This is a genomic window from Methylotenera sp. (genome assembly GCF_029946165.1).
In the GTDB taxonomy this organism is placed as follows: domain Bacteria; phylum Pseudomonadota; class Gammaproteobacteria; order Burkholderiales; family Methylophilaceae; genus Methylotenera.
Window position 1 is genome coordinate 1 of sequence record NZ_JAQSDZ010000011.1, and the last position, 192,076, is coordinate 192,076.

The window sequence follows — 192,076 nt, forward strand, 5'->3', positions numbered from 1 at the left end:
ACCCTTGAATTAATGCACTCAAACTGCATTTACACAGAATTATTTACAGGCTCAATTTAAAATTAGTCGCCTATTCTTTTTTACTTCCAGTGCTTGCTTTAGAATTAAGAATCGTAACTAAAAGTTTTCTATGGACGCTATTCAGTTGTCTTTCTAGTATTGCTAACTTTCCATTAGAGAAGTCCGTGGAACTAAATTAAGGTTAATTATTCACAAAAACTTGTATATTAGTCTAATTGCATTTATGTTGTAAGAACTCTTGTCTCTATCTTTATTTTGTTAGACGTTCGTTCGTTAAAGTCTCGCTCTTAATATGTCCGGATGTTTTATTCATACGTGGTGTAACTACCAGTTTTTTTCGAGTATTCATTAGCTGCTTCTCCACTTCTACCAATTTACCTTTAGTAAGACCATTTGTTTCACGCAAATCATTGATGGTGTTTTGAATTTTAGCTAACTCCTTTTTGTGAGCATGCTCTAAACTAAAATTGGATTTACGTGAATTCTGAAGTTCCTTTTCTAACTTTTTAATTAACTGTCTTGTCTGATCTATTTCTATTAATGATCTGCGTTCCAGGGATTCGTACCTGAATTCAGTTTTTTGTAGAGATGCGTTAATTACAGCTAAATCTTTACTAAAAGAAGATTTCAAGACTTCAATTTGCTTACGATAATCATTTTTCTCATTTTTAAGCGATTTAAGCGCTTTTTCTTTACTGGCTAAGGTATCAGTATTAGACCGTAATAAATAATCGGTCTCAGAGAGACGATTTAGGGCAATTTCTAAGCTAACTTTCGTTTCACTTAATTGATACTTTATATTTTCTAAGTTTTTTCTAGATATTTCAGCTTCTAACTTAAATTTCAATATCTCAGCTGTGGCGTTATTAATTAACTCTGAAAATCCATCCTGGGCAGCTTTTTGGGCATCAACCCATAACCTAGCTACAAACTCACCAGCCGCTAATCCTATATTTTCAGGTATGTCTGTACGATCGATTCGTACTCGGCTTTTATCTCGTAATTCCCTCCAGAATTTATTGAGTGCCTCTGCTGGAGCTGACATGCTCCCTTTGCGTACATACTGATATAACTTGTTTGCCGTTGGCGTTACACCATACCTGAAGAACAACAATACGCATGCTTCTCTGTAAATATCTTGAGTATCAGAAAACTGGGCTTTCAGTTCATTTATTTGCGCTTGCAACTGTTGCTCATTGATAAATTCGTTACTCATGATGAAGTCTCAATAATTTATTAACTAATACTACAACGTATTATGTTGTAAATACAATTATTTATGATTAACTTTTGACATTATTACTCTAATGTCAAATAATATCCGAATATTCATTTTTAAAAGTATTGAGACCTTAAAATTGCAAAACTACAGCAAATTAAGTGTGTTGCCCACGATTGCCACCATTGAAAATGTGCAACTTTCACCTGCATTGGATGGTAGCAACGGAATCAACCGTTCGATCGGTAATCGCCCTCAAATAACCGCTAATACAGACATTGATGCTATCCGGGTTTGGCTAGCTAGATATAGTGATACCAAAACTACCTTCGATAGCTACCGCAAAGAGGCAGAACGGCTACTGCTGTGGTCAGTGGCTGAATTAGGCAAGCCATTATCCTCATTAACGCATGAAGACTTTTTAGTCTATCAACGCTTTCTGGTAGATCCCCAGCCTGCAGAAAGATGGATCATGACACAACGTAAGGTATCACGTGATAACCCTATATGGCGCCCATTTGCAGGCCCCCTCTTCCCTACCAGCCAACGCCAGGCCATCGTGATACTCAATGGTATGTTTTCTTGGCTTGTGAATGCAGGATACTTAGCTGGGAACCCACTTTCCCTATCAAGAAACCGGCAAAGAAAAGCCAAGCCTCGTATTACACGTTTTCTAGATGAAGATCTGTGGAATGAAGTAAAACTTACCATTGAAAGTATGCCTAGAGAAACGAATCGTGAGCGTGAACATTACTACCGCATACGCTGGCTATTTTCTTTGCTATACATTTCAGGCATTCGTGCTTCAGAAGTGACTCAAAACACTATGGGCGGTTTTTTTTGTAGAAAAGACAAAAGCAGTGAATCTAGATGGTGGTTAGAAATTACTGGTAAGGGTGATAAAACAAGAATCATCCCAGCCACTAATGAACTCATGCTTGAGCTTGGGCGTTATCGTAGAGAAATGGGATTAAGTTTGACTCCAATTGAAGGAGAACCAACGCCACTGTTATTACCTATAGGAGGTAAGCTACGTGGAATGACCAGAAGTGCAATCCATTTGATATTAAAGCAAGTGTTTAAAAATACAGCTAAACGTTTAATTGATCGTGGAGATGAATCGACAGCTCAAGTAGCAAGGCTTGAGGCTGCTTCAGCTCACTGGATGAGACATACTGCCGGTTCTAATATGACCTCGTCAAATATGGACATTAGACATGTGCGGGATAATTTAGGGCATGAGTCACTTACCACCACAAATAACTATTTGCACTCAGAGGATGATAAGAGGCACCAAGATACTGAAGAAAACCATCGATTGAAGTGGTAATCAGTAAAACGCTCTTAAAATTCATAATAAAGAAAAATAATACAACATTTAGTGATGCTACATCAGTATACTTACTATATATTGATTGACATCTCGTTGCAACACTAGGTTTTAGTTCGTTAGAAGATGGTGATTCAACGCATTATTCCTATGCAAGGCTTTACGCTTCAACAAAAAGCGTAAGCAACTCTGAAAGGTAAAGTTAAAATGCTTAATTTAAGCCAGCTATTTTATACAAGTACGGACGAGTGCTTGCTATCGAACTTGGAATTTCTCCCCAATCAAAAAACTACGATGAATGATGCAAAGTTGCTTATCAGACAAATTTTAAGAGAGGAGCTTCCTAGAATTTTAGCCGCGATTGCAGGCGAAAGCGCAGTAACAGTACCTCGCTTCTTTACTCAAGGTTCATGGGTTAGCTACAAATACCCACCTTGTACATTATTTTAGTACTTAGTCATTTCTCTTAACTGGTCGCTTACTTTTTTTGCAAGCATTGCTCCACTATGTGCTGTTGTATTTTTCTCTGTCCAAGAGCCTTCTAATTGAACATAAGTCGTAAACGCCTTCTGTTTCGTCTTAATATCAACCAATAAAAGTCTTGGATAAACGAATAAGTAGGTCGGCTTCATAGCCACACCAATAATAATATAATCTGCACCACTATCCTTTGCCATCTCTACTGCAACATCGGTATGGTCGAATAGGTAGGTAGCTGAATTTTTTGAAATCTCATCTTTAATCTTGTCATTTACGGGCACAATCTCCACACCATTATCGGAAAGCTTTTGTTTAAATATTGTTGATAGGTAGGCAACTCTAGCTATTTCTTCTGGGGCATTTGGTAAATCAGTAAGGTCTTGAAGTTGAAAATCCAAAACCATAATTTTGGCAGTTGGCTCAGCAACAGCCGAGGTGTTGACTAATAAAATCAACCCAATACTAAAAAACACTTTCAAAATTAAACTTTTCATAGAGATATCCCCTTAAATTTTTAATCACTATCGATTACTGTATACCGAACTGTATATGAGTAGCAATAGCAATTTTAAATTTCCGCCCATTAATCAATAAAAAAGCACACTATTCTAAGTCATGTAGCTTGATTACTCCTGATGCTATAGGGCTCCTATCGCATGGAGTTAACTTTCAGATTTATGCGCAGAGAACCACTGATGATACGGTCAAGAATGGTATCCGCTACAGTGGTGGTGTTATTACTTAAATAGTTACACTGGTCATAGTTATGAACAACAGCGTTACCGTACCAGCGGGTTAGCGCTTGTAATGGCAGCTATTATTTTATGGAATACAGTTTATTTAGAGAGAGCCACCTAAGCTTTGGAGAAGGGCAACGTGAATTCAGATGAAGATTGGCATCAATATCTTTCACCACTAGGCTGGTGGCATATAAATCTAACAGGAGATTACATTTTGGAACAAAGAAAAATCATACAACAGGGTAAATTCAGGCCGTTGAGAACACTTCAAAATCCTTAACATGGTTTATATTCCGATTCGTGCGTCGACCCCAGATAACAAAATTCCTTCTGGTTATAATAATTTTTTGCGCCGAAACGCTCCAGGGCTTAATCCGGATGATTTTTTAAAAGCTTTGCTAAAGGCCGCTTCTGATTTATAACCCGTTAACTCTGCGATTACTGTCATATTTGTGGCATATGAACAAAGCATCTCTTTTGCTTTACTCATACGCCAAGAGGTTAGATACTGAATAGGCGTTCGCCCAGCCAGTTCATGAAATCGCACTGCAAAAGCAGAACGTGACATACCTGCAACTTTTGCCAGTTTGTCTACAGTCCAACTCTGCTCAGGGTGTTGATGCATTGCATTTATAGCTAAACCGATTTTGGAATCGGCAATAGCTCCTAGTATGCCCGTTTGAGTTGCTGATTGTGTTGTGTAAGCGCGCATAATCTGAATAAACAGCACTTCGACCAGTCGATTAACGACAGCCTCATTACCAGGACGCTCGCTTCTGGTTTCGTAACCAATGAAGTTAATGGTGGATTGCAGCCATGAAAATTCCGTGACATCCGTACCATGGATATGAATATATGCTGGCAGCGCATCCAACAGCGGATGTTGGGTATGTTCATCAAACTGAAAGTAACCACAGAGAATTGTCGCTGGCATACCGCCTTTACCAAAAGTAACAGGTCCATAGTGTTCTATTTTTTTGCTACCAACAATCTCTTGTGCAGTCGATGGAATGGTACCAGGTGAATCTAAAAGTTCGTGTGCATGCCCATGTGGAAAAACCAGCAAATCTCCACCTTGCAGATGAATAGGTTCTGCTTCTCCAGCCATTTTAAGCCAGCAATTACCTCGAACAATCACATGAAACTCGGCAACAGGCGTCTGGCCAATATCCATTCCCCAAGGGGCGGAAAACTCACAGCGAAAAAATACACCGCCACGCATTCTCATAGAGTTCAATATGTCAGTTAGTGCATCCATAATTTTAAATTAAAAACGATTAAACATAAATATTGCACTATTTATCATTTTATATCCATATATATCTCTATATCATTCAACTTACACCTAACTGCTGCACTTATAATTTTTAGCAATGGTCAGATGAACTACCAAAACCACATAAGGAGTAAATAAATGCCACTAGTACAAATAAAAGGGGTTTCTGGATTTCTGAATATCGAACAGAAGCAGGAACTCATCCGCCGCGTCACCGATGCGGTCGTCTCGGTGGAAGGCGAAGGCCTGCGACCCGTAACATGGGTCATCATTGAAGATATACCATCTGGCGCCTGGGGTGTGGCTGGACAACCAGTCACCACCGAAGCTTTGCAGAAAATGGCAACTGCTTAATCCTGAGACGCTGCACAACCAGATTACGTCAAAACCAGCTAAATTTATAAAGGAAAAATCATGTCATCCAATTACAAACTCACACTTACATCACGTAGCATCAATGATGCAGAGCCTCGCGCCAAAACGGGTCTGGAAGGCGCACAAAAGTCCTTGGGCTTCATCCCGAACATGTACGCATACATGGCCAATTCTCCAATCCTGCTGGACAGCTACCTCTACACCTATGCGTTGTTTCGTCAGGAATCCAGCTTTTCACCAGTAGAACAAGAAGTGGTATTTCTAACCATCAGTCGCGAGAATGGTTGCCATTACTGCGTTGCAGCGCACAGCTTTGTTGGCGATGCGATGACCAAGGTGCCAGCTGAAGTAACCAATGCCATCCGTGATGGAAGCACGATACCTGATACCAAATTGCAAGCTCTGAGCGAATTTACCAAAACACTGCTCAACTCGCGCGGCCACCCTTGCCAAGGCTCAGTCGCCGCATTCTTAAGCGCGGGCTACAGCGAAGTACACATTCTGAATATTGTACAGGCCATCAGCGTGAAGGTTCTAAGCAACTATGCAAACCACCTGTTTGACACACCTTTGGATGAAATTTTCAAGGGGCGCGCATGGCAACCAGCCTGCGAAAAATCTGCCTGCGCAACCAAAGAGTGCACTGCGTAGCTTAAACGACTAAGCACGCCACTTTCCATTTCATCAACGGAAAGTGGCGTTTTATAACAACATTTTCTAGGGAGTATTTTATGACTGATTCGACAGAATTCAGCATCACAAAATATACGCAGTCACCGTTACGCCTGGAATTAAAGAAACATTTCAGCGTGACACCGCAAGTGCTATTCGACACGATCTCTGACCATCACGCAGTAGCCAACTAGGTGCCGCTCATGAAGGCTGTGTCCATGGAACACCACAATAATAGCGGCGGGGAATGCGGGGTCGGTTCTGTTCGGCATTGCGCTTTGCACGGGATGGGTGGTTTGGACGAAACCATTGTTTGGTGGAACCCGCCCCATGGCTATGCCTTCAAAGTAGATGTCAAATCGAAAATAATGATGCCCACTAAAGATCACTTTTCCGTAATGCTGATTGAACCACATGTAAACGGCGGAAGCACATTGACATGGCGGCATTACTTCAACTGGCGCAGCTTTTTCATGCGTCATGTCACAGCAGTTATGCTCCCTATGATGATGAGAAAAGCCATCGACAACATCCGCAAGGAACTGGGCGAAAAGTATATGAATAAATGTCATACTGGTGCTGGCTGCAACGCAATGACTCATCAAAATACCTGCTGTAAGTAATTCGTCCTTCAAACGACTAATTCCTATATATGATGACGATGCACAATTTACGAATCGGTCTGTTCACTTCACTTGCCATGATGGCTTTTGCAGGCAACTCCCTGCTTTGCCGATGGGCACTAAAAGAAACAGGGATAAATGCTGCCAGTTTTACTTTAATTCGTATTATTTCTGGTGCACTTATGCTATTGATAATACTCAGGCTACGTAAAGACAATCATTTGGCGAGCCGTGCAGCTGCTGGCAGTTGGCCTTCTGCATTAGCTTTGTTTACTTATATGGCAGCATTTTCCTACGCTTATGTGAGTCTGCCAACTGGTACTGGCGCGCTGTTGCTTTTTGGATCCGTACAACTCACCATGGTTCTTTCTGGTTTGTGGCAAGGCGAGCGTTTACACATGCGACAAAATATAGGACTAATCATTGCAACAGTTGGCTTGGTCTGGCTACTGTTTCCTAGCATTGCAGCACCGCACCTTGTTGAATCATTGCTCATGCTGACCGCTGGTGTAGCTTGGGCCATTTACTCACTGCGCGGCAAGGGGGCATCAGATCCTGTCAGCATTACTGCGGGTAATTTCATGCTTGCTACTATGTTTTCAGTAGTGCTTAGCTTTATCTTTACTTCAAACGCAAAAGTAGATACAACAGGGTTCGCGCTCGCAGTGCTATCTGGGGCAGTCACTTCTGGAGTAGGCTATGCAATATGGTATTCAGCCTTGCAAGGCTTAAAAACCACAACTGCGGCAATTGTTCAGCTAAGCGTTCCAGTCATTGCCGCTATTGGTGGCGTGATGCTTTTGAACGAGATAGTCACGCCAAGGCTGGTGATAGCTTCAGTTGCCACGCTAGGCGGCATTGCGCTGGTGCTTATTGAACGACGTAAGACAATCTGAAAACCTGGAAGGCGTTCAATTGCTCTGCAACGCATTGATTAATGGACACGCAACCTTGCCATTGGTTGCGTGGCAGGCGCACACAAGCTCAGCCAGCGCGGTCTCCATGCGCATCAAATCGGCCAGCTTCTCACGCACATCCTTAAGCTTATGCTCAGCCAAATGGCTGGCTTCTTCGCAGTGCGTGCCGTCCTCCAGCCGCAGTAAATCGGCGATCTCATCCAGACTAAAACCTAGGCGTTGCGCTGACTTCACAAACAGCACTCTTGCCACGTCTGACCCGTCATAACGGCGAATACCACCGTAAGGCTTTTCTGGCTCCAGCAACAAGCCCTTGCCCTGATAAAAACGGATGGTTTCCACGTTGACTCCAGCCGCCTTGGCAAAGGTGCCAATGGTCAGATTTTCCAGATTGCTTTTCAAATTATTTTCCATATGGCTTGACTCCGTATATAACTACGGAGATAAGCTTACGCTATTGATTATGGATTTGAAAGGAGAAACACATGTCAGAATCACAAAATGGGCGCGGCGCCCTCTTCACTGGCGGGCTGGCCGCCATCCTAGCTTCCACCTGCTGCCTGGGTCCGTTAATACTGGTGGCTCTTGGATTCAGCGGAGCCTGGATTGGCAATCTGACGGTGCTGGAACCATATCGGCCGATCTTTATCGGCGTGGCGCTGGTGGCGATGTTTCTCGCTTGGCGCCGCATCTTCCGGCCAGTGCAAGCTTGCAAGCCGGGTGAAGTTTGCGCTATTCCACAGGTACGCACCACTTACAAATTCATCTTCTGGGTGGTGGCTACACTGGTGCTGGTCGCGCTCGGATTTCCCTATGTTCTTCCCTTGTTTTACTAATCAGGAGTTCACTATGAATACACTAGTTTCGGCGCAAGCCAAAAAACTATTTGCCGCACTCGCACTTGCCGCCGTCATCACGCCAGCGTGGGCCGCAATGCAAACCGTCACGTTATCCGTGCCGGGCATGACTTGTGCCGCCTGCCCAATCACCGTCAAGAAAGCACTCTCCAAGGTTGGTGGCGTGAGCAAGACTGGAGTGAGTTTCGAAAAACGCCAAGCCACCATCACCTTCGATGACGCCAAGACCAGCGTCCAGAGTCTGATAAAGGCGACTGAGGATGCAGGCTATCTATCAACTGCCAAGGAGTAAACAATGGTTAGATTTTACCATCCTAGAGACACAGAATCTCCATTGAGTGAAGCACATATAGGAGAGTTGCTGCATATCGCCATCATCGGCAGTGGTGGTGCAGCGATGGCGGCGGCGCTGAAAAGCGTGGAGTTGGGTGCTAAAGTCACTCTGATTGAGTGCGGCACCATCGGCGGCACCTGCGTCAATATCGGCTGCGTGCCATCCAAGATCATGATCCGCGCCGCCCATATCACCCATCTGCGTCGGGAGAGCCCGTTCGATGCTGGCATCAGCGCCAGTGCGCCGAGGGTTGACAGGCATGCCCTCCTAGCCCAGCAGCAGGCCCGTGTTGACGAACTGCGACACGCCAAGTATGAAGGTATTCTGGATGGCAATCCGGCCATTACCGTGCTACACGGCGCGGCACGGTTCAAGGACGACCAGCGCCTTGTTGTGCAACTAAACGAAGGTGGTGAACGCGAAGTGGCTTTTGACCGCTGTCTGATTGCCACTGGCGCCAGTCCGGCCGTGCCGCCAATTCCATGCCTCAAAGAGACACCGTACTGGACTTCGACCGACGCGCTGGTGAGTGAAACGATTCCGCCTCGGCTCGCAGTCATAGGTTCATCGGTGGTGGCGCTGGAGCTGGCACAAGCCTTCGCCCGACTGGGCAGCAAGGTGACGATTCTGGCGCGCAGCACCTTGTTTTTTCGCGAAGACCCAGCGATTGGTGAGGTCGTCACGGTCGCGTTCCGCGCCGAGGGCATCGAGGTGCTGGAACATACCCAGGCCATCAACATCGCTTATACGAACGATGAATTCGTGCTCACCACGGGGCATGGAGAGGTGCGCGCCGACAAACTGCTGGTGGCCACCGGCCGTGCGCCCAATACGCGCAGCCTGGCACTGGAAACGGCGGGCGTTGCGGTCAATGCGCAGAGCGCCATTGTCCTCGACAAGGCCATGCGCACGAGCAGCCCGCATATCTACGCCGCTGGCGACTGTACCGATCAGCCACAGTTTGTCTATGTAGCGGCCGCTGCTGGCACGCGTGCTGCCATCAACATGACCGGCGGCGATGCAGCGCTTGATCTGACTGCCATGCCAGCGGTAGTATTTACCGACCCACAAGTGGCTACCGTCGGTCTATCCGAAGCCGAAGCACGCCTGCAAGGGTTGGAAACCGACAGCCGCACGCTCACGCTAGACAACGTGCCGCGCGCACTCGCCAATTTCGATACACGTGGCTTCATCAAGATTGTGGCAGAAGCTGGTAGCGGGCGGCTACTGGGTGTGCAAGCGGTGGCGCCCGAGGCGGGAGAGTTGATTCAAACAGCGGCTATCGCCATCCGCGCCAGCATGACAGTACACGACCTCGCCGACCAACTGTTCCCCTACCTGACCATGGTTGAGGGGTTAAAGCTCTGCGCGCAGACTTTTACCAAGGATGTGGGGCAATTGTCCTGTTGTGCGGGTTAAGCCTATACGAAACACTCCCGCCAGGCGAACTGCAAATCAATTTCAATGCAAGTTTAACTCTTGGACTTTTTCGGATAATACTGATCAGCTAATTGCTGTGGAGATGTGCCAAAAAAATAAGCCAACCGTAACTGCCACATCAATAAAATGGTGCGGATGATGCCGTTTTGTTCCCAACGGCGGCTAGACGTGATTACTGGTAACACAATACACAGCGGTCTGCCGAAGGTGTTTTTCAAGGCGCGGCTTAGTGCAATATCTTCCATCAAGGGAATGTCGGCGAATCCCTCAACAGAAAAAAATGCCTCCCGGCGAACAAATATAGCCTGATCGCCAGTAGCAATGCCTGTAAGACGTGAACGCAGATTCATCATTATTTCAACTACGCGTAACAATGCCTGGCGACCAGATAATCGCACATTGAAACGCCCCCATGATTTTTTGCTGCGTGCCAAGCCACCACTGATAAGATACGTCGCCACATCGGGTAATTGCGTGTCAGCGTGCAGAAACAATAGAACATCTCCACTTGCCAACCGTGCGCCGGCATTCATCTGCCGGCTACGGCCACGTTCAGAGAGAATAATATGATCTGCCAGCGGTTTGGCTAATACAGCAGTATCATCATCGCTTCCCCCATCTACCACTATAATCTCATGCCCCGCAGCGCGTAGTGGCTGAAGCATGGCCAGACTGGCCTCAATATGCCCTGCTTCGTTTAAAGTTGGAATAATAATAGACAAACGTGTGGCGGAAGTCTCTGCCATGATTTCTGGAGACGCTAATAGCGCGGCGCCATGACGGCTGCGCACAATCCATTTAACCAACAAGAACAGCAGCAGCAAGCTACCTGCAACATAAAGTAAAACGACTTTGGAGTTTTCCAGCACACCAATAATAGACATGACCTTTTGTGCGAACATGGTACCAATACCAACACCCAAAGCAGCCCAGAGCAAAGCACCAATGCCATCATAAAGCACAAACTGACGGTAGGTTACGCCCGACATGCCCGCCATAGGTGCGGCAAAAGTTCTGTATCCCGGGATAAACCTTGCATAGATGAGTGATTTTGGGCCAAAGCGTGTCAGATGATGCTCGGTTTTTGCCAGACACGCAGCAGAGCCAAAACTCATTTTGCAATAAAACTGGATGATGTTTCTGGAACCTTTACGCCCGGCAAAATACCAGGCGCTATCACTGATGAGAGCACCAACTGCAGCAACCATAGCTGCTGGTACAAACGCAAATTGATCATTAGCCACCAAGCTGCCCGTTAACAGGAGTATCAATTCGCCAGGTACAGGAAAACCTGCATTATCCAGCATGACCCCAACAAAAATAGCAAGATAGCCATACTGTATGAATAGATTAAAAATCTGGTTTGCAATCGACTCCAAGGTTTATCCCCTACTAGTGTCGGCATTATTTGCCGTCATTGTTATTTTGACCGATAAATGGCGGTATCGGGGTGAAAACCAAACCAGGCAAACCAGAAAACCGTAGTTGATGATAGTGGCTTACCTGATGTGTCAAATACAGTGCCGGTTCGATGCTCAGCGTTATAACGGATTACAATGGATTTTCCTGCAACACTATCTCTTATCTCGTTATCTTTATTAGTCACTTGCTTGGCAAGTTCCGCAAAAGGATATGCCTTGAATTTTCCGTCAATTTGCAATCCAATCACTAACTCTTTAGGATGAAAACCCTGCGAACGAAACTTTACCGGGAACATGATATGTTCACTGGTTAAATAGTCATCGTAAGGGTTGGTTTTATAATCACGCCGGAAGCCAGTATCTTGCGATAACACCAATGTATTAGGATAGCGCTGCTTCCAGTCTGCCCACGTCGTATAATCTAGCGGCACTTGCGTTAGACGCTGTCCTTTCAATTTGCCACTGATTGCAGTCCGCATGAGTTGCGACCAGAGTGAATTGGTCTGACGATCATAAAGCAGAACGTCACTGTTATAGAGTAGCCCAGAAACGCCAAAAAGCAGATTCATATTGTTCTTATCAGTCAAAAACGCCATGCCGCTGCCGCACAACGGGCAAAAAGTCACTACCAAAGGCTCGTCACCAAAACGATCATTCACAATTTCATGAAAATTAAGAATGGCTATCGGATAAGCTTTGACAACGCCATTGCGGGATATACCTAACACGCGATCAGTCGGTTTAATATAATCAGCTTTTGATACAGATAGAAACTTTGGGCGATCTATGGACGGAATGCCATCGCGCGGCGGACCGCCTGAAAGTATTTCATCTTCAGGCACCAGACTGCCAGCCAAATCAAAATCATTTTTTATCGGTGCGGCACTTGCAAGTCCGATGAGTATGACTAAAAGTATTCCTATACGGAGTAAGCTATTGATTACTTCACGCAAGTAATGCTGCGCTCTCCACAACCAATTTCTAGTGGCGGCAGTATCTGCTTTAGATGTAAGTTTAGCCTTCATTTTTGTTAGTCGATTATTTAGCTAATTTATTACATGTCAAAAAAACACTCTGTAATAAAAATAACGTTTGCTCGACTAATTCAATATCACGTATAAAAAATACGTGGGGAGCCACTCAAAGTGAATGAATATATGCTTGCCGGTGACGTTGGTGGCACCAAAACCAATATCGCATTTTATACAGTGACAGGTGATTTTTCACCCATTGCAGAACACACCTATTTAAATAAGGAATTCTCAAGCTTGGAGCAAATCATCCGCCAGTTTTATGAAGATACAGGATTCACGGCAAACACGGCATGCTTTGGCATAGCAGGTGCGATACACGATGGACGCTGCGACATGCCTAATTTAGGTTGGCATATTGATAGCAATGCGCTGGCCACATCTCTTGGTTTTAGTGAAGTGCATCTGCTCAATGACCTGGAGGCTACGGCCTACGGCATTGCCACACTTGCACCTAATCAGTTGGCAACCATCAATGAGGGAACGCCAGTCAGAAATGGGAACATGGCTTTAATCGCGGCAGGTACTGGCTTGGGTGAAGCAATATTGCTCCACACCAATAACGATTATCATGTTTCGGCCTCAGAAGGCGGCCATGCTGATTTTGCGCCGCACAATGAAGAGGAAATTACCTTGCTGCGCCACCTTACCGCACGTTACGGCCATGTAAGCTGGGAGCGTGTTGTATCTGGTCCCGGGCTAAAAAATATTTATGATTTTCTTAAAACAAGCCAACGCGCGGCAGAGCCTGCGTGGCTTGCTGAGTTGTTGGCGCAGGAAGGTGATGCAAGCGCGATCATCGCTCATAGCGCGCTTGAAAATGAAGCCGAAATCAGCACACGAGCACTTGATATTTTCATGTCAGCGTATGGCGCTGAAGCTGGTAATCTTGCATTAAAATCTTTATCTACTGGAGGCTTATACATTGGTGGAGGTATCGCACCAAAAATTTTGCATAAATTTTATGAAGAAGCCTTTGTTACTTCTTTTTTAAACAAAGGCCGTTTTTCCACACTACTAGCTGAAATGCCACTTAAGGTTATACTAGAACCCAAAACTGCCTTGCGTGGCGCAGTGGCGTTTTTGAGAAAATAAATTGACTTAATTACTCAAGAAAGAAAGTCATGAACCACGTTGAACATTTATTGAAAAGCCTTTATATCATGGCCTCCATGGTCGAAGCACGCGACCCTTATACTGGCGGCCACCTCTGGCGAGTATCACAATTTAGCCGTGTGCTTGCTGAAAACGGCGGGCTGCCAACATCAGAGATTGCACGCATTGCCCTAGGCGGTTTTCTACACGACTTAGGAAAAATCAGTGTACCCGACGCCATTCTGAATAAACCAGACAAACTTACCGATGAAGAATACAACATCATTAAAACACATCCCGATGTAGGTAGCCGCTTGCTGTCAGATCACCCATTGGCTGACCTCGCGCGCCCTGCTGTTCTCTCCCACCATGAAATGCCTAATGGGCGAGGTTATCCTCATGGATTATCCGGGGAACAAATCAGTCTGGACGCAAGCATCGTCGGTGTATGCGATGCTTTTGACGCAATGACGAGTACACGTCCTTATCGTAAGGGGATGCCTACTGATGTGGCGCTGGGTATCATCCAAACCAACTTGGGCAGTCAGTTCCACACTGAATGGGGCTCTAGCCTCGTCAGCCTAGGCGAATCAGGTCGCCTCGACCATATTATTGGGCATAGCGAATTTGGCATTCCGCTCCAGCAATGCCCGATGTGCGGCCCGACACTTGTCATCAATCGTCACCACCAGCACGGCGACCACATTTACTGCCGCTCATGTGGCGGCGAGGCTGAAGTTAAACGTGAAGGCGCTCGCGTCTACAGCACACCTACTGCGCGTAAAGGTGTTTTCAAAAATCTAGAACCCGAAATAGATAATAGCCTGCTAGATGAGTTAGTGAAGACAAGTAGCGGCCACCTAGGCATCACTGCTTAAATCGCCATTAAAGGATAAGCCATGAACATCTTAAACAAAGATTCAACGCGTATTGCGCTTGCATTGCTATTACTTCGCCTTGGCGTATTTGTTGTAATGGTGATGTGGACGTTAGATAAATTCATACGGCCCGAGCATGCTGCAGCTGTTTTTGAACATTTCTATGGATTGGCAGGTTTTGGCATCACGGTAGTCTATGCACTGGCTATCGCTGAATCCATACTGCTGATTGGGTTTCTATTGGGTGTCGCGCCACGGCTAACCTATGGTGCCGTACTGGTGTTGCACGGAATTTCAACCTTATCTGCCTACCAGCAATATCTGCACCCGTTCAACAGCAATAACCTGTTGTTTTTTGCCGCTTGGCCCATGCTGGCGGCATGTTTTACCTTATACACACTACGCGACCTGGATATTTGGCGATTTTATTTATATAGCAAACTTGCTAAACCTACTGTGTAAATCACGCAAATAGAAACTGTACAACATGCCTATTACCCACGAAGTTGCTATTCGCTTGATTTCATTCTTTGGTATTTTTGCGCTCATGGCGCTGTGGGAAGTACTTGCGCCTAAACGTGTGCTTTCAGTATCAAAAACCCTGCGCTGGAGCAGCAACATCGCGCTCACCATACTCAACAGCGTCATTTTACGGCTGATGTTCCCTGCTGCCGCTACTGGCATGGCAATATACGCAACAGCACATGGCTGGGGACTGTTCAATTGGCTGCAAACACCTGCATGGCTGGCTATTACAGTTAGCGTCATTTTGCTAGATATGATCATTTACTGGCAACATGTGATGATGCACCACGTGCCATTGTTTTGGCGTTTGCACCGCGTGCATCATGTTGATCTCGATATTGACGTCACTACTGGCGCGCGTTTTCATCCCATCGAAATCCTAATTTCCATGGTCATAAAATTTGCTGCTATTGCGCTACTAGGTGCACCTGTACTGGCCGTGCTAATTTTCGAAGTGGTACTCAACGCCATGGCCATGTTCAACCATAGCAATGTTGCACTACCCTCTTTAATTGACCGGTTTTTACGAAAAATAGTCGTAACGCCAGACGTACACCGCGTGCATCACTCTGTAGAAGTGATTGAAACCAATAGCAATTACGGCTTCAATCTGGTTTGCTGGGATAAGCTATTTGGCACTTACCGCGAACAGCCCATGGCAGGTCATACAGGCATGACAATTGGCTTGCTAGAGTGGCGCAACCCAAGTATTTGCTGCCATTTAAAGGGGATGTTGAGCATCCCTTTCTTTAGAAAATGAAGCGTCCAATACAGACAGTTATTTCGTCAGAACGGTAATCAAATCAGTTAATGATCGCACCGTAATTGTTGGCTCTATTCCCCAAGCATCATAGATATTCTTATCAGACCGTCTAACCCAAGCCGCTTCTAGACCCGCATTACGTGCGCCTATAATATCCCATGCATTACCCGACACCAGCCAGAGAGGGGATGACTCAGCCCCCGTGGCATGCCTCGCATAAGCATATACGGCGGGATCAGGCTTAAAGCTCCGTACTTCATCAACACTCACGATGCCCTCAAAATAATCACGCAGCCCAGCGTTAGTGAGCACTGCATCAACTTGAGCTGCCGTTCCGTTGGAAAAGGCAAAGAGTCGAAATGTGTTGCGCAGTGTTTCCAGTGCTAGCAATGCATCATCAAATGGCGGCAGATGCTGATAAAGGCGCATCAGCTCCATTTGACGCTCCGCACTAATGTCAGCCAGGAAATGTAGACAGGTAACTTTGAGTGCGTCAGCTGTGCAAACAGAAAAGTCTGCATAACGTTGCATCAAACCACGACGAAAGCAATATTCAAGCTGCTTTTGGCGCCACATTTCTGAAAATTCCACAGCATCATTACCAACATCATGCAAGAGATGACTAGCCATATTTGATGGGTCAACAAGCGTGCCATATATATCAAAAGCTAAAGTAGTCTTCATGCTCGATCCTATAAAAAAGCTTAACTAAATAAACCTTATTAACCAGTTTTAACTAACCATCAATTTATAATCTGGTGTCGGATTAAGCGGGCATGAGTAAACGTACTCGCCTGCTTTCAAATATATTGCATAATCCTGTACTTTACCTTGTAGCAGACCACCGCCCGACACGCTAGGCAATAAAGCACGTTGCGCAAGCGTTGCACCGCGCAGCCAAAAGCCGAGTTCATAGGGCACGTTCTTGTTGGCAACACGGAATACGTATTTACCAGGCTTAAGCTTAAGCACTTTTGCCTCAGCCAGCCGGCCCTTACCTGTCTTTGCATTAATGGCGTTACAGTCTTCAGCCTTTATGGTGTGAAAACCGCGGTCAACACCGTTCTCGCTTTCCAGGAACTGGCAGCCAGTCTGCGTTAATGTAATAACGGTTGGCTCTGCGGCAAAGACAGGCTGTAAAACTGACATAAGCCCAACAAACATGATGTAATGAATGTGTTTTATAGAAAGCTGCATGGTGTTCTCCAAAATAAAACTTACAAAATTAAAAACAGTAGTGCCTAATTGCCACCCCAAACGTCATGCACACGTGCATCCCTGCCACAACCTTTGCGATAGTAGGCATAGCGAATCGGATTTTTTTTGTAGTAATCCTGATGATATTCCTCGGCGGGGTAAAATTCGGTAGCCGCAATAATTTCAGTATAGATTTTTGACAACTTGCCACTTTTTAATAATGCATCACGGCTGGATTCTGACACTTGATGTTCACCCTCGCTCTGCCAATAAATACCCGTGCGATACTGTGTGCCAACATCACAAAATTGCCGATCTTTCACTGTCGGGTCAATGTGGTGCCAAAAATAATCAACTAATTGCGCATAACTTACTTTGGCTGGATCGTAAGTCACGCGCACTGCCTCGGCGTGCCCAGTCCAACCAGCGCTTACTTGCTCGTAGGTGGGATTAACGACCTTGCCGGCAGTGAAGCCGGACTCGGCGCCAATCACACCTGGCAGTTTTTCAAAATCCGCCTCTACGCACCAGTAACACCCTCCAGCAAAAATTGCTGTGGCAGTGTGGCTAGATGCCGATGCCGACAATGGGGCTTGCTCTGCCGCGAGCGCTGTCATGCTTAACGCTACCGTCAAGTATGTGAAAATGGTTAGGGCTAATTTGATTAATATGGGCTTCGTTTTCATGTCCGTAACTCCGGTAATTTTTCGGTGCTGGGCACAAATTGAAGCGCTAGACCATTATTGCAATAACGCAGCCCAGTCGGTTTGGGCCCATCATTAAACACATGGTCTTGATGGCCGCCACAGCGGGCGCAATGATATTCAGTACGCAGCCAAACCAGCTTCAAATCCGTTTTTGTTAACAATGCATTCGGGAGGTGATCGAAAAAGCTTGGCCAGCCTGTGCCGCTGTCAAATTTCTTCGCGCTATCAAACAATGGCAGGTGGCATGCGGCGCAAATAAATGTGCCAACGCGCTTTTCATGGTTAAGCGGGCTGGAGCCTGAACGCTCGGTATCTTCCTCAAACAGCACGCCATAACGGTCAGCAGGCAACAAGGTTTTCCACTCTAATTTGGATTTTAATAATAGCTTCACGATATTGGCTGCATTAGCAAAAACAGTTAAAAGATTGCTAACCAGCAATCCTGTTGTACCAAATAAAAATGTACGACGAAGAAATTGACGGCGGTCCATAATATGCTCCCCACAGTTTCTGTGACATCGCAACCATCGTTATAGTTTCGCAAGAATCACTTGCGTTTATTAAACTCACAATGATGCGCTATGCAGCCAATAAAAATTGGCCTCATAAATGTTATAATGAACGCATTACTTAAATCAATTCAGCCTTATACCAATGTAATTTCTCTGCCTCACTTCATTCAATCTGCTCTGCAAATTTAGTCAAGCAGGTACATATTCATCTTAAAAAAGTCGTTATTGCGTCTCATAGCCAGCATAGGCAGGCAGCGATTTTATCGTATTGGGGAAACACGTTTGTCTACAATCAATCTTAAAGCAGTCAATCTGCAAGAAATAAAAACAAATTTATTAAGTGGCTTAACTGTTGCATTAGCGATGGTGCCAGAAGCGATTGCCTTCGCACTGATTGCTCACGTTTCACCGCTCACTGGTTTATATGCAGCAGTTATTGTTGCATTTATTACATCAACCTTTGGTGGTCGTCCAGGCATGATTTCTGGCGCCACTGGGGCACTCGCTGTAGTGATGGTGGCTTTAGTGGTTCAGCATGGCGTTGAGTACCTTTTCGCTACCGTCGTGCTGATGGGCATGCTGCAAATGCTGTTTGCCGTAGCAAAATTGGGCAAGTTTATTCGGATGGTGCCTCATCCCGTCATGTTGGGTTTTGTGAATGGTCTGGCTATTGTTATCTTCTTGGCGCAGTTCGGTCATTTTAAAACAGTCGCAGCAGATGGCACGACAGCATGGATGAGCGGTGAACCCCTTTTTATTATGGCGGCATTGATTGCACTCACCGTCGCTATCATCTATCTATTACCTAGAATCACAAAGGCTATTCCTTCAACACTTGCGGCTATCATGGTGGTGTCATTCGGTGTTCCATTTTTAGGCATTGACACCAAAACAGTGGGAGATTTAGGCTCTATTGCTGGTGGTCTGCCAAGTTTCCATTTACCCGCTGTACCGTTCAATGTTGAAACATTCAGGATTATCTTTCCTTACGCATTAATTTTAGCAGCCATCGGTTTGATTGAAACCTTGCTTACGCTTAATCTGATTGATGATATGACCGATACTAGAGGCAAACCTAATCGTGAATCACTGGCACAAGGTGTTGCTAACGTTGTCACTGGCTTCTTTGGCGGCATGGGTGGTTGCGCCATGATTGGTCAAAGCATGATTAACGTAAATAACGGCGCACTTAAAAGACTATCAGGCATTGCAACTGCTATATTCCTACTTTCATTTATTCTGTTTGCATCCCATTGGATTGAAATGATTCCATTGGCGGCGCTGATTGGTGTGATGTTTGTGGTGGCAGAAAAAACCTTTGAATGGGGTAGTTTTAGATTGTTTGGCAAAGTGCCGAAATCAGATCTTTTTGTGGCTCTATTAGTAACCGTTACAACAGTCATTACAGATTTAGCCGTCGCCGTGATTGTAGGTGTCATTGTTGCCGCACTGGTATTTGCTTGGGAACATGCCAAACAAATCAGCGTAAATACCTTTGTAGATGAAAAAGGCTGGAAAGTATATGAGTTGCAGGGCAGCTTGTTTTTCGCATCTATTTCAGCATTTCAGAATCTGTTTTCACCGATCAACGACCCAGACGAAGTAGTGATTGACTTTAGAAATGCTCGCGTGGCGGATCACTCAGCACTAGTTGCCATAGATACGCTGGCTGTTAGGTATCACTCTCTAGGTAAAAAGCTACATTTGAAACACCTGAGCCAAGATTGCTTAGAGTTGCTAGAGAATGCTAAAGGTATGATTGAGGTAAACGTTATGGAAGACCCAAAATATCATATTGCCGATAATAAATTGGGGTAGTGAAGCTATTATTTGGCAGACTGATTAAGGAGTTATGAGCTTTAGTCAGCAATGCCATGTGTGCACCTATATGGATACTGTTAATCTTGGCAATTAGTTTTAGTAGCTCAGAGATTAATGATGCATTCAATACTGTGACTAAGATTCGAAGAGCAAGTGTCTCGCATTAACTTTGCAACACCCGAATATGAGCGTGACCTAGAGTCTAATAAACACGAATTTTTCGGACGAGCGGCCACCAGTCATAAAGAAATATTTGCAACGGTCGCTACATAGCAACCCATCCGACAATTGTCAGACTTTCTCGCGCTGTATTGAGGAAGGTGCTACTGTTGAGCTGTCCAATGGAATCTGTTGTTAACGGCAGATTTCAATATCTCTAATTTAGTGATGAAGAAGTTGTTACTCAATCAAAATTACAGCTTTTTAATATAAAAATTAAACAGGTCGTCAGATTTTGACTCTTTTAGCAACTCATAAGCGTTGTTTTTTACTAAAGTGCGCAAATTGTTAATAGTACCTTCTTTGTTAGTGACAACCTTCAATGTATACCCAGAAGTAAGAGTGTCTAGCACCTCTTTAGTTTTAATTGTTGGCACTGGGCAGTCATCTTGAGTTACGTCCAAGATCAAATCATAAGTAATGTTCATGAATACTCCTCCCTTAATATTAAGAAATCTATGAAACGAATCATGGTTAAATTAACCATGAAAATAATTATTAAAACGAAAGAGTTTTTCGTTAGTGCATCGAGCTATATGCTAAATATATTTGCATAAATACAATTTGTACAATTATAATTGTGTTTTAATTTTAATTAAAGGATGTATTACAATGAAATACAGATTGATTTTTGCATTAATCCCAGCGTTATTATCAGCTTGTGCAGGCACTAAGCTTCAACCGGACTCAGCACCAAAAGTTGCGGCACCAGTTCAGGCGCAGACTCAGCAGCCTGTTGCTGAATCACCATCGGTTAATGCTTCAACAGCGCCAATTGAGAATAAAAAAATTGCCGAAAATCCATTAAATGACCCAAGCAACATCTTATACAAACGCAGCGTATATTTTGCTTTTGATAAATTTGACATTAATCCAGAATTTAGATCGTTGATTGAGGCGCATGCGAAATATTTATCGGAGCATCCTAATGCTAGTGTTCGGTTAGAGGGTAATGCCGATGACCGAGGAAGCCGAGAGTACAATCTTTCATTAGGTCAGAAACGTGCAGTTGCAGTTAAAAATGCAATGAATATTTATGGTGTATCTGACAAACAGATCGAAACTGTGAGCTTTGGAGAAGAAAAACCCAAAGCATTGGGGGATGACGAAACTTCATGGGCAGAAAATCGTCGTGCTGATATCACTTATTCTGTGGAGTAATCTTTGTCCCTATTCGTTAGAATATGCTTCTAAGCAAAGTAAGAAATCATGCCAACTCTCAGTGATATTCTAGCTACATTTCAAACTTTTAAACTAACAAATCTTGATGCTTGGCGTGGTCGACTGATTGTCTGGACTGCAGCTGCAACAGCTGGATTAATCGTAGTGCTTTTTGCCAAAGCATCTGAGCACGCCATTGCCATGTTCTTTTTAATACAAAAATCATATTGGTGGGCTCCTATAGTATTAACACCACTTGCAGGCATGCTGATTGTTTGGATCACAAATCGTTGGTTTACGGGTGCAGGAGGGAGCGGTATTCCGCAAACCATAGCTGCACTGCATGTAGAAAACCAAAACACCCCACTTTCATCTTTTGTGTCCCTTAAGTTAGCCTTTGGCAAAGTTGTACTTGGCGTTGGTGCATTAGCTGCTGGGTTTTCTGCTGGAAGAGAAGGACCATCGGTTCAAGTAGGCGCAAGCATCATGCATGCCTTTCGTCGATTTTTACCTGTCGGATTTTCTGTACACCCTAAACATCTCATTTTAGCTGGCGGTGCAGCAGGCATCTCGGCTGCATTTAATACCCCGTTAGCGGGTGTGGTGTTTGCCATTGAAGAGTTGGGGCGACGCTTTGAGCAAAAGACAAATGGGGTTGTGATCACTGCAATTGTATTGGCCGGACTTGTATCAATCTCTATACAAGGTAACTATACCTATTTTGGGAATCTAGCTGTAGGGGTCGTTGATCGAGCTATTATCCTACCAGTCATTGTATGCGGAGTTGTTTGCGGACTATTTGGTGGTGTTTTTAGTAGAACATTGATTGAGTCATCAACTCGGCTAAAGGGACGCCTAGGAACATTTCGCCTACTGCATCCGCTATGGTGGGCTGGGTTTTGTGGCTTATTGGTTGCTATGCTAGGCGTAATCAGCGCTGGTGCTGCACACGGTTCTGGATATGCATACACTCAGGAGTTATTGAAAGGTGGTAGTGTCGATAGCTGGCAATATGCTCCTGTTAAATACCTAGCGACTATTTTTACCTACCTAAGCGGTATTCCTGGTGGGATATTTGCACCCTCATTGTCCATTGGTGCGGGTATAGGACATGACCTGCTACCTTTGTTTGGGCACAATCATTTACCAACTGCAATTATCGCGTTATGCATGGCAGGGTTTTTATCTGCGGCAACGCAAGCACCTCTAACATCATTCATTATCGTAATGGAAATGATTGATGGGCATGAGATGGTGATTAGTTTAATGGCAGTGACCATGATTGCTTCATTAACAGCGAGAATATTTAGCCCCCCGCTTTATGCAACGCTTGCTGATATTCAATTAACGCGAGTTACAAACTAAAGACAAAGTAATATTTTGCTAGTTAAGCAAATATTGACAGAAAAATACATTTGTACAATAATTACTACCCAGTGAGTCGTGTCACTAGAATCTAAAGGTTTAAATTAGTATCGCGTGTATAAAGCCCTTCCATGGGGCTTTATACACGCTTTCTTTTTGCTGGCAGTCACTTTTATCTTTGTCACTTGTCAGGTTAGCAGAATCAAGCAATAATCTTGCTATGATTACTTTAAACAATTCAAAATCAGCACTAGATACCTTGGCACTTTTTCGTATTGTATTTAAGTCCGCCAATCGGCATTTCCATGAAATCGAGAAGAAAGCCGGAGTAGGAGGCGCATCTCTGTGGGCGCTTGCGGAAATTGCCGAGTCTGAAAAATTAACAGTATCTGGTTTGGCTAAAGCAATGGCAGTGCATCAGTCTACAGCAAGCAATTTGATGGAAAAGCTCGAATCCAGTGGTTACGTTTTGAGAACAAGAAGCACAGAAGATCGGCGCGTTGTATATCTTGAAATAACACCAAAAGGACAAGCCGCTTTAGAAAAATCCCCACCCCCATACCGTGGAATATTGCCAGATGCACTCATGAGGCTCGATCCAATTACTCTTGAAGAGCTCAATCAAAATCTCACTAAGCTAGTTACATCTCTAGAACATAAACAAGTTAATGCGGGGTATGAGCCATTAGGTGGAGAATAGTAATATAGATTCAGCATAGGCTACATACTACATTTCCATTAATACAATCTCACTTAAAATATCTTTAGAATTAAGTTTTAAGGAAGAGGTTGTAAACAGTTTCTTTTCATACTTTCGCCATGATGAAATAACATATTCATTTACGTCTTCAAGTAAAAAGTATGTCGAAGTTTTTTCTGAGCAATTTTCCTACGTCAGCAGATGAGGCCCTTGAGACGGTCGCTAATCTCAATATGACGAATTCTGAATGGCTACTAAGTGTAATTATAGGTGGCCTTTTTGAAGGATTATGAGTGGCTTTTTTAGGAGATAATACACAACCCTTACAATTTCTTGCAACCATATTGCCAAGTGTAATCGTGCTGCCTATCAATATCGCTTAATCGCCCTTTTGTTGTCTCATTAGAAGTAAATTTGCAACTAGCCCTGTCCAGCCAGTTTGGTGAGAGGCACCCAGTCCCTGTCCCGTTTCACCATGGTAATACTCATTAAACTGCAATAAATTTTGCCAGTGCGGGTCTGATTGAAATGGACTATCAGTGGTGAAAGCCGCAATATTGCCACCTGTGTCACGCTGAAAGACGCCAGCGATACGGTCGGCCAGCAAACAGGAAACTTCGTGCAGCGTCATCTCACGATTATCCAGGTACGGCACTTCAACTTTGAAATTTTCGCCCATGTAATGGTGGAACTTCATCATGGTTTCAATCAAAAGATAATTGACAGGCATCCATACTGGCCCGCGCCAGTTAGAGTTGCCGCCAAATAACCCTGTGTTGGATTCGCCTGGCAGGTATTCAATCAGCGCGCGACCGATGGCTGGAAGCCAGCCTAAATCATGATGCATAGTATGGATGCGACTCACGCTGCGGATGCCGTGTGGTGAGAGAAACTCATTTTCATTCATTAAGTGCTTGAGCACTGGCGGCAGCATGAGGTGGTTTGCCAGCGATAACAGATGCTCGCCGCGCTCGTTGGTGTGGGCAGGGCAGGCGCAAATGGTGTGTCCGTCGAACATGCCGCCCATGTGCGCCATTAGCATTTTTTCAAATCTGGGTGAGGTTTTTAGTAAACGTGGTTCAACCACTTCGCAAGCGAACAGTGGAATAATTCCCACCATGGAAAACACATCAATGCGATGACGACTACCATCTGGCGTAATCAGAATATCCTTAAAGAAACCGTCATCGCTATCCCATAGTGAAGGGCTGCCATCTACATTGCCTGCCATGACATTGGCCATACTCAAAAACTGGCTGTAGCACTGCAGGGCAATATCTTCATAATCTGGCTCTTCAGTCGCTAACTCCAGCGCAATCATAGTCATGTTAAGGGCAAACATCGCCACCCAGCCAGTAGCATCAGCCTGTTTCAATCGGTAGCCTTCTGGTAGGGGCTGCGAGCGGTCATATACCGAGATGTTATCCAGACCCAGAAAACCACCTTCAAACACGCCATTGCCATCGGCATCCTTAGCATTGAGCCACCAGGTGTAGTTAAGCAAAAGCTTATGCATGGCGCGACGTAAAAATCCCAGGTCGCCATGGCCACGCTGCTCACGTTCCATGCGAAACACTTTGAGTACAGCCATGGCATGCACCGGTGGATTAACATCACCAAAGGCCCATTCATAGGCTGGTATCTGGCCATTGGGGTGCAGGGTGTCTTCACGTAACAGAATTTCGAGCTGCTGCTTGGCGAAGTCAATATCTACCAAAGCCAAAGGTATGGTATGAAATGCCAAGTCCCAAGCGGCAAACCAAGGAAACTCCCAACTATCGGGGACAGACATCACGTCTGCGGCATGAAAATGTCGCCACTGACGGTTGCGACCAGTTTTGCGAGATTCAGGTGGTTGGACAATATCGCCGTCCAGCCAGCGTGCCACATCAAAATGATAGAACTGTTTATTCCAAATCATGCCAGCCAGAGCTTGGCGCAAAATATTACGCGCCTCATCGCTTGCAGTCTCTGCTGGCAGCAGGCTACGGTAAAACGCATTCGCTTCGACCTCACGTTGATTAAACACTTCAGCCGTCACGGAGAACGGCCCATTGAGGGCCTTGTCTGACAACACCAATTCCAACGTAACCGACTGATGAGCTTCTACCATATGTGTATGCCAAGCGGCGAACTTGGTGCCAGTGTGTGCTGGATTGACTGCTTGCTCATCACCATGCACCACGCGGTGATGAAAGGCGTTTTTTACATATGGCGCACGATTGGGCTGCCCCCAAAGCGCCTGTGTGTTGCTATCGTTCTCGGTAAACAAAGGTTGTGCGACTTCACGTCCGTAGCAATAGTATTCTCCTAATCCATCAACCACTGCGCGCACTGCCCATGCTGCGCCCAAAGGGGTTTTACCAAGCATCAACTCAGGCTTGCCTTCTGCGCCCTCACCCCAGCCCCAAGTATTTCTACACCACAAGGTGGGCAACAGATGCAGCACAGCGGCTTCCGCCCCACGATTGCTTGCTGTGATGCGGACATGTATTTGACCAACATCTGCTTTAGCGTAAGCCACTTCAATATCCCAATAGTGATTATCTGCAAAAGCGCCCGTGTCTATTAAATTATAAGGAGGATCATCACGTGTGCGACGTGCGTTCTCTTCTACCAGCTGGCTGTAGGGAAAAGCACGCTGCGGATATTTGTAGTGGTAGCGCAAGAAGCTGTGGCTAGGCGTAGCGTCAAGGTAAAAATAGGCTTCTTTTACATCTTCACCATGGTTGCCCTGATTACCGGTGAGACCAAACGCACGCTCTTTCAAAATAGGGTCAACGCCGTTCCACAAGGTAAGCGCAAAGCATAACCGTTGCTGCTCGTCACAAATGCCGCCCAAGCCATCTTCACTCCAGCGATAAGCGCGAGCACGTGATTGGTCATGGCTAAAATGCTCCCACGCCGTGCCGTCAGCACTATAATCTTCACGCACCGTACCCCACGCACGTTCGGCCAGATATGGCCCCCACAAGCGCCAGTTTTCCTGGCCTTGGCGTTGCGCTTCCAGGCGCTGCCGTTCGGTAGCCGCAAGGTCACCGTGAAATAGATGTTGAGCAAACATACCTACCTTTCCGAGCAAGCTTGTATCAGGCTTATTTTTAGCAGCATCCATTTATTTTCCCCCTTGATGATTGACGCGTAAGGCATGTTGCAATTTCCACCAGGCCTCCAGTGTGCAAGCCACCGACCAAGCCTGTGCAGGACAGCCACGTGGTGTGTGCGGCGCATCCCCATCAAAAATCTCGCTAACTGTGCCCAGCCCTGCATCATTAAGATGTTCCTGCATAGGTTCTAAGCGTAAAAGGGCTTGATTTGCATCGCCACTCACGCGATATTCGGCAAGTGCGTAATGGCCAAGCAACCAAGCCCACACGGTGCCTTGATGATAGGCGCTATCGCGCGCCCAAACATCGCCTTCATAATAAGGGCGATATTCCGGATGGTTAGGATCTAGCGTGCGTAAACCAAAAGACGTTAATAGATGACTGGCGCATATTTCTACTATGTGGCATTGAGCACTTGCATCTAAAGGACTGAAATGCAAACTTACGGCAAAAATCTGGTTTGGTCGAATCCGACCATCATTGCCTTCCGGGCCATCTAAAACATCATGAAGACATTCATGCTCTACGTTGATGAAGCGCTGAAAACCTTTTTTGGTATGCGCTGCCATCGCAGCATAGGTGGCAGATTCTTCTTGATGCCCTAGGCATTGTGCAAACTGCGCCATGGTCATCAGTGCGTTATACCAAAGCGCATTCACTTCCACAGGCTTGCCAATGCGTGGCGTGATAACGGTATCACCTACTTTGGCATCCATCCAGGTGAGTTGCACACCCGCTTCGCCTGCGTAAATCAGGCCATCTGTCTCATCCATCTTGATGTTGTAACGTGTACCATCGCGATAGTACTGGATAATCTCCTGCAATTTAGGCCAGGCATCCATGAGCAACTGACGTTCATTGTGAATTTCCACATAAGCGCGCCAGGCTTCGATGTACCATAGCGCAGCGTCCACGGTGTTGTATTGTGGGGTATCATTATCCCTAGGAAAATAATTGGGCAGCATGCCGCAATTCACCAAGGGCAGATAACTGCTCAAAAGACGGCGTGCCTGAGCATAGCGCCCAGTTGCCAATAGCAAACCTGGCAGGGAAATCATCGTGTCGCGACCCCATTCCCCAAACCATGGGTAACCCGCAATGATGGCAGTGCGCTCCTGTGTATTGTTAATGGCAATATTCACAACAAAGCTATCAGCCGCCATGACCAGTTGATTAATCCAGCGTGGCACATCGGCAAGTTCAGGTACAATATACTTTGGCTGTGTGAGCAACATTTTTTCATGCGCAACAAAGCGATCCATGGCCTCCATCACATAAGGCGATGCATCTTCTACCAGTGAAGCCACCATACCCATCCAATTGCCTGCATGCAATGGAAACGTAATGTGCCCAACACACAACTGACTATCACGGTCTGCTAAGCCGCGTTCACGCTCTCTGGGCAAATCAAAATCCAGCACCCAATAGTTTGCTGCTTCAACTTGCCCACAACGGGAGTTAAAATGTAGCGTATATAAATCATCTTGTTTTACGTCCAGCTCATTTTCATAAACAGTTATTTCAGGTGTGCATTGATCGGTCTGCGTGTTGCCGTGATGGTCACGCACATTGACCAACAGGCGCGTCCTTAAATACACTTCACGATCTTCAGGATTATCCAGTAAACGCCAAGCCATATAGGAACTTGGTTTTCCAGGCTCCATCCAGATACGCGCCTCAATCAAAAGCCCTTCAAAAGAGTAGCGCCATACGGGCATGCGACCATCCATATGAAATGACTCAATATTTAAATGGCCACGCGGTTCAATCGCACCACTCCCCCAACGATTCGTATTGAGGGGAATAACGCGATCACCATCAAGCAATTCTGCATCAACTTTTGCAAACAGCAAATGCCGCTGAAGCACACCATGATGAGGGCCGGTGAGCGGGGTTATTAACATGCCATGGTAACGTCTAGTCAGTGTGCCGGCCACGGTACCGCCAGCATAGCCGCCCAAACCATTGGCCAACCACCATTCTCGTCGCTCTGCTTGCTCCAGATTGTTGCAAACATCACGCCCCAAATGCACTAACTGTGGAAGTACGCAAGTCATGTTAATCTCCTATTTTGCATTAGTATTGAGATACAAGGAAAAACTGGTGGCTTTAAATAAAACCACCATGCGTCACATTTAAAGTGGTGACTGTGCCAAGACTAATGACTCTGCTTCAAGCCAGTCCTGCAACTCATAATCAGGTGAAAAACCACGTTTTTCTGCTAAATAGTAAGCTTCTTTGGCAATCAAATCCTGAATTGAAGCAGCCAAATCTTGAGCCTTGTTTTCATCAGATACATTTTCATCTTGTGTGTTTATTTGCGCTGCTTTGTCGTCCATTTTCATTCTCCTGAAATTGTGTGATTTCTAAATTTTAACTAGGAAATACAGTTTAACCATTGCTCTGCATCACCTTAATGGGTAGTCGTAGCATCACTGGTTTTATTACGGAAATTTACAAAATATATTTCATGCCATCAGCGTAATCATTTTGAGTTGAAATCGACTATTCATTACGGGGAGCAACAATGCAACACCCCAAGAATCCCGAAAGGGTAATTTTACAAACGATAGGAGAATATCATGTTAAGGTTACAGAAAAATTTAAGTACATCAGCTGGATTACTATGCTTAGCTCTGGCTTTCACAAATACTACAATGGCAGCAGATTTAGGTTCTGGTGGCTATAACCGCAAAGTAGAAACGATTACTTTCGAGCAAAGCGCACCAGTATTAGTGACGCTACCAATTGCTCAGGGAGATTTTAACCGATGGTTAAATAAACAATCTGGTCAATAAGTATGCAGCACCTCAACTCTGCATGCTTCATCAAAATCAGGGCTGGTATTTCTAGCCCTGATTTACTTAAGTTATTCCATTAAAATTTAAGGCTGGTGATAACAGATAAGTTTCGCCACTTCATTTTTTAAATCCAACATCACGGAAATTCGAACATTTTGAATCTTCATAATATCTGGAAATGGTTGTAATAAAGTCGTTGAATTGACGACTAATCCTTTTAACTATTAAAAGGACCTCATGATGAAATCATTCTTGCGTTTTATATCCTTACTGTCCATATTGTTTGCCACAAGCGCGTTGGCAGAACCACAGACCTACTCTCAGTCCACATTTAACAAGTTGAACGCAACGGGAAAACCTATACTTGTAGAAGTGCATGCCGATTGGTGCTCAACCTGCCGGGCACAGGCATATGTTACTGATGCGCTGCTCAATGAAGCGCCTTATCGGAACATCACCGCACTACGTGTTGATTTCGATAACCAGAAAGACATTGTGAGAGCGTTGCACGTCTCCATACAAAGCACACTAATCATTTTTAAAAATGGTAAGGAAATTGCGCGCAGTCTTGGCGATACGACACATGATGGTGTCGAAAATCTGTTAAAAAAAGCGATCTAGGAGAGCACCATGATTGCTGAATTAGGGATTGCTGAATTAGGCACTTACGGACTTAGTGCCGCTGCAGGTACACTTTCTACGCTGTCGCCCTGTGTACTACCATTAATTCCCATCTTAATTGGCTCGTCACTGATGACGCACCGCTTTGGCCCTTACGCGCTGGCTACCGGATTGGCATTATCGTTTACTGTAGTTGGCGTATTGGTTATCAGCCTAGGATCCGCTATCGGGTTAGATCAAGACGTGATTCGCAACATGGGCGCAGCACTACTGATTCTTTTCGGCACATTGCTCCTTATGCCCGTACTTCAGGAACGCTTTGCATTAGCGGCTTCCAGACTCAGCGGCCCTGGGCAATCCCTGATGAGTCATGTTTCTGGAGACGGGCTATCAGGTCAGTTTGCACTTGGCATGCTGCTAGGGGTGGTATGGAGTCCATGCGTTGGGCCAACATTGGGAGCCACGATTACACTGGCAAGTCAAGGGCAAGACCTCGTACATGCCAGTTTGATGATGGCGCTGTTCGGGGTGGGCGCTGGAATACCGCTAATTCTGCTGGGCATGCTTTCACGTCAAGCAATGATGAAATTCAGGGATCGTATGTTGATCGCAGGCAAAGCCGGTAAAAAAGTTCTGGGCGGTCTATTGTTGGCGATGGGAGTGCTGATCATCACAGGAGCAGATAAAAATATTGAAACCTTAATTCTGCGAATTTTACCTGACTGGTTAACTCAACTTACCACCTCTATTTAATCACAAAGAGCAATCTACCAAAACAAAATTTGCTTTACATCAAGTCAGGGAAGTCAAATGAATAATCAATTACAAGAGTGGCTGGAACAGAAAAAATATGCCGCTCTAACCTTTATAAATCCGAAGCTGGAAACCTGCTCACAGATTGCGGGTAACAACGCCTTTGTCATAGATGGCTTTACAACACCAGGCCTAGGATGTCACATCCTATCTATACCACACCATGGGGCACTATCCGGGGGTGATATTCACTATGTGACCGTTTGCGGACATCAGATGAAAAGTAAATTTGTCCTGATTGATGCCAGAGGCCATGGCGAAGCGGCATCAAGGCTCTCGGCTCGACTGCTTGGGTCTATGGGTCGACTCGCGAGCCAACCTGACAACCAATCATTATTGGCTGAAATCAATGCATTAATCTACAATACTGATGACATTCCTGCACTGGCAACCGCAGCGGCTGGCACCTTCAACGATTTAGACGGCACCTGGACATATGCTTATGCAGGTCTACCCAACATGCTAATTCGACATAACGGCCTTTGGTCAGAACTACAGCCTGACGGTGATAAATCACTACCTTGCGGAATGATGAACGATAGCGGCTATTACCAAACGACCACGACATTACACCCAGGAGACTGGATCATGATGTATTCGGACGGAATACTAAGTACAGTCGAACGACACAAAGCCAAACATGATACTGCCAATTTGATAGAACTTGCCTCCTCAGTAGATGCCGAAACTACCGAACAGTTTTTTCCTGCCTTTGTCGAACGACTGGTGGAGGCCAATCAACGGGCTGATTTCGAGGATGACCTGACATTGATTTTAATTGAGCGAAAATAACGATGGTCGCACTATTTAACCGCACGCCAATGCTTAATGGCAAGGATATTGAGCATAAACGGCAAGAAATCCGTGACTATTTCCACGCCACCTGTGACCGTTACGAGCTGTTATTCAAAACACTCGTCAATGATGACGCTTTTTACCGCAAGCCCATCCCATTGCGTCACCCACTGATTTTTTACTACGGTCACACCGCAACTTTTTTCATTAACAAACTGGTGCTGGCAGGGTTACTTGATGCGCGCCTGAATCCCACATTTGAATCCATGTTTGCCATTGGCGTGGATGAAATGAGCTGGGACGACCTCAGCGATGCCAGCTACGACTGGCCCACCGTACAAGCGGTGCGCGACTATCGGGTTGAAGTGCAACGCGTGGTGGATGAACTGATCGGCAAGTTGCCACTTTCGTTACCCATCGACTGGGAAAGCTCATGGTGGCCCATCCTGATGGGCATCGAGCACGAGCGCATTCATCTTGAAACCTCTTCTGTGCTAATTCGGCAACATGCGTTGCAATACGTACGCACGCACCCAGCATGGCAGCCTTGTCGCAACAGCGGTACTGCGCCAGATAACGTATTAGTTTCCATTCCGGCGGTCACGGTGCAACTGGGAAAACAGAATGACCCAACTTACGGCTGGGATAACGAATATGGCCGACATGAAGCCGACATCCCCGCCTTCCAGGCTGCTCGCTACCTCACCAGCAACCGCGAATTCCTAACCTTTGTCGTGGTAGGCGGCTACGCCGAAGATAGCTTGTGGGAAGAGGAAGGCCGCGCCTGGAAAAACTACGCGCAAGCCAGTCACCCGACCTTCTGGCTGCGCGACAACAACGTCTGGAAACTGCGCCTGATGACAGAAGAAGTCGCCATGCCATGGGATTGGCCAGTAGAGGTGAACTACCACGAAGCTAAAGCGTTCTGCAACTGGATGCAACGACTAACTGGCCGTACTACGCGCCTGCCCACCGAAGATGAATGGGTTCGTCTGTACGATGTTTCTGGGTTGCAAGAGGTGCCCAACGACCAGTCAGCCAATGCTAATCTGCATCTCGACCGTTACGCATCACCCTGCCCTGTCACCGAGTTCCGCCACGGTGAGTTGTATGACGTGGCGGGCAACGTCTGGCAGTGGACAGAAACGCCCATTTACCCGTTCGATGGATACAAAGTGCATCCGCTGTACGACGATTTCACCACACCCACCTTCGACGACCGTCACAACCTGTTCAAGGGCGGCTCCTGGATTTCCTGTGGCAATGAAGCCTTGCGTAGTGCACGCTACGCCTTTCGCCGCCACTTCTTCCAGCATGCGGGATTCCGCTACGTGGTATCCGACACCCCCGTCACCACGCAAGCGTCCCATTATGAAACCGACAAGCTGCTATCGGAATATGCGGAATTCCATTACGGCGATACCTATTTCGATGCTCCTAACTTCCCGCACGCCTTGAGCGATATTGTAATCAACATCATGCAAAACAAGCCCGCTACAAGAGCACTCGATCTGGGCTGCGCTGCTGGGCGTGCCACCTTTGAACTGGCGCGGCACTTCGCACATGTTACTGGTATCGACTTCTCCGCCCGTTTCATTGGACTGGGCGTACAACTCGCCGAGCAAGGCGTGCTGCGCTACACTCTGGCCGACGAAGGCGAACTGGTAACCTATCACGAGCGTACGTTAGTCGAACTGGGGCTGGATAGCGTCCGCCACAAGGTTGAGTTCTGGCAGGGCGACGCCTGCAACCTCAAACCGCACTTTACTGGTTACGATCTTATTCTGGCAGCCAATCTGATCGACCGCCTGTACAGCCCGAAGAAATTTCTTGCTACGGTGCATGAGCGGCTCAATCCGGGTGGCTTGCTCATGATCACTTCGCCCTATACCTGGCTGAAAGAGCATACTCCACGTGAGGAATGGATCGGCGGCTTCAAACAGGCGGGAGAGAACTTTACCACGCTAGATGGGCTGAAGGCGATATTAGGTGCGCACTTCCGCTTGGTGAACGGCCCGTTGGAAGTACCTTTTGTCATCCGCGAAACTCGACACAAGTTCCAACACTCGCTGTCAGAAGTCACCATCTGGGAGAAAATTTCTTGAGGTTCAACTTCGACGATGACATTTCCCGTACCGGGACTGCCTCGCTGAAATACGATGGCAGTGCTGGTGTTTTCGGCACTGTCGATGTACTGCCTATGTGGGTCGCCGATATGGATTTCGCCACGCCAGAAGCCATTACACAGGCGCTGACCGCGCGTGCCGCTCACCCGATTTACGGCTACTGTGCCGCCAGATAGCCTGTATGACGCGCTCATCGGCTGGATGAAACAACGCCATCACTGGCAAATCGAGCGCGAGTGGATTATGCTCACGCCGGGCGTGGTACCGTCATTGCACGCCGCAGTAATGGCACTTACCCGTCCAGATGAAGGTGTAATCGCGCAGCCGCCAGTGTATTCCCCGTTTTTCTCCGCCGCCACCAAGACCAGCCGGCGCCTGATTGAGAACCCATTACGCATTGTAAACGACAGCTATGGTATTGACTTTGAGCATCTGGAGCAGTGTGCAAGTCATGCCCGCCTGCTACTACTCTGCTCACCGCACAACCCAGTTGGTCGAGTCTGGCAGAAAGGCGAACTGGTGCAGGTACTGGACATTGCCCGCCGCCACAATCTCGCCATTGTTTCCGATGAAGTCCACGCAGACCTGATCTATCCCGAATACCGGCACCACGCACTGGCGACATTGACCGATGACCCTACCAACATCATCACTGCGATCGCACCGAGCAAGACCTTCAATATTCCAGGGCTTGGGCTTTCCGCGCTGATTGTTCCCGACCCAACGCGACGCGCGGCTATACAAAAAATACTGGACATGATCCACATGAGCGCCGCCAATCCGTTTAGCCTCGTGGCGTTCGAGGCCGCCTATCGCGGCGAAGGTGCCTGGCTGGAAAGCCTGCTTGCCTATCTGCAAAATACCCGTGATGCGGCAGCTGTTTATATCAAACGCGAACTGCCAGAGATTCGTATCATCCAGCCCGAAGGCACATATCTGCTTTGGCTAGATTGCCGCGGACTGGGCATGAACGATAAACGACTGCAGCAGTTTCTGGTCAACGAGGCCAAGGTCGGCCTGTCGACTGGCATCTCTTTTGGCACCGGTGGCGAAGGCTTCATGCGCATGAACATCGGTACACCGCGTAAAAATGTGATGACAGCGCTAAAGCGCATCCGAGATGCACTTGATTCACGGTAAAAGACAATTGCGAGTGGCAAAGCCAGGTGCGATTGATTAATAATACTAAATAAAAGGAATTTTCATGCACCGTAGGACTGTAATTGCCAACCATAAAATACAGGGCAGCATTTCTGAAAACAAGGATTTTCTATACGGCTTACTGGCCAGCACCGACGTAACCACAACGGCCTAACAATTGACTACTCAAAAAATGAACCGTTACCTGGCAAGCATCAAATCAACAACACTAATCACTTTCCTGTCACTGATAGCCATCACAGCTACGCTACAAGGCTTTCGGCTTCCAAGCTTATTTGCGATTGGTCTATTATTAGGAATGGTGTTATTCCTTTCTCAATTTGGTTTTGCCTCCACTTATCGCAAGCTAATTTTGCATGGTGAAACAAATGGAATAAAAGCACAAATCATCATGCTGATTGTAGCCACTTGCCTATTTGCACCCATACTCAGCGCAGGCAGTATTTTCGGTATGGGCGTCACTGGCGCAATAGCCCCACTTAGCCTGTCGGTAGTGATAGGTGCGTTCATGTTTGGCATTGGCATGCAACTGGGGGGAGGATGCGGCTCTGGCACTCTATACAGCTTTGGCGGTGGCAGCATGCGCATGGGCATTACTTTATTGGCATTTATTGCGGGTTCGTTTTGGGCCAGCCTGCATATGACTTGGTGGCAAGCACTGCCATCTGCAGGCGTATGGGTGTTAGGGAACAGTTTAGGCTGGACATTTGCCGTATTATTGCAAGTATGGGTATTGATTGGTCTTTATATATGGACACCTCGCGCAACTGCTACAACATTACCGACACCGAAAAACTGGCGGCAAACTTTCAGCAAACCATTTTTCTTTAGGCCATGGAGCTTGCTGGAAGGTGCACTCGCACTGGCAATCCTGAATTTTGCCACGCTCATTATTTCAGGTCATCCATGGTCAATCACTTGGGCGTTTACATTATGGGGGGCCGAGACCGCTACTTATGTCGGCTGGAATCCAGCCTCCTCGACTTTCTGGCAAGGTGATTTCCAACAAGCTGCGCTGGCAAATGGAATTTTTCGGGATGAAACCTCGTTGATGGATATTGGCCTCATACTAGGCGCATTGTTGGCAGCCATATTGTCCAACCGCTTAACTTTTACATTACAAGCCCCTCCACGCGCTATTGCAGCTTCGCTTATCGGTGGCTTGGCAATGGGTTATGGAGCTCGCATTGCTTACGGATGCAACATTGGCGCGTTCTTTTCAGGTGTAGCTTCAACAAGTCTGCACGGTTGGCTATGGATTATATCCGCCATCGCAGGCACATGGATAGGTGTGCATCTACGACCGAAATTTGGGCTGGCGAATTGAATATCCTTACTATTCCTAGTCGTGTAAGCACTCCTCTAGCAAAAAAATATTTCTCTGAAGCTTGTTTGAACGTTTTATGACTGATATAGTCTGCAGACATATGAAATTACTTCGTTTGATTTCAGTTTTTTTGATATTAGTGCTGGCTTCTAGCCCAGTGCTTGCTTCTGCTTGCGCTATTTCATGTGCACTTGGTTCTATGAATGGCTCTCAACAAATAATGAGCATGGATATGTCTTCAATGGATGCCAATCATTGTAAGCTCATGCAAAAATCATCTGACCACCATGGTAAACAAACCCAACACAACAATTGCACGATGGCTGGCTGCCATTTTTCAGTGGCTACTACGCTAGATTTAGATCATCAAGATTTCTCTTTCAACGACACTAGTAAGCAACCGATACACTTCAATTCTTTCGGATTATCTGCCGATCCATACCCACCTATAAAACCTCCTGCCTGATTTAACGCATAGGGACAATTGCGTCCTTTTTCGTTACTTTTAGTGCTTAGGAGCGTTTTTATGAATACCTTTATTGGTAATTTTCTGCTTTTCTGCGCATTATCATTGGCTGCATTCTCTGTGCATGCTGATCATAATGCGCAACATCAAACTACTGGTTCAAACCAAGAGTCGTCATCAAGATTGTCATTAGATGATGCGATTCAACTGGCAATCCAGAACCAACCATTAATCCAGTCACTGGATGATGCGTCTGCCGCTTCTCGCGAAGCTGCTATCGCCGAAGGCCAACTACCAGACCCCAAGCTAAAGTTTGGGGTGATTAACTTGCCAATCAACCATGGTGATGCACTACGCTTTGATCGGGATGATGTGACCATGTCCAATATTGGGTTTTCTCAAGACGTCGTTCCGAGATTAAAGCGAGATGCTGCTTCCCGTAAAATGGAAGCTGAAGCGGATCAGTATCATTCAGAACAGCTCGTGACAATTCGATCAATTCAACGCGATGTGGCTCTAGCTTGGTTAGATGTTTTCGAGGCACAGAAAAAATCCGGGCTATACGCAAAAATTGCAGACGAAATAGCTGCCGAACGTAAAGTGACGCTTGCTCGTATCAGTTCAGGTGGTGCTTCACCCAGTGATGCACTCCAACTTGATAAAGAACGTGCGCTGACTCATGATCAATATTACGTTGCTAAGCGTGATGAGCAGAAAGCCCGTGCGATACTGGCACGCTGGATAGGGAGTGCTGCAAATAATTCTATTTCAGATGATTTGCCGACTATTACTGCCAAACTTCTGGATACAGTTGCAGCGACGAATGCTGAAATTGACAGCCATCCTGCGTTACAAAATGCGCGGCAGGCAGAGCTAGTCGCTCAGTCAGATGTAGATATAGCAAAAGCAGAACGCCTTAAAAATTGGAACTGGGAAGTTATATATGGCAAACGACGCTCAGATTTAAGCGATATGGTCAGTGTTCAAGTCTCAATTGACCTGCCTTGGGACAGAGCTAATCGTCAAGATAAACGTACCAGTGAAAAATTACTTATGATAGAACGAGCACAAAAACTAACCGCTGACCGTCGCCTTGAACTGTCAGCAGAATTAGCTTCTGCACGTGCTGAATGGGATGCCGCAGAAGCGCGTGAAGCTGAGCATCAGGCAAGCTTAATTCCTGTCACCAATGCACGTTTGAATTTGATGCAAGCGAGTTATGCGGCAGGAAAAGCCTCTTTAGCAGATGTCTGGGAAGCGCGTCGCGGTGTGCTTGAAGTAGAAATGGATCACTGGGGAATATTGACTGACAGACAGCGAGCAGCTGTAAAGATTGGTTACCTAGTCAACGATAATCGCATATTCAAAGGTAATTAATCATGAAACGACTCCATTTATTATCAGCAATAATTTTTACCGTTCTAATCGGCATTATTATCTGGCTGGGCTGGGATAAATTTCATTCCACAGCATCTACTGAATCTATGGTGAAAGAATCTATGCCCTCAACTTCTATGGTCACAAAACCTGCTGCACCAGCTGGAGTTGTTCAAGACAATAGTGGCAAAGTAGTCAAGTACTGGTATGACCCGATGGTGCCGGCACAGAAGTTCGACAAGCCTGGCAAATCACCATTCATGGATATGCAGCTAGAGCCTAAGTATGCAGAAGCAGATGGGGAAGACGCTGGCGTGTCTATTTCATCACAAACACAACATAATCTTGGTATTCGCTTAGCCAAAGTTGAAAAACATGATTTTGGCAATAAGCTTTCTGCTGTTGGACGTATTCAACCTGATGAACGGAAATTATATGTAGTTCAGACCCGCATTCCTGGCTTTGTTGAGCGGCTATTAGTGCGTGCTATAGGTGATCAGGTCGCTAAAGGACAAAAGGTGGCTGAGATGTACGCACCTGAGCTATTAGCAGCGCAACAAGAGTATCTGGCGCTGAGTGTTTATGAAACTGATTCTGCTACTAAAGGAGTTGCTTCCAGCGGTCTGGCACAAGCTGCCCGTAGCCGCCTGAAATTACTGGGAATGTCTGAGGGCGAGATTGCTGCCATTACGCAATCTGGTAAATCTAGCCCGCGTTTTGGCATTTATGCGCCTGCATCTGGCGTATTGACTGAACTCAATGTGCGTGAAGGCGGGCAATTAATGCCAGGCACGAGTTTGATGCAAATCACGGATTTATCCAACGTCTGGTTAATTGCTGATGTGCCTGAACGTGATGCGTCAAAACTAAAACTTGGTAACCTCGCTGTAGTGCGATTGCAGGGAGTCGCTGATGAAATTAAAGGTAAGGTAAGTTATATTTATCCGTCTTTAGATGCGACTACACGCTCACTGCAAGTACGTGTTGAACTGACTAATAAGGGTGGTCGATTACGTCCAAGTATGTATGCCAATGTTGAATTCACTGGAGAGTCACACGGAGCCTTGTCAGTGCCAAGTGAGGCTGTGATTGCTACTGGTACCAGAAAAGTGGTGATTGTGAAACTCAAAAATGGCTTCCATCCCGTAGACGTTAGCACGGGGCAAGAAAGTGAAAGTTCTACCGAAATTCTTCAAGGTTTATCAGAAGGCGATGAGGTAGTTGCATCGGGCCAATTCTTAATTGATTCAGAAGCTTCTTTATCGGGTGTTTTAAGTAAGCTTTCGCAACAAACTGAAAAAGATGGGGCGATGTCAGATATGGGCATGAAAGAGCCTGCCAAGGATGAGTTGAGTAATATGAAGATGCCAGAAAAAACATCTGAAAAGATGCCTGTTGGCCGTGGCAAAGTGATGGAGATCGACGCTAAATCTGGGAAAGTCACGCTTGCACATGAACCAATAGCTGAGTTAGGCTGGCCTGCAATGACCATGGGCTTCATTGTTAAAGACGCTCAGTCACTCACAAAACTTAAGGTGGGTGATACGGTGCAGTTTGAACTCAAATCTAACCCTAACACTGAGCAATACGATATTGAACATATCGACAAGCAAATACCAATCTCTTCCAGAAAAATGGGAGCGAAGCCATGATTGCCCAATTGATACGCTGGTCAGCAGTAAATCGCCTCATGGTCATGCTGGTGACTTTAATGGTGGCCGCCTGGGGTGTTTTTGCCATGCTCAAAACGCCATTAGATGCTATTCCAGACCTGTCTGATACACAAGTCATCATCCGCACGCAATGGTCGGGACAGGCACCACAAATTGTAGAGAATCAAGTAACGTATCCGCTTACTACTACGATGCTTTCTGTACCAGGCGTTAAAACTGTACGCGGCTATTCATTTTTTGGTGATTCTTTTGTTTATATATTATTCAACGATGGTACTGACCAATACTGGGCGCGTTCACGCGTACTAGAGTATTTAAGTCAGCTCTCTTCACGTTTACCCAAAGGCGCTTCACCCAGTCTTGGGCCAGATGCCACAGGTGTGGGCTGGGTATATGAATACGCACTAGTTGATAAATCAGGAAAACACGATTTAGGTGAACTACGTGCCTTACAAGACTGGTTTCTAAAGTTTGAGTTGAAGACCATCCCGGGCATTGCTGAAGTGGCGACTATCGGTGGCATGGTAAAACAATACCAAGTGCAGATAGATCCGAATAAGTTACGTGACTACAAGCTACCTCTGAGCAAAGTGATTTCAGCTATTCAAATGGCTAATCAGGAAACTGGAGGTGCGGTCGTCGAGTTGGCTGAAGCGGAATATATGGTGCGGGCACATGGCTATCTTGAGTCACTGAATGATTTCCGCAATATTCCTATCAGTGTTTCTGATAAAGGCACTCCCATACTGCTTTCCGATGTGGCGCATATTCAGATTGGTCCGGAATTGCGACGAGGCGTTGCAGAGCTAAATGGCGAAGGCGAAGTCGCTGGGGGGGTAATTGTGGTGCGCTCAGGGCAAAATGCTTTAGAAGTCATTGATGCAGTTAAAACCAAACTAGAAACTTTAAAGAAAAGCCTGCCACAAGGCGTGGAAATTGTGACTACTTATGACCGTTCTCAACTCATTAAACGAGCTATTGATAATCTAAGCCATAAGCTTATTGAAGAGTTTATTGTCGTTGCGCTGATTTGCATTATTTTCTTGTGGCATTTCAGGTCTGCTCTGGTCGCCATTGTGGCCTTACCTTTAGGCGTGCTGATTAGTTTTATCGTGATGTATTACCAAGGCATCAATGCCAATATTATGTCGTTGGGTGGTATCGCGATTGCGATTGGCGCTATGGTAGATGCAGCCATTGTGATGATTGAAAATGCACATCGAAAACTGGAAGACTTTCGTCATGCGCATGGCGAGCTTAGTAACAAGCGGCGCATATACGTCATCATTGAAGCAGCCAGTGAAGTTGGGCCAGCGCTATTCTTTTCCTTACTGATTATTACCCTGTCATTCATCCCTGTCTTTACGCTGGAGGCGCAAGAAGGCAAGTTATTTGCGCCACTGGCTTTTACCAAAACCTATGCCATGGCAGCGGCAGCAGGGTTGTCGGTGACATTGGTACCCGTGTTGATGACATTTTTTATTCGGGGCAAGATTCGTTCAGAAACTGAGAATCCGCTTAATCGTTGGTTAATTGCGATTTATAAACCCATGCTAGGTAGTGTGTTGCGCCATCCTAAACTAACGATAGGCGCTGCGGTAATTGTGGTGTTAATTACCTTATGGCCATTAGGCAAACTTGGCAGTGAATTTATGCCACCTTTAGATGAAGGTGATCTGCTGTATATGCCGACTGCCTTACCCGGATTGTCAGTTTCAAAAGCCTCAGAAATTTTGCAATTGAGTGATCGATTGATTAAAACGGTGCCAGAGGTTAAGTCCGTGTTTGGTAAAACAGGTCGCGCTGAAACGGCTACTGATCCAGCTCCATTAGAAATGCTAGAAACAACTATTCAGTTTAAGCCACGCTCTGAGTGGCGTGATGGGATGACCACTGATAAGCTGATTAAAGAACTCGATAGCCGACTTAAAATACCAGGCATGGCTAATGTCTGGGTACAACCCATTCGCAATCGAATTGATATGCTTTCTACTGGGATTAAGAGCCCGGTTGGTATCAAGATTGGCGGGCCAGATCTAGCTACTCTAGAAAAGCTCGGTGAAGAAGTAGAACGCATCATGAAGAAGGTGCCAGGTGCAAGCTCTGTCATTGCAGAACGTGTCACTGGTGGGCGTTATATCGACATTCGTATTGACCGTCTTAAAGCCGCTCGCTATGGACTCAATATTGCTGAAGTGCAAACACTGATATCTATGGCGATTGGTGGCGATAATGTCGCTGAGAAAGTGGATGGCCTAGCGCGATTCCCAATTAATGTGCGCTTCCCGCGTGAGCTACGGGACTCTGTGGAGAAACTCAAAACATTGCCCATCGTTACCGAAGCAGGTGCGACCGTGCCATTAGGTAGTGTTGCTGATATTGCCATCACCGATGGTCCGCCCATGATCAAAAGCGAAAATGCACGCCCCAATGTCTGGGTCTATGTGGATATCCAAGATCGTGATTTAGGTGGTTTTGTGAATGAGGCGAAAGCAACTTTAGACAAAGAGTTGCAGTTGCCTGCAGGTTATTCACTGAACTGGTCTGGACAGTTTGAATACTTTGAACGTGCCTCTAAGCGTTTGAGCTATGTAGTACCCATGACGCTGGGTATTATTTTTATCATGCTGTTTATGACATTTAAGCGCATTGGACCAGCTGTGCTGATTTTATCCAGCTTACCGTTTGCATTAGTAGGCGCAATATGGTTTCTATACCTTCTTAAATTTCATTTCTCTATTGCCAGTGGCGTCGGCATGATTGCGTTAGCGGGTTTGGCTACTGAATTTGGCATCATCATGTTGGTGTATCTGGATGACGCACTCGATCGTTATAGAAAGGCCGGCAAATTGAATACTTTAGATGACTGGCATGCCGCACTGATTGAAGGCGCAGCGCTTAGAGTCAGACCTAAAGCCATGACAGTTGCAGTGATACTAGCTGGTTTAATTCCAATTTTGATTGGTACAGGAACTGGATCTGAAGCGATGAGTCGTATTGCAGCGCCGATGGTGGGCGGAATGCTGACTGCGCCGTTACTCTCGCTTTTTGTATTACCTGCTGCCTATATGTTGCTCAGGCGTAAAGATTAATGATATGCAAGTCGGATTGATTTTCAGGTACTTATGTTAAGTGGGTTAAGCGCCGCCGCTACCGCCTTAATCTGCTCCTCAACGTTAATGGCCATATACCCCGTAAGATCAAGCTTTCGATCCTCAAACACATCTATATCAGGATGCGCTGCTACCCACTGAGCAACCACCTGATCGCGCTCATGTAATAACACTTCTATTTGCGGACGAAACAGCACCAACATAGATGAAATCCATAGATTGACTGGCCATGATGGAAACGCATGGTCAATCTTGAAATGATCAAGCATGGCAATGACATCCTCAGCTTTATACCAGGCCTCTGCCGTCACCCACCGATTGGTAGCAAATAACCCAAGAGGATAGCCATAAGCATCCATGGAAATCGCAATTAAATGTGATAACGCATCTTTACCAGTGGGCCATGGCTCATCACCATCATAAGGCACGGGTAATGTTCCGTCAGGCATTCCTGGTTGACGTAAAAAAGTATGAAAATGTCCATGCTCGCCAGCATCGGCACGGTGGGCATGATAATAATACTGGCTATGCGTATCGCTATCAAACACATCGTCATTGGGATAATGGTCGAGCTCATAAAATTCGCCCTGCCCTTTGAGCAACTCACCTACGATATTGATGCTGCCTTTTTTCATGACGCGATAACATTCAATAATTTGCAATCCCGCCTCAGCCATGCGTTCCAACTGTTCGCGTGGCAGGCTTGAGAGATTGAGTTGCAACAAGTCTTTAGATTTCATTTTCACCTACAATACACGAAAAAAATGCGATGGAGCCTGTCTATGACTTCATCGCATCTAGTTTACCTGCAACAAACTACCTATTGCTATTTAGCTGCGCAAGGATTCTTGGCCGCACATGGATTTTTTGCAGCGCATGGGTTCTTAGCTGCACATGGATTTTTCACGGCACAAGGATTCTTTGCTGCGCATGGATTGGCTGCGCATGGGTTTTTGGCGGCGCACGGATTATTGCCTGCAGCTGTTGGCTTATAAGCCTTATGTAATTTAGCGGTATAAGTCGTTAAAGCTGCTAGTTCACGCGAGTTCCATGGCAATGGCTGGGCTTGCATAGGTTTAACCATACAAAACTGCACCATTTCTTCTAAGGTAATGGATTGCAAACCAGCATTATCTACCGCCATTTGAACGCGATGCGGATAAGGCTTAGTAAAGCTTGGTAAGAACAAATTTGTACCATTTGTACCATGACAAGTAGCACATGAAATATTGCCGCTACTACTTAACTTGGGGTTATTCCACAACTTTTCGCCTTCTTTCAGCAAGGCTTGTTTATTTCCTTTGTACGGTGTTGTGCCCTTAGGACGAGTGACCAATTTAGCATCAATATGAGATCCAGCAGCACAAGGGTTAGCGGCACATGGATTCTTGGCTGCACATGGGTTCTTTGCAGCACAGGGATTTTTCGCAGCACATGGGCTGCAAGGGTTACGTTTAGATGCTCGCGGCGCACATGGTGCGCAAGGTGATGCAGCCATAGCCACTGGCATGCCTATCACTGCGCCAAAAATTGCTGAAAGTATTGCTGCTTTAATCGGCTTTATTTGTGTGTTCATGATATTTCTCTCCATGAATAAAAGTGCTTATTTAGCTGCACAGGGATTTTTAGCCGCACAAGGGTTCTTGGCAGCGCAAGGATTTTTAGCAGCGCAAGGATTAGCTGCACATGGTTTCGCACTACATGGATTTTTAGCAGCGCAAGGATTTTTAGCTGCACATGGGTTTTTCATATCATGCTTATGCGTTGTTTTAGCCTTTGGTGAACAAGGGCTACATGGGTTGGCATTGGCAATAGAGCTTCCCATTCCAAGTGTTATAGCGCCTGCTAAAAGCGTCGTTGCTAAAAGTTTGTGTTGTGTTTTCATCTTTAATTCTCCAAATAATTTGAGTGATAAATCAAAATGCTAATAATCTAAAAACTTCAAGTCCTCAAAATTAATATTTTGATTACAACGAATAGTCGTAGGCGCTTTCAATTTATTACAGCAAATAAAATATATTTTTAATATTTTCTAAAGTTTGGCACCATTCAATAAAATTATTACAAACCGCATGGGTAATAACTACAAACCACGCCTACACTACTGTGCTCAATTTGTCTGGCAACGGACAATTCAATGAGTAGCGGCTTATTCAACCTTTCTCAACGATTGACTTCATTGCTTCAGCTATCCTAGTCTTGGCATCATCTGGGAGTAAGGCTAAAGAAGCATCCTGTTTTTGAATAAAAAATGGCGCAATTTTATGAATAATTGATAGCTGCCTAGAAAATATTGCACAACCCGGGCAAGTAATGATATGTACCTTTAGCATCATACGTTTAAACAAAGGTAGCTCTTCATCTAACGCCTGAGATATCAACTCGCTCGATTGTTTGCAATTTAACATTTGGCCACTCCTGAAGCTCATATTGCGCAAAAATTTGGCAACTTATATAAAGTTTTAGTCGGGAATAAGGCAAATTTATTACATATCAATCAAAATCATTCTCCAGCATAGCTACCTTAAAAAATTGTAAGAAAACCTATAGCATTGCCGACAAAGGTATTATCTAAAGGTATTTATGGAATTTAATTTCAATTATTTTTAGTTTTAAACTTACAGCTAAGGAACATAGAAATGACCAATATCACAATATACAGCACCAGCACTTGCCCATACTGCGTGGCTGCAGAAAACTTTTTGGCCAACAAGGGATTTTCACAAATTAATAAAATTTTAGTTGACCGACTTTCAAATGAAAGAGATGCAATGATTCAACGCACGGGACGACGCACTGTACCTCAAATTTTTATTAACGACATACATGTCAGTGGATATGATGATCTGGTTGACCTTGACCGCAAGGGTGGATTGGATGCTATATTAAATGCTTAAATAGCACAACATGTTAGCGAAAAGCTAACATGTTGTGCTGTCCGTTTTAATTTTGAGTGATATAGTTAAACAACTATAACGGAGGTGGGGGTAACTCATCTTCACACTTAATCAACTCATCTGCCAAGCCGTTTACATACTGCTTAGCAACTCCCCTTAGAGAAAACATTTGTTTTTCAAAGCTATGACAACCATCGCACATGGCAAGATGAATTTTCAATGCCATTCTTTCTCGGAGTTTCAATGGGTGTTCCAACGACTCCGAAAGTAATAATGTTACTTCACGACAACTCAGCATGATTCTGACTCCTTTGATACCAATTCATGTCCATACATTCCCTTAGCCGCATGCGTGCGCGATATAAGGTGACGAAAAGCAAATTAATTGTGATGTCAGCTGCTTCACATATCTCATCTGTTTCCAGCTCTATAAATTCACGCATCATAAAAATTCGCGCCTGCTTTGGAGGTAGATGATCCAAGCATGCTTCAAACACAATCCAAAAGTCTTTCTGACTTAGTGATGCTTCTGGATCACACCATTGTGAGGGTCTGTCATCATGATTCCATCCCCCTTTTTGATCAAACAATGACATAAAATCTTCATTCTCATCCTCCTCACCAGCCCCTTGCAAGCTACTCACATTAACCGTTTTTTGCTTACTTCTAAGCACATCAGCAATCTTGTTTTTAAGAATTGCAAACACCCAGGTTTTAAGCGCTGCTCGCCCGCCAAATGAAGTTACGTTTTTTAATGCTCCTATTAGCGCATCCTGTACGGCATCTTCGGCAAGGTGGAAATCACCTAATTGTTGAGTGGCAAATTTAAGCATCTGTCGCCTCAAGTCTTCGACCACTTCACCATCATGCAAGAACTCTGAAGTGGTTTTGGTTGATTTCTCCAAATTAATCTTCATTTCGTTTTCCAGTTGAAATTTCATTAATGGAAGCACTGTAAGTTGACACTAAATAAGGTACCAAGTAATTCATTATCAAATGGGCATAAGAAATACTTCCGTCACTCAAAAAGTGCTCCCCTTGGTTAATAAGATTTAATATCGTACCTACAATTAAAGAAACCTTGATTGAGTTTTTCAATATATGCGGTTTCAATGCTGTTTTAAATAAAAGCGTCATTTCTTTCTCAATAAATTATGTTTACTTAATCTCAAGCTTTGCTCAGACAAACATCTTTTTTTCCAACAGAATTAGTTGCGGTTTATCTTTATTTACCCTCGCGCGCCACTCACATAAGCTGCGGTTAATTGATGCGCAGGCGCTTCAAATATCTGCTGACAACGACCAAATTCAATTAATGTGCCGGTGCGTTCCTGCATCCAAAAGAAACCAGCATAATTGGCAATACGTCGTGCCTGAGCAAGATTATGGGTAACGATAACCACAGTATAGCGACCACGCAAGCTTTTAATCAAATCTTCAACCACAGCAGAAGATAGTGGATCAAGTGCACTACAAGGCTCATCCATCAGTAGGATTTCTGGCTCCAGCACCAGTGCGCGGGCAATACACAAACGTTGTTGCTGCCCGCCTGAAAGCGCCAATGCTGGACTATCCAGACGATCTTTCACTTCATCCCACAAGCCAACATCGGTCAGTGCTTTTTCAACGCGATGGCTCAACACGTAACGATCTCTAATGCCATGTTCTTTCAAGGGCATTTCGAGATTACGGCGGATAGAAAGTGGAAATGGATTGGGCTTCTGGAAAATCATGCCTATTCTGCGCCGCAATGCCTGCACATCGGTATTGGCAGCGTGTACATTCACACTATCAACCAGAATTTCACCTTTAATTTTGCAGCCGGCAATCATATCGGTCAGCCGATTAAGGCTTGAAAGAAAACTGGTTTTTCCGCAGCCAGAAGGGCCAATTAGCGCAGTGATGCATCCACGGTAAATATCCAGACTAACACCTGACAACGCGGTTTTATCGGCATAACTTAAAGACAGATTTTTAATCTGAATGTGTGGTTCAGGGTCGCAGCATGGCGGGCCCAATTGCAAAGGTCCGAGTGTAAAAGCCTCGGAAGACATTTCAGATGGGGTGCAGCAAACATTTTTTTCAATGACCGTCATGCTGTAATTATCCTTCGTTGTAACAGTTTTTCTGACAAACTCTGCGCAATGCCATTAATAATCATCAGCAGTACAATCAATATGAGTGCTGAGGCATAGGCATTGGCATCGCCACCAGCGACATTCATAGATAAGTCATAAATATGTACTGATAATGCACGACCAGAGTCCATTAGTGAGGATGGCATACGATCTACATAACCACTGGTAAAAATCAGTGCTGCAGTTTCAGCCATGGCGCGGCCGACACCTAATAACAGCGCTGCAGTTAGCGCTGGTGCAGCAGCAGGAATCAATATATGCAACAGTGCCGCACCCCGCGACAAGCCCAGCGCGGCAGCGCCAGCACGCCATTCATCTGGCACTGCGCGCAAGCCAGCTTCTGCGGTGTTGATGAAAATTGGCAATGCCATGCAAGCCAGCGTTAACCCGCCAGAAAGAATTGAGAAACCTAGACCTAAATACACACTAAAAAAAACATTGCCAAATAGACCAAACACGATAGAAGGCACACCTGCGAGCACATCGAGACTCATGCCAATCAAACGGCCAAAGCGACTGGTGGCTGAGATAAATTCGGTCAACAATACCGCTGTTGCCAGCCCCAGCGGTACGGCCGCGAGCATGGCTACTGTCAAAATCAGCAGTGTAGAAACTATAATCGAACCAATGCCGCCAGCACGTCCTGCATTTTCTGGGGCATCAACAAGGAATGACCAGGAAAGATGCGTTGCGCCATGCACCAACAGATCACCCAACAGCCATAAAAATGCCCCTGCCACCATTAGTGCTGCAAGCCAGATAAACAGCGTCATCAAATGATCGCGTTTCCACGCCATTAACTGGCCATAAGCTTGATGCGAATTATCCATGCAAGCGCCCTCCGCCCAAACGGCTTGCAGACATGGCTAAAACCAGCACCAAGCCCATTAACATTAGCCCTGAAACAAATAAGGATGCGCGATGATCGCCAGTGGCATACGCCATTTCCAAGGCAATATTGGCTGTGAGCGTGCGTATCGGGTCAAATAGACTTGTTGGGGTTTGTACCACATTGCCAGCTACCATCAGTACCGCCATGGTCTCACCCAGCGCACGTGCTGCCGCCAATAGAATGCCGCCAGTAATACCTGCCTTTGCCGCAGGCAATAGTACGCCGAGTATGGTGGTGGCGCGCGAAAAACCCAATGCTGCCGAACCGCGCAGATAATGCTCGGGCACGGCGGCCAAAGCTGCATCGGCAGTCAGTGCAATAGTGGGCAAAATCATGATTGTGAGTATTAAAATACCAGCCAAAAGACTCGCGCCTGGTGGCTCGAATGCAGCAATGAATGGCACCAGCACAGTTAATCCCCAGAGGCCAAATACCACCGAGGGAATGCCTGCCAACAAAGCCACCATGCGCTGAAACGGCAAAGCCAACCATCGTGGCGCATAAAACCGTGTAAATAATGTAGCAGCCAAGCCCAATGGCGTCGCCACCAACACAGCACCGATGCCAACAGCCAGCGTTGCCCATAGCATAGGTGCCAGCCCAAAGCGTGCTTCTAGCGGATACCAGCCATCATCGGTAAAAAATCTTAAAATGCCAACTTTATTTAACACTGGCCACGATTCCCGTAGCAGAAACAATAAAATCAATAGCAAAATCGCAGCTGCAATAACCGCTGAGATTGCCAATACACTTATCAGTGGCTGATCAGTGCGGGAGCGGGACAAAATACTGCGCCTCAACTAAATCGGCCACCTCTTTCGAACGTGTAAAATCAATGAACTGTTTCACGAGTCCCATAGGTACATATTTGGTTACTAGATTAAGTGGGCGCGACAATGGGAAACTGCCATTACGCACATTTTCGACTGAAGCCGCTACGCCCTCCATAGGCAACAATTTAATCGGCGTGCCATTGCCAGACTCAAATTCAGCAGTGCCGATTGAAACATAGCCGATTGCACCTGGATTACCGGCCACGGTTTTAATACCTTGCTGGTTATCGCCAATCACTACTTGCGCCTTGATGTCACTATTTTTTAATTTGTAATAATGCGTAAAAAGCTCAAGCGTAGAACGCCCTTCGGCTTTATTTACTACGGTAATGCGACCATCCTTGCCGCCCACATCACGCCAGTTGGTGATCTTGCCGGTATAAATATCAATCACCTGCTGATCGGTAAGTGTTTTCACCGGGTTATCCTTGTGCAGGATAACGCCAATGCCATCCAAGGCAATGGTAAAACTTTTTAGGTCCTTTTCTTCATCCTTGAGCGCGCGCGAAGCCATGCCGATGTCGGCCAGCCCACTACGGGCGTCGCTCACCCCGCGCGAAGAACCGCCAGACTGCACATCCACGCGTACACCAGGGTTGAGTTTTTCAAAGCGCTTGCCTAGTTCGACAGCTAATGGTGCAATGGTGCTGGAGCCAGTCAGCACCAGTTTCTGATCGGCGGCGTATGTGAGTGAAGTTATTGCCAACATTAAAACTGAGGCAATCAATTGATTGATTTTGAACATGAAGAATCTCTTTATAATTAACCTGATTCAGCAGCAAGAACCTTTACTGCCATCCACAGTGGTACTGCTATCAAATGGAATAGCCGTACCGCAACCTTCAAAAATACCGAAGTGCTGACTAAAATCACCAATGAAATCGAAGTGATTTTTAAAGCGTGTTTCATGCAGCATTTTCCAGGTGTTGCCGCAAACAGGGAATACACGGCCTTTTTCAATGTGATGATGTTTATCCAGCACGAATAAATGCGGCTGTTCAGGCGCGGTGCCACGATAAACCACGGCTTGACCATAATCCTCACAGGCAGGTTCTAAACCATCCACCTTGAACAGGCGATATGTCGCGGAGTAAAAACGCAAATTGCCAGCATGCGCGGCAATTTCAGGGTCAGTAATTTCCAGTGGACGATCTTCCACCAGCCGCGGATCGGCAAAACCACTGTGTTTGGCAAGATTCAAAAAATCATTCCAGTACAGCGCACCGCCTAGGCATTCGCCGTAAAAAACCGGGTCATGACTCACCGCACCAGGTACGCGAGCATTAACGTAAACATCGGAAAAATAAAATTCACCTCCCGGTTTGAGCAAGCGATGCACCTCGCGCAGCACCGCATCCTTATCTGGCGACAAGTTAATGACACAATTGGAAACAATCACATCAAAGCTATTACTTTCTAGATCAAGCTCATCAAGATGCTCGATATAACCCTTCTTGAAAGTGACATTGCTAAACCCAAAGGCTTCGGCATGGTAGTCAAGATATTTGTTGGCGACATCTAGTTGCTCGTCAGTCATATCCACGCCGATAACCTCACCCGTTACCCCCACAAGTTGTGCCAGCGCATAAACATCACGACCCGAGCCGCTACCTAGATCCAGCACGCGGCACCCTTCCAGTAGCGGCGGGCACACTAGGCCGCAACCGTAATAGCGCGAAGTAACTTCAGGATGAATGCGCGCCAGTAGGGGTTTCAACCAATTGGGTACTTGGCTGATGTCACAACAAGCGGTCGTTTTTAGATCGTCAGAACTTTGCAACTGACGGCCATAGTAGTCTTTAACAGAATCAAGCATAGTTTATTTCACCTTATATTTTAAATAACTTTTATATTTAGTCGGCATTGGATAGTAAATTATTACAAACATAGTTAATTTTTATAACCACAAGTACATTACGAAAATTTACACTCCTGATCTTTCGTAACAAGATGTATATCAGCAAAACCGGCATGCGCCTTCTCACCAGTATTGTCAGTATCTGAAGCCACCGCGACGAGTGCGATTTGAACATTGCCAAAACTTGCATAGTTAGCGCCGAAGGTGGCTTTAAAGTCTGCCATTAAGTCTCTGCGTTCACTCACCCACGTGTTGGCTTTACTTGATCCAGTTTGCTGCACAATCATCTGCGTACGGTTGGTATAGGCATTGGGGCGTTGCGTGCCAATTTCATAGCGGTTATCCCACACATAGTTAATGGCGGCATCGGGTACAACATCACCATATATTTTTCGAGCGATGGCTAGTTTAGTACGGATTGTAAAACTCAGCATTTCAGGCGGCAGCTTAAATGCCACATACACACGGGCGGTGTAATCGTCGCCTTTTTTAGTTGCCATATCCGCCTGAACCAATGGCGAGTCTACGCGCCAACGCCAGCAAAGTATCGGCGCCTTAGCGAGATTAATCTCTACCGGCCTTGCAAGTAAGGTCATGCTTTTGTCGGCGATTGCCTCAATGGCAGGCACGCCATCCCATAATCGCATTTGATAGTGTGTAGCAGGCACGCGCTTATCAAGCTGCATTAACTGCCATGGGATAGAGATTTCTGCGTCGTGCGTATTTTTGGTAGTAGGCGCATTGAACTTCCCGAGCCAGAGAATCTTATTTTCGACACTGTTTTCTACAGCGCCCCCTGCTTCGGTTTGAGTGGTGACCGATATTAACCCTGATAAAACTACAACAAATGAGGTTTTAATGCTCTGCATACAACCACTCTAAAGGTACATGATCTAAATCATCTGGCGTATCTACATCATGTAGCAAGTTTCCAATATGAATAGACCAGTCCAGCTGTTTTATTTTCAAAATGGTCTGGTAAGCAACGTCGCTAGTGCTCCAGGCAATATTATTAAAAACACTCAAATCAAATTGTCGCAACCCCAGCAAAGCATAACCGCCATCCGCTGTTGGATAGATAACGGTATCGTTTGAATCCAGATTTTGAATAGCCTCGATTAATAACATCGCACTCATTTCAATGCAATCTGTGCCTATCAATAAAACCGCATCTCCTTGTGCCAATGCTCGTGCGGTTGCGCGCGCCATTCTTTCACCCAAATCACCTTCACCTTGATGGCTGACTTCAACTACATCTGGAATTTCTACGCCCTGCCATGCGACAGAGGTCAAATCAGGCGTCACACATAATTCAACCTTTGCCACACCAGCCCCGATAGCACTGCTCAATGTATTCTTAAGCATTAAATGGGCAATATTGGCGGCACCTTCAGCGCCCAAGGCAGGAATAAGCCGCGTCTTGGCAAAGTTGGCCTGAGGGGCTTTGGCAAAAATGATAATTCTTATGTTCTTTTTATCTGTCATTGAATTTATTGTTTGCGGTTAAGCTGCCAGTTGTAATCCAGAAAGTCTATGTCAATTTCTCCTGCCTGCAAACGTCGAACATCATTTTCATTGAGCCCCAGGGCTTGGCTATAGTTACCCAAAAACTGTGGCAATGACTTAAATCCAGCCCATCCACGCTCAAAATCTTTTTTGTACCATTTGAAAATACTGGATAGCTTTAACTTGCCATCTTCAAATCTATTGCGCGTTCTATCTTTAAGAAACATTTGTGCTGCATCGTCCAATTGTTTGGTCAGGTTTTCAGCAGTATAGGCTTCTGCTCGCAGTGCAGGGCAACCGATACTCGCGCAGTTCACGGCAAAATGAATACGTGGCTCCTGGTAACGGTTAGAGCGAATCAAACCTTGCTCAATATCATCCAAAGACCTTGTTTCGCCTAACAATGGGATAAATGACTTCTTCCATGGCGACTTTAACAGTGAGCCTAAATCCTTGATGGATTTAACAGGGTATCCTGACAACACCAGTTCAACAGTCCATGCGTTATAAGCATTAATTAAAAAAGCCAACTGTTCATTTTTATTCCAGCTGTCAAAAGTGCTTTGTTTAACTGCGGATGTAGCTTCCAGAAATGCTTTTAACTGGGCATGGTCAGCAAGCAAACCTTCGTAATCCACTTGCGTAGTTTGCCCTTGGTTCACTTGTATGACATGTTTTTTTAAGCAGACTGTCCCATTGGCCATAAGCAAAGCTCGCAGCCTGAACATTTAGACTTAACATCATTAATCCAACTATAATAAAAAAACGCTTCATTGCTAACCTCATTTTTATGTACCTCGTTTCCAAGTGTGATATTTCTCAACAAATTCCAGTAATTTTTTGGGAGAATGCGCGCGCTTCCACTCACCGGCCACGTATTTATTGGCTTCGGCCAAAGTGGGATAGGTGTGGATAGTGCCTAGTATCTTGTTCAAGCCTAAACCATGCTTCATGGCCAATACATATTCAGCCAATAAATCCCCAGCGTGCTCGCCAACAATAGTGACCCCGAGGATTTTATCTTTGCCAGGCACAGTTAACACTTTAATAAAGCCATGTGCCACACTGTCGGTAATGGCGCGATCAAGTTCTTCAAGGTCAAAACGCGTCACTTCATAGGCAATGCCCTTTTGTTTGGCATCCTGCTCGTTTAAGCCAACACGCGCCACTTCCGGGTCAATAAATGTTGCCCATGGAATCACTGAATAATCCGCTTTAAAGCGTTTAAGGCCACCAAACAGTGCATTAACTGCGGCATACCAAGCCTGATGTGCGGCAAAGTGAGTAAACTGATAAGGCCCTGCCACGTCGCCAGCGGCGTAGATATTGGGATACAAAGTTTCGAGGTACTCATTGATGGTGACGGTGCGATTAGTATCGACGCCTAATTCTTCCAGACCATAACCACTGAGCCTAGCCTCGCGCCCGGTGGCACATAAAAACTGGTCAAATTCAATGCGTTGTTCTATACCAGATTTTTCTACAACCACAAATTTGCTGTTACCGACCTTTTCGCAACGCACGGTATTATGCTCAGTCAGCACGTTGATGCCATCCGCTTGTAGTGCCTGCAACGCAAACGCGGAAACTTCTTCATCCTCGCCAGACATAATGCGCTTGCCGCGTACAATCAATGTCACTTTTGACCCTAATCGCGCAAAACTTTGTGCTAATTCGCAACCAATCGGGCCGCCGCCTAGTACAATTAAGCGTGCTGGCGCTTCGTCCAATTGCGCAAACTTGTCCCACAACGTATCACTGGTGACATAACCCACTTCTTCCAGGCCTGTCAATTTTGGCACTTGCGGTTTACCGCCCGCTGCAATCACGATGCTGCGCGTGGTAATGCGGCGTGTGCCGCCAGTATTCAGCACAACTTCCACTGTCCATGGGTCAATAATCTTGGCGTAGCCCTGCACAACTTCCACACCCAGCTTGGTATAACGCTCTACGCTGTCATGTGGCTCAACCGTAGCGATTAATGCATGTACTCTAGCCATCACTTTTTTGAAACTGAATTTTGCTGGCGCCGCTTCCAAACCGTAATGATCAGCATTGGCCATTTGATGCGCAATCTTGGCACTTTTGATAATCGCCTTACTCGGCACACAGCCATAATTCAGGCAATCGCCCCCCATCTTATGCGCCTCAACCAATACCACTTTGGCCTTCACTGCTGCGGCAATATAAGACGTGACCAAGCCAGCAGCGCCAGCGCCGATAACCACCAAATTCTGCTCAAACGACTTTGGTTTAGTCCAACGTGCGTAGACGCGACGTTTATGCAGGATGCCAATGACTTTTTTAGCGATTAAAGGAAAAACGCCGAGCAAGGCAAAGGAAAGTAAAACCGTTGGCGAGGCGATTCCAGATAAGCTAGTAATTTGCGCCAACTGCGTACCAGCGTTTACAAACACCAATGTGCCTGCCAACATGCCAAGCTGGCTTACCCAATAATAGGTAGCAGTTCGGATTGTTGTGAGCCCCATTAGCAAGTTGATTAGAAAAAACGGAAACACGGGGACTAACCGTAACGTGAATAAATACAAAGCACCATCTTTAGCAACACCATCGTTAATGGATTTGAGTTTATCGCCGAAACGCTGTTGCACACTATCGCGAAGTAAATAACGCGAAGTCAAAAAAGCCAGGGTCGCTCCTATGCTTGAAGCAAAAGAAACAATCAACGTTCCTTGCCACAAACCAAATAACGCACCTGCCAGTAACGTGAGCAGCACAGCCCCTGGCAGCGAGAGTGCGGTAGCAATAATGTATATCACAAAAAAACTGATGATTACCAGCCACGGCGACTGTCCTTGCAAGCTTGCTAATTGATTGCGATTTTCTTTAATGGAGTCTAGCGTTAAATAGTGATTTAGATCTAAGCCAAAGAAAAGTGAGATAGCAACTAAAATAACACCAACGATAATAAGTTTTTTCATAGTATTTTTTTCGATATGAGATGGATTTTTAAGCTGAAATTACTCAACCAATGCGCCGCCACAGCTACTACCCTGCCCCGCAGTACATCCGTAACAGTGGTCTGCAATACGTATAAGCTTGCCTTGGCTGACGTATTGCTCAAAATCTTTTAAATGCGGGCGTGAGTTTTTAAGTGTGCCAGTTGTAGGTATGCTAATACCAAGCTGCTGGTTGAAATCGCAGTCATAAAGGTAACCTTGCCAGTCAACGCTTAACAGCGTGCGGCACATCACACTATCCAGATTGCCAGCCGCATAGTTCGTCTTTAAGAGGTGCATATAATCTTTAAACTGCCCCCTGGAAACCAAAGTGCTGCCAAAGCGCTGAATCGGCATATTGGTGACGGTAAATAGCTGGTTAAACACAATACCAAAGTGTTCAAATAACTCCTCTTTATACTTGGCTTGCAGTGGCGCTTGTGCTGGCGGCAAGCTGGGGCCAAGCGGGTTGTAAACCAAATTTAATACGAGTCCGCTGCCTTCATGTCCATAGCCAAGACTATTCAACAACTGCAACCCAGCAATGCTTTTTTCAAACACGCCATCACCACGCTGTTCGTCCACATTTTTAGCAGAGTAACAAGGTAATGACGCCACCACCTCCACCTTATGCTGAGCTAAAAACTCGGCAAGACCTTCCTGACCAGGCTCAAATAAAATGGTAAGGTTACAGCGGTCAATCACTTTCACACCCAGCGCAGTAGCATTGATCACTATATCGCGGAACATCGAATGCAACTCTGGCGCCCCACCCGTTAAATCAAGTGTACTGATATTATTATCGGCAAGAATTTGGAGAACTAATGAAATAGTCCCTTCATCCATCATTTCCTTGCGAGTTGGCCCCGCGTTCACGTGACAATGCAAGCATGTCTGATTACAGCGATAGCCTAGATTAACTTGTAACGTCTCTAGCCTGCTTCTATGCAATGCTGGAAAATCTGTTTTTTGAATCAACGGTAAAATGGCGTGCATTAAAATTCCTAAAAATACATCAATCTAATGATCTTGGTGTCATGGTTTAGTTAACATTTGATTGTTAGTCGATATACTTGCCAAATTATTACAATATTTTATATAAAAACTCCTCGCATATTTTCAACAACATTGTTCACCGGAACTTAATAACTTATCTAACCAAAGTTTTAGGTGGGGGTTATATGAAAAACAGCTGACTCAACCATAAATGGCGTTGCTTTGTGAATAATTGCTTAACTAAAGATGGCACAATTGCGGTAAGTAGAATATGTGCTCCTAACACCACCCGTTTACATAATGCCAATTTGTTGTCGATAGCCTGAGATATCAATTCAATTGTTTATAATTTGACATTACAGCTGTCCTTGAATTTATATCGCACTAGAGTTTGTGCGTCATATAAATTCATAGTCTAGAATAAGTCTAACTTTTTGCCACTTATCAATAAACAGTAACTATCTCTCAAAATACTCTGTAATAAATATCCTAGTCACGACGACTATAACTAATATTTAATAATCCAAAGGAAAGAGATTCAATATGCAACAAGCACTAATAGGAGTCATTGGCGGTAGTGGTCTTTACCAAATGGATGCATTAGAAAATACTAATGAAATCCAAATTGAAACCCCTTTTGGCAAACCTTCTGATGTGATTGTCACGGGTCAAGTTGCGGGAATAGATGTAGCATTTCTAGCTAGACACGGAAGAGGTCATCGACTAATTCCTTCAGAAGTGCCTTATAGAGCTAACATCTACGCAATGAAAAAAATGGGGATTAGATATTTGATTTCAATATCGGCGGTTGGCTCTTTAAGAGAAGAAATGAAACCACTTGACATCGTGCTACCCGATCAATTTATCGATTTAACAAAGCGGCGTGACAGCAGTTTTTTTGGTAATGGTGCAGTAGCCCACGTATCAATGGCGCATCCTATATGTGATCGCGTAGCGAATGCGCTGCTTCGGGCAACAGATAAACTCAACCTGAGTGAGCCCATCCAGCTACATCAAGGTGGAACTTATGTATGTATTGAAGGGCCGCAATTTTCAACATTAGCCGAATCACAGTGGTATCGCAGCATGGGGGCAAGTGTAATTGGCATGACTAATATGCCAGAAGCAAAACTGGCTAGGGAAGCGGAAATTGCATATGCCACTCTAGCAATGGTAACTGACTATGATTGCTGGCATCCACAAGAGGCAAACGTAACGGCAAATATGGCAATAGCCAATTTGATGAAAAATGCACATCACGCACAAGAAATTATCGCAACTGCAATTAAGATTTTAGGTACAGAACGTCCTCTATCTATAGCACACGGCGCCCTATCTGATGCACTTGTGACGCGGCCAGATGGCATGTCAGATGTTACTCGCGATAGATTATCGGCAATTCTTGAAGCATACACCTAAACTGAATTGCTCCCTATTTACTGTGAGGTTTGAGTGATGATTCTCAGACAGAATACTCAACGTAAGCAATCAATGCCTAGAATCAAGAAGAGTAGAAACTCAAAAAAAGGAAGTTTGCCGATAGTTTTGGCTTCTTCATGGGCTTAAATGAGCAACTCTTGGGTGACTAAATATAGTAAAGCTGATATGGCAAACGACAGTGCTATTTCTAAAGTATTGTTGTGTGGCCTACTTTTGAGCACAATCAATGGCAGGTTTCATCGCTGAATGAGTGGCGCTTTTGAGCACATATTCTGTTGAGTAAATAATGAGTAATAAAAACCCTTTATTGCAAATTACTTGGGAATGAGTTTCAGCCTGATCAACTCATACTTACCCGCTTCTGCCCTCCTTGCCCTATCATAATCTTCAAGACTTTTTGCTAGAGCGAAGTCATAAATTTTTGTTAACTTTTTTGCTTTATTAAGCACTTCTATATTGTGATTTTTACTTTCAATTCCAAGTGTAAAATTCGGTAGACAACTTTCTACTTTTGTTCCTATAAGGATTTGAATTCCAGTTGGTATAGTGCTTATCAAAAACGATGGACTTAATTTGATTACTTTAGATTTAAACTCTTGCTCAATATCAACTTGATAATAGTTGATTTTATCTGCATGAATTTCAAGCTCATACAAAGCCCAAGCCCAAGAATAAACAAACATTAGCAAAAGCTCATCAATGATGGGAATCAAACTTCCCATTGGTACAAAAATTCTTACTTGTTTAATCCCATAAGGTATTTCATCGCCAAGAATATGTCCAGGCTCATAACTCTTCAGAAATTCATGCTGATTTCTAACAAATTTTCCACACCACTTAGAAATAAGCTGGTGCTGATTACATTTCTCAACGAAATTATTATCGCGACCAAAATCATTTAAATTTGAATCTAAAGTTTCAACTAAACACTCACCCAATAGATTTTTTGATTCAAATTCAAAAAGTAACTGGGAAAGTTTTAAAGTTCCAATTCTTTTACATGGAACCATGTCAAATCTATCCATGTTGTAAGGTGGTCGAACTAGAGGATTGTGCTTAACCCTCAAAGTCTCTAATGCAATAAATGATTTTTTATAAACGGCAAGGCATTCAAAATGGTTTTGGAGGAGATTACTTTTTAGCTCTTCTAATATAAGCTTCCATTGTGGGTATACTTCCTCTGCTTCACAGTATATTTGTCTTGCTTGTATTAATGAAACAATTCTATCTGCACCAAATTTCGAAATTAACTCTGTTTCTTCTTTATTACTTTTAAAATAATACGGTTTAATTGAGCCAAAGTGACCAGGTGAGTAAAGACATTCCAACGAGCTATCTTTCATGGGTAAGCTGTGGAAATTTAGATTCAGATTTGAAAAACGATTTGCACCCACAACAGTGAATGGCTCTAAAATTTCAAACCGATTTTCAATTTTTTTTAATTCTGATAATAAACTATATGATTTTGTAGAAACATTTTTACAATCTAATAATTTCCACTGCTTATTCTTAGAAGTTTTCCAAAAATCTTGATTTTCAAACCATAACTCATACAAATCCGTTAATAGAACAGAGTCATCATTTAAATTTCTCACATACTTGCTTCTCGTTGTTTTTATTTGTAACGCAGAATTATGAATAAAACACTTTGTAAGCCAATTTAATTGGTGAAGAGGCGAGTGATAACCATGATTTAAACATTCTGGACAGAATCTAAGATTTTTTTCAAACTGATTAAATAAATCGCATTTATTTAAATTTCGCAGATCAAGGAATTTCAATAACGATAATTGTTTTGCTATACCCAATGGCTCACCAAAAATTTTTGATATTTTTTCAGGTTTCAATTTTGGATTATCGAAGGTGAAATTAAAGTCTGATGAAAAATCACCGTCGACTAAGTCTTCGATTAATTTACCAAATTCTATTGGCTTAACTTTATTGAGATAGCAATATTTAGCACCTACTGATCCAGCGGATTCAAAAGGTCGCAAAGAACCAGACTTCCAATTAACCTCACCAATGGAATGCAACCTGCTCATTTTATTGTCTCGATCTAGATTCAGCTTTTAATATTCTAAGAGATTCTTTAAAACCTGAAGCCGAGACCGCATTGACAAGCACATCGTGAGAAATGCTTAAGTTACATTTATCTTTAGATACCATTATATTTAGTGTAGAGATAAGTGCACTTGTAAAATAATGCATGGGAATGTTTATTTGCCCAAACAACCCTTGCTCCAACCATAGCTTTTCGAATGTTTGCCACATTCCTGGGCCTAAAGATGCAAGTTTGAATCCACTATGAATTCCTAATGGTATAAAACTTTCTGCAAAGAGCTTATCACTTCCACTAGGATAAATTGTATGATCAAACTCATTTAAAATTGAGATGATATCTTTTTCTGAAACTAAGCCAACGAACTCATGCTCTCTAACCATGAATCGTCCAACAATTTGCTCCCTTCCCTCATTTATTAATTCGTTCTTTTTTTCAATTAACTCTGTTTGACCAACTAATAAACAAAATAATCGACATCCATTTTTGTCTAACTCATTTGATATATTAACTAACCAGTCATAATGTTGATTTTGTAATAACTGAGCTTCGTCTAAAAACAAAACCGCTCCATTAATTGGTGAACGAATAGCTCTATTAATCAACCATTGACTAAAACGATCGCGTTTGTCCCCAGCAGTACCAATCATAGCGTGTCGGTGCTTGATGCAAGTTAATAAATGCTGGAAAAAGGCTTTCTCTGATGCTACGAACTGACCTCTCACTGGAATTTCAACCACTGGAAACCTGCCAATTATTTCGGGTAACATATGTAATGTCCAACGAGTTGCAGAAGTTTTGCCTAAACGAGGCCTTCCGTAAATAATTGCACCTTGTGAACCAGTTGTTAACCATGAACTCATTAGTTTTAAATATAAAGCAGCTTGAGGCGTTTTAATCAAAAATGCACGACCTGCTAGTAAGCGAGTAGATAAATTAGTGCGTTCTTTATATATTATATCTATCAACTAATACTCCTACCTATATGTAGTCCCAAGCCCTTTGATAAGCTTGTCTAACTCATCTTCTTCTAATTCATCTTCTTTTGAATCAATATTATTTGTATTTTTATTAATTTCATTTTCGGATTCTTCGACGGGGGGAATTTCATAAGTCATCACACTCGTCGTGAATATATCTTTATCACCTACAATTAAAGGTGCGTTAGCTTCCTGATCTTTAAATAACCTAGCAAGGATTCTTTGGTTTGTCGCGTTATTCGCAGCTTCTGCTTTCACATGATTAATGAAGGCTAATGGTATATCTGCGGCATGTTTAAGAAAACTATTATTGGTCATGAATTTTCTAACAGTTGATCTAGCAAATAAGGAATGTGGTGTACTAAGCCAGCGCTTCTCTACATACAGAATTCCTAATGTGCCTCCATCACTTAACAACACAACCTCAATTTGACGAACATCTTTATTTGCTAATACAAGTACCTTTTGACCAATTAGATTCCCATGTAATGATAAGCCAGCACCAAAGTATCTTGCATTCTTCCACCTTACGACTGGTTTCCCCCTATCTTGACCAATTACAGCCTCATCAAAAATAGAGTATTGAATACACTTATCCCTATTTTTAATAGGGATCCTCCGATAAATATCAGTTTCTCGCATCACTGCACGCCTCAAAACTTCATTTCTGCTAATCGTAGTACCTGGAGCTATGCTGGTGTTATATCGCACAATAAGTAGATCTATCAAATCAAGTAATGTTTCTAACTTTAGCGCATACTTTGCATCCTTTGCTCTTCGAAGGTCTTTTGAATTTGAGCCTGTAGTACCATCTAAACAATGAATTCCTGCTTCTTCTAACAAATCAAATAGAAGTTCAATTTTTGGCCTAACATTTGGCGATGCTTTTGGACCAAAAACTGGTACGGCATTTACTGTTCTTTCAAGCATCGTCATGAATAAGGCGCTTAAGTGACTTTTTGCATTATCAATCCATAATTCTTCGTAACACATGTACGCTAGCTCTGGAATTAATGCATTTGGTAAGCACTCATCCGGCTTATAGGAAATGGTTGTAATTGATAGGTTTCTAGGTTCCCAAGGGACAAGACTACTTCTAACAGCTTCTGCTAAATCTGACGCGTTGTAATTCTTACCTAAGGAAATACTGTAACCCAACACAGCACCACTTTTATCCTCAAGTAATGCAAGCAGCCATAATCTCGAAACTTTGCAATAAATAGACCCCTCTCCATTTAAACCAGGTACCTCTAATGTCCAATTCACGTCTAGAAAGTGACCATCGGCTTCAACTCTTTGATAGCATTTGGAAGGAGCCCTTGTTAGGTTGAAATCAACATTGGCACTATATCTATTCGCACTGTCTGCCTCTTTTCGCTCCAGTAGACGCTTACCCCATGTTACGAGCGAAGATTTTCCTTTAGATTCACTGCAAAATGGATAGGATGGTGATCTAATATTTTGAGTTTCACATTCATCAAGAAAAATCCTGTGAATGTGATCCCAAGTAAGTCGTGAATTTTTATTTTTAGATTGCGGCAAAACCCCTTCAATAATTAACTTTTTCATTGTTATCTTAAGATCAGGGTATTTTAAGAATAAAGCTTGAAGTGAACCTGCGGTGGGTTTTCCTGAATTTAAATTGAAAGTTGATACCACTCTTGAACCGACTTGCTTACCTTTAATTAATCCGAAATAGCCTACTATTTCACCCTTTTCATCCATCTGAGTACATCTTTTTAAAAGATACGAGATTAATTGACGGTTAATTCCTGTGTTTTTGAGTATTTCAGAATTTTTAACACCATTCATGTATTGGTCAATGGCACTTTTTCTAGTCTCAAAATTTGCCCGTTTTTGAGCATCTAGGGCATAGATATTTGGAAATGGCCAAGAGTCATAATTTTCAAAGCCTGGTTGAATACGACGATTATTTTTTAGAGAATTCATGATAAACCGAAACCTCAGTTAACATGCTTAAAGGCGACAAACTAATGTCTGAAAAAATTTTGCGATTAATGATTAGTCTTGATAAAGCAACTTTTATTAGTTCAGGATCGCTTTGTGGAAAGTACTCAATTACTTTTAAGTAAATAGTTTTTTTAACATTTCTTAGCTCATCAAGAATTGAATTTTCAATGTCGTTATTGACTTCCAATCCAGCAAAACTAGTGAATCTTAACAATCTCTTTAAATTAGCTAATTCAATAGCATTGGCATTGATTTTTTTTGAATTCCATAACTGATGTTTAAAATTATTATTAGAACAATACTTTCCCCATGCTTCTATTTTTAGATTTGTTCCAGTCTCAGATTCCGACTCATCAGTATTTATAATATTATGAATAACAACTGATTTATCAAAACCTAATGTAACAAAGCTTGGAGTTGCATTGAATGCTTGGCCATTAACAGACGCAATTGGGACTTTAGCAACTCTTTCGTTAAATTTGGAAACTTCAGTATCTGTTTCCAAAAGTACCCACAAATCATATCGATGATGACTAAATAGGTTTACTTGACGATGAAGTTTAATTGAATAAGGTCTATATAGATGGGCAGTATAATCTTCCCGCTTAAATGGAAGTGGAGTAAGTAAATCATTGACAGACATAGCTATATCAATAGTATCCATAATTACATACTGAACCTAAATTGAATTCAGTGCAATATGTCAGGACTTATCTTATTGAATTTACATAGATGTCAGGACTTACCCTGTTAAAAAGCTATAGATAAGTCCTGACGGATTATTTAATAATTTAAAAAATTCAAATACTTATAAATTTAAATTGTAATAAGGTTATCTTACCCACGCGGCGGTTCTTTTATTAATCACCAGTCCACACATGCTTAGACATGGTTTCCTCATCTGCGACCTTTTCACGCTTAGTTTTCTTTATTAAATATATATTCCAATCAGCTCGGTCCTTTAAAATATTTCGAGCTAGTTTGACGAAAATGTAAGAAAGTAAAAGCATTGCCGTTAGGAAACAAATACCCCAAAATCTAGCACAACCTATAGTTTGCAATGGCTTGGCGTAACAAAATGCAGATGTTACAAAAAGACTATTTAAGTATTCAAGAAATTCCGTAAAAGTCTTTAACATGAATCCCCCATTATTTTAAATATTAATCAGATTTATAGAACATTTAAAAGCTTTAGTGACATCTAATATTACAATCATAAGTTGTCTTATATCGATGTTCAAGGTCAGATTTTTAATATTTCTAAAGCATGCAAACAAAATCAAAATCCTTATTTGTATTTTAATTTCCTTAGGGAAAAAGTGTTTGATTTGATAATGGTTTAAATTGCATCAATTTACTTTTCTGTAGCAGCTGCCATGGTACTGCTAAGCATTGCCATAGCAGCAATACTGATATCAGCAACAAGGATTGATTCTAACCCTCCCATCTGGTTGAGAATAGGCAACGATACCGTCAAACAAAAGTCTTCAGTCGCTGTCGAGAGGTAAATATTTGATATATATGGCTTAAGCGTTTCATACGCGGCATAGTAATAAGCTTGTGGACTGCGATCAACGCCCCCTCCTCCTGCTTTAATTTTGCCGTACATGTTTGGATTAATCCAGTTAGGATATCGTTGTATACCGTTGGCATTAAGTTCAAATATCACCTCAAAGAATGGATAGTCATTGAAGCAGCTATCCATGCAATGTGAGCCTTCGGAGCGACGATATTTAAGTAGGGATTGCAACGCCTCTAGTGCGCGCGCTTGCCAATCGGAATGAACTTCATGTACCGGTAGTACAAGTCTAGGAGTAGTATCTTCCACCACAATGATGCTGCCAATATTGGATTTACCTATCTTTTTCAGGTAAGCCGCACGTTCAGCTGCGGCCACACTATTGGATAATACGCCTTGGCTGCCATTGACGATTGCGATTGAAATACTGGCAACGGGATGTTCGCCGCCATCTTCTGTGGTAAAGAACCCTCGTTCTAGGTCTGATGCGTCATATAAGTGGCTGGCGAGGTCTTGAAAACGATAAATCACATCCAGCAACTTGTCTTCAAGATAGGTATTGATATGATCTAGTATCAATACAAAATCATCACCTCCAATGTGGCCAACCAATATCCCTGCGGCGCCAAGAAATTCCTGCCTAACAATTTCTGATAACAGGCGAATCATGGCATCGCCACGTATGAATCCGTACCGGTCGTTATAGGCTTTAAAGTGGTCAAGGTCGATATAGACCAATATCGTGTTGGGGTTATTGCGCAAGCTGACATCCAAGGATTGCCGTAATGTTGGCCCAGTGGTCAACTGACTCAGAGGGTGAAGACTGCCAGTACTCATCTTGCGGCTGATTAACTGTGCCATAATTTCAACCGGCTGTAAAATTCCTATATAGATACCATCATCGCCCACCATGACCCAGGGCTCAGCATCGCCACGCTCTAGGTAGAGACCACGTGCCAATAATGATGATGGAGTACGACTGGTAATCATCTTTGGCAATGCATCGCAATAAGCGCCAAGGGAGTTACTACGTTGGGTAAATACCTTGCCGCGCTTGAGCAAACCGATAGGTCGCAAATTATCCAATACCACTGCAACTTCTGTATCAAGGTTCTTCTTAAAAATCGCTCGTGCCTCTTCAATAGAAGTATTCACCTCAATCGTAACCCCGCGCATCACAAATTCTCCAATTCGGAACTCATCAGGAACATGTGAGCGATGCGCCTCATCCTGCTTAGGCAATTCTGTCACCGAACGTGTCGGCTTTCTTTCAGGTTTTGCAAAATAGTAGCCCTGTGCATATGCAAGCCCCATATCTAAGCAGAAATTGATGTCTTCTACACGTTCCAAGCCCTCTGCCACAACCGTGCAGCCAAGTCTTTGCGCCATTGAAATAATCGCTTCCAGCAATACGGTGCGTACACGGCTACCTTGTGCTTCGTGGACAATCGCACGATCTATTTTGATATAGTCTGCACGAACAGCAGCCAAGGTACGCAAACCATTAAATCCTGAGCCCATGTCATCAAGTGCTATACGCAGGCCCTGAGCACGAATTTGATCACAGCATTCAGCTAAAAGCTCGGGTGATACTTTTTCACTCTCAATAATTTCAATGACGACTTCACGTGGCTCAATACCATATTTGCCGATAGTATCCAGCATAAAATTAAGCCAGCGTTTTTTCATGATGGTTTGAGGCAGTACATTAATGAAAATGGGCGTTCCTGGTGCAATCGAATTCGCTTTCCCAACCAACGCGCTTTGCTGACAGGCGATATCCAATTCTTCGCTACATTTAAGCTGACTAGCCAGCTTAAATGACTCCTCGCCATCCAATAATCTTCCAGATGGATTCTCTATTCGGCACAAGGCCTCATACCCAAAAATTTTGCCGTTTTGTGTGAAATCGACAATAGGCTGGAAATATATCTGCACGTGGGAACTAATATCTTTTAACAACCATGAATGCAGACGTCTGGCATAAAAAGTGTTGAATGGCATAGTGCCCGCAATCGTCTCTGCAGGATCCATTGCGTTAGTATCTTTTGTGACCGTCACATAAGACTCATCAAGAAGCTGTTCTGGCAATAGCTCCGCGAGTCGGTTGAGTATATGAGTCAACGATTTTTCATCATCAAAGTCGAAAATAAAAACAGATTTTTCGGGGTTATGCACATGCTTCAGATCAATACTGGAAAACGCAAATGTCTGATCTAATGTATTTAAATATAATTTCATATGCTGGTTTTTCTTCTCTATTGAAATATAGTCTAAGCAGAACCAAGCAAGACCTATGCCAATATTGATAGAGAGCATATAAAATTTAAGCCAGTGAATCTAGTGTAAGCACTTTCCCTTAAGTACTTTCCCTTAATAAGTTTAGTAACACCAATCATTCAAGAGTGTTTAGCTTATATGTTTCTGGGTTGTGTGCTTTTAAAAATTTTGCAAAGTCATGGGGCGATAATGATTGGGAAAACAGAAAGCCTTGCAACATATCAGCACCATACTCTTGACACAATCTAGCCTGTTCAGCAGTTTCCACACCTTCGACAATTACCTCGAGACCAAGGCTTTTCGCCATAATAATGATTGCCTTTAATACGCGACAATCTGCTTGGCTTTCTGGCACATTTTGCACAAAAGAGCGGTCAACTTTTAATATAGTCGCTGGTAGCCATTTCAAATAGGCCATTGATGAGTATCCTGTACCAAAATCATCAATCGCGACTTTCACTCCAAATGCTTTTATACGATTCAAGAATGCGGATGTTTTCTCGAAATCTGAAACTAGTACACTTTCAGTCACCTCTATTGATAGACATTCGCCAGGAAGGCCTGCAGCAGCCATATCCTTCTGAATCTCATTAGGCACATTTTCTTGCCGCAATAACGATTCACTTACATTGACTCCTAATACGAACTGATCATCTACAAGGCCTATGCTGCGCCAAAGTGCTAGCTGATTACATGCTAGTTGCCTATTTTTTGTATCAATGGCATCTAAAAACCCAAGCTCCTCTACAACCCCAATAAATTCACCTGGGAGTAGTAGCCCTCTTGTTGGATGATCCCAGCGCATGAGCATTTCGGCCCCGCAAACCTGAAGATTTTTTGCGTTAATGATAGGTTGATAATGTTGCACTATCTGACTTTGCAAGCGCTGTGAGCGCAGCTCATCCTCAAGCATAATCCTATGTAGAACCTGCTCCTTTAGTGCTCCAGTAAAGAAATGAAACCCATCTCGCCCTTCACGTTTTACTTGATACATGGCGAGATCTGCATTTTTAAGCATATCCTCCGCCGTCATAGCGCATCTAGGGTAAGTGGCAATTCCTATACTGCAAGTCACAAAATGCTCTGTATTATTGATAGTGATGGGCAAGCGCAGGTTTTCGATAATTCGCTGCGCCAAAATTCCAGATGAAGTCTCAGCATCTAAACCGTGAACAATGATTGCAAATTCATCGCCCCCAAGGCGACAAACAACATCACCCTCTCTAACCACCTCCAACAATCGTTGTGCGATCTTTTGCAGCAATTGATCACCTGAATCGTGGCCTTTACTGTCATTAACTAACTTAAAGTTGTCTATATCCAGATAAATTAAGCCAAGTTGAATATTGAAACGTTGAGCGCGCTGAATGGACCCATGCAAATGCTCTTCAAAATAGTAACGATTTGATAACCCTGTCATGGGGTCATTTTCAGCCAGATATTTTAAACGCTTATGTGTTTCAAGAAGCTGGTTATTAAGCTCATGTCGAGCTTGCGCATGTACCAAAGCCTTAGTCAAGTGTCGTTCTGAAAGCTCTTTCTTAAGTAAAAAGTCCTGCGCCCCTGCGACTATGCAGGTTCTTTCTATGACCGCATTATCTTCCATGCCAGTTAAGATCACTACGGCTGCATGTTTCTCTGTATGTTGTGTTAATTGGCTTAATACATCGAGACATTCCATATCAGGTAAAAGATAATCAAGAAGCACAATATCAAATGTACTTTCATCATAAAGTTTTAGGGCACTGACAGCGGTACTTGCATGCACAATGTCTTTGACCAGATTGGGATTATGCAAGACGCGAACCACGGCCATTCGATCTAGTTCATCATCATCAACAAGTAGCAGTCGCATATTTACTCCTTTGTTACTGGCAGCTCAACCAGTCTCCAATAATGTTCAACCAAACCAATAACTTCTAGGAAGTCCCTATCCATATGTTGCTTAAATACATACCCGGCGACATGCTTGCGATATGCCGCAACCAAATCTTCATCAGATTTTGAGGTAGTCAGAACAAATACAACAGCATGTGTCAGCATAGGGTCAATACGTAGTGCTTCTAAAAACTCCAATCCATTCATGCGTGGCATATTAAGATCTAGCAAGATGATGAAAGGGGCTGGAATCTCACCTGCGCGCAACAAGTCCAATGCCTCCTGCCCATCACGAGCGCGACGCACAGTATTAAGCAGTCGAAGTTTCCGTAGCGCTCGTTCCAAAGCGATGGCGTCAATATCATCATCATCGACTATAAACAAAGTCACTTCTTTATAGCTTTGCTTATCAGGTGTTTGCAATTTGAACCCTTCCCTCCATTCTTATAGGCCAAGTAAAGCTAATACTTGAGCCACGCGAGCCATCGGACACTATATTGACGCTACCTCCATAGGTTTCAACGATCTTTTTAACCAACGCCAATCCCATGCCACTACCCTCTACCTCATCACGCGGCCTCAGTGTTTGAAACATAATAAAAACGCGATCGTGGTACTTTTGAGGAATGCCTGGGCCATCATCGGTAACGCTAAATTCGTAATAATCTTTATTGGTGGTAGACCAATTCAGTTTTATGCAACCTGTATCACGGTCGTGGTGTTTAATTGCATTGCTAAATAAGTTTCTGAGTACTTGTTCCAAAGGTGTAGCGAGCGTTGTAAAAGTCGGTAAGTCGTCAGCTACTTCAAGGGTAAAGCCATCGGGAGGGGCTTGCATCTCAAATATATTTTTGGCAAGCGTCCCAAGCTCTATCTGACTGATACTGCCCTCGTGCCGCCCAGCACGCGAATAAGCCAGCAAATCATCGAGCAGATGCTCCATGCGGCGAAGGCGCCCACGCAATAGCTCCATGTGCTTTGGAATGGATAAAGTATCGCCGCTCTGTAGATCTTCTTCAATCCATTGTGATATCTGGAAAATACCACGTAATGGCGATTTCAGGTCATGCGACGCCACATAAGCAAATGTTGCTAATTCTTTATTACTACGCTCTAATTCATTACGGTGTTCAGCCAGCCTTTCGCTAGCTTTTACTCGCGCTGAAATATCAGTAATTGCCGACAAGACCTTAACGCCCTCCTCGGTTTCGATTGGGTTAAGCCCCACCTCAACTGGAAACTCGCTACCATCTTTGCGGCGACCATACAAATCACGGCCAGCGCCCATAGCACGTGGGTGAAGATCAGAAAAAAATGAGTCCCTATGTTGTGGATGCTGATGATGAAATCGCGTCGGCAACAACATATCTACCGTGTTTCCTAGCAATTCAGCTCTGGAATAACCAAAAATATTCTCAGCCTGAGTATTAACCATTTCAATAATGCCGGCTTTATCTACCATCACCATTGCGTTGGGGGCGGCTTCTACAACTTGGCGAAAGCGCTCTTCCATTCGTTTACGCGCTGAAATATCAGTAATTGCCGACAAGACCTTGATGCCATCCTCGGTTTCGATTGGATTAAGCCCCACCTCAACTGGAAATTCGCTACCGTCTTTACGACGACCAAACAAGTCACGGCCTGTTCCCATAGCGCGCGGATGTAAATCAGAGAAAAATGAGGCTCGATGATGTGGATGTTGGTGACGGAATCGCTCAGGTAAGAGTATATCGATGGACTGACCTAAGAGTTCGGTGCGACTATAGCCGAAAATTTTCTCTGCCTGAGTATTCACCATTTCAATGGTGCCAGTTTTATTGACCATTACCATTGCGTTTGGAGCAGCCTCTACTACTTGGCGGAAGCGTTGATTCGCTCGATCAATGTCTCCAGTATAGTCACCCATTGAAGCATCCTTTTTGACCAGACAGAACTTGTCGGGTAATAAATATTCAAAAAAATTATAACCTTTTTTATACTTTTTAATTAGTAATTACTTAATCTAATACTCTTTTAAATAGTCACAAAAGTTATTGAACTTTTACATAAAAATCTTAGGTTGCCACTCTTTAGGAAACGGAAATAATCAATTGGTGAGAAGTTTGCAGAAATATTTAAGCTGCATAAGCTCGCATCTTGATGCGATAATATTCCATGGTTTCTATAAACAACTCAGCTTCTGCTTTACTCGCCTCAAGTGAGAGTGACGTTTCTTCATGGATTGAATCTTTAGGGAAGCATTTCTCGCCCACTGATGTGGAGTTAGTCCGTCAAGCCTGCGATTTAGCTGCCCCACTGTATGCTGGTCACACTCAACTGGCGAGCACACCATTGTTGCAGCATGCGTTAGGTGCGGCGACAATCTTAATCGATATGAACATGGATGTAGACACGATTGCAGCTACAATATTGCATGCAGTGCCAGAGCACCTTGTTGATTGGCGTACAACGCTAGAAACTCATTTCGGTACCAATATTGTTGGTTTAGTCGAAGGTATTTCACGTATGGAGCAAATCCAAGCATTCAGTGAAATTGAAGGCATGCACGACCCCGACCTGAAAAATACCGACCATACACAGCAGGTAGAGAGTTTGCGCAAAATGCTCTTGGCTATGGTGCAAGACATCCGCGTGGTGTTAATCAAGCTTGCCGAGCGTACGCAAACCTTACGTTGCTTGTCTGGCGCTAGTCTTAGTCAGCAAAAACGAATTGCACAGGAAAGTAAGGGAATCTTTGCGCCGCTGGCTAACCGTCTTGGCGTATGGCAGATTAAATGGGAGTTGGAAGACCTCTCGCTGCGTTATCTAGAGCCGCAACTCTACAAAGATGTTGCAAAAATGTTGGACGAGCGCCGTGTCGATCGTGAGCAATACATCATTGATGTGGTTAACCAACTTAAATATGAGTTAACCCAAGCTGAAATCAAGGGGGACGTCACTGGACGCCCTAAACACATTTATAGCATCATCAAGAAGATGAAGAGTAAACACCTTGATTTTAATGAACTTTATGACGTGCGTGCGGTGCGAATTTTGGTTGATGACATTAAGGACTGTTACACCGCGCTTGGTCTGATTCATAATCTATGGCAACCAATCCCTGGTGAATTTGATGATTATATCGCCCGACCTAAGAGCAATAATTACCGTTCGTTGCATACTGCCGTTATTGGACCACGTGGTTTAGCGTTAGAGGTTCAGATTCGTACTGTTGAAATGCATCAACACTCTGAACTAGGCGTAGCAGCACATTGGCGCTATAAAGAAGGTGGTAAATCTGATGCGAAATTCGATGAAAAAGTCGCGTGGCTGCGTCAGATATTGGCATGGAAGGACGAAGTTGCAGACAGCGGCGATCTTCTCGAGCAATTTAAAAGTGAACTGTTTCAAGATAAAGTTTACGTACTCACGCCGCAGGGAAAAGTGATTGACTTACCTACAGGCGCCACCCCTATTGATTTTGCTTATACATTGCATACTGATTTGGGGCATCGCACACGCGGAGCAAAGGTGGATGGAAGCATAGTGCCTCTCAATACCAAATTGCAAAATGGTCAGCGTGTGGAAATTCTAACGTCGAAAATTGGCTCGCCTAGTCGCGACTGGCTCAACGCCACGCTTGGTTACTTGCAAAGCCCAGGCGCTCGTGCCAAAGTTAGGCATTGGTTCAAATATCAACATTTCGAGGAAAACGTAGCTCAAGGTCGTGCAAAGCTGGATCGCGAGCTACATCGTGCCGGCGTTGGTGCAATCAATCAGGAAAAAATTGCGCATAAGCTTCAATTTCAGAAACTTGAGGATTTTCTAGCAGCTATTGGGCGCGGAGATATTAGTGAGCATCAAATTGCTCTGACTATTCAAGATGAAGTGGCCCCAAAACAAGAGCAAGCTGCCAAACCAGTCACCACAAAACGCGCCACCACTCTAAAATCTCAGACTGAGGTGGTAATTGAAGGCATAGGCAACCTGCAAACCAGCACAGCCAAATGCTGCAAACCGATGCCGCAAGATACAATTGTTGGCTACCTCACGCGTGATCATGGGGTGACGATTCACCGCAAAACCTGCACTTTCATCGCTCGTTTGCCTGATGAACGGCGGGATCGCGTTCTTAACGCTCAGTGGGGTGAATATCAAAGCGTCCGTGCTGAAGTAGATATCGAAATAGAAGCGCACGACCGCCAAGGTCTGTTACGAGATATTAGCGACTTATTTGTACGCGAAAAGGTGAATGCTACTAAAGCCAATACCATGAGTAGGAGTAACTTAGCGTTAATGCAATTTTCGATTGAGTTATCAGACTTAGAACAACTCGGCCGACTCTTGGCATTGATACAGAAAGTGCCAAATGTGATTGAAGCACGTCGTCGATAATCAATATTGAGTTTATATTTTCAACATTATTAGCTCAATATTGATTACTTTATAGTACGAATCTTACTAGAAGCTAAAGCCGCAGCGGCCGTTCTTGTTTCTACGCCCAATTTAACAAACACATGCTCTAAGTGTTTATTTACGGTGCGGGGACTTGAACCAAGTATGTCACCAATATCGCGACTGGTTTTACCCTTGGTGGCCCAGTACAACACTTCTGATTCGCGTATGGTTAATTTAAATATGGTCATCAATGCTTCTATCTGAGCGGCATCAGACTCTTCCCGGAGTAATATTACCCACTGCTCACTGTCATTAAGTTCTGCGGGAATAAAGTTTAAACGCCCTCTTCCTGAAACAATCATCAAAGTGGATATGTCAGATTGTACTTCGTGAGCAAGTTTAACTTTTTCAATCCAAGATAATACTTGTGGCGGCGTTTTTGATTGAATTTGTGCGTAATGTTCAGGGAAGTAGCGCTGCATCCATTCCCTTGCAAGAGGTGTTTGCCAAACAATTTTTCCATTATGCGGTGTTATGGCAATTGCCGCTTGGCCAAAGGCATCTAAGGCACCACGCGCCTGATGCATTAAGCGCGAAGTTTGCATGTGTGCATCTATTCTCGCCAGCACTTCTATAGCTCGTATGGGCTTAGTAACATAATCGGTTCCACCCGCCTGAAACGCTGCTACCACATGCTCTGACTCAGTCAAACCCGTCATAAAAATAATTGGAATATGACGCGTATTAATATCTGCTTTTAGCTTTCTACATACTTCAAAACCATCCATGCCAGGCATGATGGCATCGAGTAAAATAATCCCAGGCTGCGCTTCTAATGCGGCCACTAAGGCAGCTTCACCATTATTAGCGACTAACACAGTAAAACCTGATTCATCCAATGCGTCATGTAGTACCGCCAAATTATCGGGCACATCATCGACAATCAGGACAATAGAAGCATCCTCTCGGCTTGGTTTTAAATTACTCATCAGTATTAATCTCTTCCACAAACTTCTTCATGGCAGCTAGCTGAAATTGCTGTGCGAACTTTCTCATAGCGATAGCAAATACTTTATATTCAACATCTAAGCTTTCTATTTCATCTATTTTTTTAGAAATACCACGTACATATCCAATTTTCATTAGCGCTAACAACTCATCCAAATAAACTTTGGGTGGCGCAACTAAAATGGGTAAGAGGCTGGACTCTTCGGTTGGCAACGGCAGATTTTCTGACCCGGTAATCCATTCTAGATTAAGCTGTTTACCCAGCCAATCCAGCAATTCAGACAGCTCTACAGGTTTTAATATAAAGTCCGCCGCACCTATGCCTGCTGTATTTTCTAAGCCTTTATCGAAAGCATTTGCCGATACAATACCAATCGGCACATCAGATTGCCGCACCTTACGTATGACATAACTAGCCTCCCAGCCATCCATCATAGGCATCGCAAGATCCATTAAAATTAGATCAGGATTGAATAATGTATGTTGTTCAAGACACTCTAGACCATTGGCGGCTTCAGCCATTTCAAACCCAAGCGGCTGAAGAAGGGTAACTAACATTTCCCTATCAATATATTCATTATCTACCACTAGTATTTTTTTTCTTGCGCCAATATAGCCAATACGCTGGGCAGCTAACACGGCTTCTATTTCTTGAGTTTTATGAATTTGTGGTAAAAATAATTTAATTTTGAATAGGGTTCCCTTCCCTACTACGCTGCTTACACTAATCTCGCCACCCATTAATTGCGTTAACAATTTACTAATGGTGAGGCCTAACCCCGTGCCGCCTATTCTATCGTTAGCTGCTGCGCTTCCTCTTGCAAATGGCTCAAATACCGTATCAATTTCACTGGCTTGTATCCCAGGGCCCGTATCTTCAATCTCAATTTGCACAAGCTCACGTGCATATTGCACCCGAAAAACCACGCCTCCATGCTGGGTAAACTTGACGGCGTTACCCAATATATTAATGAGTATTTGGCTTAAGCGCTTTTGGTCAGCGCGCACCATTTTTGGTAATTCACTCGTCACTTCATAGGCAAAATTAATTCCTTTATTGCGCGCCTGCAACTCAAACATACTCACAATTTGCTTAATAAATTCTGGAAATCTTAACGGTTTGATATCAAAAGTGAGTTTGCCGCCTTCAATACGTGCAATATCGAGTGTGCCCTCAATGAGTGAGAGCAGGTGTTCCCCGCTACGCCGTATTACACGAATCGCTTGTAAACGACTATCTGGAATAGACGTATCGTTATCTAATAATTGTGCATAACCTAAAATGCTATTTAATGGTGTACGCAGTTCGTGACTAATGCCAGTAATATAGCGGCTTTTGGCTTGGTTAGCTTGCTCTGCAATTTTACGTGCAAGCTGGAGCTCTGCATCGGTTTTCTGATGAAGCTCGATTTCACGTTGTAATAAACCTGTCTGACGATTAGATTCCTCTTGCGCTACTCGCCTGCTTTGCCCCGTTAATACCAACCACCAAGCAATAATAGCGCTTGCAAATACAAGTGCAGAAAATATCTTCAGATAGCCAGAACGTAATTGTGGCAATAAGCTGGCGGCGGTTTGCGCCAGCACTTGACTTTCATGGTAGTAAATTAACCATAGTAATGTACCTAAAAAAGTTAAGGTGACACTCATCAGCAGTAAATAGGCACTTAAGCCCGAGTTTAAATACACCCATAAAGTTTTAGGCAATAGCTTTTTTAACGTAGTTTCCCATTGAACGGAAAACTTAGCGTCTGGTTTACAGGCATCGTTACAACGAGCGTCCAAACAACAACACAGCGAACAAATAAAGCCTTGATAAGCTGGGCAATGCGCCATATCTGGCGTTTCGTACTCACGCTCACAAACTGTGCATTTAGCGACTCGAGTTGTTGGACTGAATTTAATTGCCTGGCGGGCAATATAATATTTACCTTTAGTGAGCCAAGCAATAATAGGCGAAGCGATCAATGCAGTAAATAATGCGATAAAAGCCGAAAACGCCTGTGGAACAGCGCCTAAAACGCCAGAAAATGCTGTGATAGAAAGCATAGAAGCCAATAACATGGCACCCACGCCAACGGGGTTGATGTCATATAAATATGCGCGTCTAAACTCAATGCCTTTAGGGCTTAAACCAAGAGGCTTATTGATGACTAAATCGGCCACAACGGCAGCAATCCATGCAATAGCTATATTTGAATATAAAGCCAATACCTGCTCTAAGGCTTTAAATACATCTAGCTCCATTAAAATCATTGCGATGCTGGCATTGAATACCACCCAAACCACGCGTCCAGGGTGGCTATGTGTTAACCGAGCAAAAAAGTTAGACCATGCCAATGAACCTGCATAAGCATTTGTCATATTGATTTTAACTTGCGAGATGACAACAAATAACGCTGTCATGCCCAAGGCTAATTCTTTTGAGCTAAATAAATATTGATAGCCCACTAAATACATTTGCGTGGGGTTGGTCGCCTGCAAAAATGACATATCACTTTGAATCACCAGATACGCCAATAAAACGCCTGCTGACATTTTTATCATGCCTAAAAATACCCAACCAGGGCCTGCAGTTAGTACGCCTAAGTTCCATCGCCAACGATTTTCAGGTGTCTTTTCTGGCATAAAGCGAAGAAAGTCGACTTGTTCACCAATTTGGGGAATTAAGGCCACACCAACCGCAGTTGCAGCACCAAAAAGAAGCAGGTTGAACTCACCCCGCTCGCCAGATGCACCTGCAAACAGCATCATGCGTGAGATTATTTCTGGGTCTTGATGCAAGATAGCAAGAAAAGGCATGCACATGAGGATCAACCAAACAGGTTGTGTATACATCTGAATTCGATTAATTAATGTAACGCCATGAATTACAAAAGGAATGACGATCAGAGCACTTACTAAGTAACCAATGTAAAGAGGTAGGTGAAAATACAGCTCTAACGCATACGCCATAATGGCGGCTTCTAAGGCAAATAAAATAAATGTGAAAGAGGCGTAAATAAAAGATGAAATAGTAGAGCCTATATAGCCAAAGCTTGCGCCACGAGTGAGCAAATCCATGTCTAAGCCATACTTAGCCGCATAAAAGCTAATGGGCAGTGCGGTCAGAAAAATAATAACGCCCACAGCCAAAATTGCCCATAGCGCATTAATTGCCCCGTAATTCACCGCGATTGTGCCACCGATAGCTTCTAAAACTAGGAAAGAGATGGCACTTAAAGCGGTATTTGAAACACGGAAAATTGACCACTTACGAAATGATCTGGGGGTGAAGCGTAGCGCGAAATCCTCAATAGATTCATTCGCCACCCACGTGTTGTAGTCACGGCGTATTTTAATGATACTCTGAGTTGGCTTGGCGTTTTCCAATAGCGCCAATGACAAATGATTAGGGTTCAATTCAACATCCGATTGCATCAATATTTATCAAGTATATTGTTGTAAGCAACAAACGTACCTTGAGCCAATGAAACTTAAGAATTTTAAATTCTATAAATTTATTTCCGATAAATATCCGACTAACTCAATAATAAGTAGCTACCCGCAAGCACCAGTAGCCAAGCAAAAGAGTTGTTAATCCAGCAACCAATTTTAATGCGTTGACTAGCCATCATAAAACCTACGCCATGCAGCATAGTCGTTGCGAAAAGCATCCCTCCAAGGATAGCGAAGTTGGATTGTGACTGAAGTTCTACACCATGCGCCAACCCGTGAAATAAAGCGAATACTGCGGTAAGGCTCAACTGCATAACCTTATTTATAGGTAAACTAATCATCAATAGGACACCCATCGCCATTACGCTGGCAGTAACAGCCATTTCTACACTTGGTAAATTTAAGCCTAAGAAACCTAACGCAGCGCCTATCGTCATGATGACAATAAAAGTTGCAGGTAACTGCCAACGCGCTTTGCCACCTAGCTTAGCGGCCCAAAAGCCAATTGCCAGCATCACCATTAAATGATCCCAACCTGTGAGAGGGTGCATAAAACCTGCATATGCATTACCTAAACCATGCCCAGGATGAGCAATAGCCATACTGGAAAACAGTGAAAATAAAGTTGCTAATGTGATTTGTTTTTTCATATCTTTGCTCCTAAAGCATCAAGCCTTGTTTTTCAATAAATTTAACAATTTCTTCTAAGCCTTGCCCAATTTTTAGGTTTGTAAAAATAAATGGGCGTTCGCCACGCATACGTTTGGCATCTCTATCCATTACTTCCAAGGATGCACCTACCATTGGCGCTAAATCTATTTTATTGATTATAAGTAAGTCAGATTTAGTAATGCCTGGTCCGCCCTTGCGAGGAATCTTTTCACCTGCAGCAACATCAATCACATAGATAGTTAAGTCTGAAAGTTCTGGGCTAAAAGTTGCGGCAAGATTATCGCCACCGCTTTCAATAAAGACAATATCTAAGGCCTCAAAACGGGCGCATAGCTGCGAAACGGCCTCGAGGTTCATCGATGCATCTTCTCTAATTGCCGTATGCGGGCATCCACCAGTTTCCACCCCAATAATACGGTCTGGTGTCAGTGCTTCATTACGTGTTAAAAACTCGGCATCCTCTTTGGTATAAATATCATTGGTCACTACCGCAATGTTATAGACCTCGCGCAAACGCAGACAAAGCGCCAAGGTTAAGGCTGTTTTACCCGAGCCGACCGGCCCGCCGATGCCGACACGTAAGGGTTCTGTTTGAGTATTAGGCTTTAGCTTTGTAGAATTCATGATCTAAATAATCGACTATATTGGGTTTCATGGCGACACCCAGCAACGCTGAGGCCAGGGACAAAATTACTAATGGCAACATTTTCTATACGCATTGCCTGTGCTACACAACTTGGCAAACTTTCACCTATTTCCAATAAGATTTTTTGACCTGCAACTTGACCAAGTGGAACAGCTTTCATAGCTGCGCTGACTTGGTTTTCTACCCAAGACCAAGCATAGGCATGCAACATATCTTGAACAGGAATTTCCCACTCATGGGCGATACCTGCGTAAACCGTAGGAAAAGCAGGCGCTTCAAGCGCATTCATTTTAGCCATAAACTCTGCTGGCAACGTACCAACGTCATTGAGTAAACGTCGGAGTGAATAGCCCATCTGACGGCTTTCTGCTAAAGACTCCGCAGTATCACGCCCTGCTTGAAACTTTACATCCCAATCAATGATCGTGTCCATGTCTCCGACTTGCCAGGCTTGAAACATGCGATAAAGTATCGGCAGCTCGTAACGTCCTTGATAAAGGTCTAGCACGTCAATTATCCAATTTTTAGCGCTCGCTTGATGATGCACATCGCCGCATTCAATAGCCCATTCTAAACCTTGAGAATAACTATATGCACCGACAGGCAACATCGGGCTAGCAAGTTGCAATAATCGACTGAGCGCGATGTTAGATTGCTTGAGCATGCGGCATTAACCTTTTAGATGGCAGTTTATGATAATTGTCGTCATCGCCACCATGTCGATGACCACCGCCATAGGCACCGGCTTCTGGCTCGAAAGGTGCACTTTGGTTAATGGTAGTCATGCCTAGACCAATTAGCATTTCATTTAATACGTGATCTTGCTCTAATCGCAACCAGCCATCGCCGACTTGCAAAGGTACATGACGATTACCTAGGTGATAAGCGGCACACATGAGCGCCTGCGATGTTTTTGCGGTCACGTCAGTGACAGCTTGTGGCGCAGCAATAATCTCAACAATTCGACCATCATCAGCTTCAAGTAGGTCACCACCGCGTAATATTGTGCCACGTTCAAGCATTAAGGCCGCTTCCAGCCCAGATTCCAGAGTCACACGCAGGCGACTTTTTTGCCGTAAATCAAAGGGTAGTACCAATTGGTCACTTACTTTAATTTGAGAAGATGGGTCAAGACGCTTGTTAATATTAATCATATAAGTTCATGCCTAAAACAAGAAGTAACGTTGTGCCATTGGCAATACACTCGCTGGCTCACAGGCTAATAAAATTCCGTCTGCACGCACAATATAAGTTTCAGGGTCTACATCAATTTTAGGCATATATCCGTTATGAATCATGTCTGCTTTTCTGACGATGCGAGTGCCACGAACAGGCACTAGGGTTTTATTTAAATTAAGCGCCGCCACAGCAGGATTATGCAAAGCTGCTTGTGAAACAAACGTGACTGAAGTTTTAAGTCCGCCCCCATAAGCGCCAAACATATGGCGATAATGCACTGGTTGCGGTGTTGGAATAGAGGCGTTTGGGTCGCCCATTGCGGCTGCGGCAATCATGCCGCCTTTTAGAATAGTCGATGGTTTCACGCCAAAGAATGCTGGTCGCCATATCACTAAGTCAGCTAATTTTCCTACCTCAATTGAACCTACTGTATCAGCAATGCCATGTGTTAGCGCAGGGTTAATTGTATATTTGGAAATATACCGTTTCACGCGAAAGTTATCATTGTTAGCAGAATCTTCAGCTAAAGCGCCACGTTGCACTTTCATTTTATGCGCGGTTTGCCATGTGCGGATAATTACTTCACCTACGCGCCCCATCGCTTGCGAGTCAGATGACATCATAGAAAATGCGCCTAAATCATGCAAAATATCTTCTGCGGCAATGGTTTCGCGACGAATGCGGCTTTCAGCAAAAGCAATGTCTTCCGCAATTGCAGGGTCTAGGTGATGGCAAACCATGAGCATATCCAAATGCTCATCGATAGTATTGACGGTAAATGGACGTGTAGGATTTGTCGATGATGGCAATACATTGGCGTAACCTGCCGCTTTAATAATGTCTGGCGCGTGCCCGCCGCCCGCACCTTCGGTATGAAAGGTATGAATAGTACGGTCTTTGAATGCTGCAATCGTTGTTTCTACAAAGCCAGATTCATTCAAAGTGTCAGAGTGAATCGCCACTTGAATGTCCATTTCCTCGGCTACATTCAAACAATTATCAATGGCGGCAGGCGTTGTACCCCAGTCTTCGTGTAGCTTTAATCCAATCGCGCCCGCTTCAACTTGCTCACGCAAAGGCTCAGGTAGACTCACATTACCTTTACCTAGAAAACCTAAGTTCATTGGGAATGCATCAGCCGATTGCAACATACGATGAATATGCCAAGGACCTGGCGTGCAAGTGGTCGCAAATGTGCCCGTGGCTGGCCCAGTGCCGCCGCCTAGCATAGTTGTCACGCCAGACATCAGTGCTTCTTCTATCTGTTGCGGGCAAATAAAATGGATATGCGTATCAACCCCCCCAGCGGTCACTATCATGCCTTCACCTGCAATAATCTCGGTACCTGCACCAATCGCAATGGTTATCGCAGGTTGAATATCAGGGTTGCCTGCTTTACCAATGGCAGAAATACGTCCGTTTTTAATCCCAATATCCGCTTTAACAATTCCCCAGTGGTCAATAATTAGGGTATTCGTAATCACCGTATCAGCGACATCTTTAGCACATAACTGGCCTTGACCCATGCCATCACGAATCACTTTGCCGCCGCCGAATTTAACTTCCTCACCATATAGCGTGTAGTCTTTTTCTACTTCAATCCAAAGCTCGGTATCGGCTAAACGCACTTTGTCGCCAACGGTTGGGCCAAACATCTCTGCGTAGGCTTGCTTGTCTATTTTCACGCTCATTTGAGTGCTCCCATGACCTTGCCCGCAAAGCCATATACTTTCCTATCGCCAGCCAGCGCTACCAACTCTACGGTACGTGTTTGACCGGGCTCAAAACGCACAGCAGTGCCTGATGCAATATTTAACCTAAATCCATAAGCCGCTTGCCTATCAAAACTTAAAGCTTCATTAGTTTCAAAAAAGTGATAATGCGAACCTATTTGTATTGGGCGGTCACCTTTGTTTGATACATCTATAGTCACTGTGGCTCTTCCGACGTTAAGGCTAATATCACCCTTTGCTATTTTCATTTCACCTGGAATCATAACTACCTTTCTGAGCAAAAATGGTCAGCATTAAGCCAGACAAGGCGCGCGTAAAAAAAGTACATCGCGGCGTATAACAAATATGTAAGGAGTGTTTTTTTATAAGCAACGCAGTATGGCAACATGGCGATCATTTTTTATGGAATTGGGTGGTGAACAGTGACAAGCTTTGTCCCATCGGGAAAGGTTGCCTCAATCTGAATATCAGGGATCATTTCTGCAATGCCTTCCATGACATCATCACGCGTCAGCAAAGTTGTACCGTAGCTCATAAGTTCAGCCACTGTTCTACCGTCACGCGCACCTTCCATAATGGCGGCTGAAATAAGCGCGATAGATTCTGGATAATTAAGCTTTAAACCACGCGCCTTGCGACGTTCTGCAAGTAAGCCAGCAGTAAAAATAAGTAGCTTATCTTTCTCTCTAGGGGTTAATTCCATACAGTTAATTCCATTCAAACACTTTCTTTTAAATTTTAACTATTTACGTGTTCCAGATTCTAGGTCTTGTGACTTCTAGCCCTGCATACCAAGGGCGCAAAATTTGCCATAACAACTCAAAATATTGTCGTGCACATTGCGCAGATTGACCAATATATCTTGCAGAAAATATCTCTGGCATCGCAGTCACACCATATTTAGCCTGCATATCCAAGGCTAATTTTGGCTGTATTTCTCTACATGCCGCTAATACTTCATCTGGCACTTTACCAGCAGCAATTACAAAACTTGCTGAGACTGCATTGCCATGTAAACCCACTATCGACTGCATCACTTTATGATCTGGCTCCAAAAATCCCAGCTCATTCCATATCAGCTTATTATTTCGCCGAATACTCAAACCTTGATGCAAGCTACCTGTTTGCCAAAGCTCTTTTTGCGCTTGGCGACCAAAACAAAGCACTTCCCATCCCGCATATTTGGCCTCTGCTTCCAAATTTACTTCTGAGCTAAACTTAACTTGGGCACCATCAAACAAAATATTTTCTTGTGGCAACCACTCAAAACAAGTATTTTTCCCCAAATTAAATTTCAAGTACTGGCAGGCTTGCTGACCATTAGCTTTATACCATTTACCTGCACCTGGCGTAGTGAGCAAGGCATATGCGTTCTGATTAAGACTCACATTAAGTGTGAGTGAATCTCCACCCGCTACGCCACCAGGTGGATGCACCACAACCCCATGACAAACCGCATCACCTTCTGGGTGAAGTGATTTCTGCAACACCAAAGGACCTATATGCACATTTTTCGCTAAATAACTCCGCTGAAGTCGTTTTGAAAAATTCAAATTTAAGCATGCTTCCCAGCGCTTAAGTGCAGGTGTGTCCTGAGCTACAGGGCTGTTGCTTGGTCGTGTGCTTGAATCATCCATCACTCCATGATTCCATAAATCTTTTGCATACTAAATTTCAAACTGATAAATAACCTTTAATTTTCGCAGCGTCTACATTTTCTCGTGTATCTTCATGAATGAACTTGCCTTTATCAATGACAATAATCCGATCTGCAATTTCCATGGTAAAACTCAACACTTGCTCTGAAACAATAATGGTAATTTCTCGCATTTTGCGAATCTCATTTAATACTTTAGCAATATCTTTGATGATAGATGGCTGAATACCTTCTGTTGGTTCATCTAGTAACAAGACCTTAGGGTTAGTCACTAACGCACGAGCAATGGCGAGTTGCTGCTGTTGACCGCCAGATAAGTTACCACCCTTGCGTTTACGCATGTCGTACAACACAGGAAAAAGTGCATAAATATCTTCTGGGATTTCACGTGTTTTAGATTTTTCCAAGCCTGTTTCTATGTTTTCCTGTACGGTCATATTTGGAAAAATCATACGACCTTGCGGCACATAGGCTAAACCTTTTGCTACACGTTGATAGCTATCATCACCTTCTAAACTAACGCCATCAACAACGGCTTTTGTCGTTTTGCTGGGCAAAATACCCATGAGTGATTTAAATAGCGTGGTTTTACCCATGCCGTTACGACCCATGATTGCAAGCGTCTCATTTTTATTAGCTGTAAAGTTAAGCCCTTGTATCACTTGGCTTTGACCATAACTTACTTGCAGATTTTCAATTTCAAACATATCAAGTCTCCTAATGGGCGGGTTATTGGTTGAACTTAATGTCCAAGATAAACCTCAATTACTTTTTCATCTTCTTGCACTTGGTCCATAGGCCCTTCAGCTAAGATTTTTCCTTGGTGCAATACGGTAACTTTGTGAGCAATTTTCTTTACAAATTCCATATCATGCTCAATCACCAGTACTGAACGATTATTACTTATTTTGTTGAGCAACTCAGCTGTTTGATCGCGCTCTTTTGCACTCATCCCAGCCACAGGCTCATCAAGCATTAATAGCTGAGGGTCTTGCATCAGTAGCATACCAATCTCTAACCATTGCTTTTGACCATGGCTCAATAAGGCAGCTTCCATGTCTAAGAAATTAGTTAACATGATTTCTTCGGCGATTTTTAACACTTGCTCTTTCACTTCTGCCGTACGCTTAAAGAATAAGCTCCCCCAAACACTGCGACCTTTAGGGTAAGAGACTTCTAAATTTTGATACACCGAAAGGTTTTCATAAATTGACGGTGTTTGAAATTTACGCCCCACGCCTTCGCGCACAATTTCATGTTCTGAAAGTTTAGTGAGTTCATGGTTCATAAACTTAATCGAGCCGTTTGTCGATTTAGTTTTGCCACAGATTAAATCTAATACGGTGGTTTTGCCTGCGCCATTTGGGCCAATGACAACCCTCAACTCATTTTTATCGATATACATTGTCAGGTTATCTACGGCCTTAAATCCATCAAACGAAACCGTTAAATCTTCAATGGCTAGCACAAAGTCTGTATTACTCATGCTTTCGCTCCTTCAATGTTAGTCACACCAATATCATTTGCCATTTTTTTATCAGCGTCTTTCTTAGTAATATCACTTGGCATTTCAGCTACTATCACACTAGACTTTTTTTTAAAGAAGTTAAGTTTATGGCTGTATTTAGCCCAAATGCCAGCTAGTCCGTCAGGAAAGAACATCACAACAGCAATAAACAACCCACCCATAATGAAAAGCCAGAGCTCTGGGTAACTTTCTGAAAAAAATGTTTTACCGAAATTAACAAATAGGGTACCGTACACCGCACCAATTAAGGAAGCGCGACCACCCACTGCACAGAAAATGACCATTTCAATGGATGGCACAATACCTACAAAAGATGGCGACATGAAACCAACTTGTAGTGTAAACATGGCACCACCAACTGCTGAAATCATGGCTGCTAGACAGAAAATGAAAATCTTGAAATTTGATACGTCATAGCCAGAAAAACGCACGCGTTCTTCTTTATCACGCATCGCTAGTAACAACATACCGAACTTACTATTCAACACATATTTAGAAAGTAAGATTGCACCAAACAATAGAAAGCCATTGAGATAGTACAAAATGTATTTCGCGCTGTCGTTACGTGTATCCCATCCCCACACTGTTTTAAGGTCGGTAATTCCGTTAACACCACCTGTAAAACCTTGTTGACCCACAATCAAAATACTTAATATCAGTGCAATGGCTTGCGTGATAATTGCGAAGTAAACACCGCCTACACGACGTTTAAACATGGCAAAGCCAATTAAGTAAGCAAATAAAGCGGGGATTGTTAATATGATTAATATTGTTAAAGGCAAACTCTTGAACGGCTCCCAGAACCAAGGTAATGAGGTGATTTGGTTCCAGTCCATAAAGTCTGGAATGCCAGGCGTGGTTTGTATTTTGGTGGTTATAGGATCTGAGGCTTCAAGCTTCATAAACATTGCCATGCCATAACCGCCTAAACCAAAGAATATACCCTGCCCTAAGCTTAAAATACCGCCATTACCCCATAACAATACCAAGCTCACGGCTACAAATGCGTAAGTGAGGTATTTTCCAACCAAATTTAATCTAAAAATATCAACACCTAGCGGCAACACTACAAAGATAATCGCGGCAAGTACAGCTAAGCCAACCAACCCCTCTTTGCCACCAACCAATTTACTTAAGGATGTGTTCATGCGTATTCTCCTGTCTGTTTACTTAAACTATCTATATGCCAAATCATTTACTTACGAAGTTTTGAAGCAAACAAGCCTTCTGGTTTCATCATTAAGATGCCAACAATGACCAACAACGTAGAGACCTTACCCATAGAGCTAGTCATAAAGAACTGCAAGATAGATTGAGCTTGTGCGATACCAAAAGCCGAGGCAATCGTACCCATCAAACTAGCAGCACCACCAAACACCACCACCATAAAGCTATCTACAATATAAAGCGTACCTGTGGTTGGCCCAGTAGAGGCAATCGTGGTAAATGCAGCTCCTGCAATCCCAGCAATTCCACAACCTAAGGCAAACGTTACACGGTCCACTTTTTGCGTATTGATACCAACAGCGCCAGCCATCACACGATTTTGTACCGTTGCGCGTACTCTTAAGCCCCAGCGTGAGCGGTACATAAACATGTAAACACCAGCAGTCACTAACAAGGCAAGTATCATCACAAATACACCGTTAATCGGTATGTCGATATCGGGTGTTGGTTTGAATGAACCCAACATCCATTCAGGTAATTCAGCACTAACTTCTTTTGCGCCAAAAGTCGAACGAAATGATTGCTGCATCACTAAACTCAACCCCCATGTCGCTAATAGCGTGTCTAAGGGGCGTTTATAGAGATGCCGAATCATAATAAATTCAATAAAATATCCCAACGCGAACGCTAGAATAAAGGCCAAAATAATGGCAAAAACAAAGTAATAATTAACAAAACCATAAGTCGTTGCAACTTTAGAAAGCATCACTGTGGTGTAAGCACCGATGGTCATAAACTCACCGTGCGCCATATTGATTACGCCCATTTGCCCAAAAATAATGGCTAGGCCAAGTGCCATTAGCAACAATACGGTAAACATACTCAGGCCTGAAAAGCCTTGCATTACCATGATATTGCCTATATCTGCCATCGAATATCCAAACATACGGCCTCCTACATAATCGCTACTAAAAATAAAAACTTATTTATGCTTAGATTGCAGCAACTTATTGCTAAGTTGCTGCATCTTCAAACTAAGCTAATACTATTGATAACCTTTTGGGAATGGATCTGGTTTGATGTAGCCAGAGGTGTATACCACTTTTGCTTGACCATCTTTGCCCCATTGACCAATACGTAACTTGGTTGTTAAGTGATGGTTTTTCTCAACAGTCACAGAACCTTCTGGTGCGTCTTTGAACACATAACCTGGTAATGCTGCTTGTACTTTATCTACATCAAAGCTACCAGCACGTTCAACTGCTGCTTTATATAACCATGGGCCTAAATACGCGGCTTGTGTTACATCGCCAATCACGGATTTTTCGCCGTATTTTGCTTTGAATGCAGTTACAAATTTCTTGTTTTCTGGATTATCCTGAGATTGAAAGTACTTCATGGCTGAGTAGAAACCAGCTAAGTTTTCACCACCAATACCTAATACCTCGTCCTCTGTGACAGAAATCGTTAACATTGTTTGTTTCGTTGAATTTAAGCCTGCTGCATTCAACTGTTTAAACCATGCAACGTTACTACCACCCACCACAGCCGCGTAAATGACGTCTGGTTTTTTAAGTTTGATTTTGTTAATCACAGAACCAAATTGTGTATCCCCCAAAGCAATGTACTCTTCACCAACTACTGAGCCATGCAAATGCTGCTCAATATGTTTACGTGCGATTTTCATTGAAGTACGTGGCCAAATATAGTCAGAACCAATGAGGTAGAAAGTTTTAGCTTTTTTCTCTTTAGCAATCCAGTCCAAACCAGCTAGAATTTGCTGTGTTGCTTCTTGGCCTGTGTAGAACACGTTTTTAGATTGCTCTAAACCTTCATAGAACGTTGGGTAAAAAAGCAAACCATTTTCTTTTTCAAATACTGGAAGTGCCGCTTTACGTGATGCTGATGTCCAGCAACCCATCACCGCTGCCACTTTATCTGAGGCAAGTAATTTTTTTGCTTTTTCAGCAAAAGTTGGCCAGTCTGACGCGCCATCTTCTTGAATCACTTCAATCTTACGACCCAAAATACCACCCATGGCGTTAATTTGCTCAATCGCTAATTTCTCAGCCTGAATAGAGCCAGTTTCACTGATTGCCATCGTGCCTGTAGCTGAATGTAAGATACCAACTTTAACAGTTGTGTCTGTTACAGCTAGACCTGTAGTCATTACCTTAGCTGTTGAGGTGTCAGCAGCAAAAGCAGTATTAGTTAAAATACCGGCCGAAAGAAGTGCAGCAGCTAAAGCGCCACCAACTCTCATAAAGTTACGCCTATTTAAATTACTCATCACTCTGTCTCCTAAATTTAAAAAATAAAAAAACCACAACTAAACTCATTTACTTCTTCTAACATTTACATCATTTTTTAGTGCTTTAATGCGATAACATCCAAGGTCTTGCTGTCTTTTTGGTTTGCATTTGCAACGCCGCTTTGCCTGTTTCTGGGTTTACCTTTGTGCTTGTTTTGCACGTGTGTGAACCAGCACAGCCACAGCTTGAACGTTTTGCTACTTTCGGATCATGCGCAGATTTTTCATTCCGTTCATGTGCTACACGCTGCGTTCTATCCATGACGGATAAGCGAGGTGCTGAAAGAATGCGCGGACTTTCGCAACCGCATTCATCACATAACGCAGGCTCACTAGATTCGCTCATTTTTCTAAGTGCAGTAAAAACGCCGCAGGTATCACATTCATATTCATAAACTGGCATGCAAATACTCCTTATTCGGTCTTTGGCTTAGCTGGTTTTAGCAGTATCAATGCCTTGTTTCACCATCACTTTTGGCCCATCCGCATTTGGCTTCATATCGAAATCAAAAATCTCAGTTGGTAACCATAAAGTAGCGCAGGCATTAGGAATATCTACAATGCCGCTGATATGACCTTCGATAGGTGCTGTGCCTAAAATAGAGAGCGCTTGCGCACCGGTGTAACCAAATTTCTTCATATACTCAATGGCATTCAAACAAGCTTGGCGATAAGCTTCATTCACATCTAAGTAGAGCTGCTTGCCTTGCTCATTGACCGAAATACCTTCAAAAATGATGTAGTCTTTATAAGTTGGCGTGAGCACACTTGGTTCAAAAATAGGGTTTTTAATGCCGTATTTCTTCACGCCGTCTTTGATTAAGCTGACTTTGATGTCTAAATAACCAGCCATTTCAATAGCACCACAGAAAGTGATTTCGCCATCGCCTTGTGAGAAGTGAAGGTCACCCATAGAGAGACCGCCATCTTTCACATACACAGGGAAATAAACCTTTGAACCTTTGGTTAGATTTTTAATATCGCAGTTGCCACCATGTTCACGTGGCGGCACTGTACGTGCGCCTTCCATAGAAGCTTTTTTCGCAGCCTCACCAGTTAATTTACCCATGACTGCAGAAGATGGGTTAGGTGGCAATGCCAGCGCAGGAACACGGTCAGGTTCTGTAGCAATCAAATCACCTTCACGTTGATTCCATTTCTCCAATAACTCTTTTGAAGGTAAGCAGCCGATTAAACCTGGGTGCATAATGCCGGCGAATCTAACGTTTGGCACGTGGCGTGATGTGGTATAAATGCCATGAAAATCCCAAATAGATTTACGTGCTTCAGGATATTGATCAACTAAAAATCCGCCGCCATTTTCCTTAGCGAAAATGCCGTTGAAACCCCACTGACTATCTTCAAAAGTGCCTACATCTAAAATTTCAACCACCATTAAATCGCCAGGTTCAGCACCTTCTACGCCAATTGGGCCACTTAAGTAATGTACTTGTGTTAAATCTACATCGCGTACGTCATTGGCGCTGTCATTGTTGCCAATTTGGCCGCCTGTCCAGTCCATGCACTCAACACGAAACTCATCGCCAGGTTTAACCATGGCAATCATAGGTAAATCAGGATGCCAACGATTATGAATTTGGCCTTCCTGCTCCCAAGGTTTTTTGTCTAAATCTAATTTAACTAACGTTTTCATTGGCATCCTCCAGCTTATATTTCAGATAAACTCACAAGTAAAAATCAACAAAATATGCATGTTTGCATGCATCAATCAATACCAACTTGCAGAGATATAGCGTTTTGCAATGGTGTTAGATTAAGGGCTTGGATGATGGAATGAAATACGTCAAATTGCGTAGGTGATAAACACTTTTAAAAGAGATTTTTGTGCTAATTTAATACCAATACTTTAGTGCGGAATGATTCAACTCTATGATTAAAAAACAACTTCTAATGGGTGCTGTTTTACTCACAATATCCATCAATGTAATGGCAGTGGAATGGGATTCCATTATTAAGAAAGCCGATTATGAAATTTTTGTCGACATTGATTCTTACAATGTTGCAAATGGCTTTCCCTATTTTTTAACTAAAACTATATTTAAGAAAAGTCAGTCATTGACTAACAAGAAAAAATTAATGACTTATCAATATGTAGTAAAAAATACGCAGTTCAATTGCAATCAACCTCTGTATAAAGTCACGTCATTGGATTTTTATAGCACGACAAATAAATTATTGATGTCGGAAAAATTAATGAATGATTTCACAGCTTTAAAATCAGGCACAGATGAATACTCAATCGCCCAACTTGCTTGCCAAGTTCATAAAATGTTAGGTGGTAAATAAATCGAATTTTTTAAGATTCATTAACATTAACTTGACAAAAAAAGGCGCAGCAACATTTAAATGTTACTGCGCCAAAGTGTTATCTTAGGAGATAAATACTGGTTTAGAACTGGAATTGCATTGAAACATTAATGGCATTGTTACTGTCTGAGCCAGACACTTTAGTATCTGAATAAGCCGCTGTCAGTAACGCATTGTAAGGAGCAATCACGTAGTTAGTACCAATTTCCCATTTTTTGGTTGTATCAGCAGTTGTTGCATCAGACTCAAACTTTTGATAGCGTGCAAATGGCATAAACTTGCCCCAACCGACAGCTTGGTTAAATAAATAAGCCGCACCTGCTGAATATGCTTTACCTTGCTCGCTTAAAAAGACATCATCGGTATCATAATCATAGTAAGCAGCCTCTGCGGAAACCGTACCTAGCCCAACGTCTTTTTTCTCCATTAAGAAATCTACGCTGTATGAGCTGTAGTCACCTGCTTTAGTTAAGCTAATAGCACCATCAGACTTTTGTCTGCCCGCAATACCAATAGCTAAAATATCTGCTGCTCCAAAGTAATTGCCCGTACCATAGTAGCCTGGCTCTGCGTCCCAAAAGTCAACTTGAAGTCTGCCTGCGTACATTAATTTATCATCTGCATTCGTGGCTTTTGCAGCAGTGCTAGATTGTGATTGTGCATTTACACCACTAAATCTGAAAATGTTTTGGCCTTCAAATGCACCAAATGAATAACCAATTTTGTTATCCATTGCGCTACCAACAATTGCTACACCTTCATCGCGACCAATAATACCGCCATTCCAGCCGTAACGTGATGCGATATTAGACCAATACCCACCACCCATTGAGTAGTATGGGCCAGCCATGTTTGCGCGATCACTTGGAGATAAGAATCTACCTGCCCAAATAGCGATTTCTGGTGTCATTTGCAATTGCACGTTAGCATCAATAATTTCCCAGCTTTCGCCATTACTTTTTTCTGTATTCAACATACCCTTGATGTATTTATTAAATGAACCTGATAGATACAGCCGCGCACTTTCCAAAGCAAAGTCGTTTGATCTACTTCCATCAGCAGCAGCATCTTCAACTGAGCTATAACCCCCACGCATGCCAAAACCAACACTCACTGACTTATCATCTCCAAATGAAATTGTTCCGCCTGCCTGTGCACTCATTGCCGGTAACAACAGCATAGAACTTACAGCAGTTGCTAATAGGCTTTTCTTAAGTTTAAATGTCATTACAACTCTCCATTAATAAAAATATTGTCAGTCATACAAAAAAATCATTTGTTTTTATTTGTAGTTTTGGTGGAATAATTCAACATCACCTTTAAAAACATGTTGCTAGATTAACGAGACTCTAGTGACTGTGAAATACGCAATATTGCGTAGGCATAAACTAAGTGTTTCTTGGAAAAATGTGCTAACTTTGCAAACAATTAAAGTTGTTCAAATTGTTTATCAGTGAGGGTTTAGCAGAGATGAAACATAATGAGGCAAGCAGATGGATTCAGACGAGTGTTCTACTGACCGCGTTACTACTGAGTGCTTGTAGCGAGATTGCCTATAAAAGAGGCGCTACAGCCAGTGATTTAGCCGCCATGAAAAAAAATTGTACAGCGAAAGACTCTACAAAAGAGGCTATTGCAAAATGTATGGCTGATAACGGGTGGACTATTCAAAACTTAGACGGCGAAGAAACTATAGCTTCAATGCAAAATGAGCCTGACCCTGTAATAGAAGCAACTGAAAATGCTGATAATCGGCAAATAGGAAAACCTGTGGTTGCAACTAAAACGACCTCTACAGAGAAATCCTTTTCACAAAAGAAACTCACTGACCCTATGGACATGTTCCAAATAAGTTCGTGGTGGAAGTTAGGCGGTAGCCCTGATAATCTAAAGAGCTCAATCCAAGAATGCGTCAACTCACTAGGGGAGGCTCATGAGCCCGGTATACAAAGCAAAAAGGTGACTAGAGGCTTATTGCTATGTATGCAAAAAAAAGACTGGCACGGCTTACGCGAAAAACCATAATTAAAAACGAATAAAGCCGAGAATTATCTCGGCTTTATTTAAAAATAACCCTAGGCAATAATTTATATATTTACTTGCTGTTATCTATTATTAAAAAAAGCAATATTCATGACCTTGTCATTTACGAAAGTAATTTCTGTTTCTTTGTAAGTATGTTTTGGATCATATTTTACTATGTTTTTGTAGTACCACATCTCTACGTTAACACGTTTTGACCCTTTGTCATCAGCACCTACTTTGCCTAGAAAACCTGAAGCCCCAGCTGGTTTAACTGATAGTTCTTTTTTAAACGGCGCACCTAACTTTTCAGAAATCACCTTTTTTGTTTTACCGCTGAATGAATTAAGAAATTGATCTTCGGTATATGTTTTGCCAGCAGATGCTGCATTAACTTGACTGAAACTTACTGCAACTAACATTGCAGCAGATAGTAATACTTTTACAGTTTTATTGATGGTGAATTGCATTGATTAAATCTCCTAAACGACTTTTAATTATCTCACTTATAGCATTTTTACGCACTAATTGAACATTAATGTTTAACGTGCGATAAAGACTTTCGCTGACTCAAGCAGCAAATACTTTTAATCCATCGTAACCAACAAACACATTTTTTGGCAATTGCTCGCTTAAAGCACTGTATTCAAGCTCATGCGTCATATGAATTAAATAGGTAGATTCAGCTTGAATCAGACTGGCGTAGTGCAAACTTTGTTCCAGATTAATGTGTGTATAGTGCGTTGTATATCTTAGACAATCTAATAAAAGAACTTTTAAACCTTGTAATAACGTCAGCGAAGTTTCAGGAATACTCGAAACGTCCGTCAGATAGGCAATGTCACCAATTCTATAGCCATAAATATCACTGTTTCCGTGCTTGAGTGGAATTGGTGTAACGGTCTGCTCGAAAAGCTGAAATGGTGCGTTGATTACATGCGTTTTTAATACGGGTAAATCCCAAAAATTACTGGGTTCACGCAAGGTATAGCCGAATTTATCGGCGATATGTTGCATAGCCTCTTGGCTACCATACAGAGGGATTTGCTTACGCTGAATTTGACAAAACGCGCGCAAATCATCAATACCATGCAGGTGGTCAGCATGGGTATGCGTATATAGTACGGCATCAATGCTCGTTAACCCTTCTCTAAGTGCTTGCTGACGTAAATCAGGCCCTGTATCGATTATCACGGATTTACCGTTATTCAAATGAATAATGCTGGAGCAGCGTGTGCGATTGTTGCGCAGGTCGGTTGAGGCGCATGCAGCACATTTGCAACCTATCATAGGCGTTCCAGCGCTTGAACCTACTCCTAACATTGTTAACTGCATAGAAAGTTACGCATAGCTAGTTGGCTACAGCATGCCTAAATAAACGGAAGAAGTTATTAGTGGTTGCTTCTGAAACTTCTTCCAAAGTAATGCCGCGCAAGCGAGCAATCTCTTCTGCCACATGTTTTACGTAACTTGGCTGATTAGTTTTGCCACGATATGGCATAGGAGCTAAGTATGGGGAATCTGTTTCTACTAACATTTTATCTAAGGGAACTTGCATTGCAACTTCTTTAATCGTGAGCGCGTTTTTAAAAGTCACAATGCCTGAAAATGAAATGTAAAAGCCCAATTCAATGGCTTGGCGTGCCACATCTAGGTTTTCAGTAAAACAGTGCATTACCCCGCCCACTTGTTGGGCATTTTCCTCACGCATAATACGTAAAGTGTCTTCAGCTGAACTACGGGTATGGATGACTAAGGGCTTGCCACAAGCAATAGCCGCACGAATATGCGTACGAAAACGTGTGCGCTGCCATTCTAAATCCCCTGTTAATCTAAAGTAATCCAGACCAGTTTCGCCTATAGCAATAATTTTCGGATGGTCTGCGAGCCTCAAAAGTTCGTCAACGCTAGGTTCGTCGATATCTTCGTAATCAGGATGTACACCTACGGAGGCATAGAAATTATCATTAGTTTCAGCTAAGGCGAGTACTTGTGGGAAGTCTGGCAGCGTGACGGATATGCATAATGCATGCCCTACTTTATTATCTTGCATGGCTTGCTTGATAGCAGGCAAGTTTTCAAAGAGTTCCGGAAAGTTAAGGTGGCAGTGAGAGTCAACGAGCATGTTTAGTTTTTAAGATTACTTCAGGAATTAAGACACAAATTACTCATAACATTTAATTACATTGTATGCGTAGCACGGGATGATTTTAAAGCGCTTCCGAGCAGCCCTTCAATCTTATTTTTAGCTTCAATGCCGCCATCTTTTTCGCTAAATTGCACACCAACCCCTTGTGGTCTGCCAGCTTGAGTAGCTGGAGTTACCCATACCACGTGACCTACAACTTTTAGTTTCATTGGGTCATCAATCAAGCTTAATAGCATAAAAACTTCTTCACCAATTTTAAAAGGTTTGTTAGTGGGAATAAATAAACCGCCACCTTTAACATAGGGCATATATGCCGAATATAGCGCAACCTTTTCTTTAATGGCGAGGGATAAAACCCCTGGTTTTGGAGGGTTAATAGTATTTTCTGCTAATTCTTCAGCCATATATTGATCTTTATAAATTTAAATACTGGTGACAAATGTCATGTTATTAAGCTTAAATGAAAATTTAGCTAAAAATTCGAGTGTACTCAAGAAGTAAACTTTCCATCTGCAATTCATGGTTTAAAGGATGCAGGGCTAATTTACGCAACGCTTCTATTTTTTTTTGTAGCTGAAATAAGCTGCTCAAGTTTACCTTGTCTGCTAACGCTTGCAAAGCTTTGCTATGCATAGCATGGTAACGCACTTGGCCTGATAACCGCATTGCAACAATATCATATATCCATTTTTGCAAAGCAACGATGCCAGCTTCTACTGAATTAGCGATTAGTTTAGGTGCGGCAACATGTGGTTGTAATTTGCTACCAAGGGCTAATAGTCGCCATATTTCAGTTAGTTGTGAGAATTGCATCTGCTCATTAAATACCTTAATTGGCGAACCATCTAAGTATGCAAGCTGCTCTTTAGCATTTTGCACACCTTGCTCTCTAAGCCATGCTAATGCCTGTGCATCAGTAGGAATGGGCATGTTTATTTTTTGACAACGACTAATAATAGTGGGTAATAAACGTTGCAGTTGATGTGCCACCAAAATAAAAATAACGCCTTCTGCAGGCTCTTCAAGCATTTTAAGTAATGCATTAGCAGAAGCTAAGTTGAGCGCCTCTGCGGGGTGAATAAGCACAATACGCGCCCCATCACTACGGTGGCTAGACATGCTTAAAAAGTCACTTAAATCACGAATCTGCGCGACAGAAATTTGTGTTTTTTTCTTAGTTTTTTTTGTTGCGCCCTCTTCGTCCGCATCAGACTCTTGCTCTGGACTCAACAGACGAAAATCTGGATGACTCTCTTCCTTAAACCAATTACAACTGGAGCAATTTCCGCAAGCGTGACCTGAGCTATCTTGATGTGCACATAAAAGCGACCGGCTGAACTCAAGGGCAAAATCATATTTACCAGTACCAGCTCGACCATGTAATAACATGGCATGCGCTCTTCGTTTGTCTTCTTGGTTAACAAGTTGCCAAACCTTAGATTGCCACGGATAAATTCTCATGTTACCAGCCATTAATACATAGATTAATCATAGTGTTGAGATAATATCTTCAACTGATTGTTTAACTAAATCTAAAGGCCTATTTGCATCAACCACTCTAAATCTAGCTGGGTTTTCTTTAGCTCGCTGTAAATAAGCATTTCTAATACGTGTGAAGAAATCTGCATTTTCACGCTCAAATTTATCTGGCTCGCGTGCATTAGCTAGCCTTTGTATGCTCACTTCAACAGGTACATCAAACAGAATTGTTACATCAGGCTGTAAATCTCCTTGCACCCATTGTTCTAACTGTTGCACCTTACTGGCTTCAATTCCTTTTGCACCACATTGGTAAGCATACGTGGCATCGGTAAATCGGTCAGAAAGCACATATATACCTCGCGCAAGCGCAGGCTTAATCACACATGCTATATGTTCACTTCTGGCAGCAAACATTAATAAAGTTTCTGTTTCAACATGCATATTTTCATGCAGTAAAAGCTCACGTAGTCGTTCACCTAAAGCGGTTCCGCCTGGTTCTCTAGTAGACACAACTTCATGCCCACGACCTTGCAGTGCAGCAATAATACTGGCGATATGAGTGCTTTTACCTGCGCCATCCATGCCTTCTAGAGTTATAAATTTAGCATTAGTTTGTTGATTGGTCATAAGTAATGGTTATTTTTTTAATTGATACTTCACAACGGCTCGGTTATGTTCTTCTAAGCTGCTTGAAAATGCATGGCTACCATCGCCTTTACCTACAAAATACAAGGCTTTAGTACTCGCTGGATGCAAAGCTGCTTCAATAGAAGCTATGCCGGGCATTGCTATGGGCGTTGGAGGCAAGCCGTTTCGCGTGTAAGTATTATAAGGCGTGTCGGCTATTAAATCTTTCTTACGAATGTTGCCGTTATATTGGGCACGCATGCCATAGATCACCGTCGGGTCAGTTTGTAGACGCATACCTATGCGCATTCTATTGATAAATACCCCTGCAATCATTGGTCGCTCAGAAGCCTTGCCCGTTTCTTTTTCAACAATAGAGGCCATAATCAAAGCTTGATAGCTATTTTTATATGGCAGGCCATTATCACGCTTATTCCATGCGTCATCCAGCTTGGTTTTCATAGCATCATAACTGCGTTGCAGTATCACGATATCAGCCGTGTTGCGATCAAAATAATAGGTGTCTGGAAAGAATAAACCTTCAGCCACGGAATATTCAGATCCAATTTTTCTTAATATTTCAGATTCAGAGAGTATGCTAACAGTTTGTTTTACAGCATCATTTTTCTCAAGTTTATTTCGCATTTGCGAAAATGTGCGCCCCTCAATAAACGTCACGCTGCCTTGAGTTGTCTTACCATGATTTAAGGAAAGCAATAACTGATATGGCGTAATGTTTCTGTTTAAAGTGTAGTCACCCGCTTGCAGATATGATTCTTTATGTAAAACCTTGGCAATGATAATAAATCGCCAAGGCTCCTTTAATACACCTTGTTGAACTAGCTGATTCGCGATACTTCTTAAGCCGCTTTTGGGTTGAATAGTAATTTCTTGACTGCTTGGCTGTAACTTTAGTGATGAAGCTGCATAATATGCCAGCCAGCCAGCTAATCCGAAAGTAACCAAAAAACTCAAAAATAGCCACTTCTTTATTCTTTTAATCATGCTTTCAATGCATCTCTAATATTTTTGGCTAAATTCTGTACTGGGAATTTTTTATGACCTATTTTTTTTACTGATAAGGCACCGTATAAGCTATTGCAAATAATAACTTCATCCGCTAAAGCCATTTTAGTAAAGGATAATGGTTTAATTTCAATCTTTAAATTAAGCATGCTAGCAAGCCAAATAATACGTTGCCGCGTGATTCCAGCAACTCCACAATCGCTTAGGTCAGGCGTGATTAAGATATCATCGAAACGTGCAAAAACATTACTCATCGTACATTCAATAACATTGCTTTGTAGGTCTAACATTAGGCCGTCGAATAAGTTTTCATCATTCCATTCCATACGCGCTAAAACATTCTCTAATCGATTAAGATGTTTAATGCCAGCAAGCTTCTTTTGTTCAGGTAAGCGAATTTCACATTCATGCAGATCCACACCTTTTATGAAAATATCCGGTCTATATTTAGGCATGGCCGATTTAATGATAACGCGAGTTGGATTGGTAATTGCAGGCGGAGCATAGCCACGCGCGCCCTCGCCTCTGGTGATGATGATTTTTGCTACCTCTGGCTGATCAGTCACCGAGAATAACTGTTGCATATCGCTTATTAGTAAATCTGCACTTGGGCAAACGATACCAATCACAGCGCAATCGGCCACAAGTTTTTGATAATGTAGCGGCCAATTATCTGGTTGACCGTTACGCATTAACATAGTGCGAAATATGCCATCGCCATATGCAAAACCGCGATCTAATGGCGAAATTGTTTGTGTAAAATCACCATTAATCAAATAAATATTTTTCTGATTCATAAGCTGTAATTAAACCATAGCAGCCGCTATTTACATAGCAGAAGCTCTCTCACCGAAGACCTGTTAAATATAAAAAAGCCTGCGAAACTAGTGTCGCAGGCTCATTCATTTTTCGAAAATATCGAAATGCTTAAAAGCTGTAGTTATATCTTTTTAAATACCAAGCTACCATTTGTACCGCCAAAGCCAAAATTGTTCTTTAATGCATAAGTGATTTTCATATCGCGTGCGGTATTGGCGCAATAATCTAAGTCACATTCTGGATCTTGATTAAAGATATTGATAGTGGGCGGAGATACTTGGTTGTAGATTGAAAGTACGGTAAATACTGACTCTAACCCCCCTGCACCACCAAGCAAATGACCCGTCATTGATTTAGTTGAGTTGACAACTAGATTGCTTGAGTGGTCACCAAATGCTGCTTTAATCGCATTAGTTTCGTTAGAATCGCCCAAGGGAGTAGAAGTGCCATGGGCATTAATAAATTGAACTTCACTAGGGTCAATACCAGCATTATTCATCGCATTACGCATAGATCTGCGTGGCCCATCCATGTTGGGTGCAGTCATATGATAAGCGTCAGCACTCATACCATAACCACTTAGTTCAGCATAGATTCTAGCGCCACGTGCTTTAGCATGTTCATATTCTTCAAGCACTAATACTCCCGCACCCTCACCGATAACAAAGCCGTCACGGTCTTTATCCCAAGGACGACTAGCTGTTGCAGGATCGTCATTGCGCGTAGATAAAGCACGTGAAGCTGCAAAGCCACCAACACTTAAACGTGTAATAGCGGCTTCTGCACCGCCAGCAATCATGACGTCAGCATCACCATACTCAATCATGCGGGATGCATCGCCAATTGAGTGCGTACCGGTGGTACAAGCAGTGACAATAGCAACATTAGGCCCTTTTAAGCCAAACATAATCGATAAATTACCTGAAATCATGTTAATAATGGTGCCAGGAATAAAGAATGGTGAGATTTTGCGTGGGCCTGATTCTTGATAAAGGATGTCTGTATCTTCAATAAACTGCATACCACCAATGCCAGAGCCAATAGAAACGCCGATACGCTCAGCGTTTTCTTCTGTCACTTCAAGACCTGAATCTTTAAATGCCTCAATGCCAGCGGCTAAGCCGAATTGAATGAATGTATCCATGCGTCTAGCGTCTTTCGCAGAGATGAAGTCCTCAGCGTTAAAGTTTTTAACTTCACCAGCTATGGTTGAAGAAAAAGCGCTAGCATCAAATTTGGTAATTTGAGTAATGCCAGATTTACCAGCAGTAATGTTATCCCAAGCAGTTTTAACACCAATACCCACAGGTGAAACCACACCAAGACCAGTGACAACGACGCGACGTTTATTTGTAACAATAGACATTAGAAAAGTCTCTTAAAAATGATTAACCCAGAAATCATTTTACAATTAATTGTAAAGTGGTTTCTGGGTTTTGCAGCAATTGCAAGGCGTTAGCCACTAGTAGCAGTGGGCATAACGTCTATGGGAATTTATTTTAAGTTCGTATTGATGTAATCAATAGCTAGTTGAACTGTAGTGATTTTTTCTGCTTCTTCATCAGGAATTTCACAGTCAAACTCTTCTTCTAGTGCCATTACAAGCTCAACGGTATCGAGCGAATCTGCACCTAAATCATCAACAAATGATGATGAGTTTTTTACATCAGCTTCATTTGCACCAAGTTGCTCAGTAACAATTTTTTTAACACGTTGTTCGATGTCAGACATCTAAATACCCCTTTAATTAAAAAATAGCTATATATAGAATCTATATATAGAAATATAGTACAGCTAAGACAATATTCTACCAAAACTCGAGCAGAATATAAAAAAACTTTTACACCATTAACATGCCACCATTCACATGAATTGTTTCACCAGTAATATAAGCTGCATTTGGTGAAGCAAGAAATGCTACGGTAGCGGCAATCTCTTTAACATTACCTAGTCGCCCTGCTGGAATACGTGCAAGCATTTTAGCAGTCGCTTCTTCAGGTAATTCAGCCGTCATGTCAGTATCAATAAAGCCTGGTGCTACACAGTTTACCGTAATACCTCGGCTACCAACTTCTGCGGCCAAAGACTTGGTAAAGCCCGTCATACCCGCTTTTGCAGCTGCGTAATTCGTTTGGCCAGCGTTACCCATATGACCTACTACAGACGAAATACTGATAATCCTTCCAGTACGCGCCTTCATCATTGGGCGCAATACAGCTTGGCTCATGCGGAAAACTGAAGTTAGGTTAGTGCTAATAACGTCATCCCAATCTTCATCTTTCATGCGCATTAATAGCGTATCACGAGTAATACCAGCATTATTCACTAAAATGCTTACATCGCCATATTTTTCACTAATAGTTTTTAAGGTAGCAGCTACCTGTTCAGCATCATTCACATTGAGCGCCATGCCTTCGCCTTTGATATTGGCGCTAGTAAAAGTATTGCTGATGGAAGTTGCACCATTTTCTGAAGTTGCGGTTCCAATAACAATCGCACCCTGTTCGCCAAGTGCCTGTGCTATAGCAGCACCAATGCCACGACTTGCGCCCGTAACTAAAGCAATTTGTCCAGTTAACATGTTAACCCCTTGTATAAATTATATTATTCTGAAATCAATCTATCTTAAAGTTGGCTTTGAAACTCTTTTAAAGCTTCATTATTGGTCAGTGCTACGCATGGCAGTTCGGCTACGATACGCTTGGTTAAACCTGCCAATACTTTGCCTGGACCACACTCAGCAGCTTGGGTAACACCTTGCGCATGAATAGCTTGCACTGTTTCGACCCAGCGCACTGGACTGTATAACTGACGCACTAACGCATCTTTTATTTTTTCAGCTTCTTGATAGGCGGTAACGTCTGCATTTTGGATTACCGAGATTTGTGGCACATTGACCGTTACATTTTTCAAGTATTCTGAAAATTTTACTGCGGCTGGCTTCATTAGCGCACAATGAGATGGCACGCTGACTGGCAATGGTAAAGCGCGTTTAGCGCCCTTCGCTTTTGCTAACTCCATGCCACGCTCTACAGCTGCTTTATTGCCTGCAATCACTACCTGACCAGGTGAGTTAAAGTTTACCGCTTCAAGCACTTCATTTTGTGCGGCTTCTGCGCACACTTCACGCACAATATTATCATCTAAACCTAGTATTGCCGCCATTGCACCAACCCCAGCTGGAACTGCGCTTTGCATCACCTCGGCACGATAACGAACTAAAGGAAGCGCATCAGTAAATGATATTGCGCCAGAAGCTACCAAAGCTGTGAACTCACCAAGGCTATGACCAGCCAAAACAGTTGGAAGTTTGTCGGTAGAAGCTTGCCAAGCGCGCCATGTGGCAACTCCAGCAATCAACATGATAGGTTGGGTATTAGTCGTTTCGTTGATGGCTTCATTCGGTTCCGTAGCCATAGCCCAGAAATCAAGACCTAGAATATCAGAAGCTTCAGTAAAGGTTTCGCGGATAATGGCTGATTCGCCAAAACCATTCATCATACCAACTGATTGAGAACCTTGGCCAGGAAATAGAAATGCAAATTTATTCATAGATTTTTATTGCTAATTATTTATATCGTTAATTGTATAGTGATGACTTGAGTCAATATTGCTTATGACATTAAGTTAATACTTAATTAATGCTGAACCCCAAGTAAAACCGCCGCCAAAAGCTTCCATCAAGATTATTTCGCCGCGTTTAATACGGCCATCACGAACAGCTGTGTCTAAAGCTAATGGTATAGAGGCAGCCGAGGTATTGCCATGTTTATCCACGGTAACGACTACATTATCCATGCTCATATCTAGTTTTTTGGCAGTCGCTTGCAAAATGCGAATGTTTGCTTGATGCGGCACTAACCAATCAATATCAGATTTTTGCATGCCATTTGCTTCTAGCGTTTCATCCACAATGGCATCTAAAGTATTGACTGCAACTTTAAACACGCCATTGCCTTCCATCACAACGGTATCGCGACCATTCGGGTCCTCGCTACGAGGCACGTGCAACATTTTTTCATAACTTCCATCTGCATGCAAATGCGTAGAAATAATACCCTGTTCGTCGCTTGCTTGCAGAATCACAGCACCAGCGCCATCACCCCACAAAATGCAATTACCGCGATTTGTCCAGTCAACAATCCGTGAGAATGATTCAGCGCCAATGACTAAAGCGCATTTAGCCGCACCAGATTTTATAAAGTTATCAGCTGTTGCGATTGCATAAACAAACCCACTGCAAACAGCTTGAATGTCAAATGCAGGGCAACCCGCAATGCCAAGTTTTCTTTGCAATATGACAGCAGTACTAGGGAAAATCTTATCTGGCGTTGTGGTTGCGACGATAATCAAATCAATATCGTTAACCTGAATACCTGCCGCCTCAATCGCATTAAGTGAAGCATGCAATGCTAAATCACTTGTAGCTTCATCATCAGCCACAATATGGCGCTCACGGATACCTGTACGTGAGAAAATCCACTCGTCAGTAGTATCAACCATGCTTTCTAAATCAGCATTTGTGAGTATTTTTTCGGGGAGATAGCTCCCTGTTCCTGCAATTCTGGAATTCATTGTTCGTTATCCGAGCTGTTTGTATTAGCCATAGCAATCTGCTGTGATTGTATATGCTCTATTTCTAATTGTTCTGTAATGCGCTTAAGAACGCCACTACGAGACTCCTCAACGGCAGTATGAATAGCATTTAAAAATGCAATGCTATCTGCACCACCGTGACTTTTCACCACAATACCACGTAAACCTAAAAAACTTGCGCCGTTATAATTGCGCGGATCCATGCGATTCTTAAAAGCTTTTAATACGGGCATTGCAACCAAACCCATTAACTTAGTTAGCCAGTTACGTTTAAACTCTTGAGAAAGAAAGCGTCCCATCATTTGCGCCAAGCCTTCGGCAGCTTTTAACGTGATATTACCGACAAAGCCATCACAAACAACTACATCAGTCGTGCCTTTGAAAATATCGTTACCTTCAACGTTGCCGTAAAAATTAAGGTGACTTTTGCGCAGTAACTCACCCGTTTGCTTGACAACTTCATTACCTTTGATATCTTCTGAGCCAATATTTAACAAGCCTACTGTAGGTTTATCTTTATGCTCCACACATGAAACCAACATACTTCCCATGACAGCAAATTGTAGCAATTGTTCAGGCGTGCAATCGGCATTTGCGCCTAAATCCAGTATATACGTTTTACCTTTTTGACTAGGGAATATACCTGCAATCGCAGGCCTATCAATCCCGGGTAAGGTTTTTAACACAAAACGTGCCGTTGCCATTAATGCGCCAGTATTGCCGGCGCTTACGCAAGCTGAGGCTTCGCCACTTTTAACTAGATTAATGGCAACTCGCATAGAAGAGTCTTTTTTATTTTTTAGAGCGCTCTGCGGCTGCTCATCCATTGAAATGACTTCGCTAGCATGATGAATACGTAAACGTGAATTTGTTGTTGCTTTACGTGCCTTCAACTCAGCTTCAATAGCATCTTGCAAACCAACTAATACGATATTTAGCTGATCATCATCTTTAAGCGCTTTAAGCGCTGCAGGAATGGTTACGTGCGGGCCGTGATCCCCACCCATTGCGTCAATTGCGACAGTTATATCCATAGCTTTACTCAGTTTATAAGAGAATAAATGCGTTATACATTGAATTAAAATTCATTTGCGCCACACATACACCAACGCCGCACCAGTTCTGGAGCGGCGTCAATGATATTAATGCACTATTTAACAAATTTATCTTTTATTTAATCTAAATCGAGACTAAACAAAAATCAAATAGTGTAATTATTCGCCTTTTGATGGCATAACTTTACGACCACGATAGTAGCCGTTTGGGCTGATGTGATGACGTAAATGAGCTTCACCTGTTGTAGGCTCTACTGCTAATGCTGGGTTAGTTAGAAAGTCATGTGAACGGTGCATACCGCGTTTAGATGGTGACTTTTTGTTTTGCTGAACTGCCATAATAAAACTCCAATAAAATGATTAAAACATCATCTCAATTACATACAAACTGATGCACGAATAATTACTTTACATCACTAATTTAAGATTACGTAAAACTTCAAGCCCGCTACTATAATATAAAACCTAGCTTTTGTCAGCTTTTAATATGTGTTTATATGCAGCCTTAGGGCTTAATTAAGCCCTTAAGCACAGCAAATGGATTTGGTTTCTCACCACTTTGCGTTGTTAGCTCGGTACAGCCCTCTTCATGCATGGGCGCAATTGGCATTGCCATGATGATTTCATCTTCAATCAACGCGATTAAATCCATCGCTTTATTCGCCTGCTGCAAGTCGTAATCATCACTATTATCAATATCAACCGCTTCCACATCCGTATCACTCACTTCGCCGATTAAATAATTAAAATTTAAACTTAGATTAAGCGGCATTGCATTTAAGCAACGCTGACATGCTGTAGTCAGACTGCAAGCTACCGTTAATTGCAAAATATGTTGACCAACTGCGTCAGTCTTGCCTTGCAGTACGTAGCTAATCAACCCTGTGTAGTTTATTTTTGTAGGGTTTGTTAAGTTTGAAGAATGCATTAACTCCTCTAACCTAGGAAAGTCTGGAAGAGATAACTCACCTTCTATACGTTCATTTTTTTTAGAAAAAGCAATGTTGTCTATTAATAATATATTCTTACTCATTTTACTGGTGCTCAAATTATTGGTGCTCAAAATTTATAGTACTCAAAATTTAGTGTTGGGGATTTAGCTCTAACGATACACATGTTACAATTGCTGGGTTTGAGTATCAAATTTAAGGGCTGTAACGTGTTCAAAAAAATTCTTGTAGCTAACCGTGGTGAAATCGCAGTGCGTATTGTACGCGCTTGCTCAGAAATGGGCATTAAGTCTGTCGCGATTTATGCGGATGCAGATCGCCAAGCTTTGCATGTTAAAAAGGCAGACGAGGCCTATAACATAGGTGCAGATCCAGTTGCAGGCTATCTGAACGCGCATAATATTGTTAATCTTGCAGTAGCTTCCGGCTGTGATGCGCTACATCCTGGTTATGGATTTTTATCAGAAAATCCAGAATTGGCAGAAATATGCGCGCGCCGTGGCATTAAATTTATTGGGCCAAATGCCGCAGTCATTCGCCAAATGGGCGATAAAATCCAAGCTAGAAATGCCATGACAGGCGCTGGCATTCCCTGCACTCCAGGTAGTGATGGCAATTTAAAAGACTTAAATGAAGCGGTAGCTTTAGCAGCAAAAATTGGCTACCCAGTGATGCTAAAAGCCACTAACGGTGGCGGTGGGCGCGGTATTCGTCGCTGCGATAGTGAAAAAGAATTATTAGGTAATTATGACCGCGTGATTTCAGAGGCAAGCAAGGCTTTTGGTAAGCCTGAAGTATTTTTAGAAAAATGTGTTGTTTCACCACGCCATATTGAAGTACAAATTTTAGCTGACTCACAAGGTAACGTGATTCACTTGTTCGAGCGTGACTGTTCAATTCAGCGTCGCAATCAAAAGCTAATTGAAATTGCACCTTCACCACAACTCACTCAAGCGCAACGTGAATATATCGGCGGCTTGGCAGTTAAAGCGGCTAAAGCTGTTGGCTATGAAAATGCAGGAACGGTGGAGTTTTTATTAGACTCGGATAACACCTTCTATTTCATGGAAATGAACACGCGCTTGCAAGTTGAGCATACTGTGACTGAAACCATTACTGGTATTGATATTGTACAAGAGCAAATTCGTGTTGCTTTCGGCCTGCCACTTCAATACGAGCAAAAAGAAGTGCAATTTAGAGGTTATGCGATGGAGTTCCGCATCAACGCAGAAGATCCTAAAAATGACTTCCTGCCTAGCTTTGGTAAAATTACACGCTACTATGCACCCGGTGGGCCTGGTGTGCGTATGGATGCTGCAATATATAGCGGTTATATTATTCCGCCCTATTATGATTCCATGTGCGCCAAGCTTACTGTTTGGGCGCTAGACTGGGAGAGCGTCATTGAACGCGGCCGTCGTGCGCTGGATGATATGTTGATTTACGGTGTAAAAACGACGATTCCATATTATCAAGAGATTTTAAAGCATCAAGATTTTAGGGATGCTAACTTTAATACTAGCTTTGTTGAGTCACACCCAGAACTCACAAATTACAAGAATGAAATTCCACCTGAGATGATTGCTGCAGCAATTTCAGCCGCAATCGCTGCGCATGAAGGTATTTAGTTGATTGATTCCTAATTATTTATAAAACAGGAATGTTTCATAAAAATACAATCATAAAAACATATAGTTAAACGTATTAATTAAAGTAAAGAGTTAAATATGAGCCAAACACCAAAAGTATACGTCACCGAGCTTGTTTTACGCGATGGGCATCAATGCCACATTGCAACGCGCATGCGCACAGAAGATATGTTGCCCATTTGCAGTAAGTTAGATGCGATTGGCTTTTGGTCGCTAGAGGCATGGGGCGGCGCTACTTTTGATGCCTGCGTACGTTATTTAAAAGAAGATCCTTGGGAGCGCTTACAAAAACTACGTAAAGCACTGCCAAACTCGCGCATTCAAATGCTTTTGCGTGGTCAAAATTTGCTTGGTTATCGCCATTATTCTGATGATGTAGTACAAGCTTTCGTACAGAAATCTGCTGATAACGGGGTTGATGTATTCCGCGTTTTTGATGCACTTAACGACACACGTAATTTAGCTGTATCTATACAAGCTGTTAAAAAAGCAGGTAAACATGCTGAAGGTACTATTAGCTACACAACAAGCCCTGTGCATGATGTGGCACATTTTGTCGGTATTGCTCAAGAACTTGAAGCGATGGGCTCAGATACCATTGCCATTAAAGATATGGCTGGACTACTTACGCCACAAGCCACTGTTGATTTGGTAAAAGCGCTGCGTGCGAATGTAAATTTACCGATTCACATCCATAGCCATTCAACAAGCGGCTTAGCGAGCATGAATATGCTACGTGCACTCGAAAATGGTGCTGTCATGATGGACACCTGTAGTGCAGCATTTTCAGAAGGTGCTAGCCACCCAACAACAGAAAGCATGATTGCAGCTTTGCAAGGCACTGAGTTTGATACTGGTTTGGATATTGCCGCAGTGCAAGAAGTCACGGCTTATTTCCGTGAAGTACGTAAGAAATACTGGCAGTTTGAAAGTGAATTCTCAGGCGTGGATACCCGCGTACTATTGAATCAAGTGCCAGGCGGCATGATTTCAAACTTGAGCAATCAATTAAAAGAGCAAGGTGCGCTAGACCGCATGGATGCTGTATTGGCCGAAATTCCATTAGTACGTAAAGACCTTGGCTACATTCCATTAGTAACGCCAACTTCACAAATTGTAGGTACGCAAGCGGTACTTAACGTAATGACGGGACAACGTTACAAATCCATTACCAATGAAATTAAAAATTACTTCTTAGGGCAATACGGTAAAGCGCCAAGTGCTGTGAATGAAGAAGTTAAAAAATTGGCCATTGGCGATGCGCAGCCGATTACCTGTAGACCTGCTGATTTGTTAACACCTGAAATGGCGAAACTCACCAGTGAATCTGAACGTTTTGCACAGTCTGAAGAGGACGTGCTCACATTCGCAATGTTCCCAGATATCGGCAAAACATTCTTGCAAGAACGTATGGCTGGCTCGCTAGAACCGGAAGCCTTGCTTGATAAAGATGCAGTAAATGCTTCGGCATCTCGCTTTGCACCAAGTGAATTTAAAGTCACGCTGCATGGTGAAACCTTCCATATAAACCTCACAGGCAGTGGTCATGCGGGTGAAGAAAAACGTCCATTTTATGTTTCTATTGATGGGATTGCCGAAGAAGTCATTGTTGAAACCTTGAGTGAGATTGAAGTTTCCAGTGGCATTAACAATGGTAATGGCAAGAAAAAAACGACTTCTGACACAGCAAAAAGTGGTCGTCCACGCCCTTCTCATGCGGGTCATGTCACTACTTCTATGCCAGGCACAGTAGTTGCTGTTAAGGTTAAAGCTGGCGATAAAGTCAAAGCAGGTGACGGCGTATTGGTGATTGAAGCCATGAAAATGGAGAATGAAATTCAAGCTGCCGCTACTGGTATAGTGGTTGCAGTACATGTGGTAAAAGGCGATACAGTAACGCCTGATGAGTCATTGCTTGAAATTCAGCCTGAATAAATGCTTTAATATTTAAACTAAAGCCGACAGCGTAACTCTGTCGGCTTTTTATTTTTCTCGTTACTTAAACCCGAGTCAATCATCCATAAAGATCATTTAACACGAATATGCTATGAAAAAAACTTTGAAACAAGCACTGATATTAGCTTCCTCTTCGGAGTTCAGACGCGAGCTTCTGCAAAAGCTACAAATTCCATTTAGTAGCATTTCACCACGTGTGGATGAAACACCATTGGAAAACGAAAAGCCATATGAAACAGCGTTAAGATTAGCGCAAGATAAGGCTAGAAAAATTGGAGCTGAATATCCTCATGCTTTAGTGATTGGTTGCGATCAAGTTGCTACGTTGGATGGCGAGCAACTTGGCAAACCTCTGAATCATGTCAATGCCACTAAACAGTTAAAATCCATGCGTGGGCGCGAAGTCACTTTTCACAGTGCACTTTGCTTATACAATGCAGCTACAGATAACATGCAAGCTGAAGTTGTGCCTTACATAGTGCGTTTCAGGCAATTAAGTGATGAGCAAATCGAAAACTACCTAAACAAGGAACAACCCTACCAATGTGCGGGTAGTGCAAAATCTGAGGGCTTGGGCATTGCACTGATGGAACGCATGATAGGTGAAGATCCGAATGCGTTAATAGGCTTACCTCTCATCAAGTTGATTAATATGTTAGAAAATGAAAATATTTCGGTTTTATAAGTAATTTAAGCCCTTTTGTTACTTGCCGCGTTGTATGACTTATAGCCTTGAACATTAAGTTCACGCTTATTATTTAACTGATTTTGGAGATTGAAACATGTCGCTTAAACGCCACCCAATCAAGTACAAGCTTACACTGCTAGCTACGTTATCTACAATTTATACTGTTGCTTTTGCTACGGAGTTAGATGAAACACGTAGCACCTTAAACGACCAGAAAAATGTAGCTGTCACCATCTACAACGGTGATTTAGCATTGGTCAAAGACACGCGACAAGTTAAGCTCAAAACGGGCTTAAATGCCTTAGCATTGCGAGATGTAAGTGCACAAATCCGCCCAGAAACAGCGCTATTACGCAGCATCAACGTCCCTGGCAGCCTGACTTTGCTTGAGCAAAACTTTGATTTTGATTTATTAACACCGCAAAAACTACTTGAGAAGTATGTAGGTAAATCTGTGAGCGTAGTGAAAACTCACCCAACGACAGGTGTGGAAACTACGGAGAAAGCCACCGTGCTTTCTGCCAACAACGGCATAGTGCTGCAAATTGGCAATCGTATTGAAACGGGCATTCCTGGAAGAATTGTTTATGATGACGTTCCCGAAAACTTACGTGATAGACCAACGCTAGTCACGCAAATCAGTAATAAAGGGGCAACTGACCAAACAGTTGAGTTAAGTTATCTAACTGGCGGGCTTGGCTGGAAGGCCGATTATGTTGCAGAGTTAAGTCCGAAAGAAGACAGTATTGATTTATCTGGCTGGGTGACGCTCACCAACACAAGTGGTGCAAGTTACAAAAATGCTAAATTGCAATTAGTGGCTGGCGATGTAAACAGAATCCAACCTCAACAAATATTCCCTATGGCTAAATCGATGCGTGGCGATGTGAGGATGGATGAAGCTGCAGCACCGATGGCTGAAGAGTCCTTACTCGAATATCACCTCTATACCTTAGATCGTCCAACCACCATTGCTGAGAATCAAACCAAGCAAGTCGCCCTACTCTCTGCTTCGAATGTTCCAGCGCGTAAAGAATTAGTCTTACGGGGTGCAGATTACTACTATCAAAGTCGTTATGGCGACCTTGGTACTAAAATGAAAGTCGGCGTATTTGTTGAGTTTGAAAATAAAGAAGCATCTAAGCTAGGAATGCCATTGCCCAAAGGCATATTGCGTGTTTATAAAAAAGATAACTCAGGCAATGCCCAATTCATAGGTGAAGATAGCATTGACCACACCTCTAAAAATGAAGTCGTACGCTTAAAATTAGGTGAGTCTTTTGACGTGACTGCCGATAAAAAACAAACGAACTTCAAAGTGCTACCTAATCCACAAAAAGGACATAATGCCTATGAAAGCACTTATGAAATTGTATTAAAAAATGCGAAGAAAGAAAAAATGACGGTTATTGTGCAAGAACCTATTTCTGGTGACTGGAGCATTACTTCTGAAAGTCAGCCGCACAAAAAGGTAAATAGCCAATTAGCGGTTTGGAAAGTTGAAATTCCTGCTGAAAGCAATGTGACCTTGAGCTATAAAGCGGTTGTTAAATACTAAATTAATCTACAAAGTAAAACTTCCTTCCCCGATATAGGCGGGAGGGAGTTAAATCATAGAAGCAACACTAACCCAAAGAATCACTGTGAAACCAATAACATGCTAAAACTAGGAACACTCTACTTAATCCCAGTCACACTCGGGGAAGACAATATCTCTAAAGTATTGCCGCCCGATGTTATTAGCATTGCTCAACAATTAGATACTTTTGTTGTGGAAAGTGAAAAATCTGCACGGCATTTTTTAAGTACCATTAAAACGGTTAAACCAGTACGTGAGCTCAAGTTAAATCTGCTCAATGAGCATACTGAAGACAAAAACTTACCCGATTTATTAAAACCATTATTAGCCGGTAAAGATGTAGGCTTAATGAGCGATGCGGGCTGCCCAGGCGTAGCAGATCCAGGCGCAAAATTGGTGGAATTAGCCCATCAAAAAGGTATACGCGTTGTACCATTTGTGGGACCAAGCTCAATTTTATTAAGCATGATGGCTTCAGGTCTTAATGGTCAGCAGTTTGCGTTTTTAGGTTACTTACCTGTAGACAAAACTCAGCGTAACCAAAAATTAAAAGAAATTGAAAAGCGCTCACTGTCACATAAAGAAACACAATTATTTATAGAAACACCCTATCGCAACCAGCACATGCTTGAGGCTATACTTAGTGTCTGCCAGCCAAACACAAGGCTTTGTGTAGCGTGTGATATTAGTTTAGAAACCGAGATGATAGTGACGAAATCGATAGCTAGCTGGAAAAAATCACCCTTGCCAGATTTGCATAAACGACCAACGGTATTTTTATTATTGGCTTAAGCGCCGTACAGGGGCATAGCTAAGTCTGTGTACTGGCGTAATCCCGTGTGCATCCAACATTTCCAAATGAAATGCCGTTGGGTAGCCTTTATGCTTTGCAAAACCGTATTGCGGATAGATTTTATCTAGTCCATATAACTCAGCATCTCGTGCCACTTTTGCAAGTATTGACGCAGCTGAAATAGCCTGTACTTTGCTATCGCCTTTCACTATAGCTTCGCATGGCAGGCTGATTTTTGGACATTTATTACCGTCAACTTGTACTAAATCAGGGGTGATGCCAAACTGTGCTTGCATAGCCTCAATGGCGCGTTTCATCGCTAATAAGCTAGCTTGTAGGATATTAATTTCATCAATTTCTTGCGCGCTGCAACTGGCTATTGCCCAAGCCAGCGCGTGTTGCTTGATTTCAACGCTAAGTAAATCTCGTTTTTTTTCAGAGAGTTTTTTAGAGTCAGCCAGTCCAATGATTGGGCGGTTAGGATTTAAGATAACGGCTGCGGCATAAACTGCACCAGCTAAAGGGCCTCGCCCCGCCTCATCTGCTCCACAAATTAATTGTGTAGTTAACATTTAAGGGAAATAGGCTAGAATAGCATTTGCCGCTTTTTCCGCCGTGTTTTGTTTTAAACTGTGATGAATTTTTGTGAACTCAGCTTTAATCTCTGCAATGTTATCAGCATCACTTAATAATTTCATCGTGACTGCTGCAAGTTTTTCAGGCGTAGATTCGTCTTGTAACAATTCTGGCACTACAAATTTCTCAGCTAATACATTCGGCAAACCTACATAAGGTTGTAAACGCATGCGCTTAAGAATTTGCCAGCTAAGCTTAGACATTCGGTAAGTAATCACCATTGGTTTTTTTAACAGAGCCGCCTCTAGCGTCGCTGTGCCTGAAGCGACAATTACAACATCTGCGGCTTCCATAGCATCATGCGCATGACCGAATAGTATTTGTATGGGTAGGCTTTCATTTTCATGAAATATGGCTAACTCAAAAATCTGTCTAGTTTCTCGCGTAATGAGTGGCACTAGAAATATGGCATTAGGGAAATCTGCGTAGATGAGTTTTGCCGTCTTAACAAACAATTCTGCATGTTGCTGCACCTCACTTTGGCGGCTACCAGGTAACATCGCAACAACCAAGGCTGAAGGCTTTAACTTTAAGACTTCACGTGCAGCGGCAGTATCTGGTTCCATCGGTAATATATCGGCTAACGGGTGGCCAACATAAGTAACAGGTATACCAGCATGCTGATATAACGCAGGTTCAAATGGAAAGAGTGCCAAGATATGTGACACAGCATGTTTAATTTTCTTAATTCTATTTTTACGCCAAGCCCACACGGATGGACTTACATAATGAATAGCGGTAATACCTTTATTCTTTAATTTCTTTTCAAGCCAAAAGTTAAAGTCGGGTGCGTCAATCCCTATGAATAAATCAATGCGATTAGCGAGCAGATGATTCAGTAATTGACGACGTAATCTAAGTAGTCCCCAAAGATGCTTAATGACCTCCACATAACCACGCACGGATAGTCGTTCGATAGGAAAGAGCGATTGAGCGCCCTCACCCATCATTTTTGGTCCTGCTATGCCTACAAATTCAATGTCTGAACGTTTTAACTTTAATGCTTGCATAAGATGGCTGCCAAGCAAATCACCTGAAGCTTCTCCAGCTACAATACCTATTCTCACCATGATAATAATTAACGGACGATGCCGCGCGTTGAGACATTCAAGAAATCAGTCAGCAAGCTGATTTCGGGAGTTGTTGCTTGCATTGTAGCTAGTTCAATTTTTGCTTCATCTAAAGTAAGACCATTGCGATATAAAGCTTTATACGCACGTTTGATTTGCAAGATGCTGTCGGCACTAAAGCCGCGACGCTTCAAGCCCTCAGCATTAATGCCGTGTGGCTTAGCGTCATAACCTGCCGCTGTGACGTAAGGAGGAATATCTTTGAACACAACCGAACCGACAGCAGTAATTACATGCGAGCCAACTTTACAAAATTGGTGAATCAGTGTGAAGCCACCCAATATTGCATGGTCGTGAATATCTACGTGGCCAGCCAGTGATGAGTTGTTCGCGAGGATCGTGTGATTGCCAACATCACAGTCATGCGCAATATGCACGTAGGCCATAATCCAATTGTCACTGCCAATTTTAGTTGTGCCTTTATCTTGAATTGTGCCGCGATTAAACGTGCAAAATTCGCGAATAGTGTTGTTATCACCAATCTCTAATAAGGTTGGCTCATCTCGATATTTTTTATCTTGTGGTGCTTCACCTAGCGATGAGTATTGAAATATGTGATTGTTTTTTCCAATGGTTGTTGGGCCATTAATAATCACATGACCAGCTACACGCGTACCCGAATCAATTCTGACTTTCGCGCCAATAATAGAATATGGGCCAATTTCTACACTAGAATCAAGTTCTGCCGTGGCATCAATAATAGCCGTTGGATGGATTTTTAATACTGACATCGCTTATTTTTCTTTTTTCTCTATTGCTTTTAAGATACACATCATTTGTGCTTCGGCAACCACTTCACCATCTACACGTGCTACTCCAGAGTACTTCCAAATGCCTTTTAATATACGGTCAATCTTAACGTTTAAAATGATTTGGTCACCAGGTGATACTGGCTTTTTAAAGCGCGCACTATCAATACCCGCAAAATAATAAACTGAATCATCACTCGGTTTTGCACCCATTGTCTTGAAAGATAATACTGCAGCAGCTTGCGCCATCGCCTCTACGATTAACACGCCGGGCATAACAGGATGGTGCGGAAAATGTCCAGGAAAGAAAGGCTCGTTAATAGTCACATTCTTTAACGCGGTGATTTCTTTACCCAATTCCATTGAAACAATACGATCAATTAATACAAAAGGATAACGGTGAGGCAGATGTTCAAGGATTTCATGGATATCCATGCTGGTAGATTCGATATTAATTGTCATTATTGTCTCAACTTACTTCTGATGGATTATGCTTCTTAAGAATGAAGATTATATTTCTTATAGTGGTTAATTGTTAGATTTTAACAGAGCTAGGGCTTTTTCAAGCTGTTTAATTTTATCTGATAGGTCATCTAAATGACGAATTTTTGCTGCCGTATTAAGCCATGCTTTGTGTGTTTGGAATGGCATCAGCGCTGTGTAGGTATCCGCCGTAGTCAATGAACGTGTAATCATACTGCCAGGGGAGATTGTGACATGATCTGCAATATCCAAATGTCCCAAAATCATTGCAGCACCGCCAATCTTACAATGCTTACCAATTTTTGCACTACCAGCGATACCCGTACATCCAGCAATGACCGTGTGTGCACCAATCACGCAGTTGTGGCCAATTTGAATGAGGTTGTCGATCTTAACTCCCTCTTCAATAACCGTATCATCTAATGCACCACGGTCAATCGTAGTATTGGCGCCTATATCAACATAATCATGAATGATGACCCGCCCAACTTGTGGAATTTTTAGCCAACGACCAGCTTCTTCTGCATATCCAAACCCATCTGACCCAATCACTGCGCCAGAAAAAATATGACAGTTTTTTCCAATATTACAATGGTGTTTAACCGTGACGTTAGGCTCCAAGCGGGTATTATCGGCAATTTTTACGTCATTTTCAATTACGCAACCAATGCCAATGAAAACATTTTCCCCTAGCACCACATTGGCACCAATCGCAACTAATGCAGAAACACTACAAGAATCTGGAACAGTAGAACTTGCATCAACAACAGCAGTTGGTGCGATGCCCAATAAGTATTTTACAGGTGGATTTAAAAAAGCAGATACCTTAGCAAAGTATGCATAAGGATTTTCCACGATAATTCTTGGCAGTGAAGTTAACTCAGCGTCGTTTTCCCTTAAAATAAATGCACTGGCTTGGCTGGCTGCCAGCACTTTTAAATATTTAGCATCATTAATGAAGCAAATATCACCAGAACTGGCATTTTGTAGAGAGGAGACACGTGAAATAATGGTCGAATTATCACCGATAATCCGACCACCTAACTCATCAACGATATCACTAAGAGTGTAATTTTTACCCATAACTATTGCCCTAAAAATTACTTATAGTGATCAAAAATTTGATTAATTTATTTTTTACCTAACATCTTTAAAACCTTATCAGTAATGTCAATTTTATCTGCAGCATAAGCCACGCCACTGTACATGACTAAATCATAGTTCTCAGCTTTAGCGACTGATTGTACAGCCTTGTTTATGCGATCTTGTAAGCTGCCTAACTCTTCGTTTTTACGTAAATTGATGTCTTCGCGTAACTCACGTTGCTTACGTTGGAACTCTGTTTTAATGTTTTGCACGTCGCGCTCTTTACTGCGACGATCAGCTTCTGTAATGGTTAATCCATCTTTATCAAGTGCAGATTCTAAATCTTTGATTTGTTTAGCCATGCGGTCTAACTCTTGTGAACGCGGACTAAACTCCCTCTCCAACTTTTTACCACTTTCAGCTGTTTGTGGTGCCTCTTGTAGAATTTTGTCAACTTGCACATAACCTACCTTTAACTCGGCAGCTTCTACACTCAAAGCAATAGTCATTAGACTTGCTATCAATAATTTTTTTAAGATACTACTCACTTAAATCTCCTAAAACTGCCACTTTTATTTATTATTAATATTATGCCACAAGGCCTAACAACACTACATCACGATTTTCCAGACTGATAGCTAGAATTCTAATAACTTAGAATTGAGAGCCCAATTGGAACTGTATGCTTTGAGTTGTATCAGTTGGTTTACTGTTCAATGGTTTAGCATAAATAAGTTTTAGAGGTCCAAATGGTGACAGCCAGCTAATTCCAAGACCAGTTGAATAACGTAAATCGCCCAGATCATAAGCTGTATCTGATCCCCATACATTACCACCATCAAAGAAAGCACTTAATCTAAATTGTTTAGAATCTTTTAAACCAGGCACTGGTAGAAACAATTCAGCATTACCTAAAAGACGTTTCGTGCCACCAAGTGAGAAGTCGCTGCCTGATGTATCAACACCTTTAGGCCCAAGTGATCCATTGTCATAGCCGCGAACTGAATTCACACCACCTAAGAAATAATTCTTGAAGAATGGGTAGTTTTTATTACCGTATGAATCAGCATATCCAATTTCACCATTCAACATAAAAGTATAGTCTTTATACACATTTTTGAACCATGCTTGTTTATAGTCAAGCTTGTAGTAATTCAAATCTAATACTGGTAATGAAATTTCTGCGGTTAGTTTTTGTAAAACACCATTATTGGTAAACAAAATACTGTCACGTGTATCGTGCGCCCATCCGCCAGAGGCTACGATGGAGTTGCTCGTACAGCCAGAAGCAGTGCCACAAAAATCTATGTATTGCTGCGGGCTCTCTGACGTTAAATCAATTTTTGTAAAATCTGCAGCTAATCCAAAGTTAATACCATCACGTTCATTTAATGGAATACCGAATCGAACACCACCGCCATAGGATGACGTATTATAAGTTGCGACACTTAACGAACTAGTATTAACGTCTCGGCGATAAATATCGAAGCCTCGACTCACACCATCTGGCGTGAAATATGGGTCAGTATAAGAGAGTGAATAGGTAGTATTGACCTTACCTGTATTAACTTGTGCACTTACACGGTTACCTGTGCCCAGAAAGTTATTCTGATTAACAGTAATGCCAAATACAACACCTTCATTACTTGATAAGCCAGCACCAAACTGAATGCTACCTGTAGACTTTTCGGTAACGCTAATATTCAAATCGACTTGATCTGTAGTGCCTGCTACGGCAGGTGTTTCAACATTTACGTCAGAAAAGTAATCTGTACGCACTAAACGCTCTTTTGAACGATTAATCTTATCAGAAGCATACCATGCAGACTCTAGCTGACGCACTTCACGACGTAGTACTTCATCACGAGTTCTAATATTGCCAGCGATATTAATACGTCGAACATACACTCGTTTACCAGGATCTACGAAAAAGGTAAATGCGGCAGTATGTTCTTCTTTATTGACCTCAGGCACAGGGTTAACATTTGAAAATGCATAACCATCATTGCTTAATCTATCGCTGATTGCTTTGCTGGATTCTGTAATTTTTTCACGGCTGAATGTATCGCCCTTTTTAACTGTGATTAATTGCTGTATTTCAGTATCAGGCACAATGGTATCACCAGCGAGTTTCACTTCTGAAATCGTATACTTTTCGCCTTCAGTCACATTAACTGTAATGTAAATATCTTTTTTGTCTGGGGTAATTGAAACCTGTGTGGAGTCGATATTAAATTCAAGATAACCGCGATTTAAATAAAAAGAACGAAGTGCTTCAAGGTCTGCGTTAAGCTTTTGTTTGGAATACTGGTCATCTTTATTCCACCAACTCATCCAGTTAGGCGTAGTTAGTAAAAACTCAGCGCGTAAATCATCCATGCTAAAAGCTTGATTGCCGATAATATTGATGCTACGAATCTTAGAAACTGCGCCCTCTTCAATGTCAAAACGCACAGCTACGCGATTACGTTCTAATGGTGAGACAACCGCTTTAACCGTTGCTCCATATTTACCTTGAGAAAGATATTGACGCTTAATTTCTTGCTCGGCTCGATCTAATTGTGATTTATCAAAAATTTGACCTTCAGCAATACCAATTTGCTTCAAGCCTTCTTTCATTTTGTCTGTAGGGAATGATTTATTACCACTTAAATCGATTTGTGCAATGGAAGAGCGTTCTTGCACAGTCACAACTAGAACATCACCTTCAGCCTCAATACGGACATCCTTAAAAAAACCAGTGTTATATAGGGATTTGATCGCCTGTGAAGCAAGGTCATCATCCATAGTTTCGCCAACTTTAACTGGCAGATAAGTAAATACTGTACCAGCGTCGGTACGTTGCAAACCTTCTACGCGGATATCTTTTACAACAAAGGGTTCAAGTGCCAATGCTGAATTTGCAAACAATCCAGAAACTAACATTAGAATAGACTTAACTTTAATACTTTTGAAAGTATGGTCTAATTTTTTTGAGTTTTTTAATTTTTTTAATGCCATGCAATCAGCCTGTTATTAATCTGGTTATGTCGTTATAAAATGCTAAGATCATCATACAGCCTAGCAGAAAAAAACCAACTCTTTGCCCAATATTCAAGGCGAAATCAGAAGTCGGTTTTCCAGTAAAAATTTCAACTATATAATACATCAAATGTCCGCCATCTAATACTGGTATAGGCAATAGATTCAATACCCCAATACTAATGCTAATTAGCGCTAAAAACCCTAAAAACACATTCAATCCCATTTGAGCACTCTGTCCAGCGTAACTGGCAATTGTTAATGGTCCGCTTACACCTTTTAGTGAGATTTTTCCTGTGATCATTTGCCCTAACATTTTCAATGTAAACAATGAGATATCCCAAGTTTTTTGAGTGGCTTTAATCAGCGCAGCAGATACACTGTAATGAGTAGTAACAAAAAGTTTATCCTTTTCAGCTTGATCCAAGCTGAATGCAACTCCGATGCGACCCAGTGTTTTACCCTTTTCAGTAAATGATTCTGGTTCAAGCGAAAGATTTATCACATTTGCATTTCTTAGAACCTCAACCTCTAATTTTTTATTAGGATTATTCCTTACTACTTGTACAAAATCTTCCCACACGCTGATTTTGGTTTTATTAACCCTTAACACCAGGTCATCCGCCTTTAAACCAGCCAAATCGGCGATACCGCCTTTAATGACTTCACCTATTTTTGCCGGAATATTTGGTTGACTAATCGTGAAGCCGGATGTAGTTAACATATCATTAGCCGCAGCCTCTTGATTAACACCAGATAAATCAAGTAAATGCGTAACAGTTTCTTGACTGCTATTTAATGTGGTAACTTCTACAATATTATTTTTCAGAGACTCATTTAAAAGTATCCAGCTGGCGTCTTGCCAAGAAACGACATTTTTTTCATTAATCTTTTGTATAGTTTCACCATATTGAAATTTTGCAACTGCCGCAGGACTTTCTGCAATCACTTCCCCTAGCGTCGGCTTTATGCCAACGATACCCATCATAAACAATATCCAATATAAACTAATGGCTAGCAATAAATTAGCCATTGGCCCAGCCAGCACTATGGCGATTCGCTTAGCTACTGATTGTCGATTGAATGCATGTTTCAACTCTGCTTCTGAATAGTTTATCGCTGGTGACTCTAAAGTTGACTCGGCAGCCATCTCTCGTTCATCTAACATTTTCACATAACCGCCTAATGGAATTGCGGCGATCACAAACTCGGTTTTATCTTTTCCAAACGGCTTAGTCCATAGTGGCTTACCAAAACCGACTGAAAATTTTATTATTCTCACACCGCACCACTTAGCCATTTGATAATGACCGTACTCATGAACCGTCACCAATATACTCATGGTTAACAAAAAGGTAAGCGCCATTATCATAATGTGCTAATTTGCTTCCTAGTTGCCAATCGCGCCAGCGCATCGACAGCCACCAACTGCTCAATCGATTCAACTTGTTCAATACTAGAGGCTGTCAAAACGGCTTCAATGGTGTTAGGAATATCCATAAAGCCAATTTTTTCAGCAAGAAAAGCTTCAACCGCAATTTCATTGGCCGCATTCAAAATTGCTGGCGCAGTGCCGCCCAGATTTAAAGCTTCATAGGCGACGCGTAGGCATGGAAACCGAATTAAATCCGGCGCACAGAAATCTAATCTAGCCGTTGTTAACAAATCTAAACTACTCACACCGCTAACAAGTCGTTCTGGGTAGCCTAAGCCATAGGCAATGGGTGTGCGCATATCAGGATTACCGAGTTGTGCCAGAACACTTCCGTCAACATATTCAACCATAGAATGAATCACGCTTTGTGGATGCACCACCACGTCTATTTGATTTGGTAATGCATTGAATAGCCAATGAGCTTCAATTACTTCCAAACCCTTGTTCATCATAGTGGCCGAATCAATGGAAATCTTAGGCCCCATGACCCAGTTCGGATGATTTAACGCTTGCGCACGAGTCACATTTTTTAGCTCTTGTAAACTCGCATTGCGGAAAGGTCCGCCAGATGCGGTTAACAAAACACGTTTCACACCTAAGCTGTTTAACGATGCATTTGACAAGTTTTTTGTACGCTGTTGTGGCATTACCTGAAATATTGCGTTATGTTCACTATCAATAGGTAATAAACTAGCGCCGCCATCAATCACCGCTTGCATAAATAAATTGCCAGCCATGACTAAGGTCTCTTTATTAGCAAGCAAAATGCGTTTACCAGCTTTTGCCGCAGCCATCGCTGGGTGCAGGCCTGCCGCGCCTACAATGGCCGCCATGACGATATCTACTTGCTCATGCGCGGAGATTTCATTTAAAGCAGTTTCACCATGTCTTACAACAGTTTTAGAGTCTATATTTTTTAGTTCTATACTTAACTCTATTGCAGCAGTTTCTTGCAACATCACCGCATATTTTGGGGCATATTTATTACATAACGCCAACATTGACTTAACGTTGCTATTAGCAGCTAAAGCAAATACGCTAAACCGTTCTGGATGTTGGGAAATTACATTTAACGTTTGCAAACCAATCGTGCCAGTCGCTCCTAATATCGTTACATTTTGCATTTGGTGAATTACAGTTTTAGCGTGCATGAAGTTGTAGGTTTGAAAACAAAGGGTAATAAATATAGAGCAACACTAATGGCAAGGTTGGGATTAAGCCGTCAATTCTATCGAGAACGCCGCCATGGCCTGGTAATAAATGACTACTATCTTTAACTCCAGCTTGGCGCTTTAATAGGGATTCGAATAAATCACCCATAACGCTCAGCACGACAATTAACCATAAACCAACTATTAGCCAGCGACTATAATGCAGGTAATAACAAAGTGCTAAACCGTAAATCGTTGCCGCAAGCACTGCGCCTGCAACGCCTTCCCAAGTTTTCCCTGGGCTAATTTCAGGAGCTAGTTTATGACGTCCGAAACGTTTACCTGAGAAGTATGCAGCAATGTCTGCTAACCAAACAATTGCTAGTACACCAAGTAACAACCGAGGATTGATACTATGTAATCCAATTAATGCCCGCCAAGTCGCCAATAAAAGCACTAAACCTAAAAATGCCATCAATATTTTTTGATTGATCTTTTTTCGTGTAATCAACAACATGGGTGAAAATACAATCCAAAATAAAGCAGACAAACTCAATATGCTTAATTCAGTCACATCGTGATACAAAGCGAAAGGTGTATCGATAGTGAAAATCCACATCAAACCTATTGCTAAAACTGAAACTACATAAATATGCACTTGTTGCTTATTGAGCTTAATGAGTTTAGCCCACTCCCAAACGCCCACTAGTGTTGCGGCAAGGGTTAAAAAAGTCCAAACCATTTTAGAGGCTAAAAACAATACCATTAAGAAACCAATGGCTAAAATGACTGCTGTGATAACTCTAGTTTTTAACATAAGGAAAGTTTTGATGGTTGGAATTAGCGCGTTATGGTTTTTTGAAGTTAGATTTGCGTAACTTAAGTTTTAGGTTCAATCAATTGTTCGCTAGTGCGGCCAAATCGACGTTCACGATTTTGATAAGATTGGATAGCTAAATTGAAAGCCTCTTCATTGAAGTCAGGCCATAATGTATCCGTAAAATATAACTCGGTATAAGCTAGTTGCCATAAAAGAAAATTACTAATGCGCGTTTCCCCGCCAGTACGTATAAACAAATCTGGTTCTGGCGCGTAACTCAAGGAAAGATACGGAGTAAGGTGGTCTTCTCTATAAAAGCCCGTAAGTTGTGGTGCCGCTAATTGCATCTTGTTAACAGCCTGCAAAACATCCCACCGGCCGCCATAGTTAGCGGCAATTGTTAATACTAGTCCTGTATTATTTGCAGTTAATTGTTCAGATGCTTCAATTTGAGTAACTAGCTCCGCATCAAAACGACTGCGATCACCAATCATAATAAGCTTGATATTATTTTGATGTAATTTTGCAACCTCACGCTTAATAGCGTGCATGAACAGCTCCATCAAGTATGAGACTTCTTCTGTTGGTCTGCGCCAATTCTCGCTACTAAATGCAAAAAGTGTTAAGTATTCAACTTTTAGTGAGATGCAATATTTCACAAGGTCGCGTACTGTTTCTACCCCTCGCTTATGACCTGCGACTCTAGGTAAAAAACGCTTACGAGCCCAACGACCATTACCATCCATAATAACGGCTATGTGCTTAGGAATTTCACCAGCAGTCGGGATAGTTTGTGTCGCGCTAGTAAAAAACCCCACGGAGGCTCCTGTCGATTCGAGCTAATATCTTAAATTGTAAAGTAGTTTGCAAGGGTATATTCGCTATTCTTAAACAGCCATCAATTCAACTTCTTTTACTTGCAGCATTTTATCAATTTCTGACACAGCTTTATCTGTCGCTTTTTGCACATCATCTTGCGCACGACGCTCATCATCTTCAGAAATTTCTTTGTCTTTTAGTAACTTTTTCAAAGTGTCATTGGCTTCACGACGAGCATTACGTACAGAAACTTTCGCACTTTCTGCTTCAGAACGCACAATTTTTGTCATGTCTCGACGGCGCTCTTCCGTAAGCATAGGCATAGGCACACGAATTAAATCGCCATTGGTAGCTGGATTTAAACCTAAATCACAATCACGAATGGCTTTTTCAACCTTACCAATCATACTTTTTTCAAAAGGCTGAACGTGAATTGTGCGCGAGTCACCTAAATTCACATTTGCCACTTGATTGACCGCAACCATAGAGCCGTAATACTCAACCATCACATGATCTAGCAAGCCTGTATGCGCTCTGCCTGTACGTACTTTAGCTAAATCAGTTTTCAATGCCTCTAAGGATCTTAGCATTTTCTGATCTACTGTTTTTTTTATATCGTCTAACATTTCTTTCTCCAACTTAATACTTATAATTTTTTGTACATTAGCCACTATTTCGTAGCTTCAAATCTTTAATAATGCCTGCTGATGTAATGAGCTATGGAGTCACCATTGTGCCTTCATCTTCACCCATTACCACTTTTTTAAGCGCACCTTGCTTGAATATACTAAATACTGATATTGGTAACTTTTGATCGCGGCATAAAGTCAGCGCAGTTGCATCCATCACTTTTAGGTTTTTGTTAATGGCTTCATCAAAAGTGATGGTTTTATAACGCATTGCCTCTGGATTGGTTTTTGGGTCATCGGTATAAATACCATCAACTTTCGTGGCTTTAATAACGATTTCTGCATTTATTTCCATACCACGTAAAGCAGCTGCCGTATCAGTAGTGAAGAATGGGTTACCTGTACCGGCACCGAATATCACCACTCGCCCTTCTTCCAAATAACGAATAGCTTTACCGCGGATGTAGGGTTCGGCAACTTGTGCAATATTTAATGCACTCTGGACGCGTGCATTTAAACCAATATTTTTCATGGCATCTTGCAGGGCCATTGCATTCATTACCGTTGCTAGCATCCCCATGTAATCAGCTGTCGCTCGATCCATTCCTTCAGCCGCAGGAGCAACGCCGCGGAATATATTTCCGCCACCAATCACCACCGCAACCTGAACACCTAAATCAACAACTTCTTTCACTTCCGTTACAATTCGAGTAATGGTGGCACGATTGATACCATATGCATCATCGCCCATTAAAGCTTCGCCTGATAGTTTAAGTAAGATGCGTTTGTAGGCTGGTGCGGCCATAATATTCCTCTTTTTAAAGTTTGCTTATTTAAGCATAAAAACTACTTATATTGCGCAATTTAAGCGCAATTATTCTTAATTTTTTGCTAAAAAAAATGGACTAAGCCATTCGCTTAGTCCACTATTTTTGAATCTACTCATCAATCAAACAGCGTTCTGCAGCTTGATATCATAGGTGGATTTATACTTTTGCAGCCGCTGCAACTTCTGCTGCGTAATCAACAACAGCCTTCTCAATGCCCTCGCCTACTGTGAACATTGTGAATGATGCGACTGTAGCACCTTTAGACTTAAGTAATTGCTCAATCGTCATTTTGTCATCTTTAACAAAAACTTGGCTTAACAAAGTCACTTCTTTCAAGAATTTCGCTACTGTACCATCAGCAATTTTTTCTAGCATCGCTTCTGGTTTGCCTGCTTCTTTTGCTTTTTCAATCGCAACACGACGTTCCGCTTCAATCAAGCTAGCATCAATACCTGAAGCGTCTAATGATTTTGGTTTAGCTGCAGCAATATGCATTGCAATATCTTTAGCTAAGTTATCGTCACCGCCAACCAAATCAACTAACACGCCGATTTTGCTGCCGTGAACATAACTAGCTAATTTCCCTTGTACAACTGGGCGCGCAAAGCGACGTGGTGTAATATTTTCGCCAATTTTACCAACCAATTGTGCGCGTGTTTCTTCAACTGTTGCGCCACTCATAGGTAATGCGGCTACCGCTTCGATATCAGCCGCGGTGCTGTTTGCAACAATGCTAGCTAATTCGTTTACAAATTTTAAGAAGTCTTCATTTTTAGCGCAGAAATCTGTTTCTGAGTTAACTTCAACCATTGCACCAGTTTTACCATCAGCACTGATTGAAATTCCTACTGTACCTTCAGCAGCGACGCGACCGGCCGCTTTACTTGCTCTGTTACCAAAACGTACACGTAGAATTTCTTCTGCACGTGTCATATCGCCTTCAGCTTCAGATAATGCTTTTTTACAATCCATCATCGGCGCATCAGTGCGCTCACGTAATTCTTTTACCATGCTTGCGGTAATTTCAGCCATTTTAAGCTCCTATATTTCTTAAGTCACATTAACTTAATGACTTAATTTATTGATTTTAAATTTTAATTATATATTTAGAAAATAAATTAATAAGTTACGTTCTAAAATTAAAAAAGGGGCTCTTAAGCCCCTTTTAAGATGCAATTAATTACGCAGCTGTAACTTCAGCAACTGCTGCAGTCTCTTCACTTGCTGATTTAACAAGCTCAGTAATTACAGAGTTACGGCCTTCTAAAACAGCATCAGCAATACCACGAGCATACAAACGAATTGCACGGCTTGAGTCATCGTTACCTGGAATAACAAAAGCTACGCCATCTGGTGAGTTGTTTGTATCAACAATGCCAATCACTGGAATACCTAATTTAGCAGCTTCAGTAATAGCACCGCTTTCATGACCAACGTCAATGATGAAAATAGCGTCTGGCAAACCGCCCATTTCTTTAATACCACCGATTGAACGCTCTAATTTTTCAATTTCACGCTTGTAGCCTAAAGCTTCTTTTTTACCGAATTTTTCTAAGCTACCGTCTTCTAGCATGACTTCAAAGTCATGAAGGCGTTTAATAGATTGTTTAACTGTTTTAAAATTAGTTAACATACCACCCAACCAACGGTGATTTACATAAGCACAACCAGCACGGCTAGCTTCTTCTTTAACGATATCACGCGCTTGACGCTTTGTACCAACGAATAAGATGCGACCTTTATTTGCAGCCAATGTACGCACGTGTTTAAGTGCATCTTCAAACAATGGCAATGTTTTTTCAAGGTTAACAATATGAATTTTGTTGCGGTCACCGAAAATGAACGGTGCCATTTTTGGATTCCAGTAACGGGTTTGATGGCCGAAGTGAACGCCGGCTTCTAACATATCACGCATAGTGACTGACATAATAATTCTCTTTTCAAAAGGGTTATATATTCACACAACTCCAAAAACACCTTAATTAACAAGTGATTACTTTAAAGTAATCATTCAATTTCAGGCACCCTTGATTGGGTTGTATGTAAATTTTAATACTGCATTTATAACGTTACATTTTTTCAAATGTATTTCTGCCAAATTGCAGAGGCGAAATAATACCACTAAGCATATGAGTTTACTAGCTTATTCATTTACTTATTGAATACAAATTCTGGCTCGATTATATTAAACTCAATTATTAAGTAGCTAAATTTTAATTCAGACCGCAGCAATTGCAAGGTATACGTTATTTTTGCAGCTCTTATTATTGGATATGAAAATGGTTGACTAGCGTATGTTATGAAGTTACTGAAGGAGATTGTAAATGACATCAACACCTCAAGAGCTTGCCTCAAAAGACATTAACACCTGGATTAACTTTATTAGGAATGCAGAAATCCCAGTACTTAAACATACTGCACGTGAAGTTGCTCGCCTTAAAGAGGATGAAGATAATCAAAGCGCACGCGCTATTTCTACCGCCGTTCTAAATGACCCTATGATGATATTTAGAGTGTTAAGCTTTGCCCAAAATCATCGAGCAAAAAAACAACTACAAGATTTAGCTCAGGCTGATCAGGCAATATTAATGATGGGGACAACGTCATTTTTCACCTATCTATCACCTAAAATTTTGGTTGAAGACATGCTAAAAAGCAACCTTCCAGCTTTAATGAATCTACTTAAACTCGTCCGTCGCGCGCATCAAGCCGCTCATTTTGCTGCGGACTGGGCTACACATTTAGCCGATTTACATGCCGAAGAAGTACGCACTGCAGCATTGCTACATGATTTATCTGAAATGTTAATGTGGTGTTTCGCGCCAGATAAAATGAATGCTATATATGCCTTGCAACAAGCAGATAAATCACTCCGCAGCGCAGCCGCTCAAGAAGAGGTATTAGGCTTTAAATTATTAGATTTACAAAAAGAGCTAGTTGCAGCATTTCAACTACCGCCACTTCTTTCCAAACTCATGCAGGATAGCGCATCAAGCGAGCAGCGTGTGCGCAATGTTACTCTTGCTGTAAATTTGGCAAGACATTCTGCTAACGGCTGGGATGATGCAGCCTTGCCAGATGATTACCGTGATATCGCCGAACTTTTACGCATGGATGTTGCCAAAGTAATGCGTATTGTGGGCACGCCGGCTACTGCCGCCACTAACATTCCTTAGTCTTAGCTAGAAATTGAAATTATGAATAATTGCTATGCTAAAATAGGCTTAATATTCACAAGTTAGCAAGTTCATGGCAATCTCAATCAAAAATCAGCAAGATATAGAAAAAATGCGCATCGCAGGCAAACTTGCCTCAGAGGTGCTTGATTTCATTACCCCTCACGTAGTACATGGCGTGACAACAGATCAACTAGACAAACTTTGTCACGATTACATTGTTGACGTACAACAAGCAATCCCTGCTCCGCTTAACTATGCGCCTGATGGACATAGACCTTATCCTAAGTCGATTTGCACCTCCATTAATCAGCAAATATGTCATGGAGTCCCCAGCGACAAAGCGCTTAAGAATGGCGACATCGTCAATATTGACATTACCGTGATTAAAGATGGCTATCACGGCGACACAAGCCGTATGTTCTATGTAGGTGAAGTGACGAGCCAAGCTAAGCGCTTATGTGAAATCACTTACCAAGCTATGTGGCTAGGTATCAGCAAGGTTAAGCCTGGCGCCACCTTAGGTGATATTGGCTTTGCCATTCAAACGTTTACTGAAAAAAGTGGCTATAGCGTGGTGCGCGAGTTTTGCGGTCATGGTATTGGCAAGGTTTTTCATGAAGATCCTCAAGTCTTACATTATGGCAAAGCTGGTCAGGGCGTCGTGCTCAAAACAGGCATGATGTTTACTATTGAGCCCATGATTAACGCGGGAAAGCGTGACATTAAACACATGCCAGACGGCTGGACTATCGTCACTAAAGACCGTAGCCTATCTGCGCAATGGGAACATACAATTTTAGTCACAGAAACGGGTTATGAAGTAATGACCTTGTCAAGCGGCTCACCAGCAATCCCAGAGTTTGTGCTAAAACTAGAGCCTGCGCCAAAGCCAATCTAGCAAAATGTTGTTGGTTGATAAGAACAGTCAAGTAAATACGCAAAAAATGCCTGAGAAGAATAATATTGCCGCACTTCGGCAATATTTGAAAGACGGCTTTCTTGCGTTAAAAACTGACTTTCTAAAAACGCCAAATAACACGCGTCTATTTAAACAACACTGCAAGCTGATTGATCGCTTACTCATCAATATTTGGGAGCAAGCTAATATTGACAAGCATTGTTGCTTAATTGCAGTCGGTGGTTATGGTCGTGGTGAACTCTACCCCTACTCTGACATTGACTTACTTATACTCATTCCCGATTCTGAAGATCTACAAGCACATAGTGACAACAATATTAAACTCGAAGCATTGGTGGGTTTATTGTGGGATATTGGCTTAAATGTTGGGCATAGCGTACGCAGCTTGAGCGAGTGTATTCATGAAGCAGCAAAAGACATTACGGTACAAACTAATTTAATCGAATCTCGCTTAATTACAGGTGAGGATAGCTTCTATGAAAAGTTTTTAGATGAAATTAATCACTCACTCAGCAACCCAAATGCCATTGCCAGCTTTTTTATAGCAAAACAAAAAGAACAAAATAATCGTCATGCCAAATTTAACGATACTGCTTACAATCTAGAGCCCAATATTAAAGAAAGTCCTGGCGGTTTACGCGACCTTCATATGATATTGTGGATTGCGCAAAGCATAAACATGACAAGTGCGCGTCCGTCAGCAGCTAAGAATATTTGGGGCTTACTTACTCAGCAAAACATTATTTCAGCGCTCGAAGCTCGACAGATTCAACAACATCAAAGCAATTTACAACTACTTCGCATACGCTTGCATTTCATCAGCAAACGTCGGGAAGATCGCTTACTATTTGACTTTCAGAATGAACTGGCTGATTCGCTAGGTTACGTTAACACGCCTCGCAAACGCGCAAGCGAACAGCTCATGCAAAGTTACTATCGCAGCGTGAAATTCGTTAGCCTAATGAACGAAATTTTGCTCAAGTCTTTTCAGCAGATTATTGCCGTTAATCCGCCAATCATAAAGTCAATTAATGCGCACTTTGAGTCGCACGATCAATTATTAGAAGCTAAAACAGCAGGATTGCTGCAACAACAGCCATCAGCAATTTTCGAAGCATTTTTGCTTTTACAGCAACATCCAGAACTCGATGGAATGGGCGCAACATTATTGCGCAATATGCAAAGAGTTAAGCGCTTAGTTAATCGTGATTTTAGACAAAACATTGTTAATAAAAAGCTATTCATTGAAATCCTCTCGCAGCCAAGTGGCGTCAATCATGCACTTCGCGCCATGAACCGTTATGGCATTTTAGGTAGCTACATTCCAGCATTTGGCAAAATTATTGGTCAAATGCAACATGACTTATTCCATGTTTATACTGTTGACGAGCATATTCTCAATGTATTGGCTAATCTGCGACGCTTTGCTAAGCCAGAACTTAAACACGAGTTTCCATTATGCAGCAGGTTATTTGCCGAGTTTGATGCACCGCATTTACTGTACTTAGCGGCTCTATTTCACGACATTGCAAAAGGCCGTGGTGGTGACCACTCCACACTTGGCACGGTTGATGCAATTAAATTTTGCAGACTACATGGGCTTTCAAAAGTAGATAGCGCATTTGTTGCGTGGCTAGTAGCCGCACATTTGCAAATGTCTTCTACCGCACAAAAATCGGACTTGTCAGACCCTAGTGTAATTGAGACATTCTCTCGTTTCGTTCAAAACGAACGTCGATTAGTAGCATTATATTTATTAACTGTTGCTGATATTCGAGGCACAAGCCCACTAGTGTGGAATGCGTGGAAAGCAAGGCTTTTGGAAAGCCTATTCAATGCCACCAAGCACGCATTGGCTAACCAATTACTTTATGTACAACAAGCCATTACAATCCGTAAGTCAGAAGCCGCAGAGCGACTTAATAAGTTTGGCTTAAGCAAACATTCTTACGAGCATTTATGGGAAAAGTTCGGCTCTAATTACTTTATTCGGCATGAAAGTGATGAAATCGCTTGGCATAGCCGTTTACTAACGCCACATCTAGATACCACGCAAGCAATTGTTCGAGCGAGGTTAAGTCCTAGCGGTGACGGTATTCAGGTAATGATTTACAGCAAAGACCAAAACGATTTATTCGCTAGGATTTGTAATTTCTTTGATCGCATGGGCTACAACATTGTAGAAGCTAAGATCTACACGACTGATCACGCCTATGCATTAGACAGCTTTATTGTTTTAGATCAATCAGGTAAGTCGGTAAGTTATAGTGGTTTATTAAAGTTTATTGAAATAGAACTCACACAAAAGCTTGATAAAACTCAACCACTCGAATCACCGCTTAAAGGTCGGATCAGCCGCCAAGTGAAGCACATGCCTATTTTGGCGCAAGTCACTATTACGCAAGAAGCTGATAACAATAATCACAAACTAGAAATCATCGCAAACGATCGCCCTGGCTTACTCGCGACATTAGCGCATCAGTTTTTAATGCTTGAGATACAGTTGCATAATGCAAAAATTAACACTCTAGGTAATCGTGCTGAAGACACCTTTTTAATCTCTGCTAATAAGGGACAAAAACTTGATGCACTACGTATCATTGCGCTAAAAGAAGCGATTATTTCAGAAATTTAACTTCTAGTGGCAGTCAATCTAAAAGGCTAAACATTGAAGCAATAAAAAAGCCTTGAATAATCAAGGCTTCATTTATTTAACGCTCAAATATAAAATTATGAGTGTTTATAGTGTTTTTTCAATTGTTTAGTCACTTCCCAGTTTGATTTCAAACCTTTTGGAAATACTACAAAGTCACCTGCTTTAACTACAACAGTTTCGCCGCCCACTGGAGTAACGTGGATTTCACCTTCAAGCAAGTAAGCGCTTTCAGTTGCAGAATCGAAGTTCAATGGAAATTTAGATGGTGCGCAATCCCAAATAGACCAGCTAGACACGCCTAGTTCTTTTAATTTAGCTTCAGATGGGTTATGGTCAATGATAATTTGAGTCATGATTTATTCCTATTTAAAATGGTTTGATTGAAATACAAATGCCGCATTAAGCGGCATTAAAAAATTTGGCGAAAAACTATTATTCAACGCCAAGAAAATTGCAACAAAAATGCATCTGTAACGACACTATTGAATGATTATAACAATCATCACAATTATCGTCAAAACTAATAGAAATTTAATTGCCACTTACTAGGGGTTTAGTTTTGTTGAGCATGATTAACTCTATTTGACAGCGAATGGCAAGTACAAATTAAAAACGCCCCATCAGGAGCGTTTTAAAATATTCTGGCGGAAGAGGTGTCCCCCTTTCATATAAATCATACAGACCCATAAAGACACAATTAACTAAAAAATAGTACATATATACAGGTACTTGAAACTGTTTCGTGTCTTTATGGTTCTACTAGACAACTCATACAATCCCCTATAAAATGGTATACATTATGGTATACACAGGGTGAAGGCATCATGGCAAAGCGTAATCACGAAGCAGGAAAGCTAGCAGCAGTATCTCTTAAAAAGCTAGGTGAGGGCTGGCATGCTGATGGCGGCAATCTGTATTTACTTGCCAGGGGCGCTAGCCGAACATGGGTATTTAGATACACAGCGCCAGACGGCACGCGAAAGAATATGGGTCTAGGTTCTCTTAATTCCTTAAGTCTTGCAAATGCAAGGCAAATAGCTGCCGATTTTAGAGCGCAAGTAAAACACCCCAGCGATCCTGTAGACCCGATGCTAGCTAGACAAGAAAGCAGAGACGAAATTCGCACTGCAAAAGCCAAACGTACTACTTTTGAGCAAGCGGCAATCCAATATATAGTGTCAATGTCACCCGAATGGAAAAACGCAAAGCACATTAGCCAATGGAGCAACACGCTTAGAGATTACGCTTATCCTCATTTTGGTAACCTGCCGATAGATAAAATTGACACCCCTCTAGTAATGAAAGCACTAACCCCTATATGGCTAACTAAAACAGAAACCGCAAGCCGTTTACGTGGACGCATTGAATCAGTTTTGGACTGGGCTACAACAAGCCAGTATCGCACAGGCGAAAATCCTGCGAGATGGCGAGGCCATTTAGACAACCTTTTACCTAATCGCTCAAAAGTGCAAAAGGTAAAGCATCATGCAGCGCTATCCATTGACGAGATTAACCCTTTTATAGCTAGCTTACGCAGTCAGATAGGCCATGCAGCGCTGGCCTTAGAGTTATGCATACTTACAGCTACTAGGACGGGCGAAGTAATTGGCGCTAAGTGGTCTGAAATTGATCTTAAAAGTGCAACGTGGACGATACCCGCAGAGCGCATGAAAATGCGTAAAGAGCATGCCATACCCCTATCAACTAGAGCGCTTGAAATACTTAAGTCACAAGCAAAAACCCGCAATTCAGACTATATATTCTCAGGCAGAAAGATCGACAAGCCTTTAAGTAATATGGCAATGCTAGAGCTATTAAAACGCATGAAGCGTGATGATTTAACCGTCCATGGGTTTAGATCTACATTCCGTGATTGGGCTTCTGAGCGCACTAACTTTGATAGCAGCGTGTGTGAAATGGCTCTAGCCCACACTATTGGTAGCGATGCAGAACTGGCATACAGACGCGGGGATTTATTCCTGAAACGAACTAAACTAATGCAAGCATGGGCTGACTACTGCGAGTTAGAACAGCTTAAAGATGGCAGTAATGTAATGCATCTGCAAGGGGTGGCGTAATGGCTCATAGAAGAAGCTTACCAAAACCACTTAATGTTGATACACCACAAATGAGAGCAGCTATAAATTTAGTACAAGCTGTAGACGATAATAAAACTCCAGACGAAGGCTCACTGAAGGTTTTACGCGACGCGTTTTATATAATTTTTGGGGGCACTAAGCCTCAAGATATATTTGGTCACCCACTTGGATTAGTCCACCCGCCGCACAAGCCCAAAGGCTATGGATTTACTAGCGACGATATAGTGAGCGCTTGGATTGAACTAACTAAGCGGAATTATGAAGCTAACGGACTGGATGCGGTTAGTGCTCTTAAAAATGCAAAACGTGAAGCAAAGTTCGAATTTAACGATATCCAAAATGATGATGATAGATCCATTCGAAGGCATTGGGAGAAAGGCGAAAATACAGTCAAAAACTTATCTACCGCAGATTTAGAAGAAATCATAGCACCATATAAGATATAAAGCGGTCAAATAGTCCTTTTAATTGTGTCCTGTTTAGATGGGGCAATATAGTTTTAAATGGAGGCACTTACAAGGAGCCAAACCATGCAAACCATAATACCCGCCCCGCTACGCGCTTTACGCTGCGTTAAAGTAGCTGAAAAAACAGGACTTAGCAAAACGCACATATACCGCCTTATCAGTCAAGGAAAATTTCCTAAGCCTACTCATTTATCAGAGCGCGTCAGCGTTTGGTTCGAGCATGACATTGATGCTTGGCTTGCTGATAAGTTTGCTGCATAGCGATTCGTGTACACCTTACTAATTATAAAAAAATGCGCTGCTTGGCAGCACTAAGGGATAGCCATGGATGATATACAAACTTTAACAAAATCGGATATAACCGAAAAGCAGCCTAATAATACTGAGGTTAGATTTTCGCTTGGTAAAAACATTTACGATATCGCACCGATACAGCTCAACGCAAAAAACTTCGATGCATTCGAAAGTAAGGTGCTTTCTACTGTGTCAAACGCCAAGGGTGAAAAATTTATCTGCGCTCCACTTGCTATTGGGCTGCACCCTGATCAAGACAAATACAAGGGTGAAAATAACTGGCGACGTGCATCGTCGGTTCAGCCTCGTAACTATATATCTTTCGACTTCGATGGTTTTTGTAGTTCCGAAATGGCAGATACCATTTTTGATTACCTTGGGCGCTACCGTGGGTTCGGGTATTACACCTCTAGCAGCACACCACTAGCCCCACGCGCACGGGTAATTCTATCTTTAGACCGAAATGCTACGAGAGATGAATGTATGTTGGTTAACGGCGGCATTCAGGCTGATATCGAACTTTTTTTTGGTACAGATGCGGCGAAATTTGACGGTACAGTTTATAGAGGCGAACAGCCTGTATTCACCCCAGTAGGCAATGCTATTAATTTTTCTCTCGAAGGTAAGGCGGTCGAGGTCGATACAGTTTTAAAAAGAGTGCCGAGCTCGAACGAGAAAAAGGTCATCGACCATGAAAATGATCTAGGCGTTTTCAAACGAGAACCCTACCCGTTCACACAGCAAAACGCTGAAAATTTTCTAGATGCTGCTTGGGCTGTGTACCCTAATGGCCTACCCGACGGGGAATCGTTTTATGATTTTGGCGCTGCTTGTGCCGAATTGAATGTAGTACAACACTGGCCAGAGATCGAAGCACGCAAAGTTTTAGATGAAATAGCTAGTAAACCTGAGGGAGCTAATCAGTCTGGTAATAATACGGACTGGGCAAACTATATAAAAGGCACAAGAAACAGAGTAGCTAATGGCGAGCTTGTAGCTGGGCACAGGTCAGTGTTTAAAAAAGCTCGTGATAACGGCTGGAAGCCCAAAAGCGAAACTACTAAGACTGTGGTAGCTGATCGGTACTCTTTGATTAGACTTGGTTCTAAGGTCGGCATTATTGACAATTTACAAGCCGCAAAAGCTAGCACAATTAACCCGCTTAGTGTCTACAGCAGGGACGACGGAGGGCTCTTAATAAAAAGGCTAATAAAAGCCACAAACACGTCTGCGGATGCTAATAAAGCGTTTAACGAGTGGCTGCTTTCGCCAGACACGACTACATATGAAGGCATAGAGCTTAACCCTAATGTTACTACAGCTAGATGCTTGAATCTCTGGCATGGTCTATCCGTTACACCTAAACAGGGCGAATATGGGCTCATTGATAAATTTATATTAGAAGTTATTTGTAGTGAATCAAAAGAAATATTTATATACATATGGAATTGGCTAGCGCACATGGTTCAACGCCCAGCGGAAAAGCCAGGTATTTCACTCATATTGATCGGCGGCCAAGGTATCGGTAAAGGAACTTTCGCGGTTAAGCTATTTGGTGGGTTGTTTGCCGACCATTTTTTACACCTACAAACCGCGGCGGCGATCACGGGCGATTTTAATCAGTCTCTAGAAAGTTCATTTAATCTATTTGTGGACGAAGCCGTTGTTAATAACGACCGTAAGGCTGCTAACGTGCTAAAGGCTATTGAAACTGAACATAGACTACATGTTAACCCAAAATTTCAAGCCTCAAGGCAGATCGAAAGCTATCACCGAATAATATATGCATCAAATAATGAGCACGCTGCGTATGTCGAGTTTGACGACCGCCGTAAAGTTGCATTACATGTATCAAGCGCACATAAGGGCGACTGGGATTATTGGGATCGGCTGGACAAGCAGATTGATAATGGTGGACTAGAGGCATTTGCCCACGCCCTACTTAATACTGACATCTCACAATTTCAAGTTAGAAATAAACCTAATACTGGGGAGTTACTAAAACAAAAAATTGCGTCGCTAGATGATTTTTCTAGGTGGTGGTTTGATAGGTTGTCGATGGGGGCGCAAACAAAATTTACAAACGACTGGGAAAACTTTGCCTCAACGGCCTCACTACATGGTGACTATTTAGATTTTCATAAGCTGCAAAACGTTAGGGGCAAGACCCCCAGCATTCAAGAATTTGTAGATAAACTAAAATTAATATGCCCAAAGGTAACACCTACCCAGCAAGGGAGCGGGCATTCACGGAAAAGGGGCTTTACATTCCCGCCGCTACCAGACGCAAGGGTTGCATTTGAAAAGCGCTTGGGGGGTTCAATCTCATGGGATTAACACTCACATATGCGCGGCAATGCACGGAGCTCCTTGTATGCTCAAAGCCAATAACCACGGGGGTTCTGGCGATATATATGCATTACTCATTACTTTTCAAGAAGGTATATATAAGTACGTCTTATTGCCTTTATACATCGCCAGCATCGGCAGTTGGCGCTAACGCCTCGAAGCCCGTGCATTTTCTATATTTGTACTGGAACCCCCGCCAGCATTGGCTTTGAACATACACACGCAATGCACACCATCACTCACACTGATTACTTTTTAGGAGCTGTTTCGTGATTATCGACCAAAATTTAGTAAATTATTTGCAGACCCTCAACACTGAAGCCATGCAAGATCTTAAAACTACCCAAGCGCCTATCGTGTCTGAAAAAGTCGTCGCCCTTGCTGAAATCATTACTAAGTACCATGCAAATAGATCAATACCCGAACGCTGGCACCCAATCCAATTAGGTCGTTTAGCTGCAATGCTGGGTGTGTCTAGAGAGTTAGCGGCAGCTGCCTTAGTTCATGCGGGATGGTTAGAACATAAAAACGGTGTTACCTCACGCTGGCTGCCCAAAATCTATAAATCTTGACCACACATTCGAACTTACTACAAAAAGGAACACTAAAAAATGAACATATCAAACTTAGCAAAAAACCTGACTAAAGCGCAGGAAGAACATTTACCTTCAACCGTCTTAGAAGAGATGCTAGCAAAGCGTCGAGAAACAATTGCACGCGAGGGTCGGCTTATGCCAGAGTGCGGGGTTAAATACTTCCTCGAACATGACACAATAGGAAACATGTGGGCTACTGAATCTATGCATCTATCTGGCTCACATCGCATGCTTGATAAAGCGGGGGCTAAAGCGCGTGGCACTGCTCCGTCTGCATCGTGGCGAACCAGCTCTGCTATGGAGTTGAGTGTATTTTCACATATAATTGGTTGGCGAATTCTGCCTGCTTTACACGCAATGGCAAAAATTGCTGGTTGCCATGATTTAGTGACTGAATACGAAACAGCTTGGCGCAAACGGGTTGATACTGCCGATGGAGTTTATACTGTTATTGTTGAAAACCACAACAAGACACTTGATGCAAACGCATCTGTTCTCGTGAGAAGCCATTTAGCAAAAGCTAGACGCATGTATTTCGATCAGCTGACTAACCTTAATTTTCTATATATTGAACTACACGACCAGATACCTAGCGACACTTATTTAGAACGCGCACTACAAAGTCCACCCGCCCTAGACCTGTGGGAACAAACTATGGCTGCATAAATTAAATATTTGGGAGTTTATTTAAGTAGAGAGCGATCTTGATTTTAAAGATATAAAAAATGTTATATTTAGAATGCCGCTAACTAAGATACTGAATGATTTGCTAAAGTAACACCTACAAAAGCAACTCCTAAAACCATATTAACGTGAGTGCAAAATGTCTAAGTCTGTATTTAATAGCCCCTATAAATTAGGGCATGTAAACAAGCTTACGTCTGATAGTATTATTTACGATATAAAAAAGCCTATTAAAAAAAATCAAGAAGTCAAAAACTCAGTTTATTTTTAAAGAATTATTAAAATGCCTAATGCCTCAGAGAAAATAAAACTAAGCTTTCCGCTTTCGAAAGCAATTTTTCCGACATTACCCCTGAAAATGCTATCTACGACATTGGTATATGAGTTCTTCACAAATAGTGAAAATTACGAGATAGCTAAAAAGTTACTAAAAAAATCCCCCGACGCGAGTTTAAATGATCTGCTAGATATCTTAAAAAAACTTAATGTTGAAGAAAAAATATGTTGTCCATATTTGTGGGGATTACAACCTTTTGCTCCGTCCAAACGTGCCATATATGAAGATGTACTGGGTAATAGATTTATAAAACTTGATAATAAATGGAGGCAAGTTTTTCAGACTGACTATTTCGGGGATTTGCTAGGAATCTATCTGACGGAAGGAATTGTTCCAAAAAACGCTTATTTTTGGATATACCAAGAATTTGGCTATGCAAAACCTCATATTGTTTAATTACCTAATATGTAAACATCTTTACACATGGTTAAAATAGCCCTCACGATTTACGGCACCCGTGGGCACCCCACCCCCTAGAGTTATGCTTGTCCCACCCCCCCCCTACCCCTGCGGCATCAAACATAAATTTGAAGTCCTAATCAGAAAATAACTGGTAAGTGTATTACATGTGTTTACATGTAAACCTTTGTTTTTATTGACATATTTATGGTTAGCGTTTAAGGTTATAGGTGCTGAATAAGCACCATATAGACCGATGCAGCACATTAAAACCCGCTGAACGGTTAACTATAAACTAACTATTAGGAGTAGAACCATGGCTAACTTAGACTTAAACGATAAAATCACTAACGCACTGATAGACTTACCTAGCGCAGACCTAGATCAATATATAAAAACTCGTCGCAGAACAATGAATGAAGTCGAAATAGAAGCCATACGTGCGGCGCATACGGCGTTGAATAACAAGCGTAATGAGGCGCAAACTTCACTTTGGTGGGATAGGTATACCGAACTCTTAAATAGATGTACTACACGCCGAGAAATGGCTTTGTTAGTATTTGCTGATTGCTGCTTTGAGGCGTCGCTATCGTTTTAGAGGTTAGTGCAAGTATTAAGATTAAGAACTCTTACCGCGTCAAAAATGGTATGCAAAATGGTATACAGAAATAAAAAACGCCCCGTAAGGAGCGTAATCACTAGCGTTCTGGCGGAAGAGGTGAGATTCGAACTCACGGTGGGCTCGCACCCACGACAGTTTTCAAGACTGTAGCATTAAACCGCTCTGCCACTCTTCCTTCATTTCCGCGTCAATTTCAGCGAAAGCAGGATTATAGCAAAGAATTTATAATATGGAAGCCTCAATCGTCAATAATATTTTGTCCGGGGAAAAATACTTCCGTGTAGCCAAAATCTTTTAGGTTTTTAATGCGCATTGGATATAGTACGCCATCCAAATGGTCACATTCGTGTTGCACTACACGCGCATGAAACCCACTCACCAATCTATCAATTGGATTTCCATATTGATCAAAGCCTGCATAATGTAAACGTAGATAACGTGGCACTATGCCTCGCATGCCAGGTACTGACAAACACCCTTCCCAACCATCTTCCACATCATCCCCAATAGGTGTAATCACTGGGTTAATGAGTACGGTGTATGGCACTGTGTCAGCGTCTGGGTAACGAGGGTTTTTACTTTCATCAGAAGTTTTTTGGCCAAAGATAACCACACGTAAACTTTCGCCTAGTTGCGGTGCGGCAATACCTGCACCGCTCATTGCCTCCATGGTATCTTCTAAATCTTGAATCAAATTATGTAGCTCAGGCGTATCAAATTCTTCAACTAGAGCTGCTTTAAGTAGCAAGCATGGCTCACCCATGCGTAACACTGGTTTAACTGCCATATTGTTTAACCGTCCTTTTGCTTAGTGCTTAAACCCGTTTTGTTTAACTAGCTGCGCAATAATGTTACGCACTCGCACCATAGTTTGATTTAAATTCTCGACTAATTCTTCGTATTGAATACCGTGAAGGCTATCTCCACGCCCTGCTGCGTGGTTGGCCACAGGGCAAATAGCCGCGTAACTGATGCCTAACTCTCGAGCGAGGGCAGCCTCTGGCATGCCAGTCATACCCACCATCGTGGCGCCGTCACGCTCAAGTCGATTGATTTCAGCAGCAGTTTCTAACCTTGGGCCTTGCATAGTTGCATATACACCTGTTGTGACTAAAGGCTCACCTATCGCCTTAGCTGCTTGCTCCCATTTCGCACGTAAATCTGGGCAATATGGTTCAGTAAAATCAATATGCTTCACTGGCAAATCAATTCCATCAAAATAGGTGCTTTTCCGACCATGCGTGTAATCAATAATTTGATGAGGCATTGCAATGACACCGGGCGCTAAGTCCTTATGAATGCCGCCTACCGTGGCAACCGCAGCAATTTCAGTGACACCTTGTAAATGTAAGGCAGAAATGTTTGCACGATAATTGACCTGATGTGGCGGAATGGTATGGCCATTACCATGACGCGCTAAAAACAATACTTCGCGACCTTCAATTTCACCAAATATGAGCGGCTGGGAAGGCTCGCCATAGGGTGTTCTTACAATCAAACGTCTTGTGATTTCTAAATTATCTAACTGAGTTAAACCTGTACCGCCAATAATTGCTAACATTACTTACAACCTATCTGTGTGTGTATTTATCACTATGGCATGAGAAAACCTTGATTGGCAAGCCCGAGAACTCTCAATTGCTTGATTAACTTCAGCGACTGCCGTTAAGTGCAATTGAAAATATGTGATTAAATCGTTAAGTCTTAATGGTAAACGATTTTAAGGTTGTGAAAACTTCCGTTTGAATTAACCATTTTCCACTATTTAGCATTTGCCATTTTGCTGAGTAAACTCCAGCCACCAAAATAATCTCTTGATCTTGAGAATACTTACCTGCCCAGCGTCCAAGTTCTTCAGCGCATGCAAATTTCTTACTAACACTTAATCTTGTAGTACGTCTTCTATAACAAACTATGGGATCAGAGCTAAAGGATTCTGACCAGCGCCGATGTTGCTCTGCTATTCCTTGTGATTGAATACCACGCCCCGTCATCACAAAGTAGTCTGAGCTAAAGAAGGTACAAATAGCATCCACATCTCGACGCACAATGGCGTGGTTGTAGCGTTTTCTCGCCTCACAAATTTCGTGTTGATGATTAAGCTTTTTCAATTAATTAAGTCTTGCTGAATGAACCTATTTTTTTCTATGCGCCCAAACGGCTGCTTCAAGCCGACTGGTTAACTTTAACTTACTCAACAGATGTTTGATGTGCACTTTTACGGTAGTGTCACTGATACCTAAAGACCTTGCGATGGTCTTATTATTTAAGCCATTTGCCAAACACTCTAGTATTTCCCTTTCACGTTCTGTTAAGGAAACTTCTTCCTCACTTCTGCTTAAAGATGGGCTGATTAGTGCATTTTTAAGAATCTCCGTTAAGCTCTCATGCAAAACCGTCACGCCGGACATTGCTTTTTTTAAATTATCACAAAGATCTTCTGGCTCCATGTCTTTTAATAAGTAGCCATCAGCACCAGCACGCAAAGCCTCAAGTAAATCGGCTTCAGCATCTGATACGGTTAACACAATACATTTTGATTCTAGCTTTGCTTCTTTAATATGTGAAAGGGTTTCGATACCATTCATGCCTTTCATATTTAAATCAATCAGCACTAAGTCTGGCTTCAACTGCTCTACTAGCAACAACCCTTCGGCACCAGAGGCGGCCTCACCAATTACTACGAACGATGCATCAGCTGAAATCATTTGGCTAACACCCCTGCGGAATAAAGCATGGTCATCGATAATAATGACAGAGGTAGGTTTGGTCATAATGCACTCCACTTATTGATGTTCATTTTATTGATGCTCACTTTGTTTAATTTCTTTTTGGTTAACTTCATATTTTTACGCCTAAATTAATACTAATCTTCACTGTTTATAGCTATTTGGGATGAAATAATAGTCTGACCCGCGTTCCACCTAGGCGTCTGGGGAGTATGTCAATTTTTCCGCCTAGGCAATGCGCACGCTCCGTCATAATCGCCAAGCCGTAGTGATGCGGCTTAGTCTTGTCAAACGCTACGCCATTGCCATCATCATCAATCGTCACTATCACGTCTCCTGAAGACTGTAAGACAAGCGCAATGGTAACTTTTTCTGCACCCGAGTGACGCACGATGTTTGATAACGCTTCCCGTACGACATGCAGTAAATGAAACTCCTCATTAACGCTCAATCGACATTCTTGCAAACGATTATCAAGCGTAATATTCAAGCTCGATCGTTGGGAAAATTCTTCTATAGCCTCTTCCAACACATGATCAAGCCCGCGTACGTCCATCTGCACTCTAAATGTAGTCAGTAACTCGCGTAATTCCCGATAGGCATTATCTAAACCTTCACGCATGTCATTGACGATAGCATCTGCACCAGACTCTATCAGTTGCGTACCAAAATTAGTCTGCAATCGTGCAATTTGAAACTTCATATACGACAGTGATTGCGCGAGTGAGTCATGCAGCTCTCTAGCAATCACTGCGCGTTCTTCTAATAATGCCACACGCCGACTTTCCTGTTCTTTGGCTTGGAAACCCATAGACAAAGCCAACATTTGAGCGGTCACTTCAAATAGTTGTAATTCTGTATCTTCAAAATAATGATTAGCTTCCGTTTCTAATAATAATATGCCCAACCAACCATTAGGGCTTGGCAGAGGAATCGTAATGCATTGCACACACTCACCTTTAATTAACTTAGTTTCGTGATTGACCAAAATTTGATTATTACTTTCATCAAACATGCTCTCATCAAAGGTCAGTGGCCAATAGCTAGAGAACAGCGCGCGTTGTGCCGAGATTCTCGATCCTTTTTCACTAAAAACCAATGCTGCATTACTCACACCTAAAGTACGCTCAAGTGAATAAAGCGTCTTTTTAATGGTAAGTTCGCTTAGTCCTGAGTTTCCAATCAATTTAGTTAGCTTTAACAAGAAATCCTGTGAAAGAATCATTTTCCGCATTTTTTCAGTGCTGGTTTTATTGATCCACTTAGTTTCAACCTGAATACCCTCAAGGCGGGCAGCCATTTCAGCAGTCAGCCTTTCAAGTAACTCAAATTCATCATCAAACTGCTTATTACCTTCACTTAAAATTAAACCATTGGGCACAGAAGCAATTATTTTACCGAGTCGATTGACCAGAATATTCCATGACATCAACATAATGCAGGCGCTTATGCAAAACACGAGTATTAAGCATACAAGTTGAAGTAATGAAACTAAAGATTGCTTGATAACAATATCTTTTTCCGCAGCAGCAACAAAGTCGTCATAAGCCTTAATAACGCCCTGCCCTTTATCAATCAATATTTCTTTTTCATCTCCATGTACTCTTGTATTTGCAAAATCTTTTCGCGCAGATAATAGTTTTTTGTATGCAACATCTAACTTTGTATCTTTTTGATTTTTAGCCCATGAATATAAAACATCTTCAAACTCACTTTGACTTTCATTTAATCGATTAAAGATTTCTTCCTTTTGATTAAAGTTGCTTTCGAGTTGGCTTACGCCTAATTTCCAAGTGGATTGATCCTGATATGCGCGATGAATAACGGAAAGATGATCTGGAATATAGTCAAACAAAAACAACGATCCCGCTTGCATCAATAAAACCGCCAAGACCATAGAAACAACTAATGCATGTAAATTCGCATAAAGCTTATGTTTGATTAAAGATTTGCGTATTAATCTAAGAATATTCAAAATATTTTGCATATTTACTCTGGTTCTTTTTATACTCTAATACTGTCATATTACAGCTTCAAAATTGGGCATAACGTAATGAGTATATTTATTTTTTCTACGCTAATCATTGGTATTATTTTCTTTGTGATACTTGGTTCATGGTACAACATTCAAGGGCCTTTCTTACTACATGTTGTCATGTTAATTTCAACTGCCGTTGCTATATTTTCTGCTGCACTTGTTATTATTATTCAGCCCTTATTCACCTCAAAGAAATTACGTATCAATCAAAATCTGAATCAAGAAGCAGCGTGGGGTCGAGAGGTTTCAAGCACCCTATCTTCACCTGCTGCCATGCTGGATGGCTATGTCGTAAAATTCATCAACACACCATTTCTCCAAATGCTAGGCATGGCCGATATGGCGGATCAAATTATCGGCATGCCCTTTACTAACTTGATACATCCTACAGATCATCAAAGCTTTGCTAACCTCAATGCTGAGGCTACAACAGGTAAAACTAATAATGACCCAACAAAAATTCGATTAATTTGCGCCGACGGTACCACTTTACCTTCAAATGCCAGCCTTACTCGTATGCGCGAAGATGGTCAAAATAGCCTTACTCTCTTTCAATTCACACCAATTTCCGCAACCAGCCCATTAACAAACGATTTTGAATCTCAGTTTAACTACCACCTTATTATCGACAGATTAGAGGAAATCGTTTTTCAAATTAGTGCGGAAGGTAAAATAATTTTCCTTAACCCCGCATGGGAAAATTTACTCGAACTCAAAGTTCATGACTGTCTAAATAAGTCACTCTTGGAGTTTTTCCATCCTGAAGACAGACCTATGCTAGAGGCTAGACTAAATTCCTTAACACAAGGAAAAAGGTCTAACTGCACACTAGAAGCGCGACTTCTCTCAGTTCACGGCTATCCAAATTGGATTGTCATACGCGCAAAAGCCACCTCCTCCTCCGCTGGCGAAAGAACTAGCGTAATAGGCACCATGACCAACATCCAAAACAATAAAGAGGCTGAAGCAAGCATATTAGCGAGTCGTCGAGCATCTAACTCTTTATTAAGTCATATTCCAGCTTTAGTCTATCGTGGTCGAAACGACCGTTTTTGGACATTTGAATATGTCAGCGACGGTTGTATCGACCTTACTGGTTATGACCCACAAGATTTTCTTAATGGCAATAATCTTAATTTCAACTTAATCATTCACCCAGATGATAGGGCTGAAGTATGGGAATCAGTAAATCAGCAACTCGGACTAAGTGAAAAATTTAAACTCATTTACCGCATTGTCACCCGTAAAGGTGAAACCAAAGTCGTACAAGAGTATGGTCGAGGCATCTTCTCTAGTACAGGCGAACTATTAGCTCTGGAAGGTTTTATTACCGAAATTCCAGAGCAACAATTTAAAGTGAAATCGCTACTTAATTAAAAGTGAACTAGATTAAAAGTAATCTAGCGAAAACATTACTCCGGTTGAGTTCCTACATCCATAGCCGAACCGTCATCAAACTTAGAAAGCCACTCAACCATCATTGGGTGGAATTTAGTCATTCCTTTATATTCAATCAAATCTGGATGCATGGTTTTTTGAACGCGATGTAAGCGTTTTGCCCATCTTGGATAGCTGGAAAGCTCTTTTAAACTCATCAAGTAACAACGAATGCTGAAAACAATGGCATTGCTGCGTGGCAATCTGAATAAAGATTGTAATTCCACCCGAAGATGCACTTTATCAGCAACATTTTCTGGATTGACTGTATTCCGCTCGGTGCCCCATAGTGGGTAGTTTTCAGGCGAAGTGTCCAAGCGTGGATTTACTGTCATTGTCCAATTAAGTCTACGCACTGGGCTACCTAATTGTAGGTTGAGTAAATATTTAAGCGCTCTATCCATCACGCCTAATTCAGTTGCGCGGGGCACTGGTGCGTGCCATTCTCTCCATGACATTCCCACGTTAAATGCTAAAGACCAGTCTGCCTGACTCGTGACAAAGCCGCCATCTGCATATAAAGTTTCATCGCGTTGGTCAAGTAAAACAAAATCACCTTGCACTTGTCGGCTCATAAATTCAAATGGATCCATTGGCATAGTTGAAGCATCACCAAATACAAAACTTTGCTTAATGTTTAATGGTTTGTTTTCCCATGTCCAATTCAAGCCATCTTTTTTTAACGAAAAATGCTCAGGGTAATCATTTGATAGCGCCTCCATCGTCAGCTCAACAAAATCCCATTGCGCATCCATCATGTGCGGTAAAACTGCGTATCTACCGCGATCCAAGTCTAAAGTAATCTGCTTATCTAAACACTCTGCTACATAGTGTTCATCTACATCAAACGGAAATTCGCAAACAGTACCTTGCTTGCCTTTAACATGTGGTTCAATGTTGACCGAATACATATACTGATCTTCTGCAAAGGGAAACGGAAAGCGTTTAATTGCACTGGGAGAGTTACTATATTTATAGTCATTGCGAAATGTTTCTTGTTTAAATGCTAATGCCATTTTGTTCACCTTAATTTTATATTTTCAATATCAAGTGGTTTTAAACACTTAAGCCAATCAATCTCTAGTCAATCTTTGGCGTTATAGATCTAAAACCAATCGGTCACATCTAGCGCGAGAAACGCAAGGCATAATCTTTTTACCAGAGGCTTTTTCGGCGTCAGTTAAGAAATGATCGTGATGTAAAAGCGCACCATCTGATTCAAGTACATTAACTTCACAACGGCCACAAACACCGCCTCTACATAAGTAGTCAGCATCCACACCAGCGGCTTCGATAGCTTCAAGCATGCTCATTTCGGCAGGCACATGCACTTCTATGTTAGATTTTGCCAGTTGAATTTTGAATGGCTCACCAATACCTGGTGAGAGAAATTGCTCGCTATGAATATGATTCTCTGGCCAACCCAAATTTCTGGCAGCTTCAATGACTGCCACGACCATAGGATTTGGCCCGCAAACATATACATGGATACCTAATGGTTGTTTGCTGAGTAAATCAATCAGGTCTATTCGCTCATTTTTGCTATCGGCATAACAATGCAACTTATCATTGCAAATTGCCTTTAATTGCGCTGCAAATGCACCATGTTCTGGTGATCTAAATGCATAATGCAACTCGAAATTTGAATTCAACCGATTTAAATCAACCAATTGCGACATAAATGGCGTGATGCCAATCCCACCTGCAATTAAGATATGTTTATGTGCTTTTTTTGCAAGAGAGAAAAGGTTAACTGGATAAGTAATTTGCAGCGAGGTGCCAACCTCAACACTCTCGTGCATAAACACAGAGCCGCCTCTAGACTGCTCTTGTTTACGAACCGAGATATGATAAGCCTCAGTATCTACAGGTGAACCCATGAGTGAATATGGATTGCGATGTACCCTCCCCCCCACATTCATGGAGACTACCACATGGCTTCCACCTGAAAATGCCGGGAAAGGCGAACCGTCCTGTTTAACAAAAGTGAAGTGTTTAACTAGTGGCGTAACTTGCTCAACGGCAGCAACTTTAATATCAATCATACTCATGGATATATTTCCTCTATATCTGGTAATTCACCTGGTGACTCAGCATCTATCATCAAGCCCATGTAGGCGCCTAACTGGCGTGAAAAGTGATCTCGTACAAAAAGCATACGGCCGCAGCCTCTACACTTCACAATATTGGTTGTAACGGCATGCGTGGTAGCTTTGCAATGAACACAATAAATAGGTCTTGCCAATGTGCCTGTCAGCTCTTTCATCATGCCAACATCTTCAATGCCGAACTTATTTGCCACTTTTGCTACTGACCATATAAAGTCTTCAGAGCCAGCAATATAAAGCCGCATACCCATACACATGCCCTGCAAGACGCTATCCAACTTAGTTAAAACCTCTTGCTCAGTTTCTAAGAGTTGCAAACCCTCAGGCACTACTTTTACAAGTGTTTTAGAATAATCTGCCTCAGCATGGGGCATATACAACACAGTGATTGCTTGCTTGGGATGCATTAACTGAAACAATTTCAACACCGCCATGCCACCCTGACCTTGCGCTACTACCAAATGCGAAGTGGCTTTTTCATGCCACAATAATGAAGTGTAAACAGGCTTGCTTCTAATCCAATATCCACGTTCCATGATTAACCTTTCACTCTTTCTGGATATGTACGCAAGCGCATTGGATCGTAAAATGGCGTTTGAGCCACTCTTGCTTTGCAACTAGAATTTTTGCCGACTATTTCAACCTCAGAACCAATGGCTGAGTATTCAGGCTTGATATGCATCATCGCGATGGACTGCATTAAGTATTGGCTGTAACTGCTACTAGTAACAACACCAACTTCAATACCATTTTTCATGATTTTAGCGCCAGCTTCCACAGCCGTTGCACTTTGGCAAACAATACCGCCTTGTTTAACGCGCTCCTTACCTTTGGACTTTAATGCAGCCGCTTTACCTGTATATTCAGCTGCTTTATCAAGATCAATTGCCCAACCTAGACCAGCTTCCCAAGGGGTTGTGTCACCCTCTGGCATTTCAAACGGAAAGAACTGCAAAGCAGCTTCTACTCTAGTTAACTCCAGACAATTCCAAGAGGCTGGCATGATGCCAAAAGCTTTTCCTAGCTCAAGGATTTTGTCCCAAATGGCGACCGTATCTTTTGCTGCACTATATATTTCATAGCCGCGTTCTGCTGCATATCCACCACGGCCAATCATCACATCAATGCCAAATAAGGTAGTTTTAATAAAACTAAAATAGGGTAACTCGGACAATATAATGCCAACATGCGGCGTAAGAATTTCAAGCGATTTTGGACCTTGCAATGACAATACGTGCGTATCATCATCTTTTTGAACTTTAATGTTTTTTCCTACAGATAATTTACTTAAGTTTTCTGGTGTTTTACCACTTCCATGGGAGATTTTAAATTCATTGGCACCTAGACGAATAATCATAATATCGTCACACAAATCGCCAGCTTCATTCATTTCCACCGCGATAATGCCAGTGTTGATTTTAAGTTTGGTAATATCTTTGGCGACCATGGCATTTAATATCGCCTCAGCATCAGCACCAGTGACATCGACTAAGTTAAGTGCAGAAACATCGAATAAAGCTGCACGACTACGAACTGCAATCGTTTCATCATTGGGATCTGTGTTATAGCTCCAAGGAATGACCATGTCGTTCCATTTGTCGCCATCTAAACTGGATCCAAGCGTCGCGTGTCTATCGTTAAGAATAGAATTTCGCATTATTTTCCTTACCTAATAAAATGAAATTGTTAAGAGATTGATTACACATTATCGGAATAGAAAATCAGAGAAAATTCTCTTGAAGGTGTACTACTTAAGAGGTACTGAATATTGAGGGATAGATTTTGAGAAGTTTAATGAAATGGCGTGAAGACTAGGTCTTAGCCTCACGCCATTTAGAGAGTTTAATACTTGTAACTTTTTTGTTACTAAGCAGCCAGTTGGCTGTTCAGTTCTTCTTCAAAATCAAAAATATCTGCCACGATACCGTACTTAGCAATGGTAAAGATTGAAGCGCTCGGGTCAGTATTAACTGCAACAATAGTAGGTACATGTTTCATACCAGCCATATGCTGAATCGAACCAGAAATGCCTAATGCCACATAAAGTTTACATGAGCCAACTACTTTACCAGACTGTCCAACTTGCCTTGATTTCGGTAACCATCCTGCATCAGCAATTGGGCGTGAACAACATAAAGTAGCGCCAGCAGTTTCCGCTAACTCTCTAAACTGTTCAACATTAGTTTCTTCACCAATACCGCGACCGATAGACATAATAAAATCAACGGTGGTGATATCAATATCATTACCACCACCCTGCTCAACAAAGTCTTTGTTTTGGCTGCGCGATTGAACCGCAGGCAAATCAAAGTTACTTACAGTTGGGCTACCTGAACCTTCTAATGGCTTAAACACACTGGCGCGAATAGTCATGACAACAACACTCTTACCTGGAAAATCCACTTCTACATTCACTTTTTGATTATAGCCACCACGTGTTGCGACTAAATCACTGCCTTGATATTCGACGATGAACACATCGGTAGCGAATCCATATCCTGCTTTACTCGCTAATGTAGCCGCATAGCCAAGTGAGTCGACTGAGTGAGGCAGCAAGGCAACACTAGGATTTTTAGCCTCAATTAAAGCAGAAACTGCCGCTTCATAAACATCAGGATCAAATTCTGAAACTGGAGCTGCAATAGTTAATATTTCATCTACACCACTCACAGACAATGCAGTAGTAAACGTTTCAGCCTGACTGCCAATTACCGCAACCAAGACTTTGTCATCTGCCGATTTTTTCAAACCTTGTGCCGCGGAAATGAGCTCAAAGGTGACAGGGCGCAACTCATTACGACGATGCTCTGCAATTACCAAAATTGTACTCATGCTTAAACTCCTTTAAATTCGTTCATAATTTGAATCAACTTAGCCGCTTGCTCAGCTATCGTGCCTTCAATCATTTCTGCGCGACCTTTAGCTGGAATATACATGCGACGAACGTGCGACATAGAGTTACCTGCTCCGACATCAGCACCAGACAAGCCGATATCAGACAATGTAACTTCCTCGATAGGTTTAGCAGCAGCTTGTTTAATGCCACGCAATGAGGCGTATCTTGGCTTGTTAATGCCGAGTTGTATGGTTAATACCGCAGGGCAATTAATCTCAACTTCTTGTAACAAGCCACCTTCTAATTCGCGACGAACCACAGCACTTTTGTTGCCGGCTTGATATTGCAAGTCAGCGACCACTGCCGCATGCGGCCAATTGAGATAAGCTGCTGTTGAAATTCCAGTTGAGGCGTAAGCTTGGTCCGATGATTGCACGCCAGCAAATATCATGTCGGGCGCTTCTTTTTTTGCCACGGCGGCTAAAATCCTCCCAATGGCAATGGCATCCGAACCCTCAATGCTGTCATCCCAAACTCTGATGGCACGGTCTGCACCTTTAGCTAGACATTTACGCAGACTTTCATCCACGCGATCTGGCCCTACTGAAACGACGACAACTTCAACCTCTGTCGTGCCAGACTCTTTAATTTTCATGGCCTCTTCAAGTGAGAAATCATCCCACTCGTTTAAGTCATACAAAAGAAAGTCTTCATCGACATCTTTTTCATTCGCACGGATTTCAAAGTCTTCATCTAATGCCGCCACTTGTTTTACCGCAACTAAAATTTTCATACTTATTTTCTCCTTGAAACTTATATCAAATACTTTTTATAAAATGAACTGCAAAATACTTAAATGCCGTAAATCTGACCTGATAATCTGGATCAAAGCACAAGTGCCATTTATCTTTATCTTTCAATTTACTATTCCCAACTAGCATTAATCGATGTAAGTAATAGTCATCTTCTAACAATGGCAACAAAGTAAATCGCGTCGCACTCGGGTTTAAAATAACGCCGCGCCTGACATCGGCTTCTACAGAAAACGTTAACTTCTTCAATAGTCGCTGTGGTGTATTCGGGTTATTTGCAACGCCACTTAATACATCTACCGCAGTATCTCCTGCAAGTTCTTCCAACAACTGCTTAGGCGTTCTGTGCTGATATGCCACCGCAGCACGTACCCAATAATCTTCATCTTTAGCTAACAAATGCAGTAACTTAATCGGGCATCGAGAGTTTCTTGCCACACCTCTTCGCACATCTGCTTGCAGGTCTTTAGATAACTTATCCAAAACTCCAAATGAAACAGTTGGATTTCGCGCTAACTTTTGCCTTACCCATACATCTTGGTCATTCATTAAGCGGCTAATGACGTGTGCTGTTAAATCAAGCCTTGATGCTATAGCTCGTCTTACCATGTCACTATCGTCACTTACTAACGCCTTAATCACCCTCCTCGAAGCGATTACATTAGAAGCCACCGCACATCGCACCGACTTATCCTGATGCAAACTTAGGCGACTGATTACTTCATGACTCAAACGCTTATCAGACGCCAGTTGGCGCTGAATTAAGACATTTTCCTCAAGTAGTGCCTTATCAATCAATTGCAAAGGACAATTGGCATGTCCAATCACCGCAGCTTTAACGTACACATCGCCTTTTTCATACAACTGCTCAAGCAGCTGAGAAGAAGTAGATGGATGCTCACTTATATTCTTTTGCAGTGCTGCCAATATCGAACTTGACTCAAATCTACCTAGTAAAATACTGAGCACTTCACTATTTGCAGCTAAGTTTTTACTCAGGGCTAACACACTTGCTTCCTCACTCTCAAACTGCGCAATATTTTTCAAAATACTGGGCGAAGCATGCCGATGTTGTGCAACTAAAACCGTCAAACTAGTACTACATTTACTACGCTGATTTTCAGCAACATAAAGCTTTGATATCGCCAAAGTCGGTGTGTTCTGGTTCTTATCTAACCTAACAACAATTGCATCATCAGAAGTGCTACAAAGCGCTTCTAATACCGATGCTGGCGTATGCTCCCATCGAGCCAACGCTAAAGCATCTCGCCGCTTACCAAACATTAACTCTTTCAATTGATGCTTTTGTTTACCTTCTGCAATGCTATAAACGGCAGTAGCACTATAAGGGTCGCGAGCCTTCAATGCTAAATTCACTAATGCTGTAGCACTGTTAGCAAGCCGCATATCAAGCCGTCACTGCAGTGTCTTCCCAAACTTCGTATTCAATACACTCGTCAATTAACTCAATGAGTTCGCGCACTACAAACTGTCCTTCAAAGCCTGATGTTTTAAGTGCATCTTCAAACATTGTTAAGTCTTTCGGGCATGACACCACAAACACTTGCAGACCTTCAATTTGACCAGCTTCTTTCATTCGGTTAGCTGATGGTTTTTCAATACCAACTGGATCAGGAATCCATATGCGACCACCACCCGCGCCGCAACAGAATGAGTTATCACGGTTTCGTGCCATTTCTACTAACTCACAACCCAGCAATTTAATCACTTCACGTGGCGCGTCATAGCCTTTGTTGTAGCGGCCTAAATGGCAAGGGTCATGAAAGGTGACACGATAATCGAGCTTCTTCTTAAGCTTAACTTGACCTGTTTCAATGAGTCGTTTAACCAAAGTTGTATAGTGTTCAATTTCAAACTTGCCACCAAAATCTGGATATTCGTTACGTATCGTATTAAACGAGTGCGGGTCGGTTGTCACAATTGATGCAAAGTCACAAGCTTGCAATGTGCCGATATTCGATGAAGCTAGCAGTTCGTACAAACCTTCCTCACCAACGCGTCGTACATCATTGCCTGCATTAAGTTCAGCTTCAAAAAGCAGGCCGAAATTGACGCCTGCGTGGTGCATTAATTTAGCGAACGACTGTGTTACTTTTTGATTGCGTGGGTCAAAGGATGCATAATCCCCAACGAACCACAACACATCCACTGGTTCTTTACGTGCATCTTTAATTTCAAACGGCAACTCTTTAGCCCAAGCGGCTCTTTTACGTTTTGACTCACCAAAAGAATTACCTGTTTTATGAATGGTTTGCAGTGTTTTTTCTAGCAAAGGCTCCATTTCGCCCGCTTCAACTAGGTTGCGGCGCATTTGTACGATAATCGGCACATGTTCTACGGCCACTGGACAAATCTCCACGCATGCTAAGCAAGTACGGCAGGACCAGAGTGTTTCCATGAACACTTGCCCTACATCTTTACCGTGAATGTCTAACTCGGCTTCTTTCGGTAGCTCTTTAGCGCTCAATGCATGGTTCGCAAATTCACGTAAAGAAAGAATGACATCTCTTGGCGATAATGGGGCGCCTACTGCGTTTGCTGGGCATGCCTCTTGGCATCGACCGCATTTAGTACAGGCATCAAGATGCAGCAAGTTTTTCCAAGTCAGGTCAGTAATAGTCTTGTATCCTGCGGTTTTTTGGTCATCTGGTACTTTTGGCAATCTTCTACCTGCTAGCTGATCTTTAAACATTAAAGAGGTAGCTGCTGTGAAAATGTGTTTGATTTTCGTGTACGGAATGCATGCAATAAAAGTCAGTGAAAGCAAGCCGTGAAACCACCATAAGTAGGGGCGGAATGCTCCAGCGCTTTCAGATGCCATTCCCAATGTCTGCATGATTTGGGCAAGCAAAGCACCCACTGGTGACCACATGCGGTAATCCCAGACTTCTGGCCTATCGTTAAGCCATACTAAACGGGTTGCTTCTAAAATAAAGCCCGTGATACCGATTAAGATGAATGACCAGAGAAATGCCCAGTCTTCACGGCGATATTCGCTACGATCAAAATCGATATCGCCTTCTTGTCTATCGACTCTTTTGTAATCAAGCTTAGGTAAATGTAACCATTTACGTCTATACATCATGTAGATAAGACCAGCAATTAAACCTAATCCAGCTAAATCCAGTACTAATGAGAACAATAGGTAAAAGTTACCGTACCAAAATTTAACGCCAAATAAGGGCTCTAGAATGTCATATTCCAGCGTAATGGTTGAGGTACCAATAAATAGCAATACAAAACCTAAGAATATTAAGCCATGAGCGCGCCCTGCACTTTTATCACGTCGCACCAAGGTGCGATGCGTTGCCATGGTTTTAACCATATCAACAAAACGGTGAAATAGTTCATTCCAAGAGCCATCAGGTTTACCGCGACGGTATTTGCGAATTTGAACGTAAACGCCATAAATGAACACCGCAATCGCCAAATAACCGATGGCATAGAATAAATGTATCGCCTGTGGCTGAAAGTTCTCAAACAGCACGCGGGTGATTTCTTTAGAATTATCCATTTAGCTCCACCTATTGATAGGTATTAATAATTTGTTATTTTTAATGTTTGTACATGAGATTATTTAAAAAGGTTTAATCACGTTCGCTGTAGACACTCCAGCGAACGTGATTAACCGATCTAAACTTTGTACTCGACTTTGAAGGTGCCGCCTGGCATATGCGGTGCGCCCCAAACAGCCACTTCACGTTTGTATGGTATGGCTATTTGTGGATTAGCCTCTTCAATCTCACGTGCTACACGGTGACCTGTGAACGTTGCATCTGCAATCAGGCGTGGCGCTTCAGCATCACCAATCAAATAGATGCCTTTGATATCATTTTCAGCCCATTCTGATTCACGTGCTTTCAGCTCATTCCATAATGCATTTTCAGAATGACGACCTGTTACTAGGATTAATGAGTCAAACTCTAACCAACGATGCGTTGTGTTTGCATCGCGAGGCGAAACGCCTGGGCCGCGATAAGTACGTTTAGAGCCATCACCCCAAATGTTGTAGATTTCAAGACGTCCGCTTTCAATTTTTGAACAGAAATGGTCGCCAATTTCTTCCACATGCAACTCATGCAAACGACGCATCATATTTGGATATTCAAGTGTGAAGTGCATATAGTTCGCCATGTGCACACCTGAAACAACAGTCACTTCATGACCTGCTGTTGCTAATTTTTCAGCTAAGCTCGGTGCCATAAAATAAGTATCCGCATTTAAAATAACAACGCGTTTACCAATTTTCTTTTTACCTTCTAATACTTGTTCAGGCGTTAATTGGTCTGGCAATGAGGCATCTGCACCCGGAATAGGGTCATGTGTTAAGCAGTTGGTACCGTCAGTATTCCATGAAGAACCAGTTGCAATAATCACTTTGTCAGCGCCGTATTGCAGCACTTCATCTGCAGTGATTGGTTTTTGACCGAGTGCAACTTGGCTTTCTTTGTTCTTTTTCACTAGTTTAGTAATTTGAGTTTCACGGTAATCACGGTGATAACTCCATTCACCCAAGCCTGGCAAGGTGGTTACTGAGTTTAAATGACCACCAATTTTTTCAGCTTTGTCATACAAGTGAACAGTAAAGCCTTTTTCTAACAATACACGAGCGGCTTCTGAACCAGATGGACCTGCACCAACCACTAGTACTGAATCTTTTGATGTAGTTTTAGCGAATTTCTCTGGATGCCAACCACGACGGTATTCTTCACCAGCTGTCGCATTTTGCGTACATATCATTGGCGGGCCACCAATTTCCCAGCGAGAAATACATACGTTACAACCGATACATACACGTATATCGTCATAACGACCTTGTTCAATTTTTTGTGGTAAGAATGGATCAGCAATTGAAGGACGTGCGCAACCAATAATATCTGCGTAGCCTTTGGTCACGATCTCAGTCATTTTTTCTGGATCTACAAAGCGACCTACACCCAATACTGGCTTTTTAGAAACTTGTTTAACAAACTTAGTCCAAGGCACTTGGTGACCTTGTTGATAGAAACGTGATGGACCTGCATCTTCACCCCATTCCGCGATGTCACCTACATCCACATCCCACAAATCAACTAATGGATCAGCTAACTCAATGAATTTCATACCGTCAACTTCAACTTCAATTTGACCTGGGCCAGACACAGTATCAACGGCAAAACGTGTTGCAATGGCACACTCGCTGCCAACTGCATGTTTAACTTTTTCTAATGTCTCTAACCAGAAGCGAGCGCGATTCTCTAATGAACCACCGTATTTATCAGTACGTTTGTTGTAGTAAGGATTTAAAAATTGAAGAGGTAAATATGAGTGAGCACCGTATACATAAACAATATCAAAACCAGCATCACGTGAGCGTTTAGCGGCATCCACATAATATTGCTGAACTTGCGCAATATCGCTGAAGTCCATTTCTTTACAGTAGGATAATGTTTCGAATTCCGAAGCATACTGGCTTGGTCCACGAGGCGTTGCGCGTGATTCCATGTTAGGTGCGTGCGCACCGCCGTACCATAGCTCGACACCTGCAAGCGCACCATACTTATGCACCTCATCCGTCATTGCGCGTAAGTTGCGCACATCACCTTCATCCCAAATACGTGCTGACAAACGATGTGTATCATCTGACTCTGGATTGATCGAGCAATATTCAGTGTTCATTGCCGCCCAGCCGCCTTCGGCCTTCATTGAGCGATGCGCAGCTTGGAAGCCCGGCTTATCTGAACCAGCACCAATACAGTGAGGCACTTGATAGAAGCGATTGCGTAAAGTTTTTGGGCCTATTTGAATGGGTTCAAACAAGATGTCATGTTTTGGATCACGTGCCATATTACTCTCCGATGTGTTTAGGAATTTACTGTATGGCTATTCTCAATGTGATGCGCTATGTAAACAATTACCCTCATGGCTTACTACTTTGGTGTTACTAACAAAACCATCAGTGAAAATAAAAAAAAGCGAACGGACAATATGCCCGTTCGCCATTATTTAAATCTAAGAAATTAACTATTACTAATTACAAGCTATGTAAGTACCAAACCAATCCAATACCTGCAGCTAATGCAATGTATGGAAGAATACCTGCCCTGTTTGCTACGCCATCTTCATGCTCATCAAGATGCATATCCTCTAACATTTGTTTAGGGAATACGCCTTTATCCTGAATATAGTGACGATAAACAAACACAGGGAGAATCAAGGCGGCAAATAACAATCCAACCTTCAATGTTCCTGCACCCCATACGTCAGCACCTAAACCCATAATACCCAAGTTAACGAAGCCAAGAATGCCGCCTAATACCAAGAGTATAGTTGGTGCTTTGTATGGTCTATCCCATTTTGGTCTATCAATACGATGGATCCAACCAGAGTTAAGGTTAAGGAAGTTGAAAATGATGTAGCCTACGTTTGATGCTGCAAGAATGAATACATAATCTGACATCATCAACAGTAGTAGATTGAAGCACAGATCTGTCCACATCGCCTTTGTAGGCGCCCCATGATCATTTACATGAGACAAATACTTAGGTAACCATCCATCAACAGATGCTTGGTATAAAGTACGTGAAGAACCAGCCATTGAAGTCATGATGGATAGCATTAAAGCTAACACCATCATAATGACCATCACATTCGCTACGAAAGCACCGCCACCCACAATATCTGAGAACGCTGCTGCTACACCCATGCCGCTGTAGATTGAAGCCTCTAGCATGCCGTCATAAACAGCTGGAGTAGTCACTACGCCAGCTGCGTCCACCACGGCTGGTGTCACCATATGACCCAAACCAAGATGACTTTGAAAGGCAATTGGTACTAACGTGAATACAGCCACACAAAGCAAACCAGAATAAAAAATTGCTTTAAACGTATCTGTCTTTGGATTTTTAAATTCACGTGTGTAGCAAACAGCTGTTTCAAAACCATAGGTAGACCATGCTGCAATAAAGAGCCCCCCTGCCATTAACTTCCAACCTTCGATACCCCACACGCCATCAATCACATTGCCAGCTGCATCATGCGCAAGTGGTGCTAATGGGAAAAAGTTAGCTTGTGAAATATCACCTGTTAATAATGGTACCAAACCAATCAACATCAATGGAATTAATGCAATTACACCAAGAATCATGGTTGTTTTAGCAGAACGTAAAATACCGCCATGCTGAACAGCAAATACGGATAGTAGAACAGCTGCCCCTACAATAAATGTTGCGTTTATTCTCAGCGCCAATCCGTCCTTAACCATACCTAAGTCTAATAAGGTAATCTGCCAAGTATTGATTACCGCATCTGGTGCGAATAAGGCGCTTAACATATAGCCTGCTGCCAGCCCAGAGCCAATGGCTAACACTGGCGACCAAGCAAACCAATTACACCAAACTGAAACAGGAGCAATAAACTTACTGTACTTTACCCATGCAACTGCGCCGTAGATTGAAGCACCGCCAGACTTATGCGGAAACAGGCCTGCAATTTCCGCGTAAGTAAAGGCTTGAATAAAACCAAAGGTGATGGAAATCGCCCAAATCATCCATGCTGGCTTTCCTACTGTAGCGGCAATAGCGCCAATTGAAAACAGAACAAGTGCAGGAACGCCACTTGCCACCCAGAATGCGCCTTGCCAGCCAATCTTTCTGTGTAACGTTGCATTTTGCGCTGCAACGTTTTCTGAAAGATCAGCTGAAATCGCATCAACCGAAGAAATTACACTCAATTTAAGTCCCCTTTTTATAAAATTCCCATTACAACTCCAAATATAACTAAGGAGCTGCCCACCTGGGTGAAGCAATAAAACCAGCCCGTGTCACCTAATCAATAAGTAGTTAATACACCTACATATAAAAACATCTACGGAGTTTAAAAAACTTGCCGCATTGATATGCATTTGATGACAATCATTAGTTGTGTGCAATTCTCATAACGGATTACTCATAAAGTAGTAGTTTGCTTAACACTTGACCTCGTCCATTGTGCGCCCTATTTTTTCCAGCCAAATACTTCTTAAGTATTACACCTTCAAGATAGTGTTTATTCACAATTCCACTGTTTACTATTACGTCGTATATATAAGTTAATCAATAGTGAAGAAAGCGACCAATGACAAGTGTTCAGCCAACAATGCGTGATACTGCAAATAGTTCTTTATATGATTTAGTGGGTGGAGAGGATGGCGTCTTAAACCTAGTAAAGGTTTTTTATGACATTGTTGAAACTGAACAATTTGCTCATCCATTACTTTTATTACATCTACGCGGCAACGGCTTAGCGCATTCACGTGTTGAACAATTTAACTTTCTTTCGGGGTTTTTAGGTGGGCCTAAATTATATGTAGAGAAACATGGTCACTCAAATGTCAGAACCATGCATGAACATGTAGAGATTAATGCTGAGTCAAAAGATATTTGGCTAGAGTGTATGTCAAAGGCTATTAATCAAATCGGGCTGGAAGTGGCAACTAAAAATAAATTAATGCTTAATTTCACCGCTGCAGCTGAGCGTCTAGTGAACAGATCTGATTAACGCATAAATTTATCTGAAAGAGTTTTATTTTGAACAGCGCTGCTCTGAATCACGCCTTACATAAACACTATGCTAGAAATCAACGCTGGGGCTTTATGTGGGCACTTTGGACAGCCATACTTTGGGGCGCTTGGTATGTTCCAGGAACAGCACTTTGGTCTGAACATCCTTATGTAGATATTTCAGCAGATCAACAAACATTGAGATTAGCCGCTACCGCAGTGATGACGTGGATACATGCCATTACTGTATTTTTCTTCTTACTCCTTTGGAATATGGTTCTCGGTAAGGTGAAAGATTACGGCCGAACCATGGTGCGTTTTAGCAAGATTTCCAAGTGGTATGCCCTTGCCTCACTTTGTGGCGGCCCTTTAGCCATCTTTGGCTCGTATATGGCGATGGGCTTTGTTGGCCCTGTGTTTGCTGCCATATCATCACTATTTTATCCAGTCATAGGCGCCATTATCGCAAGGCTTTGGTACAAAGAAAAAATCTCGAAGCGTGCGGCAATTGGCATGTGCATCATTATTTTTGGCGGCATGGTGATTTATGGCCCTAGCCTATTTGGTGAAATGGATGCCAGCAACCCTAATGCGTGGTTAGGTTATGTAGGCGGCATTATGTCTGCGATTGGTTGGGGTACAGAGGGCGCAGTCGCAGGACGAGCTATGGATGTTTCTGACCCAGATGTTGGTATTCATTGCCGATTTTCATTTGAAATATTATTTTGGGGCTTACTCATCTTACCCTTTCTCGCCACATTCACAGACTTACCTATCAAAGCGCTTATTGTGGATACATTTACGCATAGCAAAGCCATGTTATGGATAGTGCTTGCTGCAGCTTGCCACGCTTATTGTTATACGGCTTTTTATAAGAGTTTTAGTTTAATTGGAGTTGGTCGAGGTGAAGCTATTGGCAATTTATATGCAGTTTTTGCACTTATTTTCATTGCAGCATTTACGCTGCAACTACCTCAATGGTATTTTATATTAGGGTTGTTTCTAACGGTATTAGGCAGCTGTGTTATGTTCAGCGAATCTGCTGAATCAGTTGCAGAACTACGCGACAACAGCGATGCCGTTAGCAAGGGTAAAGCATACTCATGAAGCTGCACCAAAAAGGATTTTTATTAGTCGCTATTTCTAAATCTGGTGGAATTTGGGATCAACAACTCATTGAAAAAGTATTTGCTGAATATGGGGAGTCTGGGGGATTTAGAGAGAAAACCTTACGTATTGCTTTAGATGAGTTAGCTTCCGCTGGGCTGATAAAGCGTATTGAAAGCAAACTTGAAACAATCAATGGTCAATCAAATCTACTTTTTAAATACCAAGTTTCAGATTTTGGAATAACACGAATGGTAGATACTGGACTGCTACTACCATAACAAAAGGAGTGATGATGAGTGAATTTTGGGGTTATGCAGGCGCTGATATTTTAGCGATAGTCGTGATAGGTACAGTTAGTTTTATCTGTTTGATTTGCGCCAGAGTATTTGTTTCTAACTACGGTGAATAGCTGTACCTATTTCAGCTATTCTACGCACCGCCTTCAACCTACCAATTAAGCTTCGTAGGCGATAAACTCGGTGACTTCCAAGCCGAACCCTGCCATGCTAGGAATCTTACGAGGCTCAGCCATTAGGCGCATTTTTACCACTCCCAAATCTCGTAATATCTGCGCACCAATGCCATAATCTTTAAGCGTATATTGATTGTCAACTGGTTGACCTGCAGATTTGATTGCATGAACAATATCCTCACTCTCTTCTTGTCGTCTAAGCATCACAATAACGCCAGACTCTGCTTTGCTAATGTGTTCCATTGCATGAGGCAAACTCCAGCTATGGCTCTTACTACTTGCGTCTAACAAATCAATGATAGTTAACGGCTCATGCACTCTGACCAATACACTTTTATTAGCGCTTACCTTACCTTTGACTAAGGCCAAATGTGTTTCGTTGGCGGCGGCATCATTAAAAGCAATTAATTGAAACTCGCCGTAAGCTGTATCGATTTTTCGTTCAGCAACCCTAGCCACCAAACGTTCAGTCTGACTTCTATAATTAATTAAGTCGGCAATCGTGCCTACTTTTAAACCATGCTTCGCTGCAAACTCAAGTAAATCTGGCAGTCTTGCCATTTCGCCATTGTCTTTTAATATTTCGCAAATCACAGACGCTGGCTCAAGTTCAGCTAGTTTCGCAAGATCGCAACCAGCCTCAGTATGACCCGCACGCACCAACACGCCACCTTTTTGCGCGATTAAAGGAAATACATGCCCAGGACTCACTATATCTAGTGGTCTAGCATTCACATCAACCGCTGTTTGAATAGTATGCGCTCTATCAGCGGCTGAAATACCCGTAGTGACGCCTTCAGCAGCTTCAATAGAAACCGTGAAATTGGTACCCATTTTCGTACCATTTTTTTTCACCATAGGTTCAAGCTTTAGTTGCTTACCTCGCTCCTCAGTGAGCGTTAAACAGATTAAACCTCGTCCATGTTTAGCCATAAAGTTAATGTCTGCGGGCGTTACAAATTGTGCCGCCATGACGAGATCGCCTTCATTCTCGCGATCTTCATCATCCAATAACACCACCATACGGCCTTGGCGCATTTCCTCAATAATTTCAATCATTGGGCTAATAGAGACGGTAGGATTTTCCAATACCTTAAACGCAGGTATCGTTTTTACTTGTTCTAAATAACTTAGGTTAACAATATCGTTCATCATTTACTCACAATAGCCATTTTCGCTAGAAACACAGGGGCTCACAGAACTAGCTTTATGCGCTTTAGCGGGATTATCTTCAACATTTACAGATTGCTCACTTGATATACAGGCATACGCGGAATGGTTATGTATAGACTCAAAATTCTCACATTCAATCACGTAGCTTTTTACTCGAGGGTCATTTTTAAAGACTGTCGCGATATCTCTCACCATATCTTCAACAAACTTTGGATTATCGTAGGCCAGTTCAGTCACGTATTTTTCATCTGGTCTTTTGAGCAGACCGTATAGCTCAGAAGATGCTTGCGCTTCAACCATCTTGATCATATCTTCAAGCCACATGAACTCTTTTAAGGCAATGGTAATAGTGACGTGCGAACGTTGATTGTGTGCACCATAAGCTGATATTTTTTTAGAGCATGGGCAAAGGCTAGTGACGGGAATTAATACTTTTACTTTAACGTCATGCTTTCCATTTTGTATTTCACCAATCAATGTAACTTCATAATCGAGTAAACTTTTCACACCAGAAACAGGCGCGGATTTATTAATGAAGTATGGAAAAGTCATTTCAATATAGCCAGATTTCGCCTCTAATCTTGTTGCCATTTCCTGCAAGATTATTCTGAAGCTGTCTACCGATATTTCACGCTCATTTTCGTTAAGTATCTCAACAAAACGAGACATATGCGTGCCTTTAAAATGCTTTGGCAAATGCACATACATGTTAAACATGGCCACGGTATGCTGGGCACTGCCTGCTTTATCTTTGATAATTACTGGATGACGTATTGCGCGAATGCCAACTTTATCAATCGCAAGTTGGCGGGTGTCCGCCAAGTTTTGTACATCTTGTAATGAGAAATCTATGGGCAAATTCATCTATATCTTCTTTCTTAAATTACATTATTCATAGTCGTTTGAATAATGTACGGAGATGCAATGTATGAAACACTTAAAAAAGAAGGAGGCAAGTGCAAACTCACTAGTAAACTGCTTGCCTCCTTTAAGGTTGCTACTCAACGTAAGATTAGGAGATGACTTATCGTCAAACTTACGTAATACATTCTCATTCTTGGCTGCTTTCTTAACAATTCTCTTTAAGTACTACTACGTTTGGGTAGGTATGCCAAACACGCGTTAACGCTTAATCAATGCTCGCTTGAAAATATTTCCATGCGATATTTTGCCCAATAATAAGCATCTAAAATAGAAATCGCATAAATGAAAATCCCGCCCGAAAGCTTGCCAACCATTGAAACATGCGGTTGCGCTAAGTTAAAGGTAATCAGGCCGAGAATAATCATAAAGCACGCCATAAAGAAACCTCGCTTTGGCGCATTATTGATTACCTGTCCCATCCCAGGCAGGAAAATAGCGACAAGTAATACTAGTTTTGCGTCTAATGGTTTTTGTAATATTTGGTGATCGTTTAATGCCATATATTCCCTTTTTAAGCTGCTTGGGCTTTTAAAACAGTTCCTGAGTTTTCTATATTTATACGTATTGCGATAGCCTGCTTTAATAAGGTCTCTACTATATTTTTAGCAATTGGGGTATTTTCGTAAATAGCATTTCGCATGATGAGGTATTCACCTCGTTCAGCCTGCTTAACCATATAGGTCAATCTAGTAAAGTTTGGGGCGACTAATAACTCTTTCATATTCGCATTAGCAAATAGTTTAGGTACGAACGAATCAATTAAATTTAAATCAACAGCTTGATGTTGATACTTCAGAATGGCATGTTGTGGCCAACCTGCTGGAATAGTTAAATTGCCATTCCATTGCCATGAAGGACTATAGAACTCGTTATTAGAAGGCCTTACAATGTAATCTAAGGTACCGGTACTTTGCAGATTCGCTTCCACCTTAATTAATAGCCATAGTGGCGGCACTTTTCGCCAGCCAAGTGTATCTTCTACAATACTTAGTGATACCTTGTAACCACTGTAAACACCTTCAAGTATTGGTAGATTTGCTTTATCTAAACGTTGCTGCGTATTTGCCAGCAACAGCGCACACTCGTCAAATATCCGACCTCTAGCATCGACTCGATAACTGACAGCATGCTGATGTTTGCGATATAACATCACCACCATCACGCTGAGTAATAGTAAAACGACTATATTCATATTAAGCCTTATGTGGCAGCGGGGTTTAAGCCGCTGCCAATGGTTTATATCAATGGGTAAGCTTAATAACCTTTTGGGCGAGGCCAAGGCATCGTGAATTGATCTGCACGTTTTACGAACTTATAACGACGCAACACAAACCAGATAGATGCCAAGATATAGAACGCCATAATTGATAACAGTGAAGCACCGTAACCTAAGAACGTTGCAAAATAAGTCGCGCAACACAAGGTTAACAAGGTAATCGCCGGTATCGGATGAAACGGATGAATATAACCACGGTGTATCGATCCTAATGGCCACATTTTTCTGAATTTAATCATGTTAAATGTCATGAAAGTATAGCCAAGCAAGCCGGATAGGATAGAGAAAGTAATCACTTGATCCAACAACCCTGTAAACGCAAACGAAATCGCGATAGGCACTAAAAATAGTACTGAGCGATAAGGTGTGCGGTATTTAGGATGGATAGCGCCAAAGAACACAGGCATGTAACGGTCACGACCTAATGAGAACCAAGCGCGTGACGCATCGTTGATACAGCCATTTGCTGAAGCAATCGCAGCAAAAGCAGTAGCCACAAACAACATTAACTGCAATTGACTACTACCCAACAATGTAGCCGCATCGTACATAGGTGTGACTGCTTGACCTAAATATTGCCAAGGCATCAAACCAGTTGCTACAAACCACGTAATAGTCGCAGCGACTAACAATGTCATCATGCCGCCCATCGTACCAAGTGGAATAGAACGACCTGCTGAGCGAACCTCTTCTGCCGCCTGACAAGTACCTTCAATACCCAAGTAATACCACATACCAAATTGCAGGGCTGCAACCACACCAATCCAACCATAGGGCAAATCTGTCAGCAGTGCTTGATGTTGAAGTACAACGCCTTGATGCAACGGATCTACCGACAGGAATAAAACTATTAAAGAGGCAAAGGCAAGAAAGGTAATGACTAAGTTAAGCGTGAGTGTGGCAAACACGCCGCGGTAATTCAGCCAAGCTAGAAAAGCAACTGTCAACACCACAAATGGCTTGGTGTCCAAATTGGCGTATCCCATTACCTCGGCGCCAGACTTCATGAGGTCACCCACCACTAAGGCATCGGCAGCGCATAACATGGTATAGGCCATCACTAGGTAAAGCCCCACATTAAACGCCATCAGTGGCCCAACAATATGCTTAGCCTGCGTATATTGCCCGCCTGCCGCTGCAACTGTTGAAGTGACTTCAGAGTCTATCATCGCTACACAGGTATATAGCAAACCAATCACCCAACAAGCGATGAGTGAAGCGTAAGCACCGCCCTTGCCTACTGTAAAATTCCAGCCCATAAACTCACCAACCAGCACGATACCAACACCCAAAGCCCATATATGAAATGGGTTAAGTACCTTAAGCATAGCGATAGGCTTACTATTACTCGTCGTAATTTTATCTTTAGCCATTATGAGTTCCCCTCTTCTAAATGAACGCCGTGAACGACATCGTCTTCACCACCTTCACGTGAACTCATCAAATATTCTTCGTCGTATTGCGAAGAAATCATAAATGCATCTACTACCATCCAAACCAACATGACCGCTGATATGCTCCATGCTGCATACACCAGAATATCCCAAAACTTCATGATATTTCTCCCTTTAAAGTGAGCAACTATTTATTATCGAATTTTTCTTTTATGACTTCGCGGTATTGTTTATCTGACACCTTCAACATAAAAATGAAGTAACCAGCAACCACAAGTATTGTAATAATCAACATCAGTGGATCAATGGTGTAATCGAATCTGCTATTAATTAATGTTGCAGCTTTTTCGGGGTCATAGCCTAGTTTTACCCATTGCTGTTGCTGTATTTCATTCTGACCTAACGACTGCCAACTTACCTGCACATGTGCTGATGCACTTGCTGCTGCAGCTTCGGCTTTCGCTTCTGCCTTAAATAGCAATGGCACCATCAGGCTGGCGTAAACCAAGACTAAAACTAAAATAGTGTCAAAAATTTGACCAAACATGCCCTGTTTTGGAGGGGTATAATTTTTATTCATACGGTTCTCCTAATGGTTGATTTTAGCGGCACGGTTGGCGTCTAGATGTTTGATGTCTAAACCATAGATGAAGTCTTTATCTTCTTTGAAGTGCTTGGTCATCGCAAAAACTGATGCTGTATTGAAAAGCATCAATAGAAAGCTAGCCACATACAGAACAGAGCGAATATTGTCGTCTTTCACGATGCCTAATATTGCGATTAACACAAAAATCACAGCAGCCCATAACAATGCAACATCGAACCAAGCCATCAGGCAATCTCGCATATACATGTCATTCATTCGTTTTTTATTATCATCTCTCATAACACTCTCCTCATTTTTTTGAATACTTGTGAAATAGAACGTGTGACAAAAATCTATTAAAAAAACGACTGGCGTAGTCACCAAAATGGTAGGTTAATTAAATATCGACATAGGTTTGGTAATGAAGCAGTTTCTATAGGCGAAAAAAATGCAGCTATGGTTAAGCTGCACAAATAAAAAGTGAGGATATGCGCATTTAATATGAATGTTTTTTCTACCTTAATTTGGTAGTTGGAGGAACCCGCCTTAAAGTAGAAAAAACTATCCATTACGCATACCCTCATAAAGCCCAATAAAATTGGGTAGGAAAAACTCTTTAGAAAAGAATCAGAATTTAGTCACTCCTGGAATCCAACTTGTACCAGCTAAAGGCACTTGTGCCATTGCTGAAGCTTCGATTGTTAATGCCACTAAATCTTCTGGCTCTAAATTATGCAAATGTGACTTACCGCAAGCGCGTGCAACGACTTGTGCTTCCATGGTCATCACTGCAATATAGTTAGCCAAACGATGACCAGCTTTGATAGGGTCTACACGTTTCATTAATTCAGGATCTTGCGTAGTAATACCTGCAGGATCTTTACCTTCATGCCAGTCATCATAAGCACCAGCAGTCGTGCCAAGCTTGTTGTACTCGGCTTCTAAATGCGGGTCATTGTCACCTAATGCGATTAACGCAGCTGTACCGATTGCGACAGCATCAGCACCTAAAGCAATTGCCTTAGCTACGTCTGCACCGTTGCGAATACCGCCAGACACAATTAACTGCACGCTATCTTTACCGTTGCGATAAACACCTAAGTCTTGTAGCGCTTTCACCGCAGGGCGAATCGCAGCCAAGATGGGTATACCGACGTGTTCAATAAACACTTCTTGAGTTGCCGCTGTACCCCCTTGCATACCATCTAATACAATCACGTCTGCACCGGCTTTAACCGCAAGCGCCACGTCGAAGTAAGGTCGTGTAGCACCAATTTTCACGTAAATTGGTTTTTCCCAATCAGTAATTTCACGTAGTTCAGCGATTTTAATTTCCAAGTCATCTGGACCTGTCCAGTCAGGGTGGCGACATGATGAACGTTGGTCGATGCCTTCTGGCAAGCAACGCATTTTTGCGACGCGTGCAGTAATTTTTTGACCAAGCAACATACCGCCGCCACCTGGTTTAGCGCCTTGACCAATCACTAACTCAATTGCATCGGCTTTGCGTAAATCGTCTGGATTCATACCGTAACGTGAAGGCAAGTATTGATAAACTAGCGTTGTTGAGTGACCACGTTCTTCTTGTGTCATACCACCATCACCAGTTGTTGTACTAGTACCAGCCGCAGTTGCGCCACGACCTAGTGATTCTTTAGCAGGGCCGGATAGTGAACCGAAACTCATACCAGCAATAGTCACTGGTGTTTTTAAATGAATTGGTTTTTTAGCAAAGCGTGTGCCCAACACTACATCTGTACCGCATTTTTCACGGTAGCCTTCTAATGGGTAACGGCTAACTGATGCACCTAGGAATAGCAAATCATCAAAGTGCGGTAACTTACGTTTTGAACCTGCGCCACGAATATCGTAGATACCTGTTGCGGCAGCACGTCTGATCTCAGAGTTGGTATATTCATCAAACGTTGCAGAATAACGTGGCGTGGTTTGAGGGGCTTTATGTAGTTCTTTTGATTTATCGTCGCTCATTTTAGTATGCTCCTGCATTATCGACATGGAAGTGGTACAAGGTGCGAGCAGAGCCATATTGCTTAAAGCTATCCGGGCTGACATCTGCATGACCTGATTTTTTTAACAAATCCGCTAGAATTTGCTTATCTTCCGCGTTCATTGTTTTTTCTTCACAATCTGCGCCTAAGCTTTTTACCGTGCCGCGTACAAACAACTTAGCCTCATAGATTGAGTCACCAAGACCATCACCTGCGTCACCCAAAATAACAAAGTTACCTGCCTGTGCCATGAAAGCTGAGAAACTACCGACAGAACCACCAACAACAATGTCAGCACCTTTTAAGGCAATACCACAACGTAAACCAGCATCACCATCAATGATTAGTAAGCCGCCGTTAGCCGTTGCCCCAGCTGCGTTTGAAGCGAAACCTTTAACATGAACCACACCTGACATCATATTTTCAGCCACACCACTGCCGGCACTACCTTCAATAGTCACTTTAGCGATTTGATTCATCCCTGCTGCGTAATAACCTGCATGGCCTTTAATTGTTACGTCTACGTCAGCTTTTAAACCAACCGCTACGTTATGCGCGCCATTTGGGTTCTCAATGACTATTTTTTTTCCGCTTAGACTACCTGCATCACCGTGAAGGAATTGATTCACTTCACGTAATGGTTTGGTGTCCAAATCAAATTTTAAAGTTTCCATACGTACATCTCCTTAGGTGAAGGCTCGAACACCTTCGCGTTTTTAATATCTGGCAAATGCGCTAATGAGCGGAACTCAGAAGCAATTGCAACATAGTCATCATGTTCAGCGATGATTGCTGGTTTGCAACCATATGGGTCGCGTACTAAAGCAAGCTCAGTGCTTGTGCCCATTAACAATGTGTAAAAACCGTCAAGCTCTTCAAAACCATGATTTAACGCAGTTTTAAGATCATCGCCTTCACGCATACGCCATTGCAAAAAGCGGCAAGCGGCTTCAGTATCATTGTCAGTTTCAAAATTGATACCTTCTTTTTCTAACTTGCGACGTAGGCTATGTGCGTTTGATAAAGAACCGTTATGCACTAAGCACCAGTCTTCACCCGCAGTAAATGGATGCGCATGTGCAGGCGTTACAGCAGATTCAGTTGCCATACGCGTGTGACCAACCAAGTGTGTGCCTTTGAAGTTTTTAAAATCGTAACGATCAGCCACTTGTTGCGGTGTGCCTACGTCTTTATAGATGTCCATTAACTGACCAACAGATAACAAATGCAATTGTGGGTAATGTTCTTTTAACCACACTTTTACTGTTGCTGGTTCAAGAGTTGTTGTTAACACAGCATGATTATCTTTTGGTTCAATCGTAGCCTTGATGCTCAGATGTGTTTCAAAATGATGGCCTAATTTAGCCCAGTTAAAATCTGAAGTACCTGAATATAGGCTGAATTTTCTCGCATCAGCGGCAACTGGCGCCGTAAACATGGCCATACCAGCTGAGTCAGGTCCGCGCTCAGTCATACCGATTAACATCGGCAACATGAGCTCACCAATTGAGTCACGTAATTTTGGATTTCTTACTAATAATCCGACAATTCCACACATACTTTTCTCCTTACAAATATAGTTAAATTTTGCTTTTACAATAAAACCAGTAACTAAAACCTAGAAAAACTCTACATAGCGATTGATTTCCCAATCAGAAACATGGCGCTGATATTCCATCGATTCCGCACGCTTAATTTTGATAAATTCTTCTGATAGAGAGTCACCCAATGCATCACGAATGACTTTATCGCCTTCAAATTCATCTATTGCTTCACCCAAACTTTGTGGCAATATTCCGATGCCCTGCTCACGCATTTGTGCAGGTGATAAATCATAAAGATTATTGGCATGACCAGCGCCAGGGTGTAATTCACGTTTAACACCATCAAGACCTGCAGCAATCACTGCCGCTGTGGCTAAATAAGGGTTGCAGCTACCATCTGGCAAGCGCAGCTCTAAACGACCATACGGAATACGTACCATGGTTGAGCGATTGTTATTGCCGTATGAAATATACGCTGGCGCCCATGTAGAGCCTGTGAGGGACTGACTCACAACAAGGCGTTTATATGAGTTAATAGTTGGGCAAGCTAGCGCTGTGATTGCAGGTGCATGGGCAAGAATACCGCCCATAAAGTGATAGGCTAGTTTTGATAAACCATGTCCTGTTGTATCGCTGTCATCATGGAACAAGCTTTTTTTACCGTCACCAATTGACATATGCATATGCATACCATTGCCTGGACGATTGCCGAATGGTTTAGGCATAAACGAACAAATCATTCCTAACTCATTTGCAATATGGCTAGCAGCCATTTTGAACATCAAGTAATCATCAGCGCTTTTTAAACAATCTGCATAGGTGTAATTGATCTCAAATTGACCGTTTGCATCTTCATGGTCGATTTGGTAAATATCTAAACCAGCGGCAATTAAAGTTTCAGTTAATCGCTCTAAAAACGCAGATTGTTTTGACATGCTTTTATAGTCATAACAAGGCTTTTGTAAGGTATCAGTTGAGTCATAAGGGTGAATAGCACCCTTCTCATCTTTACGCAGTAAAGAAAACTCAGGCTCTAATCCTGTGTAAAGAATCCAGCCGTTTTTAGCAAGACGATCAGTTTGAGCCTTGAGTACCACACGTGAATCGTGACCGTAAGGTTTTTCATTGACATGTCCATCACAAACAATGCGCGCATACCCAGGTTGCCAAGGTATTAATGTCAAGGTTGATAGGTCACCCACCGCCATATAATCTGGACCATTTGGCGCGATGCCCATACCCCAAATTGCGCCGCCAGCAAAACCAGCGCCACCTTTAAGAATGCTGCCGAGATGTTCGGCAGGCACTGACTTAACTTTAGCAACACCATGTATATCAACAAACTGAGCTAAGATGTACTTAACATCATTATCTTTTAAAAACTTTTTTGCTTCATCAAACGTTTTCATTCATTTCTCCCTGAAAATCCAATGTATCTAAACTATAGATACATCAACCTTAAATTAAGTCATCTCCAACGGTTTCTCAGCACTAGCTTTATTTTTAATCGCAAGCTCTTGTTCTGTTTATAAATTTCATTTTTGATACTAAGAGCTTTGATACTGGGCAAGCCCCACTGCACCACCACCTAACTCTGTAGCAATTTCTATTAGTACTTCCCACATATAAGGTCCGTAAGTACCATCACACCAAATGCGATAAACTGGCTCACCATTGAGTGTTTGGCGTATCAGTGTTGCTGATATCCCCGCTACTTGGGTCATAATGAGATCTTTTGCAGCGAGTGATTTTTCACGTAAATCGAGTGAACAAAGCTCTGAAAGCAAGTTAAGAGCCTCGCTACCACTTACAATAAAAGCAGCATCTGCACGTGGCACTTTAAAAACACTTGCCACACGAGTGGTATCACTGGCTAATCTGCTACAAGCAGATCCACCTAATTGATCTTCAATTAAAAACTCACTTGATCCGAGGCGCAAAACCAGTGTCTTTTGTTCGCAGATCGTCCATGAGTTTGGCGTGGTGGGAATCGCGATTCCACGCTCAAGCAACCATTGCGTTGCATTGGGGCCTTTTACGCCATACCTTGCTAAACAGCTAACATCAGCAACACCTAGAACTTTTTTTCTAGCATTTTCAATCGTGGCACTAGCAAATTCCACGGCGGTATTCATGCCGTTAACCACTTCCCATTTAGCCGACTCTCTTGGTTGAGCATGCGCTACAGGTGATGTTTGGATGATACTTTTGACGTCATACTGTTGCATATCATGCTCCCTTTAAAGTCTTAATAAATGGGCTTTTAACCACGGTTGCTGCTACCAACGAGCCACTATCTGCACGAATTTGAAATACACTACCTACTTCTTTTCTAGCGGGTGTCACGTAGGCAAAACCTATGCAACGATCTAAATATTTGCTGTAACTAATACTTGTTACACGGCCTAAAATATCGCGTCCATCGACTACTAAGTTGCAATCCATAGGCATTTCACCTTTGTAGTTTTCCGCCAAAACAAAAGGCACCAGTTGTTTTCTTAATGGGCGTTTAGCTAAAATTGTTAAGCTTCTTTGTCCAATGAAGTAAGGTTTATCCATTTTGATTGCCCAGTCAGCGCCAATTTCAAATGGATTAGTTAAACCATCGGTATCAACCCCTGGCATTGCGTGACCCATTTCAAGGCGTAACAGACGTTGCGTATCACTGCCAAAAGGACACAAAGCATGTTTTTTACCTGCTTCTATTAAGGCATTCCAAAGGTGTGGTATTTGTCCCATCGGTGCGTGCAACTCATAGCCATTGTCTGCCACGAAAGCCACTCTAATCATGCGTGTTTCTACGCCAGCGACTTGGCTTTCGCGCACACTGCTCATTGGGAATGACCCGTATGAAAGATCTAAGTCGGTAAGCGTTGATAGAATCTCGCGAGCAGCTGGCCCAGCAATATTGATAGCACCGAAAGCACCTGTGACATTGACCAAACCAATATTGAGTTGCCACATTTGTTGTGAGCGTTGCATTTCACGGTAAACAGCGGCTGCATTGGATGTACCAATAGAAAGATAGAACAAATCATCCGCAAGGCGGCTTGCAATACCATCGTCAATCACTACACCTGTCTCATCAAGCAACATCACATAGCGGCAAGAGCCAACCTTTTGATCTGTGTATACACCAGTGAAAAAGCGCTCTAAGAACAAAGCTGCATCAGGGCCATGAATCTCAATCTTACCGAATGAGCTACCATCAATGATGCCGGCTGTTTTGCGAACTGCGAACGCTTCTGTTTGAATGGCATCTTCTTTAGATTGACCTGCCGCAGGATAATAAGCCGCACGTTTCCATGCGCCAATATCGGTAAATACTGCGTCGTTTGCCTGATGCCAATCATGTAATGATGTCAAACGATGTGAATGGAAGCCGCGCCCACCTAAATGCCCGATTGGCGTTGGGTGGAAGAATGGTCTTGATGTTGTTGTACCAATTTTCTCAACTGGCAAACCACGGATTTTAGCTAAGATTCGAATGGCATTCATATTGGAATGCTTACCTTGGCTAGGACCCATGCCCACCGTAGTAAAACGCTTCATCAACTCAATATTGTCAAAGCCTTCTTTAGCCGCATTCACAAAGTCTTTAATTTGAATATCTTCATCAAAGTCGACAAAGTTTTTGCCTTTAGGATGAGGCACCATTGGGTAAGCATGACTTGGAGAAATGCCCACATGCTTCTCAACATCATTTTGTGGAGCTTGCCCACCTAAATGACGAATCGCATCATTGGCAGCACGTACACCATCGCGCAAACGTTGCTCAAGCTCAAAAATACCGTTCACTTTACCTGCTGCAAACATGCCATTTGGTAAACGACTAGGTACAAATTGCTCTACACCATAATCAAATTGCATACCTGTACCAGCTTGGTACAGCAAAGCCCCTGCTGGTGCCCAGCCTGCGCTCATGGCTATTCCATCACATTCAAGTGTGAATTGTTTATCAGTTAAGGCAACGCTTTGTTTTTCGTCATATGGACAAATGACTGCGCCACGAACACCAGATTTATCTGAAGAGGCAATCGCTTCATAAACGCAATGACCAATGTAGACTTTGATACCACGTTTTGCAAGTGCGGCGGCATAGACAATGCTTCCTGTTTGGCGCATATCTACCAAAGCTACAATCTTGGTGCCCGCTTGCAATAAATCTAATGCAACGCGATAACCGTAATCGTTAGCTGTCACGACGATGCCATTATTAAATGGCTTTACTGCATAGCGATACAACAAACGCTGCGCCGCAGAACCTAGCATCACGCCAGGTAAATCGTTGTATCTGAATACTGGTGGCTGCTCAAATGCCCCGCTGGCAACAATGACAGATTTAGCCCGTACCTTATTGATACCTGCTTCACTTACAATTGGAATTAGATGATCTGGATAGTAACCAGCCGCATAAGAACCACTCATTACTTTAATGTTTGGTAGACTTATTACTTTACTTATCAAGTTATCCAATCTTGACATAACGCTTGTATCACCAGCACGGTTATAGCCTAAGCTGCCGCCAAGCTGAAGGTTTTCATCTACTATCGTCACTTCAAGACCTGCTTCGGCTGCGGTACAAGCTGCAGTCAAACCAGTTGGGCCAGCACCAATCACTAACACATCACAATGTGAATGTGTTTTACGTTTTAAGATACGAGGATAGTCAAAATTGACGACACCTAAACCCGCAGCCTTACGGATGACATTTTCCCAGAATGGAAACAAACGCCGTGGCGTATGGAAAGCTTTATAGTAAAAACCAACCGGTAATAACGGTGAAATTGAATCAATATAGCTATTTTTGTCTTTTTTAACGCCGCCACTGGTATTCACCGCGGTCAATACCATGCCGTTTTTCACTTCGACAACATCAGCACGAATATTAGTATCTATACCGTCAGTGACAAGTACATTCACATCATGGTTAGCTAAGCTCAACACACCGCGAGCACGGTGATATTTAAAACTACGACCTAATACTTTTTGACCAGCAGCCCATAATGCACTGCTAATAGTATCGCCTTCAAATGCTGAAAATTCTTCACCTTCAAAAGTGAAGTTGATTTTTTTAGTTCGGTTAACCCATTCCCCGACTTGCTTGGGTGTACGAAACATCATTTACCTTCCTCCTGCGTTGTGTTGTTTTGACCAAGAAGATAAGTACGAGTCACTTTATCTGTCAGCGTATTACGCTCTGCAATAAACCAAGTACCGCTTGGTGAGTGATACCACCACTCTTTTTTGTCGCCAGGTGCGCCACTACGGTTGTGCACAAAAGCAGCCCATTGCGCATCAGTACAAGTATCTTGATCGGGCGCTTGGCGGTATTCGCCGCCAAAGACAAACTCGCTTAGCGGTCTTGTTCCATTCATTGGACAGGTGAGTAATTTCATTTCATATTCCTCTGATTATCTAATTTGCATGAATAAGCCATTAATGACCTACTGATGCTGCACCCTTTTCGCCAGTCAGTTCGTAATCTTCAAAACGTGACAAGCGGAATGAGTGAATTAAATCGGGTGCACTATCATTTGCGATAGTTTGTGCCATGGTTTTGCCACTGATAGGCGTAGCTTTGAAACCCCAAGTACCCCAACCAGCATCTAAATAAAAACCTTCAATCGGCGTTTTACCCATAATTGGTGCAAAGTCTGGCGTCATATCTGCCATACCTGCCCATTGACGGACTACTTTTACATTGGATAAGAATGGGAACATGTCTAACATATGCGAAGTCAGACCTTCTACGAAATCTAAGGTAGAGCGCGTTGAATGCACTTCGTACGGGTCTAGCGATGAACCCATCACCAACTCACCGCGAGAAGATTGGCTAACATACACATGCAGGCTACCTGAAACCAAAATGGTATCTAACCAAGGCTTCATAGGCTCCGTTACGCAAGCTTGTAATGGATGAATCACAATCGGCGTTTCAAGATCAACCATTTCAGTGATGCGTGGCGTAAAACCAGCCACTGCTGAAAGTACTTGTTTAGTCTCGATATAACCTTTATTCGTCTTAACGCCACAGACTTTGCCATTTTTAACATCAATGCCAAGCACTTCTGTGTTTTGATAAATTTCAGCACCCAAACGGTCTGCACCGCGAGCATAGCCCCAAGCCACACCATCATGACGAGCTACTGAACCAGGTGCATGAAACAAAGCTCCTAAGATTGGCGCTTGACCGCTACAGCTTAAATCTAACTGAGGGCAAGCCTTAGCAATTTCATCAGGGCCAACTACGCGGCTTTCTACGCCTACGTGCTTGTTTACTTCAGCGCGCCATCTCATCGTCCGCATGGCTGATTCAGTATGTGCAAGCGTGAAGTGACCGCGTGTTGAATAAAATAGATTTAAATCTAATTCTTCAGATAGACCTTCGTAAATCTTGACGCTGGCATCGTAAAAGTTAACGCCTTCTGGTGTGAGATAGTTTGAGCGAACGATAGTCGTGTTGCGACCTGTATTACCACCGCCAATGTAGCCTTTTTCAAGCACACATACATTAGTAATACCATGATCTTTAGCCAAGTAATACGCAGCCGCTAAACCATGACCACCGCCGCCAATAATCACTACGTCATAGGATTTTTTAGGGGTCTCGTGTGACTTAAAAAAGCGCGGTGCTGGATGCTCTTTTGATAGTGCGAATTTAAGTAATCTTAAGGGCATTTCTTAACTCCATGAAACCTAATTATTAATCTTTAAAGAAACTAAAGCCTTCGTGGCCAATCATTACGTTTCATTAACTTTTTTAATCTGTATGAAACTTTGTTGACGTATTAAGCCATATCCTAATATTGCCTGTCAATGGATAAATGAAACTTTTTTAATCATAATGAAACTTTACCTTGAGACATAGTATGATTACTATATATATTAGTAAGTTAGGTGTATTAGGAACTTAGAAGTACTACTAAAGTAGTATTAATGAATGTATAAAAGGGATGTTAGTAAAAGGAATGGTAGCGATGGATAAAACATATGATTTTTACAGCGGAAACTCTCCGCTACTTATCTCTATGCCACATGTTGGAACAGGCATACCTAAAGATATTAAGAGCAGACTTACGCCAGAAGCATTGCAATTAGCAGATGTTGATTGGCATTTACCCATCCTATATGACATGGCGAAAGACTTTGATATTTCTGTCATATCCGCAGAGTATGCACGCTACGTGATAGATCTAAACCGATCAACCGACAATACTTCACTTTATCCCGGACAGGACGTGACAGGCTTATGCCCTATTGATACCTTTGCTAAAAGTGCCATTTATTTGGAGGGTGAACAGCCAGATGAAGCTGAGGTAGAAAGTCGCATAAAACAATATTGGCAACCTTATCACCAAAAATTAGCCACAGAAATTCAAAGGCTATATGCTATTCATGGCGTGGTGATATTGTGGGATGCTCATTCGATTGCATCTCATGTACCAAGATTCTTTAGTGGGCAATTACCAGACCTAAATTTTGGTACCGTAGATTCAAGCTCTTGCGACACATCATTACAAAATGCGCTAGCAGCAACCATGCATGAATCAATTCATGCAAAAAATTATAGCCATGTATTCAATGGACGTTTTAAGGGTGGTTACATCACTAGGCATTATGGAATGCCATGTATGAACATACATGCAATACAGCTGGAAATGAGCCAATGTATTTATATGGAAGAAAATTTTCCATATAAATACGATTCAGAGCTAGCAATGAAAGTTAAGCCCTTGTTAACCGAATTACTTAAGACTTGCCTCAACTGGGCTGAGACTCAAAAACAGACTAAGAATGAAAATAATTAGAGCTTACTGTCTAAACCCATTTGATAATACTTATGAGTAATTTTGTCTTGATTATCAAGCAACCAATCAATATCAGGTTTATTGTTCATGGCTTTGTGTATTGCCATTGCAGTGGCTTTACGATGAATATCAAACAAAATTTTATGGTCTAGTTTATCGTCTTTTGTCACCATCGGATTCAACCAAACCGAAACAATAATACCCAAATCATTAGCACGCTCTTTAGGAATATCACCTGCACGAACTGCATCTAGAACACCATTAGCGATTGCTGCCTGTACAGTACCCATCAAAATATTGGTATATTTAGTTTCTTTAACAGTCACTTTACTCACCATCAATGTCACTGGTCTTACTTGAATATCTGTATTCAACAAAGCAAAAACACGTGTGTGCCCTGCAACTTGATCACCGGTCAAAGTAGCAATTGCAGTGCCTACTGGCCCATCTAATTCACCTATAATAACCTCGGGTTCTGCTGCCGTACCTGGAGGCCCGCCTGCTACCAACGCCTCACCAGTTCTCATTACAATACGTTCACTCACAATACTCTCCTAATAATTAATCTCTTTCAAATAGGCATTAAATGCATACATTAAAGAAACATAATTTTTAATTTTACATTAACTATTATTACCTGAGTGAAACTTTTTCGAATGTTTGTTATAATTTCTGCAACTTTAGTGAATAAAAGAATTTACAAGTAAGGCGAAGTCTCTTGTAGTATTCGGTCTATTAATAGCTTAGGACGCAAAAAATGGCTACAAAAAAAGAAACAGAAGATGTAAAAGTAGACGAGCGTAATAAATCGCTAGGAAGGCATTTGGGCACAACCATACGCCAACTTAGGTTAGAGCATAATCTAACGATTGCAGATGTATCAGAACGTGCAGGAATAAGTCGTGGCATGCTCAGTAAGATTGAAAATAGCCTTGCAGCGACCAGCTTAGAAACTTTAGAGCAGTTAGCCAACGCTTTAGGAGTTACCCTCTCCAAGCTATTTCAAAACTACAACCTACCGCGTGGTGCAGCACAGCTTGTTAAAAAAGGCGAAGGTATGGAAGTTGTTAGGAGAGGCACGCGAGTTGGCCATACCTATCAATTGCTAGCTTATGACCAAGGCCCACACAAAACCTTTGAACCATTTTTGATCTCCCTTGAAGACTCTTGTGAAGAGTTTCCTGCTTTTGAACATCCTGGTACTGAATTTATCCACATGCTTGAAGGCACGCTCGAGTATAGAGTAGGTAAAGATACTTTCGTACTTAACAAAGGCGACTCCCTTACTTTTCAAGGCGAAATTCCACACCGACCTGAAAACTTGATTGAAACGCCGATTAAGTTTTTAGCCATTATTCATTACGATGCACCAGACAGAGAAAATTTTGAAGAGTAAGTTAAGACTGTAATTATGGAAAATATTAACTATCAAATAGCAAGTGAGTCTGACATTGATGACTTGGTCAGCTTGTTATCAGATTTATTTACGATTGAAAAAGACTTTAACCCAGACTTATCTAAACAAAGAAAAGGGCTTGAGTTAATCGTTAAAAATCACGACACGGCGACCGTACAAGTGGCTAAGAATACTACTGGAAAAGTAGTTGGTATGGTGACTGCTCAGTTAGTCATCTCCACTGCACAAGGCGCAGCCTCGGCATGGATTGAAGACATGGTCATTCATTCCTCCTACCGCGGGCATGGAATAGGCAAAAAACTGCTTCAGCGGACATTAGATTGGGCAAAAGAGAATGGCGCAACACGTGCGCAACTTTTGGTAGATATTGAGAATAAAGAAGCGTTAGGTTATTACGAACACTTAAAGTGGGAACCTACCCAATTACAGGCACGTAGAGTTTTTCTATAAGCCATAAAGAAAATAGCATCTGCAATACTTTTGATAGCATTGCAGATGTGTTTTTTACAAAAAAATATAATGACAAAACACTATAGTGGCACGCGCTGACCGCAGAAGAAGCCAATTGCATAGTCAGGCGTTTCAAACTTAATATTACTTCCAGATGGGAAATAAAGTACATCACCCACGGTTGCAGTCACTTGTTGGCCAGTATCATCAGAAATAATAAATGTACCTTCTACAACAATTTTCATCTCTTCATAATCGTAGCTGTAATTCAGAGCGTTACCTTTCTCTAAACGAAAGAAGCCGGCACAAATTCGTTTATCCGCATCTGCAGATATAAATGTGTCGCCAAGCCAAGCAGGAACGCCAGCTACATTCATCGACGGCTGAGAATCTTTAATAGCCTGTTTTTTATATTGAAACGGTTTCGAACTCATTGCACTTCTCCTTATGGTTGATTAACTGTGTTGTATTTAATCTCAACGCCTCTAATCTCACAATTACACCTAAGAGGTACTCACTAAGAAGGATAAAAAAAGTAGCTAAATAACTTTCTTATGTCAGGCATTTAAATCTCTCAAAATCAACTTATAAAGTTCATTTCGTCATAAAAAAATATCAAGTTTATGGCATACTCACACCATGACAGACATGCATTCCCCCAACATCCATACCAATATGGGTATCGTCAATAATAGTTTGGAAATGGCAAACAGCCATTATGAAAACTTTCCAGTCGCCTCAGTATTTTTACCGCAATATTTGCGTGAGCCAATAGGCTTAATTTACAGCTTTGCTCGCCAAGCCGATGATTTTGCGGATGAAGGTGATTTAAACATTGAGCAACGTATAGATTTGCTTAACGGCTTTCGAAATGAATTAGAGTTGTTACAGGCGTATATCAAGCCAAAATCTAGCTTTTTCAATGCATTAGGTGCAATGATTAAGGCTAAAAAACTGCCTTTTGAGCCATTTTATGATTTGCTAAATGCTTTTAGCCAAGATGTGACTAAAACGCGCTATGCGGATTATGACGAAGTACTAGATTACTGCACGCGTTCAGCCAACCCGATTGGCAGATTATTGTTACATCTTTACGGTCAATCCAATCCTAATAACATCAAACTCTCAGACAACATCTGCACGGCATTGCAAATCATCAATTTCATACAAGATATTGCGATTGATTTTAAGAAAAATGACGGCAAACAACGTATTTATTTATGCCAAGATGAAATGGCGGCATTTAATATCACTGAGTCACAAATTCAAGATTTTGTAGATGGTACACAAGAGATAGATGAAAATTGGCAACAATTTATTCTCTTCAACCTACACCGAGTTAACGCCCTGCTTTACTCAGGAAAACCGCTTGGCCGCATTTTAACTGGCCGCATTGGCTTTGAGATGCGCATGATTATTGCAGGGGGCGAACGCATCATTGCCAAGATAAATAAAGTGAATGGTGATATATTTAACTTTAGACCGACCCTCAATTATGGTGATTGGTTAATCGTATTTTTTAAAGCGTTGATGAAAGTATAAAAAAGATAATGACGCCACAGCAATATTGTGAAGAAAAAACCGCTAAAAGCGGCTCAAGTTTCTACTACAGCTTTATGTTTTTGCCTAAAGACAGACGCGAGGCAATTACTGCACTTTACGCTTTCTGCCGTGAAGTAGACGACATTGCAGATGAATGCACCGACTTTATGATCGCGCAAACTAAGCTTAACTGGTGGCGTACAGAAATTGAAGGTCTGTATGACGGAAAACCACAACATCCAGTTTCTAAGGCTTTATTAAACCCCATTAAAACGTACCAGCTTGATGCAGAACACTTTATAGAAGTCATCGATGGCATGGAGATGGATTTAAAATTCAATCGCTACGAAGATTTCAAGCAATTACAGCTTTACTGTTATCGCGTTGCCAGTGTCGTTGGTCTACTCACAGCACAAATACTTGGTTTTAAAAATCGTAAAACCCTTAAATATGCACATGATTTAGGCATGGCATTTCAATTGACTAATATTATTCGTGACGTTGGTGAGGATGCACGCCGTAACCGCATTTACTTACCATTAGATGAATTAGCACAATTCAAAGTCACAGAAGACGACATTTTGCATAGCCGTGAATCAGAGGCCGTTAAAAACCTGTTAGATCACCAAATTGAACGTGCCGAGACTTATTACGACCGAGCTTTACGTGAATTACCTACCGAAGACCGTAAAAATCAGCGTGTAGGGTTGATGATGGCGGCAATCTACCGAACTTTATTGCGTGAAATTAAGGTAGATGGTGCGCAAAAAGTATTAAATTCGCGCACTTCGCTAGGTGCATTACGCAAGATTCTACTGGCCTTTAATGTTTGGTTGAAAACTTAAATGAATATATCAAATACGCATGTGGCAGTCATTGGCGGTGGATGCGCAGGTTTAAGCACTGCAATGGCTTTAATTGAAAAAGGTTTTCAAGTCACAGTGTTTGAATCTAGCTCTCAGCTTGGGGGGCGCGCACGCACGGTATTGGTAGAAAATAATAGCCTGATGCATCTTTTAGATAATGGCCAACACATCTTATTAGGTGCGTACCGCGAGACTTTAAAACTATTACAAAAAGTGGGTGTGGAAGAAGATAAAGCATTCATGCGTGTGCCTTTGCAAATCAATTTGCAAACCGCTCCGATGAAGACAATTTTTTCTTTAAAGTCCGCCAACTACTTACCAAGCCCATTAAACATATTGGTTGGTTTAATCGCCTGCAAAGGGATTAGTATTTCTGAGCTAATCTCGGCGATTAAGTTTATGCTTCATTTAAGACGAATCCGCTTCCAAATTACTGGTGATAAAGTATTAGAAGACTACCTCCTCGAACAAAATCAGCCCATAAAACTTATAGAAATGTTATGGGAACCGTTATGCTTAGCCGCACTTAACACGCCAATCGCCTTTGCTAGCACGCAAATTTTCTTGAATGTTTTAAAAGACAGTTTCTCGAACGACTCGCTAACGACACGAAAAAAGAATAGTGATTTTTTGTTACCACGCTCCGATTTATCTAAAATCATCGCAAATCCAATTGCGCACTACCTACAAGTCAATGGCGCAGATATAAAGCTTAATAGACGGATTCGCCAACTTGAAATTGACGGTGATGGCTTTAGCTTAACCACACGTGACGGCAAAGCATATTTTAGCCATGTAGTCATTGCTGCACCAGCGGCCAGATTAGATACACTTATAGAGTCTATCCCCAAGCTACAGAATGTGTACAAACAAACGCAAGAATATAGCTATCAACCCATCTACACCATTTATTTACAATATCCGCCAGAGTTCAAACTAGAAAAGGTAATGTATGGTTTGTCGGGCACATTAGGGCAATGGGTTTTTGATAGAGGGCAGCTTTGCGACCAAAAAGGTTTGCTGGCGGTGATTATAAGCGCCATAGGCAAGCATCAAAAACTCAGCCAAGATGACCTTGCATTGCGTATTGCTAAAGAGCTACATCATGTATTCCCAGATATGCCAAAACCCTTATGGCACAAAGTGATTGCTGAAAAACGAGCTACTTTTTCATGCCTGCCAAATTTAGCCAGACCAACCAATAAAACGCTACAACCTAGACTTTATTTAGCTGGGGATTATACTTATGCCGACTACCCAGCGACCATTGAAGGTGCGGTAAGAAGTGGTTTGGCTTGTGCCAATTTAATTGCGAATGACTAAAAGTCAACACGCAGACTAAATCGATTTAGCCATTTCTTAGCTGATTTAAAGCCTGTTCTAAACGTTCTACAGCAATCACTTCCAGCCCAGCGATTTTGCTTTTTGGTGCATTCGCCTTAGGGACGATTGCCTTCGTAAAACCTAATTTAGCAGCTTCTTTTAAACGCACCTGACCGCCTTGCACAGGCCGCACTTCCCCTGCCAAACCAACCTCACCAAACACTATAAGTTTGTTATCTAATGGCTTGTTTTTTAATGAAGAAACGATTGAAAGTAGCACTGCCAAATCGACTGCTGGCTCGGCAATTTTAACTCCACCCACTGCGTTTATAAACACATCTTGGTCAAAACAAGGAATGCCTGCATGACGATGTAAAACGGCTAATAACATCGCTAAACGGTTTTGTTCTAAACCAACACATAACCTTTTTGGGCTAGGCGCATGACTCTCATCTACTAACGCTTGAATTTCAATTAATAGCGGACGTGTACCCTCCATTGTCACAGTGATGCAACTACCCGCCACTTCACCTTCGTGGTGCGATAAAAACAAAGCTGATGGATTAGAAACCTCACGTAAACCATGCTCGGTCATGGCAAACACACCCAATTCATTCACTGCACCAAAGCGGTTCTTAAACGCGCGTATCAACCTGAAAGATGAGTTTTGATCGCCCTCAAAATACAACACCGTATCCACAATGTGCTCTAAGACGCGCGGCCCAGCTAAAGAGCCCTCTTTAGTTACGTGACCAACTAAGATGACGGTAATGCCTAATTGCTTAGCTAAACGAGTTAATTGTGCAGAGCATTCGCGCACCTGCGCCACAGAGCCAGGCGCTGATTGCAAGGCTTCAGAATATACGGTTTGAATAGAATCGATGACCGCGATATTGGGTTTGTGCGTTTGCAATGTCGCTAAAATCTTTTCAAGATTGATTTCGGCTAAAAGCTCGACTTCACTTGCATCAAGCCCTAAACGCTTGGCGCGCATAGCGATTTGTTGTGGAGATTCCTCACCGCTCACGTAAATGGCTTGGCTAGATTTTCCTAAATGACATAAAACCTGCAACAGTAAAGTCGATTTACCGATACCAGGGTCGCCACCTATTAATACCACCCCACCCTCTACCAAGCCACCCCCTAACACTCGGTCAAACTCACTGATACCAGTCGGCTTACGCGCGATATCTGCGGCTTTAATACTGCTAATTTTTTGCAATGTGCTACTTTGTGCTAAACCTTCAAATTTGTTGGCATAGCGATTAGTCGATGTGCTGCTTTCTTCTATGCTTTCAACTAACGTATTCCAAGCCATGCAGCTTGGGCATTGGCCTTGCCACTTAGGCTCGCTAGCGCCGCATTCTGTGCAGGTGTAAATGGTTTTTGCTTTTGCCACACTAGCCTTTAGTATTCATCAGCCATGTGGCCACTGCCAGCATAGTTTTCAAAGCGCGTATGTTGGCCCATAAATGTCAGACGAACACGTCCAATCGGGCCATTACGCTGCTTACCAATAATAATTTCAGCCGTGCCTTTATCAGGACTATCTGGGTTATATACTTCATCGCGATAGATGAATAAGATAACGTCAGCATCTTGCTCAATCGCGCCAGACTCACGCAAGTCACTCATTACAGGTCGTTTATCAGGGCGCTGTTCAACACTTCGGTTAAGCTGTGAAAGTGCCACTACAGGGCAATCGAGTTCTTTAGCTAAGGCTTTTAGTGAACGTGAAATTTCAGAAATCTCAGTCGCACGATTCTCGCCTTGCCTGCCTGCTGGCGCAGCCATCAATTGCAAGTAATCGATTACGATTAGGCCTAACTTGCCTGTTTGACGGTGCAATCTACGCGCTCTTGCACGTACGTCGAAGCTGCTTAAACCTGCGCCTTCATCAATAAAGATAGGAGCTTCATTTAACTTACCTAAAGCAGTCGTTAGCTTTTCCCAGTCTTCATCTTCAAGGTTACCATTACGCATGCGATGTTGATCTAAGCGCCCTACTGAACCAATCATACGCATCGCGAGTTGCGTGCCGCCCATCTCCATAGAGAAAACCGCGACAGGTAATTTAGTATCAAGCGCGACATTTTCTGCAATATTCAATGAGAATGCAGTTTTACCCATCGAAGGTCGACCCGCGACAATAATTAAATCGCCACCTTGCATGCCTGAAGTCATCGCATCAAGGTCGGCAAAGCCTGTAGGCACGCCAGTCACGTCTGATGGGTTATCCCTAGAGTAAAGGTAGTCAATGCGGTCGGCTACTTGTGGAAGTAGAACTTTAATATCCACGAAACCTTGGGTGCTCTTTTTACCACCTTCAGCAATCTGAAATATTTTTGCTTCAGCTTCATCTAACAACTGCTCAGCGTTACGTCCATTGGGTAAATATGCACTTTCAGCAATGCCAGAACCGACCACGACTAACTGGCGCATCACTGCGCGTTCATGAACGATTTCGGCATAACGTCTGATATTAGCTGCTGTTGGTGTGCTTTGTGCTAAAGCGCCCAGATAGGCAATTCCACCTACTCCAGAAAGCTCAGCGGTACTCTCTAATGACTCAGCAACAGTGACTATATCAGCGGGTCGATTATGCTCTACCAGCTTGGCAATATGCATAAATATGGCTTTATGATCATGCCTATAAAAGTCATTGGGCGATAATATGTCGGCGACTTTATCTAAAGCTTCATTTTCAAGCAATAAAGAGCCAATTACCGATTGCTCAGCTTCGACAGAATGTGGGGGGATTTTTAATGCATCTAATTGTTGGTCAGCCATGCAGTGATTATACTCAATATCGCCACATGCTTAGCAGACAAAGTTTAGAAAAGCGCAATAAAAAAGGCTACCGAAGTAGCCTTTTTTAATTCAAACACTTGAGGTTTTCAAGTGAATGTTAATTACGCTTCACCAACTACTGTTACTGTAATATCTACAACAACATCATGATGCAATGCAACTGTAACCACATGGTCACCGATTGTTTTCAATGGGCCATTTGGCATACGTACCAAAGCTTTAGTCACTTCAAAGCCTTGAGCAATTAAACTTTCAGCGATGTCGCCGTTAGTCACAGAACCAAACAAGCGGCCATCAACACCAGCTTTTTGAGCCACTGTCATTGTGAATGAAGCTAATTTTTCACCGCGTGCTTGCGCAGCAGCTAAGATTTCAGCCTGTTGTTTTTCTAACTCTACACGGCGAGCAGCGATTTCAGCTTTGTTAGCTTCTGTAGCGCGTTTTGCTTTACCTTGTGGAATCAAAAAGTTACGACCGTAACCATCTTTAACCTTAACGATATCACCTAAATTACCTAGGTTACCTACTTTTTCTAATAAAATAATTTGCATGGTAGCCTCCGATTATTGGTGTTTATCTGTGTATGGAAGCAAAGCCAAGAAACGAGCAAGCTTAACAGCTGTCGTTAACTGACGTTGATAACGTGCTTTAGTGCCCGTCATACGTGCTGGAATGATTTTTGCGTTTTCAGAGATGAAATCTTTCAATAGATCTACATCTTTGTAATCAACTTCTTTGATGCCTTCTGCTGAAAAACGGCAGTAACGGCGGCGTTTGTACATTTCTCTTGCCATTTGAATACTCCTAAATACTATCTATATGGTTAATGTGCATCACCAGTTGTGTGCTTTTAAGGCTGCGTTTGGCTAAAAAACCACTCGCCTGAATGTGTGAGCCTATCTCTAAGCCTTTTAATGCTGGGCTTCCTAAAAGTTGGTCACCTAATACAACCGCATTCACTTCACATTCCACCTTACGCTTCATGCCAGCTTCAACTTGCTCTGAAACATGACGCAATACAACACTTAACAACGGTATGCCTGCTGGCGTGTAACGAAGCGGCTCAATTTGCACAACTTCTGCTTGCAACACCAGTTTATTCACTTGTTTTACTAATTAAGCTGCAGAAGCCTCTGTGGCAGCTTCAGCTGGCGCGGCTACTGGAGCTGCATCACGGCTTAATACTGATCTAGATTTTTCTTCTTTCATCATTGGTGATGGTGCTGTTACAGCAGTTTTCTTAGACATTAACAAATGACGTAAAACAGCATCATTGAATTTAAAGCCATGCTCAAGCTCAGCTAAAACTTCAAGATTGCACTCAATGTTCATTAACACATAGTGTGCTTTGTGGATTTTTTGAATTGGGTAAGCAAGTTGACGGCGACCCCAGTCTTCTAAGCGGTGAACTGCACCGCCGCTAGCTGTAATAAGCGTACGGTAACGCTCAATCATCGCTGGCACTTGTTCGCTTTGGTCCGGATGGACGATAAACACTAGTTCATAATGTCTCATTAGTACTCCTTATGGATTATAGCCACCTGCAAAAATGCTTTATTTTCATAAAACATTATCAATGTGTTTAATAAAAACACATCAACAAACGGTTGAAACTGATGCAGTGTGACAAGGTTAAATTGTATTTGCCTGATAAGACTACCAAGCAAGCGCGCGATTATAGACAAAAGTGCAACGACAATCAACTAAATCAGCATATTAAGCACATTTAAGACACTATTTTATGTTTTATCTGCTGGAAAACATGTTTAGAAAGTGATATTTCACGGATAAAACAAGCCAAGCCAGAAATCAAACTCGCCATCGCGACAATAAATAGTATTGAGACCAACCAAGACGAATCCCAATTGATGGCGGATCCTAAAAATAGCAAACCAATCACCACAGCCACCAACAACAGTGTGAGCGTGCAAAGCGTGATAGACCAATGCACCCAATTAGCACGACATGACAATATATCAAGTTCTTGAAGATAGTATCCATGCCTAGCATCCTCAGCTTGCATGGTAGCAAGGATTTCGTTTAACACTCGAAATCTATCTACCACTCGCCCCAAGCGGCTAGTTAGAACACCCAATAATGCACTAACACCCATTAATAGAAACACAGGCGCAATGGCAAGCTGTATCACCTCTGAAGCCACTGTAACGCCATGAATAGAACTTAGCATAAACCACCCTTTTTATTTCAAACATCTAATATACAATTTAGTTTGCGTATGGTGCAATAAATGAAAGGCGAAAAAAGCGCTACTTCACAATATACAAGCTTATTTCTATAAAAATAGTTAACGGGTTTACTTAAAAATAGATTTAATCTGATAATCCCTATAATAGCGAGAACAAATAAAAAAGGTGTTCAATGGGTTTAATGCAAGAATTCCAGCAAGCCGATATTGCCGTTAAACGCTTAGGCGATTTAATGGACGCACCACCAGAACCCTACTCGCCCATCCCAACAAGAGCCAATACTCCCTCGCCCTTTAAGGGAGAGGGCTGGGGTGAGGGTAATAATGGCGGTGAGGGTAAAATCACCCTAGAGCAAGTAAGCTTTCGCTATTCAGATAACCACCCTTGGCTGTACCGTAATTTAAGCATCACCATCAAGCCCAATAAATGCACGGTACTCATGGGGCCAAGTGGTTGCGTTAAAAGCACACTTGCTAAACTCCTGTTGGGTTTCTATCAACCACAAGACGGCCAAATTAAATTCAAACTAAAAGCCAAGCTAGATGGTAAAGACATCCGCTACTTAAGTGCAAATGAGCTGAGAAACACTTTTGGTGTAGTACCACAAGAAACCTTATTGTTCTCAGGCAGTATTTACGACAACCTCACTTTAGCTAACCCACATGCTAGCTTTGAACAAATCATTCAAGCCTGTCAACTGGCAGGTATTCATGAAACCTTAGAGAAGCTACCAGAAGGTTACCAAACCCACATTGGCGAACATGGCACAGGCTTAAGTGGCGGGCAGAAACAACGCATGGCGATTGCACGTGCCTTACTCAGACAACCCAATATCCTGATCTTTGATGAAGCGGTCAGTAATCTGGATCAGCATACCGCAGAACAGTTTGCACAAACCATTAACCAGCTTAAAGGCAAAGTCACCATTCTATTTATTACGCATCAGATACCGAAGGGGTTGGCAGTGGATGAGGCGGTTTTGTTGGGGAAAGAAACAACGACAGAAAATCAAGCAAATGCTAATAATGATGATAAGGCAGAGACATGATTGATGCAGCTGCTCACAACGGCGGGGTAGGCAACAACATCTTAATTGCCGTCACCAATGCTCAAATTCTTGATGGCGGCAAAGGCTATACCAAATGCACCACAACCCGCTTACCTAGCGCAGTGGCATATTTACGTAAAGTATCAATACTAGGTGAATGCTTACCAGAAGCCAGCGCGCTTTCTAGCCTTGCCACTGCGGGTGCTTTTGTGCCCATGCGCTCTGCCACTTGGGCTTGCGATAAACCCGCCGCACGGCGTGCTGCCAGCATTTCATCCAAAATTGCAAATTCTTCACGGTTAAGCCGTTCATACTCATCGCGCACTGCAGGTTTTTGCAGTGCTTTTGCTTTTAACTCAGCGTGTGTCAACATGTTTAATCTCCTTCATTCTAGTTTGCGCAATATGCACATCTTGCGCAGGGGTCTTTTGCACTTTTTTAATAAAACTGTGCAACATCACAATGCGCTGCCCCACCAACGTACAATAAAACACGCGGGCAATGCCCTCTGCACTTTTAAGCCGCAACTCAAACAAACCACTGCCAAACGCCTTGGTATGCGGCAAACCAAGGTTAGCGCCATAAACTTCCATGCGGTCAGTCAATGCCAAATAGCGGCTCAGCAAGCCATCGGGCAGATTGAGTATTTCCGCTTGCAAAGCTTCATTGTAATAGATGATGACGTAACTCATAGTGCAAATAGTAACAAATATGTTATTAATAGACAAGCGGCGAATGATAACGAATGGAGGGTAGCAGCATGATGGGTCTAATGGTATTGATGTTTTTTGCGGTTTATTTGTGGGTTTCAATATTTATCACAAAAAAAGCCGCAAGCTGGGCAAAAACTAACAACAAAAAGCCATGGCTGTGGGGTGGCTTAGCTGCCTTTGTGATGTACAACCTAGTGTTTTGGGATCTGATACCGACTTTAGTGATGCACAAATACTACTGTGAAACACAGGCGGGGTTTTGGGTGTACAAAACGCCTGAGCAGTGGAAAAAGGAACATTATCAAGATTATAAACAGATGATGAATGGATTAGACCGCTCATCAATAGAGGGATACAAAGCCTATATGGAGTTTGAGAAAAAATATCTTTTAGTAGATTTAAATCTTCCAAATCAGAAAATTATTCATGCGATAAAGTTACAACACACAATAGTTTATGACACTGATGTGTCAGGTAAAAAAACTGCAATGATGGAGATTAAAAATTTTTTGCGTGGGACACCGCTATGGAATTTTAATACATTTGATGAGTTGAGACAGTCACTAGGATTAGGTTGGGGTAATCGCCAATGTGAACTTAATGGCATCAATTTAAGTAAAGAAGAGCAACTTTTTTTCAAAGAATTAGCTAATTGGGAGGATTTAAAATGACACAAACCACTAAATTGTTTGAATTGGCACAAATTGCTGAAGCTAGCTATGCAAACTTATTCGCCAATATGACATCTAGCCCGCGTAGATACCGTTAGCACTGTCAATTGACTTTCATCACAATTTTGCTTAATTTGC

193 protein-coding genes, 1 tRNA gene and 1 pseudogene are annotated in these 192,076 nt (G+C 42.6%); 64 read left to right on the forward strand and 131 right to left on the reverse strand.

What is annotated here, in order from left to right:
- Nucleotides 1–271: 271 nt before the first annotated feature.
- Nucleotides 272–1,237: a DNA-binding protein gene (locus PSV17_RS07510; protein WP_300481159.1), complete on the reverse strand. Its 966-nt coding sequence runs from the start codon at nt 1,235–1,237 to the stop codon at nt 272–274.
- A gap of 142 nt (nt 1,238–1,379) precedes the next feature.
- On the opposite strand from PSV17_RS07510, the gene PSV17_RS07515 reads away from it, so the two are divergent.
- Nucleotides 1,380–2,570 (forward strand): tyrosine-type recombinase/integrase, encoded by a 1,191-nt coding sequence (locus PSV17_RS07515; RefSeq protein WP_300481161.1) that lies wholly within the window; start codon nt 1,380–1,382, stop codon nt 2,568–2,570.
- Between the two features lie 446 nt (nt 2,571–3,016).
- Here the strand turns inward: PSV17_RS07515 and PSV17_RS07520 are convergent, their stop codons facing one another.
- Complete coding sequence (locus tag PSV17_RS07520; protein ID WP_300481163.1) at nt 3,017–3,544, reverse strand: DUF2380 domain-containing protein; 528 nt, start codon at nt 3,542–3,544, stop codon at nt 3,017–3,019.
- A 268-nt stretch (nt 3,545–3,812) separates the two neighbouring features.
- On the opposite strand from PSV17_RS07520, the pseudogene PSV17_RS07525 reads away from it, so the two are divergent.
- Nucleotides 3,813–4,070: pseudogene (locus PSV17_RS07525) on the forward strand (Tn3 family transposase); the annotation flags it as partial.
- A 54-nt stretch (nt 4,071–4,124) separates the two neighbouring features.
- Here the strand turns inward: PSV17_RS07525 and PSV17_RS07530 are convergent.
- On the reverse strand, nt 4,125–5,048 hold the full coding sequence (locus PSV17_RS07530; protein WP_300481166.1) for an AraC family transcriptional regulator: 924 nt from the start codon (nt 5,046–5,048) through the stop codon (nt 4,125–4,127).
- A 156-nt stretch (nt 5,049–5,204) separates the two neighbouring features.
- Between PSV17_RS07530 and PSV17_RS07535 the strand changes: the two genes are divergently transcribed.
- The 5 genes from PSV17_RS07535 to PSV17_RS07555 all read left to right on the forward strand — a co-directional run bounded on the left by PSV17_RS07535 (nt 5,205) and on the right by PSV17_RS07555 (nt 7,632).
- Nucleotides 5,205–5,420 carry a 4-oxalocrotonate tautomerase family protein gene (locus PSV17_RS07535; protein ID WP_300481168.1) on the forward strand — a complete coding sequence of 72 codons (216 nt, stop codon included), beginning with the start codon at nt 5,205–5,207 and terminating at the stop codon, nt 5,418–5,420.
- Nucleotides 5,421–5,480: 60 nt separating this feature from the next.
- A complete protein-coding gene (locus PSV17_RS07540; protein WP_300481170.1) occupies nt 5,481–6,092 on the forward strand; it encodes a carboxymuconolactone decarboxylase family protein in 612 nt (203 codons plus the stop codon).
- Nucleotides 6,093–6,172: 80 nt separating this feature from the next.
- Nucleotides 6,173–6,307 (forward strand): hypothetical protein, encoded by a 135-nt coding sequence (locus PSV17_RS07545; RefSeq protein WP_300481171.1) that lies wholly within the window; start codon nt 6,173–6,175, stop codon nt 6,305–6,307.
- 24 nt (nt 6,308–6,331) lie between these two features.
- Nucleotides 6,332–6,736 (forward strand): SRPBCC family protein, encoded by a 405-nt coding sequence (locus PSV17_RS07550; protein WP_300481172.1) that lies wholly within the window; start codon nt 6,332–6,334, stop codon nt 6,734–6,736.
- Between the two features lie 38 nt (nt 6,737–6,774).
- Complete coding sequence (locus PSV17_RS07555) at nt 6,775–7,632, forward strand: DMT family transporter (protein ID WP_300481175.1); 858 nt, start codon at nt 6,775–6,777, stop codon at nt 7,630–7,632.
- 15 nt (nt 7,633–7,647) lie between these two features.
- Here the strand turns inward: PSV17_RS07555 and merR are convergent, their stop codons facing one another.
- Nucleotides 7,648–8,055, reverse strand: a complete 408-nt coding sequence (gene merR / locus PSV17_RS07560) for an Hg(II)-responsive transcriptional regulator (protein WP_300481533.1) — start codon at nt 8,053–8,055, stop codon at nt 7,648–7,650.
- An 83-nt stretch (nt 8,056–8,138) separates the two neighbouring features.
- On the opposite strand from merR, the gene merT reads away from it, so the two are divergent.
- Genes merT through merA form a run of 3 tightly spaced genes read left to right on the forward strand, consistent with a single transcriptional unit; the run spans nt 8,139 to nt 10,263 of the window.
- Complete coding sequence (gene merT, locus PSV17_RS07565) at nt 8,139–8,489, forward strand: mercuric ion transporter MerT (protein WP_300481177.1); 351 nt, start codon at nt 8,139–8,141, stop codon at nt 8,487–8,489.
- 13 nt (nt 8,490–8,502) lie between these two features.
- Nucleotides 8,503–8,802 carry a mercury resistance system periplasmic binding protein MerP gene (gene merP / locus PSV17_RS07570; RefSeq protein ID WP_300481180.1) on the forward strand — a complete coding sequence of 100 codons (300 nt, stop codon included), beginning with the start codon at nt 8,503–8,505 and terminating at the stop codon, nt 8,800–8,802.
- 42 nt (nt 8,803–8,844) lie between these two features.
- Nucleotides 8,845–10,263, forward strand: coding sequence for a mercury(II) reductase (merA, locus tag PSV17_RS07575; protein ID WP_300481183.1), 1,419 nt, complete (start codon nt 8,845–8,847; stop codon nt 10,261–10,263).
- 53 nt (nt 10,264–10,316) lie between these two features.
- Here the strand turns inward: merA and PSV17_RS07580 are convergent, their stop codons facing one another.
- Both PSV17_RS07580 and PSV17_RS07585 read right to left on the reverse strand, forming a co-directional pair.
- Nucleotides 10,317–11,663: a TIGR04283 family arsenosugar biosynthesis glycosyltransferase gene (locus PSV17_RS07580; protein ID WP_300481184.1), complete on the reverse strand. Its 1,347-nt coding sequence runs from the start codon at nt 11,661–11,663 to the stop codon at nt 10,317–10,319.
- Nucleotides 11,664–11,704: 41 nt separating this feature from the next.
- The gene (locus tag PSV17_RS07585; protein ID WP_300481187.1) at nt 11,705–12,730 is read right to left on the reverse strand and encodes a DUF3179 domain-containing protein; all 1,026 of its coding nucleotides are present in this window, start codon (nt 12,728–12,730) and stop codon (nt 11,705–11,707) included.
- Between the two features lie 120 nt (nt 12,731–12,850).
- On the opposite strand from PSV17_RS07585, the gene glk reads away from it, so the two are divergent.
- The 4 genes from glk to PSV17_RS07605 are packed head-to-tail and all read left to right on the forward strand — an operon-like array spanning nt 12,851 to nt 15,994.
- Nucleotides 12,851–13,831, forward strand: coding sequence for a glucokinase (gene glk / locus PSV17_RS07590; RefSeq protein WP_300481189.1), 981 nt, complete (start codon nt 12,851–12,853; stop codon nt 13,829–13,831).
- Nucleotides 13,832–13,860: 29 nt separating this feature from the next.
- On the forward strand, nt 13,861–14,709 hold the full coding sequence (locus tag PSV17_RS07595) for an HD-GYP domain-containing protein (protein WP_300481191.1): 849 nt from the start codon (nt 13,861–13,863) through the stop codon (nt 14,707–14,709).
- Between the two features lie 21 nt (nt 14,710–14,730).
- Nucleotides 14,731–15,171 (forward strand): hypothetical protein, encoded by a 441-nt coding sequence (locus tag PSV17_RS07600; protein WP_300481193.1) that lies wholly within the window; start codon nt 14,731–14,733, stop codon nt 15,169–15,171.
- A 25-nt stretch (nt 15,172–15,196) separates the two neighbouring features.
- Nucleotides 15,197–15,994, forward strand: coding sequence for a sterol desaturase family protein (locus PSV17_RS07605; protein WP_300481196.1), 798 nt, complete (start codon nt 15,197–15,199; stop codon nt 15,992–15,994).
- A gap of 18 nt (nt 15,995–16,012) precedes the next feature.
- Here the strand turns inward: PSV17_RS07605 and PSV17_RS07610 are convergent, their stop codons facing one another.
- From PSV17_RS07610 to msrB, 4 genes are read right to left on the reverse strand one after another with little or no spacing between them, the layout of a single operon-like run.
- Entirely contained in the window at nt 16,013–16,681 is a 669-nt protein-coding gene (locus PSV17_RS07610) for a haloacid dehalogenase type II (RefSeq protein ID WP_300481197.1), read from the reverse strand.
- A 48-nt stretch (nt 16,682–16,729) separates the two neighbouring features.
- Nucleotides 16,730–17,194: a hypothetical protein gene (locus tag PSV17_RS07615; RefSeq protein WP_300481200.1), complete on the reverse strand. Its 465-nt coding sequence runs from the start codon at nt 17,192–17,194 to the stop codon at nt 16,730–16,732.
- 44 nt (nt 17,195–17,238) lie between these two features.
- Nucleotides 17,239–17,880 (reverse strand): peptide-methionine (S)-S-oxide reductase MsrA, encoded by a 642-nt coding sequence (msrA, locus tag PSV17_RS07620; RefSeq protein WP_300481202.1) that lies wholly within the window; start codon nt 17,878–17,880, stop codon nt 17,239–17,241.
- On the reverse strand, nt 17,877–18,392 hold the full coding sequence (gene msrB, locus PSV17_RS07625; RefSeq protein WP_300481204.1) for a peptide-methionine (R)-S-oxide reductase MsrB: 516 nt from the start codon (nt 18,390–18,392) through the stop codon (nt 17,877–17,879). Before msrB ends, msrA begins: the two co-directional genes overlap by 4 nt.
- Nucleotides 18,393–18,695: 303 nt before the next feature.
- Here msrB and PSV17_RS07630 point away from each other — a divergent pair, with 303 nt between their 5' ends.
- Nucleotides 18,696–20,231 carry a SulP family inorganic anion transporter gene (locus PSV17_RS07630; protein ID WP_300481207.1) on the forward strand — a complete coding sequence of 512 codons (1,536 nt, stop codon included), beginning with the start codon at nt 18,696–18,698 and terminating at the stop codon, nt 20,229–20,231.
- Between the two features lie 416 nt (nt 20,232–20,647).
- Here the strand turns inward: PSV17_RS07630 and PSV17_RS07635 are convergent, their stop codons facing one another.
- The gene (locus PSV17_RS07635) at nt 20,648–20,881 is read right to left on the reverse strand and encodes a sulfurtransferase TusA family protein (protein WP_300481209.1); all 234 of its coding nucleotides are present in this window, start codon (nt 20,879–20,881) and stop codon (nt 20,648–20,650) included.
- A gap of 184 nt (nt 20,882–21,065) precedes the next feature.
- Here PSV17_RS07635 and pal point away from each other — a divergent pair, with 184 nt between their 5' ends.
- The 3 genes from pal to PSV17_RS07650 all read left to right on the forward strand — a co-directional run bounded on the left by pal (nt 21,066) and on the right by PSV17_RS07650 (nt 23,679).
- Nucleotides 21,066–21,614: a peptidoglycan-associated lipoprotein Pal gene (gene pal, locus PSV17_RS07640; RefSeq protein ID WP_300481211.1), complete on the forward strand. Its 549-nt coding sequence runs from the start codon at nt 21,066–21,068 to the stop codon at nt 21,612–21,614.
- Nucleotides 21,615–21,662: 48 nt separating this feature from the next.
- Nucleotides 21,663–22,979: a chloride channel protein gene (locus PSV17_RS07645; RefSeq protein WP_300481214.1), complete on the forward strand. Its 1,317-nt coding sequence runs from the start codon at nt 21,663–21,665 to the stop codon at nt 22,977–22,979.
- A gap of 220 nt (nt 22,980–23,199) precedes the next feature.
- Nucleotides 23,200–23,679 (forward strand): MarR family transcriptional regulator, encoded by a 480-nt coding sequence (locus PSV17_RS07650; protein WP_300481215.1) that lies wholly within the window; start codon nt 23,200–23,202, stop codon nt 23,677–23,679.
- A gap of 379 nt (nt 23,680–24,058) precedes the next feature.
- Here PSV17_RS07650 and PSV17_RS07655 read toward each other — a convergent pair whose 3' ends face one another.
- The 3 genes from PSV17_RS07655 to PSV17_RS07665 form a co-directional block, all read right to left on the reverse strand.
- The gene (locus tag PSV17_RS07655; protein WP_300481216.1) at nt 24,059–26,794 is read right to left on the reverse strand and encodes a glucosidase; all 2,736 of its coding nucleotides are present in this window, start codon (nt 26,792–26,794) and stop codon (nt 24,059–24,061) included.
- The gene (locus PSV17_RS07660) at nt 26,795–28,843 is read right to left on the reverse strand and encodes an amylo-alpha-1,6-glucosidase (RefSeq protein WP_300481218.1); all 2,049 of its coding nucleotides are present in this window, start codon (nt 28,841–28,843) and stop codon (nt 26,795–26,797) included.
- Between the two features lie 78 nt (nt 28,844–28,921).
- Nucleotides 28,922–29,125, reverse strand: a complete 204-nt coding sequence (locus PSV17_RS07665; RefSeq protein ID WP_300481220.1) for a DUF2934 domain-containing protein — start codon at nt 29,123–29,125, stop codon at nt 28,922–28,924.
- A gap of 243 nt (nt 29,126–29,368) precedes the next feature.
- Between PSV17_RS07665 and PSV17_RS07670 the strand changes: the two genes are divergently transcribed.
- The 11 genes from PSV17_RS07670 (at nt 29,369) to PSV17_RS07720 (ending at nt 43,038) form a co-directional block, all read left to right on the forward strand.
- Nucleotides 29,369–29,584, forward strand: a complete 216-nt coding sequence (locus PSV17_RS07670) for a hypothetical protein (RefSeq protein ID WP_300481224.1) — start codon at nt 29,369–29,371, stop codon at nt 29,582–29,584.
- A gap of 240 nt (nt 29,585–29,824) precedes the next feature.
- Nucleotides 29,825–30,208 (forward strand): thioredoxin family protein, encoded by a 384-nt coding sequence (locus PSV17_RS07675; RefSeq protein ID WP_300481226.1) that lies wholly within the window; start codon nt 29,825–29,827, stop codon nt 30,206–30,208.
- Nucleotides 30,209–30,217: 9 nt separating this feature from the next.
- Nucleotides 30,218–30,961: a cytochrome c biogenesis CcdA family protein gene (locus PSV17_RS07680; RefSeq protein WP_300481228.1), complete on the forward strand. Its 744-nt coding sequence runs from the start codon at nt 30,218–30,220 to the stop codon at nt 30,959–30,961.
- A gap of 255 nt (nt 30,962–31,216) precedes the next feature.
- Nucleotides 31,217–31,813 (forward strand): PP2C family protein-serine/threonine phosphatase, encoded by a 597-nt coding sequence (locus PSV17_RS07685; protein WP_300481231.1) that lies wholly within the window; start codon nt 31,217–31,219, stop codon nt 31,811–31,813.
- 2 nt (nt 31,814–31,815) lie between these two features.
- The gene (gene ovoA, locus PSV17_RS07690; protein WP_300481234.1) at nt 31,816–33,921 is read left to right on the forward strand and encodes a 5-histidylcysteine sulfoxide synthase; all 2,106 of its coding nucleotides are present in this window, start codon (nt 31,816–31,818) and stop codon (nt 33,919–33,921) included.
- Nucleotides 33,922–34,077: 156 nt separating this feature from the next.
- A complete protein-coding gene (locus PSV17_RS07695) occupies nt 34,078–35,082 on the forward strand; it encodes a PatB family C-S lyase (protein ID WP_366910487.1) in 1,005 nt (334 codons plus the stop codon).
- Nucleotides 35,083–35,275: 193 nt separating this feature from the next.
- A complete protein-coding gene (locus PSV17_RS07700) occupies nt 35,276–36,430 on the forward strand; it encodes a YeeE/YedE family protein (RefSeq protein WP_300481237.1) in 1,155 nt (384 codons plus the stop codon).
- A gap of 100 nt (nt 36,431–36,530) precedes the next feature.
- The gene (locus tag PSV17_RS07705) at nt 36,531–36,896 is read left to right on the forward strand and encodes a hypothetical protein (protein WP_300481240.1); all 366 of its coding nucleotides are present in this window, start codon (nt 36,531–36,533) and stop codon (nt 36,894–36,896) included.
- 60 nt (nt 36,897–36,956) lie between these two features.
- Entirely contained in the window at nt 36,957–38,273 is a 1,317-nt protein-coding gene (locus PSV17_RS07710) for a TolC family protein (RefSeq protein ID WP_300481242.1), read from the forward strand.
- A gap of 2 nt (nt 38,274–38,275) precedes the next feature.
- Nucleotides 38,276–39,925 carry an efflux RND transporter periplasmic adaptor subunit gene (locus PSV17_RS07715; RefSeq protein WP_300481243.1) on the forward strand — a complete coding sequence of 550 codons (1,650 nt, stop codon included), beginning with the start codon at nt 38,276–38,278 and terminating at the stop codon, nt 39,923–39,925.
- A complete protein-coding gene (locus tag PSV17_RS07720) occupies nt 39,922–43,038 on the forward strand; it encodes an efflux RND transporter permease subunit (RefSeq protein WP_300481246.1) in 3,117 nt (1,038 codons plus the stop codon). Before PSV17_RS07715 ends, PSV17_RS07720 begins: the two co-directional genes overlap by 4 nt.
- Before the next feature lie 23 nt (nt 43,039–43,061).
- Here the strand turns inward: PSV17_RS07720 and PSV17_RS07725 are convergent, their stop codons facing one another.
- The gene (locus PSV17_RS07725) at nt 43,062–43,799 is read right to left on the reverse strand and encodes a hypothetical protein (RefSeq protein ID WP_300481248.1); all 738 of its coding nucleotides are present in this window, start codon (nt 43,797–43,799) and stop codon (nt 43,062–43,064) included.
- A gap of 86 nt (nt 43,800–43,885) precedes the next feature.
- Nucleotides 43,886–44,635 (reverse strand): cytochrome c peroxidase, encoded by a 750-nt coding sequence (locus tag PSV17_RS07730; RefSeq protein WP_300481250.1) that lies wholly within the window; start codon nt 44,633–44,635, stop codon nt 43,886–43,888.
- Between the two features lie 67 nt (nt 44,636–44,702).
- On the opposite strand from PSV17_RS07730, the gene PSV17_RS07735 reads away from it, so the two are divergent.
- Nucleotides 44,703–44,987, forward strand: coding sequence for a hypothetical protein (locus PSV17_RS07735; RefSeq protein WP_300481253.1), 285 nt, complete (start codon nt 44,703–44,705; stop codon nt 44,985–44,987).
- Nucleotides 44,988–45,212: 225 nt separating this feature from the next.
- On the opposite strand, the gene PSV17_RS07740 is transcribed toward PSV17_RS07735, so the two are convergent.
- Nucleotides 45,213–45,467, reverse strand: a complete 255-nt coding sequence (locus PSV17_RS07740; RefSeq protein WP_300481256.1) for a zf-HC2 domain-containing protein — start codon at nt 45,465–45,467, stop codon at nt 45,213–45,215.
- A gap of 231 nt (nt 45,468–45,698) precedes the next feature.
- Here PSV17_RS07740 and grxC point away from each other — a divergent pair, with 231 nt between their 5' ends.
- On the forward strand, nt 45,699–45,956 hold the full coding sequence (grxC, locus tag PSV17_RS07745; protein WP_300481259.1) for a glutaredoxin 3: 258 nt from the start codon (nt 45,699–45,701) through the stop codon (nt 45,954–45,956).
- Between the two features lie 73 nt (nt 45,957–46,029).
- On the opposite strand, the gene PSV17_RS07750 is transcribed toward grxC, so the two are convergent.
- The 13 genes from PSV17_RS07750 to arsS all read right to left on the reverse strand — a co-directional run bounded on the left by PSV17_RS07750 (nt 46,030) and on the right by arsS (nt 57,139).
- A complete protein-coding gene (locus PSV17_RS07750) occupies nt 46,030–46,254 on the reverse strand; it encodes a zf-HC2 domain-containing protein (protein WP_300481262.1) in 225 nt (74 codons plus the stop codon).
- Nucleotides 46,238–46,873 carry an RNA polymerase factor sigma-70 gene (locus PSV17_RS07755; RefSeq protein WP_300481264.1) on the reverse strand — a complete coding sequence of 212 codons (636 nt, stop codon included), beginning with the start codon at nt 46,871–46,873 and terminating at the stop codon, nt 46,238–46,240. The genes PSV17_RS07750 and PSV17_RS07755 overlap by 17 nt, the downstream gene beginning before the upstream one ends.
- On the reverse strand, nt 46,863–47,093 hold the full coding sequence (nrtS, locus tag PSV17_RS07760; protein WP_300481266.1) for a nitrate/nitrite transporter NrtS: 231 nt from the start codon (nt 47,091–47,093) through the stop codon (nt 46,863–46,865). Before nrtS ends, PSV17_RS07755 begins: the two co-directional genes overlap by 11 nt.
- A gap of 92 nt (nt 47,094–47,185) precedes the next feature.
- A complete protein-coding gene (locus PSV17_RS07765) occupies nt 47,186–48,052 on the reverse strand; it encodes a phosphate ABC transporter ATP-binding protein (RefSeq protein WP_300481268.1) in 867 nt (288 codons plus the stop codon).
- Complete coding sequence (pstA, locus tag PSV17_RS07770; protein WP_300481269.1) at nt 48,049–48,924, reverse strand: phosphate ABC transporter permease PstA; 876 nt, start codon at nt 48,922–48,924, stop codon at nt 48,049–48,051. The genes PSV17_RS07765 and pstA overlap by 4 nt, the downstream gene beginning before the upstream one ends.
- Nucleotides 48,917–49,771 carry a phosphate ABC transporter permease subunit PstC gene (pstC, locus tag PSV17_RS07775; protein WP_300481271.1) on the reverse strand — a complete coding sequence of 285 codons (855 nt, stop codon included), beginning with the start codon at nt 49,769–49,771 and terminating at the stop codon, nt 48,917–48,919. The genes pstA and pstC overlap by 8 nt, the downstream gene beginning before the upstream one ends.
- Nucleotides 49,752–50,564: a phosphate ABC transporter substrate-binding protein gene (locus PSV17_RS07780; RefSeq protein WP_300481272.1), complete on the reverse strand. Its 813-nt coding sequence runs from the start codon at nt 50,562–50,564 to the stop codon at nt 49,752–49,754. Before PSV17_RS07780 ends, pstC begins: the two co-directional genes overlap by 20 nt.
- A gap of 27 nt (nt 50,565–50,591) precedes the next feature.
- A complete protein-coding gene (locus PSV17_RS07785; protein ID WP_300481273.1) occupies nt 50,592–51,635 on the reverse strand; it encodes a methyltransferase domain-containing protein in 1,044 nt (347 codons plus the stop codon).
- Nucleotides 51,636–51,733: 98 nt separating this feature from the next.
- The gene (locus PSV17_RS07790) at nt 51,734–52,546 is read right to left on the reverse strand and encodes a DUF3047 domain-containing protein (RefSeq protein ID WP_300481276.1); all 813 of its coding nucleotides are present in this window, start codon (nt 52,544–52,546) and stop codon (nt 51,734–51,736) included.
- A complete protein-coding gene (locus PSV17_RS07795; RefSeq protein WP_300481278.1) occupies nt 52,533–53,162 on the reverse strand; it encodes a TIGR04282 family arsenosugar biosynthesis glycosyltransferase in 630 nt (209 codons plus the stop codon). The genes PSV17_RS07790 and PSV17_RS07795 overlap by 14 nt, the downstream gene beginning before the upstream one ends.
- A gap of 5 nt (nt 53,163–53,167) precedes the next feature.
- On the reverse strand, nt 53,168–53,887 hold the full coding sequence (locus tag PSV17_RS07800) for a DUF547 domain-containing protein (RefSeq protein WP_300481280.1): 720 nt from the start codon (nt 53,885–53,887) through the stop codon (nt 53,168–53,170).
- Nucleotides 53,888–53,971: 84 nt separating this feature from the next.
- Nucleotides 53,972–56,125 carry an FAD-dependent oxidoreductase gene (locus PSV17_RS07805; protein ID WP_300481283.1) on the reverse strand — a complete coding sequence of 718 codons (2,154 nt, stop codon included), beginning with the start codon at nt 56,123–56,125 and terminating at the stop codon, nt 53,972–53,974.
- Between the two features lie 39 nt (nt 56,126–56,164).
- Nucleotides 56,165–57,139: an arsenosugar biosynthesis radical SAM (seleno)protein ArsS gene (arsS, locus tag PSV17_RS07810; RefSeq protein ID WP_300481285.1), complete on the reverse strand. Its 975-nt coding sequence runs from the start codon at nt 57,137–57,139 to the stop codon at nt 56,165–56,167.
- Between the two features lie 543 nt (nt 57,140–57,682).
- On the opposite strand from arsS, the gene mtnP reads away from it, so the two are divergent.
- Nucleotides 57,683–58,558: an S-methyl-5'-thioadenosine phosphorylase gene (gene mtnP / locus PSV17_RS07815; RefSeq protein ID WP_300481287.1), complete on the forward strand. Its 876-nt coding sequence runs from the start codon at nt 57,683–57,685 to the stop codon at nt 58,556–58,558.
- 335 nt (nt 58,559–58,893) lie between these two features.
- Here the strand turns inward: mtnP and PSV17_RS07820 are convergent, their stop codons facing one another.
- The 8 genes from PSV17_RS07820 to PSV17_RS07855 all read right to left on the reverse strand — a co-directional run bounded on the left by PSV17_RS07820 (nt 58,894) and on the right by PSV17_RS07855 (nt 71,172).
- Nucleotides 58,894–60,621: a hypothetical protein gene (locus PSV17_RS07820; protein WP_300481289.1), complete on the reverse strand. Its 1,728-nt coding sequence runs from the start codon at nt 60,619–60,621 to the stop codon at nt 58,894–58,896.
- A gap of 1 nt (nt 60,622) precedes the next feature.
- A complete protein-coding gene (locus tag PSV17_RS07825) occupies nt 60,623–61,606 on the reverse strand; it encodes an ATP-binding protein (protein WP_300481291.1) in 984 nt (327 codons plus the stop codon).
- 9 nt (nt 61,607–61,615) lie between these two features.
- Entirely contained in the window at nt 61,616–63,568 is a 1,953-nt protein-coding gene (locus PSV17_RS07830) for a hypothetical protein (RefSeq protein ID WP_300481292.1), read from the reverse strand.
- Complete coding sequence (locus PSV17_RS07835; RefSeq protein ID WP_300481294.1) at nt 63,549–64,253, reverse strand: hypothetical protein; 705 nt, start codon at nt 64,251–64,253, stop codon at nt 63,549–63,551. Before PSV17_RS07835 ends, PSV17_RS07830 begins: the two co-directional genes overlap by 20 nt.
- Nucleotides 64,254–64,943: 690 nt before the next feature.
- Nucleotides 64,944–67,349 (reverse strand): EAL domain-containing protein, encoded by a 2,406-nt coding sequence (locus tag PSV17_RS07840; RefSeq protein ID WP_300481536.1) that lies wholly within the window; start codon nt 67,347–67,349, stop codon nt 64,944–64,946.
- Nucleotides 67,350–67,503: 154 nt separating this feature from the next.
- Entirely contained in the window at nt 67,504–69,243 is a 1,740-nt protein-coding gene (locus tag PSV17_RS07845) for a GGDEF domain-containing response regulator (RefSeq protein WP_300481296.1), read from the reverse strand.
- A 2-nt stretch (nt 69,244–69,245) separates the two neighbouring features.
- Nucleotides 69,246–69,689 (reverse strand): response regulator, encoded by a 444-nt coding sequence (locus PSV17_RS07850; RefSeq protein WP_300481297.1) that lies wholly within the window; start codon nt 69,687–69,689, stop codon nt 69,246–69,248.
- A complete protein-coding gene (locus PSV17_RS07855; RefSeq protein WP_300481299.1) occupies nt 69,676–71,172 on the reverse strand; it encodes a PAS domain S-box protein in 1,497 nt (498 codons plus the stop codon). The genes PSV17_RS07850 and PSV17_RS07855 overlap by 14 nt, the downstream gene beginning before the upstream one ends.
- Nucleotides 71,173–71,420: 248 nt before the next feature.
- Here PSV17_RS07855 and PSV17_RS07860 point away from each other — a divergent pair, with 248 nt between their 5' ends.
- The gene (locus tag PSV17_RS07860) at nt 71,421–73,640 is read left to right on the forward strand and encodes a bifunctional (p)ppGpp synthetase/guanosine-3',5'-bis(diphosphate) 3'-pyrophosphohydrolase (RefSeq protein ID WP_300481301.1); all 2,220 of its coding nucleotides are present in this window, start codon (nt 71,421–71,423) and stop codon (nt 73,638–73,640) included.
- Between the two features lie 44 nt (nt 73,641–73,684).
- Here the strand turns inward: PSV17_RS07860 and PSV17_RS07865 are convergent, their stop codons facing one another.
- The 17 genes from PSV17_RS07865 to fmdA form a co-directional block, all read right to left on the reverse strand.
- Entirely contained in the window at nt 73,685–74,632 is a 948-nt protein-coding gene (locus PSV17_RS07865; RefSeq protein WP_300481304.1) for a response regulator, read from the reverse strand.
- Entirely contained in the window at nt 74,625–78,071 is a 3,447-nt protein-coding gene (locus tag PSV17_RS07870) for an ATP-binding protein (RefSeq protein ID WP_300481305.1), read from the reverse strand. Before PSV17_RS07870 ends, PSV17_RS07865 begins: the two co-directional genes overlap by 8 nt.
- Before the next feature lie 101 nt (nt 78,072–78,172).
- Nucleotides 78,173–78,739: a HupE/UreJ family protein gene (locus tag PSV17_RS07875; RefSeq protein ID WP_300481307.1), complete on the reverse strand. Its 567-nt coding sequence runs from the start codon at nt 78,737–78,739 to the stop codon at nt 78,173–78,175.
- Nucleotides 78,740–78,749: 10 nt separating this feature from the next.
- Nucleotides 78,750–79,385: an urease accessory protein UreG gene (gene ureG, locus PSV17_RS07880; RefSeq protein ID WP_300481309.1), complete on the reverse strand. Its 636-nt coding sequence runs from the start codon at nt 79,383–79,385 to the stop codon at nt 78,750–78,752.
- Nucleotides 79,382–80,071 carry an urease accessory protein UreF gene (locus PSV17_RS07885; RefSeq protein ID WP_300481312.1) on the reverse strand — a complete coding sequence of 230 codons (690 nt, stop codon included), beginning with the start codon at nt 80,069–80,071 and terminating at the stop codon, nt 79,382–79,384. The genes ureG and PSV17_RS07885 overlap by 4 nt, the downstream gene beginning before the upstream one ends.
- Nucleotides 80,055–80,561 carry an urease accessory protein UreE gene (gene ureE, locus PSV17_RS07890; protein ID WP_300481315.1) on the reverse strand — a complete coding sequence of 169 codons (507 nt, stop codon included), beginning with the start codon at nt 80,559–80,561 and terminating at the stop codon, nt 80,055–80,057. The genes PSV17_RS07885 and ureE overlap by 17 nt, the downstream gene beginning before the upstream one ends.
- A gap of 12 nt (nt 80,562–80,573) precedes the next feature.
- Nucleotides 80,574–82,277 carry an urease subunit alpha gene (gene ureC, locus PSV17_RS07895; protein WP_300481317.1) on the reverse strand — a complete coding sequence of 568 codons (1,704 nt, stop codon included), beginning with the start codon at nt 82,275–82,277 and terminating at the stop codon, nt 80,574–80,576.
- Nucleotides 82,274–82,582, reverse strand: a complete 309-nt coding sequence (locus tag PSV17_RS07900; protein ID WP_300481318.1) for an urease subunit beta — start codon at nt 82,580–82,582, stop codon at nt 82,274–82,276. Before PSV17_RS07900 ends, ureC begins: the two co-directional genes overlap by 4 nt.
- Before the next feature lie 137 nt (nt 82,583–82,719).
- Nucleotides 82,720–83,022 (reverse strand): urease subunit gamma, encoded by a 303-nt coding sequence (gene ureA, locus PSV17_RS07905; protein ID WP_013148061.1) that lies wholly within the window; start codon nt 83,020–83,022, stop codon nt 82,720–82,722.
- Between the two features lie 43 nt (nt 83,023–83,065).
- Nucleotides 83,066–83,956, reverse strand: coding sequence for an urease accessory protein UreD (locus tag PSV17_RS07910; RefSeq protein ID WP_300481320.1), 891 nt, complete (start codon nt 83,954–83,956; stop codon nt 83,066–83,068).
- Between the two features lie 37 nt (nt 83,957–83,993).
- Nucleotides 83,994–84,683: an urea ABC transporter ATP-binding subunit UrtE gene (gene urtE / locus PSV17_RS07915; RefSeq protein ID WP_300481323.1), complete on the reverse strand. Its 690-nt coding sequence runs from the start codon at nt 84,681–84,683 to the stop codon at nt 83,994–83,996.
- 35 nt (nt 84,684–84,718) lie between these two features.
- Nucleotides 84,719–85,462, reverse strand: coding sequence for an urea ABC transporter ATP-binding protein UrtD (gene urtD / locus PSV17_RS07920; protein ID WP_300481325.1), 744 nt, complete (start codon nt 85,460–85,462; stop codon nt 84,719–84,721).
- Nucleotides 85,459–86,652 (reverse strand): urea ABC transporter permease subunit UrtC, encoded by a 1,194-nt coding sequence (gene urtC / locus PSV17_RS07925; RefSeq protein WP_300481328.1) that lies wholly within the window; start codon nt 86,650–86,652, stop codon nt 85,459–85,461. Before urtC ends, urtD begins: the two co-directional genes overlap by 4 nt.
- A 47-nt stretch (nt 86,653–86,699) precedes the next feature.
- Nucleotides 86,700–87,617: an urea ABC transporter permease subunit UrtB gene (urtB, locus tag PSV17_RS07930; RefSeq protein ID WP_300481329.1), complete on the reverse strand. Its 918-nt coding sequence runs from the start codon at nt 87,615–87,617 to the stop codon at nt 86,700–86,702.
- A 99-nt stretch (nt 87,618–87,716) separates the two neighbouring features.
- Nucleotides 87,717–88,961, reverse strand: a complete 1,245-nt coding sequence (gene urtA / locus PSV17_RS07935) for an urea ABC transporter substrate-binding protein (protein WP_300481332.1) — start codon at nt 88,959–88,961, stop codon at nt 87,717–87,719.
- Between the two features lie 85 nt (nt 88,962–89,046).
- Nucleotides 89,047–89,385 carry a zinc ribbon domain-containing protein gene (locus PSV17_RS07940; RefSeq protein WP_300481335.1) on the reverse strand — a complete coding sequence of 113 codons (339 nt, stop codon included), beginning with the start codon at nt 89,383–89,385 and terminating at the stop codon, nt 89,047–89,049.
- Between the two features lie 27 nt (nt 89,386–89,412).
- Nucleotides 89,413–90,636: a formamidase gene (fmdA, locus tag PSV17_RS07945; RefSeq protein ID WP_300481337.1), complete on the reverse strand. Its 1,224-nt coding sequence runs from the start codon at nt 90,634–90,636 to the stop codon at nt 89,413–89,415.
- A gap of 236 nt (nt 90,637–90,872) precedes the next feature.
- Here fmdA and PSV17_RS07950 point away from each other — a divergent pair, with 236 nt between their 5' ends.
- Nucleotides 90,873–91,289, forward strand: coding sequence for a surface-adhesin E family protein (locus PSV17_RS07950; RefSeq protein ID WP_300481338.1), 417 nt, complete (start codon nt 90,873–90,875; stop codon nt 91,287–91,289).
- 103 nt (nt 91,290–91,392) lie between these two features.
- On the opposite strand, the gene PSV17_RS07955 is transcribed toward PSV17_RS07950, so the two are convergent.
- Nucleotides 91,393–92,538, reverse strand: a complete 1,146-nt coding sequence (locus tag PSV17_RS07955; RefSeq protein WP_300481339.1) for a porin — start codon at nt 92,536–92,538, stop codon at nt 91,393–91,395.
- Nucleotides 92,539–92,780: 242 nt separating this feature from the next.
- Between PSV17_RS07955 and PSV17_RS07960 the strand changes: the two genes are divergently transcribed.
- Nucleotides 92,781–93,335 carry a hypothetical protein gene (locus tag PSV17_RS07960; protein WP_300481341.1) on the forward strand — a complete coding sequence of 185 codons (555 nt, stop codon included), beginning with the start codon at nt 92,781–92,783 and terminating at the stop codon, nt 93,333–93,335.
- 80 nt (nt 93,336–93,415) lie between these two features.
- Here the strand turns inward: PSV17_RS07960 and PSV17_RS07965 are convergent, their stop codons facing one another.
- The 16 genes from PSV17_RS07965 to PSV17_RS08040 all read right to left on the reverse strand — a co-directional run bounded on the left by PSV17_RS07965 (nt 93,416) and on the right by PSV17_RS08040 (nt 106,119).
- A complete protein-coding gene (locus PSV17_RS07965; protein WP_300481342.1) occupies nt 93,416–93,802 on the reverse strand; it encodes a hypothetical protein in 387 nt (128 codons plus the stop codon).
- Nucleotides 93,803–93,902: 100 nt separating this feature from the next.
- On the reverse strand, nt 93,903–94,667 hold the full coding sequence (locus tag PSV17_RS07970; RefSeq protein WP_300481345.1) for an MBL fold metallo-hydrolase: 765 nt from the start codon (nt 94,665–94,667) through the stop codon (nt 93,903–93,905).
- Between the two features lie 16 nt (nt 94,668–94,683).
- Nucleotides 94,684–95,457 carry a TatD family hydrolase gene (locus tag PSV17_RS07975; protein ID WP_300481346.1) on the reverse strand — a complete coding sequence of 258 codons (774 nt, stop codon included), beginning with the start codon at nt 95,455–95,457 and terminating at the stop codon, nt 94,684–94,686.
- 56 nt (nt 95,458–95,513) lie between these two features.
- The gene (locus PSV17_RS07980) at nt 95,514–95,885 is read right to left on the reverse strand and encodes a PilZ domain-containing protein (protein WP_300481347.1); all 372 of its coding nucleotides are present in this window, start codon (nt 95,883–95,885) and stop codon (nt 95,514–95,516) included.
- 64 nt (nt 95,886–95,949) lie between these two features.
- Complete coding sequence (gene holB, locus PSV17_RS07985; protein WP_300481350.1) at nt 95,950–96,942, reverse strand: DNA polymerase III subunit delta'; 993 nt, start codon at nt 96,940–96,942, stop codon at nt 95,950–95,952.
- 27 nt (nt 96,943–96,969) lie between these two features.
- Entirely contained in the window at nt 96,970–97,590 is a 621-nt protein-coding gene (gene tmk / locus PSV17_RS07990; RefSeq protein WP_300481353.1) for a dTMP kinase, read from the reverse strand.
- A 9-nt stretch (nt 97,591–97,599) separates the two neighbouring features.
- Nucleotides 97,600–98,595: an endolytic transglycosylase MltG gene (gene mltG / locus PSV17_RS07995; protein ID WP_300481355.1), complete on the reverse strand. Its 996-nt coding sequence runs from the start codon at nt 98,593–98,595 to the stop codon at nt 97,600–97,602.
- Nucleotides 98,592–99,413: an aminodeoxychorismate lyase gene (gene pabC, locus PSV17_RS08000; protein ID WP_300481357.1), complete on the reverse strand. Its 822-nt coding sequence runs from the start codon at nt 99,411–99,413 to the stop codon at nt 98,592–98,594. The genes mltG and pabC overlap by 4 nt, the downstream gene beginning before the upstream one ends.
- A 143-nt stretch (nt 99,414–99,556) precedes the next feature.
- Nucleotides 99,557–100,801, reverse strand: a complete 1,245-nt coding sequence (gene fabF, locus PSV17_RS08005; protein ID WP_300481358.1) for a beta-ketoacyl-ACP synthase II — start codon at nt 100,799–100,801, stop codon at nt 99,557–99,559.
- A 128-nt stretch (nt 100,802–100,929) separates the two neighbouring features.
- Nucleotides 100,930–101,166 (reverse strand): acyl carrier protein, encoded by a 237-nt coding sequence (gene acpP / locus PSV17_RS08010; protein ID WP_013148035.1) that lies wholly within the window; start codon nt 101,164–101,166, stop codon nt 100,930–100,932.
- 109 nt (nt 101,167–101,275) lie between these two features.
- A complete protein-coding gene (fabG, locus tag PSV17_RS08015) occupies nt 101,276–102,016 on the reverse strand; it encodes a 3-oxoacyl-ACP reductase FabG (RefSeq protein ID WP_300481360.1) in 741 nt (246 codons plus the stop codon).
- 44 nt (nt 102,017–102,060) lie between these two features.
- Nucleotides 102,061–102,987: an ACP S-malonyltransferase gene (fabD, locus tag PSV17_RS08020; protein WP_300481362.1), complete on the reverse strand. Its 927-nt coding sequence runs from the start codon at nt 102,985–102,987 to the stop codon at nt 102,061–102,063.
- A 75-nt stretch (nt 102,988–103,062) separates the two neighbouring features.
- Nucleotides 103,063–104,010: a beta-ketoacyl-ACP synthase III gene (locus PSV17_RS08025; protein WP_300481363.1), complete on the reverse strand. Its 948-nt coding sequence runs from the start codon at nt 104,008–104,010 to the stop codon at nt 103,063–103,065.
- Nucleotides 104,007–105,065 carry a phosphate acyltransferase PlsX gene (gene plsX / locus PSV17_RS08030; RefSeq protein ID WP_300481365.1) on the reverse strand — a complete coding sequence of 353 codons (1,059 nt, stop codon included), beginning with the start codon at nt 105,063–105,065 and terminating at the stop codon, nt 104,007–104,009. The genes PSV17_RS08025 and plsX overlap by 4 nt, the downstream gene beginning before the upstream one ends.
- Nucleotides 105,066–105,245: 180 nt before the next feature.
- Nucleotides 105,246–105,425 (reverse strand): 50S ribosomal protein L32, encoded by a 180-nt coding sequence (gene rpmF / locus PSV17_RS08035; RefSeq protein ID WP_013148030.1) that lies wholly within the window; start codon nt 105,423–105,425, stop codon nt 105,246–105,248.
- Nucleotides 105,426–105,591: 166 nt separating this feature from the next.
- On the reverse strand, nt 105,592–106,119 hold the full coding sequence (locus tag PSV17_RS08040; protein ID WP_300481366.1) for a YceD family protein: 528 nt from the start codon (nt 106,117–106,119) through the stop codon (nt 105,592–105,594).
- A 126-nt stretch (nt 106,120–106,245) separates the two neighbouring features.
- Here PSV17_RS08040 and PSV17_RS08045 point away from each other — a divergent pair, with 126 nt between their 5' ends.
- The 5 genes from PSV17_RS08045 (at nt 106,246) to PSV17_RS08065 (ending at nt 112,700) form a co-directional block, all read left to right on the forward strand.
- Nucleotides 106,246–107,664: an acetyl-CoA carboxylase biotin carboxylase subunit gene (locus tag PSV17_RS08045; RefSeq protein WP_300481368.1), complete on the forward strand. Its 1,419-nt coding sequence runs from the start codon at nt 106,246–106,248 to the stop codon at nt 107,662–107,664.
- 99 nt (nt 107,665–107,763) lie between these two features.
- The gene (gene oadA / locus PSV17_RS08050) at nt 107,764–109,620 is read left to right on the forward strand and encodes a sodium-extruding oxaloacetate decarboxylase subunit alpha (RefSeq protein WP_300481370.1); all 1,857 of its coding nucleotides are present in this window, start codon (nt 107,764–107,766) and stop codon (nt 109,618–109,620) included.
- A gap of 124 nt (nt 109,621–109,744) precedes the next feature.
- A complete protein-coding gene (locus PSV17_RS08055; RefSeq protein WP_300481539.1) occupies nt 109,745–110,326 on the forward strand; it encodes a Maf family nucleotide pyrophosphatase in 582 nt (193 codons plus the stop codon).
- A 97-nt stretch (nt 110,327–110,423) separates the two neighbouring features.
- Nucleotides 110,424–111,887 carry a DUF4139 domain-containing protein gene (locus PSV17_RS08060; RefSeq protein ID WP_300481371.1) on the forward strand — a complete coding sequence of 488 codons (1,464 nt, stop codon included), beginning with the start codon at nt 110,424–110,426 and terminating at the stop codon, nt 111,885–111,887.
- 99 nt (nt 111,888–111,986) lie between these two features.
- Nucleotides 111,987–112,700, forward strand: coding sequence for an SAM-dependent methyltransferase (locus tag PSV17_RS08065; protein ID WP_300481372.1), 714 nt, complete (start codon nt 111,987–111,989; stop codon nt 112,698–112,700).
- On the opposite strand, the gene rnhB is transcribed toward PSV17_RS08065, so the two are convergent.
- The 15 genes from rnhB to rpsB all read right to left on the reverse strand — a co-directional run bounded on the left by rnhB (nt 112,689) and on the right by rpsB (nt 127,417).
- Complete coding sequence (gene rnhB / locus PSV17_RS08070; RefSeq protein ID WP_300481373.1) at nt 112,689–113,273, reverse strand: ribonuclease HII; 585 nt, start codon at nt 113,271–113,273, stop codon at nt 112,689–112,691. The two genes, PSV17_RS08065 and rnhB, sit on opposite strands and share 12 nt — an antisense overlap.
- Entirely contained in the window at nt 113,274–114,407 is a 1,134-nt protein-coding gene (gene lpxB / locus PSV17_RS08075; protein ID WP_300481375.1) for a lipid-A-disaccharide synthase, read from the reverse strand.
- Nucleotides 114,408–114,415: 8 nt separating this feature from the next.
- Nucleotides 114,416–115,198, reverse strand: coding sequence for an acyl-ACP--UDP-N-acetylglucosamine O-acyltransferase (lpxA, locus tag PSV17_RS08080; RefSeq protein ID WP_300481377.1), 783 nt, complete (start codon nt 115,196–115,198; stop codon nt 114,416–114,418).
- A 3-nt stretch (nt 115,199–115,201) separates the two neighbouring features.
- Entirely contained in the window at nt 115,202–115,678 is a 477-nt protein-coding gene (gene fabZ / locus PSV17_RS08085; RefSeq protein WP_300481379.1) for a 3-hydroxyacyl-ACP dehydratase FabZ, read from the reverse strand.
- 66 nt (nt 115,679–115,744) lie between these two features.
- The gene (lpxD, locus tag PSV17_RS08090; protein WP_300481381.1) at nt 115,745–116,782 is read right to left on the reverse strand and encodes a UDP-3-O-(3-hydroxymyristoyl)glucosamine N-acyltransferase; all 1,038 of its coding nucleotides are present in this window, start codon (nt 116,780–116,782) and stop codon (nt 115,745–115,747) included.
- 47 nt (nt 116,783–116,829) lie between these two features.
- Entirely contained in the window at nt 116,830–117,333 is a 504-nt protein-coding gene (locus PSV17_RS08095; RefSeq protein WP_300481383.1) for an OmpH family outer membrane protein, read from the reverse strand.
- 106 nt (nt 117,334–117,439) lie between these two features.
- Nucleotides 117,440–119,785 carry an outer membrane protein assembly factor BamA gene (bamA, locus tag PSV17_RS08100; RefSeq protein WP_300481384.1) on the reverse strand — a complete coding sequence of 782 codons (2,346 nt, stop codon included), beginning with the start codon at nt 119,783–119,785 and terminating at the stop codon, nt 117,440–117,442.
- 4 nt (nt 119,786–119,789) lie between these two features.
- Entirely contained in the window at nt 119,790–121,172 is a 1,383-nt protein-coding gene (rseP, locus tag PSV17_RS08105; RefSeq protein ID WP_366910500.1) for an RIP metalloprotease RseP, read from the reverse strand.
- Between the two features lie 2 nt (nt 121,173–121,174).
- The gene (gene ispC, locus PSV17_RS08110; protein ID WP_300481388.1) at nt 121,175–122,392 is read right to left on the reverse strand and encodes a 1-deoxy-D-xylulose-5-phosphate reductoisomerase; all 1,218 of its coding nucleotides are present in this window, start codon (nt 122,390–122,392) and stop codon (nt 121,175–121,177) included.
- Nucleotides 122,382–123,209, reverse strand: a complete 828-nt coding sequence (locus tag PSV17_RS08115; RefSeq protein ID WP_300481391.1) for a phosphatidate cytidylyltransferase — start codon at nt 123,207–123,209, stop codon at nt 122,382–122,384. Before PSV17_RS08115 ends, ispC begins: the two co-directional genes overlap by 11 nt.
- A 62-nt stretch (nt 123,210–123,271) precedes the next feature.
- Entirely contained in the window at nt 123,272–124,030 is a 759-nt protein-coding gene (locus PSV17_RS08120) for an isoprenyl transferase (RefSeq protein ID WP_300481393.1), read from the reverse strand.
- 69 nt (nt 124,031–124,099) lie between these two features.
- Complete coding sequence (gene frr, locus PSV17_RS08125; RefSeq protein WP_300481396.1) at nt 124,100–124,657, reverse strand: ribosome recycling factor; 558 nt, start codon at nt 124,655–124,657, stop codon at nt 124,100–124,102.
- 91 nt (nt 124,658–124,748) lie between these two features.
- The gene (gene pyrH / locus PSV17_RS08130; protein WP_300481397.1) at nt 124,749–125,465 is read right to left on the reverse strand and encodes a UMP kinase; all 717 of its coding nucleotides are present in this window, start codon (nt 125,463–125,465) and stop codon (nt 124,749–124,751) included.
- 181 nt (nt 125,466–125,646) lie between these two features.
- Nucleotides 125,647–126,522 (reverse strand): translation elongation factor Ts, encoded by an 876-nt coding sequence (gene tsf / locus PSV17_RS08135; RefSeq protein ID WP_300481400.1) that lies wholly within the window; start codon nt 126,520–126,522, stop codon nt 125,647–125,649.
- A gap of 148 nt (nt 126,523–126,670) precedes the next feature.
- Nucleotides 126,671–127,417, reverse strand: a complete 747-nt coding sequence (rpsB, locus tag PSV17_RS08140; RefSeq protein ID WP_300481402.1) for a 30S ribosomal protein S2 — start codon at nt 127,415–127,417, stop codon at nt 126,671–126,673.
- A gap of 397 nt (nt 127,418–127,814) precedes the next feature.
- Here rpsB and PSV17_RS08145 point away from each other — a divergent pair, with 397 nt between their 5' ends.
- The 3 genes from PSV17_RS08145 to PSV17_RS08155 all read left to right on the forward strand — a co-directional run bounded on the left by PSV17_RS08145 (nt 127,815) and on the right by PSV17_RS08155 (nt 132,223).
- Nucleotides 127,815–128,666, forward strand: coding sequence for an HDOD domain-containing protein (locus PSV17_RS08145; protein ID WP_300481404.1), 852 nt, complete (start codon nt 127,815–127,817; stop codon nt 128,664–128,666).
- Nucleotides 128,667–128,739: 73 nt separating this feature from the next.
- Nucleotides 128,740–129,567 (forward strand): type I methionyl aminopeptidase, encoded by an 828-nt coding sequence (gene map, locus PSV17_RS08150; protein WP_300481406.1) that lies wholly within the window; start codon nt 128,740–128,742, stop codon nt 129,565–129,567.
- 4 nt (nt 129,568–129,571) lie between these two features.
- A complete protein-coding gene (locus PSV17_RS08155; protein WP_300481408.1) occupies nt 129,572–132,223 on the forward strand; it encodes a [protein-PII] uridylyltransferase in 2,652 nt (883 codons plus the stop codon).
- Between the two features lie 95 nt (nt 132,224–132,318).
- Here the strand turns inward: PSV17_RS08155 and PSV17_RS08160 are convergent, their stop codons facing one another.
- Nucleotides 132,319–132,597: a cupin domain-containing protein gene (locus tag PSV17_RS08160; protein WP_300387802.1), complete on the reverse strand. Its 279-nt coding sequence runs from the start codon at nt 132,595–132,597 to the stop codon at nt 132,319–132,321.
- Between the two features lie 471 nt (nt 132,598–133,068).
- On the opposite strand from PSV17_RS08160, the gene PSV17_RS08165 reads away from it, so the two are divergent.
- The 9 genes from PSV17_RS08165 (at nt 133,069) to PSV17_RS08205 (ending at nt 140,067) form a co-directional block, all read left to right on the forward strand.
- Complete coding sequence (locus tag PSV17_RS08165; protein WP_300481410.1) at nt 133,069–134,322, forward strand: site-specific integrase; 1,254 nt, start codon at nt 133,069–133,071, stop codon at nt 134,320–134,322.
- Nucleotides 134,322–134,789 carry a hypothetical protein gene (locus tag PSV17_RS08170; RefSeq protein WP_300481412.1) on the forward strand — a complete coding sequence of 156 codons (468 nt, stop codon included), beginning with the start codon at nt 134,322–134,324 and terminating at the stop codon, nt 134,787–134,789. The genes PSV17_RS08165 and PSV17_RS08170 overlap by 1 nt, the downstream gene beginning before the upstream one ends.
- An 84-nt stretch (nt 134,790–134,873) precedes the next feature.
- A complete protein-coding gene (locus PSV17_RS08175) occupies nt 134,874–135,071 on the forward strand; it encodes an AlpA family phage regulatory protein (protein ID WP_300481413.1) in 198 nt (65 codons plus the stop codon).
- A gap of 63 nt (nt 135,072–135,134) precedes the next feature.
- Nucleotides 135,135–137,441: a primase-helicase family protein gene (locus PSV17_RS08180; RefSeq protein WP_300481414.1), complete on the forward strand. Its 2,307-nt coding sequence runs from the start codon at nt 135,135–135,137 to the stop codon at nt 137,439–137,441.
- A 37-nt stretch (nt 137,442–137,478) separates the two neighbouring features.
- On the forward strand, nt 137,479–137,604 hold the full coding sequence (locus PSV17_RS08185; protein ID WP_300481417.1) for a hypothetical protein: 126 nt from the start codon (nt 137,479–137,481) through the stop codon (nt 137,602–137,604).
- Between the two features lie 118 nt (nt 137,605–137,722).
- Entirely contained in the window at nt 137,723–138,025 is a 303-nt protein-coding gene (locus tag PSV17_RS08190; RefSeq protein WP_300481420.1) for a hypothetical protein, read from the forward strand.
- 39 nt (nt 138,026–138,064) lie between these two features.
- The gene (locus PSV17_RS08195; RefSeq protein WP_300481422.1) at nt 138,065–138,715 is read left to right on the forward strand and encodes a hypothetical protein; all 651 of its coding nucleotides are present in this window, start codon (nt 138,065–138,067) and stop codon (nt 138,713–138,715) included.
- 301 nt (nt 138,716–139,016) lie between these two features.
- Nucleotides 139,017–139,466: a hypothetical protein gene (locus PSV17_RS08200; protein ID WP_300481424.1), complete on the forward strand. Its 450-nt coding sequence runs from the start codon at nt 139,017–139,019 to the stop codon at nt 139,464–139,466.
- A 319-nt stretch (nt 139,467–139,785) separates the two neighbouring features.
- Nucleotides 139,786–140,067 (forward strand): hypothetical protein, encoded by a 282-nt coding sequence (locus tag PSV17_RS08205; RefSeq protein WP_300481426.1) that lies wholly within the window; start codon nt 139,786–139,788, stop codon nt 140,065–140,067.
- A 109-nt stretch (nt 140,068–140,176) separates the two neighbouring features.
- Here PSV17_RS08205 and PSV17_RS08210 read toward each other — a convergent pair.
- From PSV17_RS08210 to PSV17_RS08235, 6 genes are all read right to left on the reverse strand, one after another.
- A tRNA-Ser gene (locus tag PSV17_RS08210) sits at nt 140,177–140,266 on the reverse strand.
- A 63-nt stretch (nt 140,267–140,329) separates the two neighbouring features.
- Nucleotides 140,330–140,878, reverse strand: a complete 549-nt coding sequence (locus PSV17_RS08215; protein ID WP_300481428.1) for a peptide deformylase — start codon at nt 140,876–140,878, stop codon at nt 140,330–140,332.
- Between the two features lie 21 nt (nt 140,879–140,899).
- Nucleotides 140,900–141,652, reverse strand: coding sequence for an S-methyl-5'-thioinosine phosphorylase (locus tag PSV17_RS08220; RefSeq protein ID WP_300481431.1), 753 nt, complete (start codon nt 141,650–141,652; stop codon nt 140,900–140,902).
- A 136-nt stretch (nt 141,653–141,788) separates the two neighbouring features.
- A complete protein-coding gene (locus PSV17_RS08225; protein WP_300481433.1) occupies nt 141,789–142,202 on the reverse strand; it encodes a nuclear transport factor 2 family protein in 414 nt (137 codons plus the stop codon).
- Nucleotides 142,203–142,226: 24 nt separating this feature from the next.
- The gene (narL, locus tag PSV17_RS08230) at nt 142,227–142,865 is read right to left on the reverse strand and encodes a two-component system response regulator NarL (protein WP_300481435.1); all 639 of its coding nucleotides are present in this window, start codon (nt 142,863–142,865) and stop codon (nt 142,227–142,229) included.
- Nucleotides 142,866–142,977: 112 nt separating this feature from the next.
- Complete coding sequence (locus tag PSV17_RS08235; protein ID WP_300481436.1) at nt 142,978–144,807, reverse strand: histidine kinase; 1,830 nt, start codon at nt 144,805–144,807, stop codon at nt 142,978–142,980.
- Nucleotides 144,808–144,873: 66 nt separating this feature from the next.
- On the opposite strand from PSV17_RS08235, the gene PSV17_RS08240 reads away from it, so the two are divergent.
- Nucleotides 144,874–146,235, forward strand: a complete 1,362-nt coding sequence (locus PSV17_RS08240) for a PAS domain-containing protein (RefSeq protein WP_300481437.1) — start codon at nt 144,874–144,876, stop codon at nt 146,233–146,235.
- A 35-nt stretch (nt 146,236–146,270) separates the two neighbouring features.
- Here PSV17_RS08240 and PSV17_RS08245 read toward each other — a convergent pair whose 3' ends face one another.
- The 10 genes from PSV17_RS08245 to PSV17_RS08290 form a co-directional block, all read right to left on the reverse strand.
- Complete coding sequence (locus tag PSV17_RS08245; protein WP_300481439.1) at nt 146,271–147,311, reverse strand: DUF3445 domain-containing protein; 1,041 nt, start codon at nt 147,309–147,311, stop codon at nt 146,271–146,273.
- Nucleotides 147,312–147,392: 81 nt separating this feature from the next.
- Nucleotides 147,393–148,346, reverse strand: a complete 954-nt coding sequence (locus tag PSV17_RS08250; RefSeq protein WP_300481441.1) for a PDR/VanB family oxidoreductase — start codon at nt 148,344–148,346, stop codon at nt 147,393–147,395.
- Nucleotides 148,343–148,939: a dimethylamine monooxygenase subunit DmmA family protein gene (locus PSV17_RS08255; protein WP_300481444.1), complete on the reverse strand. Its 597-nt coding sequence runs from the start codon at nt 148,937–148,939 to the stop codon at nt 148,343–148,345. The genes PSV17_RS08250 and PSV17_RS08255 overlap by 4 nt, the downstream gene beginning before the upstream one ends.
- Nucleotides 148,940–148,941: 2 nt before the next feature.
- A complete protein-coding gene (locus PSV17_RS08260) occupies nt 148,942–150,063 on the reverse strand; it encodes an aminomethyltransferase family protein (protein WP_300481542.1) in 1,122 nt (373 codons plus the stop codon).
- Between the two features lie 206 nt (nt 150,064–150,269).
- Nucleotides 150,270–151,235 carry an electron transfer flavoprotein subunit alpha/FixB family protein gene (locus PSV17_RS08265; protein ID WP_300481446.1) on the reverse strand — a complete coding sequence of 322 codons (966 nt, stop codon included), beginning with the start codon at nt 151,233–151,235 and terminating at the stop codon, nt 150,270–150,272.
- Nucleotides 151,236–151,237: 2 nt separating this feature from the next.
- On the reverse strand, nt 151,238–152,032 hold the full coding sequence (locus tag PSV17_RS08270; RefSeq protein ID WP_300481448.1) for an electron transfer flavoprotein subunit beta/FixA family protein: 795 nt from the start codon (nt 152,030–152,032) through the stop codon (nt 151,238–151,240).
- 25 nt (nt 152,033–152,057) lie between these two features.
- Entirely contained in the window at nt 152,058–153,458 is a 1,401-nt protein-coding gene (locus PSV17_RS08275; RefSeq protein ID WP_300481451.1) for a hypothetical protein, read from the reverse strand.
- Between the two features lies 1 nt (nt 153,459).
- The gene (locus tag PSV17_RS08280) at nt 153,460–155,586 is read right to left on the reverse strand and encodes a heterodisulfide reductase-related iron-sulfur binding cluster (RefSeq protein ID WP_300481453.1); all 2,127 of its coding nucleotides are present in this window, start codon (nt 155,584–155,586) and stop codon (nt 153,460–153,462) included.
- Between the two features lie 119 nt (nt 155,587–155,705).
- Entirely contained in the window at nt 155,706–157,898 is a 2,193-nt protein-coding gene (locus PSV17_RS08285) for an FAD-dependent oxidoreductase (RefSeq protein ID WP_300481456.1), read from the reverse strand.
- Between the two features lie 187 nt (nt 157,899–158,085).
- Entirely contained in the window at nt 158,086–159,783 is a 1,698-nt protein-coding gene (locus tag PSV17_RS08290) for an APC family permease (RefSeq protein WP_300481459.1), read from the reverse strand.
- Nucleotides 159,784–160,166: 383 nt separating this feature from the next.
- Between PSV17_RS08290 and PSV17_RS08295 the strand changes: the two genes are divergently transcribed.
- The 3 genes from PSV17_RS08295 to PSV17_RS08305 are packed head-to-tail and all read left to right on the forward strand — an operon-like array spanning nt 160,167 to nt 161,979.
- Complete coding sequence (locus PSV17_RS08295) at nt 160,167–160,589, forward strand: group II truncated hemoglobin (RefSeq protein WP_300481462.1); 423 nt, start codon at nt 160,167–160,169, stop codon at nt 160,587–160,589.
- Nucleotides 160,590–160,618: 29 nt separating this feature from the next.
- Nucleotides 160,619–161,698: a DMT family transporter gene (locus PSV17_RS08300; RefSeq protein WP_300481463.1), complete on the forward strand. Its 1,080-nt coding sequence runs from the start codon at nt 160,619–160,621 to the stop codon at nt 161,696–161,698.
- Entirely contained in the window at nt 161,695–161,979 is a 285-nt protein-coding gene (locus tag PSV17_RS08305) for a hypothetical protein (RefSeq protein ID WP_300481466.1), read from the forward strand. The genes PSV17_RS08300 and PSV17_RS08305 overlap by 4 nt, the downstream gene beginning before the upstream one ends.
- 176 nt (nt 161,980–162,155) lie before the next feature.
- Here PSV17_RS08305 and ribBA read toward each other — a convergent pair whose 3' ends face one another.
- The 16 genes from ribBA to PSV17_RS08385 all read right to left on the reverse strand — a co-directional run bounded on the left by ribBA (nt 162,156) and on the right by PSV17_RS08385 (nt 177,760).
- Nucleotides 162,156–163,232 (reverse strand): bifunctional 3,4-dihydroxy-2-butanone-4-phosphate synthase/GTP cyclohydrolase II, encoded by a 1,077-nt coding sequence (ribBA, locus tag PSV17_RS08310; protein WP_300481543.1) that lies wholly within the window; start codon nt 163,230–163,232, stop codon nt 162,156–162,158.
- A gap of 96 nt (nt 163,233–163,328) precedes the next feature.
- The gene (folE2, locus tag PSV17_RS08315; protein WP_300481469.1) at nt 163,329–164,210 is read right to left on the reverse strand and encodes a GTP cyclohydrolase FolE2; all 882 of its coding nucleotides are present in this window, start codon (nt 164,208–164,210) and stop codon (nt 163,329–163,331) included.
- 269 nt (nt 164,211–164,479) lie between these two features.
- Nucleotides 164,480–164,770: a hypothetical protein gene (locus tag PSV17_RS08320; RefSeq protein ID WP_300481471.1), complete on the reverse strand. Its 291-nt coding sequence runs from the start codon at nt 164,768–164,770 to the stop codon at nt 164,480–164,482.
- 11 nt (nt 164,771–164,781) lie between these two features.
- A complete protein-coding gene (locus PSV17_RS08325) occupies nt 164,782–165,462 on the reverse strand; it encodes a hypothetical protein (protein WP_300481474.1) in 681 nt (226 codons plus the stop codon).
- Nucleotides 165,463–165,524: 62 nt separating this feature from the next.
- Complete coding sequence (locus tag PSV17_RS08330; protein WP_300481477.1) at nt 165,525–166,919, reverse strand: APC family permease; 1,395 nt, start codon at nt 166,917–166,919, stop codon at nt 165,525–165,527.
- Nucleotides 166,919–167,101, reverse strand: coding sequence for a hypothetical protein (locus tag PSV17_RS08335; protein ID WP_300388975.1), 183 nt, complete (start codon nt 167,099–167,101; stop codon nt 166,919–166,921). The genes PSV17_RS08330 and PSV17_RS08335 overlap by 1 nt, the downstream gene beginning before the upstream one ends.
- 26 nt (nt 167,102–167,127) lie before the next feature.
- Nucleotides 167,128–167,520: a hypothetical protein gene (locus PSV17_RS08340; protein ID WP_300481480.1), complete on the reverse strand. Its 393-nt coding sequence runs from the start codon at nt 167,518–167,520 to the stop codon at nt 167,128–167,130.
- 9 nt (nt 167,521–167,529) lie between these two features.
- A complete protein-coding gene (locus PSV17_RS08345; RefSeq protein ID WP_300481482.1) occupies nt 167,530–167,826 on the reverse strand; it encodes a hypothetical protein in 297 nt (98 codons plus the stop codon).
- A gap of 327 nt (nt 167,827–168,153) precedes the next feature.
- Nucleotides 168,154–169,515, reverse strand: a complete 1,362-nt coding sequence (locus tag PSV17_RS08350) for an FMN-binding glutamate synthase family protein (RefSeq protein ID WP_300481484.1) — start codon at nt 169,513–169,515, stop codon at nt 168,154–168,156.
- A 1-nt stretch (nt 169,516) separates the two neighbouring features.
- Nucleotides 169,517–170,209, reverse strand: coding sequence for a protein glxC (locus tag PSV17_RS08355; protein WP_300481485.1), 693 nt, complete (start codon nt 170,207–170,209; stop codon nt 169,517–169,519).
- The gene (locus tag PSV17_RS08360; RefSeq protein ID WP_300481488.1) at nt 170,197–171,093 is read right to left on the reverse strand and encodes a glutamine amidotransferase family protein; all 897 of its coding nucleotides are present in this window, start codon (nt 171,091–171,093) and stop codon (nt 170,197–170,199) included. The genes PSV17_RS08355 and PSV17_RS08360 overlap by 13 nt, the downstream gene beginning before the upstream one ends.
- Nucleotides 171,094–171,153: 60 nt before the next feature.
- Nucleotides 171,154–172,488 carry a type III glutamate--ammonia ligase gene (glnT, locus tag PSV17_RS08365; RefSeq protein WP_300481490.1) on the reverse strand — a complete coding sequence of 445 codons (1,335 nt, stop codon included), beginning with the start codon at nt 172,486–172,488 and terminating at the stop codon, nt 171,154–171,156.
- 138 nt (nt 172,489–172,626) lie between these two features.
- Nucleotides 172,627–173,307 carry a sarcosine oxidase subunit gamma gene (locus PSV17_RS08370; RefSeq protein ID WP_300481491.1) on the reverse strand — a complete coding sequence of 227 codons (681 nt, stop codon included), beginning with the start codon at nt 173,305–173,307 and terminating at the stop codon, nt 172,627–172,629.
- A gap of 1 nt (nt 173,308) precedes the next feature.
- Nucleotides 173,309–176,203 (reverse strand): 2Fe-2S iron-sulfur cluster-binding protein, encoded by a 2,895-nt coding sequence (locus PSV17_RS08375; RefSeq protein WP_300481493.1) that lies wholly within the window; start codon nt 176,201–176,203, stop codon nt 173,309–173,311.
- Nucleotides 176,200–176,478: a sarcosine oxidase subunit delta gene (locus PSV17_RS08380; protein WP_300481495.1), complete on the reverse strand. Its 279-nt coding sequence runs from the start codon at nt 176,476–176,478 to the stop codon at nt 176,200–176,202. Before PSV17_RS08380 ends, PSV17_RS08375 begins: the two co-directional genes overlap by 4 nt.
- Before the next feature lie 40 nt (nt 176,479–176,518).
- Nucleotides 176,519–177,760: an FAD-dependent oxidoreductase gene (locus PSV17_RS08385; protein WP_013148116.1), complete on the reverse strand. Its 1,242-nt coding sequence runs from the start codon at nt 177,758–177,760 to the stop codon at nt 176,519–176,521.
- A gap of 299 nt (nt 177,761–178,059) precedes the next feature.
- Between PSV17_RS08385 and hutG the strand changes: the two genes are divergently transcribed.
- Nucleotides 178,060–178,890 (forward strand): N-formylglutamate deformylase, encoded by an 831-nt coding sequence (gene hutG, locus PSV17_RS08390; RefSeq protein ID WP_300481496.1) that lies wholly within the window; start codon nt 178,060–178,062, stop codon nt 178,888–178,890.
- Here hutG and fae read toward each other — a convergent pair.
- Nucleotides 178,887–179,435, reverse strand: coding sequence for a formaldehyde-activating enzyme (gene fae, locus PSV17_RS08395; RefSeq protein ID WP_300481498.1), 549 nt, complete (start codon nt 179,433–179,435; stop codon nt 178,887–178,889). The genes hutG and fae overlap by 4 nt on opposite strands.
- A 212-nt stretch (nt 179,436–179,647) precedes the next feature.
- On the opposite strand from fae, the gene PSV17_RS08400 reads away from it, so the two are divergent.
- Both PSV17_RS08400 and PSV17_RS08405 read left to right on the forward strand, forming a co-directional pair.
- The gene (locus PSV17_RS08400; RefSeq protein ID WP_300481501.1) at nt 179,648–180,286 is read left to right on the forward strand and encodes an XRE family transcriptional regulator; all 639 of its coding nucleotides are present in this window, start codon (nt 179,648–179,650) and stop codon (nt 180,284–180,286) included.
- Nucleotides 180,287–180,301: 15 nt separating this feature from the next.
- Nucleotides 180,302–180,757 carry a GNAT family N-acetyltransferase gene (locus PSV17_RS08405; protein WP_300481504.1) on the forward strand — a complete coding sequence of 152 codons (456 nt, stop codon included), beginning with the start codon at nt 180,302–180,304 and terminating at the stop codon, nt 180,755–180,757.
- Nucleotides 180,758–180,837: 80 nt separating this feature from the next.
- Here PSV17_RS08405 and PSV17_RS08410 read toward each other — a convergent pair whose 3' ends face one another.
- Nucleotides 180,838–181,191 carry a cupin domain-containing protein gene (locus tag PSV17_RS08410; RefSeq protein WP_300388947.1) on the reverse strand — a complete coding sequence of 118 codons (354 nt, stop codon included), beginning with the start codon at nt 181,189–181,191 and terminating at the stop codon, nt 180,838–180,840.
- A 205-nt stretch (nt 181,192–181,396) separates the two neighbouring features.
- On the opposite strand from PSV17_RS08410, the gene hpnC reads away from it, so the two are divergent.
- The 3 genes from hpnC to hpnE are packed head-to-tail and all read left to right on the forward strand — an operon-like array spanning nt 181,397 to nt 184,488.
- On the forward strand, nt 181,397–182,299 hold the full coding sequence (gene hpnC / locus PSV17_RS08415; RefSeq protein ID WP_300481506.1) for a squalene synthase HpnC: 903 nt from the start codon (nt 181,397–181,399) through the stop codon (nt 182,297–182,299).
- Nucleotides 182,300–182,307: 8 nt separating this feature from the next.
- Nucleotides 182,308–183,144 carry a presqualene diphosphate synthase HpnD gene (hpnD, locus tag PSV17_RS08420; RefSeq protein WP_300481508.1) on the forward strand — a complete coding sequence of 279 codons (837 nt, stop codon included), beginning with the start codon at nt 182,308–182,310 and terminating at the stop codon, nt 183,142–183,144.
- Entirely contained in the window at nt 183,145–184,488 is a 1,344-nt protein-coding gene (gene hpnE / locus PSV17_RS08425) for a hydroxysqualene dehydroxylase HpnE (protein ID WP_300481509.1), read from the forward strand.
- 25 nt (nt 184,489–184,513) lie between these two features.
- On the opposite strand, the gene radA is transcribed toward hpnE, so the two are convergent.
- From radA to PSV17_RS08460, 7 genes are all read right to left on the reverse strand, one after another.
- Entirely contained in the window at nt 184,514–185,887 is a 1,374-nt protein-coding gene (gene radA / locus PSV17_RS08430; protein ID WP_300481512.1) for a DNA repair protein RadA, read from the reverse strand.
- A gap of 8 nt (nt 185,888–185,895) precedes the next feature.
- On the reverse strand, nt 185,896–187,278 hold the full coding sequence (dnaB, locus tag PSV17_RS08435; protein WP_300481515.1) for a replicative DNA helicase: 1,383 nt from the start codon (nt 187,276–187,278) through the stop codon (nt 185,896–185,898).
- A 122-nt stretch (nt 187,279–187,400) separates the two neighbouring features.
- Entirely contained in the window at nt 187,401–187,850 is a 450-nt protein-coding gene (gene rplI, locus PSV17_RS08440) for a 50S ribosomal protein L9 (protein ID WP_300388938.1), read from the reverse strand.
- A gap of 12 nt (nt 187,851–187,862) precedes the next feature.
- Nucleotides 187,863–188,093, reverse strand: a complete 231-nt coding sequence (gene rpsR, locus PSV17_RS08445) for a 30S ribosomal protein S18 (protein WP_013148128.1) — start codon at nt 188,091–188,093, stop codon at nt 187,863–187,865.
- Nucleotides 188,094–188,103: 10 nt separating this feature from the next.
- Nucleotides 188,104–188,403 (reverse strand): primosomal replication protein N, encoded by a 300-nt coding sequence (gene priB, locus PSV17_RS08450; protein ID WP_300481518.1) that lies wholly within the window; start codon nt 188,401–188,403, stop codon nt 188,104–188,106.
- A 12-nt stretch (nt 188,404–188,415) separates the two neighbouring features.
- Nucleotides 188,416–188,814 (reverse strand): 30S ribosomal protein S6, encoded by a 399-nt coding sequence (rpsF, locus tag PSV17_RS08455; protein WP_300481520.1) that lies wholly within the window; start codon nt 188,812–188,814, stop codon nt 188,416–188,418.
- Between the two features lie 211 nt (nt 188,815–189,025).
- The gene (locus tag PSV17_RS08460) at nt 189,026–189,487 is read right to left on the reverse strand and encodes a DUF2721 domain-containing protein (RefSeq protein ID WP_300481522.1); all 462 of its coding nucleotides are present in this window, start codon (nt 189,485–189,487) and stop codon (nt 189,026–189,028) included.
- 191 nt (nt 189,488–189,678) lie between these two features.
- On the opposite strand from PSV17_RS08460, the gene PSV17_RS08465 reads away from it, so the two are divergent.
- A complete protein-coding gene (locus tag PSV17_RS08465) occupies nt 189,679–190,554 on the forward strand; it encodes an ATP-binding cassette domain-containing protein (RefSeq protein ID WP_300481524.1) in 876 nt (291 codons plus the stop codon).
- Nucleotides 190,555–190,639: 85 nt separating this feature from the next.
- Here the strand turns inward: PSV17_RS08465 and PSV17_RS08470 are convergent, their stop codons facing one another.
- Complete coding sequence (locus PSV17_RS08470) at nt 190,640–190,927, reverse strand: helix-turn-helix transcriptional regulator (protein ID WP_300481526.1); 288 nt, start codon at nt 190,925–190,927, stop codon at nt 190,640–190,642.
- Nucleotides 190,911–191,246: a type II toxin-antitoxin system RelE/ParE family toxin gene (locus PSV17_RS08475; protein ID WP_300481529.1), complete on the reverse strand. Its 336-nt coding sequence runs from the start codon at nt 191,244–191,246 to the stop codon at nt 190,911–190,913. The genes PSV17_RS08470 and PSV17_RS08475 overlap by 17 nt, the downstream gene beginning before the upstream one ends.
- A gap of 68 nt (nt 191,247–191,314) precedes the next feature.
- On the opposite strand from PSV17_RS08475, the gene PSV17_RS08480 reads away from it, so the two are divergent.
- Nucleotides 191,315–191,938, forward strand: a complete 624-nt coding sequence (locus PSV17_RS08480) for a hypothetical protein (protein ID WP_300481531.1) — start codon at nt 191,315–191,317, stop codon at nt 191,936–191,938.
- The last annotated feature ends 138 nt before the right edge of the window (nt 191,939–192,076 follow it).

Bases quoted from the DNA above. Each gene is read 5' to 3' on its own strand.
- PSV17_RS07510 (WP_300481159.1), bottom strand. From the start codon at position 1,237: ATGAGTAACGAATTTATCAATGAGCAACAGTTGCAAGCGCAAATAAAT.
- PSV17_RS07520 (WP_300481163.1), bottom strand. From the start codon at position 3,544: ATGAAAAGTTTAATTTTGAAAGTGTTTTTTAGTATTGGGTTGATTTTA.
- PSV17_RS07530 (WP_300481166.1), bottom strand. From the start codon at position 5,048: ATGGATGCACTAACTGACATATTGAACTCTATGAGAATGCGTGGCGGT.
- PSV17_RS07535 (WP_300481168.1), top strand. From the start codon at position 5,205: ATGCCACTAGTACAAATAAAAGGGGTTTCTGGATTTCTGAATATCGAA.
- PSV17_RS07540 (WP_300481170.1), top strand. From the start codon at position 5,481: ATGTCATCCAATTACAAACTCACACTTACATCACGTAGCATCAATGAT.
- PSV17_RS07545 (WP_300481171.1), top strand. From the start codon at position 6,173: ATGACTGATTCGACAGAATTCAGCATCACAAAATATACGCAGTCACCG.
- PSV17_RS07550 (WP_300481172.1), top strand. From the start codon at position 6,332: ATGGAACACCACAATAATAGCGGCGGGGAATGCGGGGTCGGTTCTGTT.
- PSV17_RS07555 (WP_300481175.1), top strand. From the start codon at position 6,775: ATGCACAATTTACGAATCGGTCTGTTCACTTCACTTGCCATGATGGCT.
- merT (WP_300481177.1), top strand. From the start codon at position 8,139: ATGTCAGAATCACAAAATGGGCGCGGCGCCCTCTTCACTGGCGGGCTG.
- merP (WP_300481180.1), top strand. From the start codon at position 8,503: ATGAATACACTAGTTTCGGCGCAAGCCAAAAAACTATTTGCCGCACTC.
- PSV17_RS07585 (WP_300481187.1), bottom strand. From the start codon at position 12,730: ATGAAGGCTAAACTTACATCTAAAGCAGATACTGCCGCCACTAGAAAT.
- PSV17_RS07595 (WP_300481191.1), top strand. From the start codon at position 13,861: ATGAACCACGTTGAACATTTATTGAAAAGCCTTTATATCATGGCCTCC.
- PSV17_RS07600 (WP_300481193.1), top strand. From the start codon at position 14,731: ATGAACATCTTAAACAAAGATTCAACGCGTATTGCGCTTGCATTGCTA.
- PSV17_RS07605 (WP_300481196.1), top strand. From the start codon at position 15,197: ATGCCTATTACCCACGAAGTTGCTATTCGCTTGATTTCATTCTTTGGT.
- PSV17_RS07610 (WP_300481197.1), bottom strand. From the start codon at position 16,681: ATGAAGACTACTTTAGCTTTTGATATATATGGCACGCTTGTTGACCCA.
- PSV17_RS07615 (WP_300481200.1), bottom strand. From the start codon at position 17,194: ATGCAGCTTTCTATAAAACACATTCATTACATCATGTTTGTTGGGCTT.
- msrA (WP_300481202.1), bottom strand. From the start codon at position 17,880: ATGAAAACGAAGCCCATATTAATCAAATTAGCCCTAACCATTTTCACA.
- msrB (WP_300481204.1), bottom strand. From the start codon at position 18,392: ATGGACCGCCGTCAATTTCTTCGTCGTACATTTTTATTTGGTACAACA.
- PSV17_RS07635 (WP_300481209.1), bottom strand. From the start codon at position 20,881: ATGAACATTACTTATGATTTGATCTTGGACGTAACTCAAGATGACTGC.
- pal (WP_300481211.1), top strand. From the start codon at position 21,066: ATGAAATACAGATTGATTTTTGCATTAATCCCAGCGTTATTATCAGCT.
- PSV17_RS07645 (WP_300481214.1), top strand. From the start codon at position 21,663: ATGCCAACTCTCAGTGATATTCTAGCTACATTTCAAACTTTTAAACTA.
- PSV17_RS07650 (WP_300481215.1), top strand. From the start codon at position 23,200: ATGATTACTTTAAACAATTCAAAATCAGCACTAGATACCTTGGCACTT.
- PSV17_RS07655 (WP_300481216.1), bottom strand. From the start codon at position 26,794: ATGGATGCTGCTAAAAATAAGCCTGATACAAGCTTGCTCGGAAAGGTA.
- PSV17_RS07660 (WP_300481218.1), bottom strand. From the start codon at position 28,843: ATGACTTGCGTACTTCCACAGTTAGTGCATTTGGGGCGTGATGTTTGC.
- PSV17_RS07665 (WP_300481220.1), bottom strand. From the start codon at position 29,125: ATGGACGACAAAGCAGCGCAAATAAACACACAAGATGAAAATGTATCT.
- PSV17_RS07670 (WP_300481224.1), top strand. From the start codon at position 29,369: ATGTTAAGGTTACAGAAAAATTTAAGTACATCAGCTGGATTACTATGC.
- PSV17_RS07675 (WP_300481226.1), top strand. From the start codon at position 29,825: ATGATGAAATCATTCTTGCGTTTTATATCCTTACTGTCCATATTGTTT.
- PSV17_RS07680 (WP_300481228.1), top strand. From the start codon at position 30,218: ATGATTGCTGAATTAGGGATTGCTGAATTAGGCACTTACGGACTTAGT.
- ovoA (WP_300481234.1), top strand. From the start codon at position 31,816: ATGGTCGCACTATTTAACCGCACGCCAATGCTTAATGGCAAGGATATT.
- PSV17_RS07700 (WP_300481237.1), top strand. From the start codon at position 35,276: ATGAACCGTTACCTGGCAAGCATCAAATCAACAACACTAATCACTTTC.
- PSV17_RS07705 (WP_300481240.1), top strand. From the start codon at position 36,531: ATGAAATTACTTCGTTTGATTTCAGTTTTTTTGATATTAGTGCTGGCT.
- PSV17_RS07710 (WP_300481242.1), top strand. From the start codon at position 36,957: ATGAATACCTTTATTGGTAATTTTCTGCTTTTCTGCGCATTATCATTG.
- PSV17_RS07715 (WP_300481243.1), top strand. From the start codon at position 38,276: ATGAAACGACTCCATTTATTATCAGCAATAATTTTTACCGTTCTAATC.
- PSV17_RS07720 (WP_300481246.1), top strand. From the start codon at position 39,922: ATGATTGCCCAATTGATACGCTGGTCAGCAGTAAATCGCCTCATGGTC.
- PSV17_RS07725 (WP_300481248.1), bottom strand. From the start codon at position 43,799: ATGAAATCTAAAGACTTGTTGCAACTCAATCTCTCAAGCCTGCCACGC.
- PSV17_RS07730 (WP_300481250.1), bottom strand. From the start codon at position 44,635: ATGAACACACAAATAAAGCCGATTAAAGCAGCAATACTTTCAGCAATT.
- PSV17_RS07740 (WP_300481256.1), bottom strand. From the start codon at position 45,467: ATGTTAAATTGCAAACAATCGAGCGAGTTGATATCTCAGGCGTTAGAT.
- grxC (WP_300481259.1), top strand. From the start codon at position 45,699: ATGACCAATATCACAATATACAGCACCAGCACTTGCCCATACTGCGTG.
- PSV17_RS07750 (WP_300481262.1), bottom strand. From the start codon at position 46,254: ATGCTGAGTTGTCGTGAAGTAACATTATTACTTTCGGAGTCGTTGGAA.
- PSV17_RS07755 (WP_300481264.1), bottom strand. From the start codon at position 46,873: ATGAAGATTAATTTGGAGAAATCAACCAAAACCACTTCAGAGTTCTTG.
- nrtS (WP_300481266.1), bottom strand. From the start codon at position 47,093: ATGACGCTTTTATTTAAAACAGCATTGAAACCGCATATATTGAAAAAC.
- PSV17_RS07765 (WP_300481268.1), bottom strand. From the start codon at position 48,052: ATGACGGTCATTGAAAAAAATGTTTGCTGCACCCCATCTGAAATGTCT.
- pstA (WP_300481269.1), bottom strand. From the start codon at position 48,924: ATGGATAATTCGCATCAAGCTTATGGCCAGTTAATGGCGTGGAAACGC.
- PSV17_RS07780 (WP_300481272.1), bottom strand. From the start codon at position 50,564: ATGTTCAAAATCAATCAATTGATTGCCTCAGTTTTAATGTTGGCAATA.
- PSV17_RS07785 (WP_300481273.1), bottom strand. From the start codon at position 51,635: ATGCTTGATTCTGTTAAAGACTACTATGGCCGTCAGTTGCAAAGTTCT.
- PSV17_RS07790 (WP_300481276.1), bottom strand. From the start codon at position 52,546: ATGCAGAGCATTAAAACCTCATTTGTTGTAGTTTTATCAGGGTTAATA.
- PSV17_RS07795 (WP_300481278.1), bottom strand. From the start codon at position 53,162: ATGACAGATAAAAAGAACATAAGAATTATCATTTTTGCCAAAGCCCCT.
- PSV17_RS07800 (WP_300481280.1), bottom strand. From the start codon at position 53,887: ATGGCCAATGGGACAGTCTGCTTAAAAAAACATGTCATACAAGTGAAC.
- PSV17_RS07805 (WP_300481283.1), bottom strand. From the start codon at position 56,125: ATGAAAAAACTTATTATCGTTGGTGTTATTTTAGTTGCTATCTCACTT.
- arsS (WP_300481285.1), bottom strand. From the start codon at position 57,139: ATGCACGCCATTTTACCGTTGATTCAAAAAACAGATTTTCCAGCATTG.
- mtnP (WP_300481287.1), top strand. From the start codon at position 57,683: ATGCAACAAGCACTAATAGGAGTCATTGGCGGTAGTGGTCTTTACCAA.
- PSV17_RS07820 (WP_300481289.1), bottom strand. From the start codon at position 60,621: ATGAGCAGGTTGCATTCCATTGGTGAGGTTAATTGGAAGTCTGGTTCT.
- PSV17_RS07830 (WP_300481292.1), bottom strand. From the start codon at position 63,568: ATGAATTCTCTAAAAAATAATCGTCGTATTCAACCAGGCTTTGAAAAT.
- PSV17_RS07835 (WP_300481294.1), bottom strand. From the start codon at position 64,253: ATGGATACTATTGATATAGCTATGTCTGTCAATGATTTACTTACTCCA.
- PSV17_RS07840 (WP_300481536.1), bottom strand. From the start codon at position 67,349: ATGAAATTATATTTAAATACATTAGATCAGACATTTGCGTTTTCCAGT.
- PSV17_RS07845 (WP_300481296.1), bottom strand. From the start codon at position 69,243: ATGCGACTGCTACTTGTTGATGATGATGAACTAGATCGAATGGCCGTG.
- PSV17_RS07855 (WP_300481299.1), bottom strand. From the start codon at position 71,172: ATGGGTGACTATACTGGAGACATTGATCGAGCGAATCAACGCTTCCGC.
- PSV17_RS07860 (WP_300481301.1), top strand. From the start codon at position 71,421: ATGGTTTCTATAAACAACTCAGCTTCTGCTTTACTCGCCTCAAGTGAG.
- PSV17_RS07865 (WP_300481304.1), bottom strand. From the start codon at position 74,632: ATGAGTAATTTAAAACCAAGCCGAGAGGATGCTTCTATTGTCCTGATT.
- PSV17_RS07870 (WP_300481305.1), bottom strand. From the start codon at position 78,071: ATGCAATCGGATGTTGAATTGAACCCTAATCATTTGTCATTGGCGCTA.
- PSV17_RS07875 (WP_300481307.1), bottom strand. From the start codon at position 78,739: ATGAAAAAACAAATCACATTAGCAACTTTATTTTCACTGTTTTCCAGT.
- ureG (WP_300481309.1), bottom strand. From the start codon at position 79,385: ATGAATTCTACAAAGCTAAAGCCTAATACTCAAACAGAACCCTTACGT.
- PSV17_RS07885 (WP_300481312.1), bottom strand. From the start codon at position 80,071: ATGCTCAAGCAATCTAACATCGCGCTCAGTCGATTATTGCAACTTGCT.
- ureE (WP_300481315.1), bottom strand. From the start codon at position 80,561: ATGATTAATATTAACAAGCGTCTTGACCCATCTTCTCAAATTAAAGTA.
- ureC (WP_300481317.1), bottom strand. From the start codon at position 82,277: ATGAGCGTGAAAATAGACAAGCAAGCCTACGCAGAGATGTTTGGCCCA.
- PSV17_RS07900 (WP_300481318.1), bottom strand. From the start codon at position 82,582: ATGATTCCAGGTGAAATGAAAATAGCAAAGGGTGATATTAGCCTTAAC.
- ureA (WP_013148061.1), bottom strand. From the start codon at position 83,022: ATGGAATTAACCCCTAGAGAGAAAGATAAGCTACTTATTTTTACTGCT.
- PSV17_RS07910 (WP_300481320.1), bottom strand. From the start codon at position 83,956: ATGGATGATTCAAGCACACGACCAAGCAACAGCCCTGTAGCTCAGGAC.
- urtE (WP_300481323.1), bottom strand. From the start codon at position 84,683: ATGTTTGAAATTGAAAATCTGCAAGTAAGTTATGGTCAAAGCCAAGTG.
- urtD (WP_300481325.1), bottom strand. From the start codon at position 85,462: ATGAGTAATACAGACTTTGTGCTAGCCATTGAAGATTTAACGGTTTCG.
- urtC (WP_300481328.1), bottom strand. From the start codon at position 86,652: ATGAACACATCCTTAAGTAAATTGGTTGGTGGCAAAGAGGGGTTGGTT.
- urtB (WP_300481329.1), bottom strand. From the start codon at position 87,617: ATGTTTGGATATTCGATGGCAGATATAGGCAATATCATGGTAATGCAA.
- urtA (WP_300481332.1), bottom strand. From the start codon at position 88,961: ATGAGTAATTTAAATAGGCGTAACTTTATGAGAGTTGGTGGCGCTTTA.
- PSV17_RS07940 (WP_300481335.1), bottom strand. From the start codon at position 89,385: ATGCCAGTTTATGAATATGAATGTGATACCTGCGGCGTTTTTACTGCA.
- fmdA (WP_300481337.1), bottom strand. From the start codon at position 90,636: ATGAAAACGTTAGTTAAATTAGATTTAGACAAAAAACCTTGGGAGCAG.
- PSV17_RS07950 (WP_300481338.1), top strand. From the start codon at position 90,873: ATGATTAAAAAACAACTTCTAATGGGTGCTGTTTTACTCACAATATCC.
- PSV17_RS07955 (WP_300481339.1), bottom strand. From the start codon at position 92,538: ATGACATTTAAACTTAAGAAAAGCCTATTAGCAACTGCTGTAAGTTCT.
- PSV17_RS07960 (WP_300481341.1), top strand. From the start codon at position 92,781: ATGAAACATAATGAGGCAAGCAGATGGATTCAGACGAGTGTTCTACTG.
- PSV17_RS07965 (WP_300481342.1), bottom strand. From the start codon at position 93,802: ATGCAATTCACCATCAATAAAACTGTAAAAGTATTACTATCTGCTGCA.
- PSV17_RS07970 (WP_300481345.1), bottom strand. From the start codon at position 94,667: ATGCAGTTAACAATGTTAGGAGTAGGTTCAAGCGCTGGAACGCCTATG.
- PSV17_RS07975 (WP_300481346.1), bottom strand. From the start codon at position 95,457: ATGCTCGTTGACTCTCACTGCCACCTTAACTTTCCGGAACTCTTTGAA.
- PSV17_RS07980 (WP_300481347.1), bottom strand. From the start codon at position 95,885: ATGGCTGAAGAATTAGCAGAAAATACTATTAACCCTCCAAAACCAGGG.
- holB (WP_300481350.1), bottom strand. From the start codon at position 96,942: ATGAGAATTTATCCGTGGCAATCTAAGGTTTGGCAACTTGTTAACCAA.
- tmk (WP_300481353.1), bottom strand. From the start codon at position 97,590: ATGACCAATCAACAAACTAATGCTAAATTTATAACTCTAGAAGGCATG.
- mltG (WP_300481355.1), bottom strand. From the start codon at position 98,595: ATGATTAAAAGAATAAAGAAGTGGCTATTTTTGAGTTTTTTGGTTACT.
- pabC (WP_300481357.1), bottom strand. From the start codon at position 99,413: ATGAATCAGAAAAATATTTATTTGATTAATGGTGATTTTACACAAACA.
- fabF (WP_300481358.1), bottom strand. From the start codon at position 100,801: ATGTCTATTGTTACAAATAAACGTCGCGTCGTTGTCACTGGTCTTGGT.
- acpP (WP_013148035.1), bottom strand. From the start codon at position 101,166: ATGTCTGACATCGAACAACGTGTTAAAAAAATTGTTACTGAGCAACTT.
- fabG (WP_300481360.1), bottom strand. From the start codon at position 102,016: ATGTTAACTGGACAAATTGCTTTAGTTACGGGCGCAAGTCGTGGCATT.
- fabD (WP_300481362.1), bottom strand. From the start codon at position 102,987: ATGAATAAATTTGCATTTCTATTTCCTGGCCAAGGTTCTCAATCAGTT.
- PSV17_RS08025 (WP_300481363.1), bottom strand. From the start codon at position 104,010: ATGAATTCCAGAATTGCAGGAACAGGGAGCTATCTCCCCGAAAAAATA.
- plsX (WP_300481365.1), bottom strand. From the start codon at position 105,065: ATGGATATAACTGTCGCAATTGACGCAATGGGTGGGGATCACGGCCCG.
- rpmF (WP_013148030.1), bottom strand. From the start codon at position 105,425: ATGGCAGTTCAGCAAAACAAAAAGTCACCATCTAAACGCGGTATGCAC.
- PSV17_RS08040 (WP_300481366.1), bottom strand. From the start codon at position 106,119: ATGAGTAAGAATATATTATTAATAGACAACATTGCTTTTTCTAAAAAA.
- oadA (WP_300481370.1), top strand. From the start codon at position 107,764: ATGAGCCAAACACCAAAAGTATACGTCACCGAGCTTGTTTTACGCGAT.
- PSV17_RS08060 (WP_300481371.1), top strand. From the start codon at position 110,424: ATGTCGCTTAAACGCCACCCAATCAAGTACAAGCTTACACTGCTAGCT.
- PSV17_RS08065 (WP_300481372.1), top strand. From the start codon at position 111,987: ATGCTAAAACTAGGAACACTCTACTTAATCCCAGTCACACTCGGGGAA.
- rnhB (WP_300481373.1), bottom strand. From the start codon at position 113,273: ATGTTAACTACACAATTAATTTGTGGAGCAGATGAGGCGGGGCGAGGC.
- lpxB (WP_300481375.1), bottom strand. From the start codon at position 114,407: ATGGTGAGAATAGGTATTGTAGCTGGAGAAGCTTCAGGTGATTTGCTT.
- lpxA (WP_300481377.1), bottom strand. From the start codon at position 115,198: ATGTCAGTATTAAAAATCCATCCAACGGCTATTATTGATGCCACGGCA.
- fabZ (WP_300481379.1), bottom strand. From the start codon at position 115,678: ATGACAATTAATATCGAATCTACCAGCATGGATATCCATGAAATCCTT.
- lpxD (WP_300481381.1), bottom strand. From the start codon at position 116,782: ATGGGTAAAAATTACACTCTTAGTGATATCGTTGATGAGTTAGGTGGT.
- bamA (WP_300481384.1), bottom strand. From the start codon at position 119,785: ATGGCATTAAAAAAATTAAAAAACTCAAAAAAATTAGACCATACTTTC.
- rseP (WP_366910500.1), bottom strand. From the start codon at position 121,172: ATGGCGCTTACCTTTTTGTTAACCATGAGTATATTGGTGACGGTTCAT.
- ispC (WP_300481388.1), bottom strand. From the start codon at position 122,392: ATGCACGCTAAAACTGTAATTCACCAAATGCAAAATGTAACGATATTA.
- PSV17_RS08115 (WP_300481391.1), bottom strand. From the start codon at position 123,209: ATGTTAAAAACTAGAGTTATCACAGCAGTCATTTTAGCCATTGGTTTC.
- frr (WP_300481396.1), bottom strand. From the start codon at position 124,657: ATGTTAGACGATATAAAAAAAACAGTAGATCAGAAAATGCTAAGATCC.
- pyrH (WP_300481397.1), bottom strand. From the start codon at position 125,465: ATGGCCGCACCAGCCTACAAACGCATCTTACTTAAACTATCAGGCGAA.
- tsf (WP_300481400.1), bottom strand. From the start codon at position 126,522: ATGGCTGAAATTACCGCAAGCATGGTAAAAGAATTACGTGAGCGCACT.
- rpsB (WP_300481402.1), bottom strand. From the start codon at position 127,417: ATGTCAGTCACTATGCGTGATATGTTAGAAGCCGGCGTTCACTTCGGC.
- PSV17_RS08145 (WP_300481404.1), top strand. From the start codon at position 127,815: ATGACATCAACACCTCAAGAGCTTGCCTCAAAAGACATTAACACCTGG.
- map (WP_300481406.1), top strand. From the start codon at position 128,740: ATGGCAATCTCAATCAAAAATCAGCAAGATATAGAAAAAATGCGCATC.
- PSV17_RS08155 (WP_300481408.1), top strand. From the start codon at position 129,572: ATGTTGTTGGTTGATAAGAACAGTCAAGTAAATACGCAAAAAATGCCT.
- PSV17_RS08160 (WP_300387802.1), bottom strand. From the start codon at position 132,597: ATGACTCAAATTATCATTGACCATAACCCATCTGAAGCTAAATTAAAA.
- PSV17_RS08165 (WP_300481410.1), top strand. From the start codon at position 133,069: ATGGCAAAGCGTAATCACGAAGCAGGAAAGCTAGCAGCAGTATCTCTT.
- PSV17_RS08170 (WP_300481412.1), top strand. From the start codon at position 134,322: ATGGCTCATAGAAGAAGCTTACCAAAACCACTTAATGTTGATACACCA.
- PSV17_RS08175 (WP_300481413.1), top strand. From the start codon at position 134,874: ATGCAAACCATAATACCCGCCCCGCTACGCGCTTTACGCTGCGTTAAA.
- PSV17_RS08180 (WP_300481414.1), top strand. From the start codon at position 135,135: ATGGATGATATACAAACTTTAACAAAATCGGATATAACCGAAAAGCAG.
- PSV17_RS08185 (WP_300481417.1), top strand. From the start codon at position 137,479: ATGCTCAAAGCCAATAACCACGGGGGTTCTGGCGATATATATGCATTA.
- PSV17_RS08195 (WP_300481422.1), top strand. From the start codon at position 138,065: ATGAACATATCAAACTTAGCAAAAAACCTGACTAAAGCGCAGGAAGAA.
- PSV17_RS08200 (WP_300481424.1), top strand. From the start codon at position 139,017: ATGCCTAATGCCTCAGAGAAAATAAAACTAAGCTTTCCGCTTTCGAAA.
- PSV17_RS08205 (WP_300481426.1), top strand. From the start codon at position 139,786: ATGGCTAACTTAGACTTAAACGATAAAATCACTAACGCACTGATAGAC.
- PSV17_RS08215 (WP_300481428.1), bottom strand. From the start codon at position 140,878: ATGGCAGTTAAACCAGTGTTACGCATGGGTGAGCCATGCTTGCTACTT.
- PSV17_RS08220 (WP_300481431.1), bottom strand. From the start codon at position 141,652: ATGTTAGCAATTATTGGCGGTACAGGTTTAACTCAGTTAGATAATTTA.
- narL (WP_300481435.1), bottom strand. From the start codon at position 142,865: ATGACCAAACCTACCTCTGTCATTATTATCGATGACCATGCTTTATTC.
- PSV17_RS08235 (WP_300481436.1), bottom strand. From the start codon at position 144,807: ATGCAAAATATTTTGAATATTCTTAGATTAATACGCAAATCTTTAATC.
- PSV17_RS08240 (WP_300481437.1), top strand. From the start codon at position 144,874: ATGAGTATATTTATTTTTTCTACGCTAATCATTGGTATTATTTTCTTT.
- PSV17_RS08245 (WP_300481439.1), bottom strand. From the start codon at position 147,311: ATGGCATTAGCATTTAAACAAGAAACATTTCGCAATGACTATAAATAT.
- PSV17_RS08250 (WP_300481441.1), bottom strand. From the start codon at position 148,346: ATGAGTATGATTGATATTAAAGTTGCTGCCGTTGAGCAAGTTACGCCA.
- PSV17_RS08255 (WP_300481444.1), bottom strand. From the start codon at position 148,939: ATGGAACGTGGATATTGGATTAGAAGCAAGCCTGTTTACACTTCATTA.
- PSV17_RS08265 (WP_300481446.1), bottom strand. From the start codon at position 151,235: ATGAGTACAATTTTGGTAATTGCAGAGCATCGTCGTAATGAGTTGCGC.
- PSV17_RS08270 (WP_300481448.1), bottom strand. From the start codon at position 152,032: ATGAAAATTTTAGTTGCGGTAAAACAAGTGGCGGCATTAGATGAAGAC.
- PSV17_RS08275 (WP_300481451.1), bottom strand. From the start codon at position 153,458: ATGCGGCTTGCTAACAGTGCTACAGCATTAGTGAATTTAGCATTGAAG.
- PSV17_RS08280 (WP_300481453.1), bottom strand. From the start codon at position 155,586: ATGGATAATTCTAAAGAAATCACCCGCGTGCTGTTTGAGAACTTTCAG.
- PSV17_RS08285 (WP_300481456.1), bottom strand. From the start codon at position 157,898: ATGGCACGTGATCCAAAACATGACATCTTGTTTGAACCCATTCAAATA.
- PSV17_RS08295 (WP_300481462.1), top strand. From the start codon at position 160,167: ATGACAAGTGTTCAGCCAACAATGCGTGATACTGCAAATAGTTCTTTA.
- PSV17_RS08305 (WP_300481466.1), top strand. From the start codon at position 161,695: ATGAAGCTGCACCAAAAAGGATTTTTATTAGTCGCTATTTCTAAATCT.
- ribBA (WP_300481543.1), bottom strand. From the start codon at position 163,232: ATGATTGAAATTATTGAGGAAATGCGCCAAGGCCGTATGGTGGTGTTA.
- folE2 (WP_300481469.1), bottom strand. From the start codon at position 164,210: ATGAATTTGCCCATAGATTTCTCATTACAAGATGTACAAAACTTGGCG.
- PSV17_RS08320 (WP_300481471.1), bottom strand. From the start codon at position 164,770: ATGGCATTAAACGATCACCAAATATTACAAAAACCATTAGACGCAAAA.
- PSV17_RS08325 (WP_300481474.1), bottom strand. From the start codon at position 165,462: ATGAATATAGTCGTTTTACTATTACTCAGCGTGATGGTGGTGATGTTA.
- PSV17_RS08330 (WP_300481477.1), bottom strand. From the start codon at position 166,919: ATGGCTAAAGATAAAATTACGACGAGTAATAGTAAGCCTATCGCTATG.
- PSV17_RS08335 (WP_300388975.1), bottom strand. From the start codon at position 167,101: ATGAAGTTTTGGGATATTCTGGTGTATGCAGCATGGAGCATATCAGCG.
- PSV17_RS08340 (WP_300481480.1), bottom strand. From the start codon at position 167,520: ATGAATAAAAATTATACCCCTCCAAAACAGGGCATGTTTGGTCAAATT.
- PSV17_RS08345 (WP_300481482.1), bottom strand. From the start codon at position 167,826: ATGAGAGATGATAATAAAAAACGAATGAATGACATGTATATGCGAGAT.
- PSV17_RS08350 (WP_300481484.1), bottom strand. From the start codon at position 169,515: ATGAGCGACGATAAATCAAAAGAACTACATAAAGCCCCTCAAACCACG.
- PSV17_RS08355 (WP_300481485.1), bottom strand. From the start codon at position 170,209: ATGGAAACTTTAAAATTTGATTTGGACACCAAACCATTACGTGAAGTG.
- PSV17_RS08360 (WP_300481488.1), bottom strand. From the start codon at position 171,093: ATGTGTGGAATTGTCGGATTATTAGTAAGAAATCCAAAATTACGTGAC.
- glnT (WP_300481490.1), bottom strand. From the start codon at position 172,488: ATGAAAACGTTTGATGAAGCAAAAAAGTTTTTAAAAGATAATGATGTT.
- PSV17_RS08370 (WP_300481491.1), bottom strand. From the start codon at position 173,307: ATGCAACAGTATGACGTCAAAAGTATCATCCAAACATCACCTGTAGCG.
- PSV17_RS08375 (WP_300481493.1), bottom strand. From the start codon at position 176,203: ATGATGTTTCGTACACCCAAGCAAGTCGGGGAATGGGTTAACCGAACT.
- PSV17_RS08380 (WP_300481495.1), bottom strand. From the start codon at position 176,478: ATGAAATTACTCACCTGTCCAATGAATGGAACAAGACCGCTAAGCGAG.
- PSV17_RS08385 (WP_013148116.1), bottom strand. From the start codon at position 177,760: ATGCCCTTAAGATTACTTAAATTCGCACTATCAAAAGAGCATCCAGCA.
- hutG (WP_300481496.1), top strand. From the start codon at position 178,060: ATGGATAAAACATATGATTTTTACAGCGGAAACTCTCCGCTACTTATC.
- PSV17_RS08400 (WP_300481501.1), top strand. From the start codon at position 179,648: ATGGCTACAAAAAAAGAAACAGAAGATGTAAAAGTAGACGAGCGTAAT.
- PSV17_RS08405 (WP_300481504.1), top strand. From the start codon at position 180,302: ATGGAAAATATTAACTATCAAATAGCAAGTGAGTCTGACATTGATGAC.
- PSV17_RS08410 (WP_300388947.1), bottom strand. From the start codon at position 181,191: ATGAGTTCGAAACCGTTTCAATATAAAAAACAGGCTATTAAAGATTCT.
- hpnC (WP_300481506.1), top strand. From the start codon at position 181,397: ATGACAGACATGCATTCCCCCAACATCCATACCAATATGGGTATCGTC.
- hpnD (WP_300481508.1), top strand. From the start codon at position 182,308: ATGACGCCACAGCAATATTGTGAAGAAAAAACCGCTAAAAGCGGCTCA.
- hpnE (WP_300481509.1), top strand. From the start codon at position 183,145: ATGAATATATCAAATACGCATGTGGCAGTCATTGGCGGTGGATGCGCA.
- dnaB (WP_300481515.1), bottom strand. From the start codon at position 187,278: ATGGCTGACCAACAATTAGATGCATTAAAAATCCCCCCACATTCTGTC.
- rplI (WP_300388938.1), bottom strand. From the start codon at position 187,850: ATGCAAATTATTTTATTAGAAAAAGTAGGTAACCTAGGTAATTTAGGT.
- rpsR (WP_013148128.1), bottom strand. From the start codon at position 188,093: ATGGCAAGAGAAATGTACAAACGCCGCCGTTACTGCCGTTTTTCAGCA.
- rpsF (WP_300481520.1), bottom strand. From the start codon at position 188,814: ATGAGACATTATGAACTAGTGTTTATCGTCCATCCGGACCAAAGCGAA.
- PSV17_RS08460 (WP_300481522.1), bottom strand. From the start codon at position 189,487: ATGCTAAGTTCTATTCATGGCGTTACAGTGGCTTCAGAGGTGATACAG.
- PSV17_RS08465 (WP_300481524.1), top strand. From the start codon at position 189,679: ATGGGTTTAATGCAAGAATTCCAGCAAGCCGATATTGCCGTTAAACGC.
- PSV17_RS08470 (WP_300481526.1), bottom strand. From the start codon at position 190,927: ATGTTGACACACGCTGAGTTAAAAGCAAAAGCACTGCAAAAACCTGCA.
- PSV17_RS08475 (WP_300481529.1), bottom strand. From the start codon at position 191,246: ATGAGTTACGTCATCATCTATTACAATGAAGCTTTGCAAGCGGAAATA.
- PSV17_RS08480 (WP_300481531.1), top strand. From the start codon at position 191,315: ATGATGGGTCTAATGGTATTGATGTTTTTTGCGGTTTATTTGTGGGTT.